Source organism: Agromyces tropicus, assembly GCF_039531345.1.
GTDB classification, from domain to species: Bacteria; Actinomycetota; Actinomycetes; order Actinomycetales; family Microbacteriaceae; genus Agromyces; species Agromyces tropicus.
Window position 1 is genome coordinate 110,241 of sequence record NZ_BAAAPW010000005.1, and the last position, 226,767, is coordinate 337,007.

At 71.9% G+C, this 226,767-nt stretch carries 202 protein-coding genes and 1 pseudogene (2 of these 203 running past the window's edge); 94 read left to right on the forward strand and 109 right to left on the reverse strand.

Features of this window, described 5'->3' with window-relative positions:
* Together ABD230_RS14840 and ABD230_RS14845 are read right to left on the reverse strand one after the other, a co-directional pair.
* Positions 1-1,646: the 5' portion of an arylsulfatase gene (locus ABD230_RS14840; protein WP_344376038.1), read on the reverse strand. Its footprint begins 721 nt before the window's first position; the window shows 1,646 of its 2,367 coding nt (coding positions 1-1,646); it begins with the start codon at positions 1,644-1,646; its stop codon lies off the left edge, out of view.
* Positions 1,647-1,765: 119 nt separating this feature from the next.
* Positions 1,766-2,371, reverse strand: a complete 606-nt coding sequence (locus ABD230_RS14845; protein ID WP_344376041.1) for a dienelactone hydrolase family protein — start codon at positions 2,369-2,371, stop codon at positions 1,766-1,768.
* A gap of 44 nt (positions 2,372-2,415) precedes the next feature.
* On the opposite strand from ABD230_RS14845, the gene ABD230_RS14850 reads away from it, so the two are divergent.
* Positions 2,416-3,060, forward strand: coding sequence for a TetR/AcrR family transcriptional regulator (locus ABD230_RS14850; protein WP_344376043.1), 645 nt, complete (start codon positions 2,416-2,418; stop codon positions 3,058-3,060).
* A gap of 98 nt (positions 3,061-3,158) precedes the next feature.
* Here ABD230_RS14850 and ABD230_RS14855 read toward each other — a convergent pair whose 3' ends face one another.
* The 3 genes from ABD230_RS14855 to ABD230_RS14865 are packed head-to-tail and all read right to left on the reverse strand — an operon-like array spanning position 3,159 to position 11,609.
* Entirely contained in the window at positions 3,159-6,164 is a 3,006-nt protein-coding gene (locus ABD230_RS14855) for a hypothetical protein (protein WP_344376045.1), read from the reverse strand.
* A complete protein-coding gene (locus ABD230_RS14860) occupies positions 6,161-11,134 on the reverse strand; it encodes a hypothetical protein (protein WP_344376047.1) in 4,974 nt (1,657 codons plus the stop codon). The genes ABD230_RS14855 and ABD230_RS14860 overlap by 4 nt, the downstream gene beginning before the upstream one ends.
* A gap of 4 nt (positions 11,135-11,138) precedes the next feature.
* Positions 11,139-11,609, reverse strand: a complete 471-nt coding sequence (locus ABD230_RS14865; protein ID WP_344376050.1) for a hypothetical protein — start codon at positions 11,607-11,609, stop codon at positions 11,139-11,141.
* Between the two features lie 148 nt (positions 11,610-11,757).
* Between ABD230_RS14865 and ABD230_RS14870 the strand changes: the two genes are divergently transcribed.
* Positions 11,758-12,444, forward strand: a complete 687-nt coding sequence (locus tag ABD230_RS14870; protein WP_344376054.1) for a class I SAM-dependent methyltransferase — start codon at positions 11,758-11,760, stop codon at positions 12,442-12,444.
* A gap of 178 nt (positions 12,445-12,622) precedes the next feature.
* Here the strand turns inward: ABD230_RS14870 and ABD230_RS14875 are convergent, their stop codons facing one another.
* The 4 genes from ABD230_RS14875 to ABD230_RS14890 form a co-directional block, all read right to left on the reverse strand.
* Positions 12,623-13,405 carry an alpha/beta fold hydrolase gene (locus ABD230_RS14875; protein ID WP_344376056.1) on the reverse strand — a complete coding sequence of 261 codons (783 nt, stop codon included), beginning with the start codon at positions 13,403-13,405 and terminating at the stop codon, positions 12,623-12,625.
* Between the two features lie 323 nt (positions 13,406-13,728).
* On the reverse strand, positions 13,729-16,338 hold the full coding sequence (locus ABD230_RS14880; protein WP_344376058.1) for an ATP-dependent Clp protease ATP-binding subunit: 2,610 nt from the start codon (positions 16,336-16,338) through the stop codon (positions 13,729-13,731).
* A gap of 76 nt (positions 16,339-16,414) precedes the next feature.
* A complete protein-coding gene (locus ABD230_RS14885; RefSeq protein ID WP_344376059.1) occupies positions 16,415-17,215 on the reverse strand; it encodes a hypothetical protein in 801 nt (266 codons plus the stop codon).
* Positions 17,216-18,334: 1,119 nt separating this feature from the next.
* Positions 18,335-19,588 carry a DUF262 domain-containing protein gene (locus ABD230_RS14890; protein WP_344376062.1) on the reverse strand — a complete coding sequence of 418 codons (1,254 nt, stop codon included), beginning with the start codon at positions 19,586-19,588 and terminating at the stop codon, positions 18,335-18,337.
* A gap of 377 nt (positions 19,589-19,965) precedes the next feature.
* Here ABD230_RS14890 and ABD230_RS14895 point away from each other — a divergent pair, with 377 nt between their 5' ends.
* A complete protein-coding gene (locus ABD230_RS14895; protein ID WP_344376064.1) occupies positions 19,966-20,697 on the forward strand; it encodes a hypothetical protein in 732 nt (243 codons plus the stop codon).
* A gap of 274 nt (positions 20,698-20,971) precedes the next feature.
* Here ABD230_RS14895 and ABD230_RS14900 read toward each other — a convergent pair whose 3' ends face one another.
* Together ABD230_RS14900 and ABD230_RS14905 are read right to left on the reverse strand one after the other, a co-directional pair.
* Entirely contained in the window at positions 20,972-21,289 is a 318-nt protein-coding gene (locus ABD230_RS14900; RefSeq protein WP_344376066.1) for a hypothetical protein, read from the reverse strand.
* 169 nt (positions 21,290-21,458) lie between these two features.
* Complete coding sequence (locus ABD230_RS14905; RefSeq protein WP_344376068.1) at positions 21,459-22,094, reverse strand: substrate-binding domain-containing protein; 636 nt, start codon at positions 22,092-22,094, stop codon at positions 21,459-21,461.
* A gap of 571 nt (positions 22,095-22,665) precedes the next feature.
* Here ABD230_RS14905 and ABD230_RS14910 point away from each other — a divergent pair.
* Positions 22,666-22,989 carry a hypothetical protein gene (locus tag ABD230_RS14910; RefSeq protein WP_344376071.1) on the forward strand — a complete coding sequence of 108 codons (324 nt, stop codon included), beginning with the start codon at positions 22,666-22,668 and terminating at the stop codon, positions 22,987-22,989.
* Between the two features lie 751 nt (positions 22,990-23,740).
* Positions 23,741-24,781 carry a hypothetical protein gene (locus tag ABD230_RS14915; protein ID WP_344376073.1) on the forward strand — a complete coding sequence of 347 codons (1,041 nt, stop codon included), beginning with the start codon at positions 23,741-23,743 and terminating at the stop codon, positions 24,779-24,781.
* Positions 24,782-25,192: 411 nt separating this feature from the next.
* Here the strand turns inward: ABD230_RS14915 and ABD230_RS14920 are convergent, their stop codons facing one another.
* Positions 25,193-26,131: a LysR family transcriptional regulator gene (locus ABD230_RS14920; protein WP_344376075.1), complete on the reverse strand. Its 939-nt coding sequence runs from the start codon at positions 26,129-26,131 to the stop codon at positions 25,193-25,195.
* Positions 26,132-26,270: 139 nt separating this feature from the next.
* Between ABD230_RS14920 and ABD230_RS14925 the strand changes: the two genes are divergently transcribed.
* Positions 26,271-27,068, forward strand: a complete 798-nt coding sequence (locus ABD230_RS14925; RefSeq protein ID WP_344376077.1) for an alpha/beta hydrolase — start codon at positions 26,271-26,273, stop codon at positions 27,066-27,068.
* A gap of 1 nt (position 27,069) precedes the next feature.
* Positions 27,070-27,882, forward strand: a complete 813-nt coding sequence (locus ABD230_RS14930) for an SDR family NAD(P)-dependent oxidoreductase (RefSeq protein ID WP_344376082.1) — start codon at positions 27,070-27,072, stop codon at positions 27,880-27,882.
* A 23-nt stretch (positions 27,883-27,905) separates the two neighbouring features.
* Here ABD230_RS14930 and ABD230_RS14935 read toward each other — a convergent pair whose 3' ends face one another.
* Together ABD230_RS14935 and ABD230_RS14940 are read right to left on the reverse strand one after the other, a co-directional pair.
* Positions 27,906-28,481 carry a nucleotidyl transferase AbiEii/AbiGii toxin family protein gene (locus tag ABD230_RS14935; RefSeq protein WP_344376085.1) on the reverse strand — a complete coding sequence of 192 codons (576 nt, stop codon included), beginning with the start codon at positions 28,479-28,481 and terminating at the stop codon, positions 27,906-27,908.
* Entirely contained in the window at positions 28,478-29,056 is a 579-nt protein-coding gene (locus ABD230_RS14940) for a helix-turn-helix domain-containing protein (RefSeq protein ID WP_344376087.1), read from the reverse strand. Before ABD230_RS14940 ends, ABD230_RS14935 begins: the two co-directional genes overlap by 4 nt.
* Before the next feature lie 159 nt (positions 29,057-29,215).
* Between ABD230_RS14940 and ABD230_RS14945 the strand changes: the two genes are divergently transcribed.
* Positions 29,216-29,587, forward strand: coding sequence for a hypothetical protein (locus tag ABD230_RS14945; protein ID WP_344376089.1), 372 nt, complete (start codon positions 29,216-29,218; stop codon positions 29,585-29,587).
* A gap of 323 nt (positions 29,588-29,910) precedes the next feature.
* Complete coding sequence (locus ABD230_RS14950; RefSeq protein WP_344376092.1) at positions 29,911-31,338, forward strand: HNH endonuclease signature motif containing protein; 1,428 nt, start codon at positions 29,911-29,913, stop codon at positions 31,336-31,338.
* Positions 31,339-31,439: 101 nt separating this feature from the next.
* Here the strand turns inward: ABD230_RS14950 and ABD230_RS14955 are convergent, their stop codons facing one another.
* The 3 genes from ABD230_RS14955 to ABD230_RS14965 form a co-directional block, all read right to left on the reverse strand.
* A complete protein-coding gene (locus ABD230_RS14955; protein ID WP_344376094.1) occupies positions 31,440-31,793 on the reverse strand; it encodes a SpoIIAA family protein in 354 nt (117 codons plus the stop codon).
* A gap of 93 nt (positions 31,794-31,886) precedes the next feature.
* A complete protein-coding gene (locus ABD230_RS14960; RefSeq protein WP_344376096.1) occupies positions 31,887-32,357 on the reverse strand; it encodes a hypothetical protein in 471 nt (156 codons plus the stop codon).
* A gap of 82 nt (positions 32,358-32,439) precedes the next feature.
* Positions 32,440-32,916, reverse strand: a complete 477-nt coding sequence (locus ABD230_RS14965) for a cupin domain-containing protein (protein WP_344376099.1) — start codon at positions 32,914-32,916, stop codon at positions 32,440-32,442.
* Between the two features lie 107 nt (positions 32,917-33,023).
* On the opposite strand from ABD230_RS14965, the gene ABD230_RS14970 reads away from it, so the two are divergent.
* Positions 33,024-34,109 carry a LuxR C-terminal-related transcriptional regulator gene (locus ABD230_RS14970; RefSeq protein WP_344376101.1) on the forward strand — a complete coding sequence of 362 codons (1,086 nt, stop codon included), beginning with the start codon at positions 33,024-33,026 and terminating at the stop codon, positions 34,107-34,109.
* Between the two features lie 123 nt (positions 34,110-34,232).
* On the opposite strand, the gene ABD230_RS14975 is transcribed toward ABD230_RS14970, so the two are convergent.
* The 5 genes from ABD230_RS14975 to ABD230_RS14995 are packed head-to-tail and all read right to left on the reverse strand — an operon-like array spanning position 34,233 to position 40,605.
* Positions 34,233-34,622: a Zn-ribbon domain-containing OB-fold protein gene (locus tag ABD230_RS14975; protein ID WP_344376104.1), complete on the reverse strand. Its 390-nt coding sequence runs from the start codon at positions 34,620-34,622 to the stop codon at positions 34,233-34,235.
* 9 nt (positions 34,623-34,631) lie between these two features.
* Positions 34,632-35,807, reverse strand: coding sequence for a thiolase family protein (locus ABD230_RS14980; protein WP_344376106.1), 1,176 nt, complete (start codon positions 35,805-35,807; stop codon positions 34,632-34,634).
* A 2-nt stretch (positions 35,808-35,809) separates the two neighbouring features.
* Complete coding sequence (locus tag ABD230_RS14985; protein ID WP_344376108.1) at positions 35,810-36,667, reverse strand: enoyl-CoA hydratase-related protein; 858 nt, start codon at positions 36,665-36,667, stop codon at positions 35,810-35,812.
* A gap of 23 nt (positions 36,668-36,690) precedes the next feature.
* Entirely contained in the window at positions 36,691-39,153 is a 2,463-nt protein-coding gene (locus ABD230_RS14990; RefSeq protein WP_344376109.1) for a CaiB/BaiF CoA-transferase family protein, read from the reverse strand.
* A gap of 57 nt (positions 39,154-39,210) precedes the next feature.
* Positions 39,211-40,605 carry an MFS transporter gene (locus tag ABD230_RS14995; RefSeq protein ID WP_344376111.1) on the reverse strand — a complete coding sequence of 465 codons (1,395 nt, stop codon included), beginning with the start codon at positions 40,603-40,605 and terminating at the stop codon, positions 39,211-39,213.
* A gap of 254 nt (positions 40,606-40,859) precedes the next feature.
* Between ABD230_RS14995 and ABD230_RS15000 the strand changes: the two genes are divergently transcribed.
* Positions 40,860-41,765 carry a LysR family transcriptional regulator gene (locus ABD230_RS15000; protein ID WP_344376115.1) on the forward strand — a complete coding sequence of 302 codons (906 nt, stop codon included), beginning with the start codon at positions 40,860-40,862 and terminating at the stop codon, positions 41,763-41,765.
* Between the two features lie 89 nt (positions 41,766-41,854).
* On the opposite strand, the gene ABD230_RS15005 is transcribed toward ABD230_RS15000, so the two are convergent.
* From ABD230_RS15005 to ABD230_RS15015, 3 genes are all read right to left on the reverse strand, one after another.
* Complete coding sequence (locus tag ABD230_RS15005) at positions 41,855-42,253, reverse strand: type II toxin-antitoxin system death-on-curing family toxin (protein ID WP_344376117.1); 399 nt, start codon at positions 42,251-42,253, stop codon at positions 41,855-41,857.
* Entirely contained in the window at positions 42,250-42,453 is a 204-nt protein-coding gene (locus tag ABD230_RS15010) for a DNA-binding protein (protein WP_344376120.1), read from the reverse strand. The genes ABD230_RS15005 and ABD230_RS15010 overlap by 4 nt, the downstream gene beginning before the upstream one ends.
* 202 nt (positions 42,454-42,655) lie before the next feature.
* Entirely contained in the window at positions 42,656-43,555 is a 900-nt protein-coding gene (locus ABD230_RS15015; protein WP_344376122.1) for an alpha/beta hydrolase, read from the reverse strand.
* Positions 43,556-43,811: 256 nt separating this feature from the next.
* Between ABD230_RS15015 and ABD230_RS15020 the strand changes: the two genes are divergently transcribed.
* Positions 43,812-44,411, forward strand: coding sequence for a PadR family transcriptional regulator (locus tag ABD230_RS15020; RefSeq protein WP_425546247.1), 600 nt, complete (start codon positions 43,812-43,814; stop codon positions 44,409-44,411).
* A gap of 37 nt (positions 44,412-44,448) precedes the next feature.
* Positions 44,449-46,260, forward strand: coding sequence for an ABC1 kinase family protein (locus ABD230_RS15025; protein WP_344376124.1), 1,812 nt, complete (start codon positions 44,449-44,451; stop codon positions 46,258-46,260).
* A gap of 47 nt (positions 46,261-46,307) precedes the next feature.
* On the opposite strand, the gene ABD230_RS15030 is transcribed toward ABD230_RS15025, so the two are convergent.
* Positions 46,308-47,309, reverse strand: coding sequence for an alpha/beta hydrolase (locus ABD230_RS15030; protein ID WP_344376127.1), 1,002 nt, complete (start codon positions 47,307-47,309; stop codon positions 46,308-46,310).
* Positions 47,310-47,470: 161 nt separating this feature from the next.
* On the opposite strand from ABD230_RS15030, the gene ABD230_RS15035 reads away from it, so the two are divergent.
* Entirely contained in the window at positions 47,471-48,901 is a 1,431-nt protein-coding gene (locus tag ABD230_RS15035) for an HNH endonuclease signature motif containing protein (protein ID WP_344376130.1), read from the forward strand.
* A gap of 83 nt (positions 48,902-48,984) precedes the next feature.
* Here the strand turns inward: ABD230_RS15035 and ABD230_RS15040 are convergent, their stop codons facing one another.
* The 3 genes from ABD230_RS15040 to ABD230_RS15050 form a co-directional block, all read right to left on the reverse strand.
* Complete coding sequence (locus tag ABD230_RS15040; protein ID WP_344376132.1) at positions 48,985-49,257, reverse strand: DUF1905 domain-containing protein; 273 nt, start codon at positions 49,255-49,257, stop codon at positions 48,985-48,987.
* Between the two features lie 46 nt (positions 49,258-49,303).
* Positions 49,304-49,672, reverse strand: a complete 369-nt coding sequence (locus ABD230_RS15045) for a nuclear transport factor 2 family protein (RefSeq protein ID WP_344376137.1) — start codon at positions 49,670-49,672, stop codon at positions 49,304-49,306.
* Positions 49,673-49,826: 154 nt separating this feature from the next.
* Positions 49,827-50,444, reverse strand: a complete 618-nt coding sequence (locus ABD230_RS15050) for a TetR/AcrR family transcriptional regulator (protein ID WP_344376141.1) — start codon at positions 50,442-50,444, stop codon at positions 49,827-49,829.
* 125 nt (positions 50,445-50,569) lie between these two features.
* Here ABD230_RS15050 and ABD230_RS15055 point away from each other — a divergent pair, with 125 nt between their 5' ends.
* Positions 50,570-51,070: a hypothetical protein gene (locus tag ABD230_RS15055; protein ID WP_344376144.1), complete on the forward strand. Its 501-nt coding sequence runs from the start codon at positions 50,570-50,572 to the stop codon at positions 51,068-51,070.
* 50 nt (positions 51,071-51,120) lie between these two features.
* Here the strand turns inward: ABD230_RS15055 and ABD230_RS15060 are convergent, their stop codons facing one another.
* Positions 51,121-51,765: a TetR/AcrR family transcriptional regulator gene (locus tag ABD230_RS15060; protein ID WP_344376146.1), complete on the reverse strand. Its 645-nt coding sequence runs from the start codon at positions 51,763-51,765 to the stop codon at positions 51,121-51,123.
* Positions 51,766-51,938: 173 nt separating this feature from the next.
* On the opposite strand from ABD230_RS15060, the gene ABD230_RS15065 reads away from it, so the two are divergent.
* The 6 genes from ABD230_RS15065 (at position 51,939) to ABD230_RS15090 (ending at position 59,837) form a co-directional block, all read left to right on the forward strand.
* Positions 51,939-53,594 (forward strand): ABC transporter substrate-binding protein, encoded by a 1,656-nt coding sequence (locus tag ABD230_RS15065; RefSeq protein WP_344376148.1) that lies wholly within the window; start codon positions 51,939-51,941, stop codon positions 53,592-53,594.
* A gap of 78 nt (positions 53,595-53,672) precedes the next feature.
* On the forward strand, positions 53,673-54,497 hold the full coding sequence (locus ABD230_RS15070; RefSeq protein ID WP_344376151.1) for an ABC transporter ATP-binding protein: 825 nt from the start codon (positions 53,673-53,675) through the stop codon (positions 54,495-54,497).
* A complete protein-coding gene (locus ABD230_RS15075) occupies positions 54,494-55,303 on the forward strand; it encodes an ABC transporter ATP-binding protein (protein ID WP_344376154.1) in 810 nt (269 codons plus the stop codon). Before ABD230_RS15070 ends, ABD230_RS15075 begins: the two co-directional genes overlap by 4 nt.
* The gene (locus ABD230_RS15080; protein ID WP_344376157.1) at positions 55,300-56,430 is read left to right on the forward strand and encodes an ABC transporter permease; all 1,131 of its coding nucleotides are present in this window, start codon (positions 55,300-55,302) and stop codon (positions 56,428-56,430) included. The genes ABD230_RS15075 and ABD230_RS15080 overlap by 4 nt, the downstream gene beginning before the upstream one ends.
* Positions 56,431-56,433: 3 nt before the next feature.
* Positions 56,434-57,516, forward strand: coding sequence for an ABC transporter permease (locus tag ABD230_RS15085; RefSeq protein ID WP_344376159.1), 1,083 nt, complete (start codon positions 56,434-56,436; stop codon positions 57,514-57,516).
* Positions 57,513-59,837: an exo-beta-d-1,3/1,6-glucosidase gene (locus ABD230_RS15090; RefSeq protein ID WP_344376162.1), complete on the forward strand. Its 2,325-nt coding sequence runs from the start codon at positions 57,513-57,515 to the stop codon at positions 59,835-59,837. The genes ABD230_RS15085 and ABD230_RS15090 overlap by 4 nt, the downstream gene beginning before the upstream one ends.
* 26 nt (positions 59,838-59,863) lie before the next feature.
* Here ABD230_RS15090 and ABD230_RS15095 read toward each other — a convergent pair whose 3' ends face one another.
* From ABD230_RS15095 to ABD230_RS15105, 3 genes are all read right to left on the reverse strand, one after another.
* Positions 59,864-60,763: an aminoglycoside phosphotransferase family protein gene (locus ABD230_RS15095; RefSeq protein ID WP_344376164.1), complete on the reverse strand. Its 900-nt coding sequence runs from the start codon at positions 60,761-60,763 to the stop codon at positions 59,864-59,866.
* A gap of 20 nt (positions 60,764-60,783) precedes the next feature.
* On the reverse strand, positions 60,784-61,335 hold the full coding sequence (locus tag ABD230_RS15100; RefSeq protein WP_344376167.1) for a dihydrofolate reductase family protein: 552 nt from the start codon (positions 61,333-61,335) through the stop codon (positions 60,784-60,786).
* Between the two features lie 75 nt (positions 61,336-61,410).
* Positions 61,411-61,833, reverse strand: a complete 423-nt coding sequence (locus ABD230_RS15105) for a nitroreductase family deazaflavin-dependent oxidoreductase (protein ID WP_344376171.1) — start codon at positions 61,831-61,833, stop codon at positions 61,411-61,413.
* Positions 61,834-61,979: 146 nt separating this feature from the next.
* Between ABD230_RS15105 and sigJ the strand changes: the two genes are divergently transcribed.
* Positions 61,980-62,855: an RNA polymerase sigma factor SigJ gene (sigJ, locus tag ABD230_RS15110; RefSeq protein ID WP_344376175.1), complete on the forward strand. Its 876-nt coding sequence runs from the start codon at positions 61,980-61,982 to the stop codon at positions 62,853-62,855.
* A gap of 18 nt (positions 62,856-62,873) precedes the next feature.
* Here sigJ and ABD230_RS15115 read toward each other — a convergent pair whose 3' ends face one another.
* Positions 62,874-63,743, reverse strand: a complete 870-nt coding sequence (locus ABD230_RS15115; protein WP_344376177.1) for an alpha/beta fold hydrolase — start codon at positions 63,741-63,743, stop codon at positions 62,874-62,876.
* A gap of 82 nt (positions 63,744-63,825) precedes the next feature.
* On the opposite strand from ABD230_RS15115, the gene ABD230_RS15120 reads away from it, so the two are divergent.
* Together ABD230_RS15120 and ABD230_RS15125 are read left to right on the forward strand one after the other, a co-directional pair.
* The gene (locus ABD230_RS15120; protein WP_344376179.1) at positions 63,826-64,377 is read left to right on the forward strand and encodes a TetR/AcrR family transcriptional regulator; all 552 of its coding nucleotides are present in this window, start codon (positions 63,826-63,828) and stop codon (positions 64,375-64,377) included.
* A gap of 31 nt (positions 64,378-64,408) precedes the next feature.
* The gene (locus ABD230_RS15125; protein ID WP_344376182.1) at positions 64,409-64,849 is read left to right on the forward strand and encodes a VOC family protein; all 441 of its coding nucleotides are present in this window, start codon (positions 64,409-64,411) and stop codon (positions 64,847-64,849) included.
* Here ABD230_RS15125 and ABD230_RS15130 read toward each other — a convergent pair.
* Together ABD230_RS15130 and ABD230_RS15135 are read right to left on the reverse strand one after the other, a co-directional pair.
* A complete protein-coding gene (locus ABD230_RS15130; RefSeq protein WP_344376184.1) occupies positions 64,829-65,029 on the reverse strand; it encodes a hypothetical protein in 201 nt (66 codons plus the stop codon). The two genes, ABD230_RS15125 and ABD230_RS15130, sit on opposite strands and share 21 nt — an antisense overlap.
* Positions 65,030-65,338 (reverse strand): hypothetical protein, encoded by a 309-nt coding sequence (locus ABD230_RS15135; RefSeq protein ID WP_344376187.1) that lies wholly within the window; start codon positions 65,336-65,338, stop codon positions 65,030-65,032.
* A 189-nt stretch (positions 65,339-65,527) separates the two neighbouring features.
* On the opposite strand from ABD230_RS15135, the gene ABD230_RS15140 reads away from it, so the two are divergent.
* Entirely contained in the window at positions 65,528-65,881 is a 354-nt protein-coding gene (locus ABD230_RS15140) for a Fe-S protein (RefSeq protein ID WP_344376188.1), read from the forward strand.
* A gap of 63 nt (positions 65,882-65,944) precedes the next feature.
* Here the strand turns inward: ABD230_RS15140 and ABD230_RS15145 are convergent, their stop codons facing one another.
* From ABD230_RS15145 to ABD230_RS15160, 4 genes are read right to left on the reverse strand one after another with little or no spacing between them, the layout of a single operon-like run.
* Positions 65,945-66,295, reverse strand: a complete 351-nt coding sequence (locus ABD230_RS15145; RefSeq protein ID WP_344376192.1) for a metallopeptidase family protein — start codon at positions 66,293-66,295, stop codon at positions 65,945-65,947.
* 22 nt (positions 66,296-66,317) lie between these two features.
* Positions 66,318-67,052, reverse strand: coding sequence for an acetolactate decarboxylase (gene budA / locus ABD230_RS15150; RefSeq protein WP_344376196.1), 735 nt, complete (start codon positions 67,050-67,052; stop codon positions 66,318-66,320).
* A gap of 58 nt (positions 67,053-67,110) precedes the next feature.
* Positions 67,111-68,943 (reverse strand): glycoside hydrolase family 3 protein, encoded by a 1,833-nt coding sequence (locus ABD230_RS15155; protein WP_344376199.1) that lies wholly within the window; start codon positions 68,941-68,943, stop codon positions 67,111-67,113.
* Between the two features lies 1 nt (position 68,944).
* Positions 68,945-70,252, reverse strand: coding sequence for an MFS transporter (locus ABD230_RS15160; RefSeq protein WP_344376201.1), 1,308 nt, complete (start codon positions 70,250-70,252; stop codon positions 68,945-68,947).
* 170 nt (positions 70,253-70,422) lie between these two features.
* Here ABD230_RS15160 and ABD230_RS15165 point away from each other — a divergent pair, with 170 nt between their 5' ends.
* From ABD230_RS15165 to ABD230_RS15175, 3 genes are all read left to right on the forward strand, one after another.
* A complete protein-coding gene (locus ABD230_RS15165) occupies positions 70,423-71,673 on the forward strand; it encodes a TetR/AcrR family transcriptional regulator (protein WP_344376206.1) in 1,251 nt (416 codons plus the stop codon).
* 101 nt (positions 71,674-71,774) lie between these two features.
* A complete protein-coding gene (locus ABD230_RS15170; RefSeq protein WP_344376209.1) occupies positions 71,775-72,110 on the forward strand; it encodes a YciI family protein in 336 nt (111 codons plus the stop codon).
* Positions 72,107-73,333: an RNA polymerase sigma factor gene (locus ABD230_RS15175; RefSeq protein ID WP_425546249.1), complete on the forward strand. Its 1,227-nt coding sequence runs from the start codon at positions 72,107-72,109 to the stop codon at positions 73,331-73,333. The genes ABD230_RS15170 and ABD230_RS15175 overlap by 4 nt, the downstream gene beginning before the upstream one ends.
* Positions 73,334-73,410: 77 nt before the next feature.
* Here the strand turns inward: ABD230_RS15175 and ABD230_RS15180 are convergent, their stop codons facing one another.
* Positions 73,411-74,205 carry an SDR family NAD(P)-dependent oxidoreductase gene (locus ABD230_RS15180; RefSeq protein WP_344376214.1) on the reverse strand — a complete coding sequence of 265 codons (795 nt, stop codon included), beginning with the start codon at positions 74,203-74,205 and terminating at the stop codon, positions 73,411-73,413.
* Between the two features lie 188 nt (positions 74,206-74,393).
* Here ABD230_RS15180 and ABD230_RS15185 point away from each other — a divergent pair, with 188 nt between their 5' ends.
* Entirely contained in the window at positions 74,394-75,410 is a 1,017-nt protein-coding gene (locus tag ABD230_RS15185) for an NADPH:quinone reductase (RefSeq protein WP_344376216.1), read from the forward strand.
* A 232-nt stretch (positions 75,411-75,642) separates the two neighbouring features.
* Here the strand turns inward: ABD230_RS15185 and ABD230_RS15190 are convergent, their stop codons facing one another.
* On the reverse strand, positions 75,643-76,905 hold the full coding sequence (locus ABD230_RS15190; RefSeq protein WP_344376220.1) for a glycosyltransferase: 1,263 nt from the start codon (positions 76,903-76,905) through the stop codon (positions 75,643-75,645).
* A 114-nt stretch (positions 76,906-77,019) separates the two neighbouring features.
* Here ABD230_RS15190 and ABD230_RS15195 point away from each other — a divergent pair, with 114 nt between their 5' ends.
* A complete protein-coding gene (locus ABD230_RS15195) occupies positions 77,020-77,403 on the forward strand; it encodes a hypothetical protein (protein WP_344376222.1) in 384 nt (127 codons plus the stop codon).
* A 137-nt stretch (positions 77,404-77,540) separates the two neighbouring features.
* Positions 77,541-78,065, forward strand: a complete 525-nt coding sequence (locus ABD230_RS15200) for a hypothetical protein (RefSeq protein ID WP_344376224.1) — start codon at positions 77,541-77,543, stop codon at positions 78,063-78,065.
* Between the two features lie 31 nt (positions 78,066-78,096).
* Here ABD230_RS15200 and ABD230_RS15205 read toward each other — a convergent pair whose 3' ends face one another.
* Positions 78,097-78,777, reverse strand: coding sequence for a LysE family translocator (locus tag ABD230_RS15205; protein ID WP_344376227.1), 681 nt, complete (start codon positions 78,775-78,777; stop codon positions 78,097-78,099).
* Positions 78,778-78,877: 100 nt separating this feature from the next.
* Here ABD230_RS15205 and ABD230_RS15210 point away from each other — a divergent pair, with 100 nt between their 5' ends.
* Positions 78,878-79,330 (forward strand): Lrp/AsnC family transcriptional regulator, encoded by a 453-nt coding sequence (locus ABD230_RS15210; RefSeq protein ID WP_344376231.1) that lies wholly within the window; start codon positions 78,878-78,880, stop codon positions 79,328-79,330.
* Between the two features lie 47 nt (positions 79,331-79,377).
* Here ABD230_RS15210 and ABD230_RS15215 read toward each other — a convergent pair whose 3' ends face one another.
* Both ABD230_RS15215 and ABD230_RS15220 read right to left on the reverse strand, forming a co-directional pair.
* Entirely contained in the window at positions 79,378-80,313 is a 936-nt protein-coding gene (locus tag ABD230_RS15215) for a Gfo/Idh/MocA family protein (protein ID WP_344376234.1), read from the reverse strand.
* Complete coding sequence (locus tag ABD230_RS15220; RefSeq protein ID WP_344376237.1) at positions 80,310-81,491, reverse strand: ROK family transcriptional regulator; 1,182 nt, start codon at positions 81,489-81,491, stop codon at positions 80,310-80,312. Before ABD230_RS15220 ends, ABD230_RS15215 begins: the two co-directional genes overlap by 4 nt.
* Before the next feature lie 150 nt (positions 81,492-81,641).
* Here ABD230_RS15220 and ABD230_RS15225 point away from each other — a divergent pair, with 150 nt between their 5' ends.
* The 8 genes from ABD230_RS15225 (at position 81,642) to nagB (ending at position 89,115) form a co-directional block, all read left to right on the forward strand.
* Positions 81,642-82,424 carry an amino acid ABC transporter ATP-binding protein gene (locus ABD230_RS15225; RefSeq protein ID WP_344376241.1) on the forward strand — a complete coding sequence of 261 codons (783 nt, stop codon included), beginning with the start codon at positions 81,642-81,644 and terminating at the stop codon, positions 82,422-82,424.
* 88 nt (positions 82,425-82,512) lie between these two features.
* Positions 82,513-83,463 carry a glutamate ABC transporter substrate-binding protein gene (locus tag ABD230_RS15230; protein WP_344376245.1) on the forward strand — a complete coding sequence of 317 codons (951 nt, stop codon included), beginning with the start codon at positions 82,513-82,515 and terminating at the stop codon, positions 83,461-83,463.
* 30 nt (positions 83,464-83,493) lie between these two features.
* Positions 83,494-84,138 carry an amino acid ABC transporter permease gene (locus tag ABD230_RS15235; RefSeq protein WP_344376248.1) on the forward strand — a complete coding sequence of 215 codons (645 nt, stop codon included), beginning with the start codon at positions 83,494-83,496 and terminating at the stop codon, positions 84,136-84,138.
* A complete protein-coding gene (locus tag ABD230_RS15240; RefSeq protein WP_344376250.1) occupies positions 84,135-85,109 on the forward strand; it encodes an amino acid ABC transporter permease in 975 nt (324 codons plus the stop codon). Before ABD230_RS15235 ends, ABD230_RS15240 begins: the two co-directional genes overlap by 4 nt.
* Positions 85,110-85,179: 70 nt before the next feature.
* On the forward strand, positions 85,180-86,649 hold the full coding sequence (locus ABD230_RS15245) for a M81 family metallopeptidase (RefSeq protein WP_425546250.1): 1,470 nt from the start codon (positions 85,180-85,182) through the stop codon (positions 86,647-86,649).
* The gene (locus ABD230_RS15250; protein WP_344376256.1) at positions 86,649-87,386 is read left to right on the forward strand and encodes a copper homeostasis protein CutC; all 738 of its coding nucleotides are present in this window, start codon (positions 86,649-86,651) and stop codon (positions 87,384-87,386) included. Before ABD230_RS15245 ends, ABD230_RS15250 begins: the two co-directional genes overlap by 1 nt.
* On the forward strand, positions 87,383-88,345 hold the full coding sequence (locus ABD230_RS15255; protein WP_344376259.1) for an ROK family protein: 963 nt from the start codon (positions 87,383-87,385) through the stop codon (positions 88,343-88,345). Before ABD230_RS15250 ends, ABD230_RS15255 begins: the two co-directional genes overlap by 4 nt.
* Positions 88,333-89,115, forward strand: coding sequence for a glucosamine-6-phosphate deaminase (nagB, locus tag ABD230_RS15260; protein WP_344376261.1), 783 nt, complete (start codon positions 88,333-88,335; stop codon positions 89,113-89,115). Before ABD230_RS15255 ends, nagB begins: the two co-directional genes overlap by 13 nt.
* A gap of 15 nt (positions 89,116-89,130) precedes the next feature.
* On the opposite strand, the gene ABD230_RS15265 is transcribed toward nagB, so the two are convergent.
* The 3 genes from ABD230_RS15265 to ABD230_RS15275 all read right to left on the reverse strand — a co-directional run bounded on the left by ABD230_RS15265 (position 89,131) and on the right by ABD230_RS15275 (position 91,331).
* Complete coding sequence (locus ABD230_RS15265; RefSeq protein ID WP_344376264.1) at positions 89,131-89,766, reverse strand: GyrI-like domain-containing protein; 636 nt, start codon at positions 89,764-89,766, stop codon at positions 89,131-89,133.
* A gap of 61 nt (positions 89,767-89,827) precedes the next feature.
* On the reverse strand, positions 89,828-90,721 hold the full coding sequence (locus ABD230_RS15270; RefSeq protein WP_344376266.1) for an RNA polymerase sigma-70 factor: 894 nt from the start codon (positions 90,719-90,721) through the stop codon (positions 89,828-89,830).
* A gap of 10 nt (positions 90,722-90,731) precedes the next feature.
* The gene (locus ABD230_RS15275) at positions 90,732-91,331 is read right to left on the reverse strand and encodes a carboxymuconolactone decarboxylase family protein (RefSeq protein ID WP_344376268.1); all 600 of its coding nucleotides are present in this window, start codon (positions 91,329-91,331) and stop codon (positions 90,732-90,734) included.
* A 1,497-nt stretch (positions 91,332-92,828) separates the two neighbouring features.
* Here ABD230_RS15275 and ABD230_RS15280 point away from each other — a divergent pair.
* Positions 92,829-94,847, forward strand: coding sequence for an acyl-CoA dehydrogenase family protein (locus ABD230_RS15280; RefSeq protein WP_344376271.1), 2,019 nt, complete (start codon positions 92,829-92,831; stop codon positions 94,845-94,847).
* Here ABD230_RS15280 and ABD230_RS15285 read toward each other — a convergent pair.
* The 3 genes from ABD230_RS15285 to ABD230_RS15295 all read right to left on the reverse strand — a co-directional run bounded on the left by ABD230_RS15285 (position 94,844) and on the right by ABD230_RS15295 (position 97,843).
* The gene (locus tag ABD230_RS15285; protein WP_344376273.1) at positions 94,844-95,290 is read right to left on the reverse strand and encodes a hypothetical protein; all 447 of its coding nucleotides are present in this window, start codon (positions 95,288-95,290) and stop codon (positions 94,844-94,846) included. The two genes, ABD230_RS15280 and ABD230_RS15285, sit on opposite strands and share 4 nt — an antisense overlap.
* A gap of 119 nt (positions 95,291-95,409) precedes the next feature.
* Positions 95,410-96,771 (reverse strand): MFS transporter, encoded by a 1,362-nt coding sequence (locus ABD230_RS15290; protein ID WP_344376274.1) that lies wholly within the window; start codon positions 96,769-96,771, stop codon positions 95,410-95,412.
* Between the two features lie 43 nt (positions 96,772-96,814).
* Positions 96,815-97,843 (reverse strand): MBL fold metallo-hydrolase, encoded by a 1,029-nt coding sequence (locus tag ABD230_RS15295; protein ID WP_344376275.1) that lies wholly within the window; start codon positions 97,841-97,843, stop codon positions 96,815-96,817.
* A gap of 96 nt (positions 97,844-97,939) precedes the next feature.
* Here ABD230_RS15295 and ABD230_RS15300 point away from each other — a divergent pair, with 96 nt between their 5' ends.
* Complete coding sequence (locus ABD230_RS15300) at positions 97,940-98,851, forward strand: LysR family transcriptional regulator (RefSeq protein ID WP_344376277.1); 912 nt, start codon at positions 97,940-97,942, stop codon at positions 98,849-98,851.
* A gap of 22 nt (positions 98,852-98,873) precedes the next feature.
* Here ABD230_RS15300 and ABD230_RS15305 read toward each other — a convergent pair whose 3' ends face one another.
* The 5 genes from ABD230_RS15305 to ABD230_RS15325 are packed head-to-tail and all read right to left on the reverse strand — an operon-like array spanning position 98,874 to position 104,784.
* Positions 98,874-99,827, reverse strand: coding sequence for a carbohydrate ABC transporter permease (locus tag ABD230_RS15305; RefSeq protein ID WP_344376279.1), 954 nt, complete (start codon positions 99,825-99,827; stop codon positions 98,874-98,876).
* Complete coding sequence (locus ABD230_RS15310; RefSeq protein ID WP_344376282.1) at positions 99,817-100,776, reverse strand: carbohydrate ABC transporter permease; 960 nt, start codon at positions 100,774-100,776, stop codon at positions 99,817-99,819. The genes ABD230_RS15305 and ABD230_RS15310 overlap by 11 nt, the downstream gene beginning before the upstream one ends.
* A 17-nt stretch (positions 100,777-100,793) precedes the next feature.
* Positions 100,794-102,074: an ABC transporter substrate-binding protein gene (locus ABD230_RS15315; protein ID WP_344376286.1), complete on the reverse strand. Its 1,281-nt coding sequence runs from the start codon at positions 102,072-102,074 to the stop codon at positions 100,794-100,796.
* A gap of 11 nt (positions 102,075-102,085) precedes the next feature.
* Positions 102,086-103,711, reverse strand: a complete 1,626-nt coding sequence (locus tag ABD230_RS15320) for an FAD-dependent oxidoreductase (RefSeq protein ID WP_344376289.1) — start codon at positions 103,709-103,711, stop codon at positions 102,086-102,088.
* A complete protein-coding gene (locus ABD230_RS15325) occupies positions 103,708-104,784 on the reverse strand; it encodes a LacI family DNA-binding transcriptional regulator (protein WP_344376290.1) in 1,077 nt (358 codons plus the stop codon). Before ABD230_RS15325 ends, ABD230_RS15320 begins: the two co-directional genes overlap by 4 nt.
* A gap of 183 nt (positions 104,785-104,967) precedes the next feature.
* Between ABD230_RS15325 and ABD230_RS15330 the strand changes: the two genes are divergently transcribed.
* The gene (locus tag ABD230_RS15330; protein ID WP_344376294.1) at positions 104,968-107,217 is read left to right on the forward strand and encodes a beta-xylosidase family glycoside hydrolase; all 2,250 of its coding nucleotides are present in this window, start codon (positions 104,968-104,970) and stop codon (positions 107,215-107,217) included.
* Positions 107,218-107,274: 57 nt separating this feature from the next.
* Here ABD230_RS15330 and ABD230_RS15335 read toward each other — a convergent pair whose 3' ends face one another.
* From ABD230_RS15335 to ABD230_RS15345, 3 genes are all read right to left on the reverse strand, one after another.
* The gene (locus ABD230_RS15335; protein ID WP_344376297.1) at positions 107,275-109,392 is read right to left on the reverse strand and encodes an alpha/beta fold hydrolase; all 2,118 of its coding nucleotides are present in this window, start codon (positions 109,390-109,392) and stop codon (positions 107,275-107,277) included.
* The gene (locus tag ABD230_RS15340; protein ID WP_344376299.1) at positions 109,392-109,991 is read right to left on the reverse strand and encodes a TetR/AcrR family transcriptional regulator; all 600 of its coding nucleotides are present in this window, start codon (positions 109,989-109,991) and stop codon (positions 109,392-109,394) included. The genes ABD230_RS15335 and ABD230_RS15340 overlap by 1 nt, the downstream gene beginning before the upstream one ends.
* Before the next feature lie 129 nt (positions 109,992-110,120).
* A complete protein-coding gene (locus ABD230_RS15345) occupies positions 110,121-110,597 on the reverse strand; it encodes a MarR family winged helix-turn-helix transcriptional regulator (RefSeq protein WP_344376301.1) in 477 nt (158 codons plus the stop codon).
* A gap of 79 nt (positions 110,598-110,676) precedes the next feature.
* Here ABD230_RS15345 and ABD230_RS15350 point away from each other — a divergent pair, with 79 nt between their 5' ends.
* The gene (locus ABD230_RS15350; protein ID WP_344376303.1) at positions 110,677-111,114 is read left to right on the forward strand and encodes a hypothetical protein; all 438 of its coding nucleotides are present in this window, start codon (positions 110,677-110,679) and stop codon (positions 111,112-111,114) included.
* A gap of 11 nt (positions 111,115-111,125) precedes the next feature.
* On the opposite strand, the gene ABD230_RS15355 is transcribed toward ABD230_RS15350, so the two are convergent.
* The 3 genes from ABD230_RS15355 to ABD230_RS15365 form a co-directional block, all read right to left on the reverse strand.
* Positions 111,126-113,906 carry a hypothetical protein gene (locus ABD230_RS15355; protein ID WP_344376305.1) on the reverse strand — a complete coding sequence of 927 codons (2,781 nt, stop codon included), beginning with the start codon at positions 113,904-113,906 and terminating at the stop codon, positions 111,126-111,128.
* Positions 113,907-114,047: 141 nt separating this feature from the next.
* Positions 114,048-114,491, reverse strand: coding sequence for a thioredoxin (gene trxA / locus ABD230_RS15360; RefSeq protein WP_344376307.1), 444 nt, complete (start codon positions 114,489-114,491; stop codon positions 114,048-114,050).
* Between the two features lie 4 nt (positions 114,492-114,495).
* Entirely contained in the window at positions 114,496-114,999 is a 504-nt protein-coding gene (locus tag ABD230_RS15365; protein ID WP_344376311.1) for a CGNR zinc finger domain-containing protein, read from the reverse strand.
* Between the two features lie 152 nt (positions 115,000-115,151).
* On the opposite strand from ABD230_RS15365, the gene ABD230_RS15370 reads away from it, so the two are divergent.
* Positions 115,152-115,985 carry an alpha/beta fold hydrolase gene (locus ABD230_RS15370; protein WP_344376314.1) on the forward strand — a complete coding sequence of 278 codons (834 nt, stop codon included), beginning with the start codon at positions 115,152-115,154 and terminating at the stop codon, positions 115,983-115,985.
* A 70-nt stretch (positions 115,986-116,055) separates the two neighbouring features.
* Here ABD230_RS15370 and ABD230_RS15375 read toward each other — a convergent pair whose 3' ends face one another.
* Positions 116,056-116,538 carry a recombinase family protein gene (locus ABD230_RS15375; RefSeq protein WP_344376317.1) on the reverse strand — a complete coding sequence of 161 codons (483 nt, stop codon included), beginning with the start codon at positions 116,536-116,538 and terminating at the stop codon, positions 116,056-116,058.
* 272 nt (positions 116,539-116,810) lie between these two features.
* Here ABD230_RS15375 and ABD230_RS15380 point away from each other — a divergent pair, with 272 nt between their 5' ends.
* Together ABD230_RS15380 and ABD230_RS15385 are read left to right on the forward strand one after the other, a co-directional pair.
* Positions 116,811-117,194, forward strand: a complete 384-nt coding sequence (locus ABD230_RS15380; protein ID WP_344376319.1) for a YciI family protein — start codon at positions 116,811-116,813, stop codon at positions 117,192-117,194.
* A gap of 127 nt (positions 117,195-117,321) precedes the next feature.
* The gene (locus ABD230_RS15385) at positions 117,322-118,155 is read left to right on the forward strand and encodes an alpha/beta fold hydrolase (RefSeq protein WP_344376322.1); all 834 of its coding nucleotides are present in this window, start codon (positions 117,322-117,324) and stop codon (positions 118,153-118,155) included.
* Positions 118,156-118,217: 62 nt separating this feature from the next.
* Here the strand turns inward: ABD230_RS15385 and ABD230_RS15390 are convergent, their stop codons facing one another.
* Entirely contained in the window at positions 118,218-118,964 is a 747-nt protein-coding gene (locus tag ABD230_RS15390) for a DUF4386 domain-containing protein (RefSeq protein ID WP_344376324.1), read from the reverse strand.
* A gap of 113 nt (positions 118,965-119,077) precedes the next feature.
* Between ABD230_RS15390 and ABD230_RS15395 the strand changes: the two genes are divergently transcribed.
* Positions 119,078-119,755 carry a TetR/AcrR family transcriptional regulator gene (locus tag ABD230_RS15395; RefSeq protein WP_344376328.1) on the forward strand — a complete coding sequence of 226 codons (678 nt, stop codon included), beginning with the start codon at positions 119,078-119,080 and terminating at the stop codon, positions 119,753-119,755.
* A gap of 105 nt (positions 119,756-119,860) precedes the next feature.
* Here the strand turns inward: ABD230_RS15395 and ABD230_RS15400 are convergent, their stop codons facing one another.
* Both ABD230_RS15400 and ABD230_RS15405 read right to left on the reverse strand, forming a co-directional pair.
* Entirely contained in the window at positions 119,861-120,178 is a 318-nt protein-coding gene (locus ABD230_RS15400; RefSeq protein WP_344376331.1) for an ArsR/SmtB family transcription factor, read from the reverse strand.
* Positions 120,175-120,654 (reverse strand): SRPBCC domain-containing protein, encoded by a 480-nt coding sequence (locus ABD230_RS15405; RefSeq protein WP_344376338.1) that lies wholly within the window; start codon positions 120,652-120,654, stop codon positions 120,175-120,177. Before ABD230_RS15405 ends, ABD230_RS15400 begins: the two co-directional genes overlap by 4 nt.
* A gap of 162 nt (positions 120,655-120,816) precedes the next feature.
* Here ABD230_RS15405 and ABD230_RS15410 point away from each other — a divergent pair, with 162 nt between their 5' ends.
* Positions 120,817-121,488 carry a hypothetical protein gene (locus tag ABD230_RS15410; protein ID WP_344376344.1) on the forward strand — a complete coding sequence of 224 codons (672 nt, stop codon included), beginning with the start codon at positions 120,817-120,819 and terminating at the stop codon, positions 121,486-121,488.
* 102 nt (positions 121,489-121,590) lie between these two features.
* Here ABD230_RS15410 and ABD230_RS15415 read toward each other — a convergent pair whose 3' ends face one another.
* Both ABD230_RS15415 and ABD230_RS15420 read right to left on the reverse strand, forming a co-directional pair.
* Positions 121,591-126,183, reverse strand: coding sequence for a family 43 glycosylhydrolase (locus tag ABD230_RS15415; RefSeq protein ID WP_344376346.1), 4,593 nt, complete (start codon positions 126,181-126,183; stop codon positions 121,591-121,593).
* Between the two features lie 331 nt (positions 126,184-126,514).
* On the reverse strand, positions 126,515-129,118 hold the full coding sequence (locus ABD230_RS15420; RefSeq protein WP_344376349.1) for an MMPL family transporter: 2,604 nt from the start codon (positions 129,116-129,118) through the stop codon (positions 126,515-126,517).
* Positions 129,119-129,254: 136 nt separating this feature from the next.
* Between ABD230_RS15420 and ABD230_RS15425 the strand changes: the two genes are divergently transcribed.
* The 3 genes from ABD230_RS15425 to ectB all read left to right on the forward strand — a co-directional run bounded on the left by ABD230_RS15425 (position 129,255) and on the right by ectB (position 132,287).
* Positions 129,255-129,824, forward strand: a complete 570-nt coding sequence (locus ABD230_RS15425) for a TetR/AcrR family transcriptional regulator (protein ID WP_344376351.1) — start codon at positions 129,255-129,257, stop codon at positions 129,822-129,824.
* An 86-nt stretch (positions 129,825-129,910) separates the two neighbouring features.
* Positions 129,911-130,861, forward strand: coding sequence for a hypothetical protein (locus ABD230_RS15430; RefSeq protein ID WP_344376352.1), 951 nt, complete (start codon positions 129,911-129,913; stop codon positions 130,859-130,861).
* 136 nt (positions 130,862-130,997) lie between these two features.
* Positions 130,998-132,287: a diaminobutyrate--2-oxoglutarate transaminase gene (gene ectB / locus ABD230_RS15435; protein WP_344376356.1), complete on the forward strand. Its 1,290-nt coding sequence runs from the start codon at positions 130,998-131,000 to the stop codon at positions 132,285-132,287.
* 5 nt (positions 132,288-132,292) lie between these two features.
* On the opposite strand, the gene ABD230_RS15440 is transcribed toward ectB, so the two are convergent.
* From ABD230_RS15440 to ABD230_RS15470, 7 genes are all read right to left on the reverse strand, one after another.
* On the reverse strand, positions 132,293-133,090 hold the full coding sequence (locus ABD230_RS15440; protein WP_344376359.1) for an MBL fold metallo-hydrolase: 798 nt from the start codon (positions 133,088-133,090) through the stop codon (positions 132,293-132,295).
* 17 nt (positions 133,091-133,107) lie between these two features.
* The gene (locus ABD230_RS15445; RefSeq protein WP_344376362.1) at positions 133,108-133,953 is read right to left on the reverse strand and encodes an alpha/beta hydrolase; all 846 of its coding nucleotides are present in this window, start codon (positions 133,951-133,953) and stop codon (positions 133,108-133,110) included.
* A gap of 33 nt (positions 133,954-133,986) precedes the next feature.
* The gene (locus ABD230_RS15450) at positions 133,987-134,811 is read right to left on the reverse strand and encodes an alpha/beta fold hydrolase (protein ID WP_344376366.1); all 825 of its coding nucleotides are present in this window, start codon (positions 134,809-134,811) and stop codon (positions 133,987-133,989) included.
* 98 nt (positions 134,812-134,909) lie between these two features.
* On the reverse strand, positions 134,910-137,648 hold the full coding sequence (locus ABD230_RS15455; protein WP_344376903.1) for an AAA family ATPase: 2,739 nt from the start codon (positions 137,646-137,648) through the stop codon (positions 134,910-134,912).
* On the reverse strand, positions 137,536-138,690 hold the full coding sequence (locus tag ABD230_RS15460; protein ID WP_344376369.1) for an ArsR/SmtB family transcription factor: 1,155 nt from the start codon (positions 138,688-138,690) through the stop codon (positions 137,536-137,538). Before ABD230_RS15460 ends, ABD230_RS15455 begins: the two co-directional genes overlap by 113 nt.
* A gap of 9 nt (positions 138,691-138,699) precedes the next feature.
* Entirely contained in the window at positions 138,700-139,188 is a 489-nt protein-coding gene (locus ABD230_RS15465) for a GNAT family N-acetyltransferase (protein ID WP_344376374.1), read from the reverse strand.
* A gap of 22 nt (positions 139,189-139,210) precedes the next feature.
* Entirely contained in the window at positions 139,211-140,338 is a 1,128-nt protein-coding gene (locus ABD230_RS15470) for a hypothetical protein (RefSeq protein WP_344376376.1), read from the reverse strand.
* Between the two features lie 190 nt (positions 140,339-140,528).
* Here ABD230_RS15470 and ABD230_RS15475 point away from each other — a divergent pair, with 190 nt between their 5' ends.
* From ABD230_RS15475 to ABD230_RS15490, 4 genes are all read left to right on the forward strand, one after another.
* Entirely contained in the window at positions 140,529-140,921 is a 393-nt protein-coding gene (locus tag ABD230_RS15475; protein ID WP_344376379.1) for a cupin domain-containing protein, read from the forward strand.
* 108 nt (positions 140,922-141,029) lie between these two features.
* Positions 141,030-141,320 (forward strand): DUF4287 domain-containing protein, encoded by a 291-nt coding sequence (locus tag ABD230_RS15480; protein WP_344376381.1) that lies wholly within the window; start codon positions 141,030-141,032, stop codon positions 141,318-141,320.
* Positions 141,321-141,427: 107 nt separating this feature from the next.
* Positions 141,428-142,816, forward strand: a complete 1,389-nt coding sequence (locus ABD230_RS15485; protein WP_344376383.1) for a carboxylesterase family protein — start codon at positions 141,428-141,430, stop codon at positions 142,814-142,816.
* Positions 142,813-143,352, forward strand: a complete 540-nt coding sequence (locus tag ABD230_RS15490; protein ID WP_344376386.1) for an ASCH domain-containing protein — start codon at positions 142,813-142,815, stop codon at positions 143,350-143,352. Before ABD230_RS15485 ends, ABD230_RS15490 begins: the two co-directional genes overlap by 4 nt.
* Here the strand turns inward: ABD230_RS15490 and ABD230_RS15495 are convergent.
* Positions 143,349-144,395 (reverse strand): NAD(P)-dependent alcohol dehydrogenase, encoded by a 1,047-nt coding sequence (locus ABD230_RS15495; protein WP_344376388.1) that lies wholly within the window; start codon positions 144,393-144,395, stop codon positions 143,349-143,351. The genes ABD230_RS15490 and ABD230_RS15495 overlap by 4 nt on opposite strands.
* A gap of 100 nt (positions 144,396-144,495) precedes the next feature.
* On the opposite strand from ABD230_RS15495, the gene ABD230_RS15500 reads away from it, so the two are divergent.
* The 5 genes from ABD230_RS15500 (at position 144,496) to ABD230_RS15520 (ending at position 148,990) form a co-directional block, all read left to right on the forward strand.
* Complete coding sequence (locus ABD230_RS15500; RefSeq protein WP_344376390.1) at positions 144,496-145,203, forward strand: TetR/AcrR family transcriptional regulator; 708 nt, start codon at positions 144,496-144,498, stop codon at positions 145,201-145,203.
* The gene (locus ABD230_RS15505; RefSeq protein WP_344376392.1) at positions 145,200-146,375 is read left to right on the forward strand and encodes a MalY/PatB family protein; all 1,176 of its coding nucleotides are present in this window, start codon (positions 145,200-145,202) and stop codon (positions 146,373-146,375) included. Before ABD230_RS15500 ends, ABD230_RS15505 begins: the two co-directional genes overlap by 4 nt.
* Before the next feature lie 107 nt (positions 146,376-146,482).
* Complete coding sequence (locus ABD230_RS15510; protein WP_344376394.1) at positions 146,483-147,421, forward strand: hypothetical protein; 939 nt, start codon at positions 146,483-146,485, stop codon at positions 147,419-147,421.
* On the forward strand, positions 147,418-147,999 hold the full coding sequence (locus ABD230_RS15515; RefSeq protein WP_344376396.1) for a GNAT family N-acetyltransferase: 582 nt from the start codon (positions 147,418-147,420) through the stop codon (positions 147,997-147,999). Before ABD230_RS15510 ends, ABD230_RS15515 begins: the two co-directional genes overlap by 4 nt.
* Before the next feature lie 61 nt (positions 148,000-148,060).
* Positions 148,061-148,990: an ROK family protein gene (locus ABD230_RS15520; protein WP_344376399.1), complete on the forward strand. Its 930-nt coding sequence runs from the start codon at positions 148,061-148,063 to the stop codon at positions 148,988-148,990.
* A 47-nt stretch (positions 148,991-149,037) separates the two neighbouring features.
* Here the strand turns inward: ABD230_RS15520 and ABD230_RS15525 are convergent, their stop codons facing one another.
* Complete coding sequence (locus tag ABD230_RS15525; protein WP_344376401.1) at positions 149,038-149,511, reverse strand: NUDIX hydrolase; 474 nt, start codon at positions 149,509-149,511, stop codon at positions 149,038-149,040.
* A gap of 444 nt (positions 149,512-149,955) precedes the next feature.
* Here ABD230_RS15525 and ABD230_RS15530 point away from each other — a divergent pair.
* Positions 149,956-151,128: pseudogene (locus tag ABD230_RS15530) on the forward strand (MFS transporter); the annotation flags it as partial.
* 79 nt (positions 151,129-151,207) lie between these two features.
* Here the strand turns inward: ABD230_RS15530 and ABD230_RS15535 are convergent.
* Positions 151,208-152,740, reverse strand: coding sequence for a SulP family inorganic anion transporter (locus tag ABD230_RS15535; protein WP_344376403.1), 1,533 nt, complete (start codon positions 152,738-152,740; stop codon positions 151,208-151,210).
* Positions 152,741-152,992: 252 nt separating this feature from the next.
* On the opposite strand from ABD230_RS15535, the gene ABD230_RS15540 reads away from it, so the two are divergent.
* Both ABD230_RS15540 and ABD230_RS15545 read left to right on the forward strand, forming a co-directional pair.
* The gene (locus tag ABD230_RS15540; RefSeq protein ID WP_344376406.1) at positions 152,993-155,893 is read left to right on the forward strand and encodes an MMPL family transporter; all 2,901 of its coding nucleotides are present in this window, start codon (positions 152,993-152,995) and stop codon (positions 155,891-155,893) included.
* Between the two features lies 1 nt (position 155,894).
* Positions 155,895-157,760 (forward strand): hypothetical protein, encoded by a 1,866-nt coding sequence (locus tag ABD230_RS15545; protein ID WP_344376409.1) that lies wholly within the window; start codon positions 155,895-155,897, stop codon positions 157,758-157,760.
* 13 nt (positions 157,761-157,773) lie between these two features.
* On the opposite strand, the gene ABD230_RS15550 is transcribed toward ABD230_RS15545, so the two are convergent.
* The 3 genes from ABD230_RS15550 to ABD230_RS15560 all read right to left on the reverse strand — a co-directional run bounded on the left by ABD230_RS15550 (position 157,774) and on the right by ABD230_RS15560 (position 162,545).
* Positions 157,774-157,950: a hypothetical protein gene (locus ABD230_RS15550; RefSeq protein WP_344376411.1), complete on the reverse strand. Its 177-nt coding sequence runs from the start codon at positions 157,948-157,950 to the stop codon at positions 157,774-157,776.
* A gap of 151 nt (positions 157,951-158,101) precedes the next feature.
* Entirely contained in the window at positions 158,102-160,009 is a 1,908-nt protein-coding gene (gene nhaA / locus ABD230_RS15555) for a Na+/H+ antiporter NhaA (protein WP_344376413.1), read from the reverse strand.
* 40 nt (positions 160,010-160,049) lie between these two features.
* Positions 160,050-162,545 carry an FAD-dependent oxidoreductase gene (locus ABD230_RS15560; RefSeq protein ID WP_344376416.1) on the reverse strand — a complete coding sequence of 832 codons (2,496 nt, stop codon included), beginning with the start codon at positions 162,543-162,545 and terminating at the stop codon, positions 160,050-160,052.
* Between the two features lie 143 nt (positions 162,546-162,688).
* Here ABD230_RS15560 and merB point away from each other — a divergent pair, with 143 nt between their 5' ends.
* Entirely contained in the window at positions 162,689-163,396 is a 708-nt protein-coding gene (gene merB / locus ABD230_RS15565) for an organomercurial lyase (RefSeq protein WP_344376419.1), read from the forward strand.
* A gap of 36 nt (positions 163,397-163,432) precedes the next feature.
* On the opposite strand, the gene ABD230_RS15570 is transcribed toward merB, so the two are convergent.
* Positions 163,433-164,737 (reverse strand): ComEC/Rec2 family competence protein, encoded by a 1,305-nt coding sequence (locus ABD230_RS15570; RefSeq protein WP_344376422.1) that lies wholly within the window; start codon positions 164,735-164,737, stop codon positions 163,433-163,435.
* A gap of 1 nt (position 164,738) precedes the next feature.
* The gene (locus ABD230_RS15575) at positions 164,739-166,580 is read right to left on the reverse strand and encodes a gluzincin family metallopeptidase (RefSeq protein ID WP_344376425.1); all 1,842 of its coding nucleotides are present in this window, start codon (positions 166,578-166,580) and stop codon (positions 164,739-164,741) included.
* A 117-nt stretch (positions 166,581-166,697) separates the two neighbouring features.
* Between ABD230_RS15575 and ABD230_RS15580 the strand changes: the two genes are divergently transcribed.
* Entirely contained in the window at positions 166,698-168,668 is a 1,971-nt protein-coding gene (locus ABD230_RS15580; protein ID WP_344376428.1) for an MDR family MFS transporter, read from the forward strand.
* Between the two features lie 60 nt (positions 168,669-168,728).
* Here the strand turns inward: ABD230_RS15580 and ABD230_RS15585 are convergent, their stop codons facing one another.
* Positions 168,729-169,631 carry an oxygenase MpaB family protein gene (locus ABD230_RS15585; RefSeq protein ID WP_344376431.1) on the reverse strand — a complete coding sequence of 301 codons (903 nt, stop codon included), beginning with the start codon at positions 169,629-169,631 and terminating at the stop codon, positions 168,729-168,731.
* A gap of 125 nt (positions 169,632-169,756) precedes the next feature.
* Here ABD230_RS15585 and ABD230_RS15590 point away from each other — a divergent pair, with 125 nt between their 5' ends.
* On the forward strand, positions 169,757-170,446 hold the full coding sequence (locus tag ABD230_RS15590) for a DUF6518 family protein (protein ID WP_344376433.1): 690 nt from the start codon (positions 169,757-169,759) through the stop codon (positions 170,444-170,446).
* A 38-nt stretch (positions 170,447-170,484) separates the two neighbouring features.
* Positions 170,485-170,829, forward strand: coding sequence for a CHY zinc finger protein (locus ABD230_RS15595; protein WP_344376436.1), 345 nt, complete (start codon positions 170,485-170,487; stop codon positions 170,827-170,829).
* Between the two features lie 14 nt (positions 170,830-170,843).
* Here ABD230_RS15595 and ABD230_RS15600 read toward each other — a convergent pair whose 3' ends face one another.
* A complete protein-coding gene (locus tag ABD230_RS15600; RefSeq protein WP_344376439.1) occupies positions 170,844-171,638 on the reverse strand; it encodes an alpha/beta fold hydrolase in 795 nt (264 codons plus the stop codon).
* A gap of 97 nt (positions 171,639-171,735) precedes the next feature.
* Here ABD230_RS15600 and ABD230_RS15605 point away from each other — a divergent pair, with 97 nt between their 5' ends.
* On the forward strand, positions 171,736-172,890 hold the full coding sequence (locus ABD230_RS15605) for a M20 family metallopeptidase (RefSeq protein ID WP_344376441.1): 1,155 nt from the start codon (positions 171,736-171,738) through the stop codon (positions 172,888-172,890).
* 36 nt (positions 172,891-172,926) lie between these two features.
* Here the strand turns inward: ABD230_RS15605 and ABD230_RS15610 are convergent, their stop codons facing one another.
* From ABD230_RS15610 to ABD230_RS15630, 5 genes are all read right to left on the reverse strand, one after another.
* Positions 172,927-173,427 (reverse strand): bifunctional nuclease family protein, encoded by a 501-nt coding sequence (locus ABD230_RS15610; protein ID WP_344376443.1) that lies wholly within the window; start codon positions 173,425-173,427, stop codon positions 172,927-172,929.
* Positions 173,428-173,489: 62 nt separating this feature from the next.
* Complete coding sequence (locus tag ABD230_RS15615; RefSeq protein WP_344376446.1) at positions 173,490-173,846, reverse strand: three-helix bundle dimerization domain-containing protein; 357 nt, start codon at positions 173,844-173,846, stop codon at positions 173,490-173,492.
* A gap of 48 nt (positions 173,847-173,894) precedes the next feature.
* Positions 173,895-174,224 (reverse strand): nuclear transport factor 2 family protein, encoded by a 330-nt coding sequence (locus ABD230_RS15620; RefSeq protein WP_344376449.1) that lies wholly within the window; start codon positions 174,222-174,224, stop codon positions 173,895-173,897.
* A 9-nt stretch (positions 174,225-174,233) separates the two neighbouring features.
* Positions 174,234-175,733, reverse strand: a complete 1,500-nt coding sequence (locus tag ABD230_RS15625; RefSeq protein WP_344376452.1) for a glycosyltransferase — start codon at positions 175,731-175,733, stop codon at positions 174,234-174,236.
* Positions 175,734-175,835: 102 nt separating this feature from the next.
* Entirely contained in the window at positions 175,836-178,274 is a 2,439-nt protein-coding gene (locus tag ABD230_RS15630; RefSeq protein ID WP_344376455.1) for a M14 family metallopeptidase, read from the reverse strand.
* Positions 178,275-178,696: 422 nt separating this feature from the next.
* Between ABD230_RS15630 and ABD230_RS15635 the strand changes: the two genes are divergently transcribed.
* Positions 178,697-179,752 carry a cell wall-binding repeat-containing protein gene (locus ABD230_RS15635; RefSeq protein ID WP_344376458.1) on the forward strand — a complete coding sequence of 352 codons (1,056 nt, stop codon included), beginning with the start codon at positions 178,697-178,699 and terminating at the stop codon, positions 179,750-179,752.
* A 43-nt stretch (positions 179,753-179,795) separates the two neighbouring features.
* Here ABD230_RS15635 and ABD230_RS15640 read toward each other — a convergent pair whose 3' ends face one another.
* Complete coding sequence (locus tag ABD230_RS15640; RefSeq protein WP_344376460.1) at positions 179,796-180,500, reverse strand: RraA family protein; 705 nt, start codon at positions 180,498-180,500, stop codon at positions 179,796-179,798.
* 89 nt (positions 180,501-180,589) lie between these two features.
* Between ABD230_RS15640 and ABD230_RS15645 the strand changes: the two genes are divergently transcribed.
* The 7 genes from ABD230_RS15645 (at position 180,590) to ABD230_RS15675 (ending at position 188,699) form a co-directional block, all read left to right on the forward strand.
* Entirely contained in the window at positions 180,590-180,994 is a 405-nt protein-coding gene (locus ABD230_RS15645) for a hypothetical protein (protein WP_344376462.1), read from the forward strand.
* A gap of 2 nt (positions 180,995-180,996) precedes the next feature.
* On the forward strand, positions 180,997-185,817 hold the full coding sequence (locus ABD230_RS15650; RefSeq protein ID WP_344376464.1) for a DUF5724 domain-containing protein: 4,821 nt from the start codon (positions 180,997-180,999) through the stop codon (positions 185,815-185,817).
* Positions 185,818-185,835: 18 nt separating this feature from the next.
* Positions 185,836-186,189: an iron chaperone gene (locus tag ABD230_RS15655; protein ID WP_344376467.1), complete on the forward strand. Its 354-nt coding sequence runs from the start codon at positions 185,836-185,838 to the stop codon at positions 186,187-186,189.
* Positions 186,186-186,857: a YdeI/OmpD-associated family protein gene (locus ABD230_RS15660; protein WP_344376469.1), complete on the forward strand. Its 672-nt coding sequence runs from the start codon at positions 186,186-186,188 to the stop codon at positions 186,855-186,857. Before ABD230_RS15655 ends, ABD230_RS15660 begins: the two co-directional genes overlap by 4 nt.
* Positions 186,858-186,918: 61 nt before the next feature.
* Entirely contained in the window at positions 186,919-187,425 is a 507-nt protein-coding gene (locus ABD230_RS15665; RefSeq protein ID WP_344376473.1) for an NfeD family protein, read from the forward strand.
* Complete coding sequence (locus tag ABD230_RS15670) at positions 187,422-188,357, forward strand: SPFH domain-containing protein (protein WP_344376476.1); 936 nt, start codon at positions 187,422-187,424, stop codon at positions 188,355-188,357. Before ABD230_RS15665 ends, ABD230_RS15670 begins: the two co-directional genes overlap by 4 nt.
* Before the next feature lie 60 nt (positions 188,358-188,417).
* The gene (locus ABD230_RS15675; RefSeq protein ID WP_344376478.1) at positions 188,418-188,699 is read left to right on the forward strand and encodes a hypothetical protein; all 282 of its coding nucleotides are present in this window, start codon (positions 188,418-188,420) and stop codon (positions 188,697-188,699) included.
* 33 nt (positions 188,700-188,732) lie between these two features.
* Here ABD230_RS15675 and ABD230_RS15680 read toward each other — a convergent pair whose 3' ends face one another.
* From ABD230_RS15680 to ABD230_RS15695, 4 genes are all read right to left on the reverse strand, one after another.
* Positions 188,733-189,419 carry a response regulator transcription factor gene (locus tag ABD230_RS15680; protein WP_344376481.1) on the reverse strand — a complete coding sequence of 229 codons (687 nt, stop codon included), beginning with the start codon at positions 189,417-189,419 and terminating at the stop codon, positions 188,733-188,735.
* Positions 189,416-190,669: a sensor histidine kinase gene (locus ABD230_RS15685; protein ID WP_344376483.1), complete on the reverse strand. Its 1,254-nt coding sequence runs from the start codon at positions 190,667-190,669 to the stop codon at positions 189,416-189,418. The genes ABD230_RS15680 and ABD230_RS15685 overlap by 4 nt, the downstream gene beginning before the upstream one ends.
* 85 nt (positions 190,670-190,754) lie before the next feature.
* On the reverse strand, positions 190,755-192,056 hold the full coding sequence (locus ABD230_RS15690; protein ID WP_344376484.1) for an ABC transporter permease: 1,302 nt from the start codon (positions 192,054-192,056) through the stop codon (positions 190,755-190,757).
* Positions 192,053-192,805, reverse strand: a complete 753-nt coding sequence (locus tag ABD230_RS15695) for an ABC transporter ATP-binding protein (protein WP_344376487.1) — start codon at positions 192,803-192,805, stop codon at positions 192,053-192,055. The genes ABD230_RS15690 and ABD230_RS15695 overlap by 4 nt, the downstream gene beginning before the upstream one ends.
* Positions 192,806-193,027: 222 nt before the next feature.
* Here ABD230_RS15695 and ABD230_RS15700 point away from each other — a divergent pair, with 222 nt between their 5' ends.
* On the forward strand, positions 193,028-193,471 hold the full coding sequence (locus ABD230_RS15700) for a hypothetical protein (RefSeq protein WP_344376490.1): 444 nt from the start codon (positions 193,028-193,030) through the stop codon (positions 193,469-193,471).
* A 60-nt stretch (positions 193,472-193,531) separates the two neighbouring features.
* On the opposite strand, the gene ABD230_RS15705 is transcribed toward ABD230_RS15700, so the two are convergent.
* Entirely contained in the window at positions 193,532-193,981 is a 450-nt protein-coding gene (locus tag ABD230_RS15705; protein WP_344376494.1) for a MerR family transcriptional regulator, read from the reverse strand.
* A gap of 47 nt (positions 193,982-194,028) precedes the next feature.
* Here ABD230_RS15705 and ABD230_RS15710 point away from each other — a divergent pair, with 47 nt between their 5' ends.
* Together ABD230_RS15710 and ABD230_RS15715 are read left to right on the forward strand one after the other, a co-directional pair.
* Positions 194,029-195,009 carry an oxidoreductase gene (locus ABD230_RS15710; RefSeq protein WP_344376497.1) on the forward strand — a complete coding sequence of 327 codons (981 nt, stop codon included), beginning with the start codon at positions 194,029-194,031 and terminating at the stop codon, positions 195,007-195,009.
* 75 nt (positions 195,010-195,084) lie between these two features.
* Positions 195,085-195,255 carry a hypothetical protein gene (locus ABD230_RS15715; RefSeq protein WP_344376499.1) on the forward strand — a complete coding sequence of 57 codons (171 nt, stop codon included), beginning with the start codon at positions 195,085-195,087 and terminating at the stop codon, positions 195,253-195,255.
* 28 nt (positions 195,256-195,283) lie between these two features.
* On the opposite strand, the gene ABD230_RS15720 is transcribed toward ABD230_RS15715, so the two are convergent.
* Positions 195,284-196,030: a formylglycine-generating enzyme family protein gene (locus tag ABD230_RS15720; protein ID WP_344376504.1), complete on the reverse strand. Its 747-nt coding sequence runs from the start codon at positions 196,028-196,030 to the stop codon at positions 195,284-195,286.
* 166 nt (positions 196,031-196,196) lie between these two features.
* Between ABD230_RS15720 and ABD230_RS15725 the strand changes: the two genes are divergently transcribed.
* Entirely contained in the window at positions 196,197-197,624 is a 1,428-nt protein-coding gene (locus ABD230_RS15725) for an APC family permease (RefSeq protein ID WP_344376507.1), read from the forward strand.
* Between the two features lie 184 nt (positions 197,625-197,808).
* Here the strand turns inward: ABD230_RS15725 and ABD230_RS15730 are convergent, their stop codons facing one another.
* From ABD230_RS15730 to ABD230_RS15770, 9 genes are all read right to left on the reverse strand, one after another.
* Positions 197,809-198,753 carry a LysR family transcriptional regulator gene (locus ABD230_RS15730; RefSeq protein WP_344376508.1) on the reverse strand — a complete coding sequence of 315 codons (945 nt, stop codon included), beginning with the start codon at positions 198,751-198,753 and terminating at the stop codon, positions 197,809-197,811.
* A 26-nt stretch (positions 198,754-198,779) separates the two neighbouring features.
* Positions 198,780-200,051 carry a sulfatase family protein gene (locus ABD230_RS15735; protein ID WP_344376510.1) on the reverse strand — a complete coding sequence of 424 codons (1,272 nt, stop codon included), beginning with the start codon at positions 200,049-200,051 and terminating at the stop codon, positions 198,780-198,782.
* Between the two features lie 73 nt (positions 200,052-200,124).
* Positions 200,125-201,447 (reverse strand): extracellular solute-binding protein, encoded by a 1,323-nt coding sequence (locus ABD230_RS15740; protein ID WP_344376515.1) that lies wholly within the window; start codon positions 201,445-201,447, stop codon positions 200,125-200,127.
* Between the two features lie 33 nt (positions 201,448-201,480).
* Positions 201,481-202,329, reverse strand: coding sequence for a carbohydrate ABC transporter permease (locus tag ABD230_RS15745; protein ID WP_344376517.1), 849 nt, complete (start codon positions 202,327-202,329; stop codon positions 201,481-201,483).
* On the reverse strand, positions 202,326-203,279 hold the full coding sequence (locus ABD230_RS15750; protein WP_344376520.1) for a carbohydrate ABC transporter permease: 954 nt from the start codon (positions 203,277-203,279) through the stop codon (positions 202,326-202,328). Before ABD230_RS15750 ends, ABD230_RS15745 begins: the two co-directional genes overlap by 4 nt.
* A gap of 163 nt (positions 203,280-203,442) precedes the next feature.
* Positions 203,443-204,420, reverse strand: coding sequence for an agmatinase (gene speB / locus ABD230_RS15755; RefSeq protein WP_344376523.1), 978 nt, complete (start codon positions 204,418-204,420; stop codon positions 203,443-203,445).
* Between the two features lie 47 nt (positions 204,421-204,467).
* Positions 204,468-206,105 carry a thiamine pyrophosphate-binding protein gene (locus tag ABD230_RS15760; protein ID WP_344376526.1) on the reverse strand — a complete coding sequence of 546 codons (1,638 nt, stop codon included), beginning with the start codon at positions 206,103-206,105 and terminating at the stop codon, positions 204,468-204,470.
* On the reverse strand, positions 206,102-207,811 hold the full coding sequence (locus ABD230_RS15765) for an amidohydrolase (protein WP_344376528.1): 1,710 nt from the start codon (positions 207,809-207,811) through the stop codon (positions 206,102-206,104). Before ABD230_RS15765 ends, ABD230_RS15760 begins: the two co-directional genes overlap by 4 nt.
* Positions 207,808-209,130: an MFS transporter gene (locus ABD230_RS15770; RefSeq protein ID WP_344376530.1), complete on the reverse strand. Its 1,323-nt coding sequence runs from the start codon at positions 209,128-209,130 to the stop codon at positions 207,808-207,810. Before ABD230_RS15770 ends, ABD230_RS15765 begins: the two co-directional genes overlap by 4 nt.
* A gap of 260 nt (positions 209,131-209,390) precedes the next feature.
* Here ABD230_RS15770 and ABD230_RS15775 point away from each other — a divergent pair, with 260 nt between their 5' ends.
* The 11 genes from ABD230_RS15775 (at position 209,391) to ABD230_RS15825 (ending at position 221,159) form a co-directional block, all read left to right on the forward strand.
* Entirely contained in the window at positions 209,391-210,305 is a 915-nt protein-coding gene (locus tag ABD230_RS15775) for an Lrp/AsnC family transcriptional regulator (RefSeq protein WP_344376533.1), read from the forward strand.
* 58 nt (positions 210,306-210,363) lie between these two features.
* Positions 210,364-210,792, forward strand: coding sequence for an acyl-CoA thioesterase (locus tag ABD230_RS15780; RefSeq protein WP_344376535.1), 429 nt, complete (start codon positions 210,364-210,366; stop codon positions 210,790-210,792).
* A gap of 93 nt (positions 210,793-210,885) precedes the next feature.
* On the forward strand, positions 210,886-211,854 hold the full coding sequence (gene iolC, locus ABD230_RS15785; RefSeq protein ID WP_344376537.1) for a 5-dehydro-2-deoxygluconokinase: 969 nt from the start codon (positions 210,886-210,888) through the stop codon (positions 211,852-211,854).
* On the forward strand, positions 211,841-212,779 hold the full coding sequence (locus ABD230_RS15790) for a class I fructose-bisphosphate aldolase (RefSeq protein ID WP_344376539.1): 939 nt from the start codon (positions 211,841-211,843) through the stop codon (positions 212,777-212,779). Before iolC ends, ABD230_RS15790 begins: the two co-directional genes overlap by 14 nt.
* A complete protein-coding gene (locus ABD230_RS15795; RefSeq protein ID WP_344376541.1) occupies positions 212,776-214,326 on the forward strand; it encodes a CoA-acylating methylmalonate-semialdehyde dehydrogenase in 1,551 nt (516 codons plus the stop codon). Before ABD230_RS15790 ends, ABD230_RS15795 begins: the two co-directional genes overlap by 4 nt.
* 62 nt (positions 214,327-214,388) lie before the next feature.
* Positions 214,389-215,300, forward strand: a complete 912-nt coding sequence (iolB, locus tag ABD230_RS15800; RefSeq protein WP_344376547.1) for a 5-deoxy-glucuronate isomerase — start codon at positions 214,389-214,391, stop codon at positions 215,298-215,300.
* Complete coding sequence (iolD, locus tag ABD230_RS15805) at positions 215,297-217,204, forward strand: 3D-(3,5/4)-trihydroxycyclohexane-1,2-dione acylhydrolase (decyclizing) (RefSeq protein WP_344376550.1); 1,908 nt, start codon at positions 215,297-215,299, stop codon at positions 217,202-217,204. Before iolB ends, iolD begins: the two co-directional genes overlap by 4 nt.
* 14 nt (positions 217,205-217,218) lie before the next feature.
* A complete protein-coding gene (locus ABD230_RS15810; protein ID WP_344376905.1) occupies positions 217,219-218,163 on the forward strand; it encodes a sugar phosphate isomerase/epimerase family protein in 945 nt (314 codons plus the stop codon).
* 61 nt (positions 218,164-218,224) lie between these two features.
* Entirely contained in the window at positions 218,225-219,238 is a 1,014-nt protein-coding gene (locus ABD230_RS15815) for a Gfo/Idh/MocA family protein (RefSeq protein WP_344376553.1), read from the forward strand.
* A 20-nt stretch (positions 219,239-219,258) separates the two neighbouring features.
* Complete coding sequence (locus tag ABD230_RS15820) at positions 219,259-220,137, forward strand: sugar phosphate isomerase/epimerase family protein (RefSeq protein ID WP_344376555.1); 879 nt, start codon at positions 219,259-219,261, stop codon at positions 220,135-220,137.
* Entirely contained in the window at positions 220,134-221,159 is a 1,026-nt protein-coding gene (locus tag ABD230_RS15825; protein ID WP_344376557.1) for a Gfo/Idh/MocA family oxidoreductase, read from the forward strand. The genes ABD230_RS15820 and ABD230_RS15825 overlap by 4 nt, the downstream gene beginning before the upstream one ends.
* 40 nt (positions 221,160-221,199) lie before the next feature.
* On the opposite strand, the gene ABD230_RS15830 is transcribed toward ABD230_RS15825, so the two are convergent.
* The 3 genes from ABD230_RS15830 to ABD230_RS15840 are packed head-to-tail and all read right to left on the reverse strand — an operon-like array spanning position 221,200 to position 224,675.
* The gene (locus tag ABD230_RS15830) at positions 221,200-222,444 is read right to left on the reverse strand and encodes an MFS transporter (RefSeq protein ID WP_344376559.1); all 1,245 of its coding nucleotides are present in this window, start codon (positions 222,442-222,444) and stop codon (positions 221,200-221,202) included.
* 12 nt (positions 222,445-222,456) lie between these two features.
* Positions 222,457-223,482, reverse strand: a complete 1,026-nt coding sequence (locus ABD230_RS15835; RefSeq protein ID WP_344376561.1) for a sugar phosphate isomerase/epimerase family protein — start codon at positions 223,480-223,482, stop codon at positions 222,457-222,459.
* Positions 223,479-224,675 (reverse strand): Gfo/Idh/MocA family protein, encoded by a 1,197-nt coding sequence (locus tag ABD230_RS15840; RefSeq protein ID WP_344376564.1) that lies wholly within the window; start codon positions 224,673-224,675, stop codon positions 223,479-223,481. The genes ABD230_RS15835 and ABD230_RS15840 overlap by 4 nt, the downstream gene beginning before the upstream one ends.
* A gap of 164 nt (positions 224,676-224,839) precedes the next feature.
* On the opposite strand from ABD230_RS15840, the gene ABD230_RS15845 reads away from it, so the two are divergent.
* Both ABD230_RS15845 and ABD230_RS15850 read left to right on the forward strand, forming a co-directional pair.
* Entirely contained in the window at positions 224,840-225,772 is a 933-nt protein-coding gene (locus ABD230_RS15845; RefSeq protein WP_344376566.1) for an aldo/keto reductase, read from the forward strand.
* A protein-coding gene (locus ABD230_RS15850; RefSeq protein WP_344376569.1) for a zinc-dependent alcohol dehydrogenase crosses the window boundary here: on the forward strand, positions 225,772-226,767 show its 5' portion. The gene runs 24 nt beyond the window's last position; 996 of the gene's 1,020 nt are visible here — the first part of the coding sequence; its start codon is at positions 225,772-225,774; its stop codon lies off the right edge, out of view. The genes ABD230_RS15845 and ABD230_RS15850 overlap by 1 nt, the downstream gene beginning before the upstream one ends.

Here is a 226,767-nt window from a genome sequence, read left to right on the forward strand (position 1 = left end):
GCGAAGTCCTCGGCGACGTGGTACAGCTCCCACGCGTCGGCGTCGAGCTCGCGGAGGATGTCGGCCGTGATCGGGTCGCCGAACGCGCGCCCGGACTCGGCGAACGAGGTTCCGGGCCAGGGGCACACGGCGCGCCATCCGTCGTGGTAGATCGAGCGGTGCCCGATCATCTCGAAGTACTGCGTCGTGTGCAGCGAGGCAGCGGATGCATCGGTGAGCGCCTCCTTGAAGCTGACGCCCTCGATCGGCGACTGGGTCACGCCGCGGATCGAGGTGGGCGGTTCGATCCCGAGCAGGTCGAGCACCGTCGGCACCATGTCGATGGCGTGGGCGTACTGGGTGCGGATCTCGCCGCGCGCGGGGATGCGGTTCGTCCACTGCACCATGAACGGATCGCTGATGCCGCCGCGGTACGTCTCGCGCTTCCACCGCCGGAACGGGGTGTTGCCCGCCCAGGTCCAGCCCCACGGGTAGTGGTTGAAGTACTTCGGCCCGCCGAGGTCGTCGATCGCGGCGAGGTTCTGCTCGAGCGAGTCGGGCACGAAGTTGAAGAACTTGTTCTCGTTGATCGACCCGGCCGGGCCGCCCTCCGAGCTCGCGCCGTTGTCGGAGATGAGCATGATGAGCGTGTCGTCGAGCACGCCGAGCTCGTCGAGGAACGCGAGCAGCCGCCCGATCTGGTGGTCGGTGTGCTCGAGGAAGCCCGCGAAGACCTCCATCATGCGCGAGTACAGTCGGCGCTCGTCGGCCGAGAGCGAGTCCCACTCCTGCACGTCGGGGTCGTGCCGCGACAGTTCGGCGTCGGCGGGCACGAGGCCGAGCTCCCTCTGCTTCGCGAAGACGCGCTCGCGGTAGACGTCCCATCCGTCGTCGAACATGCCGGCGTAGCGGTCGGTCCACTCCTTCGGCGCGTGGTGCGGCGCGTGCATGGCGCCGGTCGCGAAGTAGGTGAAGAACGGCTTGGTCGGGGCGACCTGCTTCGCGTCGGCGATGAACGTGATCGCGCGGTCGACGAGGTCCTCCGTGAGGTGATAGCCCTCCTCGGGCGTCTTCGGCGGCTCGACCCGGTGGTTGTCGTGCACGAGCTCCGGATAGTACTGGTGCGTGTCGCCGCCGAGGAACCCGTAGTACCGCTCGAACCCGCGGCCGAGCGGCCACCGATCGTAGGGCCCCGCCGCGGTCGCCTGGTCGGTCGGCGTGAGGTGCCACTTCCCGAGCGCGAAGGTGTTGTACCCCTGGCCCTTCAGGATCTCGGCGAGGAACCCGTTCTCGAACGGCACGTTGCCGTCGTACCCGGGGAAGCCGGTGGAGGTCTCGGTGATGGCCGCCATGTGGTTGGAGTGGTGGTTGCGACCCGTGAGGATGCAGGTGCGCGAGGGCGAGCAGAGCGCGGTCGTGTGCATGTTGGCGAAGCGCACGCCGCCGGCCGCGATGCGGTCGATGTTCGGGGTGCGGATCGGGCTGCCGTAGCAGCCGAGCTGCCCGTAGCCCATGTCGTCGATGACGATGAACAGCACGTTGGGCGCGCCGTCGTGCGCCCGCAGTGGCTCCGGCCACGCCGGCGACGACTCGTCGAACGTCCGTCCGATCACGCCGGGGAACGTCGTTCCCGGTCGGTACTCGCGCAGCTGCGGTTCCTCGGACATGGTCTCCCCCAGACTGGGCCGTGCCGCGACGGTGCGGCCCTCCGGGTCGGAACGTAACAAGGGGCCGGCGGCGCGCGCGGGCCTTCCGTCCCCCGCGGCGCCGCTGACGCCGGCTCCGCTCAGGCGGCCGGCACGCCGGCCTCGCGCTGCCGCTCGTCGAACCGCGCGAGCCCCTCGAGCCACGCGACGACGGATGCCTCGAGGCGCGCCGCGAGTGCAGCGTCGAAGTCGGCGTTCGTCGGGTCGGCGAACAGGTGCGCCGCTCCGGGGTAGAGCTCGAGCGCGCCGCTCGCCTCGCCGACGATCCCGCGCGCGACGTCGAGGTCGACCCACGGATCGTGCTCGGTGGTGTGGACGGCGAGCGCCACTCCAGACGGCCAGGGCGTCTCGAAGACCGCAGCCGGGAGGCATCCCGACATGAGCAGGGCGCCGCGGGCGCCCGGGCGGGTCTGCGCGAGCAGCTGCGCCGGGCCCGTGCCCAGTGAGAAGCCGGCGTAGACGAGCTCGTTCGGCAGCGACTGCGCCACGGCGACGGCGCGGTTCGCGAGCTCGGGGATGCCGATCTCGTCGCGGTAGGCGACGCCCTCGTCGAGCGTGGCGAAGACGTGGCCGTCGTAGTAGTCGGGCGTGTGCACGACGTGGCCGGCCGAGCGGAGCGTCTCGGCGAACGCGAGGACGCCGTCGGTGAGGCCCTGGCCGTGGTGGAAGAGGAGGATCTCGTTCATATTGGACAGTGTACAACTCAATTGGTCGGCGTACAATAGCCGGCATGGCACGAACCGCCGGACAACGGGCCGGCCTCACCCGGCAGCAGGTCACGGATGCCGCGATGGCGCTCCTGCGCGAGGACGGCCTCGACGCCGTCTCGATGCGCCGCGTCGCCGACCGACTCGGCGTCGCCCCGAACAGCATCTACGCGCACGTCGCCGACAAGGCGGCGCTCGTCGACGAGCTCATCGACGCGATGCTCGCCGGCGTGCCCACCCCGATCGACGGCGGATGGCGCGAGCGCATCGAGCGCGTGATGCGCGACAGCCGCCGCGAGCTCCTCGCCCACCCCGACCTCGTGCCGTTCGCGCTCGTGCGCCAGTCGGTCGGGCCGAACGCCCTGCGCCTCGGCGAGATCACGCTGACCGCCCTCCGCGAGGCCGGGGTCGACGGCGCGGCCGCCGTCACCGGACTCCAGGTGCTGCTCGTGCACACCATCGGGTCGGCGGCCTTCGAGACGGGCCGCACGCAGGACCCGGACCCCTCGGCCCGCCATCGCCGTGGTCGGGAGCGCGCTGCCGCGTTCGGCGGGGTGACCGCCGAGCTCAGCGAGCCGATCTCCCGGTGGAGCGGCGACGACGTCTTCGAGCGCGGGCTCGCCTGGCTGCTCGACGGGCTCGTCTCCGGACGCACTGCGCGCCCCTGATCTCCCGCTCCCATGTCGGGGGCTGGTCGGACGCGGGCAGGTTCGACGCGATCGCCCGCGTCAGGTCTCCCCCGGACCCCGGCGGCGTGCGCCGCGGTTCATGGGGTCACACGGTGGAGCGCGCCCCGCCGGTCGAACGGGTCGACCAGCAGCACCGCGCCCCGATCGCCGACGAATGGACCCGCCTCGAACTCGGCGTGGTCGGCGTCGACGGGCGTCGTGGACTCCAGCACGAGCGTGTCGGCCCCGCGGTAGAGCTCCACCGTGAACGACGGATGGTCCGGCCGCGCCGGCGGAAGGTCGCTGACCGCGATCCGCCAGCTGCCGTCGGGCTCGACCGTCGCCTCGACGCGCGGCATCTTCCCGGGCACGTCCACCCACCCCGGCGCGGAGACCGGCCCCCACGGGGCACGCACCGTCGTGGCGGTCGCTCCGGGCCCCGCCGCCACGAGGTCGCCGGGCGCGACGACGGCGCCCGGGGTGACGAGCGGCTCGGCCGGGTACCGCACCGCGGCGGCCAGGCCGACGCGCGTCCATGCGGGTCCGGGCAGCGCGATCCGCCCGACGTGTTCGCCCGCCTCCGTCCGGTCGAGCGCGAGGGTCGCGACCTCCGGCCAGTACGCCGGCGGAGCATCGTCGACGACCTGCACGAGCCGCGCCTCCGGCGGGCCGCCCCCGAAGCGCTCGGTCGACGTCTCGGGCAGGCGCACCTCGACGTTCACGCGGCCGTTCGCCGCGACCGTCGCGTGCACGATCGGGATGCCCGGCACGTCGCTCGTCGGGACCACCACGAACGCGGGCTGCGTCGCGGCGAAGGGCGTCGACGCGGTCTCCTTCCGGACATGGGCGGCGTCCTCGGTGATGGCGACGGGCAGGGCGCGTACGAGGATGAGGTCGTTCGAGCCGGCCGGGAACCGCAGCGTGGCGGTCGCGCGACCGTCCTGCGCACGCACCGGCTCGGGCAGGGCGGCGGAGTATGCGCTCGCCGGGCCGCCGCCCGCCTGGCGCAGGTCGGCCGCACGCTCGTGCCTGGGCGTGGCGCGGAACGCCGGACCCGCGATGCCGAGCGCGGCGCGCACCGCCGTCTCGTTCGCGAAGAGGAAGCGGACCGCGCCGTCGCGCGGCACGCCACCGACCGTCAGCGTGATCGACACCTCCGGGTCGGCGGTCGGCCTGGAGGTCGGCATCAGCCGGGGTGCGATCCGCGGCGCCGGCAGCGGTCGCGGGTCGGTGACGGCGATCGCGTACCGGGTCGGTTCGGACGTCGTCGTGCCGGCGACGACGACGGCCTCGAACCGCATGGTCGCCGATTCACCGGGGCTCGTCTCGGGCGCCGCGAGGTCGCGCGACACCCGCAGGCCGGTGAACCGCTCGGCCGCCGTCGGCACGATCGGCGGCTGCGCCACCGCGTCGACCGACCACTCGATCCGGTCGACCGGCAGCGATCCGGGCGCGCCCGACGGCGCGAACGAGAGGTCCACGCGGACGGTCGCGGTGGAGGTCTTCCCGGGCGGGATCGCCGCGAGGGCGGTGGCCCATGCCTCGATCACGGGCTCCGGTGGGCGCGGCCGGGGCGGCGGTGATCCGGTCAGCTCGGCCGCGTCGCTCCAGCGGCCGGTCCAGTCGCCGACGCGCAGCCGCCAGGTGACGTCCGGCGGGTCGCCGGCCCCACCGCGCACGGGCACCGACGCGATCACGGTCGCCGACCCGCCGCCGCTCGGCCACGCCGCCGTCATCGGTGCGGCCACGGCGTCGTCCACCGTCGGATGCAGCGTCATCCGGTCGCCCGGGGCCACCTGCTCGAGCGAGACGGGACCGACGGGCGCCACTCCGCCCAGGGCGATGGACTGGCGCCATCCGACCCCGCCCGTCTCGGGATCGGCGTACCAGTCGGGCGGGTCCGCCGGCGCGGGCATCGGAGCCGCCGGTCGTGCGGCGCGGCTCTCGGTGGAGAACACGATCGGCACGTTGAGCAGCGCGACCTGGAGGGCCGTGCGGGAGCCGTTGCCCGGCAGGTCGACGATCGAGCGGATCAGGTTGTTCCATCCGTCGGCGAGCGCCGCGTCGTACAACTCCCCCGCGCTCCCGCCGAAGTCGGGCAGGATCCCCGCCGTACCGAGGAACAGTCCCGGCACCTGTGCGACGAGCAGCTCGAGTCCGTCGGGCCCGTCGCCGATCATCCCGCCGTCGATCGTGCCGGATCGCGCGAGCCAGCGACTGATGCCGGGATCGAGCGCCGCGACGCCCAGCGACTCGGCAGCGCGGTGGCGGGCGCGGACCGGAGGACTGCCGGCGCCGGCGCCGTCGACCACGATCGCGTCGTCGACGCCGCGTGCGGCGGCCTCCGCCGCGTGCAGCAGCCACGCCTCGACCGACGCATCGGCCCCGGCGAGCGTCGTCACCCGGTCGAGCTCGCGTTCCTCGCGGTACGCGGGGTCGGGCGAGACGAGCGCGTACGGCACCTCGACCGAGGGTGCGCCCTCGAGGACCCTCCGCTCCCACTTCAGGTGTCCCGCCTGCGGTTGGGCGTACACACGGAGGAGCGGATGGTCCGGCGGCAACTCGCCCGACTCCGCGAGGAACCGGTCGGGCAGCGCGTCGACCGAGAGCTGCTCCGTTTCGACCCCCGCGTCCCCGGGGAGGTACCAGACGGTGACCTCGTCGACGTGTCCCTCACCGGTGACGAGCACGGTGACCAGCGGCGCGGCGCCGACGCGGTAGGGCGGCTCGTCGACAGCGGCGAGCTCGACCGCCGCGCGGTTCCGTGCCATCGTCGGCGCTGTCACGGCGACACGCAGTCGCCCGCCACCGTGGACTTCGATCCAGAAGGGCACCATGCCGGACCACCGCAGCGGGAACAGCGCGAGCGGGCGACCCGGCGCCACCTCGGCGGGAAGCTCCCGCGAACTCGTCACGGCGCTCGATCCGGTGACCGGTGACGGCTCGATCCGGCAGCGGTGCAACGCGACCGGGCCGCCCGGCATCAGGAACCCACGTCCGAGGCTGACCCGCCACTGCGCCCCGTCCGGGACGCGGTCATCGCCGACGACGTTCGCGGCCTGTCCGATCGCGTCGGCCGGCACGGCGAAGTCCGAGATCCTCATGCGCGCACCGCCTCGGCCATGAGCGCCGACGTGAAGCGCGGCGCCGGCGGCACCGTGAGGCGTGACGTGATCGCCGTGCCCGGCTCGGTCGCGTCGACCGCGATCACGGACGGTCCGGCGGGGACGACCGGGTCCGCCGTGAGCCAGAGCGCGCGGGTGCCGGTCCGGTTGAACCGGCGGATGGGGAGCTCAGTGCCGCCGACCCGGGCGCCCTGCAGCGCCATCCGTCGCCCGCCGTCGCGGATGAGGGGTTCGGCCGACTCGAGGAGGAGGCCCCGGACCGCCCAGCCCTCGTCGAGCCGACACCACAGGACGGTGGATCGCGACGCGATGCCGGCACCACCGGGGTCGACGCCGAGCCCGTCGAGCGCGTCCTCGAATGCGGCGTCGCCCGTGAGCACCGTCGGCCCGCCCGGCGGTCCTCCCGGCGCGGGGAGGTCTCCGGTCGAGTGCGCCGCGGCGACTGCTGCCGCCTGGGACACCGTGACGAACCCGAACGACCGCATGAGCTCCTCCGGTCCCGTGAACGACGAGGTCGAGAAGGTGACGCCCGCGAGCTCGGGGTCGCCGCTGCGCACCGGCTCGACGCCGTTCGCGAATGCCACCGAGAGTTCGTAGGACGCATTCCGCTCGAGCCCACCCGGCCACCTGAGGGTGATGCCGGGCGGCGGCACCGTGCAGCCGAGCCCGTGCGCCGCCTCGGCGACGAGCATGCCGAGCGATCCGGCGATCTTCGCGCCGTGTGCGAGCATCGTCGGCCCCGGCGGGTCATCCGCCGCTCGGGGGCGGTCGGTCCTGCGGAGCACCAGCACGGGGCGCCGACCGTAGACGTCGGCCAGCTGCGCGACGTGCACGGCGAAGAACCGGGCTTCGGGGACATCCGTCGTGAAGACGTGCGACGCTCCGTCGGCGACGCTGTACCGGTCGAAGTAGCGCTGGACGGAACTCAGGTCGAAGGTCTTCCGCCCGAGGGCGACCGCGACCGCACTCACCGGCGAGCGCAGGTCCTTCCACGGGGCGTCGGCGGCGTGGTCGGCGACCGGCCGCGGCGGTGCGGTCCGGAAGAACCAGTGAACGGTGCGCGCGACGTCGGGCGGCACGAACGCGACGGCCTCGCCGTCGTGCAGCCGCTCCCAGCGGAGGGTGACGCGGATCCGGTAGTTGCTTCCGGCCTTCAGCATCGTCCGCGTGTTCCACGGCGCGTCCGCGTCCTGGCGGTCCCGGTCGACGATGCCGCGGGTGGACGACCGCGCCGTCGTCGCCAGGTCGGCCACCGTCACCGCGATGGCGTGCAGGCCCAGCACGTCCGCCGCGACCTGCCAGGGCGGCGTCCACGTCAGCGTGGAGCTGCCGAAGGGCAGGTCGAATCGGACGACGAACCGGTCGCCGTCGTCGCCGAACCGGTCGATCACCTCCGGCGGTACCGGCTGGATTCCGCCGTCGACGCGGGCGTCGGCCGGGTGGGCCCCCTCGACGAGATCGGATGACGGGGCGCGGGCGAGAAGGTAGAGCGCCCCGTCGGCGACGGGTTCGTCGAACGTGACCGTGAGGGTCTGGAGCAGTTCGGGCTGGTCGGGATGCCACGGCGCGGTCTCGGCGGGCGCTCCGGTGGCGAGCGCTCCTGCCATCGCCGCATCCTCCACCTCGAGCGCGCGGTCGAACCGGTAGGGCCCGGATGGTGCCATGAGCGCGGGGATCTCCCCGAACTCGCCGAGGAGCTCGATCCGCCAGTCCGTGGTGAACCCGATCGGACGGGAGAACTGCGCGAGCGACAGCGGGGCGAACTCGCCGTAGCCGCCGGGCACGTGCCATCCGCCGGATCCGTCGGGCACGGCGTCGATGCCGAAGCTCCACGCGCGGGCGAGGACCGGGTCCCACCCGCAGAGGCCCGCCACGCCGCGCATCGGATGGCGGTCGAGCCCGGTGTACCGCGGGCTCTGGTGGATGAGCGAGACGCCGCGGCTGGTCGTGAGCAGCGCCAGCTGGCGGAGGCCGGAGGTCACGGCGACGTCCTCCGGCGCCGCCTGCCAGGCGGAGTTGCCGAGCGGGACGGATGCCGCGACCGCGCCGTCGTCGCCGATCCGCTCGAGGGCGAGGTCGGCGAGGACCCATCGGAAGCGGTAGGTGCCGGAGCCGGTGATCCCGCCGTTCTGGGTTCCGCCGGGAAGCGGCACCCCGGGCGCCTCGACCACCGGTGCGATCGGGAAGCTCAGCAGCGGGATGGCATCGGGCCACACGGTCGGGACGGCCTTCCAGTCCGGCGGCGCGGGGTTCGTGCTCGCCACGGGCGGCTCGGCCGTCGCGACGCCCTCGACGTGGATGCGTCCGATGCCGTCGGCGAGCGCGGACGTCGGGAACGGCCAGTCGTCGTCGGCGGGCACGGGCGCGTCGGCGGGGTCGCTGTCGAGCGTGCCGATCTCGATGCAGCCGCGGAGGGTCGTGAGCCACAGGTCGATCGAGACGCAGATGCTGAACGCGACGTCCACTCGCGTGTCCGGGCCGATCTGGATCGTGATCGTCGTATCGACCCCGACGCTGAACGGCCCGATGCCGGCGCCGCCGCGGAGCTTCGCCGTGACCCAGAGCATGAACGGCCGCGTGCCGATCCCGGCCACGAACTCGGCGCTCACCTCGGCCCAGAGCACGGGCCGCACGCCGTAGGTCTTCGTGAATCCGGCCCCGACTGCGACCGCGAACCCGCCGAGGTCGGTGCCGGTGCCCGCGACGTTCGGGATGCCGCCGCCGTCGATCATGACGAAGCCGTGGCCCTCCACCTGGAGCGGATCGAGGCCGGGGAACACGGTGGCCGAGAGCGGCGCCGGGGTGCGGCCTCCGACCTGGTCGCTGCCGGCGTGCAGGAACCAGGCGGACGAACCGAAGGGGAATCGCCCGACGACGGGCACCCGGATCGACAGCACGTGCGGGATGTCGTAGCGGCCGAGCACGCCGACGACGACCTCGCTCCCCGACACTGCGAGGCCGCCGAAGAGCTGCAGTCCGGCATCGACGCCGTCGGCGTGCTCGCGCAGCCGGGGCAGGTCGGAGGCCTTCTGGCGCGCGTGCAGGAACCGGGCGTCGAGCGCGATGCGCAGCGCCGCATCGGGCAGCTGGATGCCGAACGAGCCCAGCGCGTTGAAGGCGAAGCCGGCGTCGGGCCCGGTTCCGACGACGACGCCGGCGCCGAGGGTGAGCTCGCCCTCGCGTGTGACGAGGGCGTCCCAGGGCTGCCACTTCCGCAGGGCGAGGAGCGGGTCCGCGGGATCGAGCGCCGGCATGGCCGAGTTGCTGCCGAACGTCGCGGCGACCGTGTAGAGCGAGAGTCCGGTGGGCCCGAGCGGAATGGGCACGGGCAGGTCGACGCCGAGGGCGAACTCGTACCGGGTGACCCCGCCCTCGGTGGCGGTGCGGAAGACCAGGAAGCCGCTCGCACCGAGCGGGATCAGCTCCGCCCAGAGCACGACCTCGATTCCGTCGACGAGCGAGACGGCCCCGCCGGCGCTGACGAGCCCGGGCACCTCGATGGAGGCCTCCAGCCCGCGCATGCCGTACCGCACCGTCCCGCCGTCCCAGGTCGCCCGCACGGTCGCGCCGCGGACTCGGACCGGACCGAGGTCGTAGGTGAAACGCAGGTCGACCTCGAACCACGTCGACCCGCTGCCCGATCGGGTGCCGATGATCTCGAACAGGTTCTGCGCCGTCTCGACGCGCCATCCGCCGGGATCGAGGATCTCGGCCCGTGCGTCGGCGAAGTCGAGGCGGACGGCCTCGGCGCCCGTCCGCGAGGGGTCGATCGTGGCCCGCACCTCGCGCCAGCGCACCCGCATCGGCCGCGCGGCATCCATGCTGATCTTCAGGAAGGTCGAGACCGCCCACGGCGCGATCGAGACCGAGCCCGACACGTCGAGGCGGAGCGACAGCCTGCCGTCCGCCGTCGCCGCCTCGATGTCGGCGGAGTGCACGGTGTAGCCGCCCGCGGTGGTGACCGCCTGCGCGAACGCCGCCCCGGCCAGCAGGGCGGCGACGGATGCCGCGGCGCCGCCGGTCTCGGCGAGGACCCCGGGCGCGAGCGCGACCACCGCGCCCGGCACCTTGGCCGACGGCGCGTGCGGGACGTGCACGATGCCCTCCGGGGCGTCGGAGTCCACGCCGACGGCGAGCCGCAAGGCCGCGGGAGCTTCGACCGGGCGCGACGCCTGGACGCGGAGCCGGATCCTCGGGTCGCCGGTCGGCAGCGGTCCGAGCGGCCCGTCGGGCAGGGTCAGGGCGAGCGACACCGAGACGGGAACGAGGTCGCGCAGGTCGGCATCCGGCCCGGTTCGCCAGGCGAGAGCGCCGTCGACAGTGGGGTCCGGGTCGCGCAACCGGACCGGTACCTCGGCCTCGATCGCGCCGCCGTCGAACGCGAGGTCGGCCGGTACGACGAGGCCGCCGAGCAGCGGCAGTGCGTCGGGCAGGACGACCTCGAGGGCGTTGCGCGCGGAGAGCCGCAGCGGCGACGGGACACTCAGGCCGATCCCCGAGGGCAAGAGCAGGTGGGGGCTGCTCGGCGCGAGGCCGAGGGCAGGCGCCGCGATCGTCGCCATCTTGTGCGGGCGGCCCTCGATCACGACGTCGCCGGTGAGCGCGGCCGTGAGCGGTCCGGCCGGGCTCAGTCGTGCGCGCCGCCGGACTCCGGTGCCGACGTCGGTGCGGGTCGCCGCCTGGACGTCGGGGAAGGGGAGCGAGGTCGTCCCGGCGAACGTCAGGGTCATCCGGAAGCCGGCGCCCGCGCGCGCCAGCGTCCAGCTGATCGCCGCGCCGGCGGGCAGCTGTGCGCCGAGCGCGCCCGGGACGATGGCCACGGTCGCGAGCGTCGCACGTCGATCGGGCGTTCCGGCATCCTCCAGCGCCTCGAGCAGTGCGCGGGCGTCATCGCCGATGACGATGCCGTCCGCCCATCCGCTGCCCGAAACCTTCTCGAGCAGGTTCATCGGATCACGGCGTCTCGAAGAAGCTGAAGACGAACTTCACGCGCCGGTTCAGCCGTCGCTCGGCCTCCCCGTTCGGCGGATCGTGGGCGAGGATCGCGGCGCCCGTCGGAACCACGAACCAGGTCACGACGCCGGAGGAGTTCCACCAGTCCGGGCGCGGGGTCATCAGGTTACCGAGGACCTCCTGCTGCAGCCACTGCCAGGCGGAGGAGGCGCGATCGTACGACGCGCTCGACTCCTTCGCCCGTCGCTGGTCGCAGCTGACGCCCTGCGTGTCGACGCGGTCGGAGAACCCGACCACGGTCATGGCGGCGAACTGTCCGAACGCGCCGTTCGCCTCGACCGTCGTCGCGAGTCGCTGCACGGCGTCGTCGAGCTGATCGCGGACCGTTCCCGGACCTGTGGGGTGCCGACCGCGCACCGTGGCGAAGTCGACTTCACCTGCGAGATACCCCGCGAATTCGAGCGAGATCACGTTCATGGCGCCTCCCCCGTCGAGCACCGATGACAGGGTCAGATTCCACCCGCGTGCGGGACAGCGCGACCCCCTGTTCGAGGGTGTTTCGGCGCACCTCCTCCGGAACGGGCTGCACCTACGCTGGCGGAGAGCAAGGGGGCGACGGATGGCGGAACACGACCGGCACGATCACGGGCAGGGGCACGGGCACCGGCACGAGCACGGCGACGAGGATGCCGCCGAGATGTTCGAGCCGGCCGCGTGGAACGAGGCGTACTCCGGTGGCGAGTCACGCTGGAGCGGGAGGCCGAACGCGCAGCTCGTCGCCGAGGCATCCGCTCTCGAGCCCGGCACCGCGCTCGACGTCGGCTGCGGCGAGGGCGGCGACGTGATCTGGCTGGCGCAGCAGGGATGGCGCGTGACCGGCGCCGACTTCTCGGCGAACGGCCTCGCCCGCGCGGCGGAGCACGCCGAGGCCGCGGGCGTCGCCGACCGCACCGACTGGTGGCAGGTGGACGCGCGCACCTTCGACGCCGACGGCCGGTCGTTCGACCTCGTGACGACGCACTTCCTGCACCCGCCGGACCACGGCATGGTCGACGTCGTCAGGCGCCTGGCCGGTGCGGTCGCGCCCGGCGGGCACCTGCTCGTCGTCGGCCACGCGCCATCCGCTGCCTTCACGCGTCTGTCGGCGAGCCACCGCGACGCGATGTTCCTCGCCGCCGACCTGCTGCCCGCCCTGCCGCGCGACTTCGAGGCGCTCGTCGTCGAGCAGCGCCCGCGCACGATGATCCGCGACGGCGAGTCGATGGAGGTGCACGACTCGACCCTGCTCGCGCGCCGCGCGCGCTGAGGCGGGTGCGCGGAAGGCCCGGCACCGCGTGGGTGCCGGGCCTTGGTGCTTCCGTTGGACGGAATCCGGCGGTCCGAGCGGATGCCGGGCGCCGAATTCTGTCCGAACGCGAGCGTCACGCGCCCGCGCCGGCGTACGCGGCGCCGGTCGGCTCGGCTCGCGTGCGCGTGATTCCGACTCAGCGTCCCGAAACGAGCGCGACGATCGGGGCGGACGTGCCCTCGGGGTTCGCGAACTGCAGGTCGTGCGGACCCTCGACGACGACCTGCTCGGAGTCCGGCGAGATCGCGAGCCAGAAGGCCTGGTTCTGCGGGCCGCCCGTGTCGGCCTGGGTCGCACTGATGACGAGCACCGGGAACTCGCCGAACGGCATCGCATAGGCGTCCTGCTCGACCGAGGCCTGCACCCAGTCCATATGCTCGGGGTCCTCCTGCCACACGAATCCGCCGGCGTCCTGCTCGGCCTTCATCTTGGCGGGATCGTCGTGATACGAGTCGATCGTCACGAGCCCGGCGACCTTGTCGGGGTGCGCCTCGGCGTAGGCGATCGCGATGTTCCCGCCGCCCGACTGCCCGCCGACGATCACCGGCGGTTCCAGTCCGAGCGCGCCGATCGCGCCGTCGAGCACGGCCACGAGATCGTCGAGGCTCCGCACATCGTCGGGCGGCTGGGAGCTCGCGGCGCTGGTGCCGAGCCGGTCGTAGGTGCACACGGTCGTCACCGCTGCGATCGGGTCGATGAACGGCGCCGGGAACGACCGGGTGCCGGCCGTGCCGGTCCCCGCTTCGAGCATGAGAGCGGGGCTCCCCTCGCCGAAGCACACGTACCCGACCGTGGTGCCGTCGAACTCGACGGTGCCCTGCCGCGGGCCCGCTGACGGTGAAGCGGATGCCTCGGCATCCGTCGTCGGCGCTTCCCCGCCGCCGCAGGCGCTGAGCGCGGCCGCCGCAGCGAGCGCCACCCCGACGGTGGCGGCTCGTCGCCATCGGTCACGCCGTCGGCCGCGCGTCTCATTCCCGTACTGCCACATCGCCGAATCCCCCGTTCCGAGCAAGGCCGCAGTCCTGAAACTGAATTTATCTCATCTTCGACGGCGCGACGGCCCCAGTTCGGGGTCCGCCCCGCACGGGTCGGGGTGCCCGCACGACGACGGCCCGGCACCCGGGTCGGGTGCCGGGCCGTTCCGGTCGAATGGACGAAATCCGGCGGCTCGAGCGGATGCCGGGCGCCGAATACCGTCCAACCGGCGCGCTCCGTCTGCTCAGACGGGAGCCCGCCGCCGGCCTACGCCGCCGGCGCCAGGTCGACGGTCGCGTTCGGCACGGATGCCACGACGAACTCGCCGTCGGCGGCATCCACCCGCACCGCCTCACCGTCGCCGAGGGCGCCGGTGACGAAGAGGTCGGCGATGCGGTCGTCGATCTCGCGCTGGATCAGGCGACGCAGCGGACGGGCACCGTACTCGGGCTCGTAGCCGCGCTCCGCGAGGAGCGCCACCGCGGCATCCGTCACCTCGAACGCGATCTCGCGCGCGGCCAGCCGCGCCGACGTCGCGCCCAGCATCAGGCGAACGATCTCAGCGATCTCAGCGGACGAGAGCTTCTGGAACAGCACGATCTCGTCGATGCGGTTCAGGAACTCCGGCCGCATCGCCTCGCGCACCTTGCCCATCACCCGAGCGCGCACGTCGTCAGCAGACGAGAACCCCGAGCCATCCGCCGACGCCACGAACCCGAGCGCACCCGACCGTGACGCGAGGAACTCCGAACCGAGGTTCGAGGTCATGATGACCACCGTGTTGCGGAAGTCGACCGTGCGACCCTGGCCGTCGGTCAGGCGTCCGTCGTCGAGCACCTGCAGCAGCAGGTTGAACACGTCGGGGTGCGCCTTCTCGATCTCGTCGAACAGCACGATCGAGTACGGGTTGCGCCGCACGCGCTCGGTGAGCTGCCCGGCCTCGTCGTACCCGACATAGCCGGGAGGGGCGCCGACGAGCCGCGACACCGTGTGCCGCTCACCGAACTCGCTCATGTCGAAGCGGATGATCGCACCCTCGTCGTCGAACAGCGACGACGCCAGCGCGCGCGCCAGCTCGGTCTTGCCGACGCCGGTCGGGCCGAGGAACAGGAACGACCCGACCGGCCGCTTCGCGTCGCCCATGCCGGTGCGGTTGCGCCGCACCGAGCGGGAGACGGCGGTGACCGCGTCGTCCTGCCCGATGACCCGGGCGTGCAGCTCGCCCTCGAGGTTCGCGAGGCGCTCGCGCTCGCCCTCGGTGACGCGGTTGACCGGGATGCCGGTGGCCCGCGAGATCACGGCGGCGATCTGCGCCTCGTCGATGACGGTCGAGGTCGCGTCCGCGACATCCGGCGAAGCGGATGCCACGGCACGGCCCTGCGCGGCAGCCTTCTCGGTCGCCTCGTCGAGCCGCTCCTGCACCTTCTCGATCTCGTCGCGGATGCGCGACGCCTCCTCGTAGTGCTCGGCGCGGACGGCCGCGTTCTTGTCGGCCTCCAGGTCGGCGAGGCGCTCGATGAGGGCGGAGACATCCACCTTCACGCCCAGCTTCAGGCGCAGGCGCGCGCCGGCCTGGTCGATGAGGTCGATGGCCTTGTCGGGCAGCACGCGGTCGGTGAGGTACCGCGCGGAGAGCTCGACGGCGGCACGCAGCGCGTCGTCGGTGTAGGTGACGCCGTGGTGCTCCTCGTACGCGGGTCGCAGGCCCTGCAGGATCAGCACGGAGTCCTCGATCGAGGGCTCCCCCACGCGAACCGGCTGGAACCGGCGCTCGAGCGCGGGGTCCTTCTCGATGGTGCGGTACTCCTTGAGCGTGGTCGCGCCCACGAGGTGCAGCTCGCCGCGGGCGAGGCGGGGCTTGAGGATGTTGCCCGCATCCATGCCCTCACCGGCACCGCCGGCGCCGACCACCGAGTGCACCTCGTCGACGAAGACGATCAGCTCGCCCTTGTTGGCGGCGATCTCCTCCATCGTCTTGGTGAGGCGCTCCTCGAAGTCGCCGCGGTAGCGGGTGCCGGCGAGCATGGCGGGCAGGTCGAGGGCGACGACGCGCTTGCCGAGCAGCGCCTCGGGCACGTTCTCCTCGACGATCGCGCGGGCGAGGCCCTCGACGATCGCGGTCTTACCGACGCCGGCCTCGCCGATCAGCACGGGGTTGTTCTTCGTGCGGCGGCTGAGGATCTCGATGGTCTGCTCGATCTCGTCGGAACGACCGATCACGGGGTCGAGCTCGCCGTTCGCTGCACGTTCGGTGAGGTCGAGCCCGAACTTGTCGAGCATGGGCGTGGCGGATGCCGCGGCATCCGTCTGCTCGCCCATGCCGCCCACCTCGGGGCCGGCGGACGGGTCGGATGCCACGTGCTCCCCCAGGCCGGCCGCGAGCGCCTCGGCCGTGACGCCGGCGCGCGCGAGCACCTGCCCGGCGGGGGCGTCCTGCCCGAGCACGAGCGCGAAGAAGAGGTGCTCGGGGTCGATGTACGTCGACCCGCTCGAGCGTGCGACCTGGTACGCGTGGAACAGCGCGCGGGACGCCGAGGGCGTGATCGTCGCCGCGTTGGCGTCGGCGGTGTCGGATGCCGCGGGCAGCCGCGCCTCGGTCGCCGTGATGATGCGCTCGGGGCTAGCGCCGACGCGCGTGATCGCCTGCGCGACGGACTCGTCCTCAACGATGACGCGCAGGATGTGCAGCGCGTCGAGCTCGGTCTGTCCGCGCTCGAGCGCGAATCGTCCGGCACGCTGCAGGATGCTCTGGGTGCGCGAGGTCAGGAACCGGCTGAGGTCGATCGACCGCGCCTGCCTGGCCTGCTCACCCGCGAGGTAGCGGCTCAGGAACTCGTCGAACGAGCTCGAGCCGGCCTCGTTGAAGTCGTCTGGCACCTAGGTCCTCCTGGGGGAACTTGAGTTGGGTACGCTCAACTTCAACGCCGTGGCGCCCCCCGTATTCCCGTGACCCTTAGTGCGACGAGGCTGAGTCAGCCGAGTAGTCGAGCGTCGCGGGACGAAGGTCGTGACGCTGCAGTACGGAGCCGGCTTCAACCATCCCAAAGGTGTCTGCAACCTGTTGGTCAATCATGGGCAACAACTCGAAGACGTCATGCAGTCGGCCCGCGTGCGAGACGGCGACACTAACAGGCAAGGCCATTTCGGACTCGGCCGTCTGGATCGGAACGTCTGCCATGATTCGGAAGATCGGATCTCCATCTTGAACCGGATCCGTTCCCGCGATCCATTCCCAGCCGCCGTTAACGGCGTGATCGAAGAATTCTCCTCCACCTTCAAGCTCCGCAGCGAACACGACGTGGTGCTTGTCTCGCGCGATCACGTCAGCGCGGAGAAGACCTCGGTGCTTGTCTTCGATATCCAACTCGTGGAGAATGACGAAAATCCCCTCCTCGACGGGCACAAATGGGTATGGCTGAACGGCGTGGAGTCGTTCAAGTATGTCATTTGGCACGGACGACAGAGGCCCCTTCACCTGTTCCTCCCAATCCTTCTTCGTCCTGCAAATAGGAAAGTAGATCCGTCGAAGATGACGAGGGTGCGGCGTCCGCCCATCGAGATGTGCAACTTCCCAGGCCAAGGCGTCAAGCGCAGACCGATAATTGTGAATGGTGTCGCTCAGCAAGAGCGACCATTCATACACAGGCGCGGCGTGCGCGATTCGAGCGCAGAATGTCACGGTCCGCCGGTCTTCCGAGAACTCGGCGGTTAATCCTTTGGTCACGCTGGTCGAGTACAACTCGATAGAGTTCACAAACTCACTCCCCAACTGACGAGCCCGCGTCCATTTGAGCTGGGGCCAAAGTGAATAGTCAATGCCTGGCCGAAGTTCACGCAAATTCTCAGTCATTTGGCGACTCCCTCATGTCGATACTTAGAGGCCACAAGGCGCTCGCGACGCTATGCGAATCTTAGCGGAATTGCCGCATGCCGAGGCGCCGCACCTAAGCGTCAGGCTGTGCGCCACGCCGATATTCATCGGCTCACTCTCGACCTCGAGGGCACTGCAGGATCATATGAGTGCGCGAAGACAGGGTACGATCGGCGGCGCCTGCTTGGCCCGGTAACATTACCCCGGTAGTGGCGGCCGACGACCGCGTCGAACGAGATCGCGCCTTCCCGTTGAACTTGTCGGAACCTAGAAGTATTCCGACCTTGAGTCGGGCGAGTTCGACTTGATCGCAGGCCAATTCAAGCTGCCCCGGCGGCACGGCTAGTTTCCGTCCCAGTCGGATATGAGCGAGGTAGGCTCTCCAGTCCGAAGCGCGCCCCGCAAGAAGGATTCCAGAGCCAGGAGCGCCCTCATACCGTTCTCCACCCATTTCCTTACGTCATCCGGGCCGTCCGAAGGAGCAATCATTGTCGACTTCTCCGTATAGGGGGACAGATGGCCCGCTACCCCACGCTTGGAGCCCAACGTTGAGAGGTCAGCCAATTCCGGTGCAAGGGCGTTCTCCAACGCTTGCCAGTCAGTTCCAATCGCACCCGCGAGTGCCTCGACATTGGACGCCTTCAGCCCATGATTCTGGCCCAGTTGCCTAACCATCTCCGCCCGACCTGGCAGCAATACCATCTGACGAACGTCTCGTCGCTTGTAGGCCACCCGCTTGCTTTCCGGAATCCTCTCAGTCACTGCCACTACAAGGCGAACACACTCGAGTGGGACCATCGGGGCGTCAAGCCAAGCGGCAACACGATCGAAATGACGCTCAAATATCGCCTCTAGATGTTCCTCTAGGACGGCATGCGCCAGGACTAGATAGGCATGAATCTGCGCCTTCTCGTGTTCAGAGTACGGCTCCGGGAACTCAGTCTCGATAGTGCCGAGAAGCGCCGCGTCCAAATGAGCCAACTGAGCGGCAATTTCCATCAGCTACTCCCGGGTCAGCGGAGTAGGCAGAGCATAGTCGACACCCGTGGCGCCCGTCACAATACTTCGCCAAACTCGATGTCGCGTGAGAAAAGCATCCGCCGTCTTGGTGGTAGCTGAGATCGAGCGCACAAACACCTCATCTTCGCGGCACGCTCGCTTAAATGCCTCAAGAACTTCATCTGCGGATGGCTCGATAGCTGTCCGGACACGATCGATGCTAAGGGAGTACGCTTGGACATCGAACACTGCGCGATTCAGTGCGCGCTCGAACTTGCCTACACTCGCCTCTTCATCGAAAGACCACTTGCGCGCGAATTGATCGCGGCCGAAGATATCCAGGCCGGCCTCGAGGGCGCGAGAGAAGTCTCTTGTTCGATCCTCCACCTCTGGCCGTACGTATTGCCACTGTCGATTGAAAATTCGCGACGTCTCATCGAGGAAGACTTTCAAGTTACCGCGATATCTGGCAGGCGACATCGCGAAGGCCAGATGTCGGAGGAGAAGCTCGGCATCGACCATGCGCCGGTCTGCGTGCGTATTGTTCAAGAGGCGTCGTAGACCGATCATCTCACCTGAGGTCTCATCAATCCATTTCATGAAGTCGCCGTGGATAAGTGCCTGCCGCAGTTCTTGGGGGGAAAGCGCGACACTGCCCGTGTTCAACCGAAGAAAGAGTGAGAGAAGCAGTCGCTCGGAGTTCCACCCTCCGAGCACGACAGTCCTGATGCTGAAGTTTTCTATCGCCGCCAGCAAGTCTGGTCGAATTTCTCCCAGCGCACTGGCATCACGCCGATTAAGCTCCGACAACACCTCAAGTCCAGTCAGCCGCAGGGAACTGAACTGCTCGTCGCGCTGGTCCTCGGGATCGACAAAAAATTGCCGCAGTGCAAGCAGCCGTTGCTTCCCGTCAAGTACGAAGTAGTGCCCGGACATCTCCCGTTTCTCTGCCAGAACGATTTGCGGGATCGGAAATCCGAGCATGATCGACTCAATCAACTTGCTCTTTCGGTTCCCGAGCCACGCATTCCGTCGCTGAAAGGACGGATCTAGATCAATGCGCCCTTTTCGCATCTGCGATACCAGCGTCTCGACCGTCCAGTCCTTCCCGCTAATCGACGCACGGAAAGCTGAGGCCGGCTCGTCGAGGTCGCTCTCGTCTTCGCCTTGATTTGGCACGAGGGGGACGCTCTCCGGATCGAGAACCTCCTCTTGTGGGTTAGCTTCATAGGGCGCCTGCTCGTAGGGGTCTGCCACCGATTCACCTCTCGTCCACCTCTGACCGCGAGGGTATCCCGAACAAGGGCATCGCGCACGAAGCCGCGCGACTCAACTGGCGCCCATCGCCTCACCGATGGCCTCGGGATGGATTCGATCTGCGAGCACTGGCCCCATACGGCAGCGGTTGGCACCGGAATTTCGTTCATTAGGCGGGCCGGTGCCCCGGTAGATCGAACTGAGCGCCTGGCGAGAGTGACGCTCAGGATGAGCATTGCAATCGCCTCCACGCATGCCCAGGCCGACTGCCGTTGGGTGCCCGCGCTGTGAGAGTGGAACGGATGCAGCCTGTGAGGACACCAAGGCGCCATCCGCTGGCCGTGCTGGCTTCCGGCCGCGATCGATAGCATCACGATGTGACGACGCTGCAAGCTGGAATTTCCTCAACTGCTCTCTGGCCCGCGGACTGGAGCCAATTCATCCCGGATCTGCTGTCGTCAGCGGCCATCGGCGCGGCGGTGGGCCTCGTCATCTACCTTTGGGAGCAACGGTCGCAAAGGAAGCAGGCGCAAGCACTCGCGATTGCCTCGTGGAGGGTCGCACGCAGCACGGTCGCGGTGTCTATGCCGGATCCGGCACCGAATGACCCACCGACAGATCCGCGTCACAACGATCGATTCGAAGCGATCGCGGCAGCAATCGACGGTCTTCCAGTTGCCGTCTGGGCAGATGCCGCACCATCGAACGCTGAGTTGTCCCTCGCTAGAGAACTGGCAATTGAGTTGCCGATCTATGCCGAGTGTGGGCAGCGGCTCGTGGAGACCGTGAAGATTGCACTTGTCGACGCCGGCCATACGAGCTTCTTCTCGCCCGATACGGACTACTTGGTCGATGCCACGTTGCGCTCGCGTACACCCGCTGGGGCCGCCATCAACGACATGACCGGGCCATTCATCCGCGCCCTAGGTGGGGGCGACCAGACCAGCAAGTACGACGCCCTCAACCAGACTGCTAGAGAGGCTGCGGGATACGGTCCTCTTCAGCAGGCCGGGATGGATTTCAATGCGGCATATGAGCGAATCGCGGGACTATACAACGACCTGCGAGCGCTCCTCCGCCCGACGCTTCTGCGTGAAGGGACCGCATAGAACACAATGGCCGGTACTACGGCCCCCAGTCGGCGACCGACACACCGCCGTCACCGCTCGCGCGAAGTGCCGATCTGATCGGTTATGACTGCTCACACCGTCCGCTGGGACCTGGGCGTCGACGAGACTCAACGCCCACGTCGGCAGCATGGCGCACCCGCTTCCGGTCGAACGTGCGTTCGCCGCGCGGTACGTCATCCAGGGGTAACCCATCGCGTTCGTGGCATCCGGAGCGGTCTTGGCTGACGCTCGACAGAGCGCCCGGTCGATGCCCCTACCGCACCCGCGATCCGCCTTCAAGAACCACCAGCCGGTCGGCGAGCTTGTGGACGAAGAACCGGTCGTGCGAGACCGCGACCACGCCGCCCGGGAAGTGCGTGAGCGCCCGCTCGATCACCTGAGTCGAGGCGATGTCGATGTGGTTGGTGGGCTCGTCGAGCACGATGACCGCCGCCGAAGAGCAGGCACAGGGCAATCGCGACGCGGGCGCTCTGGCGGCGGAGAGGGTGCCGATCTTCTGCCGCAGGTCGGCCTCCGAGAAGTGCAGCATCGACCGGAACCGTTTCACGCACACCTTCGTCGCCGTGATCACCAGCGAATCCGAGTAGGCGTTCACCGCGTGGCCGAGTGTGTGGTTGAGATGCCCGTCGAACCCTGACGCCCTTCACCCAACGGACTGTCCCGCCATCCGCCTCGGTATCCACAGTCAGGACCTCGAGCAGCGTCGACTTGCCCCACCCGCCCGAGCCGAGGACCACGACTCAGCGCCCCGGCGGCGCCGTCGACGCCCTCGGAATGAGCGTCGGCAACGCCATCCGGATCCCCCGCTCGCCCTCCTCCGGCGACAGCAACAACTGCAGCGCCGTCGAGGCGATCTGCTCGAAGGGCGTCCGGACGGAGGAGAGCGCCACCGGCAGGCGTGAGACGAGGGGGATGTCGTTGTACCCGACGATCGACAGGTAGGCTCCGATGCGGAGGCCGAGACCGCTCGCCGCGGTGAGCACGCCCATCGCGAGGTTGTCGTTCGCGGCGAAGACCGCCGTCGGGCGATCGGGGCGGTCGAGCAGGCGCGTGCCCGCCTCGATGCCGTCGTCGACGCCGTACCCGACCGAGAGCATGCGGGCGTCGTCGATCGGAAGCCCGGCCTCGCGCAGTGCGCGCTCCGCGCCGGCACGGCGGTCGCGGGCGCTCGAGGTGAACCACGGGCCGGTCACCATCCCGATGTCGTGGTGGCCGAGGTCGATCAGGTGGCGGGTCGCGAGGTATCCCCCGGTCTCGTCGTCGCCGAGCGACGAGGGGCTGATGCGGTCGGTGCGGAGCACCAGGACGTGGGGGATGTCGCGGGCGCGCAGTGACGCCGGAAGCTCGTCGTCCAGGCGGGCGGTCGCGAGGATCACGCCGTCGACGTTGCGGTCGAGGAGGGTCTCGGTGGCGCGGCGCTCGTGGTCGGCTCATCGCCGCAGGTCGCGACCACGGCGAAGTAGCCGCGTCGACCGGCGGCCTCCTCGATCGCTCGGAACATTCAGCGTCCTCTTGGTGTCAGCGCCGGAGTCAGGCCCAATCGGCATCTTCGTCGTCGAAGAAGTCCGCCTCCTTCGCGCAGCACCCACAATCGAGATCGGCGAGCGACTCCTCCCCGTTCCCTTTTCTCACCCAAGTGTCGAGCGCGCCTCGTCGCCGACCACCTGTGTCGGCGCGGCAAATGCGTATGCGGGGCATCTGGACTAATTGAGCAGGCTCGTCCGCGCGAATCAGTCCTATCGGTGCACGATGCCAAGATGCCCGTATCGATCGAATCTGGTCGATATACACGTTCCAACGACGCTCGATGCTCGCCGCGCGTGGAAACCGCCCGCCACGAAGATTGGCTGCCCTGCCACCCTGGAGAGATTGTGAGAAATTGACCCCGTTCGGGGGACATCTCTTTCAGGTCGCCTGGCGTAGAGTCCGGCCACTTCGACAATGGGGGTGGACAGCATGTCATTGCTTCCTGAGGAACGAATCGAATCGGCAAAAACCGACGTTTCGCTGATGTCGCCAGCCGATCAAAAGGACGTCGTCGATAGGATTCGCACGGCGAACCCGAGTCTAATTCCGACCGGCGATACCTCGAAGACCGCACTTTGGCTGTCTTTGATTATTGGTGTTCTCGTTGTGGCACTCGCAGCAATCGCCGCTGCGGTGATCCTCGTGATCTCGGGTAGTGGTGAACTTGCCGCTGCGGCCTGGCCGATCGCGACGGCTGCTGTGGCTGGCACAGTAGGCCTTTTCGCGAAGAGCCCGACCGGGTAGCCGTGCGCGTTGACGACGGTCCGTGGAAGGGCTCGCACGCTCGAAGCGAACTCGGCCCGAATCAAGGGATTCTTGCGCAGTCCAACGCTTGGAAGTTGCTCCTGGCCGGCGCCCGGATAGCCAAACGACGCGGTCAGCTTGAACTGAACGGAAAGCGATCATGGACTTACCCGGAGGCATCAGCGTAAGACTCAGCGGAACTTCGCTCGCTGAACGACCCGACCTTGGAGGCGTCGTCGCAGAGGACATCGTCGAACAATTCAGCAGCCTCGGCGGATACATTACGGGCGAGATCCAGCTCAGGGTCGTCACGTCCGGCTCAACGCAAGAGCCTCACCTGTCATTTCGTATCGCACGACTTACGCGCACCACAATTCGACGGGTCACGTGGACCATTTCTGCCGATCTCAGCAGCCTCGACGCCGACTTTCGATTGGATGGGCTCGGTGCGATTGGGCCGCGATTCGCCACGAGAGTCGACCGAGTGAGTTCACCAGTGGCAGCGGTCGACGTGACATTCGACTTCACGTCCCCGCTGACCCCACGTCGCGCGAGTCGCTTCATCTTCTTGACGAGCAGGGAAGTCGGTTGGGATCGCTCCGGTCGCATTCGAATCGAAGGTGACGCCATCGACGGGCGGGAATGGGCTGCGGAGATCCCTGCGTTCGGTTTCGTGAGGCGAGCGACGACTCCGACATTCGGTCGGCCCAGCCAAGCGCGTGGACTTCCCCTAGCTGTCGAGGCCCTCTGCATGATCGACGATGACACGATTGCATTGTTCGGCCGACGCGCGCCGGTCGCCGAGGACATCCAGCTCGAGGTGGTCTCGTTCCGAGACCGCTCCTCACCAATCGGACATGTCACCATCCCGAACACAGCCGACCGCATGATCATCGGCGCATGCGAAGAACGTGGGTTCGTTCATCTCGCGCTTCAGCACGTCGCGAATTCGCCACGCCTGCTGCAGTACCGAGACGTGGAGGTCATCACGTTCGAGGCGCGTCATCACGAGTCGAAGCCGATCGGAGCGGTCACCATTCCCATGGATGGGGACAAGGCCTTCTCAGCCGCAATAGCAGGCGGATACCTTTGCGTTACCCGCGTCGGAGGCAGAGCTCTGGGTTACGTGGACATCAGCGATCCTTCGAACCCGACGAAGAGAACCGGCACGCTCAGATCAGCCGTCCTCGCAAACACAGGCGGATGGATGGCGGGAACCGGGTCGACGCTCTTCGTCGTGGGACGTGGCGAGTTCATCGATCGGACGGGCGCTCGCGAGATGGATGCACCGTTCGTAAAGGTGATCAACATCGATGGATCCCCGCCGACGCTGCGGCTGCTGAGCACGACTCGAATACGCGATGCAGGCTCAGTGATTGCGGCCGAGGGCGATGTCGCTGCCGTGCTGCACCCCGGTGGTGGGGCGACCATCACCCTGCTTCGTCAAGCTGTCGGGAATTGGGTGCAGAACGGCGTCCTCGAGGCCCTTGCCGAAGCGGCCGCTATCGCATTCGTGCCAGGCGCGTCATTGCTCGTCGTTCTCTCGATCTACGAGCCGCGCGTCGAGCTCTGGGAGTTGACCTCGAGCGGGGCAAACCGGATCGATTCTGTGGACTACGTCCTCGACCGCGAGGCCTATTCGACCAACCCGCCGCCGAGCCTGATCGTCGGCGGCGGGACGGCATCCTTCATCATCGGACACGCGCTGTATACCGTTGCACTGCGCGATCTGCCCCTGACGCCGAGCTTTCCTAGTAATCCGCCGCCGTTGCCCCCGCTGCAACCGCGCTGACCGAGGATTCCCTCGCGGTGGTGACCCGAACAGGTCTGACTTCACTGCGATCCGGCGCTGGGCCGCGCCATCCGGTGCCAGATCTCGGTCTGGGTCGTGCACAGGGTCGCCCGCACGTCAGCTCCGGAGCCACGCCCAAGCGGCATCCGGGTTTTCGAAGTACGCCGCCTCCTGCGCATAGAACGGGGTGGCGAGGTGAGCGAGGCGCACCTCCCCGTCACCCCGAGACGCCGCCCGCGAGCCCCACGTCCTCGGGGTTCACCCGAGCACGATAGCTCGCAGGAAGGCGCCGAGCTCGTTGTCCCCGGGAGCCATGCTGCGGATCCTACTCGCGCGCCCGACGGGCGGGCGTTGGCTTCGCCGGCGCGGTTCTGGCGAAGCCGGGGTGGGTGGGCGCCTGACGATCGCTCGTCACGCCCCATCCGGCTGCCACGCCGGGCCGACGCCCTCCGGGTAGAGCCACTCCCGCTCGGCGGATTGCTCGGCGGCCACGTCGAGGAACCCGGCGACCGCAGGGCTGAGCGGCTCGTCGCGCCAGGCGATCGACCACGGGTACAGGGGCTGCAGCTCCTCGGGGCGGTGGATCGGCAGGCCGTGGTCGCGGTACCGCAGTGCGTACGACTCGAACTCGAGGAGGTATGCCGCGTCGGCGGCACGTCGCATCCTTGCCAGGCACTGGTCGAACGTTCCGGCGTTGCCGAGCCAGCGGAACGTCGTGCCGAGCCGGTGCTCGAGGGCGGCGAGGTACTGGCCATGGACGTTGAAGAGCGCGGATCCGGTCGGATCCCCGAATACCTCCAGCGGCCGGTCATGGAGGGAGACCGCGTCGGCGGCCGGATCGCCCGTTCGGCCGACGAGCCAGAAGGGCTCGAGGCGCAGCAAGCGGTGCGACCAGCCGGCCGGGTGGTCGGCGGTCATGGCCGGCGTGATGCGGATGATCGCGACATCCAGCTGGCCGTTGAGCAGCGCGTCCAGCTGCCGCTTGCTGTCCATCGAGTTGGCGATCACGGGAACCGTCGGGAACCGGTCCGCGAAGGCGTCGGCGACGACCCGGCTCGAGTCGAGGTCGAAGATGTGCGCGATGCGGATGCCGGGATCATCCGGTCGTGTCATCCGCTCCGCCTGCGCGATCAGCACCCGTGCATCGCGCAGGAATCGCACGCCCTCGGCCGTGAGCGCGACGTGCCGGCTGTCGCGCGTGAAGAGACGGAAGCCGAGATCGGATTCGAGACGGCGGATCTGCTTCGACAGGGCGGGCTGGCTGAGGTGCAGCTTCGCGGCGGCACGCCCGAAGTGGAGCTCGTCGGCGAGCGCGACGAAGTAGCGCACCGATCGCAGGTCGAGATCCATCCGCACTCCTCCCCCGAAGCGTGCTCCTCCCCCGCCATCCATGCAAGATCGGTTATCGATCTCCATGCGATCGGTCTTGGACACGACGGGTGCGGCGGGTGTGTGCTGATCATGTCCGCCGAGCGCGAGGAGCCTGATCATGGCCGAGAACCGTCCCGTCGTCTTCATCCACGGCCTGTGGTTGCACGCCACCAGCTGGGAGCCGTGGATCGAGAAGTTCCGCGCAGCGGGCTACGACCCCGTCGCCCCCGGGTGGCCGAACGAGGCCGACACCGTCGAGGCGGCGCGCGCGAATCCGGATGCCGTCGCCGACAAGGGCATCGACGAGGTCGCCGCCCACTTCGGGGAGGTCGCGAACGGCCTCGGCGAGGAGACGATCCTGATCGGGCACTCGTTCGGCGGCCTCATCGCCGAGAAGCTCCTCGGCGAAGGCGTCGGCGCGGGGGCCGTCGCGATCGATCCCGCCCAGATCAAGGGCGTGCTGCCGCTGCCGCTCGCGCAGCTGCGGTCGGGCTTTCCCGCGCTCGGCAACCCCACCAACCTCCACAAGTCGGTGGCGCTCACGAAGCCGCAGTTCCGGTACGGGTTCGGCAACGCCGTCAGCGAGGAGGAATCGGACGCGCTGTTCGAGCGGTGGACGATCCCGTCGCCCGCCCGGCCGCTGTTCCAGGCCGCCGCGGCGAACTTCCAGATGCACTCGCCGGCCGCGGTCGACACCAAGCGCCATCCGCGTGGCCCGCTCCTGCTCATCTCCGGCACCGCCGACCACACTGTTCCCGATGTCGTCACGCGGTCGACGCTGAAGCAGTACCGGGATGCCATGACCGTCAACGAGCTCCAGCAGTTCGAGGGTCGCGGGCACTCGCTGACGATCGACAGCGGATGGAACGAGGTCGCCGACGCCGTGCTCGCGTGGCTGAAGACCCAAGGGCTGTGACGTGGATCTCGCACTGGACGGCGCTGTCGCGATCGTCACGGGTGCGGGCCGGGGCATCGGGCTCGCGGTCACCTCGACGCTCGTCGCCGAAGGTGCTCGGGTGCTCGCGGCATCGCGCACGCTCACGCCGGAGCTGCTCGAGCTCGCAGAGCGCGAGGCCGTCGTGGCGGTGGCCGCCGACCTCACCGATCCGGCCGTCCCCGGCGCGCTCGTCGAGCAGGCGGCCGGGGTCGGAGCGCTCCGCATCCTCGTGAACAACGTGGGCGGCGTGCGCCCGCGCACGGGCGGCTTCGCCTCCGTCAGCGACGAGGAATGGATCGGCACGTTCCAGCTCGACGCCCTGACCGCGATCCGGATGACCCGAGCCGCACTGGCGCCGATGCGGGCGGCCCGCCGCGGCGCCGTCGTGACCGTCGCCTCGGTCAACGCGAAGCTGCCGGACCCCGCCGTCATCGACTACAGCGCCGCGAAGGCGGCCGTCGTGAACTTCTCGAAGTCGCTGTCGAAGGAGGTCGGTCGGGACGGGATCCGCGTCAACACCGTGAGCCCTGGACCGGTGGCAACCGACCTCTGGCTCGGCGACGGCGGAGTGGCGGCGACGTTCTCGGCGGCGGCCGGGGGCGAGGGCGGGGCCGGGGCCGGGGTCTCGCGGGCGGACGTCGTCGCGGGTGCCGAGGCATCCATGGTCACCGGCCGGTTCACGACCCCCGAGGAGGTCGCCGCGCTCGTCGCGTTCCTCGCGAGCGACCGCGTCGCCGGGAACATCACGGGCGCGGACATCGTCATCGACGGCGGGCTCACGGCGGAGCTCTGAGGGCGCCGCCGGCGGCGAAGCCGTCAGGCGCCCGGGCTGAGATCAGGTCGAGGCGGAGCCGGCGGCGGCTCCGGAAGCCCGGCCGCGAAGATGTCCTCGATCATCAGGTACGCGGCATCCTTCGGCAGTTCGCCCGGATAGTAGCGCTCGTACAGCGCCTCTGCCTCGTCGACCGAGCGGATGCCGGTGAGGGCGAGCAGCACGGCGATGTCGGCGTCGTCGCGCGTCGGCCTGCTGGCGCGGATCTTCATCGCCAGCAGCGCCTCGGGCGAGATGACCCAGACGGACACGTCATCATCGTCGTAGAGGGGCTCCCAGTCGACGTCGATCGCGATGGGGATGAAGGTGGCCGCCTTGGCGTTCAACCAGTCGTCGTCCCATCCGCGTCGTCGTGCGATCTCCACGGCGATCTCGAGGGCCGGACCCGCCGGATGGAGCTTGGCGTCGATGTCGGGCGTGACGCGGCGCTCGCCGTAGTAGCGGAGCAGCATGGCCGCGCCGCCGATGATGCTCACGCCGCCGCGCTCGCCCCTGGCGTGCAGTTCGCGCACGAGCTCGCGGAGCCCGTCGATCATGTCGTCGCGCGTGAGGTCGGTCATGCGCTCTGCAGGGTCGACTCGTCGACGAGGATCCGGCGACGGCGGAACGCGGGAGGAACGTCACGGATGGCACGCGTCGAGGTCCATCGGTTCACGGTGAGCGGCGTCTCTTCGGGGAGAGTGCGCACGGGATCGTCGACCCAACCCGGCTTCGGGAGCGCGTCGCGGTCGAGCCAGTACTCGGTGACCGAGGCGAGCGCGGCATCCCAGACCGCCGAACCCGTGGGTGGCGGTTCGGCAGCGGCCAGGACGACGCGATCGACGCCTTCGGTTGCGGCGAGGTTGTCGCTGTATCGCAGGAAGGCGCGGAGGGCGGCCTCGGGGTCGCCGTCGGCGAGCCAGTCGGCGATGGCGTCGCCCGCCTCGATCGAGCCGCTGCGAGAGGTGGGATAGACGCCGACCCGGCGCCCCGTTGCTCGCAGCAGGAGGTCGAGCTTCTCGATCGACGGGTTGCGCAGCCCGGCTTCGATCAGCGAAACCGTCGACTTGTCGATGCCCGAACGGCGCACCAGCTCGGCCTGCGACAGACCCGCGGTCTTGCGCGCAGCGCGGAGGAGGGTGGCGGCGGGAACCATTCGGGCCTCCAGTTTGTTTGCGGATAAGCAAACATTCTACGCGTTCGTCGTCTCCTTGGGAACAGCCGAGCTCCACGCGGCACGGGTCGTGGAGGAGATCCGTCGGGTCGTGGCGAAGCCGGCGTGGATGGGAGCGGATGCCACCGCTACCCTCGGCCCATGGCCGCCGCGACCGCCCTGACCGTCGTCCTCGCCCTGCTGGCGGTGTTCCAGCTCGCGCTCGCGCTCGGCGCGCCGCTCGGCCGGTTCGCGTGGGGCGGCGCGCATCGCGTGCTTCCGACCACGCTTCGCATCGGCAGCCTGGTGTCGATCGTCATCTACACCGTCATCGCCGTGCTCGCCCTCGACCGCGTCGGCCTGATCGACGTCGTACCCGATGCCGTCGCCGCGGTCGGCATGTGGGTCGTGTTCGGCTACTTCGTGATCGGCATCGTGATGAACGCCATCTCGCGGAGCAAGCCCGAGCGGGTGACGATGACGCCGGTCGTCGCCGTGCTGGCTCTGCTGAGTCTGCTGGTCGCGCTGAGCTGAGACGGCGGATGACGCGGCCGGCCGCCTTCGGGGAGGCGTGACGCGTCGCCGGCGCGAGAGCCGGCGGGCGGCCGGCGTGGGCGTCCGGGGCGGGTGGCGTGCGCGGGCGGCTGGCGCGGGCGGCAGCATCCCTGCTCGTCGACCCGATCCAGGCGCAGGCGTCGTCGATCCAGTGACGTCCATGCTGATCGCGGAGCCCGGCGTGGCCGGCCGACTCCTCCTCCACAGGGCACATTCGCGGCGATTCATCCACAAGAAGAATGGCTGGTCATCGGTGATTTCCGGCGCGAACGGATGTCGGTGGGTGGGTGCAGGATCGAAGCATGGAACAGCCCCCGACCCCCGCGCAGCCGACGCACCCGGCGCACGCGGCGGCGACCGCGCTGGCTGCGCTCGAGCGCGGTGTGGCAGCACTGCGGGAGGCGTGGGCGGGTGCAATGCCGGCGTGGGGTCCGGCGAGTGGGGCGGTTCAGGTCGATGTGGAACGGATGGGCGATGCCGGGCTGGTGCGGGTCGTCGATGCACTCGCCGAGGCACGTCGTGAAGTCGATGCGGTCTTCGCCAGGGTCGCTGCCGAGGTGGCCAAACGGTCCGGGCCCGAGTTCGGCGTCGACGGTCTCGCGAAGGCACAGGGATTCCACAATCCGGTGCGCCTGATCGCGGCCGCGACGGGAGCGTCGCGGTCGGACGCACACCGGCTGATCGTCGTGGGTGCCGCGACCGCCGAGCGGCAGGCGTTCAGCGGTGAGCGGATGCCGGCGCGGCATCCGCAGGTCGCAGCGGCGGTCGAGACGGCGACCATCAGCGTCGAGGCGGCGGCCGCGATCACGTCGATGCTCGACCGGTCGGCGGCTCGGGCCGAGGCGAGCAGGGTCGACGTGGTCGAGGCGGCACTGGTCGATCTGGCAGCGCGGGTGCCGCTCGAGACGCTGATGCGCGGGGTGCGCGAGGCCGAGGCGCGGCTCGATCCCGACGGTGTCGAACCCCGCGAAGACGAGGTGCGCATCGAGCGCGCACTCACGATGCGCGAAGACCACCGTGGTGTGGTGCACCTGCATGCTCGCCTCGACCCCGAGAGCGCCGCACCGGTGAAGGCGGCGATCGAGGCGCTCGTCAGCGACGCGCTGCGCCGGCGCGAGCCGGGGGCCATCAGCCCTGCGGTCGAAGACCGGCGGTCGATTCCGCAGATCCAAGCCGACGCGCTCGCCGCTCTCGCCCGCCATGCCCTCGGCTGCAGCCAGACGGCGGCGCTCGCGAAGACCACGGTCGTCGTTCGCGTCGACCTCGACACCCTCATCGATGGGCTCGGGCACGCGAGTATCGACGGCCTCGACCAGCCGATCTCCCCCGCCACCGCGCGCCGCATGGCTGCCGACGCGGAACTCATCCCAGCCGTGCTCGGCGGCGACAGCCTGCCGCTCGACCTCGGCCGGGCCGCCCGACTCTTCACCAAGGCGCAGCGGCTCGCGCTCGGCGAACGCGACGGCGGCTGCGCCTCCTGCGGCGAGAACATCGGCTACGTCGAAGCCCACCACATCGACTGGTGGGAACGAGACGCCGGCCCGACCGACCTCTCGAACGGAGTCCTGCTCTGCAGCTTCTGCCACCACATGATCCACCGCGACGGATGGCAGATCCGCCCCGGCCCCGCCGAGATCTGGTTCATCCCGCCACCGCACATCGACCCAGCGCAGGTGCCACGACTCGGCGGGCGAGCGCGCTTCGAGCTGCGCGAGGCGCGCGCGGCATGACGCCGGTCGGATGCATTCACGGGCGCTCCCCCACTTCGGCAGCACCCGCCCCCACTGCCGACGGTCACTGGCACGCACCCCGGCAATACGGCGGGGCGGCGTCAGCTCCTGAGCCAGGCCCAGGCGGCGTCCGGGTCTTCGAAGTACGCCGCCTCCTGCGCGTAGAACGGGGTGGCGAGGTGCGCGAGGCGCTCCTCCCACTTCTTGTTGCCGACGATCGCCATGCGCGCGACCTTCTCGTGGAACTCGCGACCGAAGTGCAGGTCGGCACCCCACGCGCCGACCTTCTCCCACTTGAAGTCGGTGAGGTCCAGCAGGAGCTTCACCGTGCCGCGCTCCTCGACCGCGGCCTCGACCGCGGGCGTCATCACGTCGTAGTCGGCCTTGGTCACGTCGCCGGACACGACGAATCCGAGGATGTCGCCGCTGCTGCGGTCGGACTGCGTGATCGTCATCGGAGTGCTCCGCTCTCTCGTCTCCCTGCCCAGCCTTGCGTGCGTGGGCGTCGGCGTCGAGAGGGCGTTGGTCCTGTTGCCCGCCGCGCAGCCTCACCCCATCAGGGCGCCGCAGATGTCGAAGCCGTAGAAGCCCGGGTGCGGACCGTGGAGCGTCACCATCCCGTCTTCGAAGGCGAACGACGCATAGCCGGCGTCCCTGATGAGGGTCCTCCCCTCCGCATCCAGAACGTGGAAGGGCACGCCGACCCAGGTGACGCTCTCGTCCGTGTCGGTCTCGACGAAGTTCTCGGCAAGCTGGATGACGTTGGCGCCGCCCGTGATCACGGCCGTGTAGTGGATGCTGAACTGCCCCCGGTCCTCGAAGAACAGGTGCGTCTCATGCGCGTCGACCGTCACGGTGAGCGGAATCCCGCAGAGATCCGTGAGCTCGGCGCTGAAGTCGTCGTCGACGCCCACGAACCTGAACTGCTCGACCTGATCGGTGTTCGCTGAGGCGGCGCCGACCGGTACCGCCGTCAGCACGGCGGCAGCCAGCACGGCGAAGAGCGCTCGAGTGGTCATGATGACCTCCTGATCGATGTTCGTCTTCCTTCTTCCAACCCGCTCATGGCTCATCTGTGATGTCGCGGCCGGTTCGGCCGCATCACCGCCACGGCAGGATGTCGATTCCGTGTTCGGCCGCGATCTCGACGAGTCCCGGGACATCCCACCCATGCGGGGGTGGCAGCCCCGGCCGGGGCGCCGGGTGGCCCAGCTTGGGAAGCAGATCCTCGAACCCCGCAGGGGCGATGATCTGCCAGGCGCGCAGGGGCCCGCGCGAGGCGACCGCGAAGGAGTGCGGCATGCGTTGGGGAAGGAACACGCACGCACCGGCTTCGGCGGTCCAGGTGCGATCGCCGCACTGCACCTCCAGCGCCCCGTCGCGGATCATCAGCGTCTCGTCCTCGACCCGGTGCACGTGCCGGGGCGCGCGGAAGCCGGGTTCGGCCTGGAGCTCGACGAGCGTGAACAGCCCGCCGGTGTCTGCGCGCCGAACGTGGACGGTCACGCGGGCGCCGAGGCACCACCACGATCGGGTGGAACCGGCGGCGGTGACCGAGGCTGCGTCGAGCGACGTCATACGCTCACGATGCGCTCGGCGGGCGCGCGGCGCCATCCCGCATACCGATGGCGAACCCCCGCAAACAGGGGATGCGGGCTGCGGCCCACCGGACTACCGTTCGGAACATGGTGGCATCCGCGCTGATCCATGCGCGCGACCGGCTCCTCCAGCACTCCGGCGTCGATGAGGACGTCGACGAGGTCCTTCAGGCCGCGCTCCGAGCGCTCCACGACGTGGCCGTCTTCCGATGGGCCGCCGTGATGACCGTCGACCCACGCACCATCCTGCCGACCGCCGGCGTGGTCGAAGGATTCGATCCCTCCGCATGCGCGCCGTTCTGGGATCTGGAACTCGTCTCACCGGGCTACAACAAGTTCGCAGACCTCGCCCGGCGCGCGCCGCCCGTGAGCACGCTGTTCGACGCCACCGACGGAGAACTGACCCGCTCGCCGCTGTTCAACGACCTGTACGCCGGGCTGGGTGCCTCCGACGAGTTGCGCGTCGCCTTCGTGCTCGGATCGACCTGCTGGGGAGTCGGCACGCTGATCCGCGACGAACCGAACGGCGCGTTCACCGACGCGGAGCTCCGCGACGTGCAGACCGTCGGCCATCTCATCGCCCGCGCGCTCCGCCAGGCGGTGATCCATGGCGAGTCCCAAGCGGATGCCGCGACCGCCATCCTGGTCGTCGACGGCGACAACCGCATCGAGCACCTGACCGCCGACGGCCACCGGATGCTCGAGTCCGTTCGCGGGTTCCGCTACGGCGGCGATGACGCGGCCGATGAACTCCCGGGGCTGCTGCTCGCGCTGCTCACCAGAGCACGGCACAGCAACTCCCAGACGATCATGACCACGCGGATCCAAGCCGCGTCGGGCCGATGGCTGCGCGTCACGGCCGCCCCGACCGAGGCCCACGACGGTCATGTCGCCCTGACGCTCGAACCCGCCCGACCGGCCGACCTGCTGCCGATGATGCTGGAGACCTACGGGTTGACCGAGCGCGAGATCACCATCGTCATGTCGCTCGCCCGCGGCCTGACGAGCAAGGACATCGCCGCCGAGCTCACCCTCTCGCCGTACACCGTGCGCGACCACGTCAAGGCGATCTACCGGAAGTGCGGCGTCAACACACGCGGGGAGCTCGTCGCGCGACTCTTCACCGAGCATCTCCGTCCTGCGTTCGAAGAACGCGTCTTCGCGGGCGACTGACCCGCTTGGTGGCCGTCCGACGGCCCGTCGCGGGTGAGCAGGTTGCCCGGGCGCAGGTCGCCGTGCAGCCACACGTACGGCGCCAGTGTCGACCGGCCGATGCGGGTGTCGGCGCGATCCGCGTCACACCACCGCGAACACCGGAACGACCTCGTCGCGCTCCCCCGGCCCGCTCGGCACGTACTCCACGCGTACGCGCGCGCCGAGCAACTCTGCGTCGGGATCGGCGGCGAGCTCGGCCCACCACCACGGCCCCTCGTCGAGTTGCACGATGCCGACGACGGTCCGCGTCGGGCCGTCGGCGCCACGTCCGTGGACGACCGACCACGACACCACCTCGCCGAAGCCGGCAGCGCGCACGCGCTCGTAGCGGTCGAGGTCGAGTGCCGCGTCGACGCGGGGTCCGAGGATCTCGCCGGTCGTGCGGTCGCGCACGAGCAGGAACTCACCCACTCGGGTGCCGTCGAAGAAGGCGGCGGATGCGGCATCCCGCCGCACTGGGAAGAGAGGCATGTCGTGCTCCTACACGGTTCCGAGGATGAGGGTGGAGTGGTGGTCGAGCACGCCGCCGTTGCCGGAGACGAGCACCCGGTCGTGCCGCTCGACCTGCCGGTCGCCGCCGTGGCCGCGCGCCTGGATGACGCCTTCCGAGAGCGGAGTCATGCCCCACAGGTAGTAGGACGAGAGCTGCCCGCCGCCGGTGTTGACCTTGAGTGAGCCGTTCGGCCCGAGCACCCCCGGCTGCGAGACGAACGCGCCACCCTCGCCCTTCTCGCAGAACCCGTAGTCCTCGAGCGAGACGAGCGCGGTGTAGGTGTAGCAGTCGTAGAGCTCGACGACGTCGATCTCGTCGAGCGTGAGGTCCGCCATCCGCAGCGCCGCCGGCCCCGCCGTCGCGGCGCCAGAGACGAGCCCGAAATCGTCGTTGCGCTCGAACGTGTTGCCGGGGTGCGCCTGGGCCCAGCCGTAGATGCCGACAGCCGGCTGGGCGAGCGATGCCGCGCGCTCCGCGCTCGTGACGATCACCGCGATGCCGCCGTTCGAGACGAGGCAGCAGTCGTAAAGGTGGAACGGCTCGGCGATGTAGCGCGACGCGTGGTACTCCGCCATGGTGAGCGGAGTCCGGAACTGGGCGAGCGGGTTGCGCACGGCCCATTCGCGCTGCGCGACCGCGATCGCCCCGAGCTGTTCGCTCGTGGTGCCGTACCTCTCCATGTGCCGCCGGGCCGCGAGCGCGTAGAACGTGTTCGCCGAGTACAGCGAGCTCGACGCGTTGAGTCCCTGCCATCCGCTCGGCAGCGACGCCGACTCGCGATAGGCCGCGCCCCCGCCCTTGTCCTCCTTCAGCGGGTCGTCGGCCCAGACGCACGCGATCGTGTCGGCCATGCCCGCCTGCACCGCCATCGCGGCGTACTGCACCATCTGCCCGGCGGTCGATCCGTAGCCCTGCATCTGCGTGAGCAGCTTGAGGTTCGTGAGTCCGAGCTCGCCCTGCAGCCCGAGGCCCACCGACGTGTTGAGCCCGCCGGAGACGAGCAGGCCGTCCACGTCGCCCAGGGGAACGCCGGCATCGGATGCCGCGAGCCGGACGGCTTCGGCGGCGAACTGCGACGCGGTCCTGCCGTACACCTTGCCGAGGTCGGTGATGCCGAGCCCCGCGATGGCCGCCTTGGCCGTCCCGTTCCTGCCGGTCGCCATGTTCATCGTCCCTCCCAGCGCGGTGCGCGCTTCTCGGCGAAGGCGAGCATGCCCTCGCGCGCATCAGCGCTGCGCATGAGGAACCCGCCCTCGACCGCGGTGCGCTCCCAGTCGGATGCCTCGGCCACGATGTCGCCATCGGTGACTCCGCGCGCGATCCGCTTGCTCACCTGCACGGCGAGCGGGGCGTTCTCGCAGATCGCCGCGGCGAGCGCGAGCGCCTCGTCGATCAGCCCGTCGAGCGGCACGACGCGGTTGACGAGACCGAGCTCGAGCGCGCGCTGCGCGGTGATCGGCTGCCCCGTGAGGATCGCCTCCATCGCGGCCTTCTCGGGGATCTGCCGTGGCAGGCGGAACGTGCCGCCGGCCCCGGCGAAAATCCCCCGCTTGACCTCGGGGAGGCCGAACGTCGCGGTGTCGGCCGCGACCGCGAGGTCGCTCGCGAGCACGATCTCGGTGCCGCCGCCGAGCGCGAAGCCGTTCACGGCGGCGATCGTCGGCTTCGAGATGAAGTGACGGACGTATCCTGCGAAGCCCCAGCGGGCGAGGCGGTCGTCGCCGTCGCCGTTCAGGCGCCCGGCCGCCGCCTCCTTGAGGTCGGCGCCGGCGCAGAAGGCCCTCTCGCCCGACCCGGTGATGATCACGACCCACACCGACGGGTCGTCCTCGGCGGCGTCGAGCGCCTCGCCGACCCCGATCGTGAGGTCGAGCGAGACGGCGTTGCGCGCCTCCGGCCGGTTGAGCGTGACGATCATCACGTGGTCTCGCCGCTCGACGAGCACGGTGCCGTTGCCGAGCACCTCGGCCTCGGCGGCATCCGTCGCCTCGTCGGACCGGACGGATGGGAGCTGGATGGACACTGGTCGGTTCCTTTCGTTGCTGGTCATGCGTTCTGGAGCGGCGCGGGCGCAGCCGCAGGCGTGGGCGTGGGCGCGGGCGTGGGAAGCGCCGCGGGATGCACCTGCAGCACGCCGTCCTCGAGGAGTTCGTCGATGTACCCGTCGTCGTAGCCGAGGAGCTCGCGCGCGAGCTCGCGGGTGTGCTCGGCCTGACGCGGCGCCGGCTCGAGCCGCGGCTGCGGCACGTGCTCGAAACGGGCCTCCGCGAGGTTCGTCATGAGCGGGGCGGGGCGCTGGGGGTGCACGAGCTCGCCGAACACCCCGCGCGCGGCGAGGTGCGCGTCACCCGTGAAGTCCCGCGGACGCAGCATCTGCCCCGCCGGGACGCCGGCCGCCTGCAGCTCGTCGGCTGCCGCGGCGGCCGGTCGCGCCGACGTCCATCCGGCGAGCGCCGACCGGAGCTCGTCGGCGTTCGCGAGCCGGCCCTCCGCCGTGGCGAGTCGCGGATCGGTCAGCCACTCGACGTGGCCGATCGTCGTGGCCAGGGCGCGGAACCGGTCCTCCCCGACCGGGTCCATGACCACCCATTCGTCGTCGCCGGCCGCCGGGAAGATGCCGCGCGGCGCGTCCACCCCTCGGATCGATCCCTCGATCGAGACCGATCCGGGTCGCACCGACTCCAGCGCGAGCCGGTCGGCCATCGCGGAGAAGATCGCGTCGACCTGCGCGGTCGAGACGCGGCCGCCGCGGCCCGTGATCGACCGGCGGAGCAACAGCGCGGTGACCGCGATCGCGTTGAGCCGGCCGACCACATGGTCGGGGTAGATCGTGATGGCGTCACTGAAGCTGCCGTCGATCTCGGGGTAGCTCCACAGCAGGCTCATGCCCGCGCTCGCTCGCACCAGGGGGCCGTACCCGAGTCTCGTGCTCCAGGGCCCGGTGTTGCCGAACGCGCTCGACTCCGAGAGCACGATGCCGGGGTTGATCGCCTGCAGCGTGTCCCAGCCGAAGCCGAGTCCGGCGAGGGTCCCGGGCTTGAAGTTCGTCAGCACGACGTCGGATTCGGCCACGAGTTGCCGGAAGATCGCCCTGCCCGCGTCGCTCTTCAGGTTCAGCCCGAGGCTGCGCTTGTTGCGCTGCCCCGCGGCGAACCCGTCGGCGATCTCCGACCCGTCGAGCGAACCGCGGGAGCCGTCGGGGAACTCGCGACTCTCGACCTTGATGACCTCCGCGCCGTAGTCGCCGAACAGCCGTCCCAGCTCGGCGCCGACGACGATGACGCCGAGGTCGAGCACCCGCAGCCCCGAGAACGGCAGCGGCCCGGACGGCGACCAGATGGGGCGCGGCCCGTCGAGGGGCGCAGGCAGGGGCGCCGCGGCATCCGCCACCGCACCGATGGTCGAGCGGATGCCGCTGCGCACGCCGTCGAGTTCGAACATTCCCGTCGGCACCGTCGGCGTCACGTCGCCGACCTCGAGCGACGTGAACGCCCCCGCCTCGAGGAACGCCTCGGTGCGCAGCACCTCGTCGGCGTGTGCCAGGCCGGCCGTGGGCACTCCGAACGACTGACCCTCCTCCGTCGCCTCCTCGCGGGTGCGCGTCGCCAGCATCGCGCCGATCAGCGGGTAGAGCGTCCTGGCCGCTCCGAACCGCACGGGAGTGCTGTTGTACTTCGGGTCCGCGAACTCCTCGGGCTCCCCGAGCCAGTGGAACATCCCCTGCCATTGGCGGGCGCTCAGCACGCAGATGCGAACCCAGCCGTCGCGCACGGGGAAGATCGGGTACAGGTGGCGCGAGTCGGGGCGGCCCGGGGCGAGGTCCATGAGCGACTCGCCCGCCCGCGCACTGCCGCCGATTCCGAGCGCCGGGTCGAGGATCTGCACGAGCGCGTCGTTGACCGAGAAGTCGATCGACTCGCCCTCGCCCTGGCCGAGCGCCTGCACGTAGCCGAGGATCACCGCCCACGCCGCCTGGGCGGCCGCGGCCTCGTACGCGAGGAACGACGGCGGCAGCAGCGGCTCGGTCACCTCCGGCAGGCCCGAGCGCGACAGCACGGTGCTGAGCGCGAAGTGCACGTCGGGCGTGCCGAGCCAGCTCGCGCGCGGCCCGTGCAGGCCGAAGTCGGTCAGGCTCGCCACGACGATCCGCGGGTTGGCGGCTCTCGCCGAGTCGCGGTCGAGGCGCCTCGCCCGCTGGTCGTCCTCGTCGCCGTCGACGAGGAGGATGTCGGCCGTGGCGAGCAGGTCGCGCACGCGCCGTGCGCCGTGCTCCGTCGTGGCATCCGCGGCGACGCTCGTCTTGTTCGCGTTGCGGATCGCGAACGTCAGGCTCACGTCGCCGTGCAGCGCGCCCTCGTGTCGGGCGGTCGATCCGTCCGACGGCTCGAGGCGGAGCACGTCGGCGCCGAGGTCGGCGAGGATACGGCCCACCGACTGCAGCGGCCCGTCCACGGCGTCGACGACGCGTACGCCGTGGAGCGGGAGTTCCTGGGTGATGGTGGTGGACATGTCGAGCACTCCTTCGTACTGGTGGTTCGGTGTTGCATGGGTTCCGTGCGGTCCGAGCTACTCGGCGATCTCCACGAGCGAGCGGTCCTTGGTGCGAACGCCCATGCGGATGAGGAGCGCGGCGACGAAGAGGAGGCCGATCATCGCGATGCCCGCCGGCACGGCTCCCGCGCCGAGCAGGATCGGCAGGATCACGAACGGGGCGACCGCGCCGCCGAGGTGTCCGATGCCGTCGCAGATCGCGGCGGCCGTGCCGCGCTGCCGCGTCGGGAAGACCTCGGCGGTGTACGTGTAGGCGGGCGTCGCCATGAACGCGATGCCGGCTGTGGCGAAGATCGAGCCGGCGGTCGCGGCCCACTCGCCCCAGCCCGAGATGATGAGCGCGATGCCGAGGGCGAATGCGATCGTGCCGATGATGATGAGCGTGCGCCGCTCGATTCGCTCGATCACGGCGACGACGACGAAGCCGACGATGAGCGGCGCGGCGCGGGTGAGCACCGTGATGAAGAGGGCGTTCGAGGTCGCGACGCCGACGCCCTCGAGCAGCAGCGGAAGGTAGCTCGCGAACGCGTACATGGCGACGTAGAAGATGAACCAGAAGCCGAGCACGATCAGCAGACGCCCGAGCAGCGGCGGGCGGAGCAGCGCGCGGAGCGGGCTCTCAGGGTCAGCGGTCTGCTCGGCGGGCGCCTCCTCCACCTCGAGCAGTGCCTCCTCGTCGACCGGCAGGCCCGCGTTGCGCTCCATCCTTCGCACGATCGCGGTGGCCTCGTCGACCCGGCCGTTCGCGATGAGCCAGCGCGGCGACTCCATGAGGGCCGTTCTGTTGATGAAGAACAGCATGAGCAGCACGAGCCCGCCGAAGGCGAGCAGCAGACGCCAGCCCAGCGCCGGCCATGCGGCCAGCACGGGCAGCGAGGCGAGGCCGACGATGAGGTTCAGGATGCCGCCGATGACGTAGAGGAACGACAGGTACCGACCGCGGCGGTTCTTCGGCGCCATCTCGCCGATGTAGGCCGAGCACAGCGCCAGCACCGCACCCATGCCGCCGCCCGTGAGGAACCGGAAGAACGACAGCGAGGCCATGTCCCATGAGAAGGCCGTCAGGAGGCCGCCGACGCCGAGCAACGCGATGGTCAGGAAGAGCCCGACCTGGCGGCCACGACGGTCGGAGATGTGCCCGAAGATGTAGGCGCCGACAGCGTAGCCGACGAGGTTCGCCGTGACCGGCCAGGCGAGATCGGTTCCCGCGAGGCCGAGGTCCGCGATCATCGCGGGCAACGTCACCGCGAACACCCCGATGTCGTAGTTCGCGAAGAAGAACGCGAGCATGAGCGCGAGCCAGGCCCATCGATTCAGGCCGACCCGCGGCATGCGGTCGATGGTCTGCTCGAGCGTGAGCCGCGCTGGGGGAACGGCGGCGTGATCCAGGTCCGTCGTGGAAGAAGACATCATTGTCCTTTGCGTCGAGGGGGACGACCTCGCCAGCGAGGCCGACGGTGGGCGCCGATGCCGCACCGCGTGGGCACCACGGTAGGAACGTCGACGGGTGCCCTGCACCACCGATTCGAGCGCCCGCGAGAGGCCCCCGACGACCGCTTCACCGGACCGGATGCGCACGGTGCGACGTGCACGTGACGACCGGGAAGGGCATCAGGCAACGAGGACGTATCAGGCCCGCACGCGGGTCGGATATGTTCGTCGTGATGGAGCTGTCCCAACTTCGGGCGTTCGTCGCGACGTCGCGCGAACGGAACATCGCGCGCGCCGCCGAAGCACTGAACCTGACGGCCTCACCAGTGAGCCGCACGATCAAGGACCTCGAGAAGCAGCTCGGCGGCGACCTCTTCATCCGGGCCTACCACGACCTGCAGCTCACGGAACTCGGCGAACGAATGCTCCCGGCTGCCGTGCGGATCGTGACCCAGGCCGACGCGATGCTGCCGCCGCGCCCCGGCCGCGAGGGCCTCCCGCGGGTTGGCGCCACACCATGGGTGCCTGCCCGCTTCATCGACGACCTGCACCGAGTCGCCGGCGAGGTGTTCGAGCGCGGCGTCGATTTCGACTCCGACGTGTCCTCCGTGCTCCTCAATTCCCTGCGCCACGGAGCCCTCGACGTCGCGATCGTGCACTTGCCCGTCGAGGTCCCCGAAATCGCGACGCGGGTGCTCGGCCGGTACGACTTCCAGGCGATCGTCATGTCGCGTGATCCACTCGCCCAGCAGGGTTCGATCGTGCTCGCCGACCTCCAGGAGTACTCGGTCCTCACGATGCCTCGGATGATGCAGCCCATCCCCATGGCGGCACTGCACGACCGGCTCGCCGAGCACGGGGTCCGTGATCAGGTGGAGGTCGACCTGCGCGACTTCATGTCGATCCGGTCCCGACTGCGGCATCCCCGGACCGCGATGCTCACCACGACCGCACCGGACGCACCACTCGCTACGACCGTCTATCCGGGCGAGGCGACGCTCCTTCCCATCCGTGACCTCGAGATCGATTTCCTCGTCGGCGTCGCCTGGCGCGAGCCGAACTTCGCGCACGGCGGAGGCGTGGATGAAGTGGTGCAGCGGCTGCATCCACCGCCCGGAGCGCCGCCGGTCGTCATCTGATCAGCACGTCTGTCTCGGCATTCGTGCCGTAGGTGCCGACCGCTCGGCACATCGACGCACCTTCTCCGCCTGGTCGCTGCCAGAAGGGGCTACACCAGCGAACTGATGCGGGCACGAACCCACCCGGCGACCGCGTCGAGATCGATCGCGCCCGCTGCGACCTTGCGAAGGAACCGATCGGTCTCGGCCACATCATCCGCCACGAGATCGAGGTCGTTGAGTTCGAGGAACGCGACGGTCACGAACCAGGCCAGCCGCTTGTTCCCGTCGGCGAGCGGATGGTTGCGCATCACCGCGAGCAGCAGCGCCGCGGCCTTCTCCTCGAGCGTCGGATGCACCTCCTCGCCGAACACCGGCATCGGTGCGGCGAGCGCCGACAGCAGCAGGTTGCGCCCGCGGGAGCCGTCCTTGAAGTGGAACCCTTCGTCGTCGAGCAGTGCCTCGACGTCCTCGGGGTCGAGGTACTCGACCTCTCGACCGGCCGTCACCGGGCGAGACGGTCGAGCAGGTCGGCGTCGCGGGAACGGACGCGATCGAAGGCCGCGCGAGTGCGGGCGGACTTGTCGGCACGCGCCGCGAAGTCGTCGAGCGCGAGCTGTACGACCTCGGTCTTCGAACGACCGAACTTCGCGGCCAGGGCCTCGAGCAGTTCGTCATGAGCCTCATCGAGTCGCAGGGTCATCGCCATGGGCACGATCCTTCCGTCGATCACCATCGTATCGCGAGGTATCACGGTGATACCACGTCGGAAGACCGGGATGGACGGCGCGCACGAGGACCGTCTCCCGATCGCGTCGTCCGAAGAACGCCGGCCGGATGGTGCACACGCGCGTCGCGCGGCTGCGGTGAGCGCAGACGTCGTGTCGATGCGCGGGAGTTCGCAGGTGTGCTCAGGCATCGGCGGATGCCGCGAGCCGCTCCCCCAGCCAGGCCCGGGCCCGCGCGTGGAACGCGTGCGTCACGTCGGCACCGCGAGCGATCGACTCGAACCCGTGCGGCGCGCCGGGCACCACGTCGACCGTGCACGCGACGCCAGCGCCGCGGAGCGCCTCGGCGTAGGCGAGGTCCTCGTCGTGGAACAGGTCGATGTCGCCGACCCCGATCCACGCCGGCGGCAGCCCGCTCAGCTCGGCGCGGCGCGCGGGAACGGCGAAGTCGGGAACGACGTCGGCGCCCGGCGACGCCTGGAGGTACGACGACCAGCCGACGAGGTTGTCGCGGTTGGTCCAGGCGAAATGCCGCACCGCGTCGAGGTCGCGCCGTGCCGCGGTGCGGTCGTCGAGCATCGGGCAGTACAGCAGTTGTGCGGCGGGTTGCGGCCCGCCGTCGTCGAGCAGCCGCTGTGCGAGCGCGGCCGCCAGCCCGCCGCCGGCGCTCTGCCCGCCGACCGCGATACGGATCGGGTCGATACCGCGCGCGGCCGCGGCATCCTGGAGCCACTGCCACGCGGCGACGCAGTCGTCGAGCGGTGCCGGGAACGGATGCTCCGGGGCGAGCCGGTACTCGACCGACACGACGACGATGCCGAGTCGCTCCGCGAGCCGCGCGCACCAGGCGTCGTCCTGCGCGGCATCGCCGATCACGAGGCCGCCGCCGTGGAGCCAGAGCAGTGCACCGCGGGCGCGGGACTCCGATTCGGACTCGGGCGACGGGGCCTCGGCTGACACGGGCGCGCCAGCGGGAGTGAACACCCGCACCCCAGTGCCGGGAACGGCGAAGTCGATCCGCTCGAACCGTACGGCCTCGGCCGGCCTCGGCGCTGGGATGAGCGCGAGGGCCGCCTGCACCATCCGTCGTTGCCACGCGTGGCGGACCTGCGGGCGAGGGAACCACCGATAGGCACGTCGGAGGTCTGGGTGCAGGTCGGCGATGCGCATGCGCGAGGGGCCGGGATTCACGTCAGCTGAGCGGGGGCTCGTCATGGTGGTTCCGATTCTGGTGCACGCGGTTCCTCACAGCAGATTCACGACCATCGCCGATGCGAAGCGATATATCGTTGACATATCGTCGAGACCCGATCAGGGCCCCGGTTCAGGGAGGCAGATCATGAGCGATTCAGGTTCGTACATGGGCGGCGGCTTCGGCAGCGGCTCGTCCGGCTGGGGCGGCCCGGGCCGCGGAGGCCAAGGTCTCTGGGACGCCATGCAGGAGTTGCGCGGGATGTTCGAGCAGAAGGTCGCGCCGCGCATGGGCAAGGGCGACGTCCGCGCGGCGGTGCTCGCACTCCTCGCGGAGAAGCCGATGCACGGCTACCAGATCATCAACGAGATCGCCGAGCGCAGCGGCGGCGCGTGGAAGCCGAGCGCGGGCTCGGTCTATCCGACGCTGCAACTGCTGGCCGATGAGGGGCTCATCACCGCGGAGGAGGAGGGTGGACGCAAGACGTACACCCTGACCGAGGCGGGCACGGCCGAGGCCGAGGCATCCGCTGACCGCACGCCCTGGCCCACCCCGCCCGGCAGCGGCGGCGACGGCGGCCGCGGTCGCGACTTCGGGATGTCGGGCGCGCTCGGCAAGGCCGGCATCGAGCTCGCGCAGGCGGCCGCGCAGGTCGGCCGGTCCGGCACCGCCGACCAGGTGAAGGACGCGGTCGAGGTCCTGGAGGACGCGCGCCGCAAGCTCTACTCGATCCTCGCCCAGGGCTGACCGAGTGCCCTCGACACGTCGGCATCCGGCAGGCAGGATGCCCGATGTGGGGAACACGCGCGCCCGCTACCGGCGGATCCTCCGATTCGCCGCCAGGTACATCATCCAGACGTGGTGGTTCGAGCTCGTGCTGCCGCGATTCGGGCTCGCCCGGTTCGCGGCGCGCGGGCGCGCCGCGCGGCTGACCCGCATCGCCGAGCGCTTCCACGACCTCGCGGTCGACCTCGGCGGGCTCATGATCAAGGTCGGCCAGTACCTCTCGTCACGGCTCGACGTGCTGCCGCCGGAGATCACGCGCGAGCTCGCCGGACTGCAGGACGAGGTGCCGCCCGTGCCGTTCGACGACATCCGCCGCCTCGCCGAGGCCGAGCTCGGCGTGCCGCTCGAGCGCGCGTACGCGTCGTTCGACCCGACCCCGGTGGCCGCGGCATCCCTCGGCCAGGCGCACCGCGCCCGCCTCTCCCCCGTCGACGCCGCCGACATGGGCTACGACGACGCCGTCGTGAAGGTGCAGCGGCCCGGCATCGAGGTGATCGTCGACGTCGACCTCGCGGCGCTGCGCCGCGTCGCCGACTGGCTCAGCCGCGTGCGATTCGTCGCGAAGCGCGTCGACCTGCCCGGGCTCGTCGAGGAGTTCGCCACCACGAGCCTGGAGGAGATCGACTACCTCCACGAGGGCCAGAACGCCGAGCGCTTCGCCGCGAGCTTCGCGGGCGACCCCCGCGTCGCCGCACCCGAGGTCGTGTGGGAGCGCACGACGCGCCGCGTGCTCACCCTCGCCGACGTCACCGCGATCAAGATCAACGACCGCGCCGCCCTCATCGCCGCCGGCATCGACCCGAAGGCCGTCGCCGCGCAGTTCGCGACCGTCATGTTCGACCAGCTGTTCCGCGACGGGTACTTCCACGCCGACCCGCACCCGGGGAACATCTTCGTCACCCCGGTCGGGGTGCTGTCGGGTGGGGCGGATGCCGCGGCATCCGCTTCGACGCCGTCGAACGAAACGGATGCCGCGGGGCCGGCGCCGGACGCGGCATCCGCTGCTGAGCCCGGCTCGGCCGACTCGCCCGGCTCGGCCGCCGCGCCCGCCTGGAAGCTCACCTTCATCGACTTCGGGATGATGGGGCAGGTGCCCGACGGGCTGCGGCAGGCGTTGCAGCAGCTGATGATCGCGGTCGCCGCGCGCGACGGGAAGCGGCTGGTCGAGAGCTTCCGCAGCGTCGGCTTCCTGCTGCCGACCGCCGAGACCGCGGAGCTCGAACGGGCGATGACCGAGCTGTTCGCCCGCTTCGGCGGCATGGGCTTCGCCGAGCTCGCGCAGGTCGACGAGCGCGAGCTGCGCCGGTTCGCGATCGAGTTCGGGGAGGTCATGCGGACGCTGCCGTTCCAGCTGCCCGAGAACTTCCTGCTCATCATCCGCGCCATGTCCCTGACGTCGGGCATGTGCAGCTCGCTCGACCCCGAGTTCAACATCTGGGACGCGGTCGAGCCCTACGCCGCCCAACTGCTCCGCGACGAGCGCGGCAACCTCGTGCAGGCGCTCGGTCGCGAGGCGGTGTCCGTGGTCGGCACGGCCTGGCGGCTGCCGCAGCGCCTCGACAAGGTCGTCGACCGGATCGAGCAGGGGCGACTCGTCGCGACCTCGCCGAAGATCGAACAGCGGATGTCGCGGCTCGAGCGCACCGCAGGTCGCATCGTGTCGGCCGTGATCTTCGTGGGCCTCTTCCTCGGCGGCATCCTGCTCCGCCTCGACGAGCCGGTGTGGGGCGGGATCCTGCTCGGGGTGTCGGTGATCCCGCTGCTGCATGCGGTGTTCGCCGGAGCGTTCGCGCGGCGCGGGCCGCGATAGGACCTGGTGTCCGGATCCGGCGGGCGTACGGCGTGCGCCGCCCCTGCTCAGCCGTCGGCGGATGCCGCGAGTCGCTCCCCCAGCCACGCGCGCGCCCGCGCCTGGAACGCGTGCGTCACCTCGGCGCCGCGGGCGATCGACTCGAAGCCGTGCGGTGCCCCCGGCACCACGTCGGCCGTGCACTCGACGCCGGCATCACGGAGCGCCGCGGCGTAGGCGAGGTCCTCGTCGTGGAACAGGTCGATGTCGCCGACGCCGATCCACGCCGGCGGCAGGCCGGTCAGGTCGGCGCGTCGGGCAGGCACGGCGAAGTCGGGCACGACGTCGGCACCCGGCGGGGCGTGCAGGTACGAGGACCAGCCGACGAGGTTGTCGCGGTTGGTCCACGCGAAGTGCCGGACCGCGTCGAGGTCGCGGCGCGCGGCGGTGCGGTCGTCGAGCATCGGGCAGTACAGCAGTTGCGCCGCAGGGCGCGGCCCACCGTCGGCGAGGAGGCGCTGCGCGAGCGCGGCCGCGAGTCCGCCGCCCGCGCTCTGCCCGCCGACCGCGACCCGGGTGGGGTCGATGCCGCGGGCGGACGCGGCATCCTGCAGCCACTGCCACGCGGTGAGGCAGTCGTCGAGCGGTACCGGGAACGGATGCTCCGGGGCGAGGCGGTACTCGACCGAGACGACCACGACGCCGAGCCGCTCGGCGAGCCGCGCGCACCAGGTGTCGTCCTGCGCGGCGGCGCCGATCACGAACCCACCGCCATGGATCCACAGCAGTGCGCCTCGTGCGCTCGTCGCGGGGCCGGCCGGGTCGACGGGCGTGAAGACCCGCACGCCCGTGCCGGGAGCGGAGAACTCGACGCGTTCGAAACGCGATCCGTCAGTAGGTCTGGGCGATGGGATCAGCGCGAGCGCCGCCTGCGCCATCCGTCGCTGCCATCGATGCCGGATCCGCGGCCGGGGGAACCAGCGGTAGGCACGTCGGAGGTCCGGGTGCAGGTCGGCGACGCGCATGCGCGCCGGGCTGGGATGCACGTCAGGTGCGCGGGTGCCCGTCATGGTGGGTCCGATCCTTCCATGCGGAGCGGCGAACGGATGCCTCGGGGCGCGACGTGTCCTCCACAGGGTCTGGTGCGCGCGATTTGTGCACAGGATAAATTGCTGGTCAGATATGTATTCGGGCGCACGCGGATGTCGGTGGGTGCAGGCAGGATGAAGGCATGGAACAGCCCTCGCACCCCGCGCCGACGGCGAGGCCGGTGTCGCACGCACCGGCCTCGCTCGAGCGCGAGATGCACGCGCTCGGTGAGGCGTGGACGAGCGCGATGCCGGCGTGGGGCGCGAGCGGGGAGACGGTCCAGGCCGAGGTGGAGCGGATGAGCGACGCGGGTCTGGTGCGGGTCACCGACGCGCTCGCGAAGCTTCGGCGCGACGTCGATGCCGTGTTCGCGAGGGTGGCCGCTGAAGTCGCGAGACGATCCGGCCCCGAGTTCGGTGAGGTCGGCCTCGCGAAGGCCCACGGGTTCCACAATCCGACGCGGCTCATCGCGGCGGCGACCGGGGCGTCGCGCGCCGAGGCACAGCGGTTGATCGCCGTCGGCACGGCGACGGCGGGGCGACAGACCTTCAGTGGGGAACGCGCGCCGTCCCGGCATCCGCAGGTCGCGGCCGCCCTCGAGGCGGCGACCATCAGCATCGAGGCGGCGTCCGCCATCACGACGATGCTCGACCGGGCGTCGGCGAGCGCCGAGGTGTCGCGGGTCGAGATCGTCGAAGCCGCGCTCGTCGACCTGGCCGGGCGTGTTCCGCTCGAGACGCTCACGCGCGGGGTGCGCGAGGCGGAGGCTCGGCTCGATCCCGACGGCGTGGAGCCCCGGGAGGACGAGCTCCGATCCGACCGCGCGGTGACGATGCGGGAGGACGGACGCGGCATGGTGCACCTGCATGCGCGTCTCGACCCCGAGAGCGCAGCGCCGGTGAAGGCGGCGATCGAGGCACTCGTGAGCGACGCGGTGCGGCGTCGGAGCAGCGTCGGCGACGGCGCGCGGATGCCGGCCGTGGAGGATCGACGGTCGATCCCGCAGATCCAGGCCGACGCGCTCGCCGCGCTCGCACGCCACACCCTCGGGTGCGCGCAGACGCTCGCGCCGCTGGCCAAGACCACGGTGGTCATCCGGGTCGACCTCGACACGCTCGTCAGCGGGCTCGGACGCGCGCGCATCGACGGGCTCGATCAGCCCGTCTCCGCCGGCACGGCCCGCCGCATGGCTGCTGACGCCGAGCTCATCCCCGCCGTGCTCGGCGGCGAGAGCCTTCCGCTCGACCTCGGGCGAGCCGCCCGCCTCTTCACCCGGGTCCAGCGCCTCGCACTCGGCGAGCGCGATGGCGGCTGCGCCTCATGCGGGCAGAACATCGGCTACGTCGAAGCCCACCACATCCGCTGGTGGGAACGGGATGCCGGCCCGACCGATCTCTCGAACGGCGTGCTCCTGTGCAGCTTCTGCCACCACATGATCCACCGCGACGGGTGGCGGATCCACGCGAGCCCGAACGACGTGTGGTTCATTCCACCGCCGCACATCGATCCGGAGCAGGTGCCGCGTCTCGGCGGGCGTGCGCGATTCGAGGTGCGCGAGATCCGGGCGGCGTGACCCCGACCGCGCCGCCTGAAGCCGCGGCACTGCGCGACGCGGACCGCGGCGTCAGTCGACGCCCCGCGGCGCAGCCGCGGAACCTACCGCCTGGTGATGGTGACGTCGACCGGGTCGCCCTTGTCCTTGCCGAGGGCCTTCCGCACCTTCGCGTTGAGCGACACCATGTGGCCGCCGGTGCCGGTCACCATCGCGCCGACGTTCTCGAGACGCACCTCGTCGATGCTCGCGTCGACCCGGACCGTCTTGCCCGTTCCGAAGAACTCGGCGGATCCGGGGATCTCGACGCAGCTCCACGTCTCGCCCTTCACCTCGACGCCGATCGTCGTCGTGAACCTCAGCTCGTCTGCACCCATGCCGCCAGCGTAGGCAGGAGCCCCGACAACGGTCGAGGACCGCCGCTCAGCTCGGCAGCTCGATCATGTACGACACGATCTCGGTGATCCGTCCGTCGGCCGCGAAGTCGAAGACGTCGCACGACGCCACGACCGACACGTCGCCGTTCGCGTCCGTGTAGCGCGCGAGGGCGTCGACGACCACGCTCTCCTCACCGACGACGGAGCGGAATCGCTGGAACTCCGTCGTGACGTCGGCGAGCTCGGCAGCGGTGTGCTTGATCGCCTTCGCCACCGCCTTCCGCCCGACGAGCGGTCCCCCGCCGACGGAGGTCCAGATCACGTCGTCCGCGAGATGATCCAGCGCGACGTCGAATCGATGGCCCGAGAACGCCCGGGCGATCTGCTCCGTGCTGAGGTCGATCGTGGTCTCCATGCGGCTCGCTCCCCTCGCGCGGCATCCCGCGCCATTGCGGATGTCGCACCCACCCTCGCCCCGCGGAGCCGATACGTCAAGGTGCGTCGGTCCTGATGGCACCGCATCAGCCGATCCGTGACCCCCCGGCGACCGATCGATCCGGTCGCACCCGTCAGTCCGCCCCGCTCCGAGCCGAGCCCCGGCCGGTCAGCTCCTCCGCGAGGACCGCGGCGAGGTCGTCGGCGTCGAGCCGGCGGTCGTCGCCGAGCCACCACACGATCGCGTTCACGATGAGCGACGCGTGGAGCTGGGCACGCAGCTCCGCGCGCGGTGCATGCACCGCGATCGCCGCGGCACCCGCGGGCGTATCGAGCAGTCGGCGCCGCAGCACGTCGGTGAGACGCGGCACGAGGCTCGCGCCATCCGGTCGGGCCAGGATGCGGTAGAACCCGCGTTCGGCCTGGATCGCGCGGACCATCTGCCGCATGAGGAGCACCCCGGCGTCCGAGCCGAGCGTCGCCGGATCGACCTCGGGACGCACCGCCATCGACGTCATGAGCACGGCGAGGCGTTCGTCGAGCACGTCCGCCAGCAGCTCCGGCTTGCCCGGGTAGTGCTTGTAGAACGTCGTGCGATGCACCATCGCCCGATCGCACACGTCGACGACCGTCGCCGCGCCGTACCCGCGCTCGGCGATGAGCCCGACGAGCGCCTCACGCAGGTGTCGTCGCGTCCGGCGCGAGCGCAGGTCCATGCCCTCCTCAGACGCGATGGTGACGTTCGTCGACATCTCACTCCTCGGTGTCGCGGAGGTCGACGGATGCGCGGATCCGCATCTGGTGCGCGCGCCGACGACGGCCTACCGTTCGTCTACACCCGTCATGATAGTCGACACATGTAGAAAGGGATCCGAACATGGATGCCACACCCCTCGTCGCCGCGGAGCCGGCCACCGAGCACACCGAGACCCGACCGGCGCTCCTCTCGTTCATCACCCTGTACGTCGTGACGACCGTGCATCACCTGTACGGCGGCCTCGTGCTCGATGCTCCCGTCCGACTGCTGGTGCCGCTCCTGCTGGCGCTCCCGCTCGCCGGCGGCGCGGCCGCACTCGAGTGGTTCCGGCGCACCGGCCGGCGAGGAGCGGCGCGGACGTACGCCGGGATCGCGCTCGTCGTCGCAGGAGTGCTCGGACTCGTGCACAGCGCGTACTCCCACCTGTACAAGGACGTGCTGTTCCTCCTCCGCGGGCCGGCGGAACTCTACGTCCTCCTCAATCCCGACGAGCACTATCCGCCCGACGACCTCTTCTTCGAGGTCACGGGCGTGATCGAGCTCGTCGCCGCCGTCGTCGTCACGGTGACCGCGATCCGGCTGCTCCGGGCGGCATCCCGCTCGGCCGCGCCGCCGGCCTGAGCTCCGGGCGCACCGCAGGCTCGGGTGACGTGCGACCGATCCGCCGCGCGTCAGGCGAGCGGTGACGGCGACGTCGAGATCACCGAGTCGACGATCGCCTCGATGGCGAACTCCGACGCCCGGCCCAGGTCGACGGCATCCGGGTCGAGGAGCCACTGCACCTGCAGGCCGTCCATGACGGCGAGGATCGCGGCCGACGCGAGTTCGATCGTTTCAGGAGCGGCGACGCCGTGCTCCGCGCAGACGACCTCGAACGCGCGTGCGACCTCGCCCCGAAGCGTCTCGTAGCGCTTCTGGAAGAACTCGCGGCCCGGGTGGTCGTCGGTCACCGACTCCGCCGACAGCACGACGTAGGCCTGCACGATGCCGGCGCGGTGCGCGTTGACGAACGCCGTCCGCACGAGGTGCCGGAACAGCGCCATGCCGCCCGGGATGTGCTGCTCCTCGAGGTCGGCGACATCAGTCTGGTCCCGATGGCTCAGCACCTCGAGGAGGAGCTGGTCCTTCGAACCGAAGTGGTGGAGGATCCCGGCGTGGGTCATGCCGACCTGGTCGGCGATCTCCTGCAGCGTGCCGCCGGCGAAGCCCTTGTTGCCGAAGATCTCGACCGCGGCGTCCAGGATGTCGCGCCGGCGCGCGAGGGTCTCGGGCCGCGAACGCGGCTGCCGACGCTGGCCCGTCGTCGTTCCGGTCATCGTCCGGCCCCCTTCCTCGCCTGCTGGATCCGAGTCTACGCAGGCGCGGACGCCGCTGAATGCCGCACGTTGCGTTACTTACTTACTTGATAGTAAGTTGACTCCGCAATCACTCGACACCGCTGTCGGCCTTCGACCGGCACGGTGTCGTGCCCCCACACGAAGGAGAAGCAATGAGGCTCAGTACGTCCCTCGGCGTCGTCGGCATCGCCGCGGCGCTCGCGCTCACCGGCTGCGCCGGCGCGACCCCCGACAGCACTCCCGCCGGAAGCGGCGCAGCGCTGACGATCGCCAAGCCCGACGGCGCGATCACCACCGAATCGCACAACCCGTACCTCGGCGACTCCTCCGCGTCGAAGTACGGCTACGCCAAGGTCATCTTCGAGCCGCTCGCGCTCGTGAACCCGACGGGCGACCTCGGCACGACGCCGTGGCTCGCGGAGTCCGTCGAGTGGAACGACGACTACACCGAGCTCACCGTCGTCCCCCGCAGCGGCGTCAACTGGAGCGACGGCACCGAGTTCACCGGTGACGACATCGTCTTCACCTTCGACCAGTTCCTGAGCGGCAGGCTCGCCGACACCTCGGGCCTCAAGTACGAGGGCGCGACCGTCGACGGCGACGCCATCACGCTGAAGTTCGCCGACTCGAAGTACGTCTCGCAGGCGCGCGTGCTGCACACCCCGATCGTGCCCAAGCACATCTGGGAGAACATCGACGACCCGAACACCGACCCGCTGACCGGCGAGGGCCTCGCCGTCGGCACCGGCCCCTACGTGCTCGACACCTGGTCGACCGAGTCGGTCACCCTCACCGCGAACGAGGACTACTGGGGCGGCGAGCTCGCCGTTCCCACGCTGAACTACGTCTCCTACGGCGACAACGCCGCCCTCACGACCGCGCTCGTCTCCGGCGAGGCCGACTGGGCGCAGGCGTTCATCCCGCAGGTCGAGGACAGCTACCTGGCCGCCGACGAGGACAACCACTTCCTCGCCTCGCCGACCGCGGGCGCCGGCACGCTCTTCATGAACCTCCAGGCCAAGCCGTTCGACGACCCGGCCCTCCGTGAGGCGCTGGCCTGGACGATCGACCGCGACGCCTACGTCGACATCGCGCGCGAGGGTGCGAGCACGGCGATCTGGAGCGCGACCGGCCTCGGCGACCTGCTCTCGGACGAGATCCTGCCCGAGTACGCGGACGACGTGTACTCGGTCGACGTCGACAAGGCCAAGGGCATCCTCGAGGACGCCGGCTACACTTGGAAGGACGAGAAGCTGATCGACCCGGACGGCGAGGCCGTCTCGTTCTCGATCTCGGTCCCCGCCGGATGGAGCGACTGGAACACCGAGCAGGCGCTCATCGCCGAGGAGCTCGACTCCGCGCTCGGCATCGAGGTCAAGGTCGACCAGCCCGACTGGGGCGGCTGGGACGCCGCTCGCCAGGAGGGCACCTTCCAGGCGATCATCCACTGGCTCGAGGACAGCGGCAACGCCTACGGCCTCTACACCTCGACGATGGACCAGAAGTGGATCGTCGACGACCGCGCGCAGTTCAACTTCGGCCGCTTCGACGACCCCGCGGTCACCGACGCGCTGAACACCTACGCCAACGCGTCGTCCGACGCCGACCGCGAGGCCGCGCTGGCCGTCATGCAGGGCGCGTTCGTCGAGAACGTGCCGGCCATCCCGCTGGGCTCGCACCCGCTCCTCGGCGAGTACAACACCCGCAACTACGTCGGCTGGCCGACGGAGGACGACCAGTACGCCTCGGCGGACCCGACGCAGCCCGGGATCGTCCAGATCCTGACCAGCCTGCAGCCCGCCGGCTGACCCGGTCGCAGTGGGGCGGATGCACCCGGTGCATCCGCCCCACCCGTTCGTCGGACCTCGAGAAGGGAACCCCCACCCATGAGCGACACGTTGCTCTCCGTCCACGACTTCTCGGTCGTGTACGACGTCGAGCCGCCCGTGGCGGCGGTCAGGAACGTCAGCCTCGACCTCCGGCGCGGCGAGATCCTCGGCCTCGCCGGCGAGAGCGGATGCGGCAAGACCACGCTCGCTTACGGCCTGCAGCGCCTGCTCAAGGCGCCGGCCGTGATCACGAACGGCTCGGTCGTCTTCCATGACGCGTCCGGCGAGGACATCGACGTCAACGCCCTCGATGCCGACGAGATGCGCCGGTTCCGCTGGGACAAGATCTCGATGGTGTTCCAGGGCGCGATGAACTCGCTGAACCCGGTCGCGACGATCGGCTCGCAGCTGGAGGACGTCTTCGAGGTCCACCGCCCCGCCATGACCCGAGCGGAGCGCAGGGCCGAGGTCGTCGAGCTCCTCGAGATCGTCAAGGTCGGCGCGCAACGCTCCCGCTCCTTCCCCCACGAGCTCTCCGGCGGCATGCGCCAGCGCGTCATGATCGCCATGGCGCTCGCCCTGCGTCCACAGCTCATGGTGATGGACGAGCCGACCACCGCGCTCGACGTGCTCGTGCAGCGCGAGATCCTCAAGCAGATCTCGGCACTGCGCCACGAGTTCGGCTTCTCCGTCGTCTTCATCACCCACGACCTGCCGCTGCTGCTCGAGATCAGCGACCGCATCGCGATCATGCGCGACGGCGAGATCGTCGAGCTCGACACCGCGGAACGGATCTGGACCGACCCGCAGGACGACTACACGAAGACCCTGCTGTCGTCGTTCCCCCGCCTCACCGGAGAGAAGGGAATGGTCCTGCGATGACCGTCCTCGAGTTCGATTCCGTCACCAAGGTCTATTCGTTGCGCGGCGCCGGCCACCTCACCGCGCTCGACGAGGTGAGCTTCACGCTGCGGTCCGGGCAGACGATCGGCCTCGTCGGCCAGTCCGGCAGCGGCAAGTCCACGATCGCGAAGATCCTCACCCAGCTGGAGACGCCGACCAGCGGCGAGGTCCGGCTGAACGGCCGCCCGATCCCGCGTCGCGGCGCGGCGCTGCGGGCCTACCGCGGGCAGCTGCGCATGGTCTTCCAGGACCCGTTCGCCTCCCTGAACCCCTACCACTCGATCCGGTACCACCTGCAGCGGCCTCTCCGCCTCGACCACGTCGTGCCGAGGGCGGAGGAGGACGACGAGGTGCGCCGCCTGCTCGAGCGCGTGCGACTCGATCCGGACACCGTCATCGACCGCCGACCCCACGAGCTCTCCGGCGGCCAGCGCCAGCGCGTCGCGATCGCCCGCGCGCTGGCATCCCGGCCGAAGCTCCTCGTGGCCGACGAGCCGGTCTCGATGCTCGACGTCTCGATCCGCCTCGGCGTGCTCACCCTGCTCGCCGACCTGCAGCGCGAGGAGGGCCTCGGCGTGCTCTACATCACGCACGACCTCGCCACCGCCCGGCACTTCAGCGACGAGATCCTCGTGCTCAACCAGGGGCGCGTGGTCGAACGCGGCCCCGCCGACGACGTCATCCTGAACCCGCAGGACCCGTACACGCAGGCGCTGCGCGCGGCATCCCCCGACCCCGACCAGCACTTCGCCACGGCAGCCGGCATCCACGGAGGTGCGCAGTGACCACGACCCAGCCCCATGTCCACACCCGGGGCGGCGACCCCGTCGACGCCGACGGGACGACCACCACGGATGCCGCCGCCCTCCCCGACGCCGTCGAGGCCGGCACCACGGCGACACGTGCGGTCAAGGGCCGCTCGCGCGTCCCGTGGCGGTTCCTCGGCGGACGCGCCGTGTTCTACGTGTTCACGCTGTGGGCGGCGATCACGATCAACTTCTTCCTGCCACGCATGATGAAGGGCGACGCGGTCACGCAGTACCTCGCCCGCAACCGCAACGTCAGCCCCGAGGCGGCCGACGCGCTCCGCGCGCTCCTCGGGCTCGACACCGACAAGAGCCTGTGGCAGCAGTACGTCGACTACTGGGCGCTGCTGCTGCGCGGCGACCTCGGCGTCTCCCTGCTGCACGGACTGCGCCCCGTGACCGAGGTCATCAGCCAGTCGCTGCCCTGGACCATCGGGCTCGTGGGCTTCGCCACGGTCGTATCATTCGCGATCGGCACGATCGGCGGCGCGATCGTCGGATGGCGGCGCGGCAGCCGGCTCGACGCGCTCATCCCGGTCACGACCTTCCTCAGCACCATCCCCTACTTCTGGCTCGGACTGCTCGCGATCGCGCTGTTCTCGGTGAACCTCGGCTGGTTCCCGATCGGCAAGGCCTACGGCGTCGGCATCACGCCGGAATGGTCGCCCGAGTTCATCGGGCAGGTCATCCACCACGGCACGCTCCCGGCGGCGACGATCATCATCGCCTCGCTCGGCGGCTGGATGCTCGGCATGCGCAACATGATGCTGACCGTGCTCGACGAGGACTACGTGATGGTCGCCGAGGCGAAGGGCATGCCGCGGAAGCGCGTGCTCTGGGGCTATGCCGCCCGCAACGCCGTGCTCCCCCAGATCCAGAGCTTCGCGCTGTCGATCGGCTTCATCGTCGGCGGCACGATCGTGATGGAGATGGTCTTCAGCTACCCCGGCGTCGGCAAGCTGCTGCTGGATGCCACGAACGCGAAGGACTACGCGCTCATGCAGGGCGTCTTCCTCGTGATCACGCTCTCGGTGCTGCTGGCGAACCTCCTGGCCGACGTCGCCTACGCATTCCTCGACCCGCGCACGCGCCAGACGGAGGCCTGACCCATGGACACCACCATGACCGACCGGACCAACGATCCGGCGACCGCCCGCCCGGCGGGCGTGCCCGCGACCGCGGCCATCCGCACGGCCGACCAGCCGGGCGACCGCCCGCCGCGCACGCGGCCCACGTTCCGCTCGAAGCTCGGCTCCGCCTTCGCGATGTTCCGCAACGGCAAGTCCATCGCGGGCCTGTCGATCCTCGGGTTCTTCGTGCTCGTCGCGATCTTCGCCGACGTGCTCGCGCCGTACTCCCCGACCGCGGTCGACCACACCGCGCGCTTCCAGCCGCCGTCGGCCGAGCACTGGCTCGGCACCACCCACATCGGCGAGGACGTGCTGAGCCAGGTGATCCACGGCACGCGCGGCGTCATCGTCGTGGGCTTCCTCGCCGCCGTCATCGCCACGCTCATCGCGATCACCGTCGGGGTGATCTCCGGCTACGTGCGCGGATGGCGCAGCGAGAGTCTCTCGGCGCTCACGAACGTCTTCCTCGTGCTCCCGGGCCTCCCGCTCATCATCATCGTGGCATCGATGTTCGAGGACCCGCCGCTGTGGGTCATCGCCGCCGTGCTCGGCCTCATCGGCTGGGCGTGGGGCGCCCGCGTGCTGCGCGCCCAGACGATGTCGCTGCGCAACCGCGACTTCATCCAGGCCGCCCGCGCGAACGGCGAGCCGCTGCGCCGCATCATCACGGTCGAGATGCTCCCCAACCTCATGGCGCTCATCGCCGCGAGCTTCGTGGGCACGGTGACCGCCGCGATCATCGCGCTCACGACGCTGTCGTACATCGGCGTCATCCCGGTGACGACCTACAACTGGGGCACGATCCTGAACTGGGCGGGCGCGCAGGGCGCGTTCCGCCAGAACCAGTGGTGGTGGTTCCTGCCGCCCGGGCTCTGCATCGCGGCCATCGGCGTCGCCCTGTCGCTGATCAACTTCGGCATCGACGAGTACGTCAACCCGCGCCTGCGGTCCGCCGGAGAACGGGCCAGGGCGATGAAGAAGAAGGGGATGAACGTCAACGACACCGTGACCGTCGTGCGCCCCGCCACCACGACGACGACCACGACCGAGGAGACCTCGTGACCACTGCCGACATCGCCGCCCCCGCATACCTCGACTCGACGAGACCCGTCGAGGACCGCATCGCCGACCTCCTCGCGCGGATGAGCGTCGAGGAGAAGGTGGGGCAGATGCTGCAGCTCGACGCCCGCGAGGACCTCGAGGAGCAGGTGCTGCGCCAGCACGTCGGATCGATCCTGCACGCGTCGCCCGAGCGCATCGCGCTCGCTCACGAGCTCGTCGCCCGGACGCGACTGCGGATCCCCCTGCTCGTCGGCGAGGACTGCATCCACGGGCACTCGTTCTTCGAGGGCGCGACCATCTACCCCACGCAGCTCGGCATGGCCGCGTCGTGGGACGCCGACCTGCTCGAGCGCGTCGCGCGGGCGACCGCCGAGGAGGTCGCGGCCACGGGCGTGCACTGGACCTTCTCCCCCGTGCTGTGCATCGCACGCGACCTCCGCTGGGGGCGCATCGACGAGACCTTCGGCGAGGACCCGTTCCTCATCGGCGAGCTCGCCTCGGCGATGGTGCGCGGCTACCAGGGCGGCGGGCCCGATGACGACACCGCGATCCTCGCGACCGCGAAGCACTTCGCCGGCTACTCCGAGACGCAGGGCGGTCGCGACGCCAGCGAGGCCGACCTCTCGCGCCGGAAGCTCCGCTCCTGGTTCCTGCCGCCGTTCGAGCGCGTCGCGAAGGAGGGCTGCCGCACCTTCATGCTCGGCTACCAGACCACCGACGGCGTGCCGATCACGGTCAACGACTGGCTCCTGAACGACGTGCTGCGCGGCGAGTGGGGCTACACGGGCACGCTCATCACCGACTGGGACAACGTCGGCCGCATGGTCTGGGAGCAGAAGGTGCAGCCCGACTACGCCCACGCGGCCGCGGCCGCGGTGAAGGCGGGCAACGACATGGTCATGACGACGCCCGGGTTCTTCCACGGCGCGCTCGAGGCGATCGACCGTGGGCTGCTCGCGGAATCCGACCTCGACCGCGCGGTCTCGCGCATCCTGCTGCTGAAGTTCGAGTTCGGGCTCTTCGAGAATCCCCGGAAGCCCGACCTCGCGCGCATCGAGGCGGTCGTCGGCAACGCGGCGCACGCCTCGCTCAACCTGGAGGCGGCCCGCCGCTCGCTGGTGCTGCTGCGCAACGACGGCACGCTCCCGCTCCTCCCCGGTCGGGAGGCGGATGCCGCGGGCCGCGCGGTCTCGGACGGCACCGCCCGCCGGGTCGCCGTGATCGGCCCGCTCGCCGACGATGCGCAGACGCAGCTCGGCGACTGGGCTGGGTCCTCGGGCCAGGCCGACTGGCTGCCCGACGGCCACCCGCGCGGCATGATCACGACCGTGCTCGACGGGCTCCGCCGCACGGCGCCGGCCGACTGGACGGTCGAGCACGCCGAGGGCGCGCGCATCCTGACCCTCGAGGAGGACCCTGCCGGCGCGTTCTTCCCGGACGGCCAGCCGCGACCGCAGGTGGTCGTGCCGTGCGCGCCCGACGCGGACCTCGTCGCCGAGGCATCCGACGCCGCCCGGCGCAGCGACCTCGCGGTCGTCGTCGTCGGCGACCGCATCGAACTCGTCGGCGAGGGCCGCTCGACCGCGACGCTCGAGCTCGTCGGCGACCAGGTCGCGCTGCTCGACGCGGTCGCCGAGTCGGGCACCCCGTTCATCGTCGTGCTGCTCGCCTCGAAGCCGCTCGTGCTCCCGCCGTCGGCGGAGCGCGCGTCGGCGCTCGTCTGGGCGGCGAGCCCCGGCATGGAGGGCGGCCGCGCGATCGCCGAGGTGCTGCTCGGGCTCGTCGAGCCGAGCGGTCGCCTGCCGATCTCGTTCGCCCGGCACGCCGGGCAGCAGCCGACGTATTACAACCAGATCCGCGGCCAGCACGGCACCCGCTACGCCGACCTCACGCAGAGCCCGGCGCACGCCCTCGGCGAGGGCCTGACCTACACCACCGTCGACTACGCCCACCTCCGGGTGCTCGACGACACGGTCGGGCCGGATGGCGTGGTGCGGGCGGAGGTCCGGGTCGCGAACACCGGCACCCGGCCGACGCGCGAGGTCGTCCAGACCTACGTCCGCGACGAGGTGACCTCGGTCAGCTGGGCCGACAAGGAGCTGAAGGCGTACCGCCTGGTCGACCTCGAGCCCGGCGAATCGCGCGTCGTGTCCGTCGAGGTGCCCGTCGCGGACTGCACGATCGTCGACGCGCGCGGCGCGCGCGTGGTCGAGCCGGGCACGTTCGAGCTGCTCGTCGGGCCGTCGTCACGCGACGAGGCCCTGCTGGCGGCATCCTTCACCGTGGCGCCCGCGGCGCCGACCGAGACCTTGCAGGGGTGAACCCTCGGGGACGGGTGGGCGGCGGCTCACCCGTCCTCGAGGATCGCTGCGAGTCGCGCGACGCACTCCGCGACGAACTCGGGAAACGTCTCCCAGTAGTACGGGATGCCGCTGATCGCGACGCCGATCGCCCAGCCGCGGGCGCGCAGCCACGTCGGCTCGTCGAGGTCCAGCGCATCCCAGTAGGCGCGACGCGCAGCCGGCGGGAGATCCCACACGGCCGCGTGCTCGGCATCCGGCGCTCCGACCGACAGCGCGCCGAAGTCGATGACCGCGGCCAGGCGCCCACCGTCGGCGAGCAGGTTGCCGGGCCGCAGGTCGCCGTGCAGCCAGACGTGCGGCGCCGACGAGTCCGGCAACGCGAGCGCCTCACGCCACCAGTCCTCCAGCCGGTCGAGGTCGAGCACGTCGCCGACGAGCGGGCGGGATGCCGCGAACGCGGGCGCCATCCACGACTCGGGCTCGCGCAGGCCGCCGCCCCGGTACCACGAGAGGTCGCCCGCGCGCTCCGCGCCCATCAGGTCGATGCGGTGCAGCTCGGCGACGAACCCGGCGAGGTCGGCGCCGAACCGCGCCCAGTCGTCGACCGTGTCGGTCGTCGGCGGTGCGCCCTCGATCCACCGGTACACGGACCACTCCACGGGGTACGCGTCCGACGGCGGGCCCGCGTGCACCGGCTCAGGGATGCGCATCCGCAGCCCGGGCGCGAGCCGCGGCATCCACTCGCGTTCCTTCCGCAGCGATGCGACGCCGCCGGGCGTCCGCGGCATCCGCACCAGCAGGTCCCGGCCGAGCCGGAACATCACGTTGTCGGTGCCGCCCCCGGCAGGCATCAGCGGCAGGTCGGCCCACTCGGGCCGCTCATGGCGGACGACGGATGCCGCGAGGTCGGCGTCGATCGGGAACTCGTCGGGGTGCAGCGGCATCCGGGAAAGTCTGGCAGGACTCAGCCCGACACGGGCACGTACCGCGCGTGGATGATCCCCGACTCCGACGGCGCGACCCGGAGCAGCCGGAGCCCCACCGGATGCGGCGAGCGCAGGCGCTCCCCGCCGTCGCCGCCGTCGCCGCCGGCGAGGAACGGGTGGATGCCCGCATGGATCTCGTCGACGAGTCCGGCGGAGACGAGTTCGGCCGCCAGGGCGCCGTACCCGTGCGACACGATCGAGCGGTAGCGCTCGCGCAAGCCGCGCACGTACTCCGCGACGTCGCCCTCGATCAGCGTCGCGTTCCAGTCGAGCGGACCCTGCAGCGTCGTCGAGGCGACGAACTTCGGCAGGGCGTTGTAGTGGTCGGCGAAGCCGCGGTCATCCGTCTGCGTCGGCCAGTACTCGCGGAAGAACTCGTAGCTCGCGCGGCCCAGCAGCACCGCATCGGCGCCGAACACGAGCTCGTCGGACGCGTGCTGCACCGACGGCTCGTTCGGGTCGAACCACTGCTCCATCCGGTCGAAGACGCCGTCGAGCGTCATCTCGAACGAGATCGTCACGGTTCCCATGTCGCCAGACTGCGCCGAAGCGCAGCGGATGTCACGGGGTTGCGGCCGTTCGGCCCGCGCCCCCCGAGCACGCGGTCAGCCCCGATCGAACACGATCGCCGCCGGGAACCGCCGGAGCACCGGCCGGAACGGGGCCTGCGCCAGCCGCGACGCCTCGGCGCCCTCGACGATGCGCGGGCCCTCGAGTTCGACCTCGCGCCCTCGCCACCGCAGCGACGCCCCGCCTGTCGCGAGCACGTTCCGCGCCCAGTTGGTCCGGGCGCCCCACGGCAGCCCGATCATCACGATGCCGCGATCCGTCGTGGGCACGACCGCGATCGGGGTCTCGTAAGCGGTGCCGCTGCGGCGCCCGGTGTGGCGGATCACGGCCCAGAGCGGCATCCACCGGCGCCCGGCGAGGGCGCGCGCGACGGGCGCCGTCGCGTCGACGAGCCCGCGGGGCGGGCCGGCGGCGGCGCGTGGCTGGTCGGATCGGGACCGGTGGGACGTCTGGTTCATGCAGCATGGACGGCTGAGCCGGCGCGGATGTGACATCCGGCAGCGGGATCGGCCCACGGCATCGGCCCGCGGCATCCGCCCGCGGCATCCGCCCGCGGCATCCGCCCCTTGCGTCACATCCGCCGCGGGTGGATCGTCTCCATGTCATGACCGAGTTCGCCGACCTGTGGACCGCGCACCGGCACGTCGTCCGCGACGTCGCCTACCGGGTGCTCGGGTCCGTCGCCGAGGCCGAGGACGTCACGCAGGAGACGTACCTGCGCCTGCTCGCCCGCGACGACGATCCCGACGCCGAACCGCTCGACGACCCGCGCGCCTGGCTCGTGACGGTCGCGTCGCGGCTCGCGATCGACCGGCTCCGTGCGCACGAGCACTCGCGGCGCGCCTACGTCGGACCGTGGCTGCCCGAGCCGATCGTCACCGACGAGCGCACGCTCCCCGAGGACCGCGTGACCCTCGACGACTCCGTGCGGATGGCGCTGCTCGTCGTGCTCGAACAGCTCACGCCCGCCGAGCGCACCGCGTTCCTGCTGCACGACGTGTTCGACCTCGGCTTCGACCGCATCGCCGAGGTGCTCGGCGTGAGCCCCTCCGCCGCACGGCAGTCGGCGTCGCGCGCACGCAGGCGGATCGCCGCGCACGGCGAGGCCCGGTTCACCGTGGACCCCGCCGCGGCACGCCGCCTGTCGGAGCGCTTCGCGGCCGCAGCGTCCGACGGCGACCTCGACGGCCTGGTCGCGGTGCTCGCGACGGATGCCACGGGCTGGTTCGATTCCGGCGGCGTCGTCCCCGGCGCTCCCACCGAGCCGGTCCGGGGTGCCGAGTCGGTCGCGCGGCAGTTCCTCGCCGGCGTGGGCGGGCTGGGGGCCGCGTTCGAGGTGGCCGAGGTGAACGGCGAGCCCGGCATCGTGATGCGCCGGCGCGGGCGAGTGCTGTCGGTGCTCTCGCTCGAGTTCGCCGACGACCGGATCACGGCCATCCACGGCATCGGCAACCCGACGAAGCTGGGGCACGTGCGCTGAGGTGCCGCGAACGCCCGGTCACGCCGCCGCGGCGGCCTCGACGAAGTGATCGCGGATGAGGCCCGCGACCGCCTCCGGCGCGTCATCCGTGATGAAGTGCGCGGCACCGTCGACGAACGCGAAGTCGAAGCGATCGGCGTACCGGGCCGGGTCGCCGCTGAGGCGGCGCACGAGGTCCTCGGTGAACGGGAGGTCCTGGCGCCCGAACACGCAGCGGGTCGGCGGGCGCAGGCGCTCCGTCCGGTACGCGCCGCGGGCGATGCGCACGGCCTCCGGCAGCACCATCCCCCGGTAGAGCGCACGGACGGCGTCGTCGATCTCGGGCCGCTGCATGGGGGCGAGGTAGGTCTCGACGGTGCCGGGCGCAATGGGCTGCGCGACGTGCGCGGGATCGAAGAGCCAGGCGAGCGACCGGCCGGTCCGGTGCATGACGAGCGGCGGCAGGTGCCGGAGGCCACTCATCATCGCGGGGCTGAAGGACATGAACAGGGGCGGCACCGCCAGCGTGACGAGCGCCTCGACCCGCTCGGGGTGCGCGTACGCCAGTTGCATCCCGCTGATCGCGCCCATGTCGTGGCAGACGAGTCGGACGCGGCCGAGGCCCATGGCGTCGAGGACGGCGAGGAGGTCGTGCCCCCGCGTCTCGCGTTCGATGCGCGGATCGTCGGCGACGGTCCATCCGGCGCCGCGCAGGTCCGGGCAGATCACCCGATACCGTTCGGCGAGCATCGGTGCGATCGTGCGCCACTGCCACCAGTGCTGCGGGAAGCCGTGCAGCAGCACGACCGGCTCGCCCTCGCCGATCACGGCGACGTGCGACGCGAGCCCCGGCGTCTCGATCGTCAGGTGCTCGAACCCGGATGCCTCGGGCAGCGGCGGCGTGTCCATGATGACCCCCTCACGTGCCGACCTACTATGGAAGTAGTGGATCGCACTAGGTTCATAGTAGATCGTCGGCGGAGAGGTGTCCATGGCGACGACGAAGGAGCGCGCGCTCGACGCGGCGGTCGAGCTGCTCGGCACCGAAGGGGTGCGGGCGCTGAGTCACGCCCGGGTCGACGAGCGCGCCGGACTGCCCGCCGGATCGACGTCGAACTGGTTCCGCACCCGCCGGGCGCTGCTGGCCGGGATCATCGACTGGATGGCCGAGCACGAGCGCGCCGACCTCGCTCCCCCGGCGTTCGAGCATCCGACGCCCGAGTCGATCATCGACGGGCTGTGCGCGCTGCTCGAGTACCAGACCGGGCCGATGGCCGCCCGCACCCGGGCGCGCTACGCGCTCTTCCTGGAGCTCGGCGCCGACGACGAGCTCTTCGCGCCGATGCACCGCCAGCGGCTCGAGTTCGAGCGATGGACCGACCGGCTCATCGCCGACGCGGGGATCCCCGACCCCGTGCCCGCGGCGCGCGCCCTGATGGCCCTCGGCGACGGGCTCATGCTGCACCGGCTGACGATCGACCCCGACCTCGACGTGCGCCCCGCCATCGAGCGCGCCGTGCGCGCACTCGCGGCCACGCCCTGATCGTGTCGGCGAGCGAGCCTAGGCTCGACCCATGACCATCCAACGCCTGGACAACGTCGCCATCGTCGTCGACGACCTGGATGCCGCGATCGCGTTCTTCTCCGAGCTCGGCATGGACCTCGAGGGTCGCCAGCAGGTCGAGGGGCTGTTCGCCGACCAGACCGTCGGCCTCGACGGCGTCCGCAGCGAGATCGCGATGATGCGCACGCCCGACGGCCACGGCCGCATCGAACTCACGACGTACCAGCACCCCGAGGCATCCGCCCCGACCCCGGCCGTGCCGCCGCCCAACACGCTCGGGCTGCACCGCGTGATGTTCGCCGTCGACGACCTCGACGACACGCTCGCCCGCCTGCGGCCGCACGGCGGCGAGGTGCTGCGCGAGGTCGCGAACTACGAGGACGTCTACCGGCTGTGCTACCTGCGCGGCCCGGCCGGCATCATCGTGGCGCTAGCCGAGCAGGTCGGCTGAGGGCGCGCCCTCGCCGGTGCGCAGGCGCAGCGCCTCGCGGAGGCCGAACACGCGCGCGGTGACGTTGCCGTCTGCGATCTCGCTCGCGTCGATCGGCACCACTTCGACCTCGAGCACCTCGTAGCGGCGTCCGTCGTGGTCGAGCGTCGCCGAATCGGCCGCGGCGAGCACGTTGCGCACTCAGTGGGCCTCGGACCCGTATGGCAGCATGATCTCGAACCCGCCCGCGACCCGGACCGCACCGATCGGCGTCGCGTACTCGCGTCCGCTCGTCCGGCCGACGTGGCGGATGATCGAGTGCTGGTCGCCCGGCCGCCCCGCGGTCTCCAACGCGCGCGGGTTCAGGCTGCGGCGCTGCCAGCGCACCAACGGGCGCAGTACGCGCGGGTCCTGCCTCCGGAACCCGATCACGACGATCGCCGCGGCGACCGCTGCCGCGATGCCGACCGCGGTGAGCAGCGCGACCAGGGTCCGTCCGAGCATGCCCATCGCGTCCTCCTCGAGCGTCGGTCCTGCCAGCGTAACCGGGTGACCCGGCGCGCGCCGGGCCTGCGCGCGATCGGGCCGGACGCGCCGCCGCCGCCCGTCCCGCCGAAGCCGAGCGGGCCGCCGCGCCGGCCTCGACCTGATCCGACGCGCCCCACGCGCCGGGGCGCACGCGAGCGATAGCGTGACGGCATGGAATTCCTCCGCCACCTCGTCGTGCTCATCCACCTGATCGGCTTCGCGATCCTCTTCGGCGCGTGGGTCGTCGAACTGGTCAACCGCAAGCGGGGCATCACCCGCCTCATGAACTGGGGCCTCGCGATCGCCGGCGTCGCCGGCCTCGCCCTCGCCGCGCCGTGGGGCATCGAGTACGACCTGAACTACGCCAAGATCGGTACGAAGCTCGTCATCCTGATCGTCATCGGCGCGCTGCTCGGCATCGGCGCCGGCCGCCAGCGCAAGACGGGCACGGTGCCGGCGGCGATCTTCTGGCTGATCGGCATCCTGACGCTGACGAACGCCGCGATCGCCGTCCTCTGGCGCTGATCCGCCCGCGCTGACCCGGCGCCGATCGCGCAGCGATCGGAGCCGCGCTCGGGTGGGCGGGCGCTACGCCCACCCGAGCTCGCGCAGCTTCGCGTCGTCGAGCCCGAAGTAGTGCCCGATCTCGTGCACGAGCGTGACGTGCACGCGCGCCCGGAGCGACACGACGTCGGTGCTGTGCTCGACCAGGTTGTTCTTGTAGAGCGTGATGCGGTCGGGCAGCTCGCCGAAGCCGTAGACCCCGCGGGTGGTCAGCGGATGCCCCCGGTACTGGCCGAAGAGCCGCGGCCGCTGGCCGATCGGCTGGTCCTCGAACGAGACGGCGACGTTCTCGAGCCCGTGAACCATCTCGTCGGGCAGCGCGTCGAACTCCTCGGCGAGCAGCCGCTCGAAGTCGTCGTCCGAGATCTCGAACATGGGATCCATCCTGCTCCGGCGATCAGCCCGTCGCGCCGCCGCGTTCCACGGCGACGATGCGGTGGTCGTCGTCGTGCGTCAGCTCGGTGCGCAGGAACCGGTCGTCGGTCGGCAGCCTGAGGTCGAAGCGCGCGAACGCCGCCACCCGCAGGTCACCGGCGTCGACCACGAGGTCGAGCACGTGGCCGCCGAGGCTGCGGTCGTCGCTGAGGAAGTGCAGGTGCAGGCCGGCGACGGCGATGCCCTGGTAGATGGCGGGCGTCCAGAACCCGACGAGCGTGCCGCGGATCGCGGTCGCGACCGTCTCGACCTGATGCTCGGTCACCTCCGCGAGCGGCGGGAGCGGGAACTGCTGCCGCGGCGTCACCCGCACGCGGACCTCCGCGAGCACCCCGTCGAACCGGACGGCGTGGAAGAGGTTCCGGCTCGTGAGCGCCTCGTCGACGGATGCCGCGAAGCCGGCCATGTCGCGGCCGCGCACCCCGACCGCGGGGACATCCGGGAACCGGCAGAGGATCGCGAACGGCAGGCGCTCGTCGTCGCGCATCACGGCCGGCGGTCCGTCGAGCGTGCACTCGATGGCCTGCGCGTCGAAGATGACGACCTCACCCCCGAGCCGGTCGACGCAGCCGAGTCCGAAGTCACCCACCGAGCACGCCTCGCTGACCCGCAGGCCGGACTCGTAGGCCCCGGCGAGCAGGGCGTCGAGCACCGCGAACTGCGTCACGGCGGCACCGGGCACGGGTGTCGGGGGCACGCTTGGAGCGTACCCCCGACGTGGGCGCGGGTGCCGCCGACGGGTCGGCGCGGGCCGCTCAGCCCAGGTCGAGCCCGTGGCCGAAGCGGAACAGCGGGTCCTCCGTGTCGAACGGCACGTCGGAGCGGTTCGCCTCGACCGCGGCCATGCTGCGTGGCAGGTCGAACGGCAGGCGGCCCTGCGGCGTCGCCTCGCCGAACAGCACGTCGAGCACCGCGTGCGGGTTCGCGCCGTAGTTCGCGACGAGCGCGGTGACGTCGTCGGCGAACGGCGTGAGGATCGCCGGGCGGTCGAGGAACACGTCGACGACGGTCGGCACGGCCGCCGCGACCTCGCGGACGTGCGCGACGAACTCCTCCGGGAAGTCGAGGGACCCGGCGTGGAAGAAGTTCTCGAACATCGTGGCCCGCTGCTCGAACGGCGCCTGGATCCGCAGGATCGCGACGTCCGCCTCGGCCGGCGTCTCGACGAGAGTGCCGTACTCGGCGGCGACGGCGGCGTCGACGCCCTCGACGTAGACGCGCACGCCGCGCGCGAGCGGCAGCGTCGCCTCGCCATCCGCTCGCGCGGTGTTCGTCAGGACGGTGATCGACCGGCGCTGCGCCTGCTCGCCCGCGGCGACGAACTCGGGCGCGCCGACGACGCGCGTCGCGCGCTCGACGTCGACGTACCTGCGGTCGTCGAAGAGCCCGAGCACGAACTTCTCGCGCAGGATGCGTCGTGCCGAGGCATCCAGCCGCTCCTCCGACACCTCGCCCGTGCGGACGAGGTCGACGAGCAGCTCGGGGTTCGCCTCGCCGCCGAACTGGTCGGCGCCGGCCTCGATGACCTTGACCATCCGCTCGCGCGGGCTCAGGTGCTCGACGCCCCAGGCGCGCGCCGGGAACGGCTGGCCGAAGATCTCGCCGTCGGTGATGAGGCCCCAGTCGGTGCAGACGATGCCGTCGAAGCCGTAGCGCTCGCGGAGGAGGCCCGTGATGACGGATTTGTTGAACCCGAAGCCGACCTCCTCGTGCTCGGTGCCGACGGGCATGCCGTAGTACGGCATGATCTGCCGGGTGCCGGCCTCGAACGCCGCCTCGAACGGCTTCAGGTGGGTCTCGAAGGCGCCGCCCGGGTAGACCTGCTCGCGGCCGTAGGCGAAGTGCGGGTCCTCGCCGTCCAGCTGCGGGCCGCCGCCCGGGAAGTGCTTCGTCATCGTCGAGACGGAGTCCTCGCCGAACTCGGCGCCCTGGAAGCCGCGCACGTACGCCGCGCCGAGGCGCGAGGTCAGCGCCGGGTCCTCGCCGAAGGTCGCGAGCTGCCGCGACCAGCGCGGTTCGGTCGCGAGGTCGACCTGCGGGTGCAGCGAGACGCGGATGCCGACCGCCGTGTACTCCTGCCGGGCGATGTCGCCGAACTGCTCGACGAGCTCCTCGTCGCGCGTCGCGGCGAGGCCGAGCGTCTCGGGCCAGGTCGAGAACGCCCCCGTGAGCATGCCGGCCAGCGGGTTGTCGCTGTACGAGTGGCGCGGGTCGGTCGAGATCGTGACGGGGATGCCGAGGCGGGTGTTCGCCGCGAGCTCCTGGATGCGGTTGTGCCACTCCGCCATCGCGGCCGGCGTGGGCGCCGCCTGCAGGATATTGAAGTGGTTCATGAGGCGGCCCTCGACGTACTCGACGTTCGAGGGGAGCCCGAACACGGGGTCGGCCTCGGCGAGCGAGCCGTCCTCCCCCATGGTGATCATCGTCTGGAAGCAGAGCCCGGCCTTCTCCTCGAGCGTCATCTGGTCGAGGAGGGTCGCGACGCGCTCGTCGACCGGCAGGTCGCGGTCGAGGTAGCGGCGATCGACGGCGTCGGCCGAGGGTGCCACGGCCGCGGTATCCGTCGTGGTGTCGACGAGGTCGGTCATGTCACTTCACTCCCTTGATGCGGTAGACAAGGACGGCGCCCGCGAGGGCGATCGCGGCGCCCACGAGGTAGAAGGTGGCGTAGCCGCCGATCGCGGTGCTCGCGCCCGCCGCGATGATCGCGGGGGCGATCGCGGGGGCGATCGACTGCGGCAGCGCGTTGGCGATGTTGAGCACGCCGAGGTCCTTGGCGGTGTCGTCGGGGTTCGGCAGCACCTGAGTCGCGAGCGCGAGGTCGACCGAGAAGAACGACCCGGCGCCGAGGCCGATGATCGCCTGGCCGAGCACGAGCACCTCGATGCTCGGCGCGAAGGCGAGCATCACGAGGCCGACGACCATCACGACGCCCGCGACGGCGACGAACGGGCGGCGCTTGCCGATGCGGTCGGAGAGCATGCCGCCGAGCGGGCCCGAGATCGCCATGGCCCCCATCGCGGCGAGGTTGCTGATGAGGATCGTCGTGATCGCCTCCTGCTCGGCGAGCTGGAAGCGCTCGGTGAGGTAGAGCGGGAGGAAGGTCGCGACGCCGGCGTAGCCGAACATGACCATGAACTTCGTCAGCCACGTCCAGCCGAAGTCGGGGTGCTGCTTCGGGTTGAACACGAACGACCCGAGGAACTGGCGCATCGAGTACCGCTCGGCCGGCTTCTCGGTGAGCACGCGGTCCTTCAGGACGAGCGCGAAGAGCACCGCGAGGAGCGTCGCGATCGCGGCGGGCACGACGAAGCGCGTGAGGTCATCGGCGAGGAAGTTCACGAGCACGCTGCCGCCGAGGATGCCGAGCGGCGTCGTGAGGCCGATGATGCCCGAGACGCGGCCGCGGCGGCCCGTCGGCACCTGGTCGGGGATGGTCGCGTTCGCCGCGGCGAGCACGGCGTTCATCGAGACCTGCACGATGCACCAGCCGAGGAAGACCATCCACACGTCGGGCGCGGCGCCGATGAGGGCGAAGGCGACGAGGCCGACGAGCGAGCCGCCGATGATCCACGGGCGGCGCATGCCGAACCGCGAGGTCGTGCGGTCGGAGAGCCGGCCGACGAGCGGGTTCGCGATCATCGCGAAGAGCGCGCCGACGCCCATGATCAGGCCGAGCGAGGCGGTGGCGGCCTCCGCCGACGGCGAGATGTGCTGGATCTTGAAGGCCATCGACACGAGCACCGGGGTGAGGAGGGCCAGGTAGATGCCGAAGTTGGCACCGGCGAGGGCCGGCGTGTACCCGCGCGGGGTGCGCTCGGGAGCGGCGGCGGGGGCGGATGCCGCGGCGGCGACGGTCGCGTCGAGCGACCGGGCGGCGGTGGACGACTCTGTCATGCGTACTCCTTCGTACCGAGCCCAACGGCTCTCGGGGAGACACTGTAACCCAAAATCAAACGATTGGTAAGTCAAAGTCGAACGACTGGTAGGTTGGGTTGCGGGAGGGGGACGCCGTGGTCATCGAATCCGCGACCCGCGCCGGGCGATCCGCATCGACTCGACGACGGGTGCTCGCATCGGCACGCGACCTCTTCGCCGCGCGCGGGTTCGGTGCGGTGTCGATGCGCGACGTCGCCGCCGACGCGGGCGTGAGCCACCCCACCGTCCGCAACCTCTTCGGATCGATGGACGCCCTGCTCGACGCCGTCGTCACCGACTCCGAGGCCGACCTCCAGGAGGCGCTCGAAGGCCGGACCCTCGACCTCGACCTCATCGACGTGATCGCCCGGGCCGGCCGCGACATCCCCGGGTACGTCGAGCTGTTCACCGTGCTCGCGGGCGCCGCGACCCTGCCCGAGCACCCGGCCCACGAGCGATTCCGCGTGCGCGATGCGGAGTTCCAGGCCTTGGGCGCACGGATGCTGCAGGACGCCCGCGACCGGGGTGAGCTCCCCGCCGACCTCGACATCCCGGGCGAGGCGCGTCGCCTCAACGCCGCCTGGGACGGACTGCAGGTCATCTCGCGCTACCTCCCCGAGGAGGTCGACGTGCCCGACGCCCTCGCCCACCGCATCGCCCGGCTCCGCGGCCGGGCGCCGACGGTCGGCCCGTTCGCCGACGTGGAGCCGCTGCCGATCTCGACGATGCTCGCCGAGGAACCGGCCGACGAGGCCGGCTACGCGGTCGGCCGGCGGCGCCGCGCCGACATCATCGACCAGTCGACGACGATCTTCGCCCGCGACGGCTACCACGGCGCGAGCCTGCGCGACATCGCCGGCGCGGTCGGCGTGAACGCGTCGACGCTCCTGCACCACTTCGGGTCGAAGGAGGCGCTGCTCGCCGCCGTGCTCGCCCACCGCGACGCGGCCATGGCCGCACGGGAGGCCGACGGCGACGACGACCCGGTCCGCCTGCTACGCGAGCTCGGCGCCGCCGCGAGCCGCGATGCCCGCACCCAGCCGGGCCTCATCAGCATCTACGCCGTGCTCTCGACCGAGGCCGTCGCCCCGAGCCATCCCGCCCACGCCTACTTCCAGGACCGGTTCGCGCGGGCGATCCGGATGTTCGAGAACGTGCTCCAGCGCGCCGCCGCACGCGGCGCGACGCGCCCCGACGTCGACCCGCACGCCGAGGCCATCGAGCTCACCGCGCTCTGGGACGGGCTGCAGCTGCAGTGGGGCTACGACGCGGACGCGGTCGACATCGGCCGGGAGCTCGACGCGCACCTCGCGGGGGTGCTGCGGGAGGGCGTCGGACGGGACGGCGCAGCGCGGGACGGCGCAGCGCGGGACGGCGCGGCCGCCACCGATTCGGACTGATTTCGGCGTCACCTGTCGGATCGCGGCATCCGTCTTCGTAGTAGGGGTGAACGGATGTTCTCCGACCGACAGAATGTCCCTGACCACCGTGGAGGTGCGAGATGCAGTACCTGGTCTCCGTGATCGACGACCGCACGAACTCGGGCACGCCCGAGGAGATGGAGGCGATCGGCGAATTCAACCGCCGGCTGCGCGACGGCGGCCACTGGGTGTTCGCCGGCGGCCTCGCCGACCCCGCTACGTCGACCGTCATCGACGGCCGCGGCGACGAGCCGGTCTTCACCGACGGGCCGTTCCTCGAGTCGAAGGAGCACATGGCCGGCTTCTGGATCATCGACGCGCCCGACCTCGACGAGGCGCTCGCGCTCATGGCCGAGGGCTCGAAGGCCTGCAACCGCCGCGTCGAGGTGCGGCCGTTCCTCGAGGCGCCGTCCTGATCGATCCGCGCACGGCGGTCATCCGGGCCCACCGGGACGAGTGGGCACGGGTGGTGGCCGCGCTCGCCCGCAACTTCGGCGACCTCGACGTCGCAGAGGAGGCCGCGGCCGAGGCCTTCGCGACCGCCGTCGAGCGGTGGCCCGCGCAGGGCATCCCGCCGAACCCCGGCGCATGGCTCATGACGACCGCGAACCGCAAGGCGATCGACCGGCTCCGGCGCGAACGCAAGCGAGACGACAAGCATCGGGAGGCCCTCATGCTGGTCGACCACGACCCGCCCGAGCTCGTCGGCGTCATCGACGACGACCGGCTGCGCCTCATCTTCACCTGCTGCCACCCCGCACTCTCGATGGAGGCGCAGATGGCGCTGACCCTCCGACTCGTCGGCGGGCTGACCATGCCCGAGGTCGCCCGCGCCTTCCTCGTGCCCGAACCGACGATGGGCCGGCGGATCACCCGCGCGAAGCACAAGATCAGGGCCGCCGGCATCCCGTACCGCGTGCCGTCGGCCGACGACCTGCCCGCCCGCGTGGTCGGCGTGCTCGCCGTGCTCTTCCTCGTCTTCAACGAGGGGTACCTCGCGACCGGCCCCGACACCGACCCCGTGCGCGCGGACCTCACGGCCGAGGCGATCCGCCTGGCCCGGCTCGTGCACGCGCTGCTCCCCGACGACGGCGAGGCGACCGGCCTGCTCGCGCTCATGCTGCTGACCGAGGCGCGCCGCCCCGCCCGGGTCTGGTCGAGCGGCGAGCTCGTGCCGCTCGGCGAGCAGGACCGCGGACTCTGGGATCGGGCCCTGATCGACGAGGGGCACGCGCTCGTGCGCGCCCGGCTCGCATCGGGCGTCGCACCCGGCCGCTACCAACTGCTCGCCGCGATCAACGCCGTGCACACCGACGCCGCCGACGCGCGCGACACGGACTGGTCCCAGGTCGTCGCGCTCTACGACCGGCTCGCGCGACTCGACCCGTCGCCGATCGTCGCGCTCAACCGCGCGGTCGCCGTGGCGGAGGTCGACGGCGCCGAGGCCGGGCTCGAGCTCCTCGACGGGATCGCGGCGCGGTTGGACGGGTACCACGCGTTCCACGCGACGCGCGCGGAGCTGCTGCGGCGGGCGGGGCGGGGTGTGGAGGCGCGAGCGGCGTACGACCGCGCGATCGAGCTGGCGGGGAACACGGCGGAGACCGCGTACCTGGCGCGCCGGCGCGACGAGCTCGGGTAGGCGGCCCTGCCGTCGAGGCCGCGGGTCGAGGGCCTGCCCGCCGAGCCAGCCGGCCGCGGCATCCGCCCCCTCCCCGATCAGTCGACCAGCGCCCCGGCCGTCAGGTTCGAGATCACCCCGGTCATCGACGCCGCCCGGTCGGAGGCCGCGAAGGCGAGGTACTCGGCGGTCTCGTCGAGCGTCGGCAGCCGGCCGAGCATGGTGCCGCCGGCGAGGCCGGCCATCCACTCGTCGAACCGGATGCCGCTCCGGTCGGCGATGCGGCCGAACATCTCCCCCGTGTACGACGTCGCGACCGCGTCCGCCATCGCGTGCGGACGGACGCACACGACGCGCACGCCGGCGGGCCCGAGCTCCCCGGCGAGCGCGCGCGAGAAGCCCTCGAGCCCCGCGCTCTGCGCGGCGTTGCCGATCAGGCCGCGCCCCGTCAGCCGCGCGCCCGGCGTCGAGATCGTCAGGATCACGCCGCTCCCCTGCGCGATCATCGGCCGCGACACGGCCTTGGCGGTGACGAAGTTCGTCTGCAGGTAGCCCGTGACCGGGTGCAGGTAGTCGGCGAGCGAGGTCTCGCCGATCGCGAGGCCCTGCACGTGGTCGAAGCCGACCGCGTTCAGGGCGACGTCGAGGCGCCCCGCGGCATCCGTCACCCGGTCGACGTGGCGGTCGACGGCCGCCTGGTCCATGGCGTCGACCACGGCGACGTCGACCTCCGCCCCCTGGGCACGGGCGGCGGATGCCGCGGCTTCGAGTCGCGGCAGGCTGCGACCGGCGAGGAACAGGCGCGCGCCCTCACGGGCGAACACGCGCGCCGCGGCGGCGCCGATGGATCCTCCGCCGCCGTGGATCACGGCGACCTTCTCGTCGAGCAGCATCAGCGGGCCTCCGATCGGGTGCGGGTGGGTACTCGGGTCGCGGTGGCGTGGTTCATGCTGGCGTCGTTCATGTGATCCTCCTTGCATGATGCAACCTCAGGGTTGCATATTCATGACCTTGATGCAACCGCTGAGTTGCATATCTCGGAGACCGGAAGAGCACTGGCGCCCGCCGCGTTGCACCCGACATGAGATCCATCGCGTACTCCTCCACCGGCCCGTCCTCCGTCCTCCAGCTCGTGGAGCGCGACGTCCCGGACCCCGACCCCGGCGAGGTGCGCGTGCGCATCGTCGTCTCCGGCGTGAACCCCACCGACTGGAAGGCCCGCGTCGGCGTCGGCGGGCCGCCCCCGTTCCCCGAGGTCGTGCCGAACCAGGACGGCGCCGGGGTCGTCGACGCCGTCGGCGACGGCGTGACCGGGTTCGCGCCCGGCGATCGCGTCTGGGTCTTCCTCGCCGCGCACGAACGGCCGACCGGCACCGCGCAGGAGTTCACCGTGATCCCCGCCGGACGACTCGTCCGCCTGCCGGACGCCGCGAGCTTCGACGTCGGCGCGTCCCTCGGCGTTCCCGCCATCACAGCCCACCGTGCACTCACCGTGCACGAGGGCGGCCCGACGCGCCTGCACCCCGACGCGCTCGAGGGTCGCACCGTGCTCGTCGCCGGCGGCGCCGGCGCAGTCGGCCACGCGGCCATCCAGCTCGCGCGCTGGGCCGGGGCCCGGGTCATCACGACCATCAGCTCCCCCGAGAAGGCGGCCCTGGCGACGGCCGCCGGCGCCCACCACGTCGTGAACTACCGGACGGATGACGCGGCCGCCGCCATCCGCGCCATCGCGCCCGACGGCGTCGACCAGGTCGTCGAGGTCTCGCCCGCCCGCAACGCGGCCCTCAACGCGAAGGTCATCGCGAACCACGGCTCGATCTCGGTCTACGCCACCGACGGCGGCCCCGAGATGACGCTCGACGTGCGGCACCACTTCTCGCTCAACGCCCGGTACCAGTTCCTGCTGCTCTACACGGTCGGCGACGCCGCCCTCGCGGCCGCCACCGAGGACCTCACGCGGGCGCTCGAGGACGGCGCACTGCCCGTCGGCGAGGAGGCAGGGCTGCCGCTCACGCGGTTCCCGCTGGAGCGCGCGGGAGCGGCGCACGACGCGGTCGAGGCGGGCACGGTCGGCAAGGTGCTGATCGACGTCGGCTGAGCGGGTCGCCGCGGGCGGGGTTGGCGAGAGTGCGGCCACCAGTCCCACCCGGCTGCGGCTCAGGCTCCGGCTCCGGCTCCGGCTCCGGCTCCGGCTCCGGCTCCGGCGAGAGTATGCCATCCGCACCGTTCGACGCGTGAAGCGGTGCAATTGGCATACTCTCGCGCTCGCGCCGAGGCAGCGCGAGGCGGCAACGGAATCGCACCGGGGCGGGATGAGGGCGCGCGCGAGGCTAGGCGCGCGACGTCCGGTGAGGCACGCCCTCGAGCTCCTCGAGCAGTGGCGACGCCGCGACCTCGCGAACGATCGCTCGTCCGAGCCGCGCCGCAGCCCCTCGGTACGCGGGATCGTCGAGCACCCCCTCGACCGCCCGCGCGATGCGCGCGCTCGACGCCCGCCGCGACACCGCGAGACCGGCGCCGCGCTCGGTGACGCGCACCGCGTTGTCGGCCTGGTCGCGGCCGTGGTGCAGGATCACGAGCGGCACGCCGGCGGCGAGCGCCTTGATCACCGTGCCGTGCCCGCCGTGGGTCACGACGAGGTCGGCGTGCGGCAGCACCTCGTGATGCGGTGCGGATGCCACGACCGCGACGTTCGCGGGTGCGCGGATCGCGCCCGCCTCGACCGCCGGGCCCGTGGTGACGAGTCCGCGCACCGGAAGCCCCCCGAGCGCGTCGGCGATGCGCTGCAGGCAGTCGACGTGGTCCTGGAACGTCGACGACATCGCGACGAGCACGAGCGGGCCGTCGCCGTCGGGCGGCGCCCGGTGCGCGGCATCCGCCCACTCGGGATCGTCGAGGATCGGGCCGACGTAGCGTGCGTTCGCGGGCAGGGTCGCCGGGAAGTCGAACGCGGACGCGGTCAGCACGAGCTGCCGCCGTGCGCCCTGCATCTGCCCCCACAGGGTCGGGAGCGGGGCCAGCCCGTGGCCGGCGCGGACGTCGTCGAGCTCCGGCAGCGCGTACCGCTCGATGAGTCGGGCGGATGCCACGCGCATCGCGCGATCCCTGGCACGCCCGACCGGCCCGCGTGCGGGCTTCAGCCCCGCGCCGAACGGCGGCATGCCGTCGGCCGGCAGCACGTAGACGTTCGGCATGAGCAGGTCGAACGGCACGCTCCGCGCCTCGGCGGCGACCATCGCGCCCAGCGCGAAGCCGGACGTCACCACGAGGTCGGGCCCGACGTCATCGATCGCCGCGACCGCGTCCGCCGCGTGCGCACGGGCCGGCCCGACGAGCATGTGCTCCGACATGCCGCGGGCCTGCGCCATCGGGCTGCGGAGCTCCCAGTCTCGGAACACGTCCGGCGGCCGCGACCAGATCCGCAGCGCGGCGCCCGCCTGCTCGACCTCGGGCGCCATCGACTCGTCCGCGAGGACCGTGACCCGGTGCCCGCGGTCGACGACCCGGCGCACGACCCCGACCTCGGGCGGCACCGTGCCGCCCGCGTCGGTCAGCGCGAAGAGGTAGGTGCGTGGATCCGGATGCTGCGTCATCGGCGATCTCCGTCCGGTCGGTTCCGGCCCGCCGAGCCTACGCCCGAACGCGCAGCGGATGCCTCGGTGGAGGCCCCGAGCCCGGCCCCGCGACCCGGCCGATATCCTCGACCCGTGCCCGCTGCCGCCGTCGCCGCCCTCGTCCTCACCGCGATCCTCGGCGCGCTGGCGATCTTCCAGCTCGCGCTCGCGCTCGGAGCGCCGATCGGGCGGTTCGCCTGGGGCGGGCAGCACCGCGTGCTGCCCGCGCGGCTCCGCGTCGGCAGCGCGGTCTCGATCGCGGTCTACGCCGTCATCGCGACCATCGCGCTCGACCGCGCGGGCGTGATCGACGTCGTGCCCGATCCGGTCGCCGTGGTCGGCATGTGGGTCGTCTTCGCCTGCTTCGTGCTGGGCATCCCGCTCAACGCGGTCTCGCGCAGCCGCGCCGAGCGGGTCACGATGACCCCCATCGTGACCGTGCTCGCGCTCCTCAGCCTCGTCGTCGCGCTCGGCTGAACGCGCCGCGCGAGTTGATCGGCGCGTTCCGTCGATCGAGGCGGACCGTGCGTGCCGCGGCATCCGTCGGCCGGTGCTTGCCCCCGCTCCGGGACCGCTGCCAGCATGGGCGCAACCCTACGATCGCGGAGGCCCGCATGCCCGACACCCCGCTCGCCCGAACGCTCGCCCCAATCCCGGATGCCGGGCTCTCGACGCTGCCCGGCGCCGCCGTGCTCCAGCGCGTGCGGCGGCTGCTGAAGTGGGCGCTCGGCGCCGGCCTCGCGTACAGCGTCATCGGCGGCGCCGGCAAGGGCTCGTGCGTCGGCGGCATCGGCGGCGACGGCGGGTTCGTCGACGCGGTCGGCCGCCCGACCGAGGTCGCGCCGCTGTGCGTCTCGGTCACGCTCGAGCCGGGCGGCATCGTCTACGTCGCGATCGCGCTGATCGTGATCACGACCCTGACGCGCGTGCTCAGGCACGCCCCCGACCAGGCCGATGCGATCCGTCGCCTCGACCGCGCCGTGGTCGGGATCATCGTGCTGGTCGTCGCGTGGACGGCGATCACCCAGGCGTCGTTCGCGGGCATCTCGCTCGACGGCTGGGACGGCCGCGGGCCGTTCTCCTTCGACGGCGTGCGCGTCGGGTCGATCGTCGTCGACGTGTCGCCCATGGAGGGGTGAGCAGCGCACCGCCGCATCGCGGAGACGCGCCTCACGCGCCGACGACGTGCGACGCCTGCTCCACCAGCAGCACCCCGGCGAGCACGATCATCGCGGCGCCCGAGACGCGCGACACGAGTCGCATCGCCGACGGCCGCAGCCGCAGCACCGTTCGCGCGCCGTAGCCGACGGCCGAGTACACGAGCGCGCACGCGCCCACGAAGATGAGCCCGAGCACGGCGAGCTGCACCGGCATCGGCCAGCTGCCCGCGGCATCCGTGAACTGCGGCAGCAGCACGACGAGCACGAGCAGTCCCTTCGGGTTGAGCCCGCTCACGCCGGCGCCCTGCAGCAGGCGGATCCACGGGCGGGCGGAGGTCGCGGTCGGCGTCCCGTCGACCGCGCCGCCCTCCGCAGGCACCCGGGCCGCGGTCGTCGTCGCGGTCGCCATCGCCGGAGGGTCGCGCAGCACCCGCACACCGAGGTAGGTCAGGTACGCGGCGGCGGCGAGCGTCAGCACGACGATGAACCCCGGCACGGCGGCGACCACGGCGCCGACGCCCACGGCGACCGCGGCGACGACGGCCAGGTAGCCCGCCAGGATCCCGGCGAGCGAGGGCAGGATGCTCCGCTCGCGCGTGCCCGCCGCGATGAGGAACGCCCAGTCGGGCCCGGGCAGCAGCACCATGAGCGTCATCATGACCGAGCACGCGACGAGCAGCTGGACGTCCACGGCATCCCCTTCGTTCGATACGACGACGCTACGGAGGGAGGCGTGGAAGCCGCTGCCCGATTCCACCACGCCGCGCCGCATGCGTGGAAGAATCCACCTCATGGACGCCATCGACCGGAGAATCCTTGCCGAACTGCAGCACGACGGTCGGCTGAGCCTCACCGAGCTCGCCGATCGCGTGCAGCTGAGCATGTCGCCGACGCACCGCCGGCTGCGCGCGCTCGAGGCATCCGGTGCCATCACCGGGTACCGCGCCGTCATCGACCCCGAGCAGGTCGGCCTCGGCTTCGGCGCGCTCGTGTTCGTCACGATGGACCAGGCCAATCGCGCGACCGTGCCGGCCTTCGACGAGGCCGTCGCCGAGATCCCGGAGGTCATCCAGGCGCTGCGGCTGTTCGGCGACCCCGACTACCTGCTGCGCGTCGCGGTGCCCGACCTGCCCGCGTACCAGCGGCTCTGGGACGAACAGCTCTCGGCGCTGCCCGGCGTGCGCCGGGTGGAGTCGACGCTCGTCATGAAGACGATCGTGGACGACCGGCCGCTGCCGGTCTGAGCGAGCGGATGGCGCGCGGCGCGCTCGCACGGGCGCGACCGGTGCGGTCAGCCGACCGCCGGAGCCGGCTCGTGCTGCTCGAGCTCGACGGGCCGCCCCGAGTGGAGGGACTCGCGGGCGGCGAGCGCGACCCGCAGCGCGACCGTCGCGGACGCGATCGTGACCTCCGGCTGAGCGCCGGAATCGATGGCCTTCAGGAACGACGACGCCTGTCGGGCGAACGGATCGTCGGGCCCGGCGCCCGGAACGCGGCACGACGCGGTCCCGCCATCGCCCGTGGCATCGAGCGTGCTCGAGAACGGCGTTCCCTCGGGCATCGCGGCGCACGTCACGACGTGCCCGACGCCGCCGTCGGCGTACTCGATGCGCGTCTCGAGCCGCCCGTGCTCGCCGCGCTGCTCGGTCGAGACCGCGACCGGCCGGCCGAGCAGCAGGTTGACCTGGTCGAAGTCGTGGATCGCGAAGTCGACGAGCGGGCCGCCGGACCGCGCCTCGTCCGCGAACCAGTCCGCCCACCCGGGAGGCTCGGAGCGTCGCTCGGCACGGACCTCCCGCACGCGACCGAGGCGCCCGGCGCGGGCCTCCCCCAGCACCCGTCGGTAGCCCGACGCGAAGCGGACGACGTGGGCCACCATCAGTCGCCCCGGGCTCGCGGACTCGGCCGCGGCGATCGCCTCGGCATCGCGCACGGTGAGCGCGATGGGCTTCTCGAGCAGCACGTTCCGACCGGCGTCGAGCGCCCGGATCGCGATCTCCGCGTGCGTCGGCGTCGGCGTGCACACCGAGAGCAGGTCGACGTCCGGGTCGCCGAGCACGTCGTCGAGGTCGACGACCGATCGCGCCGCCGCTGCGTGCGGGAACGCCTCGACCGGACGGCGACTGCACACGTATCGGATGCGGTCGCCGAGGCCGCGCGCCGCCCACGCGCGCGCGTGCGCGCGCCCCATGTTCCCGGCGCCGACGACGGCGATGCCGTGCATCATCGCAGCGCCGCGTTGACCGTCGCCGGATCGAAGACGTGGTCGAGCACGAGCCGCGCCGCGCCGATCACTCCGCCCCGGGCCTTGGTGGCGCTCACGGCGATCTCGAGGAAGTCCGTCGACATCGGCAGGCACTCGGTGTAGACCGCGGACCGCACGCCGGCGACGAACGCCTCGGCACCGCTCAGGGCCCCGCCGAGGACGAGGCGCTGCGGATTGAAGAAGTTCACGATCGTCGCGAGGACCACGCCCGTGCGCGTGCCCGCCTCGCGGAGCATCTGGGTGGCCAGCGGATGCCCGTCCGCGGCGAGGCGGATGACCTGCTGGACGTCAGCGGCCTCGACGCCGGCCGCCCGCAGGCTCGCCACGATGGCCGCACCGCCCGCGACGGCGTCGAGGCACCCGGTCCGGCCGCACGAGCACACGACCGCCGGGGCGTTCGGGACCGCGACGTGGCTGATGTCGCCCGCCATCCCCCGGGCGCCGTGGAAGAGCGAACCCCACGCGATCACGCCGCACCCGATGCTCGAGCCCGCCTTCACGAAGACGAGGTGCGCCACCCCGTCGTTCGTGCTCGCGTGCTCGCCGACGGCCATGAGGTTCGCGTCGTTGTCGGCGACGACCGGCACGCCGAGCAGGTCGCCGAGCCCGGCGCCGGCGTCGAGTCCGTTCCACCCCGGCATGCGCGAGGGCGACACGAGCCGGCGCCCGGGGTAGTCGACGGGGCCCGGTAGGCCGAGCCCGACGCCTCGCAGCGCCTGCCCGGGGGCCGCGTGCTCGTCGACCATGCGAGCGGCCACCTCGGCGATCCAGCCGAGGATCCGGTCGGGTCCGTCGGCGATCTCCATGTCGAGGTGCTGCTCGGCGAGGAGCTCTCCGGCCATGTCGAACAGCCCGAACGAGGCGTGGTGCGCCCCGAGGTCGACGCCGACGACGGCCCCGGTCTCGGGATTGACCTCGAGCTGGGTGGGCCTGCGGCCACCTCGGGAGCTGCCGGGACCGGCCTCGCGCAGGAACCCGTGCGCCACCAGCTGCTCGACGCGCGTGGTGACGGTGGAGGGGGCGAGCCCGGCGATCCGGGCGATCTCGGCACGTGATGACGAGGCGCCCGAGCGCACGAGGTTCAGGATGCCTCCGGGTGAGGAGTCCAGCCCCGACAGGGTGTCGGTGGTCAAGGTCATCGCGCGGCCATTCCCTTTCATCACGGAGGACGTGGTTGAACTGTACTGCATTATTTCATTCGATTTTGGATTAAGTAACTCCAATGTTGCACCTAGTGCTCGGACTTAGTAACGTGGCCGCACACTTGGTCGACAACGCTGTGAGGATCGATGGCCGGCTACACCGAACACCACCCCGACGCCCCGGAGGCTGCCCGCTCGCCGATGGTGAGCCTGCGCGGCGTCGACAAGCACTTCGGCGACCTGCACGTGCTGCGCGGCATCGACCTCGACGTCGCGGCGAAGGAGGTCGTGGTCGTCGTCGGTCCGTCCGGCTCGGGCAAGTCGACGCTCTGCCGCACGATCAATCGCCTCGAGACGATCGACTCCGGCGAGATCCGCGTCGACGGCACGCCGCTGCCGACCGAGGGCCCCGCGCTCGCCCAGCTGCGCGCCGACGTGGGCATGGTGTTCCAGTCGTTCAACCTCTTCGCGCACCGCACGATCCTCGACAACATCACGCTCGCACCCATCCAGGTCCGCAGGGCCAAGCGCGCCGTCGCGGAGGCCGAGGCGATGGCGCTGCTCGAGCGCGTCGGCATCGCCGACAAGGCGGGGCACCACCCTGCCCAGCTCTCCGGCGGCCAGCAGCAGCGGGCCGCGATGGCCCGCGCGCTCGCGATGCACCCGAAGGTCATGCTCTTCGACGAGCCCACCTCGGCGCTCGACCCCGAGATGGTCAACGAAGTGCTCGACGTGATGGTCGGTCTGGCCCGCGACGGCATGACGATGATCGTCGTCACCCACGAGATGGGGTTCGCCCGCCGCGCCGCCGACCGCGTCGTCTTCATGGACCAGGGCCGCATCGTCGAGCAGGACACGCCGGCCGGGTTCTTCGACTCGCCGCGGACCGAGCGGGCGCGCTCGTTCCTCGCCTCCGTGCTCACCCACTGACCCCACCGACCCGTCTCGCCCCGACCCGGGGCGGCGGCCGCACCACCGCACCACCCCCTCCTGCACCACGAAACCGAAAGGAACCGACATGTCCGTCACCTCCATGCGACGCAGGATCCCCGTCGCCGGCGCCGTCCTCGCGGCCGCCGCGCTCACGCTCACGGCCTGCTCGAGCGCAGGCTCCGCGGCCGTGCCCGACGACGCCTCGTCCGGCGAGGGCGCCGAGGCGTCGGCCGTCTTCGCCGACGCTCCCGTCGCCGACGACGACCTGATCCTCCCGGGCTCGACGATGGAGGCCATCCGCGAGCGCGGCACCCTCGTCGTCGCCGAGGCGCTCGACGCGCCGCTGCTGTCGCAGCAGGACCCGACGAACCCGGACAGCGTCACCGGATTCGACGCCGACCTGGCGAAGCTCCTCGCGATCTACATCCTGGGCGAGCCCAACGTCGAGATCGTGCCCCCGGCGTCCGAGACCCGTGAGGCGCTCCTCGCCAACGGCACGGTCGACGTGGTCTTCAACACGTACACGATCACCGAGGAGCGCGCCGAGCAGGTCTCGTTCGCCGGCCCGTACTTCAGCTCCGGCCTCGCCGTCGCCGTGGGCGCCGACGAGGAGGACATCACCGGCATCGACGACCTCGGCGGCAAGACCGTGATCGTCGGGGCGAACACGCCCGCCGTGACCGCGGTACCCGAGCACCAGCCGACGGCCGAGCTCATCGACTTCGCGACCGACCCGCAGGCCGTCCAGGCACTGATCCAGGGCCGCGGCGACGCCTACGTGCAGGACTACACGCTGCTCGCGAGCGACGCGGCCTCCAACGACGCCATCAAGGTCGTGGGCCAGCCCTTCACCAGCGAGCCCTACGGCATCGGCCTGGCGCACGGCGACGAGGACTTCAAGCAGTTCATCAACGACTGGCTCCTGAAGATCCAGGAGGGCGGCCAGTGGGGAGCGGCCTGGCAGGCGAGCCTCGGCACCGTCGTCGAGTCCGACGTGCCGACCCCGCCGGCGATCGGCTCCGTCCCCGGCTCCTGATCAGGCGGCAGCGCCAGCGAACGGCATGTGATGAACCTCCTCGGTGACAACCTCGGGCTCCTCCTCGAGGCGCTCGGAACGACCCTGCTGATGGCGGTCGTGGCCGGCATCGGCTCCCTGATCCTCGGGGTGCTGGTGACGGTCGCGCGGGTCAGCCCGATCCCGCTCCTGCGCAGGGCCGCGTTCCTGTACGTGCAGTTCTTCATCAACGTGCCCTTGCTGGCGCTGCTGATCCTGGCGGTCTTCGCGCTGCCCGACGCCGGCCTCATCCTGCCGCTGACGCCGACCGCGATCATCGTGCTCACCGTCTACGAGGCCGCGTACGTGGCCGAGGCCGTGCGGAGCGGCGTGAACACGGTGGGCGTCGGCCAGATCGAGGCCAGCCGCGCGCTCGGCCTCACGCTCGGACAGTCGCTCCGGCTGGTCGTCGTGCCTCAGGCGCTCCGCGCGGTCGTGCAGCCGCTCGGCAACGTCATGATCGCCCTCGCCATGAACACGGCCCTCGCCGCCGCCGTCGGTGTCGTCGAACTGACCTCCCGGGTCAACAAGATCAACCTCGTCTACGCACAGCCCATCGAGATCTTCACCGGCGCCGGCCTGGTCTACATGGCCATCGCGCTGGTCATCGGGCTCGGCACCGGCTGGGTGGAACGAAAGGTGGCGATCGTCCGATGAGCACCGCACGAACCGACATCAGCTCGTACCTGTACGAGCCGCCCGGGCCGCGGGGACGGCGACGCATCCTCGTCGGTTCCGTCGTCAGCGCGCTCGCGCTGCTCGGCCTGCTCGCCGCAGGGCTCTGGCAGTTCGGCTCGCACGGGCAGCTCGACGCCGACAAGTGGCTGCCCTTCACGGACTGGGCGATCTGGCAGTACCTGCTGGTCGGCCTCGTCGGCACGCTCTCCGCGGCCGCGATCGTCGCCGTGCTCGGATCCGCCCTCGGGATCGTCCTGGCGCTCGGCCGGATCAGTCGCGTCCGTGGCATCCGCTGGGCCTCGACCGTCTACATCGAGGTCGCGCGCACGGTCCCGGTGCTCCTGCTCATCTACCTCATGCTCTTCGGGCTCCCCCAGCTCGGCGTCAACCTGCCGACGCTGTGGAAGCTCGTGATCCCGCTCGTCTTCGCGAACGCGGCGGTGTTCGCCGAGATCGTGCGCGCCGGCATCCTGAGCCTCCCGAAGGGCCAGCACGAGGCGGCGATCAGCCTCGGCCTGCGGGGCCACCAGGCGATGCGGCTCGTCGTGCTGCCGCAGGCGCTGCGCAACGTCACGCCCTCGCTCGTCAGCCAGCTGGTGAGCCTGCTCAAGGACACGTCGCTCGGCTACATCGTGGCGTTCACCGAACTGCTCTACCGTGCGCAGGTGCTCTCCGCGTTCAACCACCTGCTGATCCAGACGTTCCTCGTGGTCACGCTCATCTACCTCGTCGTCAACGGCAGCCTCTCGGCGCTCGCGTTCCGCCTCCAGCGGCCGGGACGCAAGCGCACCCCCGTGGCCCAGCCGGTGCCGACGCTCGCCGCGACGATGCCGCACGCCGAGTTCCCTGGCACCGCGGCGGAGGCGAACACGGCGTCCCGACCCGGCGCCGTGACGCCGGCGGCCGTCGACGCCCACGCCTCGACCACCACGGAGGACCGTCGTGACTGACCGATCCGACGCCGGAACAGGTGCCGTCCGCGGCCCCGCCGGGCCGGCCGCGGCCGGTCCGCGCCCCCGCATCGCGATCGCGGGGATGTGGATCGAATCGAGCGCGTACTCGAGCCACCGCGCGGATCGCCGCGACTTCCGCGTGCTCGAGGGCGACGCGCTGCTCGGCCGCTACCCGTTCCTCGCGCCCGGCGAGCCGCTCGGCTCGGAGGCCGAGTGGATCCCGGTGTTCTTCGCCCGCTCGATCCCGGGCGGCATGGTCCGGCGCGACGTCTACGACGCGTTCCGCGAGCGCATCGTCCGCGGCCTCGCCGACGCCGTCGCCGCCGGCCCGATAGACGGCGTCTACCTCGACGTGCACGGGGCGATGAGCGTCGAGGGTATGGAGGACGCCGAGGGCGACCTCGTCGCCGCCGTGCGCGACGTCGTCGGTCCGGAGCCACTGATCTCGGCGGCCATGGACCTGCATGGCAACCTCTCCGAGCGATTCGTGCGCGCCGTCGAGCTCCCGACCTGCTTCCGGCTCGCACCCCACGAGGACGAGGAGGAGACCCGCGAGCGCGCGGCCCGCAACCTCGTCGACCGCCTCCGCGCGGGCACCCGGCCGCACCGCGCCTGGGTCCGCGTGCCGATCCTGCTCCCCGGTGAGAAGACCTCGACCCGCGTCGAGCCGGCGAAGGGCCTCTACGGCCGGCTTCCCGCCGTCGAGGCGACGCCCGGCGTGACGGATGCGTCGATCTGGATCGGCTACGCGTGGGCCGACGAGCCCCGCTGCCACGCCACGGTCATCGTGACGGGAGACGACCCCGCCGTGATCGCCGCCCGGGCGGAGGCCCTCGCAGCCGAGCTGTGGGCGGTCCGCGACGAGTTCGCGTTCGTCGGGCCTCCGGGCTCCCTCGACGAGGGCGTCGACCGTGCGCTGCGGCATCGCGCCGAGGGCGGCGCGCGTCCGTACCTCATCAGCGATTCGGGCGACAACCCGGGCGCCGGCGGCACGGGCGACGTCACCTGGTCGCTCGCGCGACTGCTCGACCGACCGGAGCTGACCTCAGCGGGCGCCCCGGTGACCTACGTGGCATCCGTCTTCGACCCGGAAGCGATCGACGCACTGTTCGCCCGCGAGGTGGGCGACGTGATCGACGTCACGGCCGGAGCACGCGTGGACGGCCGCGTGAGCGGGCCCGTGCACCTGACCGGCGAGCTCGTCGGGCTCCACGAGGGGGACCCGGATGCCGGACGCATCGCCGTCGTCCGCCGCGGCGGACTGCACGCGATCGTGACCGAGTTCCGCAAGGCGTTCCACGCGACCGACGACTTCGCCGCAATCGGGCTCGACCCCGAGCGGGCCGACCTCATCGTGACCAAGATCGGGTACCTCGAGCCCACGCTCTTCGACCTCGCGAAGGGATGGACGCTGGCACTCACCCCCGGCCCGGTCGACCAGGACCTCGAGCGGCTCGGGCATCGCCGCATCGAGCGGCCCATGCACCCCTACGACGCGTTCCCGGCCGACCCCGCGCTCCGCGCCACGGTGCTCTGATGGCGGCCTTCGAACTCGCCGTCCAGGACCCGGACGGCGTGGCCGTCGCCGCCCGGATCGGCGCCGACCGCGTGGAGCTGTGCACCGCGCTCGCGATCGGCGGCGTCACGCCATCGGCCGCGCTCATCGAGTCGGCCGTCGCCGTCCCGCTCGGGCCGCCCGTGCACGTGCTCGTGCGCCCTCGCGGCGGCGGCTTCACCTACGACGAGGCCGAGGTCGCCCTCACCGTCCGCGACGCGGCGCACGCCGTACGGCTGGGGGCTGCCGGGGTCGTCGTCGGCGGCGTGCGGGACGGCCGCGTCGACGAGGAGCTCGTCCGCCGCGTGCGGGACGCCGTCGGGGGCCGGCCGGTCACGTTCCACCGCGCGTTCGACGTCCTCCCCGAGCAGGAGCGCGCCCTCGAGCAGCTCGTCGCGCTCGGCGTCCGCCGTGTGCTCACCTCGGGCGGCGCGGATGCCGCGGGCGACGCGCTGCCACGGCTCGCCGCGCTGGCGGCGATCGCGGGCGATCGCATCGAGGTGATGGCCGGCAGCGGCGTGCGCGCCGACCTCGTCCCCGACCTCCTCGCGACGGGCGTGCACGCCGTGCACGCGTCCGCGAAGCGGCTCGTGGAGGAGGGCGACGGCGTGGCCCTGGGCAGTGCGTCCGGCCCCGGCCGGCTCATGCGCGAAGTCACCGACGAGGCCGAGGCGCGCCGGATCGCGATCGCGGTCCGCGGGGCGGAGGCGAGCGCATGAGCCGGTACCTGGGCATCGACTACGGCGGCACGCAGAGCAAGCTCCTGCTCACCCGCGAGGCGCCCGGCGGCCTGGAACGGGTCCGCGAGGCGCGGGTCCCGACGCCGCAGGGCGGCGACTCGGTCGAGGCGCTCGCGCGGCTCGCCCTCGAGTTCCTCGGGCCGGATCGCATCGCCGGCTTCGCCGTGACCATCGCCGGCATCGTCGACGCGGCCACCGGCCGGGTCGTCTCGAGCGCGAACCTGCCCTGGCTCGACGGCACGGATCCCGCCGCCCGCATCGCCGCACGGATCGGCGCCCCCGGCCTCGCGGTCCAGGACGGCGCCGCCGCCGCGGAGGCGGAGGCCACCATCGGCGCCGGCCGCGGGTTCGACGACATCTTCGTCGTCGCGCTCGGCACCGGCGTGGCCGGCGCGCACGTCGTCGACGGCCGGGTCCGCGCCGGAGCCCACGGCGCCGCCGGCGAGATCGGGCACATCGGTCCCGGCACGGGAGCGCGGTGCAGCTGCGGCCAGCGCGGCTGCCTCGAGACGCTCATCGGCGGCGCCCGGATCGGCGACGCCTGGGACGAGGTGCTCGGCCTGCCCGCCGGATCGACGAACGCCGCCGGGGGCGCGAGGGTCGTGGTCGACGCGGCCGACGGCGGCGAGGCCCGCGCGATCGCGCTCCTCGACCGGGCGACGACCGCACTCGGCCGCAGCCTGCTCGGCGTCGTCGCGATGATCGACCCGGAGGCGATCGTCGTCGGCGGCGGACTGTCCCAGTCGACGCGGTGGATCCTCGACCCGGCCGTGCGCACGGTCAGGCGGGAGGCGACGTTCCATCGCCTCCCCGAGATCGTCCCGTCGCAGCTGGGGGTGTGGGCGGGCGCCTGGGGCGCCGCGATCGCGGCGCGACGCGCGGCCGCCGACCCCGCGCCGACACCGACCGGAACGGAGGCCGCAGCATGGCCGAGGTGATCATCGAGCGGACGCCCCAGGCCGCATCGGCACGCGCGGCCAGGCACATCGCCGCGACGATCGCCGCGCGGCCCGACCTCGTGCTCGGCGTCGCGACCGGCTCGACGCCCGCGCACCTGTACCGGGAGCTCGCCCGCATCCGCGATCGCGACGGGCTCGACGTGTCACGGCTCACGGTGTTCGCGCTCGACGAGTACGTCGGCCTCCCGGCGGGACATCCCGAGTCCTATGCGGAGGTGGTGCGCCGTGAGGTGACCGACGCGCTCGGCCTCGATCCGTCGCGCGTGCACGTGCCCGACGGATCCGCCGCGGACCCGTTCGCCGCGGCGGACGAGTACGAGCAGCGGATGGAGGCCGCTGGCGGCGTGGACGTGCAGATCCTGGGGATCGGCGGGAACGGCCACATCGGGTTCAACGAACCGGGCTCCTCGTTGCGCTCGCGCACGCGCGTGAAGACGCTCTCGCGATCCACGCGGACCGCCAACGCCAGGTTCTTCGACGAGGTCGACCGGGTGCCCGCGCACTGCATCACGCAGGGCGTCGGCACGATCCTCGATGCCGGCCACCTCGTGCTGCTGGCGTTCGGCGCGGGGAAGGCCGACGCCGTCGCCGCCGCACTCGAAGGGCCGGTGACCGCCTCCGTCCCCGGGTCGGCACTGCAGCTGCATCCGCACGTGACGGCCCTGCTCGACGACCCCGCCGCGGCCGCCCTCGCCCATCGCGAGTACTACGATGACGCGTGGTCGCTGAAGCCCGCAGACGTGCTGTAGCGGAGCCCGACCGGCTCAGGTGGCGGGTCGGACGGGTTGCCGCAGCACCGTCCGCAGCCGCTCCGGGGCGGTGCGTCGCGCGTCGCTCAGGTAGATCTCGTGGTGCGGGCCGTTGAAGGTCAGGCCGTGACGCGGCATCCACTCGTCGTGCAGCCGCGCGAGGGTCGGCGCCTCGTCGCGGTACGGCCCGATATGGAGGATCTGCACGGAGCGGCCCTCGTCGACGACGTCGAGGCGGAGCAGGTCGAGGGCGGGACGGCCCCGCTTCGCACGGGTCGCGGCGATCGCGGCGTCGATCGCGTCCCGCTCGATCCAGTCGGGCTGGTGGAGGAGCAGCGTCCACTTCCACGCACCGCGCTCACCGGTCGTGAAGGCGGCCGGGTCGTCCGCCCACCAGAGCCCCTCGAGGGGCGCGACCACGACGTCGCGTCCGAGCGCCCGCCTGCTCGCGAACTTCGCAGCGTAGGCCACGCCGAACAGCGCCTCGACGGCGTCCCGGTAGGCGGGCGCGGTGTTCGGGTCGCCCTCACCGTCGATCGCGAGGAACTGCATCGGCGGCACGTCGACGAGGGCGAACTCCTTCGCCGACGGCGCGTACAGGTCGGGATGCTCGCGCTTGACGTCGGACTTGGCGGTCACCGGTTCCGTCACGACCTTCCCCTCCCTGTCCGAGCCCAGCGCGGAGGACCCGGCGCGGCTCCGCTCGATCCCCCTATCGCGCCAGCGTCGCCTCTGCTTCGAGCGCCGACAGCTTGTCGGGGTTCGCGACCGAGTAGATCCGCGTGATCAGGCCCTCCTCGATCGCGACGCTGACCGTGGCGGCCAGCTCGCCGTCCACCTCGACGCGCAGCGCGGGCGCGCCGTTGATCCACATGATCGAGGCGACCGGGTGCAGGCCCCACTTCTCGGTCGCACCGGAGAGGAACGCGATGATCCGCTCCGCGCCGCGCACCGGACGCCGCGCGGCGCCTCGGACCTTGCCGCCGCCGTCGCCGATCGCGACGACATCGGGTGCGAGCACGTCCATCAGACCCTGCACGTCGCCCGTGTTGAACGCGACCATGAATCGCTCGACCACCGCGAGCTGCTCGGCGCGCTCGACCTGCATCCGCGGGCGCCGGGCCGCGACGTGCTCCTTCGCACGGTGCGCGATCTGCCGCACCGCCGCCGGCGTCTTGCCCACGGCATCCGCGATCTCGTCGTACGGCAGATCGAACACCTCGCGCAGCACGAACACCGCCCGTTCGGCCGGACCGAGGGTCTCGAGCACCGTGAGCGTCGCGATCGAGAGCGACTCCGCGAGCTCGACGTCGTCCGCCACGTCGCGGCTCGTGCGCAGCGGCTCGGGCAGCCACTCCCCCACGTAGTCCTCGCGACGGCGCGACAGCGTGCGCAGGTGGTTGAGCGACTGCCGCGTGACGATCCGCACGAGGTATGCGCGCGGGTCGCGCACCGCGCCGCGGTCGACGTCGGCCCAGCGCAGCCAGGACTCCTGCAGCACGTCCTCCGCGTCGGCCGCGGAGCCGAGGAGCTCGTAGGCGACCGTGAAGAGCAGGCTGCGATGGGCGACGAACGGGTCGACGCCGGGGTCGTCGTGGGTGCCCATGCCGGCCACCCTACGCGGCCCCGGTGACGGCGGAGCGGTCCGCGAGCGGCGGGAGGCCGCAGGCATCCGCGAAGTGCTCGGAACGGATGCCGAGGGCGATGTTGCCGCGCGCGGTCGCGTTCATCAGGCCGACCTTCGCGCTCAGCTCGACCAGCGCGGCCGGCCCGAGCTCGGCGAGCAGCGCGTCGGAGAGCTCGTCGGTCACGGCGACCGGGGTCTGGCACATCGCCTCGGCGTACTCCATGACCTGCCGCTCGAGCGGCGAGAACACCGGCGACTCGCGCCAGCGCGGCACCTCGCGCGCCTTCGCCTCGTCGAGGCCGTGATCGTGCGCCACGAAGTAGTGGAAGTCGAGGCAGAAGCTGCAGCCGATCGCGGCGGCGGCCGCCATCGAGGCGTACGAGGCGAGGTTCGGATCGAGCGCGCGCCACCGGTCGGCCTTGCGGCCGATGCCCATCAGGTCCAGGAGCACGCGGCGGTTGTGCCACATGACGCCGACGGAGTCGGGCACGCGGCCGAGGATCCTCCGGGCGCCGAATCGGGCGAGCGCGCCGACCGGACCGGTCAGCTCGGCGGCGGGGATGCGGGTCGTGGTGGCGGCGACGCTCATGGCGGGTCCCTCCAGGTCTCGGAACGGGTCGATGACATGGAGACACCGGTGGGGCGACGGGTGTGACAGGCGGGCCCGCGGCACCCTCGCGCGCCGTCAGTCGAGGATCGGGACCGCGAGCGGGCGTCCGGACGCGATCACGATGCGCGGATCGGAGACCGGCCGAAGGCGCACGTTGAGGTTGTATTCGCCCGGGACGTCGATCCGCGGAATCCAGATCCTCGCACTTCCGGTGTCCTTGTCGGTCCCGGCGACGACCTGGTAGGAGAGCCGCTCCGCCGCCCACTGGTCCGGCACGTCGACGCCGTCCAGCGACCACGTGAGCACCAACGGGACCCCCTTGAGTCCCTCGAGGGTGAGGTTCACCGCGACGGACCACCCGATCGGGTCGCGCTCGCCCGCGGGCTCGGTGGCCGAGTCGACGACGCTGAGCGCTTCGGCCAGACGACGCGCCGCCTCTTCCGGCCCGATCGGTTCGCCCTCCTCTCCCCCCGTCCCGATGACGATCAGGTAGGCGACCGGCAGTTCCTTCTCGTCGAAGTCCCAGTCGTCGAGGATCGGCGCCGCCAGCATCGCCGTCGCGAACTCGCCGGGCAGTCCCCAGCCGTCCGGGCCCGCAATGTTCGGGAATCCGTCGAGACCCGTCGGCGGGATGCTCGGCGTCGGGGTCTCGGGCGGCGTGTCGGGTTCGAACGGGAGCGAACGCTGCGGCTCGGGCGCGATCGGCGCAACGGGCAGGGCCGGATCCGGTCCCTCGGGAACCGAAGGCTCGAGCGGGTCGCCGGGTTCGGCCGGAGCCACCGGTGTCGACGTATCGTTCGGGAGCAGCGAGTCGGGCAGCCGGGGATCGACCAGCACGGGTGGCGGGTTCGGCTCGAATGGGAGCGCAGGCTCGCCCGGATCGATCGGCTCCAGCGGCGTGATCTCCGCGGCGAGAACCACCCTCGACCCGAGCGCCTCGCCACCTGCCGGGGTCAGTGGGAAGTCGACGCCGAATGCCTCGCGGGCGAACTCCTTCAGCGTGGACCGGCCGACGAGGTCGACTGAGTCGATCCGTGCGACATCGACGGTATCGGCGGGGGCCAGCCGGTCGACGAGCGAGACGACGGCGAGGATCGCACCCGCCAGGGCCCCGGCACCCAGGACGAGCGCGCTGCCTCGCTGGTACCACGGTCCGCGGTTCGACGAGCGCTGCGCGCGGATCGCATGCCGCCCGGAGGCGGGACGTGCGTCAGCTCCATCGGGGAGCCGTGCGTCATCGAGAATCACCATCACGATCGCCACCCAACTGCATGCGTGATCGACTTCGAGATCCATCGCATCCTCGCAGGGCCGGGCGCCCGCATCATCCGGTCGAGCACTGAACTTCGTGTCCCGGACCGTCCGGTCGATCGCATCCGGGGTATCCCCGAGCCCGGCGCGACCGGCACGACCGGCGCAAGGGCTGGCCCGGCCCCGCGCCCCGGCGTACGTTGGATCTCGAACGAGGAGGTTCGCGTGAGCGCCACCCGAGAGTCCACCGTCTCCCACGTCGATGAGCAGGAGTCCCGCGCGGTCGCGGAGGCCGCACGGGAGCAGGAGTGGCGGAAGCCGAGCTTCGCCAAGGGCCTGTACCTGGGGCAGTTCGACCTGTCGCTGATCCATCCGCATCCGAGGCCGACCGCGGATCGCGAGGAGCGCGGCGAGGCGTTCCTCGCCGACCTCGAGACGTTTCTCCGCACGGTCGACGTCTCGCGGATCGAGCGCGACGCGCGCATCCCCGACGACGTCTTCCAGGGGCTCGCCGACCTCGGCGCGTTCGGCATGAAGATCCCAGTCGAGTACGGCGGGCTCGGCCTCGGCCAGATCTACTACAACCACGCCCTGACCATGATCGGCTCGGTCAACGCGAGCATCGGCGCGCTGCTGTCGGCGCACCAGTCGGTCGGCGTGCCCGAACCGCTGATGCTGGCCGGAACCGAGGAGCAGAAACGGCGGTGGCTGCCGCGCTGCGCGGCCGGCGCCGTGAGCGCGTTCCTGCTCACCGAGCCCGAGGTCGGCTCGGACCCGGCCCGGCTGCAGGCGACGGCCGTGCCGTCCGACGACGGCTCGGAGTACGTGCTCGACGGCACGAAGCTGTGGACGACCAACGGCGTCGTCGCGGAACTCCTCGTCGTGATGGCACGCGTGCCGAAGTCCGACGGGCACCGCGGCGGCATCAGCGCGTTCATCGTCGAAGCGGACGCCCCGGGCATCACCGTGCACCGCCGCAACGCGTTCATGGGCCTGCGCGGCATCGAGAACGGGCTCACGTCCCTGAAGGGCGTGCGGGTCCCGGCGATCAACCTCGTCGGCCGCGAGGGCGAGGGCCTGAAGATCGCGCTGACGACGCTCAACGCCGGCCGGCTCGCCATCCCGGCGATCTGCGCGGGGGCCGGCAAGTGGAGCCTCAAGATCGCCCGCGAGTGGTCGAAGGCGCGCGTGCAGTGGGGGCACCCGGTCGGCGAGCACGCCGCCGTCGCCCACAAGGTCGCATTCATCGCGGCGACGACGTTCGCGCTCGAGGCGGTCGTCGACCTCTCGGGCGTGCTCGCCGACGAGGACCGCAAGGACATCCGCATCGAGGCCGCGCTCGCGAAGCTGTGGGCGTCGGAGATGGGCTGGCGCATCGCCGACGAGCTCGTGCAGATCCGAGGCGGCCGCGGCTTCGAGACGGCGGACTCCCTGCGCGCCCGCGGCGAGCGCGCCGTCGGCGCCGAGCAGCAGCTGCGCGACCTCCGGATCAACCGCATCTTCGAGGGCTCGACCGAGATCATGCACCTCCTCATCGCACGCGAGGCGGTCGACGCGCACCTCACCGCGGCGGGCGACCTCATCGACCCGAAGCTCGAGCTGGCCGACCGGCTCAAGGCCGCGGTGTCGGCCGGCGGCTTCTACGCCCGCTGGCTGCCGCAGCTCGTCGCGGGGCCCGGCGACCTGCCCACGTCGTACGACGAGTTCGGCCCGCTGGCGACGCACCTGCGCTACGTCGAGCGCACGAGCCGCAAGCTCGCCCGCGCGACGTTCTACGGCATGGCGCGCTGGCAGGGCGGCCTCGAGCGCAAGCAGGGCTTCCTCGCCCGCGTGGTCGACATCGGTGCCGAGCTGTTCGCCGTCGCCGCCTCGTGCGTGCGCGCGGCGATGATCGCGACCGACACCCCGGACCGGCGGAAGTCCGCGTTCCAGCTCGCACACACGTTCGCGGAGCAGTCCCGGCAGCGCACCGAGCGCCTGCTCGACGAGCTCTGGCGCAACACGGATGCCTCGGACGAGCGCCTCGCCGAGCGCGTGCTCGACGGCGATTACGCCTGGCTCGAGGCGGGGATCCTCGACGCGAGCGAGGGCACCGGACCGTGGATCACCGAGGAGATCCCCGCGGACGCGATGGAGGACGTGCACCGGCGGGTGGTCGGCGACCCCGGGAAGGCCGGGAAGGCCGACAAGGCCGGCAAGGCCGGGAAGGCCGACAAGGCCCGTACGGCGCGCTCGGCCGGCTAGGCCGGGTCGCTCGCGGCGGACCGCCGCGGAGCGTGGCACAGGCGCTCGCGGATCCAGTCCGCGGCATCCGCCTGCGCCAAGTCGCCCGAGCGGACCAGTCGCACGAACTCGATCGCCTCGTCGCTGAGCCGTCCGTCGGCGCTCTCGGGCGGATCGCGGAGGATGTTCGTCGTGAGCCATCGGGTGATCCGGCCGCCGACGCGCGCGGCGACGGCCACCGTGCCGGCGAAGTGCCGGGCCTGCCCCGCGGTGTCGTCGTCGACCTCCGGCCGGAAGCCGCGGCCGCGGATGCGATTGCGGCCGCCGGTCGCGGCATCCGTCACCCAGAACGGGCCGCGACGCACGCCCGCGACGCGACCCAGCTCCTTCAGGAAGCGGCCGTCCGGGTAGCCGAGCCCGGCGAGCGAGTCGATCGAGTCGGCGAGCGCGGCGCAGGCATCCATCAGGTCAGGGTATGGCGCGCCGGGCACTGGTCGCGCCGGGTTGACCGGCTCGTACGGCACGACGTGACGGGGCCCGGCTCGCATCGAGCCGGGCCCCGTCTGACGTCGTCCGGGAGCGCTCAGCGCTGCCCGCGCGTCGCGTGGATGTCGACGTCCTTGCTCTCCTTCGCGAGCAGCACGGCTCCGGCGCTCGCGGCCAGCACGATCATCCAGAAGACCGCGACGGGCCAGGTCGCCCCGAGGCCGATCACGAGGCTCGTGGCGATGAGCGGCGAGAATCCGGCTCCCACGGTCGAGGCCGTCTGGTACGCGGCGGATGCCCCGGAGAAGCGCAGCGCCGTCGGGAACTGCTCCGCGACGAATGCGGCGATCGGGCCGTAGACCATGCCCTGCACGAGGCCGTTGCCGAGGATGATCGCGACCGCGAAGCCCCAGACCGTGCCGGTCTGCAGCAGCCCGATGATGGGCAGCGCGAGCACGATGCCGACGACGCAGCCGGCCACCACGACGACGCGCCGGCCGAGGCGATCGCTGGCGCGGGCCGCGAGGATCGACACGATCACGGTCACGACCGCGGCGACGGCCTTCCAGTTGAGCACGCCGGTGCGGTCGGCGCCGGCGCCGACGGCCTCCGAGACGCCCCAGACCGTCATCAGGCCCTGCGAGGTCGTGAAGGCGAGCACGGCGACGAACGCGATGAGCACCGCGCGCCAGTGGTAGCGCAGCACGTCGAGGATCGGCACGCGGCGACGGGCGCCGATCTGCTCGAGCTGCTGGAACATCGGGGTCTCGGCGACGCGCAGCCGGATGATGAGGCCGACGACGACGAGCGCGATGCTGAACAGGAACGGCACCCGCCATCCCCACGCCAGGAACTGGTCCTCGGGCAGCAGCGAGAACATGCTGAGCATGAGCGTCGCGAGCACGGCGCCGACGGGCCCGCCCGCGTTGGCGAAGCTCGCGGCGAGGCCGCGGTGCTTCTTCGGCGCGTGCTCGAGCGCGACGAGGATCGCCCCGCCCCACTCGCCGCCGACCGAGACGCCCTGCACAACGCGGAGCAGCACGAGCAGGATCGGCGCGATGACGCCGACCGATTCCGTGGGCGGCAGCAGCCCCATCAGGGTCGAGGCGATGCCCATGAGCACCATCGTGAGGATGAGCACGACCTTGCGGCCGCGGGTGTCGCCGAAGTGGCCGAAGATGATGCCGCCGAGCGGGCGGGCGAGGTAGCCGACGGCGAACGTCGCGAACGAGGCGAAGGTGGCGAAGGCGGGGCCGAGCCCGGCGAAGAAGACCTGTCCGAACACGAGGCTGGCCGCCGTCGCGTAGAGGATGAAGTCGTAGAACTCGATCATGCTGCCCATGAAGCTCGACGCGATGACGCGTCGCATGTCCTTCGTGGTCATCGACAGCTGCGTGCCGTCGGCCGCGGTGGTCGGCATCGTCGTCTCGTGGGGTGCGGTGCGGGTGATCTGGGTCATCGTCGACCTCTCTGTCTCAGTGTGTCACGGCGTGCGAGCGCGGTCAGGCCGCGAGCGCGCGCTCCCGGGCGAAGGAGATGCGGTCGAGGTCGTCGGGGACGAGGACCTCGAGGTCGGCTCCGGCCGCGGCGCGGAGCCAGGCGTCCGTGGGCAGGTGCCCCGGGACGAGGTGGTGCAGGGCGAGGCGACGCGCGCCGGCCTCCTGGGCCAGGGCGATCGCCTCCTCGACGCTGGTGTGCGACTTCCGGTGGTGGTCGATCGAGGCGCGCGAGGTCTCGTCGTCGCGCGAACCGTAGGCCTCGGCGACCCACTCGAAGCTGATGGCCTCGTGCAGCAGCAGGTCGACGTCGGCGGCGAGCCGGACGGTGTTCGCGCAGGGCGCGGTGTCGCCGGAGATCGCGACCGAGCCCTCGTCGGTCGTGAACCGGAACGCGAAGGCGGGCGCGATGGGCGGATGCTGCACCAGGATCGCGTCGACGCGCACGCGGTCGTCCTCGAAGACGGTGAAGGGGTCCATGTCGGGCGTCGGGGCGTCGTTCGGGTGGTACCCGATGCCGGCGGGGATCGCGATGTCGCGCGCGTCGAACAGGTCGGTCGGCGACGGCCGCAGCGCGTCGAGCACGCGGTCGTTGAGGTCGGTCGCCTGCGCCTCCATCAGGAGCCGGAACAGGTCGGCGGTGCCGGGCGTCGGCAGGTGCGGGGCGACCGGCCGCGGCGGCACGGTCGCGCGCGGCGAGACGGGCGGGAGCTCACCGCGGTCGCCGGGGCCGATGATCGGGATCGGCGCCCCCTCCCCGCTCAGCCCGAACATGCCGAACAGCGCGAGGTTCGCGAGGTCGGTGGTGTGGTCGGAGTGGAGGTGGGTGAGGAAGACGCCGGCGAGCTGGTCCATGCGGAACCCCGCGCGGGTGAACTGGCGTCCGGCGCCGAGGCCGGCGTCGACCAGGTAGACGCGGTCGCCGACGGCGACGGCCGTCGAGATGCCGAACCGGGAGTGCGCGTCGATCGGCGTCCACCAGCGCGGGCCCCCTGCGGTCCCCAGGGTGACGATGCGGTGCTCGGTGTCGGTCATGCGGTGTCTCCTTCGACGTGCCTGATGAGACCATCGTCGGCCGCGCGTAATGTTCTGTACAGCGGAGGTTTTCGAAGGTCTTCATAAGGAGAACCGATGAATGGCGTGACGGTCCGACAGCTCGAGTACTTCGTGGCCGCGGCCGACCTCGGCACGCTCAGCGCCGCGGCCGAGCGGTGCCGCGCCTCGCAGGCCGCGGTGTCGACGGGCCTCGCCGAGATGGAGCGCGCGCTCGGCCTCCAGGTGCTCGTGCGGCGCCCGGCCAAGGGCGTCGTCCTCACCCGCCCCGGCGAGCGGATGCTGCCCGTCGCGCGCCGCATCATCGACGACCTCGACGAGCTCGCGCAGCTCGCCGGCGCGGAGCAGGACGAGGTGGCCGGGCCGCTGCGCGTCGCCTGCACGGTGGCCCTCTCGCCGCGCGTCCTGCCCCCGCTCGCGGAGGCGTTCGCCGAGCGGCATCCGCGCGTCGAGCTCGACCTCGTCGACGGGCTCGCGAGCGAGGTGCAGGAGCTGGTCCGGGAGGGCACGGCGGATGCCGCGCTGCTGTACCGGCGGCAGCTCGCGCCGGGCCTGGATGCCCGCACCATCCGCTCCCTCGCCCCGTACGCGGTGCTCCCCGAGGGGCATCCGCTCGCAGGGGCCGAGGACGTCGCCCTCGCCGACCTCGCCGACGAACGCCTCATCCTGGTGCAGCCCGCGGGCTCGCGCGGCGTCATCGAGACGCTCATCGAGGAGGCCGGGGTCGTGCCGCGCGCCGGCTGGGCGTTCGCGAACCCCGAGACCGTGCGCGCGATGGTCGCCCGCGGGCTCGGCTACTCGGTGTTCAGCGGCCGCCCGCGCGGAACCCAGAGCTTCGACGGGCGGCACGTCGCGTACGTGCGCGTGCGCGATGCGGTCGAGCCGAACGATGTGGTCCTCGCGATGCCGCACGGGCAGCGGCGCACGGCACGGCTCGACGCCCTGGTCGGGCTCCTCGGCGAGGCGGGCCTGCAGGAGGCGATGGGCTGAGGGGCCCACCGCCTCCCGCCGCTCAGCCCTTCAACCCGGTCTGGGCGAGCCCCTCGACGAACTGCTTCTGCGCGAAGACGAACACGACGAGCACGGGCAGCGCGGTCATGGCCGCCGCGGCGAGCTGGATGTTCCACATCTCGCCGCCGTAGGCGTCGGTGTAGCGCGTCAGCGCCTGCGGCAGCGTGAACAGCTCGGGCGTCTGCAGGTAGACGGTGGGCTCCAGGTAGAGGTTCCAGACATTGAGGAACGTGAAGATCGCGACCGCCGCGAGCGCCGACCGGCTGAGCGGCAGGGCGATGCTCCAGTAGATGCGCCAGCGCCCGAGTCCGTCGATGCGTCCGGCCTCCTCGAGCTCGACCGGGAGCGTGATGAAGTACTGGCGCATGATGAACGTGGCGAGCACGCTCGGGGCACCGAAGGTCGTGACGAGCAGGAGCGGCCAGTGGGTGTCGATCATGCCCCACGAGTTGAACAGCTGGAACAGCGGCACGATGGTGACCTCGCTCGGGATGAGCAGGCCGGTGAGCACCACCACGAAGAGCACGTTCTGGCCGGGGAAGCGGATGCGCGCGAACGCGTAGCCGGCCATCGACGAGAACAGCATCGTGCCGAGGGTCACCAGGATCGCGATGTACATCGAGTTGAGGTACTGCTCGGCGAACGGCTGCTCGGTGAAGGCGCCCACGTAGCCGTCGAGCGTCGGGTTCGACGGCCACAGCTCGGGCGGGAAGGCGAAGATCTCGCTGATCGGCTTGAACGACGAGGTGATCATCCACCAGGTCGGGAACACGAACGGCACCGCGAGCACGCACAGCGCGCCGTAGAAGAGCAGCGTGCGCCACGGGCTGCGCGGGCGACGGCCTGCGGGGCGCCGGGTCGGGGCGTCGACGGATGCCGCGCCGAGCGGCGGCACCACCGGCACGGCCGGTTCCGCGTCGTGGCGTTCGCGGAGGGCGACGGACTCAGTTCTCATAGAAGACCCACCTCCTGCGCAGCTGCCACTGCGCGATGGTCAGCACCAGCACGATGCCGAAGAGCAGGATGGCCAGGGTCGATCCGTAGCCGAAGTGATGGAAGTCGAACGCCTGCTGCACCAGGTAGTAGACGAGCACGGTCGTCGAGATGCCCGGGCCACCCTGCGTCAGTACCGCGATCTGGGCGAACACCTGCAGCGAGCCGACGATCGTGATGATCGAGGTGAGCAGGATCGTCGGCGAGATGAGCGGCACCGTGATGCGCCAGAACAGCTGGCGGTCCGAGGCGCCGTCCATCCGCGCGGCCTCCTGGATCTCCTGCGGCACGCCCTGGAGGGCGGCGAGGAAGAGGACCATGTTGAGGCCGACGTTCTTGAAGACCTGGACGACGATGACGGAGGCCATGGCGGTGGGGCCCTCGCGCAGCCAGTTCGGCCCGTCGATGCCGACGAGCTGCAGCAGGCCGTTGATGCCGCCGTTGTCCTGCATGAGGAACGACCACACGATGGTCCAGGCGACGAGCGAGACCACGACGGGCGAGAAGAAGATCGTGCGGAACGCGGTCATTCCGCGGACCTTGCGATTCAGCAGGACGGCGAGCAGCAGGGCGAGGGCCAGGTTGCACACGACCAGCCCGATTGAGAAGACCGCGGTGGCCTGCAGCACCGGCGCGAGCTTGGGGTCGGCGACGAGCTTCTCGAAGTTCTCGAGCCCGACCCAGCGGAACGTGCCCGCGAGCACGTTCCACTCGTGGAACGAGTACCAGAAGATGAGTCCGAGCGGCAGCAGGACGAAGAGCCCGATGCCGAGCACCTGCGGTGCGACGAACAGGTACCCGGCGAGCGCGTCGCGCGCCCGGTACGAGGGCACGAGGCGTCGCCGCGGCGGCGCGGGGGCGACCCCGGGGCGGGCCTGGGCCCGACCCGGAGTCGTCGTGGTGATGGCCATGGAGGGAGTCGCCTTCCTCAGCCCAGCAGGGGGTCGATCGCGGTGCAGGTGTCGGCGAGCGTACCGGGGATGTCGGCGTCCGCCACCCAGAGGGCGTCGAGTGAGCTGCGGACCTCCTGGCCGATCTCGGCCGAGTCGGTGTGGCTCGGCCGGGTGACGCCGATCTCGATGCCGGGGATCACCACGTCCTCGATCTGCTCGGGGGTGAGCGTCGGGTTGGTGGCCGCGAGGGTCTCGACGTTCAGCTGCGAGACGCGGGGCGGCGGGAAGTACTGCGCGAGCTGCTGCGAGTTCTCCGGGTTCGTGAAGAACGCGAGGAAGTCGGCGGCGGCGTCCGCGTGCTCGCCCGAGGACATCACGCCGATGCCGGCCTGCCCGACCATCGAGTACTCGCCCACCGGGCCCTCGGGCAGCGGCAGCAGGTTCCACGCGAAGCTGCCGTCGAGCAGCGACGCACGCGAGATCTGGGTCACGGTGAACGCCGACTCGCCCGCGAAGAAGTCCGCGGTGGTGCCGGGGCCGGGCATCGACTGTGCGTCGAAGGCGGCGTCGTGCAGGAACTCGAACGCGTCGACCATCTCGGGCGCATCGAACGTGCACTGCGTGCCGTCCTCGCTCCAGGGCGCGGCGCCCCAGCCCATCCACACCGAGGCGAGGTTGTCCCATGTGGTGTAGTCGAAGTCGCGGATGACGAAGCCGGCCTTGCCGGTGGCCTCGTGCACCGCGGCACCCGCCTCGGACACGCCCTCCCAGTTCCAGTCGTCGTTCGCCTGCATCTCGGCGGCGCTCGGCAGGCCGGCCTCGGCGAGCAGGTCGTCGTTGGCGAACATCACGAACGGCGACGTCGAGAACGGGTAGGCGACCAGTGCGCCCGAGTCGTCGTGCCAGAGCGCGGTGGCGCTCTCCGAGAGGTCGTCGAAGCCGTAGTCCGGGTCGGCCTCGAGCGTCTCGTCGAGCGGGAGCAGCGCGCCCGAGTCGACGAAGTCGGGGGCGGCGTTCTCGAGGATCCACGCCAGGTCGGGGGCGGAGCCGCCGGCGATCTGGGTGGTCACGGTCGAGGTGTAGTCCTCGAACGGGAGCGGGTCGAAGGTGATGTCGGTCACCTCCGGGTGCTCCTCCATGTACGCCTCGGCGATGGAGTCGAACAGGGCGAGGTGGTCCTCGTTCGAGGTCCACACGGTCATCCGCAGCTCGATGTCCTCCGACTCGGATGACGCCCCGCCTCCGGAGCACGACGACAGGGCCATCGCCGCGACCGACGCGAGCGCGAGACCCGTCAGCACCCTTGCTGATCTCATGGTGGTTTCTCCTAGTATCCGGAGACGCCGTGCGGCCAGTGCAGCTCGACGCCTCGCTGTGTGAGCAGGGACTGGAACTCCTCGAGGAGTCCAGGGGTGGTGCGGATCGCGCGGGGGCGGGACGCACGATCGAGGCAGAAGGCCGCGAGGCGGCCCGCCGCTTCGCCGATGTTCCACTCGACCGGGTGGAGCCGGAACGCCCCGTTGGTGATGTGGGTGGTACCGACGTTCTTGCCCGCCGGCAGGAGGTTCTCCAGCCGTCGGGGGATCAGGGCTCCGAGGGGGATCTCGAAGGGACGCGACGGCAGGTCGAGGTAGTTGTCGCCGCCGCTGGAGGGGTGGAGGTCGATGCGGTACATGCCGATGCCGACGGTGTCGTCGAACACGGCCGGGCCGTCCTGGCCGGATGCCGCGATCGAGAGGTCGAGCTCCGTGACCGTGGTCTCGGCGAGGATGCGCCGGGACTCCCGGATGTAGGGCGCCATCGCGAGCCCGTCGGGCCCCTGCGTCAGGTCGGGGCGGAGCCGCAGCCCCGGGAAGCCGGTGCCGCCGTCGGGCCGGGGCGCCTCGGTCTGCAGCCAGTAGAGCATCGACAGCGACTGCTGCCGCGCCGCACGCTCGCGATCGGCGCGCACCTCGTCCGGCACGTCGACGATGGTGCCGTCGACGTGGTCGATCATCGGCCAGTTCACGAGCACGACGTCGCTCGCGTAGGCGCCGGGAGTGAAGTTCCTGCGGGCCACGATGCGGCGGAACGTCCAGAGCTCGCGATCGCCCGCGTCGGCGCGCTGGTCGGCGACGAGGTCGCCGGGTGCGTCGTCGTTCGGCGTGAAGGTGCGGGTGACCGTCTCGAGCGTGCGCGGGTCGGGCCCGGTGAGCGAGATCATGGGCGCGCCCCAGTACGCGGGTCGCGCCGCGCTCCACTCGTCGTACTGCTCGGGCCGGTCGATCGTGTGGTCTCCGTCGACGTGGTCGACGACGAAGCACCAGCTGAAGGCCTGCTGGTTGTCGGGCTGTGCCGCTTCGGGGGCGCTCGGCTCGCCCGTGTCGCGGCGGGACTCGAACCCGGTGACGTACTCGGCTCCCGTGAGCGGGAGCAGGTCGCCGAGCTCGGTCGCGTCGACGACGTAGTCGGCGCTCACCGTCGTCTCGTGCCCGTCGTCGAGTCCGCGCAGGGTGACGGACTCGATGCGGTCGCCGTCGACCTGCGCCGCCACCGGCACGGCCGGCTGGATGATCCGGAGCCGCCCCGTCGCGCGGAAGGGCGCGAGCATCGACTCGAGCACCGCGACGCCGACGAGCGGTTCGGCGCAGATGCGGCCGACGAGGCCGGCACCCGGATTCAGGTGCGGGTCGGAGCGCGCGGCATCCGTCAGCGGGTAGTGCCGCCGGTAGTAGTCGCGGATGCCCTCGCGCAACTGCCGATAGCGGGCCGTCGCCCCGAAGGACTCGATCCAGGTGTGCTCGTCCATCGGCACGGCCTGGCTCGTCAGCTGGCCGCCGAGCCAGCGGTACTCCTCGCTGAGGACGACCGAGCGGCCGCCCTCGAGCGCGCCGAGCGCGGCGGCGACCCCGCCCAGGCCTCCGCCCACGACCAGCACGTCGGCGTGGAGCTCGCTCGCGGCACGGCCGGTCATGCGGCGTCCTCCGGGGCGACGAGGGTGGCGCCGGCCATCACGGGGCAGGCGAGGGTCTGGCGCAGCTCGTCGTCGGGCACGTCGTCGTGCGGGTCGAGGATGCGCGCGAGGAGGGTGGTCGCGGCGCTCGCGAGCGCGCTCCGAGGCGGGCTGAGCCGGGTAAAGTCGCCCGAGTCGCCGTTCGCGCGGGCCGCGTCGCCGAGCACGATGAGCGAGAGCGTGCCGGGCACGTCGATGCCGGCCGCGGCGGCGAGCGCGCGCAGGCGCACCGCGGTCTCGTGCGTCTCGACGACGAGCACGGTCGCGCCCGCCGCGCGGGCCTCGTCGAGCGCGGAGCGCAGCGCCGCGTCATCCGCCCCGTCGACGGGCATCGCGAGCAGTTCGGCGGCGGCGACGGGACCGCCCCGGCGTTCGAGCTCGCCGACGACGCCGGCACGACGGTCCATGACCGACTCGCCGGTGCTGTCGACGTGCACGTAGGCGAACCGCCGGTGGCCGAGGTCCCATGCGCGACCGACGAGCTCGGCCGCGCCCTGCGCGTAGTCGATGGCCACGTAGGGCACGCCCTCGACCTCGCGACGACCGACCGCGACGAACGGGAAGCCGTCGGCGACGAGTCGCTCGAGCTCGACCGGGTCCATCTCGACGCCGAGCAGGAGGCATCCGTCGGCCAGGCGCAGGCGGTTATTCTCGTGCAGGAGGCGCCGGGTGCCGTCGACCACCGGGGCGCTCGTGAAGAGCAGCAGGTCGCAGCCGAGCTCCTCCGCGGCCTCCTCGATGCCGCTGAGCAGCGGCGCGTAGAAGTCCTGGCTCTCGGTCGGGAACGCGGGCTCGTAGGTGAAGACGCCGAGGATCTTGTTGCCGAGGCCGGCGAGGCGGCGGGCGGCGGGATCGGCCACGTAGCCGGTCTCGCGCAGCACCTGGAGCACGCGGTCGCGGGTCTCCTCGGGGATGCGCCCGGCTCCGTCGGCCTTGTCGTTCAGCACGAGCGAGACGGTCGCCTGGCTCACGCCGGCGAGTTCCGCGATGCGGCGCTGCGTGATGCGTCGCGGCGGGGTCTGGGAAGTCGTCATCGAGATCCTTCGGGTCTTGTCCTGCGGTGCTAATCCGCATTAGCGTAGACCGTACCGGATGCTAATACGGATTAGCAACCCGGATGTCGCAGAAGCCCCAGCGCAGGCCGAGGACGGCCGATCCGCCGCGGGGGCGGTCCGTCGTGGCATCCGACCGGTCCCGCGTATCGAAGGAGCTACCGCATGCCCGTCAGCCGGCGCCCACGCGCCGCCGCCATCGCCGCGATCGCCGCACTCGCGATCGCCCCGTTCACCGCGACCGCCCCGGCGGCCGCGGCCGAGCCGTTCCCCGACTTCGTCTACCAGGGCGTCATCACCGACAAGGCGGAGATGCGCTACAACCCGACGAACGAGTTCATCTTCCCGAGCGTGTTCCACGCCGGGGCGTACCTCGACGATCCGCTCGGCGAGTGGTACCTCTACCTCGCCCCGCACGACCGCCCCGCCGGCATCATGCTCATGTACGCCGACAGCCTCGACGGCCCGTGGACCGAGTACGAGGCCAACCCGATCATCGCCAGCGACTGGTCCCCGTACTACGACGTCTCGCACGTCTCGTCGCCCGACGCGATCTGGAACGAGGAGGCCGGCGAGGTCTTCCTCTACTTCCACGGCGAGAACTCCGTGACCCGGTACGCGACGAGCACCGACGGCGTGCACTTCGACTACGGCGACGTCGCCGTCACGAACGCGATGGGCGGGCCGGACGTCACGGAGACGAGCTACGCGCGCGTCTTCGAGCACCCCGACCCGTCGTCCGGGTACCGATACGGCATGTTCTACATGGCGAACTTCACCGACAACCACCGGCACCTGAAGCTCGCCGAGTCCGTCGACGGCCGCACCTGGGACGTGCGGCCCGGCACCGTGGTCGACCCGGGCACCGGGGACAGCGGCAACGTCTCGGGCGGCAACCTCTGGGAGTGGGGCGGAGCGCTCTACGTGATCTACCACAACTCCACCGGCAACGTCATGGCGCGCACCATCGACCCGACGCTCACCGACGTCGGCGACGCGCAGCTGCTGCACCGCTCCAGCGGCGTCGGCGACGACGTCGGCCGGGTCGCTGCGCCGGAGATCCTGTCGCAGGGCGAGGACACCTGGCTCTTCTACGAGTCCGGCGACCGCCTCGGCGCGACCATCGCCTGGGCGAAGGCCGGCCCCGACGTCGAGGGTCCGGGCGGGCCCGACCCGGTCGCCTGGCCCGTCGACCCCGAGAACCCCGTCTTCGAGCAGTGCGCCGCGCCCGGTTCGGACGAGTTCGAGGGCGACGCGCTCTCGGCCGATTGGGACCGCGTCGTCCGTGCGGACGCCGCGCGGCACGCGGTCGCGGACGGCGTGCTCACGATCCCCGCGTACGAGGGCGGCGTGGCCGCGGCATCCCTTCCCCAGCAGGAGCTGCCGGACGGCCCGTGGCAGCTGACCACGAAGGTGACGATCGACGTCGCCGAGCGGTACCAGCAGGCGGGGCTCCTGCTCTACGCCTCCGACACCGTGTACGGCAAGTTCGACCTCGGCCGGGCGACGCCGGGCAAGACCCTGGAGGTCGTGCGGTACCTGAACGGGAACAACCGGCAGGACACCGCCGCACCGGCGGTGCCCGAGGCCGACACCGTGTGGCTCCGGATGACGAGCGACGGCGTCGCGATCCAGTCGAGCGTGTCGTACGACGGCGCGACGTTCACCGACTACGGCCGCCCGTTCCTGTTCTCGGAGACGCCGTTCACCCACGTCGGGCCGTACGCCTTCCGCGGCAGCCTCGGCGCCGAGGAGATCGACGCGACGTTCGACTGGTTCCGCTGGTCGCCGACGCCCGAAGGCTACGAGGCGTGCCTCGCCGAACTGCTGCCGCCCGATGACGAGTCGGCGGCGCCGGCGAAGGCCGTGCTGAGCTCCACGAGCGGTTGGGAGTACGGCCTCGACGACGGGAACTTCGACGTCCGGATGGACCTCTGGTGGGGCGCGAACGCCACCCGGTTCCGGCTCTACCAGGACGACGAGCTCATCGCCACGGTCCCCCTCGAGCCGTCGTCGCCCGAGGCGCAGCACGCGAGCGTGCCGATCACGGGCCTGCCGAACGGCACCTACGAGTTCCGCGGCGAGCTCGCGAACTCGCAGGGCACGACGGCGACCAAGCCGCTCACCGTGAAGGTGACCGACGCCGAGCCGGGCACGCCGAAGCTGTCGGACGACGACTGGGACGGCGACGGCACGTTCACGCTCTCGGCCGACCTCTGGTGGGGCACCAATGCCGACTCGTGGCGGCTGCTGCAGGACGGCGAGGAGATCGCCGCCGGCACGCTGGTCGCGGCGACGCCGGCCGCCCAGCACGTCGAGGTGCCCATCGCGGGCCTCACGGGCGAGCACGTGTTCGTCATGGAGTTCGCCAACGGCGCCGGCACGACCGCGTCGAAGCCGCTCACCGTCGGGTGAGCCGAGCGGGGTCGCGGTGCGCACGGGCGGTGCGCACCGCGGCTCTGTTCATCCCGCTCAGAGCAGCCGCCCGATCAGGCGCGCCGCGCGCGCCGCGCCATCCGTCTCGACATCGCGGTAGTCGACCGTCCGCCCGAGTTCCTCGACCATCGCCGCCGCGAGCGCCTCGGGCTCCAGCTCGTCGTACTCCATGAAGCGGCCGGCCCGGTAGCGATCGAGTCGGGCCCGCACGTGGAAGCGCTGCTCGAAGTGCTCCTGGAGCGGCACGTAGATGAACGGCACCTTGGCGGCGGTGAGTTCCATCGTCGTGGTCAGGCCACCCTGGACGATCGCGAGGTCGCATGCGGCGAGGTGCTCGTGCAGGTTCGGGACGAACGCGCGGTACTCGACGCCCGGCACCTGCGGGAGGGTCGCCGGGTCGATGCGGGGCCCGGTCACCACGATCATCCGCAGGCCCGGGATGACCCGGTGCGCCGCCTCCGCACCCGCGACCACGCGGCGGAGCATCGAGACGCCGACACCCGATCCGCCGACCGCGACGATGACGACGCGCTCGTCGGGGCGGTAGCCGAAGCGCTCGCGCAGCTCGGCCTTGTCGCCGAGCGCGGCGGGGTCGAATCCGGTGATGTAGCCGGAGAAGTCGAAGTGCTCCTCGGTCCAGTCCCGGATCCGCGGCAGGCCGGGGCCGAACGCGTCGGGCACGATGTCGTCGGCGGAGCCGACGAAGACCGCGGCGTCGCGGATGCGCCCGAACCGGTCGACGTGCTCGATCATCTCGAGGTTGTAGTCCGCGGCGACGGCCGCCTCGCGGGGGCCCCTCGACGGCATCGGGAGGTAGCCGACGAAGTCGGTCATCCAGGCGAACGCCCCGCGCTTGAGGTTCGGGTTCTCGAACAGGTAGTGGTCGACGTCCCACGCCTCGTCGGCGATCACGAGGTCGTACTCCCCCGACGCGACGACCTCCTCGAAGACCATGAAGTTGTGCAGCAGGATCTCGTCCATGTCGCGGAGCGACTGGAACACGGCGAGGTCGTGGTCGCCGCTGTCGTGCTCGATGTGCGTGGACTCGCTGGCGAGGGCGGCGGATGCCGGGTGCAGGCGCTCGTTCCAGGCCGCGAGGACCCGCGTCACCGGGTCCTGGGCCAGCCAGTCGATGCGCACGTTCGGGTGCAGCGCACGCAGCTCCTGCGCGATCGCGAGGTCGCGCCTGGCGTGGCCGAGCCCGATCGGCGACGACAGGTACAGCACCGACTGCTCGCGCCCCGGCCCGACCCACCAGGTGCCGTCGAGCCGCGTGGTGCCGAACACGCGATCGGCGAAGGCGCGGATGGCGTGGTTCACGCGGACCGGGAACCGGACGTGGGGCGCGTGGCCGGCGTGCTCGATCTCGAGCAGCTCGGCGCCGGGGATGACCTGCTCCATCGCCCGGGAGGAGGCGAACGACGTGATGCGGTCGTCGGTGCCGTGGATGAGCAGCGTCGGGACCTCGAGCGTCTCGAGGCGACGCCGGACCTCCTCGACCGTGAGGTCGTCGTAGTCGTCGGTGATCGACCACGCGAGCACGTCGGGTCGCTGGTCGAGCCCCCATTCGACGAGGTCGTCCCACGCCTTCGTCGAGTGCGGATCGGAGGCGACCTGCGACATGAAGAATTCCACGAAGTCGGGCCAGTCGCGTTGCCAGTAGTCGACGTCGAACTTCGCCCAGCCCCGGGGCTCCGGGTTCGCCACGGGGTCGTAGCGGACAGCGGGCGCCCGCTCCGGGAGCGGCACGATCCACGGGTGGTGCCCGGCGATGGAGACGATCCCGAGGACCCTTTCCGGATGCGTCGCCACGAGGTTGATCGCGATCTCGCCGCCCATCGAGTAGCCGACGACCACTGCCGACTCCGTCCCCGTCGCGTCGAGCACGGCCACCGCGTCGGCGACGCGGTGGCCGAAGCTGTACCGGCGGGGTTCGAGCGGTCGCGACGAGCGCCCGGCGCCGACGGCGTCGTAGATCACGACCCGGAAGTGCCGCGCGAGGTAGGGCAGCTGCATCTTCCAGACGCGCTCGTGGACGAGCTCCCACGTCGGCAGGAGCAGGATCGTGGGGCCGGCGTCGCCGTAGACCTCGTAGTGGATGGTCGCGCCGGCCCGCTCGACGTCGCCGTCGATCGTCGGCGTCGCGACCTCCATCAGGCGACCGCCCGGTCCATGGCCCGCTCGCCCGCCTCGATGAGGGTGCCGATGGCGCGGAGCGACTCGCGCAGCGGCAGTTCGTCCTCGTGGCCGGAGAGGATCAGGAGCTCGGCGCCGATGAAGGCCGCCGAGGTCAGGGCCACGACCTGCTCGATGCTGAGCGGGCCGAACGAGAAGCCCTGGTCGGCGTGCCGGCGCGCGGCGGTGGTGAGCACCTCGGACCAGCCGTGGATGATGTCGTGCACCCGCTCGCCGATGAGCTCGTTGGACAGGCCCGCCGCCATCATCTCGAGCAGCACGCGCACGTAGCCGGACGCGAGGTCGTCGTCGAGGTAGTCGCACGCGGTCGCCCACTGCTGCGACAGCGGTTCGTCCTCCGCGTACATCGCGCCCTGCCGCTCGAGCAGCTGCGCGTTCTCGGCGTCGAGCATGCTCAGCACGAGCAGCTCCTTGGACCCGAAGTGGTAGTGGATCTGCGAGAGCGGCACGCCGGCGAGGTCGGCGACCTTCCTCGTCGACAGGGCCGCATACCCCTGCTCGACGACCAGTCGACGGGTCGCGTCGAGGATGCTGGCGACGGTCGTGTTGGTCGGCATCTCGCCTTCCCCCTTGTTTCGTTCGGTCGATCGACCGATTTCATGGGGAGGCTACTCCGACCGTTGCGGCGCGTCAAGACCCGGCGCGCCACGCAGCTCCGTGGTGCGCGCGGCGGGCCCCGACAGCCGTCAGGGTGCCGCGTCGCGCGGGTCGTCGGCGAGCAGCCGGTCGAGCAGCCGGTCGAACCGGTCGCGCTCGTCCGTGGAAAGGGGCGCGAGCACGTCGTCCTGCACCGACGCGACGACGACGTCGAGCGCAGCGAGGGCGGCGATGCCGGCATCCGTCGGCGCCACGACGTTGCGCCGCCGGTCGGCGGGGTCGGGCGAGCGCGTCGCCTGCCCGCGCGCGACGAGGGCGTCGACGCCGCCGGCGACGTCGCTCCGGTCGAGGCCGGTGCGGTCGCCGAGCTCGACCTGGCTGGCGGAGCCCGCCTCGACCAGCGCGGCGAGCAGGCGGTACTGACGACCGGTGAACCCGTGCTCGGCGAGGCGCGTCGCGAGGCGCGCGTGCGACCGGCGATGCAGGCGGGCGATGCGCCAGGTCGGCAGGTCGCGCACGCGCTCGGGGGCGGAATCCGGATCGGGCGCGGCGTGACTCGGCGGCATGCGCTGATGCTAGCAAGCACTGTTGGCGCGGCCAACGATCTGTTACGTTGGTGTCACCAACGATTTGAGAGGACGACCCATGCACACCGACCTCCCCTACGGCACCCGCCTCATCGGCCAGACCGAGAAGACGCTCAACGCGATCCTCGAGCGCCTGCTCACCGGAAGCGGCATCGGCGAACGCGAGTGGGTCGCCCTGACCGTCCTGCTGCAGGCCGGACCCGACACGCGGACCGCCGCCTCCGCCCGCGTCGCCGCCGCGCTGAAGCTCGAGCCGCGCGACGGAGCGACGGTGATCGACGCGCTGGCGTCGCGCGATCTGGTCTCGACCACTGTCGACGGCGTGCGTGCCAGCGACGCCGGCCGGGCACTGCACGCCGACGTCCGCGCTCGCGTGGACGAGCTCGTCGAGCGGCTGTGGGGCGACATCCCGTCCGACGAGCGCGCCGCGGCGGCATCCGTGCTCAACCGCACCCTCCGTCGCGCCGCCGACGAGCTCGACGCCCTGAGGGCGTGAGCGCGCCCGCATCACGGCATCAGGCGCTGGAACAGCGATTCGCTCGCCTGTGCGAAGAACGCCGCACCGGCGGCGGACGCGACCGCGGCGACCACGCCCGACGACCAGACCGCGACCCGGTTCAGCCCGTAGAGGTCGCTGAGCCGTTCCGCTCCGAACCCACCGGCGCGCAGGCTGCGATAGTCGAACGTCGCCCCCAGCGCGAGGAAGACCGCGGCGATCTGGCACACCCGGAGGAGGAACGCCGGCGCCGAGTCCTCGCCCCATGAGAACGGGATCAGGATCACGAGCGCCTCGGTCAGGGCCACGATCGCCGCCAGCCGGATCGCCTTGCCCACCGCCGTCTCGCCGAGGAGGACGGGCAGCAGCAGCCCGAACGCGAACCCGTACAGCGGGAACCGCAGGCTGAACACGGCGTCCATCAGCTGGACGAACGTGGCGGCGCCGGCCGCGTCGTCCGCCGTGTCGAAGACGTTCGTCAGCGTCGAGATGGCGAACGGGAGCCCGACGAGCGTCGCGACGAGCGTCCCCACGGCGGCCCGCCGCAGGGGCCGCACCAGGCCGCCCCACGCGAGCGCCCCCGGGCCGCTCCCCGGCGAGCTCGGCTGCTCGACGTCGGAGCGCTCGTCGCTGAGGTGCCGCTGCGCCTCGGCGTACACCCGCTCGTCGGCGTCCGGGCGTGCCGCGCCGCGTTCCAGCGCGGCCATGCGTTGCATCGTGAGTCGTCGTTGGCCGGCGTGCTGCACGTGCACGCGGATGTCCTCCCGGACCGCCGACTCGCTCCCCGAGAACGAGGCGCCGCCGTCGGCCCGCTTCGAGACGAAGCCGGCGCTCCACAGGACGACCACGCCCACCAGCATCGCCACGGGGACGCCGTAGTACGTCACGGACGGCCGGAACAGCGTCAGGGTCGCGATGAGCAGTGCCGCGTACATCGTCCAGATGTGCACGGCGGGGCGGGCACGGACCATCCCCGCGATCACGAGCGTCACGATGGCGATGAGCAGCGGCCAACGGAGCAGGCTGTTCAGCGCCTCCGCCGGGGCGATCGCAGCTCCCTCGATGCTCGAGGCCTGAGCCGGCGCCGAGAACGCCAGAGCGCTGGCCGCGACGCCGAGGATCACGTGGAGTCGCCGACGACGCGCGTCCGGTCCGGGGAGCACCACCCGGACGACGTACCGCGTGATACCGGTGATGACGAGCACGACGATCACCACGGTCAGGATGTGCATCATGACCGAGATCCATTGCACCGACCGGGATGCGCCCTGCGATGAGACCTGCTCGTTGGCGAAGACCAGGAACGCGAGTGGACCGGAGACGGCCAACCCGGAGACGACCGCACGACGACCGCCGAACGCGGAGACCAGGACGGCGGTGCCGATCGCCAGGAGGCCGACGGCCGCGGCGAGCATCGCGACCCGGACCTGCGACTCCACCGAGGGACCCCCGTCCGACGCGATGCCGAGCGTGGATCCGATGGACTCCGCGATCACCGTGACCTGGGTGAGCAGCGCCGTCGCCACCGCCGTCAGCGGGATCACGATCGCCAGCAGCACGCCGTCGCCCAGGGAACCGCGGCTCCGCGCGAGGAGGCGATGGAATCCGAGGGCCCACCCGGCAGCGGCCGTGACGCAGAACGAGATGCTCAGGAGCGCGAGGGACCTGGTGGCGTCGGAGGGCCCGGAGCCGGGCTCGCCCGCGCGCGTCGCATCCACCCACGCGAGCAGCAGCGTGCCGAGCACCGGCATCGTGAACACGACGACCGCAGGGGCGAGGGGCGGCCCGATCGCACGCCACGCGCGCGGGAGCAGGTGCGCCTGCCGCGGGTTGCGCCGGCGCGCGATGCAGAGTCCGCCGTAGAAGACGAGCACCGGGGCCAGGGCCCAGATGCGCCACATCGCGACCACGTCCTGGATCCAGTCCGACGAGGTGACCTCCGAGTCCTTGGGGGTCCGGTCGACGATCGTGATGCTGGCGTCGTCATCGCCGTCCCGATCGGCGATCTCCGGGATCCGCACGACCCGCCCGCTCTTCTCGCTCACCACCTCGATCGGCTCGGCATCGACCATCTCCCAACGCCCGTCGGATGCGATGTTCACTTCGAGGCTCGCCTCGGGCGCCTCGGAGGCCGTGGATCCGTCCGGCAGGCCGTAGCGCAGCTCGAAGCCGCCGGAGGACGGGCTGAACTGGTCGATGCTCCAGTCCGCCTTGAGCCGCAGTCGACCGTCGTCGCTGAGGTCGTAGGAGATGTTGCGCCACGACGCGGGGAGTTCCTCGCCGGCGGTGATGTCGGCGACCGAGACCGATCCGACCGCTTCGTAGAGGAACTCCGGATGGTCGCGGACGACGCGACGGTATTCGTCGTCGGCCGGGAACCACGGGCGGCAGGCCGAGTCCTCCTCGTCCCACATGATCGTGGCGTTGCCGGTGACGGACGTGTCCTGCACGCTGGCGACCAGGGCGATGCCGCGAGGGCACGCGGTGGCGGCCGAGATCGCGTTGGTGATCGGGTCGTCGCTCTCCTCGACCGGTTCACCGCCGGTCCACCTCGACCACAGGCCCTGGAACGCCGGCGCCGTCCCAGGCGACGCGGTTCCGGCGGAACGGGACCCGGCCGATTCCTCCGTCGCCGGGGCGCTCGGGGCGTGCACGATGAGCGCCGCGCCCGCCATGAGCACGGCCACGCCGGCGACGATCCCGGCGATCCTCCAACTCAACGAGCCGTCGGGTCCCACCCCGACGCCGCGCGTCGATTCGTGGTTCTCCGGGTTCCGTGGCTGCTCGTCCATTGCGCTCACCCGATCCGGGCGGTATTCGAGCGGTCGGAGATCGACCGAACACGCGCACCCTAGGCCGGTGCGTGCGCCGTCGGCATCGGGGAACGCCCCGAACCCGCATCAGCGCAGGCCCGGATCGGACCCCCGGTCCCCTCAGTCGCCGGGAAGCGCCGACTCGACCCACGAGCGCAGCTGCGCCGCCGGGACGGCCCCGACCTGCCGGCCCACCTCGACGCCGTCGCGGTAGAGCAGCAGCGTCGGGATCGCCGTGATCGAGTGCCGGCTCGAGACCACCGGCGACCGGTCGGCATCGACCTTCACGACCTTCAGTCGCCCAGCGAGCTCGCGTGAGAGCTGCTCGACCACCGGCGCGATCGCCCGGCACGGACCGCACCAGACCGCCCAGACGTCGACGAGCACGAGCACGCGGCTCGCGACCGCGTCGTCGAAGCTCAGGTCGCCGGCCTCGACGAGCCAGGGCAGGTCGGCGTGGCAGTTCGAGCACCGCACGCGGCCCCGGCCGCTGAACGGGACGCGGTTGCGGGTGCCGCACGCCGGGCAGGTGACGACCTCGCCCGGTCGGCCGCTCGTCGCCATGGCGCTACGCCTGCCGGGTCCGCGCGTAGTGACGTCGGGCCTTCGCCCGGTTGCCGCAGGTCTCCATCGAGTGCCACTTGCGCGAGTTGGCGCGGCTCGTGTCGATGAGGAAGTGCTGGCAGTCCGACGCGGCGCAGGGCCGGATCCGGGAACCGTCGGGACCCTGCAGGCTCGCCCACTCGAGCATGGCTCGAGCGCCCACGTACCGGGCGGGGTCGATCTCGTCGCGCCAGGTGACGCCGTCGACGTCGAAGACCGGATGCCTCGCCACGGCGCCGGTCCAGGGGGCGAGGTCATCGAGTCCGCGTTCGCCGCGCAGGAAGTCGACCAGCACGGGGCGCACGGCCCGTGCGTCGTCGACCTCGGCAGCGGTCCCCTCCCCGCCGTGGGCGATCACCCACGCGGACGCGGCGGCATCCGTCCCGAGGTCGTCCTGCACGCGGTCGGGCCAGACGATGCGCGAGTTGACCAGGTCGAGCAGCATCGAGCGCTCGGCATCCGTCGTCATGGGTGCTCCCGTCCGTTCGGCTGGCGGAGTCTCCGCGTTCACCGAAGATTCTAACCCCCATGCTTCACAGAAGTGGTTTGGATTGCTATCGTTGCGACCGAACCTAACCGGCTTGAACAGATGATCCGGTTAGCAGAGACAAGGAGCAGCACATGCCGTACGTGACCACCGGGACCGAGAACTCCGGCAGCATCGACCTGTACTACGAGGACCACGGCAGCGGGCAGCCGGTCGTGATGATCCACGGCTACCCGCTCGACGGGTCGTCGTGGGAGAAGCAGTCGGCTGCACTCCTACAGGCCGGGTACCGGGTCATCACATACGATCGGCGCGGCTTCGGCCGCTCGTCCAAGCCGACCACCGGCTACGACTACGACACGTTCGCCGCGGACCTCAAGGCCGTGCTCGACACGCTCGACCTTCGCGAGGTCGTGCTCGTCGGCTTCTCGATGGGCACCGGCGAGGTCGGGCGCTACCTGGGCACGTACGGCAGCGACCGCATCGCGAAGGCTGCGTTCCTCGGCTCGCTCGAGCCGTACCTGCTGCAGGCCGACGACAACCCGACCGGCGTGCCGGCCGACGTCTTCGCCGGCATCGAGCAGGCCGCGACGGACGACCGATTCGCGTGGTTCGACCAGTTCTACCAGGACTTCTACAACCTCGACGAGAACCTCGGCACCCGCATCAGCGAGGCGGCCGTGCGCGGCAGCTGGGCCACCGCGGCCGGCGCGAGCTGGTACGCCGCCTCCGCAGTCGTGCACACGTGGCACGAGGACTTCCGCGCCGACGTCGACCGGATCGACGTGCCCGCGCTGATCCTGCACGGCACGGCCGACCGGATCCTGCCGATCGACGCGACCGCGCGCGAGTTCACGAAGCGACTCCCGTCCGCGACCTACGTCGAGCTCGAGGGCGCTCCGCACGGCCTGCTGTGGACGCACGCCGACGAGGTCAACGAGGCCCTGCTCGCGTTCGTGCGCGCCTGACCGTCGTCGTCACGAGGGGTCCGGCCGACCCGGGCCCCTCGGGCACGCCGGCGGGCGCGCCTGCCGGACCTCAGCCCCGCGCGTCCTCGAGATGCGCCTTGCCGCGGCTCAGCACCTTCACGACGAGGTCGTGGCGGCGGAGCGCCCGGATGGTGCGGGCGACCTCGTCGGGCGATCGCCCGAGGGCGCGCTCGTTCGCGACCACGAGCACGTCACCCGAGCGCAGGGTCGCGAAGAGCCGGCCGAGCCGCTGCTCCCACGACTCGGGCATGTCGGGCATCGGGTGCTTGAAGTCGAGGATGTCGACGCCGAACCGCGCGAGATCGTTGCGCTGCTCGACGACCGACGGCATGTCGTCGCGGGCGACGACGAGGCCGACGAGCCGCGAACCCTCCGGCCGCGCCTTCCACCAGTCGTGGTGCTGCTGCAGCTCCTCGAAGCACTCGGGGCAGCCGATCGCGTGGTGGCCGGGCGTGTGGGCGCCGCCCGCGGCATCCGCCGCCGCCCCGGCCGCCGCGGCATCCGTCGTCGTCCCGGCCCGCTGCTCACCCATGTCGTCCACCCTCGTCGGCCTCTCCGCGTCGGTTCCATTCTCGCCGAGACCCGGGCCCGGCGCACACCCGCCCGCCCCACGCGACCCCTTCCCCGCCGTCCCCGCTCGGCGTAGCCTGCCCTCCATCGCGCATGGGGCGCGGACGGACGAGGGGGTTCCGATGGCGGAGGTGGCACCGATCCGACCGTGCCCGTGGGGCGACGGCCGGGCACGCGAGGCGATGGCGTACGACGTCGAGGTCTTCCCCGAGCTCGAGGGGGCGTGAGCGACTGATGCCGCGGAACCCCGACATCCCGGACGCCTTCGACGTCTACACGCTCGTCGTGCTGCGCCGGCCGGACGACGCGCCCCAGCTCTCCGATGACGAGCTCGACACGCTGCAGGCGAGACACCTCGCGTACCGCGCCGAGCTCCGGCGCCGCGGCATGATCGTCGCGAACGGCCCGTTCGGCGAGCAGAGCGACCTGTCGTACCGAGGCCTGTCGATCTTCGCGTGCGACCTCGCCGAGGCCGCACGGCTCTCCGACGGCGACCCGTCGGTCGTCGCGGGCCGCCTCACGTACGACGTCATGGAGTGGTGGGTCGCGGCGGGCACGTTCGCCTTCCCGCAGGCCGGCGGCCCCGTGGGCGATCGACGGGAGATGCCGGGGGTCTGAGCCCCGACTGCCGACGACTACGAGGACCACGTGGTTCGGTCGCGCCCGGTCTCGCGTCACGATGTGCGGGACGGCAGCGCCCATCCGGGCCGATCCACGCCGTCACCGAGTGTGAGGAAGGTCCACCATGCACGCCACGAACCCCCGGAGCCGTCGTGGCCCGATCCGCCTGGCGCTCGCCGCAGCGGGCGTCGTCGCCGCCGTCGCGCTCGCGGCGGCGGTGCCCGCCGCGGCCGACGCCGCGCGCGCGCCGGCCGAACCGAAGCCGACCATCGTGCTCGTCCACGGCGCGTTCGCCGACGCCTCGGGCTGGAACGACGTGACGGAACGCCTGCAGAAGCGCGGCTACACCGTGCTCGCGGCGGCGAACCCGTTGCGCGGCCTGCTGACGGATGCCGCGTACGTCCGCTCCGTCCTCGAGACCATCGACGGCCCGATCGTGCTCGTCGGTCATTCGTACGGCGGCGCCGTCATTACGAACGCCGCGACCGACAACGAGAACGTCACCGCCCTGGTCTACGTCGCCGCCTACGCGCTCGACGAGGGTGAGCGGCTCGTCGACGCCAACGCACTCGGCGGCGGCCACACGGACCTCGCCGACCACCTGGTGATCAGGCCCTACCCGGGTGCCCCCGAGGGCGACGCCGACGGCTACATCGACCCGGCGTACTTCCACGAGCTCTTCGCCGGCGACCTGCCGAAGAAGCAGGCCGCGGTGATGGCGGCGTCGCAGCGCCCAGCGGCACTGCAGGCCCTGTTCACGCCGTCGGGCGTGCCCGCGTGGAAGTCGATCCCGAGCTGGTACATCGTCGCCTCGCAGGACCACACGATCCCGCCCGAGGCCGAGCGGGTCATGGCCGAGCGCGCCGGCTCGACCACGATCGAGCTCGACAGCTCGCACGTGGCGATGATCAGCCATCCGGCCGACGTCGCCGACGTGATCCTCGACGCCGCCGAATGATCGTCGCCGCCGCGGCATCCGCCGGGTCGCGACGGATGCCGCGGCGCTCGCGCACGGCCCGTCTACGCGGTCTCGGCCGCGACGCGCGGCCGGCGCCAACCGGTGACGAGCAGCCAGGCGGTGAAGGAGAGCTCGGCGACCACCGACGGCAGGGCCACGACCAGGAGCATCACGTCCGCGATCGCGGCGTAGTCGGGCAGCAGCGTGACCGCCATCGTGTCGAGGCCGTACGCGACTCCCGCGACGACCAGCGCCCAGCCGAGCCAGGTCGGCGCGAGTCCCGACGCGGTGATCAGGCGTCCGAGCAGCACGAGGTGGACGCCGAACGCGACGAGCCCCACGAGCCACGCGTAGTCGAACGCCTCGAACATGAGCATCCCGGCCTCGGGGCCCATCGTGCCGCTGCCGGGCCCGCCGGTGACCAGCTGCAGTCCGAGGAACATGAAGACCGCCGCGACGCCGAGCATCAGCGTGTAGACGATGCGGAACCATGCGGCCAGCAGGGAGCGGTCGCGCCCGGCGGGCCGGAAGAGCACGTACAGCGCCCACGCGATCGGCACGTCGACGAGGAACACGACGACGAACGCCGCGAGGCCGGCTCGGAAGAGGGACTCGGATGCCGCGACGTCCGCCGCCGTCGCCACCGCGTCGCCGGGGTGCACGAGCGACCCGCGGACGACGAAGTTCGCGAAGATCGCGAGCACGAAGATCGCGAGGTAGCCGATCCCGGCGACGCGGGCCGCACGCCGACGGACCTGCGGGTCGTCGGCGCGTCCGGTCGCGTGCGGGATGAGTGCGTCGGTGGTCATGGGTTCCTCCAGGTCGTGGTCCGAGGCGGTTTCGTACTAAGTACGATTCGGATGGCGGACACGCTACTCGTACTTAGTACGATGAGTCAAGGACGACCGGCAGAATGGAGTCCATGACCGACGACACGCCCCCCGCGCGGACCCACGTCCGCGGCTCGCTGGACCGCGACCGGGTGCTCCGCGGCGCGATCGGGTTCGCCGACCGCGAGGGCATCGAGCCGCTCACCATCCGCCGTCTCGCCGACCACCTCGGCGTGAAGCCCATGACGATCTACCACTACGTCGCGAACAAGGAGGCGATCATCGACGGCATGATCGACCTCGTCTTCGACGAGATCGATCGCCCGGCCGAGGACGGTCCGTGGCGCGCAGGCATCCGGGCCCGCGCGTCATCGCTGCGGGAGGTGCTGCGGCGGCACCCCTGGGCGACCCCGCTCATGGAATCGCGCACGAGTCCGGGCGCCGCGACGCTCGGGCACCACGACGCGGTGCTCGCCTGCTGGTTCCGCTCGGGACTGCCCCTCGAGCTCATCGCGCACGGGCTCGCCGTGGTCGACGCGTTCGTCTACGGGTTCGCGCTCCAGGAGGCTGCGCTTCCGTTCGGCGACCGGCCGGGCGACCTGACCGGCGCGGCGGAGGAGATCGTCGTCCCGCTCCCCGAGGGCGAGCACGTCCACCTCGCTCGCTTCACGCAGGAGTACGTCCTGCAGCCGGGCTACGACTTCGGCCGCTCGTTCGACTTCGGGCTCGACCTCATCCTCGACGGCATCGAGGCGGCCGCGGCGCGGTAGGACGCCCCGCCTCGGCGAACCGTTGCGGCGGGGCCCTCACCGTCGCAGCGACCCGCAGGACGCCGTCACGGATCCGCTCGCCCGGTACTTCGGTACCGGGCCGCGCTACAGCCCCTCCGCGATCTCCTTGATCGCGGCCAGGCGACGGTCCCACTCGGCGCCGATGGCCTCGAGCCGGCGTGCGGTCTCGGAGAGCTGCGCGCCGAGCACGCGGTAGCGCACCTCGCGACCGACGCGCACGGACTCGACGAGCCCGACCTCCTGCAGCACCGAGAGGTGCTTCGCGATGGCCTGGCGGGTCACCGGCAGGCGCCCGGCGAGGGCGGACGCGGAGGCGTCGCCCTCGCCGAGCGCGGCCAGGATGCTCCACCGGGTCTCGTCGCCGAGCGCCGCGAACACCGGGACCAGCGTCCCCGCGGTCATGCGTCGCCCTCGAGCAGCGCGACGAGCTTGTCGAGCTCGGCGACCCAGCCGCCCGCGTGCTCGGCCATGTTGACGGACGGGTCGGAGGTGCGCTCGAACCCGGTCTCGACCACGGTGAGCTCGGTACCGTCGGCGACCTCCGCGAGCGTGAAGGTGAAGACGGTCGAGGTCTCCTCGTCGACGTGGTCGGGCAGCCGGCCGAGCGCGTCGTCGTTGCCCCAGCGGTAGGTCACCGATCGCGGCGCGTCCAGCGCCTCGACGCGGATCGGCACCGCGCCGTACCCCTCGAAGGTCATGGTGCCCTCCGCGCCGACGCCGGAGCCGGCCAGCACCGTCCGGCCGAACCACCGCGAGATGTGCTCCGGCTCGGTCACGGCCCGCCAGACCTTCTCAATGGGCGCCGCGATGCGGATGGTGCGTCGGACGGTGTAGGTGCCCTCGTCGACGACGGATGCCGGGTTGTCGGTCATGGTCATGGTCCTCGGTCCTCTCGTGATCTGCAACTGAATGATTGCATCAATTTCGCGGGAAGTGCAACCCCCGAGGTGCATATCGGGGCATGACCCATCCACCGGAACGACCGCTCCGAACTCCATGCACGGGCGCGACCCGACGCCCACGCGACAAGGGAGTACGACATGAGGAACGCACCACGCATCATCGTCGCCACGGCGGCGGCCTTCGCCCTCGCGCTCGGCGGCGCAGCCACCGCCTACGCGGCGCACGACACGAACCCGTCCGACAGGGTCGCGAGCTACTCCTACTCGCTCGACGCGATCCAGCCGGCCGACGTCCCCGGCAGCGGGGCGAGTGGGACCACGCGCGTGAAGGCGCTGCCCAACGGCAAGATCCAGGTGACCGTCGAGGCGTGGGGCCTCTCGCCGAACCTGCCGCACGCCATGCACCTGCACGGCGTGCCGGGTGACCAGGCAGACCTCGGCTGCCCGGGTCCGGCCGCGGCCGGCGACGACGGCGTCGTCTCGGTCGTCGACGGCATCCCGTTCTACGGGAGCATCCTGACCTCGCTGACCTGGACCGGCGACACTTCGCCGTCGAGCGCGCTGGCGCTCGACCGGTTCGCGATGTCCGACGCCGACGGCTACCTCTACTACCAGAGGACCTTCACGGACATCCCGGGCTACACCGACGCCGGCACCGTGCAGGTCGTCGTGCACGGCATCGACTTCGACGGCGACGGGGCCTACGCGTTCAACGCCGACGACCCGTTCTCGAGCCGCCCGTCGTCGCTGGGCGCGGGCATCCCGCTCGAGGCGACCGTGCCGGTGCTCTGCGGGGGCATCGCGAACTGAGACCGTCGCGCGGCGCCCTTCCGTCGCGCGACGCACGGCGGATGCCGCGGGGAGGGGGACCCCCGCGGCATCCGCGCATTCAGGCGCCGGTCGGCGCGGCGATCACTTCTTCCGGACCTGCACCTCGTTCGACGCGGCCGACTCGGGCGAGGACCCGACCTCGTTGTGCGCCACGACCGTGGCCCGGTACTTGGCCCCGAGCTGCAGGTCGGTGAAGGTGATCGTGCGCGACGCGCCGCCCACCTCCGCCACGACGACGGGCTGGTCGTCGCCGCGCGGGGTCAGCGTGACCGTGTAGCCGGTGATCGGCCGACCGCCGCCGTCCGGCGCCTCCCACGTGACCGTGACCGATTGCGCCACGGCGCTCGCGGTCGGTGCGGCCGGTCGCGCCGGCGCCGTCGGCTCGGGCGCGATCGGGCCCACCTCGGCCGACGCCGTCGCGGGGCTCCACAGCGGCTTCGCCGCCGTGACCGTCACGCCGATCGTCGCACCCAGGTCCTCGGCCGTCGGGGCGTAGCTCGCGGCATCCGCCCCCTCGATCGACTCGCCGTCGCGCGTCCACTCGTAGGCGGTCGCGCTCCACGGCTCGGAGACGACGGCCTCGAGCACCTGCCCGACCTCGGCGAGTCCCGAGAGCGCGACCCCCAGCGGTTCGGGATCGACGACGGCCTGCGGCGCGACGCTCTCGAGGGTCGGCGTGACGGCCTGCATGAGCCCGTCGGCGCCGAACTCGAGCCGGTCGATCGTCGTCTCGCGGTGCGTGCCGTCGCCGCCGGGCATCGCGAAGCGGTGGTACGCGATCACCCAGTCGTCGGTGCCGGGGATGTTCAGCACCGAACTGTGGCCGGTGCCCTTGATCCCGAGCGACAGGTCCTTCTGCAGGATGACGCCCCGGTAGGTCCACGGGCCGTCGACGCTCGTCGCGGTCGCGTAGCCGACCCGGTAGTTCTCCGACCCGGTGTCGTCGATCGAGTAGGTGAGGTGGTACAGCCCGTCGCGGTAGTTGACGAAGCTGCCCTCGCGGAATGAGGTGAGCCCGCCGATCGACCGGATCGTGCCGGGGACGATCGAGACCATGTCGTCGGCGAGTTCGGCGTAGACCGGGCTGCCGTTGCCCCAGAAGAGGTAGTCCTTGCCGCTGACCGGGTCGTGGAACGCGGCCGGGTCGATCGCCTGGCCGGACTTCACCGCCTCGTCGTTCGTGATCATCGCGGTCGGTTCCGCGACGAACGGCCCGGCGGGGTCGTCGGCCACGGCGACGCCGATGGTCTTGCGGTTCAGCGACGCGTTGTGGCCCGAGAAGTAGAAGTAGAACTTCCCGCCCTTCTCGATGATCGTCGGCGCCCACGCGTTGCCGGTCGCCCACGGCACGTCGCCGTCGGCGCCGTCGAGCGTGAGGATGGGCTCGGCCGAACGCTGCCAGTCGACGAGGTCCTTCGACGTCCACACGAAGAAGTCCCTGCCGCCCCAGCCGGCGACGCCGTCGGTCGTCGCGTACACGTAGTACGTGTCGCCGAACACCGCGATGTTCGGGTCGGCGTACAGCCCGGGCAGCACGGGGCTCGCCATGACGCGCGCCTCGAACGTCCAGGTCGACGCCCCGCCGTCGGGCGCGGTGAGCCGCACGTCGACCGGCTCGGACAGGTCGACCACGGATCCCGACGCCGGGGTCGCCGTCACGCCGTCCGCGGTGTCGAAGACGGGCGACAGCGCGGCGACGTCCGTCCCCGGCACGACCGGGAACACCACGGTGCGGGCCGACGCATCGACGATCGGATCGATCTTCAGCGCGTCCGGATCGGCGAGGCCCACCCCGGCGAGCGCCGCCGTGTTGCCCGAGTCCGTGAGCACCTCGCTCGCGCTCAGCGCGCGGTCGTAGATCGCGAACTCCCGGAACGAACCCCGGAAGCGACCGTCGGCGGCGTACATCGAGCGCCCGAGGTAGTTCGCGAACGTGCTCCCGCCGCCGATGTCGCCGGGGTCGTTCGTCACGTTCGCGTTCCGTGCGACCTGCACGCCGTCGAGGTACAGCGTCGCCGTCGTCCCCTCGAGCGTGTAGGCCAGGTGCACCCAGCGGTCGCGGGGCAGCGCCGTTCCGGAGTTCGCGGTCTGCTCGGTCGTCCAGTTCCCGGTCGCGAGGCTCGTGCGGTACGCCGAGTTCCCCGTGGTGAACAGGTAGCCGTCGCCGACGCCCGAGGCATCCGTGTTGCCCAGGCCGTAGATGAAGTAGTTGCCCGACTGCGCGGGGTCGACCTTCACCTCGGCTTCGACGGTCACGTCCTCGACGCCGGTCAGCAGGTGGTCGGGGAGGTCGACGTAGTCGTCCGACCCGTCGAGGCGGAGCGCGTCGCCCTCCCAGGCTGCGCCGCCGACGATCGTGCCGTCCCTGCCGTTGCCGGAGCGGTCGGAGAGGACCGTGCCGGACCCGTCGGTGAAGTCGTATCGGACGATCTCGCCGTCCTCGTTCGACTCGACCGGCGGCGGGCCGTCGTGCAGGCGCTCGAGCTCGGCCGCGGTGACCGGGATCACGGTGCCGTGTCGCGGGCTCGCCGGCAGGTCGTACTGCGGCGAGACCTGCCAGTCCGGCTGCGAGAGGTCGGGGGTCTCGAGCGGGATGTACCCGCGGCCGCCGTACTCGTCGACGAAGAGGTAGGTCTTCTCGCCGTGGACGTCACCGGGATTCGCCTGGAAGACGGTCGGCCCCTCGACGGCGCTCGTGCCCGCGTCGCGGCCGATGCACGAGTCGATCATCGTCCACGACGACAGCGGTGCGCGGAGCTCGGTCGAGGTCTCCTGGATGATGTCGCTGCACCCGGTCGTGCCCGCGCCCTCGTCCTTGGTGAACCGGTGGTACACGTCGCCGGCCTTGATCACGGTGGAGTCGATCCGCGAGATGCCGTCCTGCCAGATCTGCGGCTCGCTGAAGGTCACGAAGTCGCGGGTGGTCGCGTACAGCATGCGGTTGTAGGTGTTCCCCGTGTGGCCGGGGTCGTCATCGGCGTAGAGCTTCGAGGCCCAGAACACCACGTAGGCGCCGATCGACTCGTCGTAGTACGCCTCGGGCGCCCACGTGTTGCCGGCGTTATCGGGCGAGACCTTGACGTGCCGCTGGTCGGACCAGTTCACGAGGTCGCGGGACTCCCACACCTCGATGTACTGCGAGCCCTGGCGCTGCGACGAGTCCCAGCTCGTGCCGCTGCCGATCGAGAGGTCGGTGGCGATCAGGTAGAACGTGTCGCCCTCGGGCGAGCGGATGACGAACGGGTCGCGCAGGCCCTCGGTGCCGTACGACGAGGTGAGCACGGGCTGCCCGCCGTTCAGCTCGGTCCAGTCGAGCGCGTCGTTGCCCTCGCTCGCCGCGAAGTAGATGTTCTCGCCGGCGAGCGTGTTGCCCGTGAAGTAGGCGAACGCGTAGCCCTCGAGCGGGTCGAGGTCGACGGCGGCGCGCACCGTGGCCGCGAACTCGCGGGTGGCGGATGCCGCGTTGCGGGTGACCGTGGCCGTGAGCGTCACCACGGCGTCGGCGTCGGGTCGGTGGACGACGCCGTCGGTCGCGATGACCCCGGCGTCGGACGACGCCCACGCGATCTCGGTGCCGGGCGGCGCGCCCGGAAGGGTGAGGTTGCCGCGCACGTCGTCGACGTTCACGATCTCGAGCCCGGCGGCCGCGTCGTCGACGACCGCCTGGTCGTCGGCCTCGGCGAGCACGGTCGCCTCGAACGCCTTCGTGCCGTCGGCGTCGCCGCTCGACACGGTCGCCGTGAGCGTGACGACGGCATCGCCGGCGGCTGCCGACGGACGCGTCACGGCGCCGGTGTCGGAGACGACCGAGGGGTCGCTCGACTGCCATGAGACGTCCGAGCCGTTCACGCCCGACGTCGGGAGCGCGAGGTCGGCGTCGACCGCGGACAGGTCGCCGAGGTCGAGCACGGCGAGGTCTCGGTCGACCCTGGCCTGCGCGCCGGGCACGAGGTCCGCCACCTCGGACGCCGAGAGGGCGGCGTCGTAGATGCGGACGTCGCGCAGGCTGCCGGCGAGGGTCTTGTCGGAGGTGTACACGGATCGGCCCAGGTGGTTCGCGGTGGTCGTGCCGCCGCCGATCGAGCCCGGCGTCAGCGCGACGCTCGTGTTCTCGGCGACCTGCGCTCCGTCGAGGTAGAGGCGGGCGGTGTCGGTGGCGTCGTCGAGCGTGTAGGTGATCGTCTTCCACGTGCCGCGGGCGAGGTTCGCGCCCGAGTCCACGGTCTGCTCGGTCGACCAGTTGCCGCTCGCGATCGAGGCGCGGTAGGCGTTCCCGGTGGCGAACAGGTAGCCGTTGCCGGCGCCGGAACTCGTGTTGCCCATGCCCCAGATGAAGTACGGCGTCGCCTGCTCGGGCCGGATGAGCACCTCGGTGCTCACCGTGATCGAGGCGAGCCCGGCCATGAGGTCGTTCGGGAGCCGGACGTGGTCGTCGGCGCCGTCGAGGCGCACGCCCTCTCCCCCGGTCAGCGACGGGCCGCCGACGTACGTCGCGTCGTGGCCGTTGCCGGAGGCGTCGACCGCGACGGTCCCGGACGTCTCGTCGAGCGCGTACGCGGCGACGAGACGGTCGTCGACCGCGGCGTGCGCGGGTGCGGTGGTCAGGGCGACGGATGCCGCGAGCAGGGCGCCCGTCGTCACCCCCGCCAGTGTTCGTCGGACGGTTGGCTTCATTGCGCGATCCTTCGGACGGTCCCGGCATCGCGGCCGGGTCGCAGACAGTGACAAGCCGAGATGTTATCGCTCACAATCGGCGATGGCAATGGGTCCGTGTTGACGTCCTCACGAGCGTGACCGGCTGAACTCATCGCCGAGACGGTTCGGAATGTGAGCCCTCACATCGTTCGCAGGCCGAGGTCGGCCGACGACCCGGGAGCCGGCCGAGCCCGATCGTCCCGGGGAGCGATCGCGCTCGCGACGGGAATAGCCGAGGACGCGCCCGGGACGTGTGCCCGGGCGCGCCCGATCGTCACGCCGACCCGACGGCGGCGCGAATGGCGACGGATCAGCGCGGCGCGGCGGCACCCGCGCCGGCGGCCCCGACGCCCTCGGTCTCGACGGCCTCGGTCCCGGCATCCGCCCCCGGCTCCGCCTCGGCGCCGTGCACCGGGTGGCTGCGCTCGAGCGCCGCCCCCTCGACGTCGACGTCCGGCAGGATGCGGTCGAGCCATTTCGGCAGCCACCAGGCCGCACGGCCGAGCAGGTGCATGATCGCGGGCGTGAGCAGCATTCGCACGATGAACGCGTCGAAGAGCACGCCGATCGCGAGCCCGAAGCCGAGCGGCCGGACCATCGTGAGGTGCGAGAAGACGAAGCCGCCGAACACCGCGGTCATGATGATGGCCGCCGCGGTGACGACCGCGCGCCCGTTGCGCATCCCGGCGACGACCGCCGTGCGCGCCGGGACCCCGTGGACGTAGGCCTCGCGCATGCCCGACACGAGGAACAGCTGGTAGTCCATCGCGAGGCCGAACAGCACGCCCATCACGATGATCGGCGCGAAGTTCAGCACGGGGCCGGGATCGTGCACGCCGAACACCGGACCGAGCCAGCCCCACTGGAAGATCGCGACCACCGCGCCGAACGCGGCGAAGAGCGAGAGGACGAACCCGGCGGTCGCGACGAGCGGCACGAGGATCGACCGGAACACCAGGACCAGGATCACCAGCGACAGGCCGACGACGAGCGCGAGGTACACCGGCAGCACGCCGGCGAGCTTCTCGGAGATGTCGATGTTGCCGCTGGCCTGCCCGGCCACGCCGAGGTCGAGGTCGCCGTCCAGGCCCGCGACGTCGCCCGGCAGGGGCGAGAGGCCGCGGAGGTCGTGCACGAGCTGCTCGGTCGACTCGCTCGACGGCCCGTCGACGGGCACGACCTGGAACGCGAGGAAGTCGCGGTCCTCCGAGACCCCGACCGGCGCCACCGCGACGACGTCCGCCTCCTCGAGGAGCCGGTCGGCGAGGTCGGCCTGCACGCCGACCACGTCCGCCTCGTCGACCGCCTCCGGCAGCGCGACCGTCACGAGGAGCGGGCCGTTCTGGCCGGCCCCGAACGCGTCGGCGACGGCGGTGTACGCCCGGTACTGCGTGGAGTCGGTCGCCTCGGAGGATCCGTCCGGCAGGCCGAGGCGCATCGAGAGCGCGGGGATCGCCACGACGAGCAGGCCGACGATCGCGAGCGCGGCCCGGAGCAGCGCACGACCGGTGCGCATGGGCTTGAGGTCCGGCCGCGCGTGCGACTCGTGGCCGATCGAGGCCCGCGCGCGGCGGTTCACGATCCGCACGCCGAGCAGGCCGAGGACGGCGGGCGTGAACGACACCGCGAGCAGGACGGCGACGAGCACGCAGGCCGCGCCGACGGTGCCCATGACGCCGAGGAACGGGATGCCGGTGACGTTCAGGGCGAGCAGGGCGACGAGGACCGTGGAGCCGGCGAACACGACGGCGTTGCCCGAGGTCCCGTTCGCGAGGGCGATCGACTCGCGGAGGTCCATGCCGGCGAGCACCTGGCGCCGATGACGGTTCATGATGAAGAGCGCGTAGTCGATGCCGACCGCGAGGCCGAGCATGACGCCGAGCACCGGGGTGACCGAGGACATGTCCACGACGCCCGAGAACGCGAGGGACCCGGCGACGCCGACGCCCACGCCGACGATCGACGAGATGATCGGCATCACCGCCGGCAGCAGGGCCCGGAACAGCACGATGAGCACGACGAGGGCGAGCAGCACGCCCGCGATCTCGCCGGGGCCGACCAGGCCGTCGATGCTCGCGGCGATCTCGGACGAGTAGTCGACCCGGACTCCGTCGATGCCGGCGTCGTCGAGCTCGGCGGCGACGGCCGCCTTGACCTCGCCGGACAGCGTGAACAGGTCGTCCTCGAACATCACGGCGCCCGTCGCGGTCGCTCCGTCCGTCGACACCGTGCGGATCTCGGCGGCCGCGTCGACGAGCCGCTGCGCGTCCTCCAGCTGCGCGCGACGGTCGGGCAGCTCGGCGGCCCCGGCCTCCAGCTCGGCGCGCTGGGCGTCGAGCTGGGCGCGGTTCTCGTCGAGCGACGCCTGCTGCGCGGTGAACTGGTCCTGGGCGAAGGCGTAGGTGCCGTCGGCCTGCGCCTGGGCCACGGCGGCGTCGAGCTGCGCCTGACCGGCGTCGAGCTGCGCCGCTGCGGCGTCGAGCTGCGCGGTCCCGTCGGCGACCTGCTGCTCGGCGTCGTCGAGCTGCGCCTCGCCGTCGGCGAGCTGCTGCTCCCGGTCGGCCCGCTCGGATGCCGCGTCGAACGGGTCCACGACGCCCTCGACGCCGTCGAGCCCCGCGATGCCGTCGAGCAGGTCGCCGACCTCGTCCTCCTGCGCCGTGGTGAAGGCGGACCCGTCGTCGGTGCGGAAGACCACGGTGGCCGTGGCGCCGCCGAGCCCGTCGAGCTCGTCGGTGAGCTGGGAGTTGACGCGGTCGGTCTCGGTGCCGGGGATGCTCATGCTCGTGGTCAGCGCGCCGCCGAACGCGAGGAACGCGCCCGCGGCGAGCGCGAGCGCCACGATCCATCCGGTGATCACGGTCCACGGCCGTCGCGAGGAGAACCGGCCGAGTCGATAGAGCAGTTCAGCCATGTCGGGCTGCCTTTCGGGTCGCGTGGATGGGACGGCGCACCGTCGGGCCGACCCTAGGATAACCGACGGATGTCGGAATTCCGACATTCGTCGGATTTCTTCACTGCTCCGCGCGTCCGACTGGCAGACTGCCTGCATGGACGTCCGGGTCGAGCGCACGCGACGCGCCCTGCAGGAGGCGCTGTTCGCCCTCGCGCGGGAGCGCCCCCTCGAGGACGTCACGATCGCCGACCTCGTCGCCCGCGCCGGGGTCAACCGGAGCAGCTTCTACCAGCACTACGCCGACAAGGAGACGCTGCTCGCCGATGCGCTCGACGCCGCCGCACAGCGGGCCGGGGCGGACCTCCCGGAACTCGACGAACCGCTCGCCGCACCGCCGCGGGCGCTGCTGGACTACCTCGCGCACTTCGACGAGAACGCCGAGGTCTACCGCCGCGTGCTCGGACCGCACGGCTCCACGGTCGTCCGCACCCGGCTGCGCACCCGGATCGAGGCGGTGGTCGTCGACGGGCTCGCGAAGTCCGGCACCCGCGTGTTCGAGGGCCTCCCGGTCGACGTCGTCGCCGCCGGCATCGCGGGATCGGTGCTCGGCGTCATCGAGGCCTGGCTCGCCCGCGACCCGCGGCCCCCGGTCGCGACGGCGGCCGAATGGGTCTGGCGCGTGCTGCTCGGCCCCGGCGACGCCCTCGAGGCGCCGCGCGGCTGACCGCGCAGGGGGTGGCGCCCGCCGCCGGACGCTGCAATGGTGATCCTGACCGATGCCGACGAGGATCATCGAGGGGGACGACGCCGATGTCGAAGAAGGTCACGCTGAAGGACTTCGTCCGGGCCGAGACGGCGACGCGCTTCGCCGCACAGCAGGCGAAGGCACCCGTGAACGCCCACGTCCACGACCGCGTCCCGGTCACCCTCGGGAACCAGTCGGCGCCTCGGCCCGACCTCGGCGTCCTCCGCTCCTACGCGGTCGTCGACGTCACCGACCAGGCCACCATCTCGGTCGCGCCCTCGAGTGTCTACCAGGCCGACCAGGTCATCGACGAGCAGCACTACACCGTCGGCGTCGTCTACCCGGGCGAGGCCCTGACGGTGCGCAACGCCGACCTGTCGAGCGGCACGCACGTGTTCGTGCTCGGCCGGACGGCGCTCGCCGAGGGCGTCGCCCGGGCGCACGAACTGCAGGACCTCCGTCGGATCGACGCGGCGACGGCGAACCCGTACCGGCCCGAGGACTGGGACGACGCGAGCCGCCTCGCGATCGCGGCACGACTCGAGCGCCGTGCCGACGCCGCCGACCTGGACCGAGCCTTCGGCACGCCCCTGACGACGATCTCGCAGCAGCACGTGCTCGGCACGCGGCTCGACTGGGGACGGCTGCCGCCCGAGCACGGGCAGTACCACGAGGGCGTCGCGACGAGCACGGGGTGCGAGATCTGGACCTTCGAGGTCCCCCCGCTCGACGTCGACCACCACGGCTGGTTCTCGGTCGTGAAGTACGACGCCCGGGGCCGGCTCGACCTCGAACGGGCGGGCATGGTGGGCAGCGAGCTGACCCGGAACGGCGACGGGTCGATCAGCGTCTACTTCGGCGACGAGTTCTGCATCGGCAGGGGGAACATCATCGCGGCCGAGGCGGGCGAGACCTTCCGCTACGCCATCCGCCTCTACCGCCCCCGCGATGTCGCCGAGACACGCGACTACGTCGACGGGCTCCGCGCGCGTCCGGTCGAGCGCGTCCTGGTCTGAGCAGGTCGGGTCCGGACGCCGCGTGCCGCGCCTCGCGCCCGGCCGGGCGAGCGGATGCCGCGTGCACGGGACTCACGGTTGCAGGCCGTAGTCTCATCTCACCGTCACACGCCTTCCCGAGAGGAGCACGCCTGCCATGAGCGGTGCCGCAGCCCTGGACTCGACGTCCCTCGACGTCTTCGACCGCCGCGAGTCGGAGGTGCGCGGGTACGTCCGCGCGTTCCCGACCGTGTTCGACCGCGCGTCGGGCTCGACCCTCGTCGACGCCGACGGTCGCGAGTACCTCGACTTCTTCGCCGGCGCCGGCGTGCTGAACTACGGCCACAACAACCCCGCGTTCACGCGCGCGATCATCGAGTACCTCGAGCGCGACGGCATCATCCACGGCCTCGACATGGCGACCTCGGCCAAGCGCGCGTTCATCGAGGCGTTCGAGCGACTCGTGCTCGCGCCGCGCGGCCTCGACCACAAGCTCCAGTTCACCGGGCCGACCGGCGCGAACGCCGTGGAGGCCGCGCTCAAGGTCGCCCGGCAGGCGACCGGCCGATCGAACGTCGTCGCGTTCACGAACGCGTTCCACGGGCTGAGCCTCGGCTCGCTCGCCGCGACCGGCAACAGCCACTACCGCGAGGCGGCCGGCGTCGCCCTCGGCGACATCGCGCGCCTGCCCTACGACGGGTACCTCGGCGCGGGCGTCGACACGCTCGACCTGTTCGAGAAGATGCTCGACGACCCGGGTTCGGGCCTCGACCTGCCCGCCGCGGTCATCGTCGAGGCGGTGCAGGGCGAGGGCGGCATCAACGTCGCCGGCCCGCAGTGGCTGCAGCGCCTGCGCGCGATCACCGAGGCCCGCGGCATCCTGCTCATCCTCGACGAGATCCAGGCCGGCGTCGGCCGGACGGGCGCGTTCTTCGCGTTCGAGGAGTCGGGCATCGTGCCCGACATCGTGACCGTGTCGAAGTCGATCTCGGGCTCGGGCCTGCCCATGTCGCTCGTGCTCCTGCGCCCCGAGGTCGACGTGTGGAAGCCCGGCGCGCACACCGGGACCTTCCGCGGCAACAACCTCGCGTTCGTGTCGGCGCGCGTGGCGCTCGAGACCTACTGGGCCGACTCGGCGTTCACCGACGGCGTCGCCGCCAAGTCCGCACTGCTGCGCACCGAGCTCGAGCAGGTCGCCGCCGAGCACCCCGACCTCGGCTTCGTGGTGCGCGGCCGCGGCCTCATGTACGGCATCGCGTGCGATGCCGACCGCGCGCTCGCGGGCCGCGTCTCGAAGGCCGCCTTCGCGCGCGGACTGGTCATCGAGACCTCCGGCGCCCACGACGAGGTGCTGAAGTTCCTGCCCGCCCTCACGATCACCGAGGACGAGCTGCGGCGCGGCCTCGCCATCGTGCGCGAGAGCCTCGCCGAGGTGCTCGCCGGCTGACCCGGTCAGAGGGTCACGGCCGTGCCGTCGACGAGCCACCGCGCTCGCTCGCGCACGTCGGGGGAGGCCGCCGCGAGCGCCCTGCGCAGGCCGGCCTCGCCGTCCCGGAAGTGCGACCAGCCGTCGTAGTGCGCGAGCGCCGCGGCGCGCGGGGCGACGAGGCCGATGAGCTCGACGGCCTCACGGCCGTCCATCGTGTAGCGGAGTGGTCCCGTGAGCCCGAACCGCACCCCGCCGACGTTGACGATCGCGACGTCGACGTCGAGCGCGTGGGCGGCGCGTCGCAGCCCCGCGTGAAGGACCGTGTCACCCGTGACCCAGAGGGCCACGCGCGACTCCCCCGTGCGCCGCACCGCGAAGCCGACCACCTCGCCGACGATCGGGCGGCTGAGGGGCGGTCCGTGGCGGCAGGGCGTCGCCGTGACCTCGAGGTCGGCGAGGCCGGCCCGCGGTGCCGCGACGACGACGCGGTCCCCCTCGGCGAGGCCGTGCACCGGTGCATCGCCCGTCCGCCCCGCGAGCCGCTTCCCACCGCTCCGCGTGGTCACGACCCGTCCTGCTGAGGGGAGGAACGCACGTCCGGCGTCGTCGAGGTTGTCCGCGTGATGGTCGTGGCTGATGAGGACCAGGTCGACCGGACCGACCGCCTCCGGACCGAGCGCCGGCCCGAGCGTCTTCCGCGACGAGGTGCCCCAGCCGAAGGCGTACGTCCGCCCCGGCGCATCGAACGTCGGATCGACGAGGATGCGCCATCCGTCGAACTCGACGAGCACCGTCGGTCCGCCGATCCTCGTGAGGCGCATGTCGGCGGCCGCCGAGGTCACGGGGCCGGCACGGTGGCCGGCCGCGCGTTGACGAGCGCCCAGTCGAGCGCGTGGTCGGCGACCTCCTCCCAACCGGGCTCGGCGCAGGTCCAGTGCGAACGGCCGGCGAACTCGACGTACTCGGTGACCGCCGGTGACTTCGCGTAGTGCTTCGCGTTCGACCGGTTGACCGACGGCGGCATGATGTGGTCCTTCCCACCGCCGATGAACAGCAGCGGAGCGCGGTCCTTCGCGTAGTCGACCCAGGTCTCCTGCATGCCGGGCTTGAAGTTCGCGATGAGGCCGTACGCCCAGATCCACTCGCCGGGCGCGCCGATCGCGTACGTCTCCCACGCCGCGTCGGAATCCTCGCGCGAGAGCGTGTTGGCGAACGCGTAGTGGAACTCCTCGGGCGTGAAGGCGACGGCCTTGTGCCGGTTCGCCGGGTTCTTCAGGGCCGGGAACAGCGACTTCACCTGCGAGAGGGGGGTCACGCGCACGCCCTCGGTGGGCGCGGAGTCGATGACGACCGCGGAGGCGCCGAGCCCGCGCGCGAGCAGGAGCTGGGTGAGGGTGCCGCCGAACGAGTGCCCCATGATGATCGGCGGCCGCGGCAGCGCCTCGATGACGCCCGCGAGGTGGTCGACGGTCTCGGGCACGGTGAGCTTCGCGATGACGTCGGGATTCTCGCGCAGCGCCTCGACCTCGATCTCGAAGCCGGGGTACGCGGGCGTGAGCACGGTGAAGCCCTTCGCCTCGAAGTGCGCCTTCCAGCCCTCCCAGCTGCGGGGCGTCATCCACAGGCCGTGGACGAGCACGATGGTGTCCGGTGCGGCGGCGTCGGGGGTGGTCTCGTCGGTCATGATCGGTCCTTCCGGGGAGTGGTGTGCGTCGGGTCAGGAGTCGATGAACGCGAGCAGGTCGGCGTGCAGCCGGTCGCGCTCGGTGTCGGGCAGTCCGTGCGCGCCGTCCTCGTAGACGAGCAGGGTCGCGCCGTCGACCATGGCGGCGGACCGCTTGCCGCCCACCTCGAACGGCACGATCTGGTCGTCGTCTCCGTGGATCACGAGCGTCGGCACGTCGACCTTCGCCAGGTCGTCGCGGAAGTCGGTCGCCGAGAACGCCGCGATGCACTCGTAGGCGGCCCGGTGCCCGCACGCCATCGACTGCAGCCAGAAGGCGTCGCGGATCCCCTGCGACACGTCGTTGTTGCGATTGTGGCCGAAGAACGGCCCGTCCGCGAGGTCCCGGTAGAGCTGCGCCCGGTCGGCCGCCTCGCCGGCCCGGATCCCGTCGAAGACGTCGATGGGCAGGCCCTCGGGATTGTCGTCGGTGCGCAGCATGAGCGGCGGGACCGCCGAGACGAGGACGAGCTTCGCGACCCTGGCGCTGCCGTGGCGGCCGAGGTAGTGCACGATCTCGCCGCCGCCGGTGGAGTGGCCGACGAGGGTCAGGTCGGCGAGGTCCAGGTGGTCGATGAGGCACGCCAGGTCGTCGGCGTACGTGTCCATCTCGTTGCCCGCCCACGTGCGGCTGGAGCGCCCGTGGCCGCGACGGTCGTGCGCGATCGCGCGGTGGCCGTGCTCGGCGAGGACGCGCGCGGCGGCGGCCCAGGCATCCGAGTTCAGCGGCCAGCCGTGGCTGAGCAGCACCGGAGTCCCGTCGGCGCCCCAGTCGGTGTAGAAGATCTCGGCTCCGTCATCGGCGGTGACGTACGGCATGTCGGCCTCCCGGGTTCGCGTCGGCAGCAGCGGATGCTCCGATGGTGGCTCGGAGCGGGCGCCGCCCGAACCACGTGGGGCACGTAGTCGTGACCGGGTCAGGTCGTGGGCAGGCGCTCCGCGAGCTGCCGCCTCGAGGTGATGCCGAGCTTCCGGAACACCTTGCGCAGGTGGTAGTCGACCGTGTTGGCGCTGATGAACAGCGTCGCGCCGATCTCGGCGTTCGTGCGCCCGTCGGCGGCCATGCGCGCGACCGTCTCCTCCTGCGGGGTGAGCGCCTCCGCGCCGCCGCCCGGCTCGCGGTGCGGCACGTGCTCGCCCGTCGCCTCGAGCTCGCGGCGCGCCCTCGCCGCGAAGGCCGGCGCGGCCACGCGCGTGAAGAGGTCGAGCGCGGTCCGCAACTGCTCGCGCGCCTCGCGGCGTCGCTTCATCCGCCGCAGCCACTCGCCGTAGACGAGATGGGCCCGAGCGAGGTCGACGCGGGACGTCGACCGCGAGAGGTGCTCGATCGCCGCGAGGTAGAGGGGTTCGCTCTCGTCGTCGCCCCCGAGGAGTGCCGCGCTGCGCGCCGCGACGCCGAGGATCCATGGCGTGCCGCTCTCCGCGGCGAACAGCTGCAGGCGCGCGAGGGCGGGGCGCACCGCCTCGGAGCGACCGGCACGCGCGCCCGCCTCGACGTACTCGGGGAGCTGCTGGTACGTGACCTGCAGGAACTCCCTCGCGACCATGGGCTCGAATCGGCGGAAGGCGTCGCGGTACCGCCCGTCCGCGATCTCGCGGATGCCGAGGCCCGTCATCGCGAGCGACCAGACGCCGCCGAACCCGGCGGCGAGCGCCTGCTCCGCGACCTGCTCGACGAGCTCGTACGACGCCCCCGACCAGGCGAGGTACGAGACGTTCACGACCTGCTCGCTGTCGTAGCCGATCGCGTGGCGCAGGTCGCGCACCTGGGCGGTGTACTGCGCGGATGCCGCGGGCCCCGAATGCAGGAGCTCGAGCAGGCTGAGCAGCCAGAGCGTCGTGTCGAGCACCTGGATCGCGCCGGCGTCGCGCGCCGCGGCCGCGGTCCGCTCGAGCAGGCGGACGCAGGTCTCCACGTCCCAGAGCCCCATGGTGAGGGCGACGCCGAAGTTGCCGAACTCGAGCAGCTCGGCGTCGTCGGCGGCCACGAGCAGGTCGACCGCCCTGCGCATGATCGGCACGGCCTCGGGGTACGGCAGGAGCATGTGGGCGCCGATGGCGCGCAGGGCGATCGCGCGCGGGCCGTCGACGAGGTCGGCGCCCTCGGTGACGCGGCGCCCGAGTTCGGGCAGGGTGACGTCTCGTGCCGCCCACTCGGCCGTCAGGAGGACCTCGAACGCCGCGAGGAGTGCGCGTTGCTCGAGTTCGGGAACGAGGCCGTGGAAGAGCTCGGCAGCACGGAGCATGGTCGCCGAGGCGGTGAGGACGCCCTCGGCGTCGCCGAGGAACAGCGCCATCCCGACGCGGAGCATGAGCAGGCGTCCTTCGCCGACCGGGTCGAGGCGCGCCACGTCGATGCGCCCCACGAGCTCCGAGGCGAGCTGGGCGGCGCCCGCAGCGGTGGCCGTCTCCGCGGCCGCGAGCAGCCTGAGGTCGCGGCCCGCGCCGTCGGGCGTGAGCTCGGCCGCGCGAGCGAGGAGCCGTGCGCGCGAGACGAGGCCGCCGCGACCGCCCGCCGCGTCGGCCGCACGTTCCATCCGGTCGGCGACCTCCAGGTCGGTGCCGCTCGTGGCGGATGCCGCGTGCCATGCGCCGAGGTCGTCGCGGCCATGGTCGTCCATGAGCGAGCTCAGGACCTCGTGCACCCGGCGCCGGTCGGCGACCGGCATGCCGTGATACGCCGCCAGCCGCACCAGCGGATGCCGGAACCGGATCGTGTCGTGGACGGACACGAGGTCGGCCCCCTCCGCGGCCGACGACGCGTCCGGCGGCAGCCCGAGCCGGCTCGCGGCGGCCTCGATGACGGTGCGGTCGCCGGTCGACTCGGCCGCCGCGGCGAGCAACCAGAGCCGGGTCGGCCCGGGCAGGGCGGCGAGACGCTCGCGGTAGTGGGACTCCAGTCGCTCGCCGATGGGCGACGGCTCCTCCGACAGCGACGACGCGATCAGCTGGCGCGCCGTGAGCTCGTGCGCGAGGTCGACGAGCGCGAGCGGGTTGCCGCCGGTCTCGGCGGCGATCCGAACCGCGAGGTAGGGATCGATGGGTTCGTCCGCCGATCGCGTGAGCAGCTGCACCGCGTCGAGGGCGGCGAGCCCGTCGAGCCGGAGCGTGGGCACGCCCCCCGTCCGCGGCTCCGGGAGCGCGTCGGCGCGTGCGGCGAGCAGGATCGCGACCCGCTCGGCCTGCAGGCGACGGGAGACGAAGGCGAACACGTCGAGCGACTCGGGATCGAGGAAGTGGGCGTCGTCGATCACGCAGGCGAGCGGCTCGTCCTCCCCCGCGGCGGCGAGCAGCGAGAGCGTGCCGAGCCCCACGAGGAAGCGGTCGGGCGGCGCCCCGCGGTCGAGGCCCGCGGCGATCCGGAGCGCCGCGGCCTGTCGCGGCGGGATCGAGTCGAGGTGGGCGGCGAGCGGCGCCGTGAGCCGCTGCAGCGCGGCGAACGGCATCGCCGCCTCGGCCTCGTACCCGTCGGCGCGCACGACGCGGAGGCCGCGGGCCGCGCCCACCGCGCCGTGGAGGATCGTGCTCTTGCCGATGCCGGGCTCACCGCGGATGAGCAGCGCACCGCCGTGTCCGTTCCGCGCACCGCCCAGGAGCGCACCGAGCCGTTCGAGCTCGTCGGTGCGCCCGAGGATCGGGGGCGTGGGGGCGTCGATGCGGCAAAGCTACCCGTGGCCGGGCCGGTGGGAAAGGGGTTGCGGGACGGTCGCCGCGATCAGCGCCGCCGGCGAGCGCCTCGCCCAGCGCGGTGCGGCGGTGGAGCACGCGGGAGCCGTCGCGACGGCTCCCGACGAGGCCAGCCTCGCGCAGCACCGCGAGGTGGTGCGATGCCGTCGAGATCGCGAGACCGGCGTCCGCCGCCACCTGCGAGGTCGTGCGCTCGTCGTGCGCGGCGAGCAGGATGCCCGCACGTGTCTGACCGAGCAGCGCACCGAGCGCATCGGCGAGCGCGGCGGCGTCCGCAGCCCAGTTCTCGGTCACCCCCTGCGCGGGATAGAACAGCGTCGGCTGGGCCGGCGGCTCCGTGATCACGGCGCAGCCGAGCCCGCCGAGCACGGACGGCACGAGCACGATGCCGGAGCCGCGGCAGTCCAGCTCCTCGGCGTGCAGCTGCAGTTCGACGCGCAGTGCGCCCTCGTGCCATCCGACGGTGTGGTGGATCCCGCGGACCATGCTCGCGATCCCGTCCGTCGCGATGCGGCGCGAGCGGACGGCGATGTCGGCCCTGAGCAGGCGCTCGACCTGCGGCCACACCGGTTCGAGCAGGGCCGACCACAGTTCGAGCCAGGCGTCGGCGATCACGGCCCGTGCCCGCGGCAGGTCGTCGAGCATGGCGAGCACGGCGCGCTGCCGGGCCCCCGTCGAGCGCACGACGACCTTCCCGAGGTCGACCCGCATGCGCTCGTCGGGCGCCTCGCGGAGCCGCGCGACCTCGTCGTCGGGGTCGAGGTCCCACGTCGGCGTGGTGGTCAGGAAGTCGGGGAAGTAGCCCCGCTCGCCCACGATGACGGCGAGCACCTCGAAGGCATCGCGCGGCACCCGGTCGCGCACGCCCCGCAGCCAGCCCCACTGCAGCGGATGGTCGCCCGGCCGCTGCAGGACCCGCACGGCGTGGCAGAGCTCGTGCCCGGGCGAGAGGCCGAAGCGGATCGCCGAGACGTCGCCGGGTGCGAGCCGGAAGTCGACGTACCTGGCCATCGTCGCCGCCTACAGGTACTGCTTGAAGCCGACGTGGGTGGCCTCGAAGCCGAGGCGCTCGTAGAACCGGTGCGCGTCCTCGCGCCGGGCGTCCGAGGTGAGCTGCACGAGCCTGGCGCCGTGCTCGCGCGCGTACCCGATCGACCAGGCGATCATCGCCGATCCGAGACCGCGCCCCCGCTCGGACTCGGCGACGCGCACGGCCTCGACCTGCATGCGCGTCGCGCCGCCGCGCGAGAGGCCGGGGATGAACGTGAGCTGCATCGTGCCCACCAGACGCCCCGTGTCGTCGTCGGCGGCCACCAGCAGCTGCGCGGGATCGGCGTCGATGGCCGCGAACGCGCGCCGGTAGCCGGCGAGGTCGGCCTCCGTGGAGCCGAACTCGGCGGCGCGGAGCGAGTCGGCCGCGATGAGCGCGACGAGTGCGTCGACGTCCTCGGCACGGGCGCGGCGGAGCGTGTAGGTGGCAGCGGATGCCTCGATGGTCGCCAGGGTCACGTCGACACCCTGCCACACGCCGTCAGTAGGTCTGTGCGACGATCGCCCGGGCGATCGCCTCGGGGTGGAGCCCGCGGATCCAGTACAGGGAGTCGCCGATCGCGAGCACGGCGTCGCCACCGTATCGGGGGCTCACGTCGTTCTCGACGTATCCCACGACGGGCCCGGCGCCGTCGGGCACGTCTGCGAACGCGATGGGCGAGAACCCCACCTCGAGGTCCGGGCGGGTGAAGTCGTCGATCACCCCGCCGAAGCCGCGTGCCGTCCGGACCGTCTCGAGGTCGGTCACGCCGTCCGACACGGAGCAGGTGAACAGCCTGGCGCGCTGGGCGATCGCGGCAGCGAACGAGTCCGGTGGCCCGGTCGGCTCGCTGACGACCACCTCGGCGTCGGACGCGCCGGAGGCCATAAGCAGGCCAGGCGCGGCGAGCCCGCCGCGACACACCGCGGGCCGATCGAGCCGCCGGAGCTCGACCCGCGGGGGACCCGGTTCGTCCGGCGCGGCGGCGGCCACGGTCGAGTAGGCCGCCTCCGCCACCGCATCCAGGCGATCGAGTTCGTCACCACCGTCGACGCCCCGGAAGCGCCCGCCCTCCGCTGTGAGCCCGGCGGCGCGGAGGCTGAGGAGGACCCAGTCGTCGCCGACCGGGGCCGAATACGTCAAGCCCAGGTCGCCGCCCTCGAACGAGGCGTCGATCCCCCCGATCCGGCGGGTGAGCGTCGACGGCATGCCTTCGTAGGTCGCGAGCGGCACCCATTCCGATGCGGCGTCCGGCAGCACCGCGAGCCGCAGGTACGCCCAGTCGCTCGGGTCGTTGTACTCGGGCATGCCCGATCCCACGCGCCACGAGCAGTCCAGGCCCCCGAGACCCTCGAGCAGCATCGCCGGGAACAGCTCGAACGACAGCGGCTGCGTCGCGACGACCGGCTCGACGGGCTCGGGAGCCCCGCCCTGCAAGGCGTCTGCGACGAGCCCGGTCGGCACGATGCCGTCGCAGTCGAGCGGCGCGGCGGGTGTCGGCTCGGCGGCAGGTGGGGAGGGCGCCGCGGTCGGCGACGGGCCGGGATCGGGTGCCGGCGGCGTGCAGCCGGCGAGGAGCAGGGCGAGGAGGGTGGCCGTGGCAGCGCCGACGGCGGCGTTCGGGCGCATGGCCCGCACCCTACTCCCGCGTCAGATCGCTCGCCTCGGGGCCGTCCCCGACCTGTGGAGGATGGCGGGCGTTTCGATGTGGATCGAAACTGTTCCCGGAACGGATGCCGCGGGAGGACGCTGTCCGAGCGGCATCCGCCGCACGCCGCGCGCCGCGGCATCCGCACCGCCCGCACGGAACGAGGGACCCATGAACGCCGCCGAGATCACCCTGACGCCGACCACCACGACGCCCGACGGGGCCGGGATCGTGCCGGCCGACGCCCTGCGCATCGGCACGGGCCGAACCCGTCGCTTCGTCGGCCTCGACCACGGTGCGGGCATCTCGTACTTCTTCGTCGACAACGAGCCCGGCGAGGGGCCGGGGCTGCACTGGCACCCGTACTCCGAGACGTGGGTCGTGCTCGAGGGCACCGCCGAGATCACCATGGGCGACCGGCGACTCGTCGCCGGCCCGGGCGACACCGCCACCGTGCCCGCCGGCGTCTGGCACCGCTTCGAGAACGTCGGCGACGGCCGCCTGAAGGTGCTGTGCATCCACGCGTCGCCCGTGATCGTGCAGACCTGGGCGGACGAGGGCTGATCTCGCGCGAGGCGCGCTCGCCCGGACCACCGCACGAGCCGAACCCGAACCCCGATCCGAACCGAACCGAACCGAACCGACACCGACACCGACACCGAAGGAGACCGCATGTCGTTCCAGGCCTACCTCGACAACATCGAGGCGAAGACCGGGCTCACGCCCCGCCAGTTCGTCGCCCTCGCCGAGGAGCGGGGCTTCGGCCCCGGCACGAAGGCGACCCCGATCCTGCAGTGGCTCGCCGAGGACCACGGCCTCGGCCGCGGGCACGCGATGGCGCTCGTCCACGTGATCACGAAGGGACCGCAGATCAGCACGAAGCACGTCGACAGCGACGGCGTGCACCGCGACGCGACCGACACCCTCTGGCTCGACGGGGCGGCGACGAACCCGGACCGCTGAGCGGACCGGGTTCGTCGCGGTCGCAGCGGTGCTGCGCCGCCGCGACCCGCGAGGTTAGCCTGTCCGTGCCCGGACACGCCCGGGCGGCGACCCCTGGAGTGCCCGCGATGACGCAGACCGACCCGACGACACCGGAGCGCACGGAGCCGGAGGCATCCGGCCTCGGCACCCCGGTCGCGTTCCCGACGCCGCTCGGCGTCTTCCCGGCGCTCGCGGACGACGGCGTCGTGCGCATCCGGAACGTCCGCTACGCCACGGCGGCCCGGTTCGCCCCACCGTCCCCGGTGGAGCTCGACCCGACTGAGTCCGCACACCTCCGCTCGGTGCGGATCGCCTGCCCCCAGCCGCCGAGTCCGAGCGAGCAGCTGCTCGGCCGACCGCTGCGAGGCACGACGCCCGACGAGGACTGCCTGCGCCTCTCGATCACGCGCCCCGAGGGCGAGCTCGACGAGCCGCTCCCCGTGATGGTCTGGGTCCACGGCGGATCGCACGTCTCCGGGGCCGGAGACCTCGCCGGCTACGACCCCGCGGCACTCGTGCGGGAGCAGCGCGTGATCGTCGTCGCGGTCACCTCGCGACTCGGGCTGCTCGGGTACCCGACGGATGGCGCCCACCCGGCCAACCTCGGCCTCCTCGACCTCATCGCGGCGTTCCGGTGGGTCCGCGAGCACGTCGCCGCCTTCGGCGGCGACCCCGACCTGGTGACGGCGTTCGGCCAGTCCTCGGGCGCCGACGCCATCGCCCATCTCCTGGCCGCCGACGGCGCCGAGGGGCTGATCCGCCGCGTCATCCTGCAGAGCGCCCCGCTCGGCATCCGCACCGGGCGCCGCGAGATGCAGGAGCGGATGCGGGACGCCGCCGGTCCGCTCGACCCCGTCGCGTCGCTCGACGACCTCTTCGCCGCGCAGGCGCGGGCGAAGGCCGCCGCCGCGGGCTCCGGCCTGCGCTCGAGCATGCCGTTCGGGCCGCGGTACGGTCGCGCACCGCTGCCGGCGGAGGCGGACATGGAGGACCGCTGGCGCGAACGCGCCGCAGGGCTCGACGTGCTCCTGACCTGGAACCACGACGAGACGTCGTTCTTCTTCGAGGTCGACCCGAAGCTCGCGGCGCTCGCCGCCCGGCCCGTCGTGGGGCGCCTTGCCCGCGGGCTCATCGTGCGGCGCACGACCGACGTCGTCTACCGGCGCGACGCGCGACGGTTCGCCCGCCTGCTGGCGGACGGCGGGGCGAACGTGCAGGTCGCCGGGTTCGACGGGCACCCCGAGGGCGGCGCACTCGGATCCGCCCACGCCATCGAGGTGGGCCTGCTGTTCCCCGCCACCGACGCGTGGGCGGACTCGGCACTGCTGGCCCCCGACGGCGCACGCACGCTCGTCGAGGCCGGCGCCGCCCTCCGGGCCGCGTGGGCGGGCTTCGCCCGCGAGGGACGCCTGGCCTCGCCCACGGTGCCGACGGGGCACGGGTGGACCGGCGGGCTGCGGTCGGTGACGCCGTGAGCGACCGGAACGATCCGGACGACGTCGCCCCCGCGGGCGGCGGGAACGCCCCGGTCGACGAGACCGCCGCGATGGCGATGTGGGAGGACTACCGGACGGCCCGACCCGAGCAGGCACTGGATCCCGAGCCGCCGAGCGTCGAGGTCTTCGGCGATCACCCGGAACTCACCGACGAACTGCTCGCCCTCGTGCTCGACGGGACGAAGCGGGCGACGGCGTCGCTCGTCGCCGAGTTCCGGCACGAGGGCCAGCCGCTCCCCCGCGTCGGCAGCCACTGGATCGCGTGCGACTCGGCCGGCCGGCCGCGTGCCGTCATCCGCAGCACCGAGCTGCGCATCGGGCCGTTCGCGAGCGTCGACGCGGCATTCGCATACGACGAGGGCGAAGGCGACCGCACGCTCGCCTCGTGGCGGCACGAGCACCGCCGCTACTGGCAGCGGGTGTGCCCGGGGATCGGCGTCGAGTGGCACGACGGCCTCGACGTGGTGTTCGAGCGCTTCGAGGTGGCGTGGCCGCCCGAGGCGGCCGACCGCTAGCCGATCCGCAGCATGACCGCGCCGCGCTTGCGGCCCGTGTCGACGTAGCGGTGCGCCTCCACGATCTCGTCGAGGTCGTAGGTGCGGTCGATGACCGGGCGGATGGCGCCCTCCTCGGCGAGCGCGGCGAGCCGTCGCATCCCCTCGCGCCCCACGCCCACGCCGGACGCGGTGACCTGGACGCCGCTGCGCCGGCTGCGCAGGCCGGCGGCGAGCATGCCGCCGAGGCCGGTGATGACGAGCAGCAGTGCGCCGCCGGGACGGATGAGGGGCGCGACGCGCGCGAACGGGGCGTTGCCGACGCACTCGACGACGACGTCGTAGCGCTCGCCTGCGGCCGCGAAGTCCTCGGTGGCGTAGTCGACCACGCGGTCGGCGCCGAGCGAGCGGACGAGCTCCGCGTTCCGTGCGCTGGTGACGGCGGTGACCCGGGCGCCCCGGTGTGCGGCGAGCTGCACGGCGGCGGTGCCGACGGCGCCCGACGCCCCGTTGACCAGCACCTCCGTGCCGGCTCCGATCCGGGCTCGGGCGAGGAAGGAGAGCGCCGTCGCGCCGCCGAAGACGAGGGCCGCGGCATCCTCGAGGGACCACCCGTCGGGCACGCGGGCGATGGCGCCGTCGGCGGGCATCGTGACGTACTCCGCGTGGCTGCCGAACGCGTCGCCGCGCAGGAACATCACGGCGTCGCCCGCCGCGAAGCCCTCGACCCCCTCCCCGACGGACTCGACGACGCCCGCGCCGTCCATGCCCGCGACGCGGACCCGGGGTCGGAACAGGCCGAGCGTCGGCGCGACGAGCAGGCTGAGACTGCGCGGCACGTCGCGGCTTCGGACCCGGTGGTCGGCGATGCTGACGCTCGCCGCCCGGACGTGCACGAGCACCTCCCCCGCGGCGGCGTGCGGCCGCGGCACGTCTGCGAGGCGGACGACTTCGGGCGGGCCGAACCGGTCGGCGACGGCGGCGCGCATCGTGGCGCCGCCGCCTCCGTCGACCGCGCGGACGGCATCGACGGTTCGGGCGGACGTGGGCTCGGGCGTGGCCATGAGACTCCCCTTACGTTGTAAGACTTACGACGTAAGGTAGCGCACCGCGGGCGCCGCGTCCAGAGCCGGCCGCCATCACCTGACGCTGTACGGTTGAGGCATGCCGTCCGCCCGCACCACCGAGCGCACGCCGCTCACGCGGGAGCGGGTGCTGCTGGCGGCGATGGGCATCGCCGACCGCGACGGCCTCGACGCGCTCACGATGCGCGCGCTCGCCGAGGCCCTCGGCGTCGAGGCGATGTCGATCTACCACCACCTGCCCAACAAGGACGCCATCCTCGACGGGCTCGTGGAGCTGGTCTTCGTCGAGATCGAGGGCGAGGTCGACGGCTTCGGCACGACGGCGGATGCCACGACCTGGTCGCCCGCCCTGCGCGAACGGATCCTGGGGGCGCGCCGCGTGCTGCTGCGGCATCCGTGGGCGCCACCCGTCATGGAGTCCCGGGCGGCGCTCGGGCCGACCCTCGCCCGCTACATCGACGGGGTCGTCGGCATCATGCGCGCGGGCGGCCTCAGCCACGACCTGATCCACCACGGCCTGCACGCGCTCGGCAGTCGCATGTACGGCTTCGTCCAGGAACTCGAGCTCGACGACGGCACCGGCGGCGGCGACGATGCCGACGCCCCCGGCCTCGCCGAGATGGCCGCGCTCGTGCCGAACCTCGCCGCCATGCTCGCCGACGTCGTGCACGACGACCCCGACTCGACGCTCGGGTGGTGCGACGACCAGACCGAGTTCGAGTTCGGCCTCGACGTCGTCCTCGAGGGACTGGAACGACGACGGATCGCCGAGGAGGGCCCCGCATGACCGAGTTCGCCGCACGGATCGACGCCACGACGATCGAGCAGCTCCGCGCCACGGGGGCGACGAAGTGGGCCGATCCGGACGCGATCGGCGCCTTCGTCGCCGAGATGGACTTCGGCATCGACCCGCGGATCACCGCGGCGCTGCACCGGGCCGTCGACGACGGCGCGTTCGGCTACCTGCCCGCGCGCCTGCGGGCGGAGCTGTCGGAGACGACCGCCGCGTACCTCGAGCGCCGGTCGGGCTGGAGCGTCGCGCCGTCGGACGTGCACCCGATCCCCGACGTCATCACCGGCCTCGAGCTCGCGATGGAGCACGTGGCCGCGCCGGGCACGAAGGTCATCGTGCCGACGCCCTCCTACATGCCGTTCCTCATGGTGCCGCCGATGCGCGGGCGCGAGGTCGTCGAGGTGCCGCTCGCCGTCGAGGGCGGACGGTACGCGTTCGACCTCGACGCGCTGCAGCGCGCGTTCGATGCCGGCGGGAACCTGCTCCTGCTGTGCAACCCGTACAACCCGGTCGGCCGCGTCTTCACGCGCGACGAGCTCCTCGCGATCAGCGAGGTGGTCGAGCGCAACGGCGGCCGGGTCTTCGCCGACGAGATCTGGGCGCCGATCGTCTACCCGGGTGCCGTCCACGTGCCGTACGCCACGGTCTCCGCGGCCGCGGCCGCGCACTCCATCACCGCGATGAGCGCCTCGAAGGCGTGGAACCTGCCCGGTCTCAAGTGCGCGCAGCTCGTCGTGACGAGCGACCGCGACCGCGAGACGTGGGAGCGCATCGGGATGTTCGCCGGCCACGGCACGAGCAACCTCGGCGCGGTGGCGAACATCGCGGCGTACGGCCCCGGCGACCGGTGGCTCGACGACGTCGTGCCCTACCTCGCCGGAAATCGCGACCGGCTGCTCGACCTCGTCGCCGAGGAGCTGCCCGGCGCCGTCATGCCGACGCCGGAGGGCACGTACGTCGCCTGGATCGACTTCACGGGCACGGCCGCGGGCCCCGAGCCCACCGAGCTGTTCCGGCGCGAGGCCGGGGTCGCACTCACGGACGGGCGGATGTGCGGCGAGGTCGGCGCCCGCTGCGCGCGTCTGATCTTCGCGACGCCGCGACCCGTCCTCGAGCACGTCGTCCGCCGGATGGCCGCGGCGTTGCCGGGTCGCCGCGCGGCCTGACGACTCGCGCGGCCCGACGACTCGCGCGGCCGGTGCGCCGGCGCGCGTCGCGCGCCCCGTCGTCGACGCCGCCGCGGATGTCGGCGGCGTGCGGCAGCATGGCCGGCATGCACGACGACGTCATCTCCTGGCTGCTCGACGGCGACCCGAGCGTGCGCTGGCAGGTCATGCGCGACCTGCAGGGCGCTCCCGACGCCGAGGTGGCGGCCGAACGCGCCCGCGTCGCCACCGAGGGGTGGGGCGCCCGGGTGCTCGCCGACCAGGCCGACGACGGCTCATGGGGCGGGCAGGTCTACGGCCCGAACCGGCAGCGGAACTCGGTCATGTGGAGCCTGCAGATCCTGCGCAACCTCGGTGCGCCGCCCGAGGCGCCTCCCGTGCGCAGCGCGATCGACCGCGTCGTCGCCGGCGTGCGCTGGCACGAGTTCGACGACCTGCCGTACTTCAGCGGCGAGGTGGAGGAGTGCGTGAACGGCGGGGTGCTCGCCAACGCGTCGTACTTCGGCGTGCTCGGCGAGGGAAGCGACCGGATCCTCTCGCTGCTGCTCGACGAGACCCTGCCCGACGGCGGGTGGAACTGCGACCCCATCGAGGAGTCGCAGCGGTCCTCGTTCAACCCGACCCTGTGCGTGCTCGAGGGGCTCCTCGCCTGGCAGCGCGCGACCGGGTCGAGCGACGCCCGGGTCGAGGCGGCACGGCGCAGCGGCGAGGAGTACCTGCTCGAGCGGAGCCTGTTCCGCCGCCGCACGACCGGCGAGGTCGTGAACCCGCACTACCTGAACTTCTCGTTCCCCACGTACTGGTTCTACGACGTCCTCCGGGCGCTCGACCACTTCCGCGACCTCGGCGGCGACCCGGATCCGCGGCTCCGCCCCGCGCTCGACGTGGTGCTCGAGCAGCGCCTCGACGACGGCCGGTGGCCCGCGGGCGAGCGCTGGCCCGGCCGGCAGGCGTACGAGATCGACGCCCCGCCCGGCGAGCCGAGCCCGTGGAACACCCTCCGCGCACTGCGCGTGCTGCGCTGGGCCGATCCCGATTCGCTGTGACCGCGGCGATCGAGGTCCGTCCGGCCGACGTGTACGCCGACGTCGCCGCCGTCGTCGGCCCCAAGCGCCCCGATGCGAGCGTGTGCTTCTGCCTGAGCTACCGCCTGCGCTCGTCCGCCGAGAACCGGTCGCTCGTCGGCCCGGCGCGCGGCGACCGCGTGCGCGAGCTCTGCGCCGAGGACCCGCCGCCGGGGGTCGTCGCCTACGACGGCGACGAGCCCGTCGGCTGGGCGGCGATCCACCCGCGCGCCGACACGAGCTTCGCGACCAACCGGCGGATCCCGCACGTCGACGACCTCGACGTCTGGTCGCTGTGGTGCGTGCGCGTGCGGCCCGGCCACCGGAAGCAGGGCATCTCGCACCACCTCATCGCGGGCGCCGTGGCGTTCGCACGCGACCACGGCGCGCCGATGGTCGAGGCGTACCCGGTCGACAACCACGGCGAGAAGGTCGACCTCACGATGGCCTACGTCGGCACGCGCGCCGCCTTCGAGCGAGCCGGGTTCGAGAAGGCGGCCGACACCGACTCGGTGCTGAACGGGTTCCCGCGCGTGCTGATGCGGCTCGACCTGCGGTGACGTCGTCCCGGGTGACGCACTGCGTCGGCGCCCGGTCGCGGCATCCGGCATGATCGAACGCATGGGCGGAGCAGCAACGGCGACCGAGGTCGCCCTCGCGGTCGACATCGGCGGCACCAAGGTCGACGCGGCCCTCGTCGACGCGAACGGGCGGATCGTGCCCGGCAGCCGGCACCGGGCGCCGACCGGAGCGGACCAGACGCCCGGGACCTTCGCGCAGGCGATCGCGACGGTGTGCGAGGCCGCGACGGCCGTTGCCGCGCCCACGCAGCGGCTGGTCGGGGTCGGCATCGGCACGGCCGGTCCCCTGCTTGGCGACGGCACGCACGTCTCGCCGCTGAACATGCCCGGCATCCGCGACCTGCCGCTCGTGCCGACCGTCGAGCGGTTCGCCGGCGGAACCCCGGTGCGCGTCGCGCTCGACGGCACCTGCATCACGCTGGCCGAGGCCCGGCTCGGGGCGCTCCGCGACGTGCGCAACGGCCTCGCGATGGTGGTCTCGACGGGCATCGGCGGCGGGCTCGTCGTCGACGGCCGGGTGCTGCGGGGCGAGACCGGCAACGCCGGGCACGTGGGCCAGACGTGGGTGCGCCGGCCAGATCCCGACGCGCCCGTCGGAGCCACGGTCGAAGCGGTCGCCTCGGGCCCGGCGACGGTGCGTTGGGCGAACGCGCACGGCTGGGAGGGACTCGACGGGCTCGCGCTCGCCGCGGACCACCGCGCGGGGCACCCCGTCGCGGTGCGAGCGGTCCGCCGGTCGGCCGAGGCGGTCGGCCAGGCGATCGCCGCCTTCGCGGCGCTCCTCGACCTCACCGTCGTCGCGATCGGCGGCGGGTTCTCGCGCGTCGCGAGCGACTACCTCGCCCTCGTCGAGGCCGCGGCGCACGACGCGGCCGTACTGCCCGCCGCCCGCGACCTGCGCGTCGTGCCCGCCGAACTCGGCGACGACGCCCCGCTCGCCGGGGCCGCGCTCCTCGCGTTCGAGGGCTGAGCGGCCCACCGAACGGTCGCCCACGGCGGGTCGAGCGCAGTCGGGCCTCAGCCGACCTCGAACCGCGCCGGCCCGTCGCCCACGGCGAGCGCCGTCTCGATGCGCCGGCGGTGCTCGCCGCCGACGGCGCGGAGGTCGGCCGGGTGGTGCCAGCCGAGGTCCGTCATCTCGCCGTCGGCGGCGAACGGCTCGCCCGTGAGCCACGTGCAGCGGAAGGTGAGGTCGAGGTAGTCGGCCCGGTCGCCGTTCGCGTACGTCACGCGGGGCACCTGGTGCACCCAGGCGAGCCGGTCGACGCGGATGCGCACGTCCGCCTCCTCGTGCGCCTCGCGCGCCGCCGCCACCGCGGGCTCCTCGCCGGGGTCGACGATCCCTGTGATGGGCGTGAGGGCGCCGGTGTCGGAGCGCCGTCCGAGGAGGACCCGGCCCTCGCGCAGGATCACCGCGGTCACGCCGACGAGCGGCAGCGGGGCGGTGCCGACGTGGCGGCGGAGTTCGAGGATGAAGTCGGGCGTGGGCATGCGGCCACCCTACGCGCGGACCCGCCCCTCGGATTCGCAGGACCAGCCGCGTCACTGCGCGCGGAACGGGCTCATGGCGTCCCGCCTCCTGCGAACGCGCACCGGTTCGCGGGGTCCGGGCCCGCCCGCTGGACGGCCCAATGCGCCGGGCGCCGGGACCGGAACCCCGGACAAGTCGTCCGGATCGGCGCGACATGCGGCCCGCGGCATCCGTTCGTCGCACCTGCACCACCGTTCGTCGCAGGGGGCTACCGTTCGTCGCACTCGGTGCGCTATGGCCGGTTTTCCAACCGAACGATCGGTCGGAAAACCCGCAACGGCGCACCACCCCCGCGCCGGGACCCCCGTCACACCCTGCACAGAACAACGGAGTTCGCATGACCTCAACCGTCAAGGAAGCCGAGCGCACCGGGCGCATGTCGAGCGAGGAGCGCAAGGTCCTCGCTCTTCCTCGCCCCGCTGGCCGAGGCGAACGCCACCCTCGCCCAGGTGCTCGCCTTCGCCACGATCGGCATCTCGTTCCTGTTCCGCCCGCTCGGCGCCGTCGTCGCCGGCTGGCTCGGCGACAAGCTCGGCCGCAAGAAGATGCTGGTCTTCACCCTCATCCTCATGGGCCTCTCGACCTCGCTGATCGGCTTCCTCCCGACGTATGCCGCCATCGGCATCGCGGCGCCGATCCTGCTGATCCTGCTCCGCATCCTGCAGGGCTTCTCGGCGGGCGGCGAGTGGGGCGGCGCGGCGCTCATGTCGGTCGAGCACGCCCCGAAGGGCAAGCGCGGCTTCTTCGGCGCGTTCCCGCAGATCGGCGTGCCCGTGGGCATGATCCTCGCCACCTTCACCCTCTGGGTGATCACCTCCACCATGTCGGCCGAGGCCTTCATGGAGTGGGGCTGGCGCATCCCGTTCATGCTCTCGATCGTCCTGATCGTGGTCGGCTACCTGATCCGCCGCGCGGTCGAGGAGAGCCCGGTCTTCCAGGAGCTGCAGGAGCGCAAGCAGGAGTCCTCGGCGCCGCTCAAGGAGCTGTTCCGCACGAACACCAAGAACGTCGTGCTCACCGCGGTCATCTTCATCGCGAACAACGCCGCCGGCTACCTGCTCATCGCCTACTTCGCCACGTACGCCGTGACCGCGCTCGGCATGGACCGCCCGTCGGTGCTGCTCGCCACGACGTTCGCGTCGTTCGGCTGGCTCGTCTTCACGCTGTGGGGCGGGCGGCTCTCCGACCGCCTCGGCCGCATCCGCACGTTCCAGATCGGCTACGTGTTCCTCGCGCTGTGGGCGATCCCGATGTGGTTCCTGATCGACACCGGGAACATCGTCTGGTACTTCGTCGCGCTGTTCCTGATGACCTTCGGCCTCGGCCTCTCGTACGGCCCCCAGGCCGCGCTCTACGCCGAGATGTTCCCGGCCAAGGTGCGCTACTCGGGCGTCTCGATCGGCTACGCGCTGGGCGCGATCCTCGGCGGCGCGTTCGCCCCGATGATCGCCGCGGCCCTGCTCGGCGAGACCGGCATGTCGTGGACCATCGGCCTCTACATCGCGATCGTCGCGGTGATCTCGCTGATCGGCGTCTCCATGGTCAAGGAGACCAAGGACGTCGACCTGAGCGCCTGAGTCCTCCCGGGCGGGGCGAGGGGCGGATGCTGCGGCATCCGCCCCTCGTCGTGTCCGGCGCAGGACCGGACCCGGTGGGTCAGTGCCCGGCGCCGAGCTGCCCGGCCAGGCGGGAGTGCATCGCCGCGCTGGCCTCGTTGAGGCCCTCGATGACGACGTCGGTGCCGCGGTGGGCGTACTTGGTCGTGATGGCGTCGAGCGCGGCGACCGTCGAGGCGTCCCAGATGTGGGATCGGGTGAGGTCGATCACGACCCGCTGCGGGTCCTCGGCGTAGGCGAACTGCGTCGTCAGGTCGTTCGACGAGGCGAAGAAGAGTTCGCCGTCGACCGTGTAGTAGGCCGTCGGCACGGTCTCGTCGAGCGCGAGCCGCCGCTCGACGGTCGCGAAGTGCGCGACCCGGCGGGCGAACGCGACCATCGCGACGACGACGCCGACGATCACGCCGATCGCGAGGTTGTGGGTCGCGACGACCACGGCGACGGTGGCGACCATCACGGTGGTCTCCGACTTCGGCATCCGCTTCAGCGTCGACCAGCGGACCGAGTGCCAGTCGAACGTCGCGACCGACACCATGACCATCACCGCGACGAGCGCCGCCATCGGGATGATCGCGACGAGGTCGCCGAGGCCGACGACGAGCACCAGCAGGAAGACGCCCGCCAGGAACGTCGAGATGCGGGTGCGCGCCCCCGAGACCTTCACGTTGATCATGGTCTGGCCGATCATCGCGCAGCCGCCCATGCCGCCGAACAGGCCCGAGAGCATGTTCGCCGCGCCCTGGCCGAGCGCCTCGCGGGTCTTGGCCGAGCGCGTGTCGGTGATGTCGTCGACGAGCTTGGCCGTCATGAGCGACTCGAGCAGGCCCACCAGCGCCATCGCGAGCGCGAACGGGGCGATGGTCGCGAACGTCTCCCACGTCAGCGGCACGTTCGGGATGAACAGCTCCGGCAGGCTCTCGGGCAGCTCGCCCTCGTCGCCGACCGTCGGCACCTGCCAGCCGGCGGCGACCACGACGACGGTGAGCACGACGATCGCGATGAGCGGAGCCGGGACCGCCTTCGTCAGCCGTGGCACGCCGACCATGATGACGAGGCCCGCCACGACGAGCGGGTACACGAGCCACGGCACGCCGATCAGGTGCGGAAGCTGCGCCGCGAAGATCAGGATGGCGAGGGAGTTCACGAATCCGACCATGACGCTGCGCGGGATGAAGCGCATGAGCTTCGCCACGCCGAGCGCGCCCAGCACGAGCTGGAACACGCCGGCGAGGATCACGGTCGCGATGAAGTAGTCCATGCCGTGGTCGCGCGCCACGGGCGCGATCACCAGCGCGACGGCGCCGGTCGCGGCGCTGATCATCGCCGGGCGGCCGCCGAGGAACGCGATCGAGACCGCCATCACGAACGACGAGAACAGGCCGACGCGCGGGTCGACGCCCGCGATGATCGAGAACGAGATCGCCTCGGGGATCAGGGCCAGTGCGACGACGAGGCCCGCGAGCACCTCGCGCGTGAGCAGCCGCGGCGTGCGCAGCGCGGTCAGCACCGAGGGCTGGTCGCGGGTCCGCTCGCGGGCGGCGGTCGGGGTGTCTGGGCGCGCGGGCGCGGACATGGAGGGTCTCCGTTCGGCAGGGCTCGGCTCGAGCCGGGTGGGTGTCGAGTGAGCGCCACGTCGCGCAGGCCGTCGGGGCCGGATCGGCCGGGCGGATGCCGCGAGCCGACGTGCCACTGTACCTGCTCGTCCGCCGAGCACCGATTCGACGGCGTCACGATCCGCGCACGCACCGTCACGGTCGTTGCGGCCCGCGCGACGACGTGGCTAGGTTGAGGGATGTTCGACTCCGCTTCGGGGGGAGTGTGAGACGTGTCCTCAGCACTGCATGCGCTCGGACGCTGGGCCTACCGCGCCCGCCTCCTCGTCGTGCTGCTGTGGGTCGGCGTGCTCGCCTCGCTGTTCGCCTTCGCCGGGCTGCTCGGGACGGGCACGAACAACACCTACGCATTCCCCGGCACGCAGTCGCAGGACGCGCTGGACTCGCTGGCGCGGACCTTCCCGCAGTTCTCGGGCACCTCGGCCCAGCTCATCGCGGTCGCTCCCGACGGCGGCGATGTCACCGACTCCGACTTCGAGTCGGCCGTCGACGACGCGATCACGGCCCTCGGCAAGATCCCCCAGGTGTCGGCGGTCAGCTCGCCCTACGACGACACGTCGTCGGCCGACATCTCGTCGGACTCGTCCGCCGTGCTGGTGACGATCCAGCTCACGGCCCAGGCGGTCGACGTCCTGCCGTCGACCTCCGACGCGCTCCAGGCGGAGGGACGGACCCTGCAGGGCAACCTGCCCGACGGCTCCCGGGTCAGCGTCGGCGGCGCGCTCTACTCGCAGGTGAACCCCGGCATCGGCCTCAGCGAGCTCACGAGCGTGTTCATCGCACTCGGCGTGCTGCTGCTCACGTTCGGCTCGCTCGTGGCGGCCGGCATGCCGATCACGACCGCACTCGTCGGCGTGGGCGCGGCCGTGGCGGTCGTGCTGACGGCGACGCGCTGGCTCACCGTGACCTCGACGGCCCCGCTGCTCGCGGTCATGCTCGGCCTCGCGGTCGGCGTCGACTACTCGCTGTTCATCGTGTCGCGCCACCAGGACCAGATGAAGCACGGCATGCCGCCCGAGGAGTCCGCCCCGCGGGCCGTCGCGACGGCGGGGTCGGCCGTCATGTTCGCGGCGACGACCGTCATCATCGCGCTGCTCGGGCTGAGCGTGGCGCGCATCCCGTTCCTCACGATCACGGGCATCAGCGCGGCACTCGCGGTCGCGACCGCGGCACTCGTGGCGCTCACGCTCACCCCTGCGCTGCTCGCGTTCGCCCGCTGGCACGTCGTGCCGAAGCGGTACCGCCCGGGGCACCGGGACGACGAGGGCGCGGGCGAGGCGGATGCCACCGAGGCCGCGGAGCCCGCGGAGGCTGCAGGCCAGACGGCGCCGGCTGCTCCGGAGCCCGGCGGATCCGGCGGGGCGGCGGATGCCGCAGGTCCCGGCGACGAGTCCGGCGACGAGTCCGGCGAGGACGCCGGCGCACCCGCCCCCGAGACCCCGGCCCGCCCGGGCGGATTCTTCGGCCACTGGGTGCGCGGCGCCATCCGCTGGCCACCGGTCACCGTCGTGCTCATCACAGGCGTCCTCGCGCTCGCCGCGCTGCCGGCGACGCACCTCCGGCTCGCACTGCCCGACTCGGGATCGCTGCCCGAGGGCGCGCCGGGGCGGGTCACCTACGACCTCATCGCGGAGTACTTCGGCGCGGGCGCGAACGGCCCGCTCATCCTCACGGGCTCCGTCATCCAGAGCACCGACCCGGTCGACCTCGTCGACGACCTGGGCGCCGACGTCGCGAAGGTGCCGGGCGTCGCCGCCGTGCCGCTCGCGACCCCGAACGAGACCGGCGACACCGCCGTCATCCAGGTGATCCCCGAGGGCGCGCCCGACTCGGAGCAGACCGAGCAGCTCGTGCACCGCCTCCGCGCCATGCACGACGTCTTCCTCGACGACTACGCGGTCGACCTCGCGGTCACGGGCTACACCGCGCTCGGCATCGACATCTCCGAACGGCTCGGCAGCGCGCTGCTGCCCTTCGGGCTCCTCGTCGTCGGACTCTCGCTCGTGCTGCTGGCGATGGTCTTCCGCTCGATCGTGGTGCCGATCACGGCGGCGCTCGGCTACGTGCTCTCGATCGGCGCGGCCTTCGGCCTCACGAGCCTCGTCTTCGTCGACGGGTTCCTCGCCGGTCCGCTGAACGTGGAGTCGGTCGGGTCGGTCACGAGCTTCATGCCCATCATCGTCATGGGCGTGCTGTTCGGGCTCGCGATGGACTACGAGGTGTTCCTCGTCAGCCGCATGCGCGAGGAGTACCTGATGAGCGGCGAGCCGCGGCCCGCGATCGAGCGCGGCTTCCACTCCTCCGCGAGGGTCGTGACGGCCGCCGGCATCATCATGTTCACGGTCTTCAGCGGGTTCATCCTGAACGGCGAGGCCTCGATGCAGCCCATCGCGTTCGGGCTCGCCACCGGCGTCGCGATCGACGCGTTCATCGTGCGGATGACGCTGACGCCCGCCGTGCTCGCGTGGTTCGGGCGGCACGCGTGGTGGTTCCCGGCGTCGCTCGACCGAGCGCTCCCCCACTTCGACGTCGAGGGCGAGGGGCTCGCCGAGGAGGACGCCCTCGCCGACTGGCCGGCACCCGGGGCGACCGAGTCGATCGCCGTCGACGGCCTCAGGGCGATCGACGCCTCCGAGCCGATCGACCTCCGCGTTCCCGACGGCGGCGCGCTCGTGCTCTGCGGCGGATCGGCGTCGGCGCGACGAGCCGCGGTGCTCGGGCTGACGGGTCGGGCGCACGTGAGCGGCGACCGGGTCAAGGTCGCCGGCCTCGTGCTGCCGGTGCGGGCCGCGACCGTCCGGCGGCGCACCGCCGTCGTCGAGCTGGGCTCCGCGGCCGACCCGGTCGGCGCCGTGGTCGACGCGACGGCGGGGGACGCGCGCATCGTCGCGCTCGACGACCTCGACGCCGTACCCGACGCGGGGGTGCGCGAGGAGCTCCGCGAGGTCCTGACCGGCGCGCGGCACGGCGCCGAGCGCCGGACCGGCCACGCGCTCACGATCGTGGTGGCCGCCGCCTCGCGCGCGGCGGCCGAGTCGGTCCTGCCCTCCGCGACGCCCGCCGTCGTCGCGGAACTCGCGACGGCGTCGCGCGAACGGGCGGCGGTGACCTGACGTGTCCGAACCGACGTTCTCCTCCCTCGAGGGCTCCGACCGGCTCGGCGTGCTCGGCATCATCGGCGTGCTCGCGGTGCCGCTCATCGTCGCCGGCCTGCTCGCCTGGGGCCTCGCCACGCCCGTGCAGGACCTCGACCGCGTCACGGCGGCCGTCGTCAACGACGACGACCCGGTGCAGGTGAACGGGCAGACCGTGCCGCTCGGTCGCGAGTTCGCCGCCGGCCTCATCGGCGGCACCGCCGGCGAGGGCGCACCGGACGACCCGGGCGCCGACGCGACCGCGACGCCCGCGCCGGCGGAGCCGAACTTCACGTGGATCCTCACGAATGACGACGACGCGGCGGCGGGACTGCGGGACGGCCGGTACGCCGCGGTCGTCACGATCCCCTCGTCGTTCTCCGCCGACGCGACCTCGATCTCCGGACCCGCATCCGATGCCGTGCAGGCCGTCCTGCAGGTGCGGACGACGCCGGCGACCGCCTACCTCGATCCCGCGCTCACCGAGGTGATCACGCAGGCCGCCGTGGCCACCTTCAACGCGCAGATCACGGAGCGCTACCTCGGTAACGTGTACCAGGGCTTCAACACCATCAACGAGCAGATCGGCCAGGCCGCCGACGGTGCGGCCGAGCTCGCCTCGGGCGCCGCGAGCCTCGCGAGCGGCGCGGACTCGCTCGCATCCGGCACCGAGCAGCTCTCGTCCGGCCTCGACTCGCTGGATGCCGGCGCCGCCTCGCTCGCATCCGGCCTCGCGCAGATCGACGCGTCGGTGCAGTCGCTGCCCTCGGAGACCGCCCAGCTCGCGACCGGATCGGCGGAGGTCGCCGCGGCCCTCGACGCCGGCGCGGCGGCCCTCACGCGCGCGACCGACGACTTCGCGGGCCTCGTCGACGACCTGTGCGCCGAGCGGCCGGGTCCGCTCTGCACCCGCGCGAACGCGGTGCTCGATCGCGTCGAGGCGGTCGACGGCGACGTCCGGCGCCTCGCCTCCGGCGCCGACCAGGTGGCTGCCGGCAACGCCGAGCTCGCCGCGGGGATGCCGCCGCTCGTCTCGGGCATCGACCAGTCGTCGGCGGGGGCGAACGAGGTCGCGGCCGGCGCGTCGGAGAGCGCCTCGGGCGGGGCCTCGGTGAACGAGGGCGCCCAGGAGGTGGCGTCCGGCGCCGGCGAGACGTCCTCGGGCGCCGACCAGCTCTCGTCGGGCCTCGCCGAGGCCGTCGAGCAGATCCCGACGTACTCGGAGTCCGACATCACGACGCTGTCCGCCGTGGTCGCCCAGCCGGCGCGGACCGACGTGACCGTGCCGCCGGACGGCAGCCAGTCGGCGCCGCTGTTCGCGATCCTCGCGCTCTGGGTGGGCGGGATCGTGCTCGCGCTCGCACGGCGCGCGGTGCCCGAGCGACGACTGTTCACCTCGGCGTCGACGATCGCCGTCGCCGGCCGCGCGATCGGCCCCGGCGCCGCACTCGGCGCACTCCAGGGCGTGCTCGTCGGCGCCGTGCTGCTGCCCGTGATCGACGTCGACCTCGCGCCGCGCCTCGGGTTCCTCGCCGCCGCCGTGCTGGCGGGGCTGGTGTTCGCGGTCGTCAACCACGGCCTCGCGGCCGCGTTCGGCGGACCGGGCCGCACGGCGGCGACGGTGGCCGCGGTGATCGCGCTCGCGGCGGGCGTGTCCTCGACCGTCCCGGCGTTCTTCGACGCGACGGCGAACCTCCTGCCCACGGGCCCGGGGCACAGCCTGATGCTCGCCGGGCTCGGGGTCGGCTCCGGCTGGGGCGACCTCGTGGCCCTCGTGCTCTATGCGGTGGTCGGCGCCGCCCTCGTGGTCGCGGGCGTCGCCCGGCACCGGACCGCGCGGGCCTGACGGGTCGGCCGGATCAGCCCTCCGACGCGCTCTCGTCGATCGCCGCGATGAGCGCCTCGACCGCCGTGACGAGGTTGTGGATCGCCTGGCGCTCGATCGAGTCCTCGGACAGCTTCTGGGCGTCGTAGCTCGCGGCGCTCGCGGCCGCGCGGGCCTGCGACAGGTAGCTCTCGACCTCGAGTCCGGCCATCCCGATCATCCCCTTCGGGCGGCGCCCCTCCACGGGCGCCGGGACCGTCCCGGCCGTGCCGCCGCGGCCATCCTGCCCCGTGCTGCCACGTTCCCACGGGACGGAAGGCCCGTCGCGGACGCCCCGTCGTCCGGCCCGGACCGACCGCAGGTCAGTGCGCGCCGGCGCCTCCGGTGGCCGCGCCGGGCGCGACATCCGGTGCCGTCTCCGCCGCCGGTGCGGCCCGAACGGAGGCCTCCAGGCCCCGGATGAGCGAGCGCGAGTCCCACGGCCCGATGTGCCGCTTGCCGCCCACGAAGAACGTCGGCGTCGAGTGCAGGTCCATCAGCTCCGCGTCGATCTGGTCGTCCTCGACGCGGCGCACGACCGCGGGCGAGCGCAGGTCGGCGAGGAAGCGGTCGACGTCGAGGCCGAGGTCCTTCGCGTACCGGCAGAGGTCGTCGGGCTCGAGCGCGTCCTGGTGCTCGAAGAGCGCGCGCGACATGTCGAGGAACCGTCCCTGCAGGGCCGCCGCCTCGTAGGCCTGCGCGGCCAGCTTCGCGTGCGGGTGCACGGACTCGAGCGGCAGGTGCCGCCAGATCCAGAGGACGTCGTCGCCGAAGTGCTCCAGGACCGCGTCGATCGAGCCGGTCGCGCGGCTGCAGAACGGGCACTCGAAGTCTCCGTACTCGACGATCTGGTACGGGGCGTCGATGCGGCCGCGGTAGTGGTCGCGCTCCGGGTCGAACGGCCGCACGAGCTTCTTGCCGACGGGCTCCGGCGGCCACACGCGATCGGCGATGACGAACACCGCCCAGCCGAGCAGGAACGAGATGACGGATGCCGTGAGCACGCCGACGCGCGCGAAGTCCTGCGTCTCGGCGTCGGTGATCGCGATGCCCACGATGAAGAGCGAGATGGTGAAGCCGATGCCCGAGAGCGCCGCCCCTCCCGCGATCCTCGGCATCCGCAGCCCCGGGGCGAGCTTGCCGAGCCCGCTGGCCACCACGATCGCGGTCGCCCCCGTGATGCCGACGAACTTGCCGACGACGAGGCCGGCGATGATCGCCCACGTGAGCGGCGAGGTGAACGCCGCGCCGAGCGTCTCGGCGTCGAGGTGCACGCCGGCGTTGGCGAGGGCGAAGATCGGCAGCACGAGGAACGCGACGTACGGCCCCCACTCCGCCTGCAGGCGATCGTTGATCGACAGCGACTCGCGCAGGCTCCGGTTCACCGCCGCGGCGTACTGCGCGTTCGGCGACTCCCGGAACGCACGCGTGAGCTCGGCCGTGCGCTCGACCTCGATCCGTCGCGGCGGGAACACCGGGATGAGCAGGGCGACGGCCACGCCCGCGAGGGTGGGGTGGATGCCCGCCGTCGCGATCGCGCCCCAGAGCGCGACGCCGAGGACGGCGTACGCGAGGCCGCGCCCGGCGCGCAGGAACCGCACGAGCGCGATCAGCACCATCAGCACGGCGGCGAACGCGAGCGGCATCGGGTCGAGCCCGGAGTTGTAGAACATGCCGATGGCGAGCAGCGCGCCCACGTCGTCGACGACCGCGAGCGTGAGGAGGAAGGTGCGCAGGCGCGCCGGGAACCGGGGCCCGATGATCGCGAGCGCGCCGAGCAGGAAGGCGGTGTCGGTCGAGATCACGATGCCCCACGCATGGACCTCGTCGGTGGGCAGCGCGATGACGACGAACAGCAGCGCGGGCACGACCAGGCCGGCGACGGCCGCGACGATGGGCACGATGGCGCGCGAGCGGTCGGTGAGCTCGCCGATGGTGAACTCGCGCTTGACCTCGAGGCCGACGACGAAGAAGAAGAACGTCATCAGCATGTCGTTGACGACGTCGTGGAGGGTGGCGTGGAACTGCCAGTCGCCGAGCCCGATGTCGAGGTCGGTCTCCCAGAACGCCTCGTAGGTCCAGCCCCACGGCGAGTTGGCCCAGAGGATCGCCAGCACGGTGCCCGTGAGCAGGAGCGCCGCGGCGGCGCGATCGCTCGACCCGCGGCGCAGCCGCACCTTCCGGTGGGCACCGCTCGTGGTGGTGTCGGGCGCGGGGGCCTGCGCACTCATGCGCCAATGCTACGGGCGGACGGCGCGGGAACGGCACAACTCAGATGAAGAGCGTGGTCCCCGACTTCTCCGCCTCGCCGAGGAAGGTCGCGACGCCGCCGAACTCGATGCCCTCCATGAGGTCGGTCTCGGCGATGCCGAGGAGATCCATCGTCATGGTGCAGGCGATCAGCCGCGCGCCGCCGTCGCGCGCCGCGGAGATCAGCTCGGGCACCGACTGCACGTCGTGCTCCTTCATGACGTGCTTGATCATCGCCGGCCCGGCGCCGCCCATGTTCATCTGCGACAGCGGCAGCCGGTCGGGGCCGGAGGGCATCATCATGCCCATCATCCGTTCGAGCGGGCTGTGGTCGCGCTTCGGCGCGTGGTCGCGGCGCAGGGCGTTCAGGCCCCAGAAGGTGAAGAACATCGCGACGTCCTGGCCCATCGCGAGCGCGCCGTTGGCGATGATGAACGCCGCGAGCATCTTGTCGAGGTCGCCGGAGAAGACCACGAACGACGTCTGGTTGCGCGCCCGCACGACCGTGGTGCCCGCGGCCGGCGCACGACCGCCCTTGCGGAACGCCGCCACGAAGCCGGGGCCGTCGGGGGTCATCGACAGCACCTCGTGGCCGTGGCTTGCCGCCCACGCGGGTCCGTCGCTCACGAAACCCGGGTCGGACACCCGCACGACGACCTCGTCGCCCGGCTCGAGGTCGCCCATCGTGCTCGAGAGCCGCATGATCGGCCCCGGACAGGCGAGGCCCGTGCAGTCGAGGTCGACGGACCGCCCGGTGCCCCTGGTCGCCGCGATGAGGTCGACCGCCTCGGCGTACGCGATCTCCGGCGGCGGGGCGACCGTCGACGCGGGTTCGACCCCGTGCCGGAAGCGGAACGTGTTCGAGCCGCCGGAGAGCGTGGCGACGTCGGCGAACCCGCGCTGCACGAGCAGCCGGTAGGCGAGGTAGCTGCGGAAGCCGACGGCGCAGTAGAGCCGCACGGGCGCCGACCGGTCCCATCCCTCGCACGCGGCGCGGAGCGTCGCCAGCGGCACGTTCTCGGCGCCCGGGATGTGCCAGATGGCGAACTCCTCGGGGGTGCGCACGTCGACGAGCCGCGCGCCCTCGACCGCCGCCGGCCAGTCCCCGGCGTACCAGAGCACGAGGTCGCCGAGCAGCACGTTGCTCGCGACGAAGCCCGCCATGTTCACCGGGTCCTTCGCCGAGCCGAACGGCGGCGCGTACGCGAGCTCGAGCTCCTCGAGGTCGTACACGGTGCCGCCCATCCGGATCACCGTCGCGAGCACGTCGAGGCGCTTGTCGACGCCGTCGAAGCCGGCGACCTGCGCCCCGAGCACCCGCCCGTCGCCGGGGGCGAACAGCAGCTTCAGGTGCATCTGGGCGGTCCCCGGGTAGTAGCCGGCGTGCCCCGAGGGGTGCAGGTGCACCGTGCGGTGCTCGACGCCCTCGGCGACGAGCTGCCGCTCCGTCGCCCCGGTGCCGCCGGCGACCATGTCGAAGACCTTGACGATCGACGTGCCCTGGGTCGAGCGGTACTCGGTGTCGCGCCCGCAGATGTTCTCCGCGACGACGCGCGCCTCGCGGTTGGCCGGCCCCGCGAGCGGGGTGATCCACGATCCCGGCAGCACGGTGTGGGCGGTCTCGACGGCGTCGCCGGCCGCCCAGATCGAGGGGTCCGACGTGCGCATGTGCGTGTCGACGCGGATGCCGCCGCGCGGGCCGAGCTCGAGCCCGGCGTCCGCGGCGAGCCCGACGTTCGGCCGCACGCCCGCGGACAGGATCACGAGGTCCGCGTCGATGAACCGCGTGTTCGTGAGTTCGACCGTGAGGCCGCCGCCCGGGCGCTCCGCGAACGCGGCCGCGCCGGTGGAGAGGAACAGCTCGACGCCGCGGCTGCGCAGGTGCTGCTCGACCGGCACGGACACCTCCGTGTCGAGCGGCGGCAGGATCTGGTCGGCCAGCTCGACGATCGTGACCGCGGCACCCCGGTGCTGCAGGTTCTCGGCCATCTCCACGCCGATGTACCCGGCGCCGATGACCACGGCCCGGACGCCGCCGCCCGTCCGGCCCGGGGCGGATGCCGCGGCCGCGAGCGCCTCGTCGAGCTGCGCCTTGATCTCGTCCATGTCGGTGACGTTGCGGAGGACGTGGATCCCGGGCAGGTCGATGCCCGGGAGCGGCGGGCGCAGCGGGTCGGCGCCCGGGCACAGCGCGAGCCGGTCGTAGGGTTCGACGTACTCGCGTCCGGTCGCGGCCTCGCGCACCGTGACCGTCTTCGCAGAACGGTCGAGCGCGATCACCTCCGACCCCACGCGCACGTCGATGGCGAGCGTCTCGTGCAGGCTCTCCGGCGTCTGCAGCAGCAGCCGGCTGCGATCGGCGATGACCTCGCCGATGTGGTACGGCAGCCCGCAGTTCGCGAACGACACGTAGTCGCCGCGTTCCAGCACCACGATCTCGGCGAACTCGTCCAGGCGGCGCGCCCGCGCCGCCACCGAGGCTCCGCCCGCGACCCCACCGACGACGACGATCTTCATGGCGTCCCTCCACCGGACCCGGACCGGCCGGCCCGGCATCCGCCCCGATGCTAGGCACGACCCGCGGCCTCAGCGGAGGACGTCGGTCCCACGACCCGTTCGGGGGCCGCGTCGGGAGGTCCGGACGGCGTAGCCTGCCGCGCATGGGTGGCGACGCGACGGACGACGAGCACGCCGGCGAGGCCGAGCGCGTGCGCCTGGCGGTCTACCGGGGCTTCGCCGACGAGGGCCGCGCGCCCTCGCGGTCGGCGATCGCCGAGTCGACGGGCCTCGACGGCGACGCCGTCGACCGCGCCATGGCGACGCTGGCCGCACTGCGCCACGTGGTCCTCGACGACGACGGCCGGATCGTGATGGCCCACCCGTTCGCGAGCATCAACCTCGGGTTCTCGGTCATGGGCGACCGCACCCTGTGGTGGGGCGGGTGCGCCTGGGACTCGTTCGCGATCCCGAACCTCGTGCCCGGCGTCGACGAGGTGCTCGTGGCGACGACGTGCCCGGCGTGCGGCACGCCGCACGCCTACGTGGTCGACGTCGACGGTCCGCCCGAGGGCGGGGGGCTGGCGCACTTCCTCGTCCCGACGGCGCACATCTGGGACGACGTGGTGCACACGTGCGCCAACCAGCGGATCTTCTGCGACGAGCGCTGCATCGAGGACTGGCTCGCCGCCACGGGCAACGCGCGGGGCTCGGTCTTCGACCTCGCGACGCTCTGGCGGCTGGCGGCGCACTGGTACGACGGCCGGCTGGACTCGCCGTACGTGCGGCGCGAGCCGTCGGAGGCGCGCGCGTACTTCGCCGGGGTCGGCCTCTCGGGCGCGTTCTGGGGACTCGAGGAGGAGGGCGCCTGACGGGTCCCCGCCCGGCTCGGCGCCGCGGCGGACCCCTCACGCGACGGTGAACCGCACCTCGCTCCACAGCCCGTCGGGCCCGACCCGGAACGCGAGGTCGCGATCGCCGCCGCCGGCCCCGGCCTCGGGGTCGTCGGCGCGGATGACGCGGGCGCCGCCGTCGCGCAGCGTGTCGAGGATCGCCGACTCCGGGATCGAGTCCTTCCAGCGCTCGACCGTGCCCACGGGCACCATCGCGACGCCGCCGGACCGCACCAGTTCGGCGGCGACGGGCCTGGGCGTCGCGTTGTGCGACCCGTGGTGGCCGACCTTGTAGAACGCCGCACCGGTGACCAGCTCGGCCGCATGGGGGTCGTCGAGCACGTGCTGCCAGGCGCCGTACTGCGAGTCCCCGACGAACACGAACCGCGTGCCGCGCACGTCGAGCACGAGGAAGAGGCTCGTGTTGTTCACCGACCGCTCGAGGATCGACGCCGCCCGGAGCAGGGCGGCCTCGTCGAGCGCGAGGCCGCTGAGCCGCATCGCGTCGCGCGCGCGAACGAGGGCGATCGGCACCCGTTCACCCACCTCGTCATCGGGGACCGCGTACATCGGGTCGAAGATGTCGCTCCGCGCGTCGCCGCCGTCGAGCTGCCCCGCCGCCTCCTCGAGCCAGCGGACGGCGGACGGCGGATCCATGCGCTTCAGCTGCTCGGGGTCGCGCGAGGGACCGAGCACGTGCATCGCCGCCCCGTCGATCGGCAGCGCCACGCGGTTGCGCTCCTGGTGCCGGTCGGGCAGGAACCGCACCGCGTGCGCGTCGGCACCGCCCGCGAACCCGCCGTCGACGAGCCGCGCGGCGGCCTCGAGGTTCGGGCCGGAGTTCACGGCGAACTCCATCGCGAGCGCGAGCTCGGGGCGCCAGGACTCGAGCGGGCGCCCGTCGGCGGCGAGCGCGGCCATCCGCTCGAGTGCGGTCGCGGACTCGACGAGGCCGTGGCGGATCGCGGTCGCGTCGGCGTCGCGCCCATCCTCGACGAACGGCAGCCAGACCTCGCCCACCTCGACCTCGGCCCACGCGTCGTCGGCGAAGCCGGAGACGTGGTCGGAGTGGCGATGCGTCGCGGCCACCACGTCGAGACGCGGCCGACCGTCCGGGCTCTCCTCGGCGAGCTGGGCGATGACGGCGGCGACGACGTCGCCGATGGGTCGCGTCCCGTCGCCGACCGGGGCCCGACCGTGGCTGTGCACCCCGCAGTCGAGGAGCATGCGCCACGTGGCCGTCCCGTCGGCGACCGTGACGAGGAAGCAGTCGCCGAACCCGGGGTTGTACATCCGGATCGTCACGGTGGCGTCGGACATCTCAGTCCTCCTCCGGCGTGTGCAGGCTCGCGAAGGTGAGGCGCGAGACCGCGGGCTCGTCGAGCCAGATCGCCAGCGGGTCCTCGTCCTCCACCTCGCCGAACCACTCGCGGATGCCGCGGAGCCGCCGCTCCCCCGCCCGGTGCTGCTCGCGGGCCCGCGTGCGGGCCGGCTCCGGGAGGTCGTCGAGCAGCTCCGGCCTCGTGAGCGGCAGCGGCTTCGGCACGATCCAGCTGACGCTGCCGTCGACGTGCGCGATCACCGTGCAGCCGGCGTAGAGCCGCGTGCGCGTGTCGCGGTCAGCGCCGATCTCGAGGTCCTCGCGGCGCTGCACGAGCTGGATGAAGATCCTGGGATGCGGCTGGCCGTCGGCCCCGCTCTGGTAGCCGACGTGCATGCCGAGCACGCGGAACCCGGGCGCCTCCGGATCCAGGCCGAGTTCGAGGGCGTGCGCCCGTGCCCAGTCGGCGGTCTGCGAGAACACGGGCTTCGACCGCTCCCGCGCCGCGAGGCCGGCGGCCTCCTGCGTCGTGGCGGACGCGTCGAGCTTGATCGTCGAGTCGAGGATGAGCTGCCCGAGGTCCACCGGGGCGTCGCCCTCGGTGAGGTTGAGCGCTCGCGAGGGCCGGCGCCACAGCAGCGCCTGGTCGGCGAGCGAGACGACGCCGGGCGGGAAGATGCCCCGGCGGCGCAGCGACTCGACGAGGTGGCCGCGCAGGTGGATGGCGTCGTCGGGGAAGAGGTCGCGGTCGGCGGTGATGACGGCGCGCACGACGTCGCCGAACGTGACGTCCACGGGCGGCAGGTAGTCGAAGCCGCGGACGACCATGCCGAGGAGCCGGTCGGCGTTGCGCGTCGCCTCCGCCGCGATGCGGCGCACCAGGTCGGGCGAGAGCTCGCCGTCGCCGAGCACCCCCGACCCGCCGGTCGCGAGACGGCGCAGGTCGGCGATCTGCGACTTGTACGTGGCGAGGTACGCGTCGAACACCGCGGCGACGAAGATCGCGCCGCGCCGGTGCGGCTCGCGCGTCGCCTCGAACGCGGCCGCGTCCGGTGCCGAGCCCACCGCGGAGCGCAGCGGCCCGCCGCGGCCGGTCGACCGCCCGAACTCGTCGGCGAGCGACAGGAGCGCCGCGGCATCCGCGAGTTCGCTGCGCGACGCCGCGACGAAGTCCTCGACGACGTCGCGGAAGAGGAAGTGGTGGAACAGGGCGACGAGGTCGGCGAACGCCTCGTGGAACGCGTAGACGTCGGAGTTCGTCGCGATGGTGAACAGGGGACGCATGCGATGCACGATCGCGTGCGTGACCTCGTGGGCGACGATGTCGACCGAGAGGCACGTGAACATGAGCTGGTGCGGCAGGTTCGCCTGCGTGTCGGAATCGTCGGCGCGGTAGTAGCCGAACAGCACGGCCCGGCGGTCGGGGTCGAAGTACGCGTTGCGCCCGTAGAACGCGTGGGGCACGAGCCGGAGCCGTTCGTCGCCGCGCCACCGGAAGCGCCGTCCCGTGAATCGCTGGAACCGCTCGATCACGCTCATCGTGATCGCGTAGACGACCTGCTGGTGCGAGCGCGGGTCGCTCTCGGACGGGCGCAGCCCGTCCTGCGCGAGCACCGGAGGGTCGTCGAGGTCGACGGGCTGGTACCAGCACCGCCGCGTCGCGTCGTAGTCGACCACCTGCACGAGCTCGCCGTCGGGTCCCGGCTGCAGGCCGGTCTCGAACGCGATGTCGATCGTGAGGAACTGGCCGCTGAGCCGAGAGCTCATCGGGTCGAAGGCGAACGCCCGGAGCCGGCGCCGATCCGGTGCCCCGACCGCCGGGACGTTGTTGGTGGAGAGCATCGCGCGCCTCCCTCGCAGCGCTGATCGCAGGATGCTGCCGTTCACGGCCGACGGTAGCCACCCCGCTGCGCCGCGGCAACAGGGATGTCCCCGAACGGGTCTACGATGCACCGTGTCATGACGAATCCAGCTCCGGCCTCCACGCCGCTGATGTCGCACAGGCAGATCCTCTTCGTGATCTTCGGCCTGATGGCGGGCATGTTCCTCTCGGCCCTCGACCAGACGGTCGTCGGCACCGCGATCCGCACCATCGGCGACGACCTCAACGGACTGAGCCAGCAGGCGTGGGTGACGACCGCGTACCTGATCCTGTCGACGATCTCGACGCCGATCTACGGCAAGCTCTCCGACATCTTCGGCCGGCGGCCGCTGTTCATCGCGGCCATCGTCATCTTCATGGTCGGCTCGCTGCTCGCGAGCTTCTCGACGTCGATGCTCGAGCTCGCCGCGTTCCGCGCGATCCAGGGGCTCGGCGCCGGCGGCCTGATGTCGATGCCCCTCGCGATCATGGGCGACATGCTCGCCCCGCGCGAGCGGGCCAGGTACCAGGGGTACTTCCTCGCGGTGTTCGGCATCTCGAGCCTCATCGGACCGCTCGTCGGCGGCCTGTTCGCGGGCACCGACCAGATCCTCTGGATCGCCGGCTGGCGCTGGGTGTTCCTCGTCAACGTGCCGATCGGCATCGTGGCGCTCGCGATCGTGCTGCGCTTCCTGCACCTGCCGCGCCACGCCCACCCCAGCGTGCGGATCGACTGGTGGGGCGCGAGCGCCATCATCGTCGGCCTCGTGCCGCTGCTGCTCGTCGCCGAGGAGGGCCGCGAGTGGGGCTGGACGAGCGCGCTCGCCATCGCGTGCTACACGATCGGCGTGGTCGGGCTCGTCGCGTTCGTGCTCATCGAGCGTGCGATGGGCGACGACGCGATCATCCCGCTGAAGCTCTTCCGCTCCGGCACCTTCTCGATGGCGACGGTCATCGGCGTGTTCGTGGGGTTCGGCATGTTCGGCGCGATGCTCACGATCCCGCTGTACCTGCAGCTCGTGTTCGGCTCGACCCCGACCGAGAGCGGCTTCCAGATGCTGCCGATGATCCTCGGCCTCATGATCGCGTCGATCCTGAGCGGGCAGATCATCGCCCGCACCGGGCACTACCGGATCTTCCCGATCCTCGGCACGGCCCTCATGGCCGGCGGCTTCCTCGACCTCACGACGCTGCAGTACGACTCGTCGTACTGGGTGATGGCCGGCGCGATGCTGCTCATCGGCCTCGGCCTCGGCCAGCTCATGCAGACGCTCACGATCGCGAGCCAGAACTCGGTCGGGCTGCGCGACATGGGCGTGGCCACGAGCGCGTCGACGTTCTTCCGCCAGATCGGCGGCACCGCGGGCACCGCCGTGCTGCTCTCGCTGCTGTTCACCCTCATGCCGGCGAACATCACGGGATCGCTGGCCGACGAGGCGACCCTCGACGACGCGCTCGACGCGGCGCTCGACCCCACGGTCGCCGAGGCCCCGGCCAACGCCGAGATCATGGCGACCATCTACACGCCGATCGTCGAGCCGATCACGCAGAACCTGCCGCCACAGGTCGACCTCTCCGACGAGGCGACGCGGCAGCAGGTGGTCGACCAGATCTCCCCGCAGGTGCAGCATGCCCTCGACGACATGCAGGACGGCGACGGCTCGGTCGGTGGCGACGCGCTCGACGACACGTCGTTCCTCACGGGCGCCGACCCGCGGCTCGCGAAGCCGTTCCTCGTCGGCTTCAACGAGTCGGCCGTGCAGGTGTACCGGGTCGCGCTCGTGGTGGTGCTCATCGCGTTCGCGCTGTCGCTGTTCTTCCGCACCCCGCCGCTGCGCGCCAAGTCGGCGATGCAGGAGGCGGCGGACGCGCGGGCCGCGAGCGAGGCGGCCGCAGGCGCCGCGCCGGGCGGTCCGAGCGTGCCCGTCCCGGTCGGGGCGGGAGCCGCCCAGCAGGAGGCCGAGGACGAGGGCGTCGACACCGGGGTCATCGCGACGCTCGCCGCCGAGGAGTTCGGCGCGATGGTCGAGCCCGGCGGCGATCCGACGCAGCACGACCGGCGGGGCTGACCCGCAGCACGCGGGTGCGCTCCGCGCGGGCGGGGCTCCGGTCCGGGATACCGGCCCGGCCTACGGCCTGGACGCCGTCTCGGACTCGCCGGCGAGCCGTGCCAGGCGCGCCCGCGCGTGCTGCTCGCTCGGCGATCGCCGACCGAGGATCCGGACGCCGACCGCGAGCACGACGCGCGTGAGCGTGACCGCCGGCCACCACGGTCGGCGCAGGCCGAGCAACTCTCGCTCGTGCGGGTCGAGCGACGCCACGGCCCCGCCGAACAGGATCGGGTAGACGGCGCCCGTGAGCCCCGGCAGCCCAGGGCGGCGGATGAAGCGCACCGCCTCGGCCACGCGTTCGTCGGGCTTCGCGTCGACGAGGAACGCATCGAGCTCGGCGCGCAGGCCGGCGACGGTCGTCGGCGGGTCCGCGACGCCCATGAGCCGGCCGACCTCGGCCCATTCGCGCACGTACGCGTCGGGGCCGCCGGGGATCGGCCCGCCCCAGTGCTCGTGCGCGCCGATGAACGCCTCGGTGAAGGCATCGTGCACCCAGCGCAGCAGTTCGGGGTCGTTCGCGGCGTACTGGCGGACGTCGCCGCGCACGTCGAGGTAGGTGCCGGTGACGCGATCGTGCAGGCGGGTGACCATCGCGCACGCCGCGGTCGCGGCACGACGATCGCCGAACGTGGTGGTCGCGACCCAGCGGACGGTCCCGTCGAGCCGGCCGAGCGGGTCCTCCCGGTACCGGGAGTGGTCGTGGACGCCCGCCATGGCCCCCGGGTGCAGGGTCTGCAGCAGCAGTGCCCGGATGCCGGCGACGAGCGTCGGCAGCGCGCCGTTCACCGCCCAGACGGCGCTGCCCGGTCCGAAGAACCCGGCGTCCTCGCCCTCGGCGAGCGCCCGGACCCACGACGGGGGTTCCGCGCGGCGCCGCCGCACGGGACGCCATCGACCGCGCTCGCCGCGCGCTGCACCCATACCTCCGACGGTAGGCGCTGACGGGGCCGCCCGGCTGCGGATCCCCTGCGAACCCGCCGCTCGTCGGATGGGGATCGCCCGAGCGGATGACGCGGCGGTCAGCGAACGGGGCTAGCGTGCCTCGCATGGCACCACGAACCGGTCCCGCGCCAGAGGCCCCGGCGGACGCGTCCGCACCGGCGCCGGGGGTGGTCGAGGCAGGTCGGCGCGATCGTGCGATCGCGGCCGCTCGTCGCGTGGTGCTCGTCGCGACCGTCGCCCTCGTGCTCGGCGGGCTGACCTCGTGGGGTCAGCTCCTCCTGCCGGCCGAGACCGCGTCGCTGGCGAACTCCGCCGGAGGCTGGACGATCCCGACCGCGATCCTCGTCGTCGTGCTCGCCCGCGGCTACCCGGAGGCGGCCGTGCAGGGTGCCGTGGCGTTCGTCGCCCTGACGCTGGGCTACGCCGTGGTCTCGGGCTGGCGCGACCTGCCGTTCGACCCCTCGACGTGGGCCGTGGTGGGCCTCGTGGCGGGGCCGGTCGTGGGCACGGCCGCGCACGCGCTCCGGCGGCGCGGCAGGCGGTTGGCGCTCGGGACGGCCGTGCTCGCGGGCATCCTCGTGGGCGAGGGGGTCTACGGGCTCACGGTCGTCGCCGAGACGACGAGCCCGGTGTGGTGGTCGATCGAGCTCGCGGTCGGCGCGCTCGTGCTGGCGTTCGGCGCGCTGCGCGTCCGGCCGTGGGGGCTCGCGCTCGTCGCCGCGACCGGCACCGTGCTCGTCGCCGCCGCGTTCTGGTCGGCGTTCGTGCTGCTGCCGATCCTCGTCTTCCACTGAGCACCCGTCGGCGACGGAGCGGTGCGAGGATGGTCGGCATGCCGCACGACGTCCCCACCGCTCGGCCGCGCGTCCTGGGCGCGGTCGTCGACGACGAGACGCGCTGCGTGCACTACCGCACCGAGGTCGACATCGTCGCGATCCGCTTCGCCTGCTGCGGCGAGTACTACCCGTGCCACCTCTGCCACGAGGAGGCCGCGGGACACCCGGCATCGCAGTGGCCGGTCGCCGAGCGCGGCACGCGCGCCGTCCTGTGCGGCGCCTGCGGCGCCGAGCTGCCGATCGCGACCTACCTCGAGGTGGACGCCTGCCCCGAGTGCGGCGCCGCGTTCAACCCGCGGTGCCGGCTGCACACCCACCTGTACTTCGAGACGGAGGGCTGAGGCCTCCGTCGACGTCAGCGGCCGAGGAACGCGATCGCGTCCCGCCGGAACTCGCGCGATCCGGGCGCATTGAAGTGGTGCCGGCCGGGGATCTCCAGGAACGAGCCCTGCGGCGTCGCCGCCGCGAGCGCCCGCGACTGCTCGATGATCGCGTCCTCCGTGCCGGTCGCGAAGAGGATGGGCTGCGGCGGGGGGCTCGCGGGGTCCGGGTCGGCGTCGCCCAGCCGCATCCCCTCGGCGAGCGCGACGAGCGCCAGCAGGTCGTTGCCGGCGACGCGCTCGGCGAGGGTCACGTAGTTGCGGGTGACCGGGTCCTCGACCGGGGTGCCGTGCTCGGCCCACGCGCGCGCCTGCTCGATCTGCATGCGCGCGAGCGGCCGCCCGTCGGGGATGCCGCCGAGCACCGCGCGCTCGACGCGCTCGGGCACCTGGACGGCGAACTGCCAGCCGACGCGCGCGCCGAGCGAGTAGCCGGCGTACCGGACGGTGTCGATGAGGTACGTGTCGAGGACGGTGACCAGGTCGCCGACGAACGCGTCCATGGCATAGGCGGATGCCTCGTGGGGCGTGTCGCTCGCCCCGTGCCCGCGCTGGTCGACGCCGAGCACCCGGAAGCCCGCGCGCAGCAGGTCGCGCACCCACCCCGTGCTCACCCAGTTGTCGCGGCAGCTCGAGGCGAACCCGTGCACGCAGAGCACGGTGGGCGCGTCCTCGTCGCCCCAGAGGTAGGTCGCGATGCGTCGCCCCTCCCCCGACATCACGAACTGCGGCGCGGGCATCTCGGTCAGTGCGGGGAAGGCGGCGTCCATGCCGCCATTCTGCCGCGCCCCGGAGCCGCGGGCGCACGGTGGCCGCGTCCGGGGCGTAGCATCGCGTCGAACGGTGGCGAAGCGAGGGTGCTCCGGGATGACGACGGCGGCGGACGGTGATCGGGGCCGGTTGACGAGCCTCGCGACGCGTCGCCTCGCATCGGTCCTGGACGACAGCCGCGAGCTGATCGGCTGCGAGTCGCCGAGCAGCGACCGCGCCGCCGTGGCCCGCAGCGCGGAGGTGGTCGCCGCCATCGGCTCGGAGACGATCGGCGTCACCGGCGACATCGTGGTCACGGGCGAGGCCACGCACGTGCGCTTCCGGTTCGGCCGCGGCCGGCCGCGGCTGCTGCTGGTCGGACACCACGACACGGTCTTCCCGCTCGGCACGCTCGCCGCCCGGCCCTGGTCGGTCGTCGACGGCCTGGTTCGCGGACCCGGGTGCGTCGACATGAAGGTCGGGATCGCGCAGGGGTTCCACGCCCTTGCGATGCTCGTCGGGCTCGGCGTCGACCTCGACGGAGTGACCTTCCTCCTCACGGGCGACGAGGAGCTCGGCTCGCTGGACTCGAGACCGCTGATCGAGGCGGAGGCGCGAGAGTGTGCGGCGGTGCTCGTGCTGGAGGGCAGCGCGTCGGGTGCGGCGATCAAGACCGGACGGAAGGGCACGTCGCGCTACACCGTCGAGGTCGCCGGGCGCGCCGCCCACGCGGGCGTCGAACCGCGCAAGGGTGCGAACGCCACGGTGGAGCTCGCCACCCAGATCCTCGCGGTCGCCGCCCTGAACGAGTTCGGCGCGACCACCGTGACCCCGACGCTCGTGAGCGGCGGCACCTCTCGGAACACCGTGCCCGACCGGGCCACGCTGGAGGTCGATGTCCGCGCCTGGACGGCCGCCGAACAGGATCGCGTCGATCGGGCGATGCGGCACCTCTCCCCCGGCGATGCCGACTGCACGGTCACGGTCATCGGCGGGCCGGATCGGCCGCCCATGGAGCCGGGCCAGGCCGCGGGCCTCTTCGCGATCGCCCAGCAGGTCGCCCGCCGCGAGGGGCTGCCCGACCTGCGCGAGGTGTCCGTCGGCGGGGCGTCCGACGGCAACTTCACGGCGGCGATCGGGGTCCCCACGCTCGACGGCCTCGGCGCGGTCGGCGGCGACGCGCACGCGGCGGGCGAGTACGTCCGCCTGGACGCGATCGTCCCGAGGACCGCCCTGCTCGCCGGCCTCGTCGAGGCGCTCGTCGAGCGGTGAGCTCCGGCCGGTGCCCGTGCCCGCGCCCGCGGCCGGTCAGCCCTGGAAGTCCTCCGGGTCGACGTCCTCGAGGAACTTCTTGAACTCCTCGAGCTTCTCCTCGTCGCCGCTGTCGTGGTGCTCGACCATCTCCGCCGGGATGCCCGCCTCGTCCATCACCGCGTCGGCGACGTACAGGGCGGCCTCGACCCGCACGGCGAGCCCGATCGCATCCGAGGGCCGGCAGTCCAGCACGAGCGGACCGGTCGGGGTCACGAGCGTGAGGAGGCCGTAGAAGGTCCCCTCCTCGATGCGGGTCACCTCGATGCGCTCGATGCGCGCGTCGACCGTCTCGAGCAGCGTCACCATGAGGTCGTGCGTGAGCGGTCGGGGCGCGTGATCGCCGCCGAGCGCGATCAGGATGGACGTCGCCTCCTGCTCGCCGATCCAGATCGGCAGCACCCGGCCCTCGCCCTCCTCGTCGCCGAGCGGCTTCAGGAGGACGATGTGCTGACGGGCCGCGTCGAGCGCGATCCCGAGGACGCGGACCTGGACCATGACGCCTCCCGTCGGCCGTTCGGGCGTGGTCCTGCCATCGTACGTCGGGCCGCGGAGGCGGGTCAGGACGCTCGGCCCCCGAGGTCGCCGAAGAGGAAGTCGCCGCCGTCGGCGTCGGCGCGCCGTGCGACTTCCATCGGGTCGACCTCGGCGCCGTCCGCGCGGCGCACCTCGTCCGCAGCGGCGAGCGCCGCGGCATCCGGCGCGACGTCGACGTGCTCGGCCTCGGCGTCCAGGCGCTTGCGCGCCGCACGCTCGACGAGGACGGGGACGAAGTCGCGGACCGGGCGGCCGTCGAACCGGTGGTGCTCCTCGTCGACGACCGCGCGGATGCGGTCGTCGACGACGGAGGGGAAGCGCTCTCGCAGGCGATCGACGACGTGCTCGACGGCCTGCTGTTCGTCGGCCTCACTGGTCATGGGTGCAGTGTGCGTCATCGCGCCGTGAGGTGCAAGCCGACCGCGAAGCTACGCGATCAGGAACCGCGCGATCAGGCCGTCGCGGAGGTCGAACGTGAAGGTGCCCGGGCCGTTGTAGCCGTTGCCCGTGACGGTCAGCGTCACGAGGTACTGCTCCGGCATCCGCCCCGCCCGCACGCCGTGCACGTCGAAGTGCGCCTGCTTCCCGATGTTGTCGGTCTCGTTCCAGCTCGCGACGCCGTCGCGGCCGTGGAACTCGCGGCCCCAGTCGTTGAGGTACGCGTCCTCGGTGAACGCCGCCACGAAGCCCTCGGAGTCGCCCGCGTTCGTCGAGTCGACGAACGCCTGGATCGCCGCCGGCATGGTCGTGTCCGTCATGCGGCCACCCTACGCCCGCTGCACGGCCGGAAGCCCCGCGCATTCGCCGCGGTGCCCGACGTCGATCGACAGGTTGCCGTACGGCGTGAAGTAGGCGGACCACACGCGGCGCAGCACCCTCCTCGTCCGCACGTCTGCACCGACGTCCCCGGATCGGCGCGCGCCGACCCGCAGGCGACGATGCACGCCGCGCCACCGCACGACGCAGAACAGGTCCCAGTCCGCATCCGCGTCGAGACGACGGATGTCGAGGGTCGACGTCGCGCGCGCCTCGGCGCCGGCGAACGTGGTGACCGTCCGCGTCGGCACCTCCGCCTTCGACCGCCGGTGCACCCACACCGCTCGGACGTCGTCCGGCACCGCGTCGAGCCCCGGCACCTCGACGCGCAGCGTGGTGACGATGCGTCGACGATCGACATCCAGGCCCTCGAGCGTCGTGCCCGCTCGGAGCCCGAGGTCTCCGTAGCCGCGTCCGGCGCCTCGGAATTCGAAGTCCACGTCTCCGGGGACGACGGGCAGCGGGCCGCCGTCGGCGACGACCCGGGCGACGGCGTCCACCGTCGGCCCGTCGCCCGCCGAGATCGCGTCGAGCAGGACCCGCACCGCCGGCCGGGCCTTCGCCCGCAGCGCGGGCCCGTACGCCGAGCGGATCCCCTCACGGGCCCGACGGACGAGGGCTTCGCGCTCCCCGTCGGGAAGGGCGAGGTAGTCCCGGCCGAACGACCGCACGATGCCCCCGCGTCCGAGCATCGGGCGGGCGACCAGCAGGTCCTGATCCGCGCGATCCGCGAGTCCCGCGCGCACGACGACGTCGACGAGCGCGAGGTTGCCCTCCAGGTACTCCGCGGGCGACTGCCCGATCGTGACCGTGTTGCCGCCGTCGCGGCGCGACCGCAGGCGGTAGTAGACCTGGTCCGACGCGATCGACACGGTCCCGCCGCCGAGGTACGCCCCCATCACGAATGGGCGGTCCTCGCCGATCCGGAACCCGGTCGGGAAGCGGAGCCCCAGCCGCTCGACCGTGCTGCGCCGGAACATCTTCCACGGCCCGAGCGTCTCGTACGCGCCGGATTCGATCGCGGACTCGGCGACGTGGTCGCGGTCGAACATCCGGGTCGGCACCGGGCGCTCGGGTCCGTCGAAGCTGGCCATGCGGCCCAGGATCACGTCCGACCCCGATCGGTCGCCGAGTCCGGACAGGCGCTCCAGGGTCTCGGGCGCCAGGACGTCGTCCGCGTCGACGAACATGAGGTACTCGCCCCGTGCCGCCTCGATTCCGGCGTTGCGCGGCGCTGCGGCCGATCCGCTCGCCGGTCGTGCGATCACCCGGAACCGCCCGTCCGACGCGGCGAACCGACGCGCGAGCGCGAGCGTGCCGTCGGTCGACCCGTCGTCGACCACGATGACCTCCATCGCCTCCGGATCGATGGTCTGCGATCGCAGAGATTCGAGGCACTCGGCGAGGTACTCCTCGCCGTCGTGGACGGGGACGACGGCTGAGACCTTCACCCGTCGAGCGTAGTGGCGTCGGACCGCGCGGTTCGCCCGCCGACGACCGCGGGCGGGGCATCCGTTCGGACGCCGCGGCCGCGGCCGGTTCGGGTGGCAGGCTCAGCCCGGCAGGTTCGCCGTCGCCGTGCTGAAGTTGGTCCCGCTGCCGTCGGGCTTGTAGTTCTTCTCGACGTTGCCGGCCGAGTCGACCGAGAACCAGTTGATCGTGGTGCCGGCGGGCACCGTGATCGTCTCGGCGCCCTCGCGCACCCCGGCCGACGCGTACATCGTCGACGCGTACGTCGGCTTCGACCCGTCGAGGGTGTAGAACACGGCCGCGGGCTCCGAGGTGTCGAACCTCACGTCGACCATGCCCGACTCGGCGCTCGCCTCGACGACGACCTTGCTCGACGGACGCTTCTCATCGGTGTCGAAGTCGCGTGCGACGCGCATCAGCTCGACGAGGCCGTTCGCGAACTCCTGCGACTCGGCGTGCGCCGAGGCGCCCATCGGGTTCTCGTTCTCGAAGGGAGGCTGGAACGTCGTGCCGACCTCGAAGTTCCAGGCGTAGATCCCGTACTTGTACCAGAGCAGGTCGCCCGAGTTGCCGGCCGCCGAGTAGAGCACGTCGGCGATCGGGCCCGTGCGCGCCGGCGTCACCGACATCCCCCGGTACCGCTTGATCTCGCTCAGGATCCGTGCGGAGGCGCCCCAGAAGTACGACTCCTCCTCGAGGCTCGGCCGCGGCGCCGAGATCCGGCCCGGCGTGATGTACGCGCCCGGCGACCACATGAAGTAGTTGCCCGAGCTGTGCAGGTTCATCGCGAAGCGGATGTTGGGGTTGGCCCCGGCGATCCAGTCGATGTTGCTGCTCTCCGGCTCGCTGAGCTCGGACGGGCCGGCGTACGTGCTGCTCGTGCACGAGGTCGACGCGCCGTTGTACCCGTCGAACAGGCTGTACGTGTCGTAGTTGCGGTTGTTGTCGACGCCCCAGCTGTTGCGCGCGTTCGCGTCGATGCTGCCGGTCGGCTCGCAGTGGTTGGTCATGTTCTTCCGCTGCGAGTTGAAGTCGTAGAACGAGTAGTGGCCGCCGTCGGGGTTCACCGACGGGACGATCCAGATGTCGAGCGCGTTCACGAGCTTCTTCGTCTCGGCGTCCTGCGCGGAGTTGCGCAGCAGCCGCTCCGCCGTCTCGATCGTCACGAGCGGCGGCACCCACTCGCGAGCGTGCTCCTGCGCGTACGCGAGGACGCCGGGCTTCGACCCGTCGCGGGTCTTGCCGATGCGGATCGCGTACACGGGGTGCGGGTCGCGCGACACGCTCTCGGGTGCGGAGAGCCCGTCGGCGAGGTCGGCCGCGGCCGCCGAGACGATCCCCGAACCGGTGTTGCCGCGATAGGTGTAGGCGGTGACGAGGGCGGATGCCTCGGGCGAGGCGTTGATCGCCGCGACGACCTGCGCCGCAGTGCTCGTGATCGCGCCGGACGCATCGGTCGCGAGCGACACCGTGATGTCGTCGCCGGCGACGGAGACGCCGAGGGCGGCATCCGCTGCACCCGGGTCGACGAGCGCGACGCTCAGGTCGTTGCCGCCCTCGTGGCCCCAGGCGACCGAGTCGATGCCGACCCGGTTCGAGCTCGAGGACCCGAACAGCGCCTGCGCGAGGCGCCGGTAGCCGTTGGTCTCGTACGGCAGTTCGACGATCTCGGCGAGCTGCGGGAACTCCGCGGCGAGCGCCGCGACCCGGTCGTAGAGCTCGGTCGGCGTGAGGTACGAGGTGATGAAGTCGGACTGGTAGTTGGGGCCGAACGCGCCGTCGCCCTCGATCGGGAGCCAGTCGGCGACCGTCGCGGTGGCGGTGTCGCCGCTCGGGCTCGTGATCCGGATGGTGTCGGGGCGCGTCTCGACGACGGCCGCGCCGCGGTGGTAGAGGTAGACGCCCGCGTCGACGAACCGGCTGATGTTCTGCGTGCCGCCGGAACCGATCTCGGTGCCGGGGCCGCTGTCGCGCTCGACGGTGAGCTGCGCGGAGTTCGTCTGGCCGTCGGCCCACTTCGCCTCGACGGAGAGGTAGCCGACCCCGAACGACGTGTAGTAGTCGGCGCGGATGATCTTCACGTCCGAGACGTCGCCGGCCTCGGCCGCCTCGGCGAACTCGGCGTTCGCGGCGACCGCATCGGCGATGGTCGCGTCGCGCTCGGCGAGCACGGCCCCGGTGTCGTCCTCGTCGTGCAGCGACGTCCCGACCGCGAAGCCGCGGGCGCGCAGGGCGTCGGCCTCGCCGTCGCTCACCACGGCGTGCGCGGTGATCGTGCCGTCCGGATTGGCGTGCGCGGCGTGGTCGAGGTCGACGCCGGTGTCGACCAGCCGGTCGAGCTCGGCGGAGTCGGCGACGATCACCTCGACGACGGCGACGTCGTCACCGGCGTCGCGGACGAGTTCCGGCAGCGGCTCGGTGCCGCTGGCCGGACTGATGGGCGTCATGCTGGTCAGGACGAGCCCGGCGAGCGCGGCGAACGCCGCCGACCCTCCGAGCACCCTGCGTCTCATCGTGGACATCGGTGTCTTCCCCCTCGTTGCGGTGACCCAGTGGTGGAGCCTGCACCGGTTCGGAGGATCGCGGGATCACCCGGCCCCCATCCGGATCGCTCGGCCCGCGGGTGTCGGCCGGGGTCGAGCGTGGGCTCTGTCTATCGGGTGGCAACTTTCGCGTCAACGATGGCAAAAGTAGACGGGACAGATTGGATGATCTGCGCCTCGCCCGGCGGACGATCGGCGCGCGCGACCCGCCCGGCCGTTCGAGCGATCGCGGCCCTCGGGCCCGCGACGTCGTTCGTTGCCGGATCGAGACCGCTGCGTCATCCGGCCGCCGCCTTCGAGTCGCATGCCGCTGCTAGCATCCGCAGCACGCGCCCCTTCCGCGCGACCCGAACGACCCGAACCCGGCGCGTCCCACCGCGTCCCCACCAGATCGGATGCACGTGCGACGACGCCATGCCCTGAGACTGCTCGCCACCGGACTGGCCCTCGTGGTCGGCATCGGCGCCCTCACCGCCGCCCCCGCCGAGGAGGCGCAGGCGGAGCGTTTCTGCGACAAGCATCCGCGCACGCTCTCCGGCACCGTCGAGCGCATCTCGGGCGCCGACCGCTTCGCCACCGCCGTGGCGATCTCGAAGCGGCACTTCGACGCCGGGACCTGCCGAGTGTACGTGGCGTCGGGACTGGACTTCCCGGATGCGCTCGCCGGAGCGGCGGACGCGTCCGGCACCGTCGTGCCGTACCCGGTGCTCCTGGTCCGGCCCGACTCCATCCCTGCCGTGGTGGCGGCGGAGCTCAAGCGCCTCGACCCGGACGATATCGTCGTCCTGGGCGGAACGGCCTCCGTGTCGGACCGCGTGTTCCGTCAGCTCGAGGGGTATGCGGAGACCTCGGTCATGCGCGTCGGCGGCCGCGACCGCTACGACACCGCGGTCCAGATGTTCCTCAGTGTCCCCACGTCCACCGACCGCGTCTACATCGCGTCCGGCCAGGGGTTCCCCGACGCGCTCGCAGCGGGCTCGCTCGCCGGCCGGGATTACGCCCCGTTGCTGCTCACCTCGCGCTACGCCGTGCCGGAAGTGGTCAAGGAGCACCTGCGGCAGCGCAAGCCGAAGCACATCATCATCGTCGGCGGCACGGGCGCGGTCTCCTCGGCGGTCGAGTCCACGCTCCGCTCCTACGCCAGCGAGTCCGTGACGCGCATCGCCGGCAAGGACCGCTTCGCCACGGCCGTCGAGGTCTCGAAGCAGCGGGCGCAATGGCCCGCCGGCATCGCGTACGTCGCGTCCGGACTGGCGTACCCCGATGCGCTCACGGCCACGCCGGCCGCCCAGATCCACGGCGTCTCCGTGCTGCTGGTCGCGCCGAACTCGATCCCGGCCGTCGTCGACCAGGAACTCAAGCGCCTGCAGCCCCGGCACATCGTCATCCTCGGCGGCACCGGCGCCGTCTCGGCCGACGTCGAGCGCAAGCTCCAGGGCTACCTCGTCGCCCCCTGATCGCGGGGTCGGAGGGGGCCGGCCCGTCCGATCGACCGCCGCGCTACTCCTCGATCGCCCCGCCGATCGCGCGGAGGTGCTGCCGGAAGGTCGTGCCGTCGCGGTCGCGCGCCGCGAGGTACTCCGCGAAGCGGAGCTGCTCGCGCAGGCTCGTGCCCATTCTGATCTGCGATGCCTGGCGCCGTTCGACGTCGCGGATGCCGGCCGCGACCGAGGCGATCTCGTCCGCCAGGTCGGCCGGGAGGAACAGCACGCCGTCGTCGTCGCCGAACACCACGTCGTCACGCGTGACGTCGACGTCGCCGACGCGGGCCCGGGTGAGGGCGTCCGCGGCCTGCTCGTCGAGTCGCTGCGGCCCACCGGCCAGCGTTCCCTCGCTGAAGAGCGGGATCGCGATCTCCCGCAGGTCGCGCGAGTCGCGATGCAGCCCCCAGATCACGATCCCGGCGAGGCCGGCCTCGCGGGCCTCGAGCGCGACGAGATCGCCGACGCAGGCCTCGTCACGGCGACCGTCGTCGTCGACCACGAGCACGTCGCCCCGCTCGGCATGCTCGAACGCCTCCAGGAACACGTCCACGCTCCCAGCATGCCGCGCGGGGCATGCACGCCCGACGAGGTGCGTTCCCGCCCGGATCGGTCGGACCTCCGGCGGGGCCTGCCGGATCGGGATGCCGAGTCGGAGCAGCGCGTCGGCCACGTGCGCGGTGGTCAGGTCCTGGTACGTGCGGCGCAGGTCGATGGCATCCACGTGGTCCTCCTCGGGCGTCCGGGACGGGCATCGCGTCCGCCCCGAGACCATGCTCGCGCGATGTCCGACCCGCGTGCCAGAGTGAGCGCGTGATCGTCCAGACCAACGTCGTCGGCAGCCGCACCGGGGTCGAGGAGCACGTCGTCGACGTCCCGGCGGAACGGGTCTCGCTGCGCGACCTGCTCGTCATGCTGGTGGACCACGAACTCGCCGTGCACGAACGTCGTCGCGGCGAGCGTCGCGTGCTTCGCATCCTGACGCCGTCCGACCTCGCCGAGGGGGCCGAGTCGGGCCGGTACGGGAGTGAACGGCGAACCGCACCGAGGGCCCCGTCGCCCGATCTCGCCCGCGCCCGCGCCCTCGAGGCCTTCGAGGACGGCCTGTACTACGTCTTCCTCGACGGCCGGCAGGTCGACCGACTCGACGACGTGCTGGAGATCTCGCCCGAGTCGACCCTCCGGATCGTCCGCCTCGTCGCCCTCGCGGGTGCATGATCGTGATCCCCGGAGCCCAGGCGCAACAGGAGCTGGCGGCGATCCGCGTGCCGATCGACTTCCGGACGGGCCTGACCCTGAGGGGTCGGCGGCGTGCGCCGGCCGTGAGCCGGCGCGTGGTGGATGCGGTCGACCGGCACGAGCAGGCGCCCCATGACCTCATCGCCGAGCTCGACGCGATGGACCTGGCGAAGCGCACCAGGGCGTTCCGCGCGATCACCCCCGAACTCGGCGCGGCACTCGCCCGCTGGTGGAGCTGGGCGCGGAATTCGCCATACCAGGTCGGGTGGACCAGGCGCGCGTTCCGGTCGCCCGACCCCGTCGACTCCGGCCAGGCGCGATTCACGATCCTCGCGCAGCTGCTGCCGCACGCCGTCGCGTACCCCCGGCCGCTCGCCTGGCACGCCGCGTGGCTCCTGCACTTCGGCGACCACGTCCCACTCGGACCGGTCCTCGCCGCCGCGATGGACGACGGCGACGACGGGGTGCGAACCACCCTGATCGAGAGCGCCCACGCGCGGCATCCCATCTCAGGGCCCACGCGCCAGGGCCTGGTGGCGCTGCTGGCGAGCGGCGAATCGAGCGACTGGGAGCAGGTCGCGGGCCTGCTCCGGAACGCCGGTCGCGCGGAGGGCCTGCGGCAGAGCATCCTCGAGGCGGCCGACCTGGCGCATCCCGACGCGTTCGCGCGGATCATCGACGTCGTCCTCGAGCACGACCTCACGCGATTCGCCGGCACGGTCCGCGCTGCCGGGGTCTGGGTGGGCGAGACGTTCGAGGTGCGTCAGTCGAAGGTCGTCGCGGCGGCGCTGCACGGCATCCGTCACCGCCTGGATCGTCCGGCAACGGCGGCCGAACTGGTCGCGGGGGATCCCGCCGACGCCTACCTCGGGCTCTGGTCGCTCGCCGTCCGGGACGCGCCGGGGGCGATTCCCGTCGCCGCCGACGTGCTTCGAAGCCCGGACGAGCGCGCCCGGCTCGCCGCCGCCCGCCTGCTCGCCGACCTCGCACTGCCGCTCGCCGGCGAGGCGCTCGCGTCGGCGCTGCGAGACGAGTCCCTTCCCGTATACGCGGCCGCCGCTGCCGCCTGGCCGGTGCAGCACTGGAGCTCGAAGGAGGCCTCGCCGGACCTCGATCCAGAGGTCCGCTCCGCCCTGCTCGAGCGCGTGCAGTCGCTGGGCCGGAGCCGCGACGTGCAGACCGGACTCCTCGGCGAACGCATCGAGAAGGTCGGGTCCGCACAGGCCGCCGACGTGATCGTGTCGCATACGCCGGCGGAGGCGCTGGACGCCACGGTCCTCGAGGCCGCCACGGCGTCCGGCCGCTCCCAGGCCGCTCGGAAGTACGCGGCGGACCCGGTCTCGCACCGCGCCGTGCTCTTCAGCCTGCTGGACGACCGTTCGTCGCAGGTGCGAGGGGTCGCCCAGGAGGCGGTGAGCGGGCTCGTCGGCCTCACCGACGACGAGGCGGGACGACTCGAGGACGCCCTGGCGCGGAAGTCGGCCGACGTCCGGACCACGGCGCTGCGGCTGCTGGCCGCCCAGTCGCCCGAGCGGCTCGCCGGAACGATCGCCCGCCTGAGGTCCGGCACGCCCGACCAGCGGCGTGCGGCGACCGAACTGCAGGCGGCAGCCGGCGCCGGAGCGGACGGCGATTCCGTCCCCGGCGTCACGGCGATCCCGGCGGCGCTCGCCTACGGTCCGGACGAGCGCACCGCCGCGATCCGCCCGGCGAGTCCACCGACCGGATCGTTCACCCGCTACCACGACGGGTGCCGGCTCGTCCTCACGTCGCTCGCCGCCTGGATCGACGAGCACGCCGACACCGAGGTGCAGACCTACCACGGGGTGGAGATGCTCGCCAACGTCGGTTGGCTCTCCCCGGCCGCCGACGGGAGACTGCCGCTCGCCGACCTGCTCGAGCCATGGTGGGAGCGGATCTCGGGCCGCCTCACCGATGGCGGGATCGAACTCGCACTGCTGCACCTGCGGGGCCTCGGCTACGGCGGCTGGGTCGACCGGGTGAACCGCGAGGTCCTCGGATTCGTCGAGGAGCCCGGAGGCGTCGATCGGCGCATCCAGCTCCGGATGAACCTCATCGCCCGACTCGCCGAGCACGCGTGGCGACCGAGCTGGGCCGACCCGGTCCTGGACATGCTCGATGCCGCGGCCGCCGCCGTGCCGCCGCGCTCCCTGCTGGGCCCAGCGGAGGTCATGGCTCGCAGGGGCGTGGAGGTCACCTCGAACGCCTGGGGCGGGATCGAACAGACCGACGGGCGGCGGGCGTTCTTCGGCGCACTGTTCGAGGAACTCCACCGGTTGGTCGACCTGGCCGCGCTGACGGACGACCAGGTCGCGAGATGGTGGCGCACCGCCCGGTACCTCGACGAGCCCGAGGGCACGTTCGACACATGGAAGGGGGAGACGGTCGAGGTCGCGGAGCCGAACCGATGGGGTCGCGAGGCGGGGGCCTCGGTGCGCGTCCCCGACCAGCCGTACCGCCTCCGACCCGCGCCGCCGATCGTCGTCACGGCGTTCGAGCGCGGCGTCGCCACCCGCGCCGACCTCGTCGACGCGATCCTGCTGCCCCCGGTCCGGTCGCCGATGTGGGGGTACGGGCGCGGCGACGACGCCGCGGTCGCACGCGAACTCACTCGCCTCCGGCCGGAGCCGTGGGCGACGGGCGATCTGACGCAGCAGGTCGTGGAAGACGTCCGTCGTGCCGTGATCGAGCACGAACGGCGGCGGGGCGACCTGCCCACGCCGTTCTCGAACACGGCGGCGGCGTTCCGTTCGGCGTACGGAGCCGAGAGCCTCGTCCGGGTCGTCGAGTCGCTCGGGTCGCGACCGCTCACGCGCGGATACGCGTGGACGGAATCCCGCGAGAGCGCGCTCTCGCACCTGATCAGGATCCACCAGCCTGCGCCCGAGGACACTCCGGCGTCGTTCGGCCGGCTCGTGGAGCAGGCGGCGATCGCCGAGCAGCGCGTCGTCGAGATCGGCGTCTACTCGCCGCAGTGGGCGACGCTCATCGAGGGCCACCTGGGTTGGCCGGGCTACGCGTCGGCCGTGTGGTGGGTCCGTGCGCACACCAAGGACGAGAACTGGACCGTCGACCAGGAGATCCGGGCCGCCTGGCAGTCCGAGGTGAGCCAGCGCACGCCGCTCGACGCCGCAGACCTCGTCCGCGGCGCCGCGGACGTCGCATGGTTCCGGCGCATGCACGAGGAGATCGGTGCGGACCGGTTCCGACGGGTGCTGGCGGCCGCGAAGTACGCGTCCACCGCGGGTGGCCACACACGGGCGAGACTCTTCGCGAACGCCCTCGTCGGCGCGGTCGAGGAGTCGGAGCTGCTCGAGCGCATCCGCTCGAAGCGCAACCAGGATGCGGTCCGCGCGCTGGGGCTCCTGCCGCTCCCGGGGGACCGACGCGCGACGCTGCTCGCCCGGTACGAACTGCTGCGCGGCTTCGTGGCATCCGACCGCACGTCCGGCTCGCAGCGGCGCGCATCGGAGACCACCGCGGTCGCCGTCGGCATGGAGAACCTCGCTCGCACGGCGGGGTACCGCGACCCGCAGCGACTGGTCTGGGCGATGGAGGCCGAGGCCGTCGCCGACCTCGCATCAGGCCCCGTCACCGCTCGGGACGGAGACCTCGCAGTCACGTTGGCCCTCGACGAGCACGGGTCGCCATCGGTCGGCGTCGCGCGTGCCGGGAGGCGGCTGGCGTCGATCCCCGCGGCCAGCCGGAAGCACCCGGAGATCGCCGCGCTGCGCGACCGCGCGACGAGGCTGAGGACGCAGGCGACCCGGATGCGCGCATCCCTCGAGGAGGCCTGCATCCTGGGCGACGCGTTCGAGCCGGCCGAGCTCGGGACGCTGCTCGCCCACCCGGTCATGGCGCCGATGCTTCGATCCCTCGTGCTCGTGGACGCCGAGGGCGTCGCCGGCTTCGCCTCGGCCGAACCGGCCGTCATGACCGGACCGGACGGCTCGCCGCGCCCCCTCGGCGAGGGCGCCCGGATCGCGCACCCGCTCGACCTGCTCGCCTCCGGGGAGTGGCCCGACTTCCAGCACCGGCTGATGGCCGACGGGATCACCCAGCCGTTCAAGCAGGCGTTCCGCGAGCTGTACACGCCGAGCGCCGGCGAGCGCGACGACGCAGGAACCACGTCACGGCGCTACGGCGGCCATCAGGTGCAGGTGCGACAGGCGGGCGGGATCCTCCGGTCGCGCGGGTGGGTGTCGGACGTCGAGCTGGGCTTCTCCCGTACCTTCCACCGGGAGAAGGTGACGGTGTGGTGCCGCCTGCTCGACGGATGGGGCTCGCCGACGGATGTCGAGGACGCGACCATCACGGACGTGACCTTCAGCAGGCCCGGCATGTGGGACCCGATGCGACTCGAGGACGTCCCCGGTCGCGTGTTCTCCGAGGCGATGCGCGATCTCGATCTCGTCGTGTCCGTCGCGCACGCGAGCGGGGTCGATCCGGAGGCGTCCGAGTCCACGGTGGAGATGCGAGCACGGCTCGTCGACGAGACGGCCGACCTGCTCGGCCTGCGCAACGTCGAGGTGGGCGGGCATCATGCGCGGGTGAAGGGGACGCTCGGCACCTATACGATCCACCTCGGCTCGGGGATCGTGCACCGGGTGCCGGGCAACGCCGTGTGCATCGTGCCGGTGGGCGCGCAGCACCGCGGCCGGATCTTCCTGCCGTTCGCCGACGACGATCCGCGCACCGCCGAGATCGTCGCCAAGGTCGTGCTGCTCGCACGCGACGAACGGATCACGGACCCGACGATCCTCCAGCAGCTGGTCGGCTGAACGCGGGAGGATGCGGGCATGACGACGACCGTCGACGAGTACATCGCGATCTTCCCCGACGACGTGGCGGAGCGGCTGCGCCGGGTACGGGCGGCCATCGTCGCCGAGGTGCCCGAGCCCGAGGAACGGGTGCGGTACGGGATCGCCGCGGTCATGCTCGGCGGCCGGTACGCACTGCACTTCGCGGGGTGGAAGCGGCACATCGGCCTCTACCCGGTCCCCACGCTGCCCGAGCCGCTGGAGTCCGAGGTCGCGCCCCGCCGGTCCGGCGCCGACTCGGTGACCTTCCCGCACTCGGCACCGCTCCCCGACGAACTGATCTCGCGGATCGCCGCGGCGATCGTCGAGCTCCGGGCGAACGAGCGCGCATGACCGAGCCGATCGGCACGCCGGGCGGCACGCCCGAACGACCCGCCCTCTTCTTCTCGGGCCCGGAGGAGTTCCGCGCGTGGCTCGAGGCGAACCACGAGACGGCGACCGAGTTGTGGATGGGCCTGAACAAGAAGCACGTCGCCGATCGCGGCCTGACCTGGGAGGAGGCGGTGCCCGAGGCGCTGTGCTTCGGATGGATCGACTCGGTCGCCCAGCGCATCGACGAGGACACCCGACGCCAGCGATGGACGCCGCGCAAGGCGGCGAGCACCTGGTCGGCCGTGAACATCGCGCTCGTCGAGCGGCTCACGGCCGAGGGGCGCATGCATCCCGCCGGCACCGCCGCGTTCGAGCGGCGCCGCGAGGATCGGTCGGCGATCTACTCGCACGAGAACCCCGAGCTGGCGCTGCCACCGGAGTTCGCGGCGCGACTCGCGGCGGATGCCGCGGCATCCGCCTTCTGGGAGGCCGCGACGGCGGGCTATCGGCGACAGGTCGTGCATTGGGTGCTCACGGCGAAGCAGGAGGCGACGCGCGAACGCCGGCTCGCGCAACTGATCGAGGAGAGCGCGGCCGGGCGACTCGTGCCGTTCCAGCGGTACGGCGAGGAACCGAAGTGGGTCGCCCGCGCCGCCGGGGCCGCCCGCGCCGCGACCGCCCCGGAGTGACGCCCGCCCCAGGCCCCGGGCACCTCCGCCGGTGCTAGGTTCGAGGCAGGGGGCGATTCCGATGGTGGACCTCACCCAGTACGTCTGGGTCGTGTGGCTCATCATGATCTTCGTGTTCGTGATCATCGAGCTGCTCACGCTCGAGTTCACGTTCCTCATGCTGGCCTTCGGGGCCGTCGCCGGCCTCGGCACCGAGCTGCTCGGCTGGCCCTGGTGGGCGCAGTTCCTCACGGCCGCCGTCGTCTCGGTCCTGCTCCTGCTCACGATCCGCCCGCTGATGCTGCGCACGATGCGGCGCGGGGCCGACCTGACGCCGAGCAACATCGCCGCGCTCGACGGCATGACCGGCAGGGTGGCCGCACCCGTCGGGGCCGGCGGCGGCCTCGTGAAGCTCGCCAACGGCGAGACGTGGACGGCGCGGCTCGAGCCCGGCTCGGGCGATGCCGTCCTCGACACCGGCGAGTCCGTCCGCGTCGTCAGGGTCGACGGCGCGACCGTCGTCGTCGGGCCGCCGACCACCACCCCGCCGGAGACGTCCGGCCCATCCGACGAGGAGCGACGCGCATGATCAGCATCGACGGGTTCATCGGCCAGATCTTCATCATCGTCCTGCTGGTCGTCATCGGGATCTTCGTCCTGGTGGTGCTCATCCGGGCGATCCGAATCATCCCGCAGGCCTACGCGGGCATCGTCGAGCGGCTCGGCCGCTACCACAAGACGCTCACGCCCGGCCTGAACATCCTCGTGCCCTTCATCGACCGCGTGAAGCCGCTGGTCGACATGCGCGAACAGGTCGTCTCGTTCCCGCCGCAGCCGGTGATCACCGAGGACAACCTGGTCGTCTCGATCGACACCGTCGTCTACTTCCAGGTCACCGACGCCCGCGCCGCCACGTACGAGATCAACAACTACCTCGGCGCCGTCGAGCAGCTCACCACCACCACGCTCCGCAACGTCGTCGGCGGACTGAACCTCGAAGAGACGCTGACCAGCCGCGACAACATCAACAGCCAGCTGCGCATCGTGCTCGACGAGGCCACCGGCAAGTGGGGCATCCGCGTCTCCCGCGTGGAATTGAAGGCCATCGACCCGCCGCACACGATCCAGGACTCGATGGAGAAGCAGATGCGCGCCGAGCGCGACCGCCGCGCCGCGATCCTGACCGCCGAGGGCACCAAGCAGTCCGCGATCCTGACCGCCGAGGGGCAGCGGCAGGCGGCGATCCTGCAGGCCGAGGGCGACGCGAAGGCGGCCGTGCTGCGCGCCCAGGGCGAGGCCGAGGCGATCCTGACCGTCTTCGACGCCATCCACAGGGGCGACCCCGACCCGAAGCTGCTCGGCTACCAGTACCTGCAGGTGCTCCCGCAGCTGGCCGAGGGCGCGTCGAACAAGCTCTGGATCGTGCCGAGCGAGCTCACCGAGGCGCTCAAGGGCATCGGCTCGGCGTTCACGCCGAAGGGCGACGGTCGAACGGACGCCGGCGGCGACACGTCGCGCTGAGCCACGACCGAGCCATGCACGGGCCTGTCGCGCACGGCGCCCCGCACGTAGCATCGCCTCATGGGGGAAGCAACGCTGAGCGGCCTCGCGCGGCCGCATCTGAGTGACACCGCACAGGGCTCCGGCTGGTCCGTCCAGGTGAGCGACGACACCGGGAAGGTCGTCGACGTGCTCGTCGTCCACCCGAGGGACATCGGCCCCGAGGGCGACGAGGCGGCCATCCGGAACCGGCTCGCCCGCCACTACGACGTGTCCGGCACGAGCATGACGAGCGACGCCGAGACGACCGACGACGGGCTGCCCGAGACCGTCATCCGCATCACCGGGCTCCGCGCGAGCTGACGGCCCGCGCCCCACCTCACGGGCGCGGTGCGTTCACGCCGAGCCGCCGGGCCGCACCAGTCCCGCCTCGTAGGCGGCGATGACGAGTTGCGCGCGGTCGTGCGCGCCGAGCTTGGCCATCACCCGGTTCACGTGCGTCTTGGCGGTGTGCCGCGAGATGACGAGGCGCTCGGCGAGATCGTCGTTCGAGAGGCCGCCGGCGACGAGCACGAGCACCTCGCGCTCTCGGTCGGTCAGGGTCGCCAGCGCGGCCCCGAGCGCGGAGTCGGCCGACGGTGCCGGCATCGGCCCCGACCGGACGTACCGCTCGATGAGCACGCGGGTGGCGGATGGCGACAGCAGCGACTCCCCCGCATGCACCGTCCGCACCGCCTCGACGAGCGCGTCGGGGTCGGTCCCCTTGCCGATGAAGCCCGAGGCGCCGGCGTGCAGGGCGCGCACGACGTTCTCGTCCTCCTCGAACGTCGTCAGGATCAGCACTCGGACCTCCGCGAGCTCGGGGTCCACGCCGATGCGGCGCGTCGCCTCGATGCCGTCGAGCCCCGGCATCCGGATGTCCATGAGCACCACGTCGGGGCGCAGCTCGCGCACGAGGGCGAGCGCCTCGTCGCCGTCGGCCGCTTCGCCGACCACGTCGAGCGTCGGCTCCGCGCCGAGGAGCGCGCCGACCGCCTGCCGGATCAGGGGCTGGTCGTCGACCACGAGGACCCGGGTCGTCATGGGCGGAGCTCCGGCTTCGCGTCATCCGTCGGCTCGGGCGTCATTCGGGGCCCGACGGGGAACTCGGCGCGAAGCCGGTGGACCCCGGCCTCCGCGCCGGTCCGCAGCGTGCCGCGGACCGCGGCCACCCGCTCGCCGAGTCCGAGCAGCCCGTGCCCGCCCGGGCCGCCGGCCACGTCGACGTCGGCGGGCGCACCCGGCCGCGCCGCGTTGGACACGGTGATCGCGAGCCGGTCGGGACCGTGCTCGAGGAGCACGTGCGCCCGCCCGTCGTCACCGTGCTTGCTCGCGTTCGTCAGCGCCTCGCGCAGCACCAGGTACGCGGCGCGGTCGACGGCGGGCGGGACCTCACCGGCGTCGGCGGCGACCTCGCGGCGCACGGTGACCCGGAGCCCGCCGAGTGCGACGTCGGCGACGAGTCGATCGAGGTCCGCCAGTCCTGCGGGCGGGACCGACGGCGCGTCGCCGTCCGATTCGGTCCGCAGCGTGGAGAGCAGGTCGCCGATCTCGCCGAGCACCTCGCGCGCGGCCCGGGCCGCGGCCGCCATCGACTCCCGTGCGCGCGGCAGGTCCGCCTCACGGCCCTCGGCGACGGCGCGCTCCGCGACGGCGGACTGCAGGTTGATGACGGCCATCTGGTGGGCGACCGCGTCGTGCAGGTCGCGCGCGATGCGCAGCCGCTCCTCGGCCACCCGGCGCCGCGCCTCCGACTCGCGGGTCGCCTCGGCCCGCTCCGCGCGCTCGGCCAGCGCGGCGACGTACGCGCGGCGCGAGCGCGAGGCATCCCCCGCCGCGGCGGCGAAGGCGATGAGCGCCGGGACCGGGATGAGCCGCGGGTCGAATCCGGCGCCGGCACCGGCGACGAGCTCGACGCCGATGAGCGCGACGATCGACCCGAGCACCGTGACGAGCACCGTGCGACGCCGTGCCCGGTTCGCGAGTGAGAACGCCGCGATGGCGGCGGGCACGACGAACGGGAGCGCGCTGCCGACGACGAGGGTGCCGGCGGCCATCAACCCCCAGACGAGCAGGTAGGCGACGAGCGGGAACCGGCGCCGGAGCAGCAGGATCGGCGCCTGCGCGAGCGCCAGGACGAACGCCCCGGGCGCCTCGACGGCCAGGAACTCCGGCGACGGACCGCGGTAGGGCGCGCACGCGGCCGCGATCGCGACGACCACGACGATGACGTCCCGCAGCCATCCGGGCAGGACCCGGTGCGGCCCGGGCGGCTCGGGGATGCGGTCGGTCATGCCTCGATCCTCGCGCATCCGCGTCGTCGCGGGCGGGCCGGGCACCCCCATGCCCGGACCCGCCCGCTCATCCACCGTGCCGCTCCTACTCGTACCGGAGCGACTCGATGGGGTCCTGCCTGGCCGCCCGACCGGCAGGGATCGTGCCCGCGAGGAACGCGATCGCCATCACGAGCACGACGATGGACGCCACGGAGACGGGGTCGAACGCGATGAGCGTGAGCCCGGGCAGGTCGGCGAACATGGTCGTCGCCAGGGCGTTGCCGACCGCCGTGCCGGCCGCCATGCCGAGGAGCACGCCGACGGCCGAGCCGAGGAAGCCGATGAAGGTCGCCTCGGTGCTGAACAGCCCGAAGACGCGGCCGGAGCCCATGCCCATGGCCTTCATGAGGCCGATCTCGCGCGTGCGCTCCTGCACCGACATGAGCAGCGTGTTCACGATGCCGAACCCGGCGGCCAGCAGGGCGATCACCGCGAAGGCGTTGAGCACGAGCACGATGCCGTCGATCACGGCCTTGAAGGCGCCGATCTGGTCCTCGACGGTGGTGGCCGTGAACCCGGCGTCGGCGAGCTCGTCCTTCAGGTCCTGCGTGGCCGTGGCCCCGGCTGCCGGATCGAACCGCACGACGGCCGAGCCGGAGAGGGCGGCCTGGCCGGTCGAACCCGTCTGCTGCGCCGCGGCGAGCGCGTCGGTGAGCGCGGTGTTCGGCGAGGCGCTGCTGCCCGCCCCGACGAGGCCGGCCTCGGACACCCCGACGACCTCGGCCGTGACCGTCTGCTCGGTGCCCGTGGCATCCGTCAGCCCGAACACGACGTCGCTCCCGATCGCCTGCGACTGCGAGTCGAACCCGAGCGGCTCGACGAAGTCGACCGGGATGACGACCTGCGGGTCGTCGGCGGCCGCGTCGGGCTGCTCGCCGGAGGCGAGCACGACCTCCATGCCCGGGATGAACGAGCCGACGGAGATCTCGTACCGCGTGCCGCCGTCGGCCTCGACCCAGTCGACCGCGACCTGCTTGAGCGGCTCGACCGACTCGACGCTGTCGATCGCCGCGATGGTCGCGAGGTCGTCGTCGGTGATCGGGTCGATGGTCGCGCCGCCGACCGGTCCGTCGGCCCCGAGCCCGGAGGCCGCGACGGCATCGGGGTCGTACTCGCGCGGGCCGTCGTCGGTCGTCTCCTCGACCTGGTGCGCGACGGTCATGACGTCCTCGGCACCGATCTCGGCGACGGTCTGGTCGATGTAGCGGTTGATGCCGGTGCCGAGGCCCGTGGTGATCGTGAGCGTGAAGGCGCCGATGAAGATCGCCAGCACCGTGAGGACGGTACGGGTCCTGGAGCGGAACGTGTTCGCGACGGCCGAGCCGACGACGTCGACGGCCCTCATGCGGCCAACTCCTCGGCGGTGCGGCCGGCGTCGCCGGAGTCGGAACCGGTGCGGCCCTCGGCCGCGGGATCGGATGCCTCGATCCGCCCGTCGCGCACGGTGATGCGGCGGTCGCAGCGCGCGGCCAGGTCGTCGTCGTGCGTCACGACGACGAGCGTGATGCCGCGCTCGCGGTTCAGGCCGAAGAGGAGGTCCTCGACCGCGGCACCCGTCGCGGTGTCGAGGTTGCCGGTCGGCTCGTCGGCGAAGATCACCTGCGGGTCGTTGACGAGGGCGCGCGCGATGACCACGCGCTGCTTCTGCCCGCCGGAGAGGTCGCGGGCCCTGTTCCTCGCCTTGTCGGCGAGGTCGAGCTGCTCGAGCACGGCCATGCCGCGCCGCTTGCGCTCGGTCCGACCGACGCCCGCGATCTTCAGCGGCAGGATGACGTTCTCGAGCACGGTCGCGCTCGGCGTGAGGAAGAACTGCTGGAACACGAATCCGAAGGTGCGGTTGCGGACCCGGTTGAGCTCGCGCCCGCGGAGCCGGTCGGCCGCCGCACCGTTGAGGTCGACGTGGCCGGAGGTCGGCCGGTCGAGCAGCGCGAGCAGGTGCATGAGCGTCGACTTGCCGGAGCCGGACTTGCCGACGATCGCGAGCGCCTCGCCGGCGTGCACCTCGACGTCCACCCCCTTGAGGGCGTCGAAACGGGTCGGGCCGCGACCGTACGACCGGTGCAGGTCGACGGCGCGGAGGACGGGGGTGGGCATCGGGCTCCTCTCGGCGGGTCGGCCGCCGGTGGTGGCGACCGTGCCTCGAGTCAACGCGCTTCGCGCCGTCGGCGAATCCTCCGCTCGCCCGATCTTCGCGTACTGCGATCGCAGTACGTCGACGGATGCTGGCCCGAGCGGGATCCTCCCCGGTACGGTCATGGCAGGCGCGGCCGGCGGAACGGACCCGGCCCTCGCGAGCCGCGCGGAAGGGCGGACGGAATGCGACTGGAACCGCTGTACCGACTTCGCTTCACCTACCCCGAGGAATGGGGGGTCGAGCTCGAGGGCGGATGGCTGCAGTACTTCTTCCTCGCCGAGGGGACGGCGGAGGGGGCCGTCACCGGGCGGTTCCGCGGTTCGAACGCCCCGCTGCGCCGGACGATGGAGGGTCCGTTCCAGCCCGAGATGCGGGGCGTGATCGAGACGGACGACGGGGCGAGCGTCATGTTCGAGTGCCACGGGTACGGCCGGGCTCATCCCATCGGTCGACGGCAGGTCGTGGGCACGGTCCTGCACCTGAGCGACGACGAGCGACTGCGCCGGCTGAACGACGTCGTGTGCGTGTGCGTGGGCGAGGTGCGCACGGCACCGGACGGACCGGACTCCGCCACGACGCTCGTGCTCGACGTCGCGGAACTGGTCTGGGAACCGATCGCGGACTGAACCGGCTGCGTCTCGTGATCCCACGCGGCACGGCGGGTCGGACCGCGCAGGGAACCGGCGTCAGTCGCGTCCGTCGCCGACGCCGGCACCGGCCTCCGCGCCGGGCACGTCGATGCCGCGCTCGGCCAGCAGGTGCCGGTATGCACGGATCTTGGTGCGGATGACCTCGCGAGAGGCCAGGAGCCGATCGATCTGCTCGTCGAGGGAGCGCGCGTGCGCCTCCATGAGCTCGACGCGCTCGTGCTCGTTGCCGTCGCCGGCGCGCACGAGCTCGGCGTACTTGGAGATCTCGGAGACCGGCATGCCCGAGTCGCGCAGCCGGGCGAGGAGGCGGAGCCACCCGATCGCCTGTTCGCCGTAGACGCGACGTCCGGTCGAGGTCCGAGGGATGTCGGCGGGGAAGAGTCCCCGAGCCTCGTACCAGCGGAGCGTGTGGACGCTCATGCCCGTGAGGGCGGCCAGTTCGCCGATGCGGTAGACGGGTGCCGGCGCGGACTGCTCGATGGCCATGATGTCTCCTTGACTTCGAGCGCACTCGAGATCGTACCGTCGGGAGCATGGTCACCACGCAGGACATGATCGCCCGCCAGCAACCGCTCGAAACCGCGTTCGGATACCGGACGAGCGCGGCCGAGGTCATCGCCGGGCACGACCTCGCCGGCAAGCGCGCCATCGTCACCGGCGGGTACTCGGGTCTCGGCCTCGAGACCGTGAAGGCGCTGGCCGACGCCGGCGTGTCGGTGCTCGTGCCGGCGCGGCGCACGGATGCCGCATCCGCCGCGCTCGCGGACGTCCTCGGCGTCGAGGTCCGGCCGATGGACCTGGGCGACCTCGACTCCGTCGCCGCCCTCACCGCGTCCGTGCGCGAGGACGGCACGCCGATCGACCTCGTGATCAACGTCGCTGGCGTCATGGCGTCGCCGCACCAGCGGACGCCGCAGGGCTGGGAGTGGCAGTTCGGCACCAACCACCTCGGCCACTTCGCGCTCGTCGGCGGGGTCGCCGACCTGCTCGTGGACGGTGCGCGCGTCGTCTCGTACTCGTCGACGGCCCACTACCGGTCGCCCGTGCGGTTCGACGACCTCGACTTCGAGACGACGCCGTACGACCCCTGGATCGCGTACGGCCAGTCCAAGACGGCGAACGCCCTCTTCGCCGTCGGGCTCGACGCGCGCGGCGGTGCCCGCGGCATCCACGCCTACTCGGCCCACCCGGGCGGCATCATGACCGACCTGCAGCGCCACATGCCGCGCGAGGAACTGCTGGCCCGGCAGTGGATCGACGAGGAGGGCAACCCGAACCCGCTCTTCAAGACGCCCGCCGAGGGCGCGTCGACGGGTCTCTGGGCCGCGACCGCGCCCGAGCTGATCACCCGCGGCGGCGTCTACTGCGAGGACTGCTCGCTGAAGGGCGTCGTGCCGCCGGACCACGCGGACCTGCGCACGGGCGGCGTCAAGGAGTGGGCCATCGATGTGCCCTCGGCCGAGCGCCTGTGGGAGGTCTCGGTCGAGGCGACGGGGCTGGATCCGCTGGCGTAGCGGCACGCCGTCCGGCGAGCCGTCTGCGATGATCGGAACGACCGAGCACCGCACCGTCGAGCCGAAGGATCAGCGATGACCTCCACTCCCTCGAAGCCGAATCCCCGACGACCCCTGGGCGAATCGAAGGCCACGCTGTTCGGCACGGCGCTGCTGCTCGTCATGGCAGGACTCGTCGTCGCCGCCGGCGCGATCCTCGCGGTCGCCGCCGTCGTCCTCGGCGACACCGCGATGCAGTTGCCGTAGGCCGCCGCGGCCGCGCCCGGCCGCCGGCTCACCGCCGGGGCGTCCACCCCGGCGGGAGCGGCCCGTCGATCGCCGCACGCTCCAGGTCGGCCTGCGCCGACCAGCCCTGCGCGGCATCCGTCGCATCGAACCCGTCGCGGGCGACCCGGAAGCCGACGTCCTCATGGTGCATGCGCGGGGCGCCGCCGCGCCGGACCGACGCCCGGACGCTCCAGGCGTCGTCGGCGAAGCCGCCGCCGCGGAACACCCGGTACTCGTCGTAGCGGGCGGGGTCGAGGAGGTCCCAGCACCACTCCCAGACGTTGCCGAGCGTGTCGAAGAGGCCATTCAGGTTCGGCAGCTTCGCGCCGACCTCCTGCGGGGTGCGAACCCCGTCGGCGCTCGTCCACGCGACCTCGGGAAGCGGACCGTAGTGGGGGCCGTGCGAACCCGCCCGGCAGGCGAACTCCCATTCGGCCTCGGTCGGCAGCCGGTACCCGTCGGCGTCGACGTGCCAGGCCACCTGCTCGCCGTCGAACGAGTACGCCGAATCGAGGCCCTCCCACTCGGAGGCGGCGTTGCAGAAGCGGATGGCGCGCAGCCAGCTCACCTCGGTCGCGGGGCGTCGGGGGTGCGTCGCGGTCTCCCCCAGCAGCTCTGCCAGTTGCTCCTGCGTCACCGGGTACACGCCGATCTCGAACGGCTCGAGGTCCACGCTCCAGCGGATCCCGCGGCGCGCATCGTGGAGCCGGACCGTGCCGCCATCGATCCGGGCGAGCTCGAGATCAGCGGTCATCGCGGAAGTCTCTCACGCGCCGCCACGCCCCGACCCTCCGTGCGGCCGCGACGATGGACGGCGCGTCGAGCGGCGCCATCCGTCGTCGCCATCGTGGCGACTCCCGCGCGACCGCCGCTCGCGTAGGGTCACCCCCGCTCGATCAATGGCGACGACAGGAACCACCATGACCACCTCCCCCATCACGGCCCCCCGGACGAAGCTGCGGCGCTCGCTCGGCCTCTGGGCCATCGTCGGCCTCGGCCTCGGCTACATGACGCCGATGACCGTGTTCGACACGTTCGGCTACGTGTCGGACGAGAGCGGCGGCGTCGTGCCGCTCGCCTACACGTTCGCCCTCGTGGTGATGCTGTTCACCGCGATCAGCTACGGCCGCATGACGCGCGTCTACCCGTCGGCCGGTTCCGCGTACACGTACGCGTCCGAGACGATCCACCCGAACGCCGGCTTCCTCGTCGGATGGACGGCGCTCCTCGACTACCTGCTGCTGCCCCTCGTGAACGCGCTCCTCGTGCGCCAGTACCTCGAGTCCTTCTTCCCCGACGTGCCCGGATGGATCTGGGTGGTCGGCTACGTCGCCCTCATCACGATGCTCAACCTGTGGAGCATCTCGTCGACGTCGCGCGTGAACGGCACACTCGTCGTGTTCCAGGTCGTGCTCATGGCGATCTTCGTGCTCCTCGCGTTCGGCGCGCTGCAGCAGGGCGCGGGCAACGGCACCGCGTTCAGCATCGAGCCGCTGTACCACGCCAACGTGCAGATCGCGACGGTCATCAGCGCCGCGACGATCGTCTGCTTCTCCTTCATCGGGTTCGATGCGATCACGATGTACACCGAGGAGGCGAAGGACGCGAACACCGTGCCGAAGGCGATCGTGCTGTCGCTCCTCATCGGCGGCGTCATCTTCTTCACCGCCGGATGGTTCGCCCAGTCGCTGTTCCCGGTCACCGAGGGCTTCACCGAGGGCACCGCACTGCCCGAGATCGCGTACTCGGTCGGCGGCATGCTCTTCCAGATCTTCTTCGTGTCGGCGGCCATCGCCGCGGCGGCGGCGTCGAGCCTCTCGTCGCACGCCAGCGTCTCGCGGATGATCTACGTCATGGGCCGCAACGGCGACGGCCCGCTCGCGCGGCGCCTGTCGTACGTGCACCCGAGGTTCCGCACCCCGGCCGTCGCGGTCGTGCTCGTCGGCGTCGTGTCGCTCGGCGCGGCCATCGCCGACCTCGACTTCATCTTCTCGATGATCAACTTCGGCGCGCTGATCGCATTCACGGTCGTCAACCTCGCGGTCATCCTCCACTTCGCCGTCCGCCGTCGCGAGGTGAAGACCGGTCGGCAGGTCCTCCGCAACATCGTGCTCCCGGCGATCGGCGTCGTGCTGACGGTGGTGCTCTGGCTCAACGTGAGCGCCGACGCGATGACCTACGGCCTGATCTGGCTCGCCGTCGGCTTCGTCGCACTGCTCGTGATGACCCGGGCGTTCCGTCGTCGGCTCCGCATGTCGGTGCAGGAGGACCGGGTCATCGCCGAGGGCACCGAGGGCGAGGACGCGCTGCTCGAGGACGACCGGGAGCGCCTGCACGCCGGCGAGTAGCCCCGTCCCACCGAGGCGTCGCCCGGACCGATCTCGGTCCGGGCGGCGCTTCGTCGTGCTCCTGAAACGGAGGACGCGAATCCACGGCGTTTCCGTCCTTGTTCTCAGGAGGCCCTGCGCGCTTTTCAGGAGGCCCTGCGTGGCGGCGCCGACGGGCCGCGGCTCAGCACCAGGCTGCGACGCCTCAGCTGGTGCCGTTCTGCTCAGCCGGGAGCAGCGAGCCGTCCACGATGTCGCCCGCCACGAGCTCGTCGAGCGCGTCCAGGAACGTGAGCGTCGCCGGCGACAACCGGCGGGTGAGCGCCCAGTGCACGGCGATGCGCCGCGAGGCATGCGGCGCCTCGAGCGGGCGCACGACGGTGTCGTCGTCGTGCACGATGCGCACGGCGAGCGAGCCGAGGATCCCGATCCCGAGCCCCTCGCGGACGAGCGCGAAGACGGAGGTCGGCTGCGTCACCGCGAGGCTCCGCTCGACGTCGATCTCGGTCCCGTCCAGCATGCGGCGGAATTCGCCGCCGATCCGTGCGTCGAGCCCCGCCTCGCCGGTGGTGATGACCGGGTGTCCCGCGAGGTCGGTCGCCTCGATCACCTCGCGACCCGCAAGGGGATGGTCCTTCGGCACGACGACGCGGAACGGGTCGGTGAGCAACGCCCGCCGCCCGATGCCCGCGCGCCGCTCCTCCACGATCGGGCTGATGCTGATCTCGATCGTCCGGTGCGCGAGCGCCTCGGCCAGCCAGCTGTTCGGCCCCTCGTGCACCTCGAACGCGACCTCCGGGTGCTCGGCGCGGAACTTCGCGATCAGCGGTGCGATGAAGACGGCGCTCACGCTGGGGACGCTCCCGACGCTGACCTCGCCGCGCACCTCGCCCTGCCTGGCCGCGACGGCGGCGAGCGCGGCCTGCCACTCCGCGATCGCCGCTCGCGCATGCGGGAGGAAGGCCTCCCCTGCCGGCGTGAGCGCCGGTGGATGGACGTCGCGGAAGAAGAGCTGCTCGCCGAGCATCGTCTCGAGGGAGGCGACGTGCTCGCTCACCCGCGACTGCGAGCGATGCAGGCTCCTCGCCGCGACGCCGAAGCCGCCGAGCTCGTGGACGGCGACGAACGACCGCGCCCAGGACAGCTCCATGACGCCAACCTAGTCCCGCACGCCGCTCACGCCCGCGAGGGCACGTCCGGCGACGGGATCGCGCCGCGGACGAGCGGGTCCTCGGTGCGCCGCATGTCCGCGTCGAGGGCGCGCGCCAGGTCCTCCCGCAGCACGTCGTACTCGACGTCGGCGGCGAGGTTCTCCAGTTCCCACGGGTCGCGATCGAGGTCGTAGAGCTCCTCGGGCGGTCGCGGCTCGTTCGGCCAGTCGCCCATGCCCGACCGCGTGGAACTCTCCTCGAGGTCGATCGGGAGCGGCAGCCGGACGTCGTCCTGGAAGTTCCGGATGTACTTCGCCGAGCGGGTCCGGACGGCGCGGATCGGGTCGTAGCGATCGTGGAAGCTCTTCTCGAGCACGAGCCGCCGATCCGCGCCCGTGTCGCCGTGGGCGAGCAGGGGCAGGAAGCTCCTCCCCTCGAGCGGGGCGGATGGGGTCCCTCCGGCCAGCTCGATGAGGGTCGGCACGATGTCGAGGTGGCTGACCAGGTCGCTGCGCCGCCCCGGCGACACGTCGAGATGCGCGGGCGGGCGCACGATGAAGGCGACCTTCACGCCCGAGTCGTACAGGGTGCTCTTCGCCCGCGGGAAGGCGACCCCGTGGTCGGTCGTGAAGATGATCATCGCCTCCCGGCCCCGGTCGGACCCGTCGATGGCGTCGAGGATCATTCCGACCGCCTCGTCCATCTGCCGGATCGCGCCGTGGAAGTCGGCGATGTCGTCACGGGTGGCCGCGTTGTCGGGGAGGTACGGCGGCACGTCGACGTCGGCCGGCTCGGCGCGGCGGTAGTCCTCCCTCGGCCACGGACGGTGCACCTCCCACATGCCGATCGTCACGAGCGTCGGCGCGTCGTCCCGTGGCTGGTCGCACCACCATTCGACGCGGCGCGCGACCTCCATCGCGCGCGGGAGGAAGCCGAGGCCGTGGACCTCGTCGTAGCCGAGCGCCCGGGCGTCGAAGTCCTCGTGCTGGAGTCCGATCAGGACGCTGCGGTAGCCGAGCGGCCGGAGGTGCTCCGGCAGCGTCCGCACGCCCGGCGCGTACCGCCATCCGTCGTGTGTCAGGCCCATCAGCCCGTTCTGGTGCGGCAGCAGGCCCGTGAACAGGGCCGAACGGGCGGGCGTGCACAGCGGCGCGGCAGCGAACGCGGCGTCGAAGACCACGCTCCGCTCGGCGAGGGCGTGCAGGTTCGGGCTGGGGATCGAGGCCATCGAATAGCAGGAGAGCCAGTCGCCCAGGTCGTGGCCGTGGATGATGAAGATGTCCGGTCGTGTCGGCATGGGGGTTCTTCCGGTCATGGGAGGCGGTCCGTCGGGTGGTCGCTCGGGGTCGGTTCGCAGGTGCTCGCGGTCGTCATCCGCCCATCGGGTAGCCGGCGTCGGCGACCACCTGCGTGAGCTCCTCCTGCAGGCGCTTCATGCCCTCCTCGGCGCCGAGGTCGCCGGCGGCGATCTCGGGCAGCACCGTCTCGGTGGCGGTGAGGAAGTCGGAGCCGAAGGTGAACCGGAACGGGCCGACCGCCGTGGGCGCGGACTCCGCGACCACGTCGAGGTAGGTGCTCGCCTCGGGGCTGAGACCGGGGGCGTCGTAGGCGTCGGCGCGCGTCGGGATGCCGCCGTTCTCCGCGAACACCTCCATGCCCTCCTCGGAGGTGACCCACTCGATGAAGCCGAGCGCGAGCTCCCGGCGATCCTCGGGGAGGTCGGCGGGGAGGCCGAGGTTCCAGAGGCCCGTCGCCGAGACGCCGCCGGGCAGGGGTGCGAAGCCGACCACGCCGGCGACGTTCGAGCTGGCCTCGTCGTTCATGCTGCTCGCGGCCGCGGCGACGACGTCGAGCTGCGCGGCGTCGCCGCCCTGCATCGCCGCGATCGCTTCCGCCTGGCCGACGGCCTTGGGGTCGGCCGGTCCGAGCTGGGCGAGTTCGTGGAACACCTCCGCGGCGCGGATGGCTTCGGGTGAGTCGAAGGCAGGCGTCCAGTCGACGCCCGGCTCGACGAAGAAGCTCCCGCCGAGTCCGTAGAGGATGCCGGCGAAGTCGTACGTCACGCCGGGGGCGCCCGGGACGCCCTGGTACCGCTGGACGTATCCGTATCGCGCCTCGCCGGAATCGACGACCGCCTGCGCATTCTCCACGACGCCGTCCCAGGTCGTGGCCGGCTCGAGGCCGAGGTCGTCGAAGACGTCGGTGCGGTACATCATGATCTGGAGGTTGCCCATGAGCGGCACGCTCGTGACCTCGCCGCCGGGTCCGAACGCGCGGGCGTCGGCGTCCCAGTTCGTCACGTCGTCGTACGTGAAGATCTCGGGATCGAGCTCGAAGTCGGGGTCTGCGTCCGTGAACGGCATGAGGATGCCCGCGTCGTTGAGCTGGGCCAGGTCGACCTCGTTGACCTGGTAGACGTCGAAGGCGTGGCTGCCGTTCTGCGCGTCGTTGAGGATCTGGGTCTTGACCTCGGGGTTCGGGAACGGCCGGAGTTCCACGTCCACGCCGGTGGCCTCCTCGTAGGCCGCGACGACGGCGTCGTAGGCGGGGTTCCAGGGCGCCTGACTCGTGATCACGACGAGCCGGTCGCCGGATCCGAGTGCACCGCCCGCGGCGGCGCCCGAGCATCCGCTGAGTGCGAGGGCTGCGGCGGCGAGGCCGCCGACGGCGATGGTGAGCTGGGACTTCTTCATCGTGTGCTCCATTTCGGGTTGGGCGCCGCGGGACTAGCCCTTGACGGCGCCGGAGGTGAGGCCCGCCACGATCTGGCGGTTGGCGAAGACGGCCATGAGGATGATCGGGACGGCGGCGAGCGTTCCCGCCGCCGAGAGTTCGCCCCAGGTCACGGCGAACGGCTGGAGGAGGCCGGCGATGCCGACCGTCACCGGTGCGGTCGCGCCGCCGGAGGTGAGCGTGAGGCCCATCTGGAACTCGTTCCACGCCATGATTCCGCTGAAGACGCCGACGGCAGCCAGCCCGGGGCGGACCACCGGGACCATGACGTGCAGGAACACCCGCCACTCGGACGCGCCGTCCATGAGCCCGGCTTCCCGGAGCTCCTCGGGCACCGCCGAGAAGTACGACGACATCAGCAGGGCTGCGAAGGGCAACTGGAGGAACGCGTTGACGAGGATCAGCCCCCAGACGCTGCCGAGGACGCCGAGCTGCGCGAGCAGCACGTACAGACCCGGGACGAGCGTCATCGGCGGGATCAGCGGCACGAAGCCGGCGATGATGAGCGCCGGGACGACGATCCAGCGAGGCGGGCGGAGCCGGCTGATGGCGTACCCGGCGAGGGACCCGACCACGAGGCAGATGAGCACCGTGCCGACGACGATCGCGACGCTGTTCGCGATCTGCGCGACGAACACCCCGTCGCGCAGCACCCGCTCGTAGTTGCCCAGCCAGAACGGCCACTGCCATTGCGACGACACGATCGCGCGGTTGGGGAGGAACGAGAGGAGCAGAGTCCAGGCGATCGGGACCACAGCGACGACGAGGACCGCGACGACGGTCGCCTCGACCCAGAAGCGGTTCCGGCGGACGTCGGGGCCAGCAGCGGTGGTCGTGCTCATCGGTTCGCCTTCGCTCGGAGGAACAGGATCATGCCGACCACGCCCGCGGTCAGGACGACCACGAGGAGCGAGAAGGCCGCCGCCTCGCCGAACGCGAGGTGGTCGAAGAAGAGGGTCTTGATGTGCTGCGTGACGAGGGTGGTGGCGAAGTTGGGGCCACCGGCGGTGAGCAGGTACATCTCGTCGAACGCCTTGACGCCCATGATCACGCGGACCACGACGACCGCCACGACGGCGGGTCGCAGGGCGGGCAGCACCACGTGGCGGATGACCCGCCACTCCCCCGCACCGTCGACCCGTGCGGCCTCGAGGGTGGACGCGTCGACGCCCTGCAGCGCGGTGTAGAGGAAGAGGAAGACGACCGGCGTCCAGTGCCAGACGTCGACGATCACGACGGCCGCCATCGCAGTGGGTCCGTCGCCGAGCCACCCCTGCGTGGGGAGGCCGAGGTTCAGCAGCAGCTTGTTGAGTCCGCCCGCGGTCGGGCTGAGCAGCAGCAGCCACATGAGCGAGACGACCACAGGGGCGATCACGGCAGGCCAGATCAGCACGTTCCGCGCGAGCGGGAGCATGGCCACCGCTCGGTCGACGAGCAGTGCGAGGGCGAGGCCGACGAACAGCGACACGACGACGGTGAGTACCACGAAGAGCACGGTGTTCCCGATCGAGCGGAGCGCGACCGGGTCCTCGACGACGGCGGCGAAGTTCTCGAGCCCGGCGGCGTCCCATTGGAAGACGCCGCCCCGGATGGCGACGTCGGAGAACGCCATGCGGATGACCTGCGCGAGCGGGTAGACCGCGAACACGAGCCCGAAGAGCACGAACGGGAGCAGTGCGAGGATGCCGAACCCGGGGCTCCGGCGCCGAGGTCGACGCGCTCGCCCGGCGGGTTCCGGAGCGATGGGGCGGGGTTCCGCCGTGGGGATCGGCGGCGCGGCAGTGCTGGTCACGCAACCTCCATTGGTCTGCGGCCTGGGGGACGCGATTCACGCTATGGGGGTTCGAATCATCTGTCCAACGCGTTACTCGGAACGCAATGATCCGCTTTCCGGATGGTGTTGCGCATGCCGAAGCGGGGCGCGGCATCGCCGCGCCCCGCCCTGCGATTCCGACTCAGCCGCGCGGCGCCATCGCGCTGATGAGCTCGTAGGCGACGTGGGATGCCGCGACGGCGGTCAGCTGCGCGTGGTCGTACGCGGGTGCGACCTCGACGACGTCGGCGCCGACGATGCGCTTGTCGGAGAGGGCGCGGAGGATCCGCAGCAGCTCCCGGCTCGTCAGCCCGCCTGCCTCCGGGGTGCCGGTGCCGGGCGCATGCGCCGGGTCGAGCACGTCGATATCGATCGAGATGTACAACGGGGCGTCGCCGATGCGCGCACGGATGCGCTCGATCGCCGCGGCGACGCCGTGCTCCTCGACGTCCTCGCTCGTCACGATCGCGAAGCCGAGGCGCTCGTCGTCCGCGAGGTCCTCGACGCCGTAGAGCGGCCCGCGCGTTCCGACGTGCATGCTCGCGGTGAGGTCGATGAGCCCTTCCTCCGAGGCCCGGCGGAAGGGGGTGCCGTGCGTCACCGGGGCGCCGAAGTACGTGTCCCAGGTGTCGAGGTGCGCATCGAAGTGGAGGACCGCGACGGGACCGTGCGCCTCGTGCACCGTGCGGAGCAGCGGCAGCGCGATCGTGTGGTCGCCGCCGATCACGACGAGCCGGTCGGCGCGCTCGCGGAGGCCGCGCGCCGCGTGCTCGATCTCGACGACGGCCTCGTCGATGCTGAACGGATTGACGGCGAGGTCGCCGGCATCCGCGACCTGCTGGGTCGCGAACGGCGAGACGTCCTGCGCGGGGTTGTACGGCCGCAGCAGGCGCGACGCCTCGCGCACGTGCGCGGGGCCGAAGCGGGCTCCGGGCCGGTAGCTCACCCCGCTGTCGAACGGCACGCCGACGACCGCGATGTCGGCTCGCGGCACGTCCTCCAGGCGCGGCAGGCGCGCGAAGGTGGCGATGCCCGCGAAGCGCGGGACGCGGCTCGCGTCGACGGGGCCGACGGGCGCCGTGCCCGCGGCATCCGTGTGCTCGGGGTTCGAGGTCGGCATCGGTGTTCCTTTCGAGGTGCTGGGGTCGTTCGACGGCGGGCCCGCGATCACGTGCGCGGCTGGCGGACGTGCACGAGCTGCACTCCGCCCGCGGAAATCGCGTCGCGGATCGCGTCGCCGAGCGCGTCGACATCGTCGACGCGACGCCCGACGGCGCCGAAGGCGGTGGCGAGCGCGGCCCAGTCGGGCTGGACGAGGTCGACCCCGACGGGGCGGATGCCGCGATCGAGCTCGTTCTGCTTGATCTCGGCGTAGCCGCCGTTGTCGACGCACACGACGGTCAGGTCGAGGCGCTGCTCGACCGCGGTCATCAGCTCGTTGACGGCGAACATGAGGGCGCCGTCGCCGAGCACGGCGACCACCGGGCGGTCCGGGGCGGCGACGCGCGCGCCGATCGCAGCCGGCAGGCCGTAGCCGAGGGTCGCGTAGGTCGGGGTGTAGAGCAGCGAGTGCGGCCGCGACCGGCGCAGCACGTTCGCGAGTGCCAGGTAGACGATCTGCGACGAGTCGCCGGCGACGATCGCGTCGTCGGGCAGCGCGTGGGCGATGCGCTCGGCGAGCGCGACGTCGTCGGGCGCCGTGGCTCGGATCTCGTCGGCGATCGCGCCGCGGAGTGCGGCGAGGTCGGGTGCGGGCCGATCGTCGGCGGGGAGCATGGCGAGCAGGTCCTCGACCACGGGGGCGCAGTCCCCCACGATGCCGACGGTCGCAGCGAGGTTCTTGTCGAGCTGGGCGGCGGAGCGGTCGACGCGCACGACCCGTCCGCGGGCCTCGAGCGCGGGCGCCCAGAGCTCGGCCTCGCCGAGCTTGGAGCCGAGCACGACGAGCACGTCGGCGGCCTCGGCGAGCGCGCGGGCCGTCTCCAACCGCAGGTTCGAGCCGAGCGAGAGCGGGTGGTGCTCGTCGAGCGTCCCCTTGCCGTTGAGCGTGGTCAGCACGGGGGCGCCGAGTCGCTCGGCGAGCTCGGTGACCTGGCGTGCGGCGCGGGTGGCCCCGCCGCCGGCGACGATGACGGGCGACTGCGCTGCGGCGAGCAGCTCGGCGGCCGCGCGCACGGCCGCGGCATCCCCGCGGTCCGGAACGGGAGCCGGGCGCGCGGCTCGCGCGTCGGCGGAGACGCCCGCCGGCGCCTCGAGGACGTCGAGCGGGATCTCGATGTGCACCGGACGCGGACGCCCGGTGCGGAACAGCTCGAACGCGTCGTGCACGGCCTCGACGGCCTCGGCGGCGGTCGTCACGCGTCGGGACCACTCGGCGATGGCGGCGACCATGGCCGAGGCGTCCTTCGTCTCATGCAGCGTGCCGACGTCGCGGAACTCGTCGCCGAGCGGCACGCCCGGCGACAGCACGATGAGCGGCCGCGACTCGCAGAACGCCGTGCCGATGGCGCTCATCGCGTTCTGCAGCCCGGGCCCCGAGGTCGTGATCACCACGCCCGGGAGTCTGGTCTGCTGCGCCCAGCCGTCCGCGCCGTAGCCCGACCCCTGCTCGTGCCGGTTCGTGACCGCGCGGATGCCGAGGTCGGCGAGCGGCCGGTAGAACTCCAGGTTGTGCGTGCCCGGGATGCCGAAGATCGTCGTCACGCCGTAGGCGCGGATGGTCTCGAGGACCGCCCGGCCGGCCGTGTCGGCGTACCGCTCGGCCGTGTCGCGTGCATCGTCCATGATCGCCATCGTCTCGCTCATGCCGGGACCGCCTCCTTCGGCGCGGCTGTCGGCGCGTCGGCCAGCACGTGGCGCGGTTCCCCGCCGACCCAGGTCTGCAGGACGCGGATTCCGGCGATCCGCTCCGGTTCGATCGTCAGCGGATCGTCGGCGAGCACCGCGAAGTCGGCGTACTTGCCGACCTCCAGCGAGCCGAGGTCGTCCTCGCGCCCGAGCGAGACAGCCCCCTCGTAGGTGTGCGCACGCAGTGCGGCGAGCGCCGAGATCCGCAGGTCGCCGGGGCCCAGCGAGTTGCCGCGGCGCGTCACCCGGGTCACGGCTGCCTGGACGGCCTCGAGCGGGATCGGGTCGGCGACGGGTGCGTCCGACGAGATCGTCATGGGCACGCCGGCCCGCTCGAACTCGCCGAGCGGGTTGAACCGCTCGCCCGGGGTGCCGATCGCGTCCTCGACGCCCTCGCCCCAGTTGTAGTAGTGCTGCGGCTGGTTCACCGGGCGGATGCCGGCTGCCGCCATCCGCTCGATCTGCTCGCCCGTCGGCAGGCCGCAGTGCTCGATGCGGTGACGCGCATCGTCGTCGGGCCGCTCTGCGAGCGCCGCCTCGATCGCCGAGACGACCATCTCGATCGCGGTCGGCGACTGGGCGTGCGTCGCGGTCTGCAGGCCGGCGGCGTGCGCCTTCCGGATCAGCTCGGCGTAGTCGGCGGGCTCGTGGTAGAGCTGCCCGGTGCGGCAGGGGTCGCCCACGTAGCCGTCGGGGAAGTACGCCGTCCAGCCGCCGAGCGTGCCGTCGGCGTAGAACTTGATGCCCGCGAAGCTGAGGTGGGCGTTGCCGAACTGGCCGACGAGGCCCATCTCGAGCGCGTCGTCGAGCAGGTGCGAGAGCAGGTACATCGAGACCCGCAGCTCGAGCCGGCCGGCCTCGGCGAGCCGGAGGTACATGTCGAACTCGCGTCGCGAGACCTGGGCGTCGCCGATCGTCGTGACGCCGCCGGCGAGGAACCGCTGCGTCGCGACGTCGAGCTGGCGCAGGTGCTCCTCGGGCTCGTCGGCGAGGTGGAAGTTCGGCCCGTGGTGCCCGACGTCCACGCCGTGGACGCCGGTGAGGATGTTGCACGCGGCATCCGACAGCTCGCCCGTGAGCTCGCCGTCGGCGTCACGGAAGAACTCGCCCCCGGGAGGGTTCGGCGTCTCGCGGTCGACGCCGTTGACCTCGAACGTGGTGGAGTTCACGACGCCGCCGTGGCCCGATGCGTTCATGAGGTACACCTCGCGGTCGGTGGCGACCTCGTCGAGCTCGAACCGGGTGGGATGCCGCTGCTCGGCGAGGTTGCGGTGCTCGTAGCCGTAGCCGCGCACCGGGCGACCGGCGGGCAGGTCGGCTACGGCATCCCGCAGCAGTGCCACGATCTCGGGGATGCTCGCCGCCTTCGCCGGCCCGCAGTCGACCCACGTCATCATCTGCCCGTACATGAGCGGGTGCGCGTGCGCGTCGACGAATCCGGGCACCACGACCGCGTCGCCGAGGTCGATGCGCTCCGGCTCCAGCCCGGCATCGGCGGCGGCCTGCGCGCAGTCCGCTGCCGAGCCGATCGCGAGGATGCGCCCGCGGTCGAGGAGCATGGCCGTCACCGTCGTCGACGCGAGGTCGACGGTGTGGATGGCACGGGCCGTGATGAGCCGGGGGGCGGCCTGCTCGGGCCGGTCGAAGGCGGCGAGTTTCCTCATGGCTGGCGGATCCCCGTGGTGTCGGTGCGGGCGGTGAACGACGCCGTCGCGGGCGCCTCGTCGGAGTGCTGCGGCGCGAGCCTGGTGCAGATCGCGGCGAGCACGGCCATGCCGGTGAACATCGCGATGACCGACCAGATGTCGCCCGTCCAGGCGATGAGCTGCGTCGCGAACCAGGGCGAGAACCCGGCCCAGATCGCCGCGCCGACGCCGTACGAGAGCGCGATCGAGGTGTAGCGGGCCTGGGGCCGGAACATCTGCGCAAGGATCGCGGCGATCGGCGCGTACGTGGCGCTCATCGCGATGCGCACGAGCGAGGCGAACAGGAAGATGAGCGGCTCGACGCGGCCGGGCAGGATCAGCATGAACGGCGCGAACGTCAGCACCGAGGTCGCGAGGCCGAGGTACATGATGTTCTTCCGGCCCCACTTGTCGCCCAGCCAGGCGACCGGCAGGGTCACGACGAACTCGATGAAGGAGGCGATCGTCATCGCGTCGAGGATGACCTGCGCGTTGATCGAGATCGGCTCGCCCGTGGCGTACGCGGTGGCGAAGGTCGTGGCGAGGTAGTAGCCGCCGGTCGAGATCGGCAGCAGGCCGATGCCGAGGAGGATCGGCTTCCAGTTGTTGCGGAGGGCGAAGGCGAGCGGCATCGACTGCTTCCGGCCCTCGATCTTCTGCTCGAACACGGGCGACTCCTCGACCCGGTACCGGACCCAGAGGCCGACGCCGATGAGGACGATCGAGAGCAGGAACGGGATGCGCCATCCGCCGTTGATGATGAAGTCGTCGCCGAAGCGCGTCATGATCGCGAAGACGCCCGAGGCGAGCAGCGCGCCGGCGGGGTTGCCGAGCTGCGTGAAGCCGCCGTAGAACGTCTTCGACTTCTCGGGCGCGTGCTCGACGCTCATGAGCACCGCGCCGCCCCACTCGCCGCCGACCGCGAGGCCCTGGAGCGCCCGCAGCAGGATGAGCAGGATCGGCGCCATGACGCCGATGGTCTCGTAGGTCGGGAGGCAGCCGACGAGCACCGTGGCGGCGCCCATGAGCAGCAGGGTGATGACGAGCGAGACGCGGCGGCCGAGCTTGTCGCCGATGTGCCCGAAGAGGATGCCGCCGAAGGGACGCACGAGGAAGGCGATGGCGAACGTGGCGAACGCGGCGGCGGTCTCGGCGAGCGGGTCGTCGCTCGGGAAGAACAGGGGGCCGAAGACGAGCGCCGCGGCGGTGGCGTAGACGTAGAAGTCGTACCACTCGATCGTGGTGCCGACGAAGGCCGCGAAGCCGGCTCGCCTGGCCCTGCTGTGCGTTGTGGTCATGAACCGCTCCTTTGCGGGTCGGAGGGGATGGAAGGGGAGGTGCCGGTCGGGGATCCCCGCTGGGCGGGGCGACGCGTTGGATGCTACGAGCGCGCAGGTCCGGCGGCAAGCACGGAACTCCAGTGAGGCCCCGCGTTCACCGGTGTTCTGTCATCGACTTCACGCATTTCTCGGTCTTGCGTCCTCTTCCCGGTCGTCTACGCTGGCGATATGTCACGCGCAGCGAGCGTTCCCCGGTATCTCGGCGAATCGGGCCGACGGTGGTGAACTTCGACGCCGAGCTCATCCGCGCCCTCCAGGACGACGGGCGGGCGAGCATCCACGACTTGGCCGCCGAGCTTGGGCAGTCGCGCGCCGCGGTATCGGCGCGCCTGCGCGCCATGCGCTCGGACGGCACGGTCCGCGTCGTGGCGGCGGTCGATCCGCAGTTCCTCGGGCAGCACGTGCTGGCCCACGTGTCGATCCGGACGGAGGGCCCGACCGGTCCGGTCGCCGATCACCTTCGCGGCCTCGACGAGACGGTGCTCGTCTCCGCGGTCGGCGGCGTGCACGACCTCGTCACCGAGATCCGCGTCGCCTCGATGCCGGCGCTGCACGACCTGCTGGCCGAGATCCGGGCCCTGCCCCGCGTCGTCGACATCAACACCCTCATCTACTCGACCGTGATCAAGGGCTTCTTCGTCTCGGACTACCGCGGCGGGGTCCGGATCGACGCGACCGACGCCGCGCTCATCGAACAGCTGCAGCGCGACGGCCGCGCGAGCTTCCGGGCGCTCGGCGAGGCCGTGCGCCTCTCGCCGTCGGCGGTCGCGACCCGGGTCGACCGGCTCGTCGACGGCGGCGTCATCAAGATCAGCGCCGTCGAGGCGCGCGGGCTCGCCCAGCGGCAGCTCTCGCTCGGCGTGGGCCTGAACCTCGCGGGCGACGACGACACCGTGCTCGACGCGATCCGCGCCTGGCGCGGCATCGACTTCGCCGCACGCTCGCTCGGCCGCTTCGACCTGATCATGACGCTGGTCGAGCCGTCGGCGGGCGCTCTCTCCGCGAGCCTCGAGCGCATCCGCGCCCTGCCGGGCGTCAGCCACACGGAGGCCTGGTTCCACCTCGCGGTGCTCAAGGAGGACTACGCCCGCACCCTGCGCGCCGCGGACCTCGCCGCCGCGGGCGGGGGCTGACGCGGGCCGCCGGCGTGTGGCCTCGAGGTGCGCTCACGTAATGTGCTAATGTCCTTACATGACCGGTCCATCGATGAACTTCTACACGAGGAAGTGGGTGCGCCCGGAGGACCTCAACGGGAACGGCACGCTCTTCGGGGGGAGCCTCCTCCGTTGGATCGACGAGGAGGCGGTGGTGTACGCGGTCCTTCAACTCGGGAACGGCCGCGTCGTCACGAAGTACATGTCCGAGATCGACTTCGTCAGCTCGGCCCGTCAAGGCGACCTGATCGAGCTGGGCCTCGTCGCGACCGCGTTCGGTCGCACATCGCTGACGCTGCGAGCCGAGGCGCGGAACATGATCACGCGGAGGAGCATCCTCACGATCGAGCGGATCGTGTTCGTGAACCTGGACGCCGACGGCGACCCCGTCCCGCACGGTCACACCGAGATCACCTACGACAGAGACCGCATCCCGGCTCCGATCGACCCTCCGGCGCTCGACTGATCGTCATTACATATTGTCATCTTGTTAGGACATAGGTAACATGATCGCACCGACCATCCGCTCCGCCCGATCGAGAGAGTTCTACACCGGCGTATGAACACCACGACTCAGACCTTCGACGTGATCACCATGGGCCGCGTCGGCGTCGACATCTATCCGCTCCAGGACGGAGTCGGCCTCGAGGACGTCGAGACGTTCGGCAAGTACCTCGGCGGCAGCGCCACCAACGTCGCCGTCGCCGCAGCGCGCCATGGGCACCCCACGGCCGTCATCACCCGCACCGGGGACGACCCGTTCGGCCGGTTCGTCCGCCGCGAGTTGGTGCGTCTCGGCGTCTCCGACCGCTTCGTGGGCGTCGAGCACGACCTGCTCACTCCGGTCACGTTCTGCGAGATCTTCCCGCCGGACGACTTCCCGCTCTACTTCTACCGCAAGCCCAAGGCTCCCGACCTCGCCGTGACGGCGAAGTCGCTCGACCTCGACGCGATCCACAACGCCGGCCTCTTCTGGGCGACGGTCACCGGACTCTCGGAGGAGCCCAGCCGCACCGCCCACCACGTCGCATGGACGGCGCGCAACCGCCGACGGCACACGGTGCTCGACCTCGACTACCGTCCGATGTTCTGGCACTCCCCTGCGGATGCGACCCGGGAGGTCCAGCGGGCCCTCCCGCACGTGACGGTCGCGGTCGGCAACCGCGAGGAGTGCGAGGTCGCCGTCGGCGAGACCGACCCCCAGCGTGCGGCCGACGCGCTGCTCGACCACGGCGTCGAGCTCGCGATCGTGAAGCAGGGGCCGAAGGGCGTCCTGGCCAAGACCCGGGACGAGACCGTCGAGGTCGCGCCGTTCCCCGTCGAGGTCGTCAACGGCCTCGGCGCCGGCGACGGCTTCGGCGGGGCACTGTGCCACGGCCTGCTCGAGGGCTGGGACATCGAGCGGGTCCTGCGGTTCGCGAACGTCGCCGGGGCGATCGTCGCGTCACGTCGCGAGTGCTCCACCGCCATGCCCACGGCCGCCGAGGTCGAGGCCGCCCTCGAGGGAGCCACCCATGTCACGCACTGAGCGGTTCCTCGCCACCGCGCGATTCGACGAGCTGCGCGACATCCGCGCGCACGAGCCGCACCGGATCGCCGAGGCGCACGCCGCACGCCGCCGGCGGCCGCTGCTGTCCGACGCGGGTCGCCTCTTCATCGTCGCCGCGGACCATCCCGCCCGCGGGGCGCTCGGCGTCGGCGACGAGGGACTGGCGATGGCCGATCGCTACGACCTGCTCGACCGTCTCGCGCTGGCCCTGTCGCGCCCCGGAGTCGACGGCGTCCTCGGCACGCCCGACATCATCGATGACCTCGCGCTGCTCGGCGCACTCGACGGCAAGGTCGTCGTCGGATCGATGAACCGCGGCGGACTCCGTGGGGCGACGTTCGAGTACGACGACCGCTTCACCGCCTACGACATCCCTTCGATCGTTCGCGACGGACTCGACTTCGCCAAGACGCTGCTCCGGGTGAACCTCGCGGACCCCGGCACCGCCGACACCCTGCAGTCCAACGCGCGCGCCGTCTCCGAGGCTGCCGAGGCGCGTATCCCGATCATGCTCGAGCCCTTCATGAGCCGGTGGGTCGACGGCGTCGCGACCAACGTCCTCGACGCGGATTCGGTCATCACCTCCGTGGCGATCGCCGCCGGCCTGGGAGACAGCTCCGCGTACACGTGGATGAAGCTGCCCGTCGTCGACGACATGGAGCGCGTCATGGCCGCGACGACCCTGCCGACCCTCCTGCTCGGTGGCGACCGCGCCACCGACCCCGATGCGACGTACGCGGCGTGGGAGCGCGCGCTCCTCCTGCCCGGCGTACGCGGCCTCGTCGTGGGCCGCACCCTCATCTATCCGCCGGACGGGGACGTCGCGGCTGCGGTCGACACCGCGGCCGACCTCGTCCACGCCCCGCACCAGCCTGACCGATCAGAAAGTCGAGAGTACGCATGAGCCACGCCACCGAGAACCTGCCCGTCGCCGACCCGTTCGTCGAGCAAGGCGACCTGCCCGTCGTCGGCCACTGGATCGACGGAACCCTGCACGCGTCGCGAAGCGGGCGCACCGCACCGGTGTTCGACCCGGCGATCGGCCGACAGACGAAGGTCGTCGCCCTCGCCGACGAGTCGGAGATCGAGACCGCCATCTCGTCCGCGGCGCGCGCCTTCCCGGCATGGGCGAAGACGTCGATGACGAAGCGCCAGTCGGTGGTCTTCCGCTTCCGCGAACTGCTCAACGAGCGCAAGCACGAGCTCGCCGAGCTGATCACGAGCGAACACGGCAAGGTGGTGAGCGACGCGCTCGGCGAGGTGCAGCGCGGCCTGGAGGTCGTCGAGCTCGCAACGGGCTTCCCGCACATCCTGAAGGGCGACTACTCCGAGAACGTCTCGACCGGCATCGACGTCTACTCGACGAAGCAGCCGCTCGGCGTCGTCGGCATCGTCAGCCCCTTCAACTTCCCCGCGATGGTGCCGATGTGGTTCTTCCCCATCGCGATCGCCGCCGGCAACTCCGTCGTGCTGAAGCCGAGCGAGAAGGACCCGTCGGCGTCCATCTGGATGGCGGAGCTCTGGAAGGAGGCCGGCCTCCCCGACGGCGTCTTCACGGTGCTGCAGGGCGACAAGCTCGCCGTCGACGGCCTGCTCACCCACCCCGAGGTGCAGTCGATCTCGTTCGTCGGGTCCACGCCGATCGCGAAGTACATCTACGAGACCGCGGCGAAGCACGGCAAGCGGGTCCAGGCACTCGGCGGCGCGAAGAACCACATGCTGGTGCTCCCCGACGCCGACCTCGACCTCGTCGCCGACCAGGCCATCAACTCGGGGTTCGGCTCGGCCGGCGAGCGCTGCATGGCGATCAGCGTCGTGCTCGCCGTCGAGCCCGTCGCCGACGAGCTCATCGAGAAGATCACCGAGCGGATCGGCAGGCTGCGCGTCGGCGACGGGCGACGCGAGCCCGACATGGGCCCGCTCGTCACCGCCCAGCACCGCGACAAGGTCGCGTCCTACATCGACGTCGCGGCCGAGGACGGCGCGACGGTCGTCGTCGACGGGCGCGGCATCGACGTCGACGGCGCCGCGGACGGGTTCTGGCTCGGCCCCACCCTGCTCGACCGGGTCCCCACGACGAGTCGCGCGTACACGGAGGAGATCTTCGGACCGGTGCTCTCGATCGTCCGGGTCGACGGCTTCGAAGAGGGCGTCGAGCTCATCAATTCCGGCGCCTTCGGCAACGGCACCGCGATCTTCACCAACGACGGAGGAGCGGCCCGCCGTTTCCAGAACGAGATCCAGGTCGGGATGATCGGCGTCAACGTGCCGATCCCCGTGCCGGTCGCGTACTTCTCCTTCGGCGGCTGGAAGGACTCGCTGTTCGGCGACTCGAAGGCGTACGGCATCCAGGGCTTCGACTTCTTCACCCGGCAGAAGGCCATCACGTCGCGCTGGCTCGACCCGGCGACCCACGGCGGCATCAACCTCGGGTTCCCGAAGAACGACTGACGCGAGACGATCGAACCGGCGGCGCACCGCGCGCGCTGCCTCACGAAGGAGTGATCCCGGCGATGCCCGAGCAGAGCCCCTGGTTCCGCCCCCGCGGCGGCTTCACCCGCGACGGCTGGGAGAGCGTGGTCGACGCCACGCTCCCCGGCTGGGCGCACACCGGCCTGCGCGTGGCCGACCTCGGCGACGGGGGCTCGCGTGAGCTCCCCGTCGCCGGGGTAGAGCGGATCGTCGTGCCGCTCGCGGGCTCGTGCGAGATCGCGTGGACCTCGCCCGACGGGTCGGGCACGGTCGAGCTCGAGGGCCGCGCGTCGGTGTTCGACGGGCCGACGGATGTCGCGTACCTCCCGGTCGACACCGCCGCCGTGCTCACCGGGCGGGGGCGCGTCGCCGTCGCCGAGGCGCCGGCGACCGCGCGGCATCCGCTTCAGGTCGTCGCGAAGGACGACGTCGCCGTCGAATTGCGCGGGGCGGGGCGGTCGAGCCGCCAGGTGCACAACTTCGGCACGCCCGGCAACCTCGTCGCCGACAAGCTCATCGTCTGCGAGGTGATCACGCCATCCGAGAACTGGTCGTCGTACCCCGCGCACAAGCACGACACGCACGTGCCCGGCCACGAGTCGCGGCTCGAGGAGATCTACTACTTCGAGTCCGAGGTCGCCCGCGGCCTCGACGCCCCCGCCGACGCCGACCCGTTCGGCCTGTTCGCGACGTACACCTCGCCCGCGGGCGACATCGACATCAACGCCATCGTGCGCACGGGGGACGTCGCCCTCGTGCCGTTCGGCTACCACGGGCCCGCGGTCGCGGCGCCCGGCTACGACCTCTACTACCTCAACGTGATGGCGGGACCGGACGCCGAGCGCGAGTGGCGCATCAGCGACGACCCCGCCCACGCGTGGGTGCGATCGAGCTGGGACGCCCAGCAGTTCGACGCCCGGCTGCCCTACACGCCCGACCAGGAAGGACGATGACGACCGTGGAGACCAAGCGGATGACGGTGGCGCAGGCCCTCGTCGAGTTCCTCGCCCGTCAGTGGACCGTCGACGGCGACATCCGGGAGCGCACCATCCCGGGCATCTTCGGCATCTTCGGCCACGGCAACGTCGCCGGCATCGGGCAGGCGCTCCGTCAGGCGAACGAGCTTGAGCCCGACCTCATGCCCTATCATCAGGCCCGCAACGAGCAGGCGATGGTCCACCAGTCCGTCGGCTACGCGCGCATGCACCGTCGCCGCAGCACGTTCGCCTCGGCCGCCTCGGTCGGCCCCGGCGCAGCGAACCTGCTCACCGGCGCCGCCCTCGCCACGAGCAACCGGATGCCGGCATTGCTGCTGCCGAGCGACACGTTCGCGACGCGCGTGGCCGACCCGGTGCTGCAGCAGCTCGAGCTCCCACACGACATCGGCATCCAGGTGACCGACGCGTTCCGCCCGCTCTCGCGGTTCTTCGACCGCGTGCAGCGGCCGGAGCAGCTCTATTCGATCGCGCTGGCCGCGATGCGCGTGCTCACGGATCCGGCGGAGACGGGCGCCGTGACGATCGCCTTGCCCGAGGACGTGCAGGCCGAGGTCCTCGACGTGCCGCTCGAGTTCCTGCAGGAGCGGGAGTGGCACCTCCGTCGACCGGTGCCCGAGCGAGGACCGCTCGAGCGCGCGGTCGCGGCCATCCGTTCCGCGAAGCGCCCGATCATCGTCGCCGGAGGCGGCGTGATCTACTCGGGCGCCGAGGACGTGCTGCGGCGCTTCGTCGAGACGACCGGCATCCCCGTCGGCACGTCCCAGGCCGGTGGCGGGTCGCTGCCCTGGGATCACCCGCAGTATCTCGGTGGCATCGGCGCGACCGGCACGAGCGCAGCGAACCGGCTCGCCGCGGAGGCCGACCTCGTCATCGGCATCGGCACGCGGTACAGCGACTTCACGACCGCGAGCCGCACGGTCTTCCAGGACCCGGACGTCCGGTTCGTCAACGTCAACATCGCGGGCTTCGACGCGTACAAGCACGGCTCGCAGCTGCCCGTGATCGCGGATGCGCGCGAGGCGCTTGACGCGCTCGCCTCCGACCTGGCGGACCTCCGTGTGGACCCCGCGTACGCGGAGCGCATCGAGCAGGAGAACCGGGAATGGGATGCCGCGGTCGACGCGGCGTTCGCGCCATCGGGCCTCGACCGCCCAGGGCAGCCCGAGATCATCGGTGCGGTCCAGGCGGCGAGCGACCCGACCGACGTGATCGTGCAGGCCGCGGGATCGCTCCCCGGCGATCTGCACAAGCTCTGGCGCGTCCGAGACCCGCTCGGCTACCACGTCGAGTACGCGTTCTCGTGCATGGGGTATGAGATCGCGGGTGGTCTCGGCGTACGTCGCGGCGCGCCGGAGCGCGACGTCATCGTGATGGTGGGCGACGGCTCGTACCTCATGCTGCACACCGAGCTGGTGACCGCGGTGGCCGAGCGCCTCAAGGTCATCGTGATCATCGTGCAGAACCACGGCTACGCGTCGATCGGGCACCTTTCGGAATCCGTCGGATCCGACCGGTTCGGCACCTGGTACCGCGCGTACGACGAGGGCGCCCGCAACTTCCAGGGCGACGAGATCCTCCCCGTCGACCTCGCCGCGAACGCGCGCTCGTACGGCGTCGACGTCATCGAGGTCGAGCCCGGACCGGACGCCATCCGCGACCTGCAGGCCGCGATCGCGACCGCCAAGGCGTCGGACCGGTCGACCGTGATCCACCTCGAGTCCGACCCGCTCGTGTACGCACCCGACGGCGAGGGCTGGTGGGACGTACCCGTGGCCCCCGAGGCCGAGATCGAGGTTACGCGCGAGGCGTACCGCGAGTACCTCGTCGACAAGGCGAAGCAGCGACCGCTGCTCGGATGACCGGACAGGTCCGCATGACGTCGTGCGGACGGACGGAGAGGAGAGACGACGTGGTCGACGGGATCCGCATCGGCACCGCACCCGACTCATGGGGCGTATGGTTCGCCGACGACCCGGAGCAGGTGCCGTGGCATCGGTTCCTCGACGAGGCCGCCGCCTCGGGCTACACGTGGATCGAGCTCGGACCGTACGGCTATCTGCCGACCGATCCGGAGCATCTCTCCGACGAGCTCGCCTCACGCGGGTTGAGGCTCGCCGCGGGCACCGTGTTCACAGGGTTCCACAGGGGGGACGACCAGTGGCGGCGCGCGTGGGACCAGGCGCTCGCCGTCGCGGGACTCGCCTCCGCGCTCGGCGCGGAGCACCTCGTGGTCATCCCCGACCTGTGGCGCAGCGACGCGACGCACGAGGTACTGGAACCGCGCACGCTCGACGCCGAGCAGTGGGGGCGTCTGGCCGCCGGTCACGATCGGCTCGGCAGGGCACTGCTCGAGGAGTTCGGCGTCCGGCAGCAGTTCCACTCGCACGCCGACAGCCACGTGGGCACCTATCGCGAGGTCGAGCGCTTCCTGCACGAGACGGATCCCGCGTACGCGAACCTCTGCCTCGACACCGGCCACTTCGCCTACTACGGCGGGGACAGCCTGCGACTCATCGAGGCCTTCCCCGAGCGGATCGGGTACCTGCACCTCAAGCAGGTCGACCCCGACCTGCTCTGCGACGTGCTCAAGGGCGATGTGCCGTTCGCCGGCGCAGTGGCCGACGGGATCATGGTCGAACCTCCACTCGGCGTCCCGCCCCTCGCGCCCATCATCGAGCGAGTCGCCCGGATCGACCCGGACATCTTCGGCATCGTCGAGCAGGACATGTACGGCTGCCCCGTCGATCACCCGTTCCCGATCGCCGAACGCACGCGCGAGCACATCTTCGCCTCGACGGGAGCCGTCCGTGTCAGCTGAACCCGTCACGCGCGATCCGCGGCGCATGGCCCCGGGCCCGACCACCGAAGGAACCTCCACCATGAGCAGTACCGATCTCCGCATCGGCGTCGTCGGCGCCGGACTCATGGGCGCCGACCACGTCGCGCGCATCACGCATCGGATCAGCGGCGCCGTCGTCTCGGCCGTGGTCGAGCCGGACGCCGCACGCGCAGAGGCCGCGACCGCCGCGGCGCCCGGCTCGCGTGCGTTCGCCGACATCGAGGATGCCATCGACGCCTCGGCGGTCGACGCGGTCCTCATCGCCACGCCCGGTCGATTCCACGAGCCCGTCCTGATGCCGGCACTCGCGGCCGGCCTGCCGATCCTGTGCGAGAAGCCCCTGACGCCCGATTCGCAGTCGGCCCGGCGCGTGCTCGAGGCCGAGCAGGAACTCGACCGCCCGCACATCCAGGTGGGATTCATGCGCCGGTTCGACACCGAGTACCAGGAGCTCAAGCGGCTCATCGACTCCGGTGAGGCCGGCGAGCTCCTCATGCTCCGTTGCGTGCACCGCAACCCGAGCGTACCGGCGACCTACACGCAGCAGATGCTCATCGACGATTCGGTCGTCCACGAGTTCGATGTCGTGCCCTGGCTCGCGGGCAGCGACATCCGCTCGATCGAGGTGAAGCATCCCCGGCGCAATCCCCGGTCTCCCGAGCACCTGGACGAACCGATCCTCGTACTCATGGAGCTCGCGAGCGGTGTGTTCGTCGACGTCGAGATGAACGTGAGCGTCGGATTCGGCTACCAGGTGACGACGGAGGCCGTCTTCGAGTCGTCGATCGCTCGTATCGGGCAGCCCTCGGGACTGCAGACCTGGCGCGCCGGCACGTTCTCGATCGCCGAGAATCGGAGCTTCACCACTCGGTTCGCGGCGGCGTACGACGCCCAGATCCAGCGCTGGGTCGACGCCGTGGCACACGGCACGATCGATGGGCCGAACGCCTGGGACGGCTACCGCGTCGCCGTCGCCTGCGAGGCCGGGGTCGAAGCCCTCGCCGGCGGCGTGATCCCCGTCGAACTCCCCGACCGACCCTCGTTCTACGCCTGAACCGAAACGGAGACGACCAGATGGTCACGATCGCATTGGACCCCACGCCCTTCCACCACGACCACGGGCTGCTCGAGTTCCCCGACGTCGCGGCCCGACTCGGCTACGACGCCATGCAGTTGACGCCGCACGTCGATTTCACGCCGTTCTTCCGGCACCCCAAGGCGGATGACGCGCTGGTCGCGGCGCTGAAGAAACGGGCCGCCGACGCCGGCGTCCGGATCCCCGCCATCCTCCCCGTGCACCGGATCTCGTGGCCCGACGAGCCGCAGCGCATCGCCGCCGTACGGAACTTCCTGCGGGTGATCGAGCTCGCCGTGGAACTGGGGGTCCCGGTGATCAACACGGAGTTCAGCGGGCGTCCCGAGCGATCGGAGGATTCGGAGGATGCGTTCTACCGCTCGATGGAGACGATCCTTCCGCGCATCGAGCAGGAGGGCCTCCGCCTGAACGTCGACCCGCATCCCGACGACTTCGTCGAGGACGGGCTGGAGGCCTGGCGCGTTCTGCGCGGACTGAACTCGGCGTCGGTCGGGTTCGTGTACGTGGCATCGCACACCTTCCACTACGGCGACCGGGCGACCTCGCTCATCCCCGAGCTCGGCGACCGCCTCGGCGCGGTCTACGCCGCCGACACCTTCGACCACACGCGCTCGCACGGATTGCGGTACATCTCGAACCCGCCGGGCAACACCGCCCGGGTGCACCAGCACCTGCGCATCGGGGACGGGGACGTCGACTGGACCGAGCTGTTCGCAGTGCTCTCGACGACGGGCTACCTCGACCGGGATGACGCCCTGATCGTCTCGAACGTCTTCGCAGAGGACGAGGCCGCCGATCAGGTCTCGCGGTTCCAGCTCGAGCGCCTCCGCTCCCTCATCGGATCCGCGCGCGCATGAGGATCGGTCTCGTCGGGTACGGCTTCGGCGGGCGTCGCTTCCATGCACCGCTCATCGCGGCGCTCGTGGGCGTGAGTTTCACCGGCGTCGTCACGCGGTCTCGGGCGCGGCGGTCGGAGCTGGCCGACGATCTCGGCGCCGCAGCACCGCCTGCGCTCGACTCGGTGACCGAGCTCATCGCCGGCGGCGTGGACCTCGTGAGCGTCTCGATCCCGCCGGAGGCGCGGGGCCCGGTCGTGCGCGAACTGCTCGACGCGGGCGTCGCCGTCGTCAGCGACAAGCCCTTCGCCTCGACGCTCGACGAGGGGATCGCCCTCGCGGAGTACGCCGCCGCCCGCGATGTCCCCCTCACGGTGTTCCACAACCGGAGATGGGACTCCGAAGCCCTCACGCTCGCCCGCGCCGTCGAGGATGGTCTCGTCGGCGAGGTCCGCGGCTGCGATTCGAACCTGGAGCGCTGGGAGCCGTGGGCCGCGGAACGGTCGAGCGGGGGCGGGCACCTGCTCGACGTCGGAAGCCATCTCGTGGACCAGCTGCGTGAGGTGTTCGGACCGGTCTCGCGCGTGCTCGCCGTGATCGACCGGGCGTCCGGGCTCCCTCTCGAGACGGGCTACCTGCTCGTCCTCGAGCATCGGTCGGGGCTGCGGACCCGCGTGACCGCCAGCTGCACGCAGGCTGCGGAGTACCCGCGCTTCCGGCTGACGGGTTCCGAGGGCACGCTCGTGCTCGACGGGCTCGACGTGCAGACCGAGCACACGCTGGCGGGCCTGTCCCCACGGGACTCCGCATGGGGTGTCGAGCCGCCGGATCGAGCGGGAGTCCTGCATCGCACCGATGGCACGCGGGCCGCGGTGAGCCGGGAACGCGGCGACTGGAGCGCCTTCTACCGCGGCACGATCGATGCCCTCCGCGACGGGTCCACACTGCCCGTCCCGATCGCCGGTGCGATCTCGACCCTGGCGGTCCTCGAGGCCGCCGTCGAGAGCGACCGGACCGGGGAGTGGGTCGCTCCTCGCGCCTGAGACGACGCAGCGACCGGAAGGGGTGCAGCGAGCGGCCTGATCAGCCGGCCTCGGCCCGGAGTCCTCGTGTCGCGATGCCGGCGGCGGTCGACACGACGAGCATCGCTCCGGCGTAGACGGGGACCCCGGTGCGCTCACCCCACAGCGCGCAGAGTCCTCCCACGGCGACGGCTCCCACCGCCGTGAAGGCGTAGGCGACGCACCAGTATGCGGCGCTCGCCCGGGCACGTCGATCGGGCGCGACGTCGGCGATGGTGAGTGCGAGCGCCCGCGGGAAGAGCACGCCGTGCCCGACACCGGCCAGCGAGAGTCCGCCCACGAGCACCGCGATCGAGAGCGACGGCGGCACCAGCGCCGCCGAGCCGATTCCGACGAGTCCCAAGACGATGGCGAGGAACCCCAGCTCACGCCACCGAGCCCCGGATCGTGCTCCGACGAGCTGGCCGGCCGCAGTGGCCAGGAAGATCGTCGAACCGACCGCGCCGACGACGATGATGTCCGGTCGGCCGTTCACCGCCGTGAGCAGGATCGCCGAGATCGCCGTGCACGCCCCCATGATGACGAAACCGACGGATGCGGCGGACGCGCGGAGGAATCGGGGCAACGCCGACCGCGGAACCGCCGGAAGGAGGATCTCGAACCGTCGACGGTGGAGACGCCTCGGCCGCTCCGCCGCCGCGAGCAGCGCGAGGCATGCGATCGCGCTCAGCCCGGCGTGCACCACGAACGGCGCCGACACGACCTGCTCCGGGAACCGAGCGGCGACGACCGCCGCGAGGATCGGCCCGAGCCCGAGCCCGAGCATGTTCGCCGCGCTCGCCACCGACGCGCCCAACCGCGGCCGGGACGCACTGTCCACGAGGAACGCCGTCGCGGTCCCGGTGACGAGTGCCGCGCTGACACCGGACATCGCCCGGGCGACGAAGAGGAGGGGGATCGAGCTCGCCGTCGCGTAGAGGATCCCGCTCGCGATCGCGGCGGACAGGCCCAGGTAGAGGACCGGTCGCCGACCGACACGATCCGAGATCGAGCCGAAGGCGATCAGCCCCGCGAGCACGGTCACCGCATAGATTGCGAAGAGCTGCGTCGACGCCGCCGTGCTGAGCCCGAATGCCCGTTGCAGGGCGGGATACAGGCTCGTCGGGAGGGTGGTCCCCGCCATCACGACGGCATACGCGAAGGCGATCGCGCCGAGGGTGGCCGCGGCGCGACGTGGCGTCAGACGGCCACCGCCGACACCCCGGACGACCTGCGCGGCGGCGTGCCCGTGAGTTGCGGTGCTCATGGGCACGCGCACTCAGCTCGTCCGTACCGGCTCGAGCGCGGCCTGGAGGCGGGAGTCCGCCTCGAGCAGGACGGCGGATGCCACCTCGAGGCCCTCGATGCGTCCGAGCGAGACGTCCTCGTGCTCGATGTTCACGAGCATGTCGGGGTCGACCTCGTGCAGTGCCGTCAGGAACTCCGTCCAGTAGTCCACGTCGTGACCCTTGCCGAGCGCGACGAAGTCCCATGCCGAGTCCTTGGGCCACTCGTTCGCCCACTCGTCGCCGCCCAGGTTGACCCTGGGCTCCTCCGGCGAGAGCCTCCGGAAGCCGTTGTCGAGCACGCCGTAGAGGGCCGCATGCTCGGGATTGACCCTCACGTCCTTCGCCGCAGCGTGGACGACGAGCGGACCGAGGTCGCGGACGACCGCGACCGGATCCATCTGCTGCCAGAACAGGTGCGAGGCGTCGAGTTCGACGCCGAGGTTCGTGGAACCCGCCAGGTCGACGAGCTTCCGGATGTCCCGCGAGTTGAAGACGAGGTTCTGCGGGTGCAGCTCGAGGGCGACCTTCACGTCGTGATCGCGGGCCAGGCGGTCGATCTCGCGCCAGAAGTCGGCCGCGATCGTCCACTGGTAGTCGAGCACGTCCAGCGCTCCGCTGTTCCAGGCGTTGACGATCCAGTTCGGCCGGGTCGACCCGGGCTCACCGCCGGGGAGTCCCGACATGGTGACCACGCGGTGCTGCCCGAGGCGACTCGCGAGACGGATGCTCCGCCGGACGTCCTCGGCGTGCGCGTCCCCGATCGTCGGATTGGGGTGCATGGGGTTTCCGTTCGCGTTCAGGCCCGCGACGCCGACCCCGGTTCCCTCGAACAGGCCGAGGAAGTCGTCACGCGCGGCATCCGACTCGAGGATGTCGTCGAACGTGGGGATGTGCACCGACGGAAGGAACCCGCCCGAGTTGAGTTCGATTCCGGTGAGGCCGAGGCCGGCGACGACCTCGATCGCCTCCGGGAGCGAGCGGTCGTGCAGGATCGCGTTGTAGACGCCGAGTCTCATGCGAAGACCTCCGTGCGGACGTCGACCGACGCGCCGCCGGCCTGGGCCGACTCGACGACGGCGGCCAGGAACTCCATGTTGTGGACGCCCTCGTCGAAGCTGGCGCATCGCGGCAGCGACTCCGACTCGGGCACGCCGGCGACCTCCTCGAGGAACGCGCGCGCCTGGTGCAGGAAGAGCTCGTTCTGGCCGAAGCTCACGCCGGGGGCGTCCATGGGCAGGCCGCCTGCGAGGTAGGGGTGGTCCGGACCGAGCTGGATCTGCCGGTAGCCGTTGGTCGCGGCGGGGCCCTCGTTGAGCATGAGCTCGATCTGGGCGGGGTACCGCTGGTCCCAACGGGCGGCGCCCTTGGAGCAGAAGACCTCGAAGATGAGGCTCGTCGGGTGACCGGCCGCGACCCGCGACACCTCGAGCGCTCCGACACCGTGCTCGAACGTCGCGGAGAATGCGGCGTAGTCGTCGTTCTCGACCGCCTCGAACTCGTCGCTGACGGCGACCTGCGTGTGCCCGAGCGTTGCACCGAGCGGCTTGGGCCGCTTCGTGATGGCCGTGCTCAGTCGTCCGCCGCTCACCGACTCGACATCGCCGCACACGAACTCGGCGACGTAGGCCAGGTGGCTCCCGATGTCCGCGAGCGCGCCGGATCCCGGACCGCCCTTGTAGCGCCAGCTGATCGGCCCGTTGGGGTTGCTCGCGTAGTCGGCCCAGTACCGGCCGCTGAAGTGGAGCACCTCTCCGAGCTCTCCGGACTGGACGAGCTGGCGGATGAAGGCGATTCCGGGTGCACGACGGAAGCTGAAGCCGATCCGCGCGATCGTGTCGGCCTCGTGCGCCGCCTGTGCCATCGCGCGCGCGTCCGCGAGGGTGTCGCTCAGCGGCTTCTCGCAGAGGACGTGCTTGCCGGCTGCGAGGAGCCCTTCGACGACCTCCCGGTGGAGGGAATTGGCGATGACCACACTCACCACGTCGATGTCGTCGGCTTCGGCGATCGCCTGCCATGAGCTGTCGTGGCGCTGATAGCCGAACCGCCGCGCGGCCGCGCGTCCGAACTCGGGGTTCACGTCCCCGATCGAGACGAGACGGATCTCGGGCAGCACGGGCTCGTAGAGGGCCGATGCCATCCGATAGGCCGCCGCGTGGGCCTTCCCGGCCATGCCAGCGCCGATGACTGCGACGCCGAGACTCGATGCCATGGGTGTTCTCCTTTGAAACGGGGACCTGTCCGGTCCGGCAGTGGCCGTTGGCGGCTCCTGATACTCGGATGCTATAAAAGACCTATTGTCCTGTCAAATAACGGACGGCCGGTGATTGTCCATCTCGGCACCCGCCATCGTCCGGGAACTCAAGGAGGAGCACCATGGAATTCCGCCGTCTCGGCGCGACCGGGCTGGACGTCTCGGCCGTCGCCTTCGGAACCGGCTCGCTGGGCGAGCTGTTCGGACCGCTCGACGAATCCGACGGCATCCGACTCGTCCATGAGGCCGTGGACAGCGGCATCAACCTCATCGACACCTCCCCGTACTACGGAAGCGCGGAGGAGCGACTCGGGAAGGCCCTGACCGACGGTCGACGGGACAAGGTCGTCCTCGCCACGAAGGCCGGACGATACGGGTTCTCGGACTTCGACTTCTCACCCTCGCGCATCCGACGGAGCCTCGAGGAGAGCCTGCGCCTCCTGAGGACGGACCACGTCGACATCCTCCAACTGCACGACATCGAGTTCGTCCCGCTCGGGCCGGTGCTGACCGATGCCTACGACGAACTCGTGCGGCTCAAGGAGGAGGGCAAGTGCCGATTCATCGGCATGACCGGATACCCCCTCAAGACCTTCTCCCGCGTGATGGAGGAGACGGATGTGGACGTCGTGCTCACGTACGCCAAGGGCACGCTCCTCGACGACTCCATCCGGACGGTCCTGCTGCCCATCGCCGAGGAGCGCGGCGTCGGGCTCATGAACGCCGCAGCGGTCTCACTGGGCCTGCTGACGCCGGGCGGCTCGAAGATCGAGATCGACCACCCCGCCCCCGAGGCGGTCCAGCGCGCCGCGGCGGCAATGGTCGAGCTCGCGTCCGAGCGGGGCACCGACATCGCGTTCGTCGCGAACCAGTACGCCATCCAGCGGGCCGGGACGGCGACGACGGTCGTCGGCGCCGGCAAGTCGCGCCACCTGCAGTCGGCGATCCGCGCGGCCGACACGCCGATCGACGAGGACCTCCTCGCCGACCTCCTGGCCCTCCGACCCCCGGTGGCGGAGCGCCCGTGGCCGATGGGGCTCGAGGAGAACAACTGATGCTCGCCGTCGTCTTCGGCGCGGACGGGGAGCGGGTCGAGGAACGGCCCGAGCCGGTTCCGGCCGCCGACGAGGTCCTCCTCCGCGTGGAGTACTGCGGGATCTGCGGGAGCGACCTCCACGCCGGCGAGCCGGACTTCCGGGTCGGCGTCGTCATGGGACACGAGTTCTCCGGGACGGTCGTCGGGACGGGACGAGACGTCGAGGGCTTCAGCGCGGGCGACCGCGTCGTCGTCAACCCCAACGGCGACGTCTGCGGACGCTGTGCGGCGTGCGTCCGCGGCGAGGTGAACCTCTGCGCGAACCTCTGGGACACCGTCGTGGGCCTCGCTCGCGACGGCGGACTCGCCCCGTACGCTGCGGTGCGCGCGCAGACGCTGCACCGACTCCCCGAACAGGTCGACCTCGCGGCCGGCGCGCTCGTCGAACCACTCGCCGTCGCGCTGCGGACGGTCCGCAACTCCGGGATCCCGGTCGGCGAGCAGGCCGTCGTCTTCGGCGGCGGCCCCATCGGCCTGCTGGTCACGTCGGTGCTCCGCGCGGCCGGCGCGTCGAGGATCACGGTGATCGAGCCGAATCCGACGCGTCGGGAGAAGGCCCTGGCGCAGGGCGCCACCGACGTGGTGGATCCGTACTCCACGCCGGTCGGCGAGGCCTTCGCCGACCCGGCGGTCGCTCCCCGATTCGCCTTCGAATGCTCCGGCGTGCCGCAACTGGTCGGCGAGGCGGTGAAGGCACTGGCGCCGCGCGGCGTACTGACGGTGACCGGATACTCCCGTCGGCCACCGGAATTCGATGCGGCCGACCTCCTCTTCAAGGAGATCACGATCCGCGGCAGCTTCATCTACGTCAGCGAGTTCCGGGACGCGATCGAGCTCCTCGCCCGTGGGCGCGTCGATGTCAGCGCCCTGATCAGCGGGGTCGTTCCAGTCGCTGACGCGGACGAGGCGTTCAGCGCGATGCGTTCGTCGCCGGAGGCCGTGAAGCACCTGATC

Excerpts from the sequence above, each read along its gene's own strand:
- ABD230_RS14845 (WP_344376041.1), bottom strand. The coding sequence starts at position 2,371 with ATGAACGAGATCCTCCTCTTCCACCACGGCCAGGGCCTCACCGACGGC.
- ABD230_RS14850 (WP_344376043.1), top strand. The coding sequence starts at position 2,416 with ATGGCACGAACCGCCGGACAACGGGCCGGCCTCACCCGGCAGCAGGTC.
- ABD230_RS14855 (WP_344376045.1), bottom strand. The coding sequence starts at position 6,164 with ATGAGGATCTCGGACTTCGCCGTGCCGGCCGACGCGATCGGACAGGCC.
- ABD230_RS14860 (WP_344376047.1), bottom strand. The coding sequence starts at position 11,134 with ATGAACCTGCTCGAGAAGGTTTCGGGCAGCGGATGGGCGGACGGCATC.
- ABD230_RS14870 (WP_344376054.1), top strand. The coding sequence starts at position 11,758 with ATGGCGGAACACGACCGGCACGATCACGGGCAGGGGCACGGGCACCGG.
- ABD230_RS14915 (WP_344376073.1), top strand. The coding sequence starts at position 23,741 with ATGATCGACGATGACACGATTGCATTGTTCGGCCGACGCGCGCCGGTC.
- ABD230_RS14920 (WP_344376075.1), bottom strand. The coding sequence starts at position 26,131 with ATGGATCTCGACCTGCGATCGGTGCGCTACTTCGTCGCGCTCGCCGAC.
- ABD230_RS14925 (WP_344376077.1), top strand. The coding sequence starts at position 26,271 with ATGGCCGAGAACCGTCCCGTCGTCTTCATCCACGGCCTGTGGTTGCAC.
- ABD230_RS14935 (WP_344376085.1), bottom strand. The coding sequence starts at position 28,481 with ATGACCGACCTCACGCGCGACGACATGATCGACGGGCTCCGCGAGCTC.
- ABD230_RS14940 (WP_344376087.1), bottom strand. The coding sequence starts at position 29,056 with ATGGTTCCCGCCGCCACCCTCCTCCGCGCTGCGCGCAAGACCGCGGGT.
- ABD230_RS14945 (WP_344376089.1), top strand. The coding sequence starts at position 29,216 with ATGGCCGCCGCGACCGCCCTGACCGTCGTCCTCGCCCTGCTGGCGGTG.
- ABD230_RS14950 (WP_344376092.1), top strand. The coding sequence starts at position 29,911 with ATGGAACAGCCCCCGACCCCCGCGCAGCCGACGCACCCGGCGCACGCG.
- ABD230_RS14955 (WP_344376094.1), bottom strand. The coding sequence starts at position 31,793 with ATGACGATCACGCAGTCCGACCGCAGCAGCGGCGACATCCTCGGATTC.
- ABD230_RS14960 (WP_344376096.1), bottom strand. The coding sequence starts at position 32,357 with ATGACCACTCGAGCGCTCTTCGCCGTGCTGGCTGCCGCCGTGCTGACG.
- ABD230_RS14965 (WP_344376099.1), bottom strand. The coding sequence starts at position 32,916 with ATGACGTCGCTCGACGCAGCCTCGGTCACCGCCGCCGGTTCCACCCGA.
- ABD230_RS14970 (WP_344376101.1), top strand. The coding sequence starts at position 33,024 with ATGGTGGCATCCGCGCTGATCCATGCGCGCGACCGGCTCCTCCAGCAC.
- ABD230_RS14975 (WP_344376104.1), bottom strand. The coding sequence starts at position 34,622 with ATGCCTCTCTTCCCAGTGCGGCGGGATGCCGCATCCGCCGCCTTCTTC.
- ABD230_RS14980 (WP_344376106.1), bottom strand. The coding sequence starts at position 35,807 with ATGGCGACCGGCAGGAACGGGACGGCCAAGGCGGCCATCGCGGGGCTC.
- ABD230_RS14990 (WP_344376109.1), bottom strand. The coding sequence starts at position 39,153 with ATGTCCACCACCATCACCCAGGAACTCCCGCTCCACGGCGTACGCGTC.
- ABD230_RS14995 (WP_344376111.1), bottom strand. The coding sequence starts at position 40,605 with ATGTCTTCTTCCACGACGGACCTGGATCACGCCGCCGTTCCCCCAGCG.
- ABD230_RS15000 (WP_344376115.1), top strand. The coding sequence starts at position 40,860 with ATGGAGCTGTCCCAACTTCGGGCGTTCGTCGCGACGTCGCGCGAACGG.
- ABD230_RS15010 (WP_344376120.1), bottom strand. The coding sequence starts at position 42,453 with ATGGCGATGACCCTGCGACTCGATGAGGCTCATGACGAACTGCTCGAG.
- ABD230_RS15015 (WP_344376122.1), bottom strand. The coding sequence starts at position 43,555 with ATGGTGCAGGCGGCCCTCGCGCTCATCCCAGCGCCGAGGCCGGCCGAG.
- ABD230_RS15020 (WP_425546247.1), top strand. The coding sequence starts at position 43,812 with ATGAGCGATTCAGGTTCGTACATGGGCGGCGGCTTCGGCAGCGGCTCG.
- ABD230_RS15025 (WP_344376124.1), top strand. The coding sequence starts at position 44,449 with ATGCCCGATGTGGGGAACACGCGCGCCCGCTACCGGCGGATCCTCCGA.
- ABD230_RS15030 (WP_344376127.1), bottom strand. The coding sequence starts at position 47,309 with ATGACGGGCACCCGCGCACCTGACGTGCATCCCAGCCCGGCGCGCATG.
- ABD230_RS15035 (WP_344376130.1), top strand. The coding sequence starts at position 47,471 with ATGGAACAGCCCTCGCACCCCGCGCCGACGGCGAGGCCGGTGTCGCAC.
- ABD230_RS15040 (WP_344376132.1), bottom strand. The coding sequence starts at position 49,257 with ATGGGTGCAGACGAGCTGAGGTTCACGACGACGATCGGCGTCGAGGTG.
- ABD230_RS15045 (WP_344376137.1), bottom strand. The coding sequence starts at position 49,672 with ATGGAGACCACGATCGACCTCAGCACGGAGCAGATCGCCCGGGCGTTC.
- ABD230_RS15050 (WP_344376141.1), bottom strand. The coding sequence starts at position 50,444 with ATGTCGACGAACGTCACCATCGCGTCTGAGGAGGGCATGGACCTGCGC.
- ABD230_RS15055 (WP_344376144.1), top strand. The coding sequence starts at position 50,570 with ATGGATGCCACACCCCTCGTCGCCGCGGAGCCGGCCACCGAGCACACC.
- ABD230_RS15060 (WP_344376146.1), bottom strand. The coding sequence starts at position 51,765 with ATGACCGGAACGACGACGGGCCAGCGTCGGCAGCCGCGTTCGCGGCCC.
- ABD230_RS15065 (WP_344376148.1), top strand. The coding sequence starts at position 51,939 with ATGAGGCTCAGTACGTCCCTCGGCGTCGTCGGCATCGCCGCGGCGCTC.
- ABD230_RS15070 (WP_344376151.1), top strand. The coding sequence starts at position 53,673 with ATGAGCGACACGTTGCTCTCCGTCCACGACTTCTCGGTCGTGTACGAC.
- ABD230_RS15075 (WP_344376154.1), top strand. The coding sequence starts at position 54,494 with ATGACCGTCCTCGAGTTCGATTCCGTCACCAAGGTCTATTCGTTGCGC.
- ABD230_RS15085 (WP_344376159.1), top strand. The coding sequence starts at position 56,434 with ATGGACACCACCATGACCGACCGGACCAACGATCCGGCGACCGCCCGC.
- ABD230_RS15095 (WP_344376164.1), bottom strand. The coding sequence starts at position 60,763 with ATGCCGCTGCACCCCGACGAGTTCCCGATCGACGCCGACCTCGCGGCA.
- ABD230_RS15100 (WP_344376167.1), bottom strand. The coding sequence starts at position 61,335 with ATGGGAACCGTGACGATCTCGTTCGAGATGACGCTCGACGGCGTCTTC.
- ABD230_RS15105 (WP_344376171.1), bottom strand. The coding sequence starts at position 61,833 with ATGAACCAGACGTCCCACCGGTCCCGATCCGACCAGCCACGCGCCGCC.
- sigJ (WP_344376175.1), top strand. The coding sequence starts at position 61,980 with ATGACCGAGTTCGCCGACCTGTGGACCGCGCACCGGCACGTCGTCCGC.
- ABD230_RS15115 (WP_344376177.1), bottom strand. The coding sequence starts at position 63,743 with ATGGACACGCCGCCGCTGCCCGAGGCATCCGGGTTCGAGCACCTGACG.
- ABD230_RS15120 (WP_344376179.1), top strand. The coding sequence starts at position 63,826 with ATGGCGACGACGAAGGAGCGCGCGCTCGACGCGGCGGTCGAGCTGCTC.
- ABD230_RS15125 (WP_344376182.1), top strand. The coding sequence starts at position 64,409 with ATGACCATCCAACGCCTGGACAACGTCGCCATCGTCGTCGACGACCTG.
- ABD230_RS15135 (WP_344376187.1), bottom strand. The coding sequence starts at position 65,338 with ATGGGCATGCTCGGACGGACCCTGGTCGCGCTGCTCACCGCGGTCGGC.
- ABD230_RS15140 (WP_344376188.1), top strand. The coding sequence starts at position 65,528 with ATGGAATTCCTCCGCCACCTCGTCGTGCTCATCCACCTGATCGGCTTC.
- ABD230_RS15145 (WP_344376192.1), bottom strand. The coding sequence starts at position 66,295 with ATGTTCGAGATCTCGGACGACGACTTCGAGCGGCTGCTCGCCGAGGAG.
- ABD230_RS15155 (WP_344376199.1), bottom strand. The coding sequence starts at position 68,943 with ATGACCGACCTCGTCGACACCACGACGGATACCGCGGCCGTGGCACCC.
- ABD230_RS15160 (WP_344376201.1), bottom strand. The coding sequence starts at position 70,252 with ATGACAGAGTCGTCCACCGCCGCCCGGTCGCTCGACGCGACCGTCGCC.
- ABD230_RS15170 (WP_344376209.1), top strand. The coding sequence starts at position 71,775 with ATGCAGTACCTGGTCTCCGTGATCGACGACCGCACGAACTCGGGCACG.
- ABD230_RS15180 (WP_344376214.1), bottom strand. The coding sequence starts at position 74,205 with ATGCTGCTCGACGAGAAGGTCGCCGTGATCCACGGCGGCGGAGGATCC.
- ABD230_RS15185 (WP_344376216.1), top strand. The coding sequence starts at position 74,394 with ATGAGATCCATCGCGTACTCCTCCACCGGCCCGTCCTCCGTCCTCCAG.
- ABD230_RS15190 (WP_344376220.1), bottom strand. The coding sequence starts at position 76,905 with ATGACGCAGCATCCGGATCCACGCACCTACCTCTTCGCGCTGACCGAC.
- ABD230_RS15200 (WP_344376224.1), top strand. The coding sequence starts at position 77,541 with ATGCCCGACACCCCGCTCGCCCGAACGCTCGCCCCAATCCCGGATGCC.
- ABD230_RS15210 (WP_344376231.1), top strand. The coding sequence starts at position 78,878 with ATGGACGCCATCGACCGGAGAATCCTTGCCGAACTGCAGCACGACGGT.
- ABD230_RS15215 (WP_344376234.1), bottom strand. The coding sequence starts at position 80,313 with ATGATGCACGGCATCGCCGTCGTCGGCGCCGGGAACATGGGGCGCGCG.
- ABD230_RS15220 (WP_344376237.1), bottom strand. The coding sequence starts at position 81,491 with ATGACCTTGACCACCGACACCCTGTCGGGGCTGGACTCCTCACCCGGA.
- ABD230_RS15225 (WP_344376241.1), top strand. The coding sequence starts at position 81,642 with ATGGCCGGCTACACCGAACACCACCCCGACGCCCCGGAGGCTGCCCGC.
- ABD230_RS15230 (WP_344376245.1), top strand. The coding sequence starts at position 82,513 with ATGTCCGTCACCTCCATGCGACGCAGGATCCCCGTCGCCGGCGCCGTC.
- ABD230_RS15235 (WP_344376248.1), top strand. The coding sequence starts at position 83,494 with ATGAACCTCCTCGGTGACAACCTCGGGCTCCTCCTCGAGGCGCTCGGA.
- ABD230_RS15240 (WP_344376250.1), top strand. The coding sequence starts at position 84,135 with ATGAGCACCGCACGAACCGACATCAGCTCGTACCTGTACGAGCCGCCC.
- ABD230_RS15250 (WP_344376256.1), top strand. The coding sequence starts at position 86,649 with ATGGCGGCCTTCGAACTCGCCGTCCAGGACCCGGACGGCGTGGCCGTC.
- ABD230_RS15255 (WP_344376259.1), top strand. The coding sequence starts at position 87,383 with ATGAGCCGGTACCTGGGCATCGACTACGGCGGCACGCAGAGCAAGCTC.
- nagB (WP_344376261.1), top strand. The coding sequence starts at position 88,333 with ATGGCCGAGGTGATCATCGAGCGGACGCCCCAGGCCGCATCGGCACGC.
- ABD230_RS15270 (WP_344376266.1), bottom strand. The coding sequence starts at position 90,721 with ATGGGCACCCACGACGACCCCGGCGTCGACCCGTTCGTCGCCCATCGC.
- ABD230_RS15275 (WP_344376268.1), bottom strand. The coding sequence starts at position 91,331 with ATGAGCGTCGCCGCCACCACGACCCGCATCCCCGCCGCCGAGCTGACC.
- ABD230_RS15285 (WP_344376273.1), bottom strand. The coding sequence starts at position 95,290 with ATGGATGCCTGCGCCGCGCTCGCCGACTCGATCGACTCGCTCGCCGGG.
- ABD230_RS15290 (WP_344376274.1), bottom strand. The coding sequence starts at position 96,771 with ATGACCCAGATCACCCGCACCGCACCCCACGAGACGACGATGCCGACC.
- ABD230_RS15295 (WP_344376275.1), bottom strand. The coding sequence starts at position 97,843 with ATGACCGACACCGAGCACCGCATCGTCACCCTGGGGACCGCAGGGGGC.
- ABD230_RS15300 (WP_344376277.1), top strand. The coding sequence starts at position 97,940 with ATGAATGGCGTGACGGTCCGACAGCTCGAGTACTTCGTGGCCGCGGCC.
- ABD230_RS15305 (WP_344376279.1), bottom strand. The coding sequence starts at position 99,827 with ATGAGAACTGAGTCCGTCGCCCTCCGCGAACGCCACGACGCGGAACCG.
- ABD230_RS15310 (WP_344376282.1), bottom strand. The coding sequence starts at position 100,776 with ATGGCCATCACCACGACGACTCCGGGTCGGGCCCAGGCCCGCCCCGGG.
- ABD230_RS15315 (WP_344376286.1), bottom strand. The coding sequence starts at position 102,074 with ATGAGATCAGCAAGGGTGCTGACGGGTCTCGCGCTCGCGTCGGTCGCG.
- ABD230_RS15320 (WP_344376289.1), bottom strand. The coding sequence starts at position 103,711 with ATGACCGGCCGTGCCGCGAGCGAGCTCCACGCCGACGTGCTGGTCGTG.
- ABD230_RS15325 (WP_344376290.1), bottom strand. The coding sequence starts at position 104,784 with ATGACGACTTCCCAGACCCCGCCGCGACGCATCACGCAGCGCCGCATC.
- ABD230_RS15330 (WP_344376294.1), top strand. The coding sequence starts at position 104,968 with ATGCCCGTCAGCCGGCGCCCACGCGCCGCCGCCATCGCCGCGATCGCC.
- ABD230_RS15335 (WP_344376297.1), bottom strand. The coding sequence starts at position 109,392 with ATGGAGGTCGCGACGCCGACGATCGACGGCGACGTCGAGCGGGCCGGC.
- ABD230_RS15340 (WP_344376299.1), bottom strand. The coding sequence starts at position 109,991 with ATGCCGACCAACACGACCGTCGCCAGCATCCTCGACGCGACCCGTCGA.
- ABD230_RS15345 (WP_344376301.1), bottom strand. The coding sequence starts at position 110,597 with ATGCCGCCGAGTCACGCCGCGCCCGATCCGGATTCCGCCCCCGAGCGC.
- ABD230_RS15350 (WP_344376303.1), top strand. The coding sequence starts at position 110,677 with ATGCACACCGACCTCCCCTACGGCACCCGCCTCATCGGCCAGACCGAG.
- ABD230_RS15355 (WP_344376305.1), bottom strand. The coding sequence starts at position 113,906 with ATGGACGAGCAGCCACGGAACCCGGAGAACCACGAATCGACGCGCGGC.
- trxA (WP_344376307.1), bottom strand. The coding sequence starts at position 114,491 with ATGGCGACGAGCGGCCGACCGGGCGAGGTCGTCACCTGCCCGGCGTGC.
- ABD230_RS15365 (WP_344376311.1), bottom strand. The coding sequence starts at position 114,999 with ATGACGACGGATGCCGAGCGCTCGATGCTGCTCGACCTGGTCAACTCG.
- ABD230_RS15370 (WP_344376314.1), top strand. The coding sequence starts at position 115,152 with ATGCCGTACGTGACCACCGGGACCGAGAACTCCGGCAGCATCGACCTG.
- ABD230_RS15375 (WP_344376317.1), bottom strand. The coding sequence starts at position 116,538 with ATGGGTGAGCAGCGGGCCGGGACGACGACGGATGCCGCGGCGGCCGGG.
- ABD230_RS15380 (WP_344376319.1), top strand. The coding sequence starts at position 116,811 with ATGCCGCGGAACCCCGACATCCCGGACGCCTTCGACGTCTACACGCTC.
- ABD230_RS15385 (WP_344376322.1), top strand. The coding sequence starts at position 117,322 with ATGCACGCCACGAACCCCCGGAGCCGTCGTGGCCCGATCCGCCTGGCG.
- ABD230_RS15390 (WP_344376324.1), bottom strand. The coding sequence starts at position 118,964 with ATGACCACCGACGCACTCATCCCGCACGCGACCGGACGCGCCGACGAC.
- ABD230_RS15395 (WP_344376328.1), top strand. The coding sequence starts at position 119,078 with ATGACCGACGACACGCCCCCCGCGCGGACCCACGTCCGCGGCTCGCTG.
- ABD230_RS15400 (WP_344376331.1), bottom strand. The coding sequence starts at position 120,178 with ATGACCGCGGGGACGCTGGTCCCGGTGTTCGCGGCGCTCGGCGACGAG.
- ABD230_RS15405 (WP_344376338.1), bottom strand. The coding sequence starts at position 120,654 with ATGACCATGACCGACAACCCGGCATCCGTCGTCGACGAGGGCACCTAC.
- ABD230_RS15410 (WP_344376344.1), top strand. The coding sequence starts at position 120,817 with ATGAGGAACGCACCACGCATCATCGTCGCCACGGCGGCGGCCTTCGCC.
- ABD230_RS15415 (WP_344376346.1), bottom strand. The coding sequence starts at position 126,183 with ATGAAGCCAACCGTCCGACGAACACTGGCGGGGGTGACGACGGGCGCC.
- ABD230_RS15420 (WP_344376349.1), bottom strand. The coding sequence starts at position 129,118 with ATGGCTGAACTGCTCTATCGACTCGGCCGGTTCTCCTCGCGACGGCCG.
- ABD230_RS15425 (WP_344376351.1), top strand. The coding sequence starts at position 129,255 with ATGGACGTCCGGGTCGAGCGCACGCGACGCGCCCTGCAGGAGGCGCTG.
- ABD230_RS15430 (WP_344376352.1), top strand. The coding sequence starts at position 129,911 with ATGTCGAAGAAGGTCACGCTGAAGGACTTCGTCCGGGCCGAGACGGCG.
- ectB (WP_344376356.1), top strand. The coding sequence starts at position 130,998 with ATGAGCGGTGCCGCAGCCCTGGACTCGACGTCCCTCGACGTCTTCGAC.
- ABD230_RS15440 (WP_344376359.1), bottom strand. The coding sequence starts at position 133,090 with ATGCGCCTCACGAGGATCGGCGGACCGACGGTGCTCGTCGAGTTCGAC.
- ABD230_RS15445 (WP_344376362.1), bottom strand. The coding sequence starts at position 133,953 with ATGACCGACGAGACCACCCCCGACGCCGCCGCACCGGACACCATCGTG.
- ABD230_RS15450 (WP_344376366.1), bottom strand. The coding sequence starts at position 134,811 with ATGCCGTACGTCACCGCCGATGACGGAGCCGAGATCTTCTACACCGAC.
- ABD230_RS15460 (WP_344376369.1), bottom strand. The coding sequence starts at position 138,690 with ATGGCCAGGTACGTCGACTTCCGGCTCGCACCCGGCGACGTCTCGGCG.
- ABD230_RS15470 (WP_344376376.1), bottom strand. The coding sequence starts at position 140,338 with ATGCGCCCGAACGCCGCCGTCGGCGCTGCCACGGCCACCCTCCTCGCC.
- ABD230_RS15475 (WP_344376379.1), top strand. The coding sequence starts at position 140,529 with ATGAACGCCGCCGAGATCACCCTGACGCCGACCACCACGACGCCCGAC.
- ABD230_RS15480 (WP_344376381.1), top strand. The coding sequence starts at position 141,030 with ATGTCGTTCCAGGCCTACCTCGACAACATCGAGGCGAAGACCGGGCTC.
- ABD230_RS15485 (WP_344376383.1), top strand. The coding sequence starts at position 141,428 with ATGACGCAGACCGACCCGACGACACCGGAGCGCACGGAGCCGGAGGCA.
- ABD230_RS15495 (WP_344376388.1), bottom strand. The coding sequence starts at position 144,395 with ATGGCCACGCCCGAGCCCACGTCCGCCCGAACCGTCGATGCCGTCCGC.
- ABD230_RS15500 (WP_344376390.1), top strand. The coding sequence starts at position 144,496 with ATGCCGTCCGCCCGCACCACCGAGCGCACGCCGCTCACGCGGGAGCGG.
- ABD230_RS15505 (WP_344376392.1), top strand. The coding sequence starts at position 145,200 with ATGACCGAGTTCGCCGCACGGATCGACGCCACGACGATCGAGCAGCTC.
- ABD230_RS15510 (WP_344376394.1), top strand. The coding sequence starts at position 146,483 with ATGCACGACGACGTCATCTCCTGGCTGCTCGACGGCGACCCGAGCGTG.
- ABD230_RS15520 (WP_344376399.1), top strand. The coding sequence starts at position 148,061 with ATGGGCGGAGCAGCAACGGCGACCGAGGTCGCCCTCGCGGTCGACATC.
- ABD230_RS15525 (WP_344376401.1), bottom strand. The coding sequence starts at position 149,511 with ATGCCCACGCCCGACTTCATCCTCGAACTCCGCCGCCACGTCGGCACC.
- ABD230_RS15535 (WP_344376403.1), bottom strand. The coding sequence starts at position 152,740 with ATGTCCGCGCCCGCGCGCCCAGACACCCCGACCGCCGCCCGCGAGCGG.
- ABD230_RS15550 (WP_344376411.1), bottom strand. The coding sequence starts at position 157,950 with ATGGCCGGACTCGAGGTCGAGAGCTACCTGTCGCAGGCCCGCGCGGCC.
- nhaA (WP_344376413.1), bottom strand. The coding sequence starts at position 160,009 with ATGAGTGCGCAGGCCCCCGCGCCCGACACCACCACGAGCGGTGCCCAC.
- ABD230_RS15560 (WP_344376416.1), bottom strand. The coding sequence starts at position 162,545 with ATGAAGATCGTCGTCGTCGGTGGGGTCGCGGGCGGAGCCTCGGTGGCG.
- merB (WP_344376419.1), top strand. The coding sequence starts at position 162,689 with ATGGGTGGCGACGCGACGGACGACGAGCACGCCGGCGAGGCCGAGCGC.
- ABD230_RS15570 (WP_344376422.1), bottom strand. The coding sequence starts at position 164,737 with ATGTCCGACGCCACCGTGACGATCCGGATGTACAACCCCGGGTTCGGC.
- ABD230_RS15575 (WP_344376425.1), bottom strand. The coding sequence starts at position 166,580 with ATGCTCTCCACCAACAACGTCCCGGCGGTCGGGGCACCGGATCGGCGC.
- ABD230_RS15580 (WP_344376428.1), top strand. The coding sequence starts at position 166,698 with ATGACGAATCCAGCTCCGGCCTCCACGCCGCTGATGTCGCACAGGCAG.
- ABD230_RS15585 (WP_344376431.1), bottom strand. The coding sequence starts at position 169,631 with ATGGGTGCAGCGCGCGGCGAGCGCGGTCGATGGCGTCCCGTGCGGCGG.
- ABD230_RS15590 (WP_344376433.1), top strand. The coding sequence starts at position 169,757 with ATGGCACCACGAACCGGTCCCGCGCCAGAGGCCCCGGCGGACGCGTCC.
- ABD230_RS15595 (WP_344376436.1), top strand. The coding sequence starts at position 170,485 with ATGCCGCACGACGTCCCCACCGCTCGGCCGCGCGTCCTGGGCGCGGTC.
- ABD230_RS15600 (WP_344376439.1), bottom strand. The coding sequence starts at position 171,638 with ATGGACGCCGCCTTCCCCGCACTGACCGAGATGCCCGCGCCGCAGTTC.
- ABD230_RS15605 (WP_344376441.1), top strand. The coding sequence starts at position 171,736 with ATGACGACGGCGGCGGACGGTGATCGGGGCCGGTTGACGAGCCTCGCG.
- ABD230_RS15610 (WP_344376443.1), bottom strand. The coding sequence starts at position 173,427 with ATGGTCCAGGTCCGCGTCCTCGGGATCGCGCTCGACGCGGCCCGTCAG.
- ABD230_RS15615 (WP_344376446.1), bottom strand. The coding sequence starts at position 173,846 with ATGACCAGTGAGGCCGACGAACAGCAGGCCGTCGAGCACGTCGTCGAT.
- ABD230_RS15620 (WP_344376449.1), bottom strand. The coding sequence starts at position 174,224 with ATGACGGACACGACCATGCCGGCGGCGATCCAGGCGTTCGTCGACTCG.
- ABD230_RS15630 (WP_344376455.1), bottom strand. The coding sequence starts at position 178,274 with ATGTCCACGATGAGACGCAGGGTGCTCGGAGGGTCGGCGGCGTTCGCC.
- ABD230_RS15655 (WP_344376467.1), top strand. The coding sequence starts at position 185,836 with ATGACGACGACCGTCGACGAGTACATCGCGATCTTCCCCGACGACGTG.
- ABD230_RS15660 (WP_344376469.1), top strand. The coding sequence starts at position 186,186 with ATGACCGAGCCGATCGGCACGCCGGGCGGCACGCCCGAACGACCCGCC.
- ABD230_RS15665 (WP_344376473.1), top strand. The coding sequence starts at position 186,919 with ATGGTGGACCTCACCCAGTACGTCTGGGTCGTGTGGCTCATCATGATC.
- ABD230_RS15670 (WP_344376476.1), top strand. The coding sequence starts at position 187,422 with ATGATCAGCATCGACGGGTTCATCGGCCAGATCTTCATCATCGTCCTG.
- ABD230_RS15675 (WP_344376478.1), top strand. The coding sequence starts at position 188,418 with ATGGGGGAAGCAACGCTGAGCGGCCTCGCGCGGCCGCATCTGAGTGAC.
- ABD230_RS15680 (WP_344376481.1), bottom strand. The coding sequence starts at position 189,419 with ATGACGACCCGGGTCCTCGTGGTCGACGACCAGCCCCTGATCCGGCAG.
- ABD230_RS15685 (WP_344376483.1), bottom strand. The coding sequence starts at position 190,669 with ATGACCGACCGCATCCCCGAGCCGCCCGGGCCGCACCGGGTCCTGCCC.
- ABD230_RS15690 (WP_344376484.1), bottom strand. The coding sequence starts at position 192,056 with ATGAGGGCCGTCGACGTCGTCGGCTCGGCCGTCGCGAACACGTTCCGC.
- ABD230_RS15695 (WP_344376487.1), bottom strand. The coding sequence starts at position 192,805 with ATGCCCACCCCCGTCCTCCGCGCCGTCGACCTGCACCGGTCGTACGGT.
- ABD230_RS15700 (WP_344376490.1), top strand. The coding sequence starts at position 193,028 with ATGCGACTGGAACCGCTGTACCGACTTCGCTTCACCTACCCCGAGGAA.
- ABD230_RS15705 (WP_344376494.1), bottom strand. The coding sequence starts at position 193,981 with ATGGCCATCGAGCAGTCCGCGCCGGCACCCGTCTACCGCATCGGCGAA.
- ABD230_RS15710 (WP_344376497.1), top strand. The coding sequence starts at position 194,029 with ATGGTCACCACGCAGGACATGATCGCCCGCCAGCAACCGCTCGAAACC.
- ABD230_RS15715 (WP_344376499.1), top strand. The coding sequence starts at position 195,085 with ATGACCTCCACTCCCTCGAAGCCGAATCCCCGACGACCCCTGGGCGAA.
- ABD230_RS15720 (WP_344376504.1), bottom strand. The coding sequence starts at position 196,030 with ATGACCGCTGATCTCGAGCTCGCCCGGATCGATGGCGGCACGGTCCGG.
- ABD230_RS15725 (WP_344376507.1), top strand. The coding sequence starts at position 196,197 with ATGACCACCTCCCCCATCACGGCCCCCCGGACGAAGCTGCGGCGCTCG.
- ABD230_RS15730 (WP_344376508.1), bottom strand. The coding sequence starts at position 198,753 with ATGGAGCTGTCCTGGGCGCGGTCGTTCGTCGCCGTCCACGAGCTCGGC.
- ABD230_RS15735 (WP_344376510.1), bottom strand. The coding sequence starts at position 200,051 with ATGCCGACACGACCGGACATCTTCATCATCCACGGCCACGACCTGGGC.
- ABD230_RS15740 (WP_344376515.1), bottom strand. The coding sequence starts at position 201,447 with ATGAAGAAGTCCCAGCTCACCATCGCCGTCGGCGGCCTCGCCGCCGCA.
- ABD230_RS15745 (WP_344376517.1), bottom strand. The coding sequence starts at position 202,329 with ATGAGCACGACCACCGCTGCTGGCCCCGACGTCCGCCGGAACCGCTTC.
- speB (WP_344376523.1), bottom strand. The coding sequence starts at position 204,420 with ATGCCGACCTCGAACCCCGAGCACACGGATGCCGCGGGCACGGCGCCC.
- ABD230_RS15760 (WP_344376526.1), bottom strand. The coding sequence starts at position 206,105 with ATGAGCGAGACGATGGCGATCATGGACGATGCACGCGACACGGCCGAG.
- ABD230_RS15765 (WP_344376528.1), bottom strand. The coding sequence starts at position 207,811 with ATGAGGAAACTCGCCGCCTTCGACCGGCCCGAGCAGGCCGCCCCCCGG.
- ABD230_RS15770 (WP_344376530.1), bottom strand. The coding sequence starts at position 209,130 with ATGACCACAACGCACAGCAGGGCCAGGCGAGCCGGCTTCGCGGCCTTC.
- ABD230_RS15780 (WP_344376535.1), top strand. The coding sequence starts at position 210,364 with ATGACCGGTCCATCGATGAACTTCTACACGAGGAAGTGGGTGCGCCCG.
- iolC (WP_344376537.1), top strand. The coding sequence starts at position 210,886 with ATGAACACCACGACTCAGACCTTCGACGTGATCACCATGGGCCGCGTC.
- ABD230_RS15790 (WP_344376539.1), top strand. The coding sequence starts at position 211,841 with ATGTCACGCACTGAGCGGTTCCTCGCCACCGCGCGATTCGACGAGCTG.
- ABD230_RS15795 (WP_344376541.1), top strand. The coding sequence starts at position 212,776 with ATGAGCCACGCCACCGAGAACCTGCCCGTCGCCGACCCGTTCGTCGAG.
- iolB (WP_344376547.1), top strand. The coding sequence starts at position 214,389 with ATGCCCGAGCAGAGCCCCTGGTTCCGCCCCCGCGGCGGCTTCACCCGC.
- iolD (WP_344376550.1), top strand. The coding sequence starts at position 215,297 with ATGACGACCGTGGAGACCAAGCGGATGACGGTGGCGCAGGCCCTCGTC.
- ABD230_RS15810 (WP_344376905.1), top strand. The coding sequence starts at position 217,219 with ATGACGTCGTGCGGACGGACGGAGAGGAGAGACGACGTGGTCGACGGG.
- ABD230_RS15815 (WP_344376553.1), top strand. The coding sequence starts at position 218,225 with ATGAGCAGTACCGATCTCCGCATCGGCGTCGTCGGCGCCGGACTCATG.
- ABD230_RS15820 (WP_344376555.1), top strand. The coding sequence starts at position 219,259 with ATGGTCACGATCGCATTGGACCCCACGCCCTTCCACCACGACCACGGG.
- ABD230_RS15825 (WP_344376557.1), top strand. The coding sequence starts at position 220,134 with ATGAGGATCGGTCTCGTCGGGTACGGCTTCGGCGGGCGTCGCTTCCAT.
- ABD230_RS15830 (WP_344376559.1), bottom strand. The coding sequence starts at position 222,444 with ATGAGCACCGCAACTCACGGGCACGCCGCCGCGCAGGTCGTCCGGGGT.
- ABD230_RS15835 (WP_344376561.1), bottom strand. The coding sequence starts at position 223,482 with ATGAGACTCGGCGTCTACAACGCGATCCTGCACGACCGCTCGCTCCCG.
- ABD230_RS15840 (WP_344376564.1), bottom strand. The coding sequence starts at position 224,675 with ATGGCATCGAGTCTCGGCGTCGCAGTCATCGGCGCTGGCATGGCCGGG.
- ABD230_RS15845 (WP_344376566.1), top strand. The coding sequence starts at position 224,840 with ATGGAATTCCGCCGTCTCGGCGCGACCGGGCTGGACGTCTCGGCCGTC.